Genomic DNA, 167465 nt, shown 5'->3' on the forward strand with positions numbered 1-167465 from the left:
ATCTGAATGTACTTTGTCCCATAGAAAAGCACCTAACCTAAACATTTTTTTACGCTGAATAAAATTGAATTTGTGCCAGTACTATCGCTGATTAGTCGAGAACTGATTGCGCTGCGACCGTTTAGGATTAAAAGGTTAAACAAAATGCGGCAGCTCGAATTAACTGAGACGTTTTCATCAGAATTCTCCAAAATAATGGGGCTGTTTATGTGTAATTTATTCGACTCGACTCAATTGAATTTAGTCTCCTAATGTTTTGACTAGTAAAACAATACGCACTATTGATCTGGAAGTATGTACTCTATCACACTCACACAAATTGCAAGATTCTGGGGCTTCCTATAAGGATTATCTTACACTCTGTGTTTTTTTTGAGTGCAACGGGTTTAGCGCCTTTTCATGTTTTATATATTTAAAATAAATTAGTTAGTATTGATTGAATAGATATTTCGGCCTTGGTTTTGTAGCTGGCAAATTTCAGGGTAGAATTCCAACGGCAGGTATGGCGGATCTAGAGCCAGTCAGGGTGAGGAATGATTATGGGCCGTCTATTCCCTCTTACATCTCATAGCTACCGTTCAAGTTATTATGGGTGGTTTGATTAGTAGTTAATGTGTACCTGACCCCACTTAATTACTAATTTCCACTTCGCTTAGAAAGTTTTTGGGCATTATTGCCTCCTCAATGTGTTGAGGAGGCATGCACTAAAACGGAGGGAAATCAATATTACGTTTCAAGTGATTGTTATAGTTACTATTTAACTTCCTTTCTTAAAGGTACTAAAACTTCACCTTCAACAGTAATTGTAGTTTTTCCATAAATATACGGGATATAAAACCAAGAACTATGTATGGTTGCATTTTTTAATGCAACGCCACCTTTTCTTTGTTCTATTGCACGATCTAATGCTTCTTCGGCACTGGGATTACCTGTAGGGATAAATATAATAATATGACTTGAATCTTCACCTTTTACCCTTTCATTATCAGATGTAGCTGTAGCTAACTCTTCTTGTGATATGTTTTTTGTGGAAACATAAGTCAAGTCAGCTATTCTATGCGAACAACCTGATAAAAACATGCCGACAAGAACGGATGAGGCTAATACTATTTTTTTCATTTTATTTCCTTGCACTCGAAATTGAATAATACGTTAGAGCTTGAGTGCTTGAAACCCTAACAGTTAATACCGCGGTGGTTGAGCATCTTTCTGGCCTTGGATAATAGCTTTATTCGTAATCCACCTTATCAATGAGTTTTATAGAGACCGCAACATACAAACCCTATTCCGAGATTTGAACTCTACAAATAGGTACTGTGCTACAAACCATATGCCGAGAATTAAATACTCTAAAAGCAAAAAACCCGCTAATCTTTCGATTAGCGGGTTTTTCTTAATGTGGCGGTGAGATAGAGATTTGAACTCTAGAAGGGCTACAAACCCTTGCCGGTTTTCAAGACCGGTGCTTTCGACCACTCAGCCATCTCACCTGAAGTTCAAAAGCATTGCTGCTTCAGAACGGAGCGAATAATAAAGGCTCGAAATTCTCTTGTAAAGGATTTATTCTATAAAAAAGTTTGTTTGCTAAAAAAACCAACAATTTGCCATTTATTTGAACAAATTCAGTTAATCTTTATATTTAAGGAAAGCTTGTGAGTGAAGAAAGTCTTTGTCGCTGCCACTGGTTAGACACGACAAAACCTGATTACGTTGCTTATCATGATAATGAGTGGGGAGTGCCGGTTTATGATGATCAAAAATTATTTGAATATTTAATGCTTGAATCAGCACAAGCTGGTTTAAGTTGGTATACGATTTTAAAACGTCGTGATGGCTACAGAACCGCATTTGACAATTTCGACGTTAAAAAAGTGGCCCTATTTAGCGATGCAAAAGTTGAAGAGCTGGTAATTAACAGCGCTATTATTCGCCATCGAGGTAAAATTATTGCGGCTATTAATAATGCCAAGCTATTTATTGATATTCAAAATGAGTTTGGCAGCTTTAGTAATTATATGTGGGGCTTTGTTGGCCATAAAACTATTGTTAATAATTGGGCAGAACTGGGCGACTACCCTGCTACTTCTAAAGAATCTGATGCTTGGAGTAAAGATTTAAAAAAACGTGGCTTTAAGTTTGTAGGTTCAACTATTTGTTATGCGCATATGCAGGCTTGTGGCATGGTTAACGATCATAGTAATGGCTGTTACAAACGCTCACAAATTATTGATGAATTTCAACAAGGTTAAAGATAGTAATTCAAAATATAGCATGCCATAATATGTCAATGTGGCTAATAGTTAATTATTACCTATACAGGTAAAATAAAGGTTAAATATTTGATTTACCCTTGAACTTTTGACATTTGCCCACATCTAAAAAATATATTTAGCATACTTAGAGGAAATTTTATGCAATCAAATATTAGTGTAAATGCTAGTAGAAGTTCAGCGATTGAAATTAACAAGGTTTTGAAAAACACCTATATGTTACTTTCGATGACTTTGGCGTTTAGTGCCGTTACAGCTGGTGTTTCTATGGCAATGGGCTTGTCTCATATGGCTGCCCTAGTAATGACCTTAGTTTCATTCGGATTATTATTTGTTGTTAATAAGAATGCCGATAAAGCGAGTGGTATATTTTGGATTTTTGCTTTCACCGGTTTAATGGGTGCATCTTTAGGCCCAATGCTTAACTATTATGCAGCAATGCCTAACGGCGCTACATTAATTATGCAAGCATTAGGTGGTACTGCATTAATTTTCTTTGCACTTTCTGGTTACGCATTAACTAGCAAGAAAGACTTCTCATTTATGGGTGGTTTTTTAATGGTTGGTTTAATCGTTGCGGTTATTGCAATGGTGGCAAATATTTTCTTCCAAATTCCTGCACTTTCATTAGCTATTAGTTCTGCAATTATTATGATTATGTCAGGTTTGATCTTATATGATACAAGCCGCATTATTCATGGTGGTGAAACAAACTACATTCGTGCAACTGTTTCTCTATACTTGAATATTTATAATATCTTCGTACATCTATTAAGCCTTTTGGGTGTTTTAGGCGGCGATGACTAAGTTAGCAGTTAAAAATCATAAAATGTGATTAGTAATTGTTTATACTTACCGTATAAAATATAAAGCCTCTGTATTGAGGCTTTTTTATTACCAGTTTTTAAACAACGTTAGTTAGGACAAAAGGCATTATATGCAAAACACATTGGCTTTAGTGGTAACCACCCAGCCCAACAGCAACTTAACAACAACCGCGATTAACCTTGTTCGGGCGGCAGTTGAAAGTGGTGTCAGTGTTATTGGTGTGTTCTTTTATCAAGACGGCGTGTTAAATGCGGCTAAGCATTTGTCTATTCCAAGTGATGAATATCAAACATTAAAACAATGGCAACAACTCAACAGAGAATATGGTGTGCCTTTATATTTATGCATTACCGCAGCGGAAAAACGCGGTTTAAGTGATGAACTCAATAACCTTGAACTCTCAAGTATTGACCCTGTTTTTACAGTTTCAGGTTTAGGTGAGTTAGTCGAGCTAACCAGTAAAGCCGAACGAGTGGTGCAATTATAATGTCAGCAAATAAACCAGGTGATAAAACTATCGCTCTTATCAATACCCAAGCGCCCTTTTCAAGTGCTGCTGGTAAAGAAGCACTAGATACCGCGTTAATATTTGGCTCTTACGAACAAGCAACATCGCTGTTTTTTTTAGGTGATGGGGTGTTTCAGGTGATCGGGGATCAAAAAGCTTCAACCATAGATATTAAAGATTACTTAAAAACATTTTCAGCATTAGAATTTTATGACATTGAAAATATATATGTTTGCCAACAGTCTTTAGTCGAGCGAAATTTACCTGAAAATTTTCATATCAGTAATGTCCAGGTATTATCGAACGAGGCTTTTAGTCAACGCTTACATCAGCACAACGTGATTTACAGGTTTTAACATGGCAATGCTACATATTATTAGAAGTTCAGGTTATAACAGTAGTGCATTAGCACAATGCCTTGATATGGTTTTACCGCAAGACAGTATATTATTGATGGATGACGGTTGTTATAATCTAAGTCATAAGTTGTTACTCGATACGCTAGAAAAAAAACCTGAACTAAGCGTGTATTTTATTAGCCTACACGCTGATGCACGTGCACAATTTAGTACGAATAATATATTTATAGCAATCACATTAACCGAAGTAGTTACACTACTTTTTAAACACGACAATTCAATTACTTGGTCATGACAATAATATATAACAATCAAAGCTTAGCCACGGATAAACAAGGCTATTTGCTCGATTTTACACAATGGAATGAAGACGTAGCTGTTTTGTTGGCAAGCACTGACGAAATAGAGCTTTTAGAAGCCCATTGGGAAGTTATTCGTTTTGTTCGAGGGTTTTACTTAACTTACAATACTTCACCTGCTATTCGCGCCTTAACTAAAGCTATGAAAGCAGAATTTGGTGAAGAAAAAGCGAGCAGTCGATATTTATATCGATTGTTTAAAGAAGGCCCAGCTAAACAAGCCACTAAATATGCTGGCTTACCGAAACCGGCAAGGTGCATTTAGTTTCAAATAGATTAGAATACAGAATATATTTGTAAAGCCTTAAATGTTTTGAATAGACGATATTCTGAAGATTTTATACTTTGATATTAATATTTTGTCCGGTATTACCGACCGCAGGTAAACTGACATTGTCTACAGAGGTTGAAGCAATAAGTGCCAACGCCTGCTGACCTTCTAACTCAGTTTGTGACTTTGCTAAATTTGCACTTTTAAGCGCGAGTATAGTTTCGACATCCATAGATACAGAATTATTTGCATTCAGTTCAACTGACATTATCTACCCTACTTTTACGTTGATTATTGTAATTAACTAACTTGGTATAACTATAAATGTTATATCGACATCACACCACATAACTTAAGACTTTATTAAAAATTAGCTATAAAAAAAGCGCTTACCTAAACAGTAAACGCTTATTTAAATAAACTAGATCTACAATATGTTTACCATAGTACCGTTCGAGTTAGTTATGCTTATGTTAATGGCAATGTTGGCACATTAATATCGGCCATTGCTAGCATCACACGAACAACCTGACAACTGTAACCAAACTCATTGTCGTACCATACGTAAAGTACAGCGCGATCACCGTCAACAATTGTTGCTTGCGAATCAACAACACCTGCATAACGTGAACCGACTAAGTCAGTCGATACAATTTCAGTAGATGCGGTGTAATCAACTTGATTTTGTAATTTAGAGTTCAAAGAAATGTTACGTAAGTAATCATTTAATGTTGCTTTGTCAGTCTCTTTTTTCAAGTTCAAGTTCATAATAGCCATAGAAACGTTTGGCGTAGGTACGCGAATAGCATTACCTGTTAACAAGCCTTTCAATTCTGGCAATGCTTTCGCAACCGCTTTTGCAGCACCTGTAGTACTGATAACCATATTCAGTGGTGCACTTCGGCCACGACGCGGCGCAGGATGGTAGTTATCAATTAAATTTTGATCATTAGTATATGAATGTACAGTTTCTACATGACCATTGCGAATACCAAACTCATCATTCAATGCTTTAAGAACCGGCGTAATAGCGTTAGTTGTACAACTTGCGGCAGAAATAATTTTATCATCGGCTAAAATCATGTCATCGTTTACGCCGAATACGATATTTTTAATATCACCTTTAGCCGGTGCAGTAAGTAAAACTTTAGCAACACCTTTAGATTGTAAATGCTGACCTAAACCTTCTTCATCACTCCAGATACCGGTGTTATCAACAACTAAAGCATTGTTGATACCGTAAGCTGTGTAATCAATTTCTGATGGAGACTTGGCATAAATGATTTTGATAAAAGCACCGTTGGCCTTAATAACGTTGTTTTCTTTGTCAATGGTGATACTACCGTTGAAGGCACCATGAACTGAATCACGACGCAGTAAACTTGCACGTTTTTCTAAATCGTCTTCTTTACCAGGACGAATAACAATAGCGCGTAGCTTTAATTTAGCGTTTGGTCCGGCACGTTCAATAAGTAAACGCGCTAATAAACGGCCAATGCGACCAAAACCATAAAGTACGACGTCTTTAGATTCTTGTACGTCGGTACTTTTCGCGATAGAAGATAATTCTTTTTCTAAAAATTGTTCAATTGACAGACCATTTGCTTCACCTTTAAATAAATAACGGTAAGCTAATTTACCTACGTCGATACGCGCAGGAGCTAATGGCATGCAGGCCAATGCTTGCATAAATGGAAAGCTTTCGCGTAAACGCAATTTATTTTCTTCATGTAAAGACACTGATCTGTGTGCTTTAATAATGTCGATAGCAGAAGCATTCACTAGTGGGCGACCATAAATAGAAATTTCGATACCGTCGTTTCTAAATAGTTTTCCGATAATCGGCTGCATGTTTTCAGCGAATGTTTGACGTTCTTGCCAACTAGTTTGATATTGTTCCTCAAGATGAGAAGTCATTGCGTAAACCTTTTATTTCAGTCAATTAAATGATGGGTTATTAGTAATATCGAGATGTAATTAGTAATTACTAAATTCGGCACATATTGTAATCCAACATGAATTATTTCGCCACCAGTTACAAACGTTTTTCAGGGATAAATAGATAAAACGATGAAATTTTATAGAATAGCGTCAATTATGCTTTTATTTATATTGCTAGCCTACAAAAAAAGGATCTAACTTTGCAGAACTATGTGACCAACATACGAGAATTTATCAGGAATTTCAAGAATACACTGATGTAAACAAGAACGTATTGCGGTAGGTTTTTCTAACTTAGTAGATAAAATGGAAGCTAAAGATACTCACAAATTTCAGCAAGTATTTTACCAAAACAATAAAATATATATGTTTCGTACATCAAAAATGGAGTACACAAACTTTAATTCAATAAAATCTTTTATAAAACTTTGCCTAAGTTAATACTGCGATTAAGTAACTGTGTACTAGTTAACTTAGATACAGGTAACCCAGTTACTAAAAGACGGTGATAAAAATAATGATGAACCAATTACAGCAATCTTATAATTGGTTCATCATAATACCTAAACTTAACTTACCTCTTGTATATCACGCGCTTCACTTGACCAATTAACGTGATACTTTTTACCTGTAGCTTGATCTATGCGCTCAAACGTATGAGCACCAAAGAAATCACGCTGTGCTTGCAATAAATTTGCAGGCAGCACTGCACATCGTATTGAGTCATAATATGACAATGCAGATGAAATAGCGCCGGTTGGGATCCCCATCAATGCAGAAGTTGACACTGATTTGCGCCAGTTCAATTGATGTTTACTTAATTGCTCAGCAAAGAATTCGTCCAAAAGTAAATTGTCTAAGTCTGAATTACGCTCAAATGCTTGGGTGATTGACTGTAAAAATGCCGCGCGGATAATACAGCCAGCACGCCAAATTTTTGCAATACTTGCAAAGTTAAGCTGCCAGTTATGTTCTTTTTCAGCGAGTTTCATTAATTGAAACCCTTGGGCATAAGCACATATTTTTGCGCTATAAATAGCATCATGTAACTGTTCAATAAACGCCTGCTTTTCTTTACCTTTCAGTATTATAACTTCTGGGCCAGACAATATACCTGAAGCCTTCATACGTAAATCTTTAAATGAAGAGATAGAACGAGCAAAAACTGCTTGGGTAATAGTTGGCGCAGGTGTGCCTAATTCTAAGCTACTAACCGCAGTCCAAAGCCCAGTACCTTTTTGGCCAGCCTTGTCTAATATAAGATCAACTAACGGTGTTTTCTCTTCACCAACTCGGTGGCGTAAAACTTCGACAGATATTTCCATTAAATAACTTTCTAATGGACCTTTATTCCAAATATCAAAAATATCTGCAATTGCATCACTGGTTAATCCTAAGCCGTCACGGAGCATTTGATATGCTTCACATATAATTTGCATATCCGCATACTCAATACCGTTATGTACCATTTTGACATAATGTCCAGCACCTGCAGGACCAATATAAGCAGCACAAGGTTCACCTTCAGTAACTACCTCACCTGGCTTAGTGCGTTCAATTGGCTTACCTGTTTTTGGATCAACTTTCGCAGCAATGGCTTGCCAAATAGGTTTTATTCTTGCCCAAGCATAGGGTGAACCACTTGGCATTAATGCTGGACCGAATCGCGCCCCTACTTCTCCACCTGAAACAGCTGAAGAAAACAAAATAAAATTACTTTTATATTTTTTCTCCCTCGCAACCGTATCAACCCACAAGCTATTACCCGTATCAATAACAATATCGTCAGGTTGAATACCAGCTCCAATTAAGTTTTCGCAAACCTGATCGACAGGTGCACCCGCAGGAACAGACAATACAATGAGATGCGGTGGTTTTAAGCGAGAAAGTAATTCAGTGTATGATGTACAACCAATAACACGAGCGGTTGAAGAACCACTTTCAGCTTTGTCTTGAGCAATGGCATTTTCGACTTTACTAATATCAAGATCAAAGGCGGCAATACTAAAACCGTTATCAGCTAAGTTAAGCACTAAATTCTTACCCATAACCCCTAAACCAATAAAGCCAATATCACATGTGTTGCTGTTCTGTATCATAAAAAGTCCACAAAAATTAAAGATAATATGCATTATGCCATTATCAACATAGAAAGATAATAAGGTTATGAAAAGGCCAATATCTAGCTGTTTTAAAAAACCTACGTTTAATTACTGACACTTTAGTAAAAAAACGTAATAAAACAAGAAAAAAATCCATATTTATGGCTTTACATCAATTATTAACTTGTAATTCACGTCAATTGGTGTAATTTTACAACATAAATTATTTTAGTTTGGTTTTAAGGTTTCATTATGACAATTAGAGTAGGAATCAACGGATTTGGTCGAATAGGTAGATTCGTGTTTAGAGAAGCATTTGCCAGAGCAGATGTTGAAATAGTCGCTATTAACGATTTAATTGACGTTGATTACATCGCTTACATGCTGAAGTATGACTCTACTCATGGTCGGTTCAATGGTACTGTTGACGTTGTTGATGGTCACTTAGTTGTTAATGGAAAAAATGTTCGTGTTACAGCAGAGCGAAACCCACTTAACCTTAAGTGGAATGAAGTTGAAGTTGATGTTGTTGTTGAATCAACAGGTTTATTTTTAACGGATGAATCAGCCCGTAAACACATTAGCGCTGGCGCCAAAAAAGTTGTACTTTCTGCTCCGTCAAAAGACGATACGCCAATGTTTGTAATGGGTGTTAACCATACCGAGTATGCTGGACAAGAGATTGTTTCTAATGCGTCATGTACCACAAACTGTTTAGCCCCTATTGCTAAAATACTCAATGATAACTGGGGTATTAAAGATGGTTTGATGACCACAGTGCATGCTACAACAGCAACACAAAAAACTGTTGATAGCCCATCGGCTAAAGATTGGCGCGGTGGTCGTGGTGCTGGACAAAATATTATTCCTTCTTCAACAGGTGCGGCTAAGGCTGTTGGCAAAGTTATTCCTGCATTAAATGGCAAGTTAACTGGCATGGCATTTCGTGTACCAACACCTAATGTTTCAGTCGTTGATTTAACCGTTAATTTAGAGAATCCAGCAAGTTACAAAGAAATTTGTGCTGCTATGAAAGCCGCGTCACAAGGTGAGCTAAAAGGTATTTTGGGCTACACTGAAGATGCAGTGGTTTCGAACGACTTTATCGGCGAAAGATGTACCTCAGTATTTGATGCTGAAGCAGGTATAGCGTTAACAGATACATTTGTGAAAGTGGTTTCTTGGTATGATAATGAAATTGGCTACTCAAACAAAATTTTAGACTTAGCAACTTATATTTCAAAACAATAAATATGTAATTTGAACAACTGATTAGATTAAGAGCCAGATTCAGTCTGGCTTTTTTGTATATATTGTTCCACGTTCAGTATAATACCCAGCAAATTAAATAAAAGCTTAAACATATAATTTGAGCCTACAAGATGAATTAGAAGATACAATTGACGATGTGAAAAACATAACACCATGATTATAAGTAAAAAATCTACAGTCAGAAGCTCAAGCTATGATAAAAGATGGTAGAGAACTGGTAGAAACAGGCAGTAACTTCATCCGTAATAGTCAACGAATGAGATTAGAACTTCCATTGTTAACAGAGACAAAAATCTAACGGTAATTAGTTTATACACTTCGCTAGAATTTCTAGTTGCCATGCATACCTATGTAACTGTTAGTATAAATTTCAATTTTCACATAAAAAAGCCAGGCTAATGCCTGGCTTTATTGTCAACACGGTGATCAGCAAGTGATTAAACTTATGCTAGATTAATCGCTAAAGATCTTATTTTACATGTGCTAGAACTTGCTTTGATAAACGCGTAATTTCTTGCCAGTTACCTTGTTTAATAATTTCATCTGAGACTAACCAAGAGCCTCCACAACATGAAACATTAGGTAAGGCTAAATAGTCTCGAATGTTATTTAAGTTAATACCGCCAGTTGGACAAAATTTAATATCTGGAAATGGACCACCAATTGACTGCAAGGCTTTTACGCCTCCTGAAGCCTCTGCAGGGAAAAACTTAAGATGATCATAACCACAATCAATGCCGTCCATTAATTCAGAAATAGAAGAGATGCCTGGAATTAAAGCGATATTACCTTCTTTTCCGGCTTTTAATAAGTTCTTCGTTAAACCAGGGCTAATAGCAAACTTAGCTCCAGCATCATAAGACTGTTGTAATAAATCACGGTTGGTTACTGTACCAGCGCCAACAATCGCTTCTGGTAAATGTTTAGCTATGATGCTGATCACTTCTAAAGCGGCAGGTGTACGTAATGTCACCTCAAGTACTTTCACATCAGCTGCTAACAATGCTTCTGCAATAGGTAGCGCATCTTTAACATCTTTTATAACTAAAACGGGAACTATCGGGCCCATCGCAAATAGATCCTTTGGCTGAATTTGCCAATTATTCGATAACGTCATAATTCCTCTTAATACCTTGTAGTGTTAGTTGTTTGATTTGTGTTAATAACTTTTGATTTTTCTGACATAAATTGGCTAAGGTAAGCTGATGCGCCAAGTAAGCCGGGTTGTTCTTCAGTGACGACAAATGTTGGGATAGGTTGATTAAAACTAGATAACCGTCCTTTCGCTTCAAATCTTTTTCTAAACTCACTGTTTACAAAAAATTCGATAAAGCGAGGAACAATGCCGCCAGCAATATAAACACCGCCATAACTGCCGAGTGTTAAAGCTAGGTTACCAGCGAAACTACCTAGGATACGACAAAATTGCTCTAAGGTTTCTACAGATAAAGAGCAGTTACCTGATAAAGCTTTTTCGGTTATTTCTTTGGCTGGCAGTATTGAAGTTTCACCGTTTTTTTCAAAACTCAAGGCTTGATATATTTGTTCAATACCTAAGCCTGACAATAATTGTTCGCTGGAAACACGAGAGTATTTCTTTGAAAGATACTGTAAAATGGCAATTTCTTGTTGACCAACGGGCGCAAAGTCTACGTGACCACCCTCACCGCTTAAACTATGCCAACCAGAATCTACTGCAATCAAATTTGCAACGCCTAAGCCAGTACCAGCACCACAAATAGAAATAGGCTTGTTTTCAATAACATCACCAATGCCTATTTGAACTTTTTGATCTTTACCTAAATGTGGAATTGCATGAGCTATCGCAGTAAAATCGTTAATCAGTACCAATTCATTAAGCTGTAATTGTGCTTTCAACTGTGTTTGAGAAAACTGCCAAGGTAGATTTGTCATCACAATAAGATCTTTATCTACTGGGCATGCAATCGCTAAACAGGCATTGATTTTCTTATCTAGCAACTTATGTTTAGTCAGAAAGTCTGTTAAAACAAACGCTAAACTCTCGTGTTCTGCACAAGCATAAATGGTGATATTGGCAATGCTTCCTTTTGCGTCGACTTGAGCGACGCGCATATTGGTACCACCAATATCAGCAATAATATTTATTTCACTTTGAGCCATAATTATAGCCCGCCTTGAAAGTTCTCATCAAATAGTGAACATGCACCTGTTTCAGCTGAGCTTAAGTTACGACGCATAAAACCAAACAGTTCACGACCCATACCTTGATGATGACCATTAACTTCAAAAATAGCATTTTCACGTTTGGCGAGTTCACTTTCTTCAACTAATAAAGTTAACTCACCAGTTTCACCATCAAGTAAAATCATATCACCGGTTTTAATTTTTGAAATTAAGCCTCCATCTAATGCCTCAGGGCATAAATGAATAGCAGCCGGCACTTTACCAGAAGCGCCTGACATTCTGCCGTCAGTAACTAATGCAACTTTAAAGCCTTTATCTTGCAAAACCCCTAACGGTGGCGTTAACTTATGTAGTTCAGGCATACCACGGGCTTTCGGACCTTGGAAACGAACAACCGCAATAAAGTCTTTTTCTAACTCACCAGCGTTAAAAGCAATATCAAGTTCATGTTGGTCTTCAAAAACTACTGCAGGAGCTTTAATCACAAAACTGCCTTGACGAAGTGATGAGGTTTTCAACACTGAAACACCTAAGTTTCCTTTCATTACTTGTAAACCACCATGGCTGCTGAAAGGTTTTTCAACGGTAGCAATTATTTCGTCATCGCCTGAGCTAGTTGCCCCGTCGATCCAGACTAATTTGCCATTTTCTAATACAGGTCGCTGGGTATAGCGAGTTAAACCGCGGCCACAAATAGTTTCAACATCTTCATGTACCAAACCAGCATCAATCAGTTCTTTGAATAGTAATGCCATGCCACCCGCTTCTTGGAATTGGTTAATGTCAGCATGACCATTCGGGTAAATACGCGTAAGTAATGGCACTGCGTCAGATAAATCATTGAAATCTTGGAAATTAATAATAATACCAGCCGCTTTAGCAAAGGCGATGATGTGCATGGTTAAGTTGGTTGAACCACCGGTTGCTAACAAAGCAACAATGGCATTAACAATTGAGCGCTCATCAACCATTTTACCTATTGGCATATAATTGCCAGATTGCTGAGTTAAACGAGTAACTTGGCGTGCTGCGGCTTTAGTTAATTCTTCACGTAATTGTGTATTAGGTGCGATAAAAGAAGCACCAGGAAGGTGTAAACCCATCACTTCAACCACTAATTGATTGGAGTTGGCCGTACCAAAGAAAGTACAAGTACCGGCACTGTGATAAGACGCAGATTCAGCTTCTAATAATTCTTCTTTACCAACTTCACCTTTAGCAAACTGCTGCCGTACTCTTGCTTTATCTTTGTTTGGTAAACCAGATGGCATTGGACCAGCAGGTACAAACACTGTCGGCAAATGTCCAAATGTCATGCTCGCGATCATTAAGCCTGGGACTATTTTATCGCAAATACCTAACATTAATGCACCGTCAAACATGTTATGCGACAGAGCAACAGCCGTCGACATGGCAATAACATCACGGCTCATCAAACTTAAATCCATGCCTGGCTGACCTTGAGTTACACCATCACACATGGCAGGTACGCCACCGGCAAATTGTGCTACGCCACCAGTTTCTTTTACAGCCGCTTTAATAATTTCAGGATACGTTTGATATGGTTGATGCGCTGAAAGCATGTCATTGTAAGCAGAAATAATAGCAACATCTGAGTGATTAACACCGCGTAATGTTGCCTTATCATCTGAACCACAAGCTGCAAAACCATGAGCTAAGTTGCCACAAGATAAGCTAGCGCGATGCACGGTAGTTGATTTTTCGCCCGCTATCTTATCAAGATAAGCAGCACGGGTTGCTTTACTTCGGTCAATGATACGTTGTGTGATCCGTAAAATATTTTTGTTCATAGAAATTTTATTCATAATTATAGTGCCCAATAAATGTGTGTATTAACGTCTGGTGCTTGTAAAAATGCTCTGATCGGCATTTCTTGGCATTCTTGTCCGGCAATAGCAGTTGCTAACACTTGCTTTTTACTTGCACCGCTTATGTGTAAAAAAATATTTTTACTTTGTGCTAAGGCAGCAAAACTAAAACTAATTCGCTGATGTGGTGCCGTTTTTGGTGTTACTTTTAATAGTGCGTCGCTATCCTGTGCAAGACACTGGGTTATTTCATCACTGCAAGGAAATAACGAGGCGGTATGGCCATCTTCTCCCATACCCAAAATTAGTACATCTAAAGGCAGTAATTGCTGTTTAGCGGCTATATTTAAATCCGCTAAAGTTTCATGACAGAGATTTTCACCCTGTTTTAGATAGAAAAATTTAGCATTTACCGCTTCATTTTGTATCAGGTTTTCATGTACTAGCTTGGTATTACTATCGCTTGATTTAATATCAACCCAACGTTCATCTGCTAAGGTAATAGTAATCGCATGCCACGCTATTTTTTTCATCGATAACGCTTGAAAAAAACCTTTAGGTGTTGAACCGCCTGACACCGCAATACTCGCTTTGCCTTTAGTTTCAACCGCGGCAGTTAATATCTCAGCAACTTTATCAGCTAGCGACTCATCGAGTAATTGACGTTGTTCGAATTCGTTAATTTGATACATTATTCTACCCAATGGCGATCATCACGCGCGATTAGAGAAATTGATGAAACAGGTCCCCAAGAACCTGCTGCATAAGGTTTAGGCGCTTCGTTAGTAGACTGCCATGCATCAATAATACTATCAGCCCATTCCCACGCAGCTTCGACTTCATCACGACGAACAAATAAAGATTGGTCGCCTTTAATCACTTCAAGTAACAAGCGTTCATAAGCGTCAACAACACGTTGGTTGTCGTAAGCTTGAGAAAAACTTAAATCAAGTTTGTTTTCGTGAATTTGCATTTGAGATGCGATACCAGGAATTTTATTCATCATATCGAGTTCAACACCTTCGTCAGGTTGCAAACGAATGGTCAATTTATTACAAGGTAAATTGGCATAGCTCTCACTGAAAATATTATGAGCTTGTTGTTTAAAATGCACGACAATCTCACTGTGTTTTTGCGGCATACGTTTACCTGTTCTAAGGTAAAAAGGTACACCTGCCCAACGCCAATTATCAATTTCGGCTTTGATAGCAACAAAAGTTTCCGTTTTACTGTTCGCTTTTGCACCTTCTTCGTTTAAATATCCTGGTACAGAGACGCCATTTAAATAGCCGTCTGCATATTGGCCACGCACCGTTTTCTCTTTAACATTTTGACGAGTAATAGGTTTAAGGGCTCTAATAACTTTTAGCTTTTCATCACGAACACAATCTGCGCTGAGTTCTGCCGGTGGTTCCATTGCCACTAGCGACAAAACTTGTAATAAATGGTTTTGCACCATGTCTCGCATTTGACCAGCTTCATCATAAAAGCCCCAACGCCCTTCAATACCAACACTTTCTGCAACGGTAATTTGCACATGGTCAATACAGTTTCTATCCCAGTTATTGGTAAAAAGAGTATTGGCAAAGCGCAGTACTAAGAGGTTTAATACCGTCTCTTTACCTAAGTAGTGATCAATTCTGTATATTTGATTTTCTTTAAAGTAACGAGAAACTTGATCATTGATCACTTTAGATGACTCTAGACAGTGGCCAATAGGTTTTTCCATTACCACTCTGTCTGCATCATTAATTAACTTAGCCGTTTTTAAACCTTGGCTAATATCACCATATATTGCTGGTGGTGTAGAGTAATAATATACCCTTGCACCCTGTACTGTTGATAATACTTTACCTAACTTGCTGTAAGATTTAACATCTTTAAAATCTAGCTGTTGATAAACAAGTTTAGCTAAAAACTTAGATAATTTTTCAGCATCTAATGCTTCAGATATAAACTCATTTAAACTTTCATCAATTTGTTTAGTAAATTGTTCAAGCGTTAGATCATTTCGAGCAACAGCTATAATACGGGTATTTTCATTTAATAAACCGGTAAGTTCTAATTGATATAAAGAAGGCAAAAGTTTACGGCGAGATAAGTCTCCCAGTGCACCAAAAATAACAATTTCGTTTGCTAAAGGGTAATCTATGTTTTTCATAGCATGTATTCTCAATTATTTATTTATTGTAACTAAACTACATATAAAGCTAATTTATCTGCTATAGCTTCATCAGTAAAGCTCTTTTTGTAATATTACTACATTATTTGTATTTCATTTAAAAATAACGGCTTCAAGGCCAATTTTTCATGATAAAACATTAAAGGTTTGCAAAATCTAGCTGTTTTGTTTTATATTAGCCTAAATTATGAAATAAATTTTCATAATTTCTGTTGTTAAGATAGAAAATAAATTACAGTTACTCTTAATTAGGTAAGTATTTAACCAGTTAAGTAACACGCTAAGGCTAATACGTAATGAATATATTAGAAAAGATCGCCAACGAGTTGGATACTTTTAGCAAATCTGAACGTAAGGTGGCAGAAGTTATATTATCATCACCCAGTACAGTTATTCATGCCAGTATTGCTTCTTTGGCTAAACAAGCCAATATAAGTGAGCCAACAGTAAATCGCTTTTGTCGACGTCTCGACACCAAAGGTTACCCAGATTTTAAACTTCATTTAGCGCAAAGCTTAGCTAATGGTACACCCTACGTTAATCGCCATGTCGATGAAAATGATTCCGCTGAAGAATATACTTCAAAAATTTTCGAATCGACTATGGCCAATTTGGAATTAGCGCGTAAAAGTTTAGACACTTCAACCATCAATCGCTCTGTTGACCTGTTAACTCAAGCAAATAAAATTTCTTTCTTTGGTTTAGGTGCTTCCGCTGTTGTTGCGCACGACGCGCAAAATAAGTTTTTTCGCTTTAATGTACCTGTGGTTTATTTTGATGACATATTGATGCAACGTATGAGTGCTATAAATAGTCGACAAGGCGATGTTGTAGTGGTTATATCTCATACTGGCAGAACTAAGTCTTTAGTGGATGTTGCAAGCCTAGCACGTGAAAACGATGCCACAGTAATAGGAATAACAACAGCAGGAACACCATTAGCAAAAGAATGTAACATTGTGCTTTCAGTCGATGTTGCCGAAGACACAGATTTATATATGCCGATGGCTTCACGTATTGCGCAACTTACCTTGATAGATTGTTTAGCGACTGGATTTACCCTGCGTCGCGGAACAAAATTTAGAGACAACTTGAAAAAAGTTAAAGATAGTTTACGCAGCTCACGCTTTGAACGTAAAGACTAATTAGTTGCTACTGGTGTAATTGCCAATAGTTATAAAACACATAGAATATTGCATAAATTTAAGGATTAAGATGCCTAGAAGAACCAAAATTGTCGCGACGTTAGGTCCGGCCACTGACGAAAGATCAGTATTAAAACAAGTACTAGCCGCAGGTGTAAATGTTGTTCGTTTAAATTTCTCACACGGCATTCCACAAGATCATATCGACCGCGCAAACACAGTACGTGAGTTATCAAAAGAACTTGGCATATATGTTGGTATATTAGGTGACTTACAAGGACCTAAAATTCGTGTGTCAACCTTTAAAAATGGCCCGATTAAATTAGCCATTGGCGATAAGTTCGAATTAGATGCATCATTAGCTAAAGGTGAAGGTTGTCAGGAAAAAGTAGGTATTGATTACAAAAAACTACCTCAAGACGTTATCCCTGGCGATATTTTGTTACTTGATGATGGTCGTGTGCAATTACGCGTGCTTGAAACCAAAGGGCAATCAGTATTCACTGAAGTAACTGTTGGTGGTCCATTATCAAACAATAAAGGTATTAACCGTCAAGGTGGAGGTCTTACGGCTCCTGCCCTTACTGAAAAAGATAAAGAAGATATTAAGCTTGCGGCAAAAATTAATGTCGACTTTCTTGCTGTGTCTTTCCCACGTGACGCTGCTGACATGCGCGAAGCGCGTTTATTAGCTCAAGAAGCCGGTTGTGACGCTCGTTTAGTATCTAAAATTGAACGTGCTGAAGCGGTAAATGACAACGATGTATTAGATGGTATTATTCTAGCCTCTGACGTTGTTATGGTTGCCCGTGGTGATTTAGGTGTTGAAATTGGTGATGCCGCCTTAGTAGGTAAACAAAAACATATTATTGCTCGTAGCCGCCAGTTAAACCGCGTAGTTATTACTGCAACACAAATGATGGAAACCATGATTGAACAACCTATGCCAACGCGCGCAGAGGTAATGGATGTTGCTAATGCTGTGCTTGATGGCACAGATGCGGTGATGCTTTCGGCTGAAACAGCTGCGGGTAAATATCCAATTGAAACGGTAAAAGCGATGGCAAGCGTTTGTATTGGTGCTGAGAAAGAAAGTTCGGTTACCACTTCGAAACATCGCGTTGAAATGACCTTTACAGAAGTGTCGGAAACTATTGCTATGTCGGCTATGTACGCGGCTAATCATTTAGACGGTGTTAAAGCAATAATTGCCTTAACTGAGTCTGGCCATACTACGAAAATTATGTCACGAATTTCTTCTGGTTTACCCATATATTCTTTATCTCGTCATGCAAAAACTTTAACTAAAACGGCTATTTACCGTGGTGTTTATCCAGTTGCTTATGACTCAACAGATGCAGATAACGCGGAGAAAATGGCACAAGACGTATTGTCTACTGTAGTTAAAGGCTCAGAATTAGTCGTTGGCGACAAAGTGATATTAACGCACGGTGATTTAATGGAAACTGTTGGCGCAACTAACACATTAAAAGTATTAACCTTAACTAAAAAGAACTTTGCATAACATATGTGAACGATAGTTAAATAAAAATAGGTAGCTTTTAGCTACCTATTTTTTTGTTTTTTATACGACCCTTAACATTTAATAAAAAGAGTTCAGTCGCCTGCCGATCAATCTTCATTGATTAGGTATTCTAAATCCCAAATCACTTTATCGAGCTTTTTATTGATGCGTTTACGTTGTTTCTCATTTGCGCTGGAGACCATGTACACAAAAATATCAGCAAAAATTTGGTTGTTATTGGCGGCAATAGCATTAAACTTTTCGTCCCGCAAACTACGACCAGTGACAAATAATCGATAAAACTCAAATTTAAATTGATGGTCGGGTAAGTCGCCATTTAAAAGTTCAGAAAACTGATGGCTCCAACGTTGCCGGTAAGCCATACGGTGTTCAAATGAGCGCTGAAAATTTTTGCTAATTAATGTTACTTGCGCTTTTTGCTCAGCGGTTAACTTGCCAAACCACTCTTTAAGTTGATCTTTTTGGTCATCGCTGCGCTCTTCAAGCCACTCCTGATCAGAAAAATCTTCATTATCATCAAGCTTATCTTGATTGCCCTCTTTTATTGCCTGCATTAGTTGCTGTTTTTGCTTGGTCGATAAACTGTACGCCAACGGCTGTAATTTAGGCTCTGCAGCGATTAAGAAGTTTTGCCAATGCTCGGTAAATTGCGCTAAATTATCAATAACCTGTTGTCGTTCTATCTGACCATTAATCGCCAATTGAAGCTTTTTAAGTTGCTGCGCATAAGCCGGCAACTGTGTTTTTCGATGCCATAAATGCAGTTGTTCAAATTCATCATCAAAAGCGTGCTGTTGTTGCTCATTTAGCGTGACATAATCATCAAGATACCAATTAGTCCACCAATCTAAATGGTTATATACGAAGCGAAAGCTACAACCTGAACCAAGCACCGCCAGCAATATACAAAGCAGCATTGGTTTTATTTTTATCATGCAATACTTTCCTGTTTGATTGATAAAATAGTTTTCGTACAACAGATAGCCTTCAATACGAAACAAATGAATTTCAACGTTATGATTGACCTACATTAAACTAAACGTACTTTAATACAAAACTATTTCGCTTTTAGATAAATGACTGTTAGTTTAAAGAAAAGTTCCCTCAAATATTCAATCACCTGTAGGTACTACTGGAGGAAAACATGCAAAAAGACAGCATACATCCCATCAAAAGAATAGCCATTTTAACTAGCGGTGGTGACGCACCCGGCATGAATGCAGCGATTCGAGCGATTGTTATTGCCGCACAACATTACCAAATAACGGTCGTGGGTTTTTGTGCTGGTTTTAATGGTTTGATTGACGATGTGCATGTACTGTTAAATGTAAAGGATGTCTCTCACATTATCCATAAAGGCGGTACTATTTTAAAAAGTGCCCGTTGTCCCGCGATGACCACAGCATTAGGTATAGCACAAGCAACAAACACCTTATTAAAAGAAAAAATTGATGCCTTGATTGTCATTGGTGGTGATGGCTCATTTGCTGGCTTAATTGCCTTGCAAGAACAATGGCCTGGTCAAGTCATTGGCATTCCTGGCACCATTGACAATGATATTGATGGCACCGACTTCACCATCGGCTTTTCAACGGCGATCAACACTGCCATAGCAGCAATAGATAAAATTCGCGACACTGCAGAAGCATTTGAGCGAATTTTTATTGTCGAGTTAATGGGCCGACATAGTGGTCATATTACGTTTAATGTTGGTATTGCTTGCGCTGCTGAGCAAATTATTTCATTTGAAAATTTTGCCACTATCAATCAAAGAGTCGCAGAACAAGAAAAATTACTCAGTTTAGCTAAAGAAATAAAACTCGCTCAAACTAATAGACATGCCAGCTATATTATTGTCATTGCTGAAAATTTATGGCACGGCGGTGCTGCTACTTTAGCACAGCAGTTGCAAACCGTAGCCAATATCGATTGCACCGCATGTATTCTTGGCCATATACAACGTGGTGGCTCACCGGTTGCCAAAGATCGAATTTTAGCCACTAAGATGGGGGTTGCTGCAGTGCAAGCAGTTATGGCTGGGCAATCAAATATCATGATTGCCGAACAAAACAATACCATTGCCCATATTGCCTTACAAACCGCTATTATGCATCACGAAGGCGTTAGCGAAAGTTTAGTGCAAGCCCAAGAAAATATTTTAGCATTAACCGCACAACGTCTTTGTTAATTAGTTTGTGATTGCGTAATAACAAATTATTTGACTTAAGTCGTCACTAAGCTTGCTTGTTGTTGTGTAAAAAATTGGCTTAGAAAATCAATTAATAACCTTAGTTTTTTAGAATTTGCGGCGCCTGGAGGAAATACGCCATAAACATCAATGGCTTTTAATTGATAATCATCTAAGACTGATTGTAACCGCCCCGCTTTAATTTTTGGCCAGGCATCGTACGTTGGAATACGTGCTAAACCTTGCCCTCCTTCAACAAAGGCTGTTCGTGCCGCAGCATTGTTTGTGGCTATTGCCCCTTTAACTTCAATGGTATGTATGCGTCCTGCTTTTTCTAGGGTTAATTTATTACTGGTTAGCTTATAGATCACCCATGTGTGCGGTAATAACTCACTTGGATTAGTTGGCCGACCATAACGTTGAAAATAATCAGGAGAGCCGCACAAACAAGTTTCTAATACCGCAAGTTTTCGGGCTTGTAAACCTGAGTCGGCCAAAGGCGCTCCTCTAATGGCTAAATCAATCCCCTCTTTCACTATATTGACCACTTCATCCGTTAACATCAAATCGAACTCAATTTTTGGGTGAATTTTACGAAATTTATCTAATGCCGGCACAATAGTATGCAAGCCAACGCTAACCGGACAAGTAATTTTTAATAGCCCCTCTGGTTCATTTTTTACATTTTCAATTTGTTGATTTGCCGCGCTGGCCTGCTGAGCAATAATACGGCAGCGCTGATAATAGTCGCTACCCGCTTGCGTTAACGCAATAGAGCGCGTTGAACGATTTAAAAGCGTAATGCCAAGCTGTTGTTCTAATTTCTTAATATGGTAGCTTACTACAGCTCTAGAAAGTCCAATATGCTTTGCCGCCGCACTAAAATTACCTTGTTCAACAACATGCGAGAAAACCACCATACTTTTAAGTTGATCAAAAGAAATATCCACGTAATCACCTGTATTAACAAATTATGCCAGTAAACATTATTTACCTACACATTGTATCAATAATTAAAACAAAGATATCGAATTACTCTGCATTGTATTAAAAGTAGTTGAGCATATACTTTAGACATACATTGAAGTGCATACATAGCTGATTTCACAATATTTACATTCATAAAAAGTAATTTTTTCAACTTTTACTTTTATAAACAAGTCGCTTATTAAATAGCATAGGAAAATTAAAATGACTGCAACAAATACAACTAAAGTATTAATGGTATTAACTTCGCATGATAAATTAGGTGACACCGGCGAGAAAACTGGTTTCTGGCTAGAAGAGTTTGCTGCACCTTATTATCAATTAATTGACGCAGGCTACAGTGTAACATTAGCCTCTCCATTAGGCGGACAACCACCGTTAGACCCAAAAAGTGCTGAGGCTGATTTTCAAACAGAGGCTACTCGTCGTTTTGAACAAGACCAAACAAATCAACAAGTATTAGCGACAACCACCAAGTTAAATCTTGTTAATGCAAATGACTATGCCGCTGTATTTTATCCTGGTGGTCATGGTCCAATGTGGGACTTAACTAACGATCAAGACTCAATTGACTTGATCTCAGCATTTATTGAGCAAAATAAGCCAGTAGCTGTAGTTTGTCATTCAACGTCTGTATTGCTTAATGTTAAAGATAAAAATGGCAACCCAATCGTTAAAGGTAAAAAAGTTGCTGGTTTTACTAACAGCGAAGAAGAAGCTGTGCAGTTAACCGATATAGTGCCTTTTCTACTGGAAGATGAACTAATTAAGCAAGGCGCAAACTACCAAAAAGGTGACGATTGGGCACCATTCGTAGTTGAAGACAGCGGTATTATCAGTGGTCAAAATCCTGCCAGTTCAAGTGAAGCTGCTGCGCGTTTAATTAAAAAACTAAGCTAATATGTAAAGTCATTACTAACATATCAACATAGTCAAAATATATGGATATAATGCCAGTTTTGGCTATATTTCATTTAACATTACTGATGTCTAGTTAGGAAAATATAATGACAACTAAATTATCAAACAATGGCAACACCCCTACTTCATTAGAACAAAATTGGCAGCAAAACCGTCAATTTACTTTAGCTTCTAGGCCTGTAGGCGCACCAACAGCTGAAAATTTCAACCTTATTAATGCTGAAATACCGACACCAAGCCAAGGTGAAGTATTACTACGCACAGTATATTTATCGTTAGACCCATACATGCGCGGTCGAATGAGCGATGCTAAGTCATACGCCGACCCCGTTGCAATTGGCGAAGTTATGGTCGGCGGCGCTGTTTGTCGTGTTGAACAATCATTAAACGACAACTTCCAAGTTGGCGATTTAGTCGTTGCGTATACCGGTTGGCAAGATTACGCACTATCAAATGGTGACGATTTATTGATTTTACCAAAAGCGTTAACCACATCATCATATGCGCTTGGTGTGCTGGGCATGCCTGGCTTAACTGCGTATATGGGCTTACTTGATATTGGTCAGCCTAAAGCAGGTGAAACCGTTGTTGTGGCAGCAGCAAGTGGCGCTGTAGGTAGTTTAGTCGGTCAAATTGCAAAGTTACAAGGTTGTCGGGTTATCGGTATTGCCGGCAGCGAAGATAAATGTAATTACGTCACTGACACTTTAGGTTTTGATGCCTGTTTAAATCACAAAGACGCCAATTTAGCACAATTACTAGCTAAGCAATGCCCTGATGGTATTGATGTTTATTTTGAAAATGTCGGCGGCGCAGTATTTGACGCGGTAATGCCATTACTAAACTCTAGTGCGCGTGTGCCTGTTTGTGGCTTGATTTCACAATATAATGCCACTGAGTTGCCTTCAGGGCCTGACAGAATTTCACAATTGATGGGCCTGATATTAGTTAAGCGCATTAAGATGCAAGGCTTTATAGTATTTGATGATTACGGTCATCGTTATAACGAATTTAGTCAGGCGATGGGTCAATGGCTTGTAGAAGGTAAAATTAAGTACCGTGAAGATAAAGTTATTGGTTTAGAAGCCGCGGCGAATGCTTTTATTGGCTTATTACAAGGCGAAAACTTCGGTAAATTAGTTGTTGAAGTCGGTCCGCTCGAATTAGCAAAATAACCTGAGTCACTGATAACGGCAGAGTTACTAACCGTAGTTAAAAGCAAAAAGGGTAAATAATGCATTATTTACCCTTTTTCACATCATTAATATCCGTTTGCTACCAATATTAGCTCACATCCAATAAAGTATCTTTCGTGTTAGTGAGTTTAAGTGACTAAAGTTAACACGACTGAGCTCGTTTTACTGGCTAGAACTACTAGAGCGATTGGGCTACCTTCGAGATTAAAGCGCGTTAAATCGCCCTAACCATGCACTAAAAGTATCGCCAACTTTAGTAAAAGTGCGTAAGTCATGATCAAAAAACCATACCGGTATATCTTTGTTGTTACTTGCACAGTCGCTAAGCTTAAAACAAAACATATTGCCCTTACAATCTGAGGCAAACAAAATATGCCCCTTGGGCATACCACTCATTTCGTATAGTTTCGATAATGAATAAACATCTTCAAGGCTTAAAAAATCTTGAACTTCAGTAATATCGACACCTAAATCACAAATTTTAGTTAGTACATTGGGCGTGTGTACTAAGCCATAATTCGATAGTAAGTATTTATATGAGTCCGGCAATATTGCCGCTAAGCGTTCTTCAAGCTCGGCAATACCAGCATTATCTATTGGGGTCATGGCTTGTTTGCTAGCCCAGTTCTGCACAAAAAGATCAATACTGTTCATTTAGATAAACTCTGGACATCAAAGCCCGTGTAATAAAATAATTAAGCCCAGCAATATTGCTAACCTTCTTCTCGAATGTGATTAAATAAATCAACAACATTTGTTAAATATGATTCCTTAATATACTTATTATGTATGCACTAGTATCAAAAGCTTAACAGAAAATAGACACACTTTTGGCGATAATGCAGCCAAAATCAGAGCATATAGATATGAAATTTTAATTTTATGTTGTTATGGTTAGGCAGTTACAGCTTTTTTAACTTTTTCTTTATAACTGCGGCTGACTTTCAGCTCTTTGCCGTTGGTCATCACTAAATAGTATTCGCCATTGAGTTGGCTGCAAAACTTATCAATGTAACTTTTGTTCACTATGGTGGAGCGATGGCTACGTAAAAAGCGCCTAGGGTCTAATACTTCTTCAAGTTGTTTCATGGTTTTACGTAATATATGGGTGTTGTCATGGGTATGTACACACATATAATCTCCGGCGGCATCAATCCATAAAATATCTTTTACAGGCACCCGACTAACTTCTCCAGCATCTTTTATCGCTAATACATCGGAATAACTAGAAATACTGACAGGTTCGTTATTTTCTAGTTCTTGTAGAATTTTTTCACAGTCGTTACCCGTAACATCACTCACTAACCGCACTAGTTTTGACTTATGAAGTGCATTAACTTCACTGCTAATACTTTGACGTATTTTATTTAAGGTTTGTGCTAGGCGTTGTTCATCGGCAGGCTTAAGTAAGTAATCTTGTGCATGCACTTCAAAAGCCTGCAAAGCGTATTGATCATAAGCGGTAACAAATACTACTCTAGGTAACACTAAGCCCTGCTCAATAATAGCTTCAACCACTTCAAAGCCGTTTAAACCCGGCATTTGAATATCGAGAAATATTAAGTCTGGTTGATAGGCTCTTACCGCTTCTAATGCAGCTCGGCCATTGGTACACATCGCGATAATGTCGATGTCTTTGTGCTCTTGCAAGCGAACCGCAAGGCCTTTTCTGGCAAGGGGTTCATCATCAACAATTATGGTGGTGAGTTGCTTGCTCATACTCGATGGCCAACTTCATAGGGAATACGTATACTGATTTTAACACCAGTTGGTGTGTTGTTGGCAACAACTAAAGAAAAATCATCCTGATACAAAGCTTGTAATCTTTCTCGAGTGTTAACTAAACCAACACCATTTTCACGAAACAGGTTACCATTTATAATTTCTGCGCCAGGCCCATCATCAGCTAATTCAATCAATAAATCGTTACCAAAACGCTGCACGGACACGTGAATTCCGCCCCCTTGCTCTTGTACTGCAACCGCATGTTTAATGGCGTTTTCAGCTAACGGTTGCAATATCATGCTAGGTACTAAGGCCAATTTACAATCGTTAGCAACATCGAAAGTTACTTGTAAGCGCTCTTCGAAACGCACTTTTTCAATATCTAAATAAAGCCTTAATGCTTGTAGCTCACTGCTGAGTGTCACTCGTTTCATTGGATCTTTATCGAGTGAGTAACGTAAAAATTCACTTAACTTAGTTACCATACCATTAGCTGTTTTGTTCTCTTGCACCAAAATTAAGGTTGATATTGCATTAAGCGTATTAAACAGAAAGTGGGGATTAAGTTGATAACGTAGCATTTTTAACTGCGCCTGGTGGGCAACAGCATTGGCACTTAATACGTTTTGTTTCTCTTTTTGCAGCATTTGGTAATATTTAGTACCAAAATATAAACCACTCCAACTTAATATAATGAAGAAGGATAATAGACTATTCTTGGTGTAATAAAGCCAAAAGTCAGGGCGATAACCGTGCTTATATATTTCCCAATAATTGATATTTTTTACTACTTGCCACAATACACCAGTGCAATAGGAAGCTAATATCACCACAATGGCAATTTTTAATGGGGTGAAATTCCAGACACGACGATAAATATATCTGAGCGGTGCGGTAAATAACCAACCGGCATAGGCATTTAATAAGATAATAACAAGAAAAATATCACGCAAATCGTGCAGCAATGAACCTAAGTAATGTACTAAGGCAAAACCACACCAGCCGGCGGTATGAACCAACCAAAATAAGCGATTTCTATTCTCTACAAATTCTTTCCAATTCACACAAGACACCAATTAGTGAGGTTAGTGTAATTATGCGCTAAGCAAGTTACTCTCGCACTACCATTAATCTTAAGATTAGTACGCCTTATCTCATTTCATCTAAAACAATATTTGCCTGCTGATGCTTATCCGCTAATAACCTGAGTTGCTTTTCAGCCAATTTTTTGTATTTTGATTGCTTTCTGCTCTGATATTTAGATATATACCACAAAGCATTGATTATAAGAGATAAATCAAGGTAACACGTAACCAATGAAGTTGATATTTCAACTATGTCCTGTGCTTTACTTACTAAATTGTCGACAATTTTCAGTGGTTTTTCGTACTGATTTATCGATATAAACGCTTGCTGATAGAGCGATTTAATTATTTCAATTTTACCACTATCAATATCGTTAACGGCCATTAGCATGGCAAGGTCATACTCTATTGATGCTAAACATGCGCACTCAAAATCAATTAATTTATATAAATCAATTGAGCTTTTAGTATTATTTTCAAGCTGTATAACATTACTAAAATTGGCGTCACCATGGCAAAAAACCGGCTGAGAGATAGCTACTATTTTAGACGTGTTCGCTAAGTTATTCTGTAATATATTTAATAACGATTTTAGGGCTTGTTCTTGACTAGCGTTAAGGACAATATTTTGTAGTAATAGATTAACAGTTGATGGTATATCAAGATTAGGAATGAATGGCAGTTTTGACATCTGATGAACGGATCTTGATATTACTGATGATAGGTTTTGATGATCGATGTCACTATTTAGATGCTGAGGCTTATTTTGACTAAGATCACCAATACTATGACAGCGCGCCAACAGTGTTAGCATAACGGCTAATTTTTCATCTTCACTTTGGATGCTAGTATCAAGCCCCTCCCCGGCAATAAACTCGGTAATTAACCAGTTATAACCAACATAAATTAACTTAGGGGAAATTCCATGAGTAGCAGCAAGCTGGCTCGCTAAAGGCTCGATACTGTTAGCGTCTAAGTACTTGGCAAAATAGGCTTTATTTTCATACTTAACATGAAAAGAAGGCTGGCTTAGCCCTGAATCAATAACACTAATGTTAGCTACTTTGAGTAGATGAAAGCAAGGTAGCTGGCAAAGTTTTACTGCTAACGACTTTTGCTTTTGCTCTATTCTTGATTGATCGAATTCCAAAAGACTTCCTATTTATTATCAAGTTATCTGCCTTTATGTGCTCACAATCTAAATACTATCTCAAACTATCTGAAAATTGTTCAATACGCTTTTTGGCTAGTTACCCTGCAACAGAGTTATTAATACACATGTTGTCATGTTGTTGGCGAAATTGAAGTTTGTATTGCTTGCGCCACTGCCAATAGCCGTAAGCGGCAAAGATTACAAAGCTACCAAATAGTGCTGCTGTTGGGATCAAGCCCTTTTCAACATAGAGATATATCGAAACAATATCAATAACAATAAAGTATAACCAATTCTCTAATACTTTTTGGGTAACTAAATAAGTAGCAAACACCGCAAAAACCGTTGTTGCGCTATCAAGATACGGAAAGTGTGCAGGAGTATAAGTCGCCATTAACCAACCTAAAACTAAAGACACTAGGGTTAAAGCGAAAATAATAATGCTATGTCGCTGAAGTGTCCATTGGCTATACAAAAGCACACTCGATTGGGTATTGGTGCTTAACGTGTTTTTTTTTCGCCAGCAAAACCAACCATATACCGCCATTAGTAAGTAGTACAGCTGCAATAAACTGTCCATCCAAAGATAAACTTTATAAAAAATAACGGTATATAACACGGTACTTATTATGGCTGCAGGCCAACACCAAATATTACCTTTTGCGGCTAAAACCACATACAGTATTGAGCTTAAAACAGCGATTAGCTCTAATAATGGTAAGGTGGTGAAATAAGTAATAATTTCACTGGTTGCACTGAGTGAGCTGGCCATTATGATTCAGCTTCTACAACGGAGCGATCGCCGCCTATAAACTTGCAAATAAATACCGCGGCATTAAGTTTTTGATGCACATGTTTGATTTCAGCCATAACATGGTTTGTGGCTAGATCGTAATCGCCAAAAACTTGCGTACTCATACCATTGGTTACTACAGTTAAACCTTCAACTAATCGTAAACGTTTAATAAACGCCCAAATTTCAGTTTTAAATTTTTCTTCGGCTAACGGATATAAACTAATTTCAATTGATATTTTCATAAATAACTTTCTTATTATTTCGCCAATACAGCGGTGTAGCGTATTAAACACTTGGTCAAATATACTACACCATCTTTTATAGGTAGAAACTATTTTCTAATACCCAAAAATCACTTCAATCGAGTAGCTAATTTTGGACTCTAAAATTAAGTATCTGTGTCTCTAGACATAAAAATTTAACTATAACTGCCTAAAAGTTATAGTCAAATGTTGCTCCAAAAACAGCAGGTTCAGCTAATTGATAATAGGCTTTTGCCGTATACTCGTCTCTGGGGTCATTGCCAAAATAAAAGCCACGAGTAGCGTAGGTTTCATCCAACAAATTACGTGCCCATAACTTTACTTGCCAATCATCTTTTGAATAACTCACTGACATATTAACCACTTCAATAGATTCAGATTTTTCTTGATGAGTATCAGAGAACAGGAACTCGTCTTTACCATCAACAGAAATATTCACTAATAAGTGATCAGATAGTTGATAGTTCAAACCGAGATTAAACTGATAGCTAGGTGCGTGTGCTTGCTCGTCACCTGATTTATCATTGCCTTGAGCATCAATAAAACCATCATATTCAGTATCTAATAAGCCTATAGCCGCGTAAATTTCGAGTTCAGGGCTGATCTGCCAACCCGCTTCGAGTTCAATACCTAAGTTATTACCGGTGGCAGCATTACCTAAATAAGAAACAAATTCAGTGCTGGCGTCTTGACGTACTTTTAAATATGACGTACGCACCTGCACGTCATCTCTATCCATATAAAATAAAGCACTACGTATATAAGCTTGATTATCTAATAGGCTAACTTTGTAACCTAGCTCATAATTCCATAAATACTCTGGGGAAAACTCACGTAGACTGCTTAATAGGCTGCCATCGGTATTGACACCACCAGCCTTATAGCCACGATTTACCGAGCCATAAATTAAATTACTTTCATCCATTTGATAAGACAACACCACTTTACCACCCACCATAGTATCGCTAGGGTCAAAGCTAAATTGTTCAGAGTTTGTATAATCTGAGTTTCTGCGCTCTAGTCTTAAGCCCGTGATTAGACTCAATTTTTGATCAATTTTAGTGTCGAATTGAACAAATGCAGCTATATTTTCGGTATCAAAAGATGAAGTAAAATCACTAGATAAATAAGTGTATTGGCGTAACAAATCTTCTTTTTCTTGCTTATAGTATAATCCTGTAACCCAGGCGGTACTGCTGTTAAATATTTCACCACCAAGCTCTGAAACTGCTCTTAGCTCAAGAGTTGCTGAGGTTTTATCACGAAAATAGTGATCCTCTGAGCTATATTCCCAATCTGGACGAATACCCACATAAGCCCAATCTTCGTCATAGCCATAGTCTAATGATGAGTCAGCATAACTCATGATACTTTCGACCGTAAAATCGCTAAAACCTTGATAAGTAAATCTCGTGGCTAACGCTTTCGTATCTTGGCGATCAAACCCTGGTTGGTCTGATAGTGTATGACGTGTATTATCAAGTGAAAAGGCATCGTAGCCATTGTCAAAATCAACTACAAACGCTGTTACATCAATGGTTAAGTCATTGCTGGCTTTAATCGCTAACTTACCACGTAGGGTAAATTCATCGCGATTATTAGTGTCATCAATATTTAGAAAGTCATTTTCTATAAAACCATCACTATTATACTGCTCAACCGCTAAGCGGTAATTAACCGCATCAGTGGCAGGGCCAGATAAAACCAAACCTGCACTAAAACTGTCGTAGTTACCGGCAGATAATCTTACTTTACCTTCAAATGAATCAGTAGGTGCGCTTGAAGTCATATTAATCATGCCTGCCATGGCATTAGCACCAAAGCGTGTGCCTTGGGGTCCACGATAAACTTCAACTTGTTCAACATCAAACGTTGACGCTATGCTACCAATACTGGAAAAATCAATACCATCAATCACTAAACCAACAGATGGATTAATAGGTTCTTTAAATTGGCTACGTTCACCAATACCGCGAATTTGATAATATCTCGCGCGCTGAGAGCCACTAGAGAAATTCACATTTGGCGTACGTGCAATTATTTCTTCTAAATTCTGAGCATTACGAGCGCTAATTTCATCACTAGCGATAACAGATAAAGAACTTGCGGTTTTTTGTAATGATGTAGAGCGGAAATCACCATTAATGGTGATAATTTCTGTTGCTGGTTCGACAGTATTGTTTGGAGTGTCTGCAGCAAAAGTTGTTGAGGCAACAAGGCTGGTTAAAATAGCTAAAGTAACAGGTGATTTTGTAAATTTCATTATGATCTCATAAATTCGATTAGGAATACGTTATGGGATCCGGCATGGGGAAATTAGATAGCTGCTCGGTAACTTTCTGTAAAGTCATAATATTAATACAAATTAATGCAAAAAAATTAAGCTACAGCACGATAATGCGATTAGCGTAACCATTCCTACGCCGGTACTATCCGGTTCAGGTTCTAAGGGTTCGCTTCGCATCTCAGCCTTTAAATCGTAAACAATTCTCAGGCACCCCTTGGTTCGGTAAGCATACTAACAATATTTACTTAAAAGTACAGTGTAAAAACTCTAATTTGTTGAATTTTTTAATCTAGTCGAACACAAGTTGTTGTTATTTAGTATCGAAATCACCAAGTAATAGACGATAAGCCACTTTATTATTTGTAGCTGTAATTACTTAAGTGTTTTACTTAATACTTAGCATTTTGCCTAGGGGTTCACCACCAACTAAGTGCAGATGAATATGATAAACCTCTTGGCCACCGTGAAGGTTACAATTCATGATCAAGCGATAGCCGTCTTGTTCTATGCCCTCTTCTTTTGCGAGCTTTTTAGCGACACTGAACATGCGACCAATGGTCAACTCATCTTCTTGCTCAATATCATTAGCAGTTGGGATTAATTTATTAGGAATAATTAAAATATGACTTTTTGCTTGCGGGGAAATATCACGAAAGGCGGTAACAAGCTCATCTTGAAAAAGTAACGGTGTTGGAATTTCTTGACGAATAATTTTAGAAAATATGGTTTCTTCAGCGGCGTGTTTATCAGCCATAATTTAGCCTTTTTGCTATAGGTATATTTGTTCATTAGTTTAACGGTAAGTTAAACGAATAACAAAGGGAGGGATCCTTCTTTTAACTATTGCTTGGCTATAAATTAATCAATTTTATATAGCGAAAAAGCGCCAATCATGAATTAATTGATTGGCGCTTTTTATACCCTGACTTTTATTGATATGGGTATTTTTCTCTGTGACTTATCGCTTACACTGCTCTATAAAGCGCGACGCTGAGCTACAGCTTGGTCAAGTTCAGCAAGTAAAGTTTCAGTATCTTGCCAACCGATACAAGCATCAGTGATACTTTGACCATAGGTTCCTTTTTCACCAACCGCCAAGTCTTGACGACCTTCAACTAAATGGCTTTCTACCATGACACCAAAAATATTTTTATCGCCGCTACTCATTTGTTCACAAACATCACGACACACTAACATTTGATTTTCAAACTTCTTACTACTGTTAGCATGACTAAAATCGATCATGATATTGGTATTTAAACCAGACTTATCTAGTTGTTCAGTTACTGTTTTAACACTTTCAGCGTCAAAGTTAGTTTTTCTCCCACCACGTAAAATAATATGGCAATCTTCATTACCTGTTGTTTCAACAATGGCAGAATGACCATATTTAGTCACCGAAAGAAAGTGATGTGGAGCACTGGCAGCGCCAATAGCATCGATGGCAACTTTAATCGTACCATCGGTACCATTTTTAAAGCCAACTGGGCATGACAGCCCTGACGCTAACTCACGATGAACCTGGCTCTCTGTTGTGCGTGCGCCAATTGCGCCCCAACACATAAAATCTGCCATGTATTGTGGGGTGATCATATCTAAAAACTCACCTGCAGTTGGCAAGCCTAGGTTATTTAAATCGAGTAATAATTTACGACCTATACGCAAACCATCGTTAAGTTGGAAGCTATTATCCATATAAGGGTCATTAATAAGCCCCTTCCAGCCTACGGTTGTTCTTGGCTTTTCAAAATAGACACGCATAACAATTTCTAGCGTATTTTTATATTTTTCACGTAGCTTAACTAAGCGCTCACCATATTCTAATGCCGCTTTAGGATCATGTATCGAACAAGGACCGATAACCACGAGTAAACGATCATCGTGGTTATTAAAAATGTTGCTTATGGCTTGTCTGCCAGAAAAAACCGACTTTGTTGCTTGCTCAGATGATGGATATCGCTCAAGTAATGCGATAGGCGGTAAAAGCTCTTTGATATTATTAATACGAACGTCGTCGGTTTGCTCAAACATATTGTTTCTCTTTATACAGCGATTCTATTGAATATTTACGTCTAGATATCTAGATTATTGGTCTAAAAATTAACTTATCAGTGTTCCCACACTAATAGCAACATAAAATACGAAAAAGACGGTATAATAAAAATATTCGACATAAGAGTAATATAAATACGCTTATTTTAGTTGACTCTGGTCGTATTTTTCATCAAACAAATATATATAGGTTGCCAATAACTATGAGCCATTCTTACCTACCATTAATTGATTTACACCGACATTTAGACGGTAATATTCGCCCTAAAACCATTTGGACATTAGCACAACAACATAACATTGTTCTGCCTGAAACTGACTTCGAAGCCTTTATTCCACATGTGCAAGTACAAGACAGTGAAAGTGATTTATTAGCTTTCCTCAGCAAACTTGACTGGGGAGTTGCAGTACTTAAAACTTTAGATGATTGTAAGCGCATAGCCTATGAAAACGTTGAAGATGCTTTTAACGCGGGTATTCATTATGCAGAATTACGCTTTTCACCTTATTACATGGCGATGAATAATAACCTTGTAGTAGCTGATGTGGTTGCTGCGGTTATAGATGGTGTTAATTCGGCATGTAAAGTATACGATGTAAAAATTAACCTTATTGGCATTTTAAGTCGCACCTTTGGTATAGAAAAGTGTCAAGCAGAATTAGACGCCCTACTTGCACACAAACAACATTTAGTTGCCGTTGATTTAGCCGGAGATGAGTACAATTTTCCTGGTGAAATGTTTGTCGAACATTTTAATCAAGTTCAAAAAGCACAACTCCATGCAACCATCCATGCAGGTGAAGCTGCAGGACCTGAAAGTATATGGCAAGCAATAAACCAATTACATGCTAAACGCATTGGTCATGGTGTTGCATGTCATCGTGATGAAAAGCTTATGGATTATATGCGCGAGCATGATATTGCCATAGAGTCTTGCCTTACTTCTAACTTCCAAACAGGCACTATCAAAGACTTAAGCCAACATCCAATCAAAGACTTTCTCGCCCGTGGATTATTAGTTTGTTTAAATACTGATGATCCGGCAGTTCAAGGTATTGAGCTAAAAAATGAATTTAACATTGCTCGAAATACTTTAGGTTTTAATGATAAAGATATACAACAGCTACAAGAGAACTCTCTTAAAGCGAGTTTTTTATCAGACAGTGAAAAATCAGCATTAAAACAAAAAGTATTAAATAAAGAATAAAGCACATTGTTGAAATTGTTAATGTTAGGTTAAAATATCTGATTAACAATCAACAAGGAGAAAACGTGTTCGAAGTTATAATCGCAATAATAACCGGTATCGTTGTTGGCTTGGTTTTTTCATTACTGAAATTACCTATACCTGCACCACCAGTTTTATCAGGTATTGCTGGTATATTCGGCATTTATTTAGGTGGTATCGGTTATCACTGGATCGCTGAGCGCTTTTTCAGTTAGAATCACACTTTAAACATTAATAGACATATCAGTAAAACACCCTTGATAGCGGCTGAATGGATACAATATCAGCAATGGCTAGAAACTTACTGTGATTGAACACCACTAAAAAAGGTTAACACTCATGGCAACAGCACACATAGAAGCAAACAATGGCGATTTCGCAAAAACGGTTCTTATGCCGGGCGATCCGCTACGCGCAAAATATATTGCAGAAAATTTTCTTGATGACGCAAAATGTGTCACCCGCGTACGTAACATGTTTGGTTACACAGGCACCTATAAAGGTAAGCCAGTCTCAGTAATGGGCTCAGGAATGGGTATCCCATCAATATCAATCTACGCAACAGAATTATATAAAGACTACGGTGTTGAAAGCATCATACGCATTGGTTCTTGTGGTGCAGTACGTGATGATATAAAAGTACGCGACATCATTGTTGGTATGGCAGCAAGCACCGATTCAAATGTTAACCGTTCACGTTTAAATGGCTGTGATTTCGCCGTTACAGCTGATTTTGACTTGCTACATAACGTGGTAAAAACAGCAGAAAAAACAGGTAAAAAAATTCGTGTTGGTAATATTTTCACCTCTGATTTGTTTTATACACCACAACCTGAAATGTTTGCCCTAATGGAAAAATACGGAATTTTAGCCGTTGAAATGGAAGCTGCAGGTTTATATGGTGTAGCTGCCGAGTACGGCAAAAAAGCCCTAACAGTATTAACAGTGAGCGATCATATTAAAACCGGTGAGCAAACCACCGCTGATGAACGCGAAACAACTTTCCAAGGTATGATGGAATTGACCCTTGATAGCTTATTATAAATCCTAAGCTTCATATAAAAAAAAGCCAGTCTAATGACTGGTTTTTTTTATAACTAAACTTCTACAACCATTTATTTCACCAATATGACTCAAAGATGTTCAAGTTGGTTTTATTTAAATATCTACAAAGTAATTCTGTCCTTATTACGTAGTAGCATCTTCGCACCTATACCTTTCACATTAAGTAAATCATCAATAGTATTAAATTCCCCATGTAATTCGCGATAAGCGACGATTGCTTTTGCTCTTTTTACGCCAACACCTTTCAATGAAGCTAAGGATGCAATATCAGCTTTATTAATATCAACAACTTGTATTTCTTGTGTAATATTCACTTTGGCTGGTTCATTAAAGCCTGCAGCGCGAAGTGGCAATGACATTACTGTAAATAAGATAATGAGAGAATAACAGATGTACTTTTTCATATGACTTTCCTTCTAAGTAGAGTTAATTTCCTTATAAGTGAATTATTATAGATAATAATTCACTGCATTAGGTTTAGAAGTATTGTCGTGATTTGTCAAATAAACAGAGGTGAAATAATATTTATCCGTTAAAGTTAACTAATAGATTGGTTAATTTCTTGTAACACGGCATGTGGATTTTCTGCTTTAGTGATCGGTCTTCCAATCACTAAATAGTCAACGCCAACTGCTATCGCTTCGCTAGGTGTCATAATACGCTTTTGATCATCCGCATTTGCCCCTGCTGGACGTATACCCGGAGTAACAAGCTTAAATTCTTTACCCAACAATTGCTTTAATGATTCAGCTTCCATTGCTGAGCAAACAACACCGTCTAAACCGGCTTGTTTAGTCAACGATGCTAGGTGTAGTACATGCTCAGCGGGTGATTTAGTAATGCCAATTCCAGCAAGGTCTTCTGGCCCCATACTGGTTAATACGGTAACAGCAATCAATAATGGGGCTTTATCACCATAGGGTAACAAGGCAGCTTTGGCTTTTTCCATCATTTTGAGGCCACCTGAAGCATGAACATTTACCATCCAAACACCTAAATCGGCCGAAGCAGCAACCGCTTTAGCAACAGTATTTGGGATATCATGAAATTTCAAATCAAGAAAAACATCAAATCCACGATTAACAAGCTCTTTAACAAATTCAGGTCCAAAGTGGGTGAACATTTCTTTGCCAACTTTTAATCGACAATCACTTGGTTGAATTTTATCTACAAAAGATAATGCCTCATCTTTGTTATCAAAATCTAAGGCTACGACAACTTTTGCATCTCTCATGCTTTTTTCCTCAATAGGTAAATATTGTAATAATTTTTTTGATAGTAAGCGTTAATATTCCAGAGAATATTCTGGCTTCATATATTAACAATTAACATACCAACACTTCGAAATTGTGGAGTTAAAATACTATTTTCTCAACTCTACATTAAAAATACGCAGATAATGAACCTACTTGGTATTACTCACCATCTAAGCCTCGAACAGGTTTAAGCTGCTCCCAATCGTGACATGACGGACATGACCAATAATGAGTACTTGAGTTAAAACCACAACTTCTACAACTATAACGGTGTTTCACATTTAAATAGGCGGTAACGAGCTCACGGATAGCTTCAAGATTTTCCGATGTATTTTCTGACTCCCCATCATTCATTTGCATTTTAACAAAATGCTTAAAGCCACGAATAGTCGGTCGGCGTTTCAATGCTGATAGAATAAATTTTTTCGCTGGATTTACACCCTTAACTTGCTCAATATGGGTTAAATACTTAATAAGAGCCGATGTAGCCCCCGTTTCCTCATAAACTTTTCTGATAAACTGGAAGAATTCTTTTTCAGCATCAAGTGCTTGATAACAAATAAACATTTTTTCTATTACGTCGGGAAAAAATTCTTTATCTTGTTCATAAATGGCTTTATAACACTGACAAGCTTCATTGTATTGCTGATGGTTTTCATATATTTGTGCCATTAGCCAATTAGCGCGAGATGAATTAGGATCATGGCTCAATGCATTATCTAAGAGCTCAATCACTTCAATAAATTCGTCTTTCTCTAATGCTAACGTAGCAAGTTCACAATAGAAATTAGCTAAAGTATGTAAGAGTTTTGTATCACGAGTTTTTGCAATAGCTTTTTTAAGTGCAAGCCCTTGTTGCCAATCTTTCGTTGATTGATAAATTTGCATTAAAGCGCTTAGCGATTTCAAACCGTAGATTTTTGACTTTAACAACTTATGAAACATATCTTCAGCGCGATCGTATAATCCAGCACTGAGAAAATCTTTAGCAAGTTCAAATACTGCTTGTTGCTTGGCACTATTGGGGAGATGTTTTTGTCGTACTAAATGCTCATGCACTTTCAACGCTCTATCAAGCTCGCCACGGCGTCTAAATAAGTTTGCCATAGCAAAATGGGCTTCTACGGTATCATCTTCAACTTTTAACGCTTCAAGTAGATAATCAATGGCTTTATCTTGTTGATTTGAGAATAAGTAATTTAGTCCTGTAGAATATTTAATTGAAAGCTCTTGTTTAGCAGAGTGATCGTTTTGTTTAACGCTATTGCGCCCCATAAACCAACCATAGCCCATAGCAACAGGTAACAATAAAAATAATAAACCTAGCATACTAAGACTTATTTCCTGTTATCGTTTGAGTTTTTTTATTGGGTTTTACCATGCTAAGTAGCTTCCAAAACAAAACAAATAATAAACCCAGCAAAAAACCAATTGAGGTAAATAACCCTACCGCAGTAGCAACTGAAATATTAGTTTTTGCAATCATATAATTTAAGGTAAGCAATTGATCATTTTGACTACCAAAAATAAATGCAATGGCAAGTAAGATAAGAAAAAGAATAACTGTAATATAAAGGCGCATAATAATTCATCCAAAACAACACAAAAAAAAGGCATGCTCATAGCATGCCGTTTATTCATTAATTCTGCAATTACGCTATTGAAAGATTAACTCTTTCACGCAATTCTTTACCAGGTTTAAAGTGCGGAACATATTTACCATCAAGCTTTACTGACTCGCCAGTTTTTGGGTTCCGTCCCACGCGAGGAGCACGATAATGCAACGAAAAGCTGCCAAAACCTCTAATTTCAATACGCTCACCTTTTGACAAAGTTTGCGCCATCATTTCAAGAATTTCTTTAATAGCTTGTTCTACATCTTTCGCAGCTAAATGATTTAATTTATCTGCTAATCTTTCAATGAGTTCTGATTTAGTCATTTGACCTCCAGTGTTCACTATAGCTTCGCGCCATCGGATTTAAACTTTAAGAAGAACTGCTTTAATACAGTTCTTCTTCACTTGGTATTACTAGGAATTAAATCTTAGCGTTTTTAAACGCTTCAGCCATTGCACTTAAACCAGATTCATCTTCTGGAGTTTGGTTCAATGTATCCATAGCTTCACGCTCGTCTGCTTGATCTTTAGCTTTGATTGATAAGCTGATAGTACGGTTCTTACGATCAACACCAACAAACTTAGTTTCAACGCTGTCATCAACAGATAATTCAGTAGTCGCATCTTCGATACGTTCACGTGAAATATCAGCAACACGAAGGTAACCTTCAACGCCTTCAGCTAATTCAATTTTAGCGCCTTTAGCGTCTACTTCAATAACCTTACCTGTAACAATAGCACCTTTTTTGTTATCTGCAAGGTATTGATTAAACGGATCATCTTCAGTTTGTTTAACACCTAAAGAGATACGTTCGCGCTCAGGGTCAACTTGAAGTACTACAGCTGAGATTTCATCACCTTTCTTGTATTCACGAACAGCTTCTTCACCGCCAGCCCATGAAATGTCAGATAAGTGAACAAGACCATCAATACCGCCGTCAAGACCAATGAAGATACCAAAGTCAGTGATTGACTTGATCTTACCTGATACTTTGTCACCTTTGTTGAAGTTCTTAGCAAACTCTTCCCAAGGGTTCGGGATACATTGTTTAAGGCCAAGAGAAATACGACGACGTTCTTCGTCAATTTCAAGTACCATAACTTCAACCGTGTCACCTAAGTTAACAACTTTAGATGGGTGGATGTTTTTGTTAGTCCAATCCATTTCAGAAACGTGAACAAGACCTTCAACGCCTTCTTGAATTTCAACAAAACAACCGTAGTCAGTTAAGTTAGTTACGCGACCTGTAAGCTTAGCGCCTTCAGGGTAACGCTTAGCGATAGCAACCCATGGATCTTCGCCTAACTGCTTCATACCTAGAGATACACGAGTACGCTCACGATCGAATTTCAATACTTTAACTTGAATTTCATCACCAACATTTACGATTTCACTTGGGTGCTTAACACGTTTCCAAGCCATATCTGTGATGTGAAGTAGGCCGTCAATGCCGCCTAAGTCTACGAATGCACCGTAGTCAGTAAGGTTCTTAACGATACCTTTAACTTCAATGCCTTCAGCAAGAGAAGCTAATAGTTCATCACGTTCAACACTGCTTTCTGATTCGATAACAGCACGACGAGATACAACTACGTTATTACGCTTTTGATCAAGCTTAATAACTTTAAATTCTAAATCTTTACCTTCAAGGTGAGTAGTGTCACGTATAGGACGTACATCTACTAATGAACCAGGTAAGAAAGCACGTATATTGCTAACTTCAACTGTGAAACCACCTTTAACTTTACCGTTGATAACACCGATAATAGTTTCTTTTTCTTCGTATGCTTTTTCAAGCACTTGCCACGCTTCATGACGTTTTGCGTCATCACGAGAAAGAATAGTTTCACCGAAACCATCGTCTGTAGCTTTAAGCGACACATCTACTTCATCACCAACAGATACTTCAACTTCACCTGTAAGGCTTTTGAATTGGTCAATTGAAATAACAGATTCAGATTTTAAGCCAGCGTCTACTAAAACGTTGTCTTTTGTGATGGCAACTACAGTCCCTTTAATGATTGAACCAGGGCGTGTTTCGATTGTTTTTAAACTTTCTTCAAAAAGTTGTGCAAAATTTTCAGTCATAATTTGTCTATGAACTCATTTTTTTAATCCAATCAACATACATGTTTCATGGGGTTATGAATAAGACCTAACGCATCCTTACCTTAGGTTATTTTGAAGCATTATTGCCTCGTTTACATTAATTTTTCATTACTAAATGAAAGGATTTTACTGACCACTTCATCAATAGAAAGTTCAGTAGAATCAATGATTAATGCTCCTTCTGCAGGGACAAGCGGCGCCACCTTTCGGTTTTGATCTCGCTCGTCTCTAAGACGTATGTCATCCAAAAGGCGCCCGATTTTAACATCAAAGCCCTTGTCTTTCAACTGATTAAATCTTCTTTGTGCTCTTATTTCTGCGCTAGCAGTCAAAAACACTTTCACCGGCGCGCGGGTAAAAACCACTGTGCCCATATCTCGGCCATCGGCAACTAAGCCCGGTGCGACTTTAAACGCTCTTTGACGACGTAACAGTGCTTCTCTGACACGAGGAAATGCTGCAACCTTTGAGGCTAATGCACCAATTTCTTCTGTTCTAATCGCATTAGAAACATCTTCGCCTTCTAAAATAACTTTACCTTCACCTGAATTACATATTTGAAACTGCACATCAAGATGGGCTGCAACAGGTAATAAGGAATCTTCGTCATCAACACTAATATTATGGTGTTGTGCTGCTACGGCTAATACACGATAAATGGCGCCACTATCTAATAAATGCCAACCCAGTTGCTCAGCAACAATACGCGCAACAGTTCCTTTGCCCGCACCACTTGGTCCATCAATAGTAATGACTGGAATGCTTTCCTGCATACATTTCTCTCCTAATACTCGAAAATCGGCGGCATTATACGGGATTTACAGTTTAAAATCGCGTAATAAATTATTCTGTAACACTTTTAAAAAGAGACCGTCGATAACTTTTCAAAATAGTCAGGAAATGTTTTAGCCGTACACTTTGGATCATTAATAGTTACCGGTGTATCACTTAATGCAACAAGCGAAAAACACATGGCAACTCGGTGATCATTATACGTATCAATCTCCGCATGCTGCAAAACCGCAGGTGGTGTTATCGAAATATAATCTTCACCTTCTATAACCTCAGCGCCTACTTTTCGTAATTCAGTTGCCATGGCAGTTAAACGATCCGTTTCTTTTACTCGCCAGTTGTAGATGTTTCGAATCGTTGTTGTCCCCTTGGCAAAAAGTGCTGTTGTGGCTATGGTCATTGCTGCATCAGGAATATGGTTCATATCCATATCTACTGCGGTAAGCGGCTTACCAATAACGGTTATTGACTCATTGTTCCATATAACTTCTGCGCCCATTTTTTCAAGCACATCAGCAAAATATTTATCACCCTGAACACTTAACTTACCTACGCCGTGTACTGTAATTTCACCACCCTTTATGGCACCAGCAGCTAAGAAATATGACGCCGAAGATGCATCACCTTCTACCATGTACTTTTCAACGGCTTGATAAGATTGCTTACCTTTTACGGTAAAAGATTGATAATTATTATTTTGAACCGTAACGCCAAACCTAGCCATAATATCTAGCGTAATATCAATATAAGGCTTGGAGACCAATTCACCTTCAATGTTAATGTTAGTATCAGTTTTTAGTAACGGAGACACCATCAATATAGCGGTTAAAAACTGACTTGAAATCGAACCATCAATACTGACGGTACTGCCAGTTAACTCTTTACCTTTAATTTTGACGGGTGGGTAATCTTTGTTTTCCAGGTATTCAATATCTGCATTGAGCTGAGCTAATGCATCAACCAAGTGACCAATGGGTCTTTCTTTCATTCTTGGCTCACCCGTTAAAACAAACTCACCTTTACTCGCGGCAAGTGCAGCACATAACGGGCGCATTGCTGTGCCAGCATTGCCTAGATATAACTCTAACGATTCATCAGCATTAAAAAAGCCGTTATTGCCAATTACCGTACACTCTGTACCACAATCACTTAAGGTATATTGTATGCCCAAGGTTTTTAATGCACCCAACATATAGTTGATGTCGTCACTAACCAGCAAATTGGTGATTTTAGTTTCACCATTAGCAAGTGCTGCGATGAGCAATGCACGATTAGATAAACTCTTTGACCCAGGTAAAAACACTTCGCCATTTATTTTAGCGATCGGATTTAAGGTTAATTGCTCCATCTTATTTGGCCTCTACTTCAAATTTTTTCATAAAATCGATCAACGCTTGCACGCCTTCTATTGGCATAGCGTTATAAATACTCGCACGCATTCCACCCACCATACGATGACCTTTAAGTGCAGTTAAGCCTTGAGCTTCTGCCTGCTTAACAAAGTCAGCAGATAAACTGTCATCGGTTAACCAAAAAGGAATATTCATCAAACTTCTGTTTTCTGAAACAATGGTGTTTTTATAAAAAGTACTTTCATCAATATATTGATAAAGTAATTGCGCTTTTTGCTGATTAATTTCAGCAATAGCGCTTACGCCGCCTTTTGCTAATAACCAGTCAAAAACAAGCCCTGCTAGGTACCAGGCATAAGTGGGTGGTGTATTATACATAGAGCCATTATCTGCCAGCACCTGATAATTCATAATTGATGGCGTATCGATATGAGCATTACCTAATAAGTCTTCGCGAACAATAACTAAGGTCAAACCTGATGGACCAATATTTTTTTGCGCACCAGCGTAAATCAAGCCAAATTGGCTAACATCAAATTCACGTGACAAAATGGTTGACGACATATCAGCAATCAACGGAATATCACCTGTGTTAGGTACGTCGAAAATTTCGATACCATCTACGGTTTCATTAGGGCAATAATGTACATAGGCTGCATCTTTGCTTATTAGCCACTCATTACTTGGTTTTACGCGTTGAGTGCCACCAGTATTATCCATAACATTGATAACATTAATATTACCGTAATTGCTGGCCTCTTCTGCTGCTGATTTAGACCAAGCACCCGTTACGATATAATCAGCTTTTTTGTTCTCCCCTAACAGATTTAAGGCAACTGCTGAAAACTGACCGCGGCCTCCACCATGGCAAAAAAGTACTTTATAATTTTCAGGAATAGCCATCAGCTTACGTAAATTTGCTTCGGCTTTGTCAGCAACAGCAATGAACTGTTTACTACGATGACTCAATTCCATCACTGAGCTACCGGTACCGTCATAATTTAAAAATTCACCTTGTGCTTTTTTCATCACCTCGACAGGCAACATTGCAGGACCTGCGCAAAAATTGTAAACACTAGACATCTAACACTACACCCTTATTCATATAACTCGTTAAATTATAATTAGCCTAAAACGAAGCGATTAATAATCGTTTAGTTAATCATCTCTTCACTTTATTCTGGCTGCCATACTCATTCGATTAATTAAGTCTTCTATTTTTTATGAGCAAAAAAGATCAATACATCACTTATATTCTAGCCAGTACTAACCCGCTATGTTATCGATATTTGTGATAGTTGAAATTGAGCTGTTACTAGCATACCTAATTGGGGCTTAGCATCAATTCAAAAATCAACTTTGATATAACCGTTTTCATCCTTATGATTTGATAAATTTTACTCATAAAAAAAGGCGGAAAAACCGCCTTTTTTTAAGTTAACAACGGTTACTCAGGAGTATCGTCATTATTGAGTGTAGAGTCTTCGCCTTCACTCTCGCTTTCAATATCAGTTTCAGGTGTATCAACTTGCTCACCTTCTACTGCTTGAGTTAGCACTTGTTCGCCATTCTCATCTTCTTCGAATACTTCAACTTCTTCTATTTCATCGATACGTTGTAAGGCAACAACATGTTCCCCTTCAATCGTACGAATAATACGAACACCTTGAGTATTACGACCAATAACACTGACTTCACCTACACGCGTACGTACTAAGGTACCGTTGTCTGTAATCAACATTATTTCGTCTTGTTCTTCAACTTGTACTGCGCCAACTACTGGGCCATTACGCTCACTCACTTTAATTGAAACAACACCTTTAGTCGCTCGACTTTTTGCAGGGTATTCTTCCAAAGCAGTACGTTTACCATAGCCATTTTCAGTAATGGTCAATATTGGGCCATCGTTTTTCGGTACAATTAAAGACACAACTTTTTGATCGCCCTCTAACTTGATACCACGAACACCTGTACCTGTACGACCAATAGGTTTTAATGCCCATAGTTGTTCACCAGTTTCAGGGTCAACTTTTATTTCACCTGTTTCGCTGTCACGTTTTTTCTCGTTAAAGCGTACAACTTTACCCGCGTCAGAGAACAACATAATATCATTCTCACCATCGGTAATATCAACACCGATTAAAGTATCGTCATCACGTAAATTCAAGGCAATAATACCGTTGGCACGTTGGTTTTTATATGCAGTCAACGCAGTTTTCTTCACGGTACCAGAGGCAGTAGCCATGATAATAAACTTATCTTCTTCATATTCACGAACCGGCAGAATTGCTGTAATACGCTCGCCTGCTTCAAGTGGCAGAATATTCACAATTGGACGACCACGTGCTGTACGACTTGCTAATGGTAATTGGAATACTTTTAACCAATAAAGCTTACCGCGATCTGAGAAACATAAAATAGTATCATGGGTATTAGCAATCAATAAACGTTCAATGAAATCTTCTTCTTTCATCTTCGTTGCTGCTTTACCTTTACCACCGCGACGTTGCGCTTGGTAATCGCTTAATATTTGATACTTAACATAACCTTCATGTGAAAGCGTAACCACTACGTCTTCTTCAGTGATCAAGTCTTCCATAGATAAGTCATGTGAAGCATTAGTAATTTCAGTACGACGCTCATCACCAAATTCATCACGAATGGCTTCTAGCTCTTCACGAATAACTTCCATTAAACGAGAAGGAGTTGCCAAAATATAAAGTAATTCAGCAATTACATCTAATAAGGCTTTATATTCACTGATAATTTTTTCGTGTTCTAGACCTGTTAACTTATGTAAGCGTAAGTCTAGAATGGCTTGCGCTTGTGGTGGTGTTAAGAAATACAGACCATCACGAATACCAAATTCTTCTTCAACCCATTCAGGGCGTGCAGCGTCGTCACCAGCAGCAGCTAACATGTCAGAAACAAGACCTAAGTCCCAACCCTGTGCTAATAATTGCTCTTTTGCTTCACTAGGTGTCGGTGAATTTTTAATTAAAGCGATTATTGGGTCAATGTTAGAAAGTGCAATCGACAAACCTTCAAGTAAATGTGCGCGTTCACGTGCTTTGCGCAATTCAAAGATGGTTCTGCGTGTTACGACTTCACGACGATGTAAAATAAAGGCATCGAGCATTTCTCGTAAGTTGAATAATTTAGGCTGACCGTTGGTCAATGCCACCATATTCAAACCAAATGAAACCTGCATTTGAGTAAGCTTATATAAGTTATTTAAAATAACTTCGCCTACTTCACCACGTTTCACTTCGATTACCATACGCATACCGTCTTTATCAGACTCATCACGTAAGGCAGAAATACCTTCTAAGCGTTTTTCTTTTACCAAGTCAGCCATTTTTTCAATCAAACGAGCCTTGTTAACTTGATAAGGTAATTCGAACACAACTATTGTTTCTTTACCCGATTTTTCATCGACTTCGATTCTAGCTCTTGCACGAATCTTAATTTTACCACGACCGGTAAGGTAAGCTTCTTGAATACCCGCACGACCACTGATAATACCCGCTGTTGGGAAATCTGGTCCTGGTATAAACTCTAATAATTCTTCAAAAGTAATATCACTATTTTCGATAACAGCTAAACAACCATTAACAACTTCAGTTAAGTTATGAGGTGGTATATTTGTTGCCATACCTACCGCAATACCTGAGGTACCATTAACAAGTAGGTTAGGAATTCGCGTTGGCATAACTGCTGGAATCATTTCCGTGCCGTCGTAGTTGGCAACGTAATCAACCGTTTCTTTATCTAAATCAGCCAAAATAGAATGTGCGATTTTCGACATTCTAATTTCGGTGTAACGCATGGCAGCCGCTGAATCACCATCTACAGAACCGAAGTTACCTTGGCCATCTACAAGCATATAGCGTAAAGAGAAATCCTGCGCCATACGAACAATTGTGTCATAAACAGCTGTATCACCATGCGGGTGATACTTACCTATTACATCGCCAACAACACGTGCAGATTTTTTATACGGCTTATTGTAGTCGTTACCTAACACGTTCATCGCAAAAAGTACGCGACGATGTACTGGCTTTAAGCCATCACGTACATCTGGTAACGCACGACCTACAATTACACTCATCGCGTAATCTAAATAGGAGCTTTTTAGCTCATCCTCAATATTGACAGGAGCAATATTATTCGCCAAATCGGTCATAAATTGATGGTATCCCTTAACGTAAATCTAATTCAGAAAATTTCGAAATTATTATTTTTTTAATTAACACGGCATACTAGCATAAATATTTGTCATGCCCTACCGCTTTGTATTGCTTAATTCTGCCGTTAAAAAGGTAAAGTTTCAAGTAAATGCTGGATATTAAGCATATTCCTAATATACACCTGATTTTAATAGCATTAATTAGAAAAAACTGCATAAGTAAGTGCTTTAATGTTAGCCATTGCTCGCATTTTAAGCACATGTCATGTTTATGCGTTTATTTTATCTTGGCTACAAGTAATTTAACGCCGGTTAGTGTCTTACTAGCGCCAGTATTATCATCATAATTTAGCGCCAGAGTTAAAAATCAGCAGAATGGCTTTATTTAAGGTGGATCTATTTTCACACTAGGCTTGCAGTTATTATTGGTTTAGAATCTCAACTATTAAAAGACCAATAATGAAAATAGCTATGTCGAATTCTTTAAATGTTAATCCAGATGAAATTGCTAAATTTGAACAAGTTGCCAGCCAATGGTGGGATCTTGACGGTGATTTTAAACCTTTGCACCAAATTAACCCTTTGCGCCGACAGTTTATTTGCCAGCATGTGGGTGATATTTTTGCTAAAAAAATAATTGATGTTGGTTGTGGTGGTGGTATTTTAGCTGAAAGCCTTGCGCAACTAGGTGCTGAAGTTACCGGTATTGATATGGGCCAAGCCCCGTTAAATGTGGCTAAGTTGCATGCTTTAGAAACAGGGGTTAGCGTTGATTATCAAAAAATTACTGCTGAAGAGAAAGCTAATCAGCAACCCCATCACTACGACGTAGTCACGTGTATGGAAATGCTAGAACATGTGCCTGATCCTGAATCAATCGTAAATGCCTGTGCACAACTGGTGAAGCCCGGTGGATTTGTTTTTTTCTCAACCCTAAATAAGTCTTTAAAATCTTATTTACTGGCAATAGTTGCCGCAGAGAAAATTTTTAAGCTTGTGCCTAATGGTACACATGATCACAACAGTTTTATTCGTCCATCAACATTAATAGCATGGGCTGAGTCGTTTGATTTAAAATGTATTGATGCTGCCGGTATTCATTACAATCCGTTAACTGAAAATCATAAGTTAACCTCATCACTTGATGTTAACTATATTCTTTGTTGCCAACGCGTTTAATAAGTCTTCGTTGATACAAATTAGGCGTTAATAACTAATGATAACAATTAACGCCGCCTCTTCCTTTAAATACCCACAATACAAAAGAGCGATATTATGCCAACTGTTCATAATTCAACAAAGCCACTTGCCAGCGTACTTTTTGATTTAGACGGCACATTACTAGATACCGCGGATGATTTAGGCGCGGCATTAAATCATGTATTAACGCATTACAACAAACCAATAATAGCGGCTGAAGCTTATCGTCCGATTGCATCTGATGGAGCCTTAGGCTTGTTAAAGCTAGGTTTTGGTGAAGCCATTATACAATATGACTATGAAGTTTTGCGTCAACAATTTCTAAGTTACTACCAAGAAAACATTGCTGTACATACACGCCTTTATCCAGGGGTTACAGAACTACTGCAACACATAGAGAACCATGATATACCTTGGGGTATTATCACTAACAAGCCAGAAGGCTTAACAAAATTACTTCTGCCTCACTATGCTGAATTTTTCAACTGTGCGGTTATGGTAGCAGGTGACACCTTATCAAAACGAAAGCCTGATCCAGAGCCCATATTACACGCCTGCCAACAAATCAAAGTTGATAATAAACAATGTTTTTATGTCGGTGATGCACTGCGTGATATCCAAGCTGGTAATAGTGCACAAATGACCACCTTCGTCGCTAAGTGGGGATATATTCTTAGTGATGAAAATTGTCAAACTTGGCAAGCAGACCATATTATCGCTAAGCCATTAGACTTGCTCAGCTTCATTAACCAAGACTAAATAATAACCTGTGCTGCTCTTTTACCTTCAGCGCAGCTTTGCCGGTTTTATTAGCGACTAGTATGTTTAATGTTTAATAAAGTAAACACCGACAAAACGTCATAATTGTCGTTAATATTCACACTCAAACTTTTTATAACTAATAACCCCTGAATATTACTTACCTCGCCAAAATAGAAACAAAACTTCATCATTTAGCGTTGATAAAATAATCACTCGTCAATTCATAAGTTCAAGAATCAACCAAAAACATAAAGCATTGAATATTAAAGGTTATTACTTTTATATTACCTTTAGATCTATAAACCCTAAAAATTAACTTAAAATAATTTAGTCCCTAAAAAAAAGTGAAAATAAGCATTGCGTTTTATAAAAACCAAAATTAAAAAGCACTACTAAGTTAGTTGTCACTAACAGAACTTTTACTCTAAAAAAATCAACCAAAAATCGATAGTTTTTATCGCTTGCATTGTTACGCAAACCTCACTATCTTGTGATTAGTTTTTAAAAAACCCCAAGATATAGTGCATTTTTCATTCACCGGCATTTTGAATGACATACGATATATCTCGTATAATTGTATCTTGAGGCAATTAACATTATAGGCACCTATTTTCGGGTAATTATAACAACAACTAGATTTACAGGTCTTTCATGAATAACAAACTTTTTGTTACAAAACGCAATGGTTCAAAAGAACCCATCGACTTAGAAAAAATCCATAAAGTAATTGCTTGGGCTGCTAATGGCCTAGACAATGTTTCGGTGTCTCAAGTTGAACTGAAATCTCATATTCAGTTTTATGATGGTATTAAAACTGCTGATATTCATGAAACCATTATTAAGTCAGCTGCTGATTTAATCTCGGAAGAAACGCCTGATTATCAATACCTATCAGCACGCTTAGCTATATTCCATTTGCGTAAAAAAGCTTACGGCCAGTTTGAGCCACCTAAGCTTTACCCACATGTAGTAAAATTAGTTGAAGCAGGTAAATACGATCAGCATTTATTAACTGATTACAGCGCTGAAGAATTCGAACAGTTAGAAGCTTTTATGGATCACGGTCGTGATTTAGATTTCAGTTATGCGGCGGTAAAGCAGTTAGAAGGTAAATACCTTGTACAAAACCGTGTAACCGGTGAAATCTATGAAAGTGCACAATTTCTTTATATATTAGTGGCCGCCTGTTTATTCGCCAAATACCCGAAAGAAACCCGTTTAGATTATGTTAAAGGTTTTTATAACGCTATTTCTACCTTTAAGCTTTCATTGCCAACACCTATTATGGCAGGTGTTCGTACGCCAACTCGTCAGTTTTCATCTTGTGTATTAATTGAATGTGGCGATAGCTTAGATTCAATTAACGCTACAACGAGTTCAATTGTTAAATATGTATCTCAGCGTGCGGGTATAGGTATTAATGCCGGTCGTATTCGCGCCTTAGGCAGTACAATACGTAATGGTGAAGCATTCCATACTGGTTGTATCCCTTTTTACAAGCTCTTTCAAACGGCTGTAAAAAGCTGCTCGCAAGGTGGTGTTCGTGGTGGTGCAGCTACCCTATTCTATCCGCTTTGGCATTTAGAAGTTGAAAGTTTACTTGTACTTAAAAATAACCGTGGTGTTGAAGAAAACCGCGTTCGTCATTTAGACTACGGCGTACAGTTTAATAAATTGATGTATCAACGCTTGATCAAAGGTCAATCTATTACCTTATTCAGCCCAAGTGATGTGCCTGGCTTATACGACGCATTCTTTGAAGATCAAGATAAGTTTGAAGAGCTCTACGTTAAATACGAAGCTGATCCTTCAATTCGTAAAAAATGTATTAAAGCGATTGAACTGTTTACTTTATTTGCCCAAGAGCGCGCAAGTACGGGTCGTATTTATTTACAAAATGTTGATCACTGTAATACGCATTCACCGTTCGATCCAAGTGTTGCCCCGATTCGTCAAAGTAATTTATGTTTAGAAATTGCCTTACCAACGAAGCCAATGAAGGATGTGAACGATCCTGATGGTGAGATTGCGCTATGTACATTATCGGCCTTTAACTTAGGCGCGATTGACAGCCTTGACGAATTAGCCGGTTTAGCTGATTTAGCTGTACGAGCATTAGACAGCTTATTAGATTATCAAGACTACCCAGTTCCAGCTGCACATACCGCAACAATGGGCCGCCGCACCTTAGGTATAGGTGTTATTAACTACGCTTATTACTTAGCAAAAAATGGTGTTTTCTACTCAAACGGTAGTGCGAATAACTTAACTCATCGTACTTTTGAAGCTATTCAATACTACTTATTAAAAGCGTCTAACGAATTAGCGATTGAGCAAGGTGCTTGTCCTAAGTTTAATGAAACGCGTTTATCTCAAGGTATATTACCTATCGATACTTACAAAAAAGAAATCGATAAAATTACCGGTGAACCTCTTCATTTAGATTGGGAGTCTCTGCGCGCTAGTATTAAAAAGCACGGAGTTAGAAACTCAACCGTATCGGCATTAATGCCGTCAGAAACTTCTTCTCAAATCTCTAATGCAACCAATGGTATTGAACCGCCTCGTGGCTTAATCAGCATTAAAGCCAGTAAAGACGGTGTGTTAAAGCAAGTAGTACCTGAGTATCAACGATTAAAAGATAACTATGAATTACTTTGGAATATTCCAAGTAATGAAGGTTATCTACAGTTAGTTGGTATTATGCAAAAGTTTATTGACCAAACTATTTCAGCTAATACCAACTATGACCCTTCTCGTTTTGAAGGTGGCAAAGTACCAATTAAACAAGTGTTAAAAGACATTTTAACCGCCTACAAGCTAGGTATTAAAACCATGTATTATCACAATACACGTGATGGTGCAGATGACAATCAAATAGATGTTGATGACGATTGTGCCGGTGGTGCTTGTAAGATATAGCTAAAGCCAAAGGAAAACTTTAAGTTTTCCTTTTTTTGCTAAAAAACTTGTATTGCAATAAAACTAATAAAAACTAGATCAATTACCATTAAGTAATGAAATACCCCCCTCAAACGGCGCTATTTCAAGGAGATATAAATGTCGTACACTACGTTTAACCAAACAGCTAACAATGCTTTGTTAGAGCCAATGTTTTTGGGGAACAGTGTTAATATTGCACGATACGATCAACAGCGTTATATGGCGTTTGAGAAACTGATTGAGAAACAGTTATCCTTCTTTTGGCGTCCAGAAGAAATTGATGTATCAAAAGACCGTGCTGATTGGCAGAGTTTAACTGACTCTGAAAAACATATTTTTATTTCCAACTTAAAATATCAAACACTGCTAGATTCAATGGCCGCTCGTTCAGTTAACGCGGTATTACTGCCATTGGTTTCATTACCAGAAGTAGAAACATGGGTTGAAACATGGGCATTTAGTGAAACGATACATTCTCGCTCATACACACACATTTTGCGTAATTTATTTACTGATCCGAGCGAAGTGTTTGACGACATCATGGTCAATCCGGCAATTTTAAAGCGTGCTTCAAGCATCGCAAAATATTTTGACTCCGTTATTATCACCACACAATTATTACAGTCGCAAGGCCCAGGTACTTATGAGGTTGACGGTAATACCATTGAAGTAAGCGAACGTAAATTAAAAGAACGCCTGTTCTTAGCAATATGTTCAGTAAATGCCTTAGAAGCCATTCGTTTTTATGTCAGTTTTGCTTGTTCATTCGCTTTTGCTGAACGTGAGTTACTTGAAGGTAATGCTAAAATTATTAAGCTGATTGCCCGTGACGAAGCACTACACTTAACTGGAACACAACATATTCTCAATAACTGGATGTCAGGTAGAGATGACCCTGAAATGAAAGAAATTGCCACTACTTTGCGTGAGCAAGGCAAGCAAATCTTCATGGATGTTGTAGAGCAAGAAAAAGAGTGGGCTGATTATCTATTTAAAGATGGCTCAATGATTGGTCTTAACGCTGCAATCTTAAAACAATACATTGAATACATTAGTAATCAACGTTTGAGTGCGATTGGTTTTGATGCACCATTTGATATAAAAAGTAATCCACTACCATGGATGAACTCATACCTAGTTAGCGATAATGTACAAGTTGCACCACAAGAAACTGAAATTTCTAGCTACTTAGTAGGACAAGTTGACTCGTCAGTATCAAGTGACGACTTCGACGACTTCGACTTATAGTATTTATGCCTTTTAGAATTAGGGTCGAGGGACGGGAAATAACGTTCCTCGATGAAGACAAAAACATCCTTAATACCCTAGAAAGAGAAAATATCGAATCACACTTTCATTGTCGTGATGGTTTTTGTGGCGCTTGTCGCTGTGCGTTAAAAAAAGGCACGGTTGAGTATGATCAATTCCCACTAGCTTTTATCGGCGATAATGAAATTCTCACCTGCTGCTCAACCCCTACCAGCGATATAGAAATAGATATACACGGTTAACTATCTAAACTAGTTGGTAGATAATTAAAACTACTGATTAAATGACCTGCCACTATTCAACTATTTTATAATTATGTTTAGCTAAATATTGTTAAAATTTTTCAATAGTTTAATAGACCCAGTTAACATCGTAGCTTGACTGATTGCATATAATCCAATAGTACAATTAGCAAGCTGATGTTTAGCTTATACATTAGGTGTCCTGAAATCCTTAATAACTATTTTAGTTTATCTAACATCAACGCTAGGTTCTAAATAAGTCATGATGACTTCCCGCTAATAGTGGATGTTTATTTAACAACAATAGTGCCACTATACATTTTCATTTGACAGTGAAAGGCGTATTCACCTTTCTTCATTGCTGGTAATTGCACTGAGAATTCTTTATTTATCGGCAAGTCTGCACTTATTTCTAAATCAGGAAATAACACGGTCGCCGCACATGGGCTCGCATCTTTGCGAATAAAGTTAATTGTCAATGGTTTATCCTCTTGCAATGAAATATGCGCAGGTTGATAGGTACCATTTTCCACTATTACAGTTATTTCACTTCTATCTGTATTGTCAGTCACTTCAGTTGATTGCGGTTTGTATAACCAAAACCACCAAATAATTAAAACAATTAAACCTAAACCAATTAAATTAATTAATAACATGTTGATCTCCTTTAATTAATGCTCTTGTGGTTTAAAAAAACGTAACCGATTGGCATTACTAACCACAGTTAATGATGAAAATGCCATCGCAGCTCCCGCAACAACTGGGTTTAGCATTAAGCCGAAGAATGGGTATAAAATACCTGCGGCAAATGGTACACCGGCCACGTTATAAATAAAGGCGCCGAAAAGGTTTTGTTTTATGTTACGCAATGTTGCTTTACTTACTGCAATCGCATCAGCAAGGCCATGTAATGAACCTCGCATCAAGGTAATATCGGCACTTTCAATAGCCACATCAGTACCAGTACCGATAGCAAATCCAACATTAGCTATGGCTAAAGCTGGTGCATCATTAATGCCGTCTCCTGTCATGCCAACAATTTCTCCTTGCGCTTGAAGTTCGGTAACTTTGTTAGATTTTTCTTCCGGTAGTACTTCAGCATATACTTCTTTAATACCTACTTTTTTTGCCACGGCATTAGCTGTTGCTCTATTATCGCCGGTTAGCATAACGACACGAATGCCACTTGCCTGAAGTCTTTTAATCGCGGCAATTGAATCTTTTTTGATGGGATCAGAAACCGCGATAATTGCCGCGAGTTTGTTATCAATAGCCAAATACATCGGTGTTTTGGCTTCATCGGCCAACTGTTGCGCTTTTGCAACAAAGTCGTTTAACGCAATGCCATTTTTTAACATTAATTTTTGATTACCAAACAGTAGTGGCTGACCATTCAACTTTGCTGTCACACCATGACCTGCAATAGCTTGAAAATCAGTTATCTTTTCAAGCTCAAGGCTTTGCTCAGTTGCTGAATCAACAATGGCTTGGGCAAGTGGATGTTCAGAGCCACTCTCAATACTGCCTGCTATGATTAAAATATTTTGTTCAGTATAGTTTTCGTCCGCGACGATAATATCGGTTACTTTTGGCGCGCCCTCGGTAATTGTGCCTGTTTTATCTAAAATCATGGCGGTAATTTTTGATGCGGTTTGTAATGCTTCACCATTACGGATCAAAACCCCTGCTTCAGCGGCTTTTCCAACGCCAACCATCACCGACATCGGCGTCGCTAAGCCAAGCGCACAAGGACAGGCGATGATTAAAACAGTGGTTGCTGAGACAACGGCATAAGCAAGTACAGGATCAGGACCAAAGTTAAGCCATACTAAGGCACTAACAATCGAAATTATCATAATAACAGGGACAAAATACGCTGAAATAATATCAGCTAAACGACCAATGGGTGGCTTAGAGTTTTGTGCTCTTTTAACCATATTAATAATTTGTGCTATCGCGGTGTCTTTGCCTACTCGAGTGGCTTTAGATAAAATCGAACCTGATTTATTTAATGTACCCGCGACAATTTCATCACCTTCACCCTTTTCAACAGGCATAGGCTCACCAGTTAACATCGACTCATCGATTGCAGTATGACCTTGGGTTACAACGCCATCTACTGGCACTTTTTCACCTGGCCTTATTCGTACAATGTCATTGAGCAATACTTGTTCTATAGCGATATCAATTTCTTTATTGTCACGCACAACACGAGCTGTTTTAGCTTGTAAGCCAATTAAACGCTTTATTGCTTCACTTGTTTTCCCTCTTGCTTTAACTTCAAGCGCTAGACCTAGATTGATTAACCCAATAATCATAGCTGTAGCTTCAAAATAAACATGCCGAGCCATCTCTGGCAATACCATAGGAAAGAATACAACGATCATGGAATAGAACCAAGCTGTACCGGTTCCTAATGCAATTAAGGTATCCATGTTCGCTGAGTGATTAACTAATGATTTCCAAGCGCCAATGTAAAAATGCTTACCAGCGAAATACATAATGGCGGCGCATGCTATGCCGATAATTAACCAAACACCACGCTCTAACGATGTTTCAACAGTCATTGGCCCGCCAAAGAGGCTATAAATCATTAATGGAATACCTAAACCTAAGGCAACCCACATTTGCTTCATTAAACTAGCGTAATATTTTTCATCAGCCACTTCTTTTTCATCTAACAGCTTATCATCACTGCTGTCATTTGAACTTTTTGCGTTGTAACCTATATTTTCAATAGCTTTTATAAGTTTTTCCGATGCAACATTTCCACTGATTGATACCGTGCGTAAGGCAAAATTCATTTCTGCACTGTCTACACCATTAATATTTTTTAGCGCTGCTTCTATTTTGCCAACACAACTTGCACAACCAGCGCCCTCAATAATCAACTCTTGAGTATTATTGCTAGGCTTGCTGTCTGTTAATATATCCATGATTATCTCCTTGGTTCGCTGCACCTGCACTACCACCTTGACTCTCACCTTCAATGAGGTGACATATCATGTGTCCTGTATGTACTTTATCTGGTTTATTTAGCCAATCGTTAATAGCACTTCTTAATTTTTCACGCAATAATAGCGCTGCTTGAAACTGCTTTTCGGGTTCAGCTAAATGATGTTCAATAATCTTTCTAACCAATAACCATTAATGCTTATGTACTTCTTTAGGTTTGTAGTCACGACTAGATGAATGGCTGTGTACTACTTTCCAAAAACCATCAATTTTTCTCAAAAGAAAGGTTTGAAAACCACTTTTGTCGAACTCTTTGCCACTTTTGTTCACCTTACCTTTTACACGCGTGTCGGCAATTGCCCATGCAAAGTCTTTGGCTTCACCTTCAAAGTGAATTTCAATTTCACTAAAATCTAGCTTTAAGTACTCTAATGCATCTTTTTCTGGTTCAACATGGTGCTCAACTAAAGAGTTTAACCCCAAATTTTGACCACCACTCTCAACATATCGAGCACCTTTAAAATCAAGAAAGTTTTTTCTAAAAGGTGCGCCATCACCATTTTCCCAGCCATATTTAATACTACTGATGATATCAGTGATAGCTTTTCTATCTTCACTAATATGGTCTTTATCACCATGAGCCATTGACGAAAAACTTATCACTAGTACTAAAATTGCCGTAATATATTTATTCATTTTTAATCCTATTAATAGTTAACTTAGTTTGACCAATGGATATGGACAATTTTCCACTTACCTGCTGTTTTTTGAAGCACCATAGTTTCCATGCCCTCACTATTGATGTCTTTGCCTCGAAATTGCCCTGTCGATTTACTTCTCGACATAGCGTAAGCAAGATCTCCAATAACTTTGACTTGATATTCTATTAGTTCAGTGTTGATAGCTGCCAAATATTTCATGTCAGCAATCATATGATGCTGCGCATATTCATCAGCTGATTTTTCTACACCTCCACCTTCGAAAATCAGTACATCATCTGCTAATAATGATCTAGCTGTAACCTTGTCGCCTGATTTCAACGCTTGATGAAATTGAGCAATGGCTTTACCCGCTTCGGTTTCTATTACAGAAATTTCGGTCTCAATTTTAGCTACATTTTTGTCGTTCTTATGAGCGTGTAAGTTAAAGCTCATTGATGCGCTCAACACTAAGGTTGTGATTAATATACTTTCAATTACTTTCATATTTGTCTCTTTATAGTTTTTCTCGTTAATATTTATTCGACTGCAGTAAGCACTTGATATTGATCAGGTGTTAAAGTTGGAAGGCGTTTTATAAATGCCACCATCGCCCATATACGTTGATCATCATGTGTTTTACCCCAAGCCGGCATTCCTGAAGCTTTAATGCCATGCTTGATCACCCAGAAATTGTTACGTTCAACTTGTATATCATCGTTATTATCAGGCACAGTTAAATTAGGTGGTGCGGGATATAAACCTAAGCTCATATCACTCTCGCGCTGTCCAGGCTTTAAATGGCAACTAGCGCACATAAATTCGTAGTCAACACCACCAGATAACAATAATTCTGGGTCGGTTAAATCTGGCACTTTAATATTTGCAGCCGCCTTTTTTATCGAATTTTTTCTTGTTTCTTCTAAAATCCAATATACAAAGTCGCTATGGGGTTCGTCTGCAGCCACATTAACAACGCCTGAATACATAACTGCGGCAGTAGTACCAACGCCTAATACTGCCAACAATAATATTAATTTAATCATTTTCATGACGGTTCCTTTTGATTGAAAGTCACTGATTTCCAATGTATGTACACATATTTGTAGTCAGCGACCATTCAAATTTAATTAATGATTATTGTGATCATCTTTGTTCATGTTTTTTTTATCTACTTTTTTCATTTTGCTGTGGTCCATTTGTTTATCCATTTTACTATGGTCCATCATGTCTTTTGATTTTTTAGCTTGTTTCATACATTTTTTCATCATCGCGATAGCAACAGGATCCTTCATATCCATCTTGCTATGATCCATTTTACTGCAATCTGCTTTTTTAGCTTTTTTTACATGCAAACTTGGGTCGTGTGCTGTTGCTGTCATCGATAATGTAATGGCTGGTATTAATACCAAAGCGATTTTACTGACTGTTTTCATTAAGTTTTTTTTCATGATTTACTCCTACGTAAATAGTTAAGGTTTTCTAGGTAAATTTATTAAATGCAATATTATTTGCTTCAACATTTTTGTTATTAATAGCTTCATATCTTGGTTGCTGTAATTTTTATCGATGACGAACGCCATAAATAAAATAATGTCGGTAAAACTAGCAAGGTTAGTATCACCGCACTCAACATGCCGCCAACCATAGGGGCTGCAATACGGCTCATCACTTCAGAACCTGTGCCAGTGCCATATAAAATAGGTAATAATCCAACAATTATAGCTGCAGCCGTCATCATCACTGGGCGCACACGCATACCCGCGCCATGCAACACGGCTTGAAATAAGTCTTCTTTGGTCGTGGTAATATCTTTTAAGCTATGTTCATCTAACATCGCTTTATAAGCTTGGTTTAAATACACCAACATAATAACGCCAATTTCTACCGCCACTCCTGCCAGCGCGATAAAACCGACACCTACCGCCACAGAGAAGTTAAAACCTTCTAAATACATCAACCAAATACTGCCAACCATAGCTAACGGCAGAGTACCCATAATCATTGCCACTTCAATTACATTTCTAAAGTTAAGGTAAAGTAGTATCACGATAATAAATAAGGTTAATGGCACCACATAAGCTAACTTGGCTTTTGCGCGCTGCATATATTCGTATTGTCCTGCCCAAGTAATTGAGTAACCCGCGGGTAGCACTAATTGATCAGTGACCACTTTCTGTGCGGCTTCAACATAAGTGCCGACATCAACACCTTCAATATCAACAAAAGCCCAACCATTTAAACGGGCATTTTCAGATTTGATACCCGGAGGTCCATCTTCAATATAAATATTGGCAACATCGCCTAAGGCAATACGTTGGCCATTTGGCGTAACTATCGGTAATAATGATAACTGCTCTGGAGAGTCACGATAGTCTTGTGGGTAACGCACATTGACTGGATAACGCTCTAAACCCTCAACGGTTTGAGTAACGTTCATGCCACCAACAGCGGTTGCTACTACTTGTTGAATTTCAGCGATATTCAAACCATAACGAGCCGCTTTCGCGCGCTGAATATCCACTTTTATATATCGACCACCCGCTACACGTTCTGAATAAACTGATGCTGTACCTGGTACGACTTTTAATATCACTTCTAACTGTTGACCAATATCTTGAATAACCGATAAATCAGGCCCCGCCACTTTTATGCCAACTGGGGTTTTTATACCTGTTGCTAGCATATCAATACGGGTTTTTATTGGCATAACCCAAGCATTAGTCACCCCAGGGAGTTTCACTAAAGCGTCGAGTTCTTGTTTCAAACTTTCAGGTGTTACACCTTCACGCCATTGATCATGAGGCTTAAACTGAATAAAGGTTTCTATCATGGTTAAGGGCGCAGGATCCGTTGCGGTTTCAGCACGGCCTACTTTACCAAATACAGTTTTTACTTCTGGCACTGTTTTAATCAGTTTGTCAGTTTGTTGTAGCAGTTGACGAGCCTGACCAATCGATATACCAGGATATGTTGTTGGCATGTACATCAGATCGCCTTCATCGAGTGGGGGTATAAACTCACTACCAATCTTATTAATTGGATATATACCAATACCCAGTACGATTAATGCTGCTAGTAGTGTTATTTTAGGGAAGTTCAATACGGTTTTAAGTGCAGGCATATAGATAAATGTCAAAAATCTATTGACCGGATTTTTATGCTCCGGCAGTACTTTACCGCGAATAAAATAGCCCATTAATACCGGTACTAAGGTTATAGCTAATGCAGCTGATGCTGCCATAGCATAAGTTTTAGTAAATGCTAACGGAGCAAACATACGCCCTTCTTGTGCTTCTAGGGTAAATACTGGTATAAAGCTTACGGTAATAATTAATAAACTAAAGAATAATGCCGGGCCTACTTCACTGGCTGACTCAGCCACTATTTGCCAGCGATTTTCTTTCGTTAACGGGGTTTTTTCCATATGCTTATGCATGTTTTCTATCATAACAATAGCACCATCGATCATCGCCCCTATCGCAATGGCAATACCGCCTAACGACATGATATTGGCGTTAAGACCTTGCAGGTGCATGATAATAAAAGCCGTTAAAATCCCAATAGGTAAACTGATTATTGCGACTAAAGATGAACGGACATGGAATAAGAAAATAATGCAAACTAAGGCAACCACACCAAATTCTTCCAACAACTTATAAGCCAAGTTATCGACTGCTCGTTCTATCAATGCTGAACGGTCATAAACTGGCACTATTTCTACGCCATCAGGTAAGCCTTTTTTAAGCTTTTCAAGCTTGGCTTTTACGCCGTTAATCACTTGCTGAGCGTTTTCGCCAAAGCGCATTACAACAATGCCGCCAACCGTTTCGCCTTCGCCATTGAGTTCTGCAATGCCTCTGCGCATTTGCGGTCCAGTACCAATATTTGCAACATCTTTTAACAGTAACGGGGTACCATTTTGGTTTACACCCAGCGGAATGTTTTCAAGATCGTCAACGCCTGTTATATAGCCTGTAGCTCTGACCATATACTCAGCTTCAGCCATTTCAACGACTGAGGCACCGATTTCCTGATTACCTTGTTTAATGGCAGTTTGAATAAGTGATAGTGGAATACCATAGGCACGTAGTTTTTCTGGATCTACGTTGACTTGATATTGTTTAACCATTCCACCCAGTGCAGTAACTTCTGAGACGCCAGGCACAGTTTGTAATTCAAACTTCAAAAACCAGTCTTGTATACTGCGCAGTTGGCTTAAATCATGTTGGCCTGTTGTATCGGTAAGCGCATATAAATATACCCAACCAACGCCCGTGGCATCAGGACCCAGTTGCGGCCGTGCATCACTGGGTAAGTTAGGCGCAACTTGGCTTAAATATTCAAGTACCCGAGAACGTGCCCAGTAAAGGTCGGTATCTTCATCGAAAATAACGTAAACATAGGAATCACCAAAGAATGAATAACCACGAACGGTCACAGCGCCTGGCACTGATAACATGGCGGTAGTCATCGGATAAGTTACTTGATCTTCAACCACTTGTGGCGCTTGGCCTGGATAGCTTGTTTTAATTATCACTTGCACGTCTGAAAGATCAGGTAGTGCATCAATCGGTGTTTTGCTAACTGAATATAAACCCGCGCCTACTAAAAGCATGGTTGCTAGCAAGACAAAGAAACGGTTACCAATCGACCATCGAATAATAGCAGTAATCATATTTTATTTACTCCTAATTAGTGGTTTGAGTGGTCAACAGGCGATTCTTCAACAGAAGATTCAACACTTGATTTATCACCATCTAACAATGGCGAAATGTCAGTAATAATGAAATTTCCATCACGTATTTCAAAAGTAAATGTCACCTCCATGCCTTTGTTGAAACTAGCTAAACTCACGCTTTCATCGGTAATAAAATCTACTGTTGCAGCCGGTCTATTCCATTTTGCTATCGCTGAACGACTGATATTAATCATGCCATGGTCAACCATAAGTGAATTTATTGTGCCTGTTACTGTTGCAGAACTTACTTCGTCAACTTGCGGTTTGTCCATTGCCATTGAAGTGCTTTGATCAGGAATGTGAATGTTAGTGATTATATAATCGGCTTCGGCCGTTTTACTCACTTCAACATGTAAACTTAGTCCTACTTTGAGGAGCGAAAAGTCGATAGTATCAATGGCAATAAAGTCCATCACCATTTCAGGCCAACTCCATTCAGGAATAGCTTCATGCGAAAGTGATAACATCTTATGTTCTGCCATTAAACTTTCTACTTTAGCTTGCACCCAAACCGATACGGGTGCTAATTGCTCATCATCTGATTTATTACTATACATGCGTTTAAAATCAGAAGACTTACTCGACTCTGAATCCAATAAAAATTGCGCCGAACTCACAACTTTTTCGCCTGCTCTAAGTCCGGTAAGTATTTCAACGCTTTCACTGTCATATCGGCCAACAGTTACGGCAATAGACTTAAAGCTGCCCTCACCTAATGCCAGCACAACTCGGTCTTGTTTACCTGTTCTGATCAATGCTTCAGTTGGGATCAGTAGTGCTTTTTCATCACCTGAAGTATGAATGACTATTTGCGCAAACATATTAGGTTTAAAGGCACCATCTTCATTACTAAAACGTGAACGCACTTTAACCGTGCGAGTTTTAGCATCAAGCGTTGGGTAGATAAAATCTACTTGTCCTTGCCATGTTTTGCCGGGCAAATAATCTAAAGTCATGGTAACCTCTGTGCCCTTTTTAACTTGATTGGCTTGTCTTTCAAATACTTCTGTTTCAAGCCAAACTTCAGACAGGTCGCCAATGGACAATAACGTTGTACCTGGCTTAACAAAAAAACCTTCTCGTATATTTAAGGTTTCTACAACACCATTTTGCGGCGCATAAAAGGTGATTTTTTGCTGAACTTTCTTAGTTTTAATCAGTTTTTCGATAGCCGAACTGGGAAGTAGCAACGCCTTTAATCTATTTTCGGCGGCATTGATTAGCTGACGATTATCACGGCTTAATGCCAATAACAATTCTTCTTGAGCATTGACTAACTCTGGCGAATAAATATCATAAAGGGGGTCATTTTTCTTCACCGTATCACCAACGGCTTTTACATATAGCTTTTCTACCCAACCCTCTACGCGCGGATGTATATGCACGAGTTTTTCTTGATCAAAACTGACATAGCCAACTGTATTTATTTCAAAGTGCAGTGGTTTATATCTTGCTATAACCGTTCTTACTCCTAGGTTATTCACTACATCTGGAGAAATACGAATAGTGCCTTCGCCTTCATCAGGTCCCTTACCACCATCATCATAAACAGGCACTAAGTCCATACCCATGGGTGACTTACCGGCTTTATCTCTTCTATAGTTAGCATCCATGGGTGCAACCCAATAGAGTGGTTTTTCTTCTACTTCGGCAGTCACTGTTTGGTCAGACCCAACTGGCGCCATAAAAGTATAAGCACCAAATGTCAGTATCGAACCAATCACCATACCGACAATTAATGGCTTTATGGGTTTATTTGTCGTATTTGTACTCATTATTTATTTCCCGGAACAACAGCAGTTAGCACGCTATTGTTTACATTTATGTTGTTTAGTGTGGTTGCAGTATTGAGACTGCCGATAAAAAGATAATTAAGTTCTAAACGTATTTTTTGCTCTTCAACATTGAGTGTTAACTCGTCTATTTCGATATTTAGTACGGCAATACGTGAACGAACGACTTCAGAGAAATCGCCAACGTCGTTGGTATAGGCCGATAAAGAAGCTTCAGCTTGGTCATGAATTTGCGGCAGTAATCTTGTTGTATAAAGGTTTTGTCGCTCTTTTAAACGCAGTAATCTACCTTTTGCACTTGAGTAAGCGCCTAGTAATTCCCTGAGTAATAAAATCTTTTCTGTTTTCACCGCTTCTGTTGCAGATACAGCTGATTTAAGCTCATTATCTTGCCTATTATCGGTAAACAGTGGCACATCGAAAGTTACACCGACAGAGAACAAGTCTGCTCTACTGCTTCCCATAGCATCATCGCTGCGATAGCCATAACTTGCGTTTACGCCCCATTCAGGCTTGTATTTTTGCTGCGCTAAATTGATACCTGTTTTAGTCGCATGTATTTTTTTTTCTATCGCCAAAACCGCAGGATGATTAGCAAAGTACTGAACCAATGCCATTGGCTTAAGCCAAGTTTTCTTGGCCACTACATCACCATTAAGTAAGTCAATTTCTGGAAGTTGATGAGTAAGTTCTATGTTATGCAGAGCAAAGTCAGATGCTAATATTGCTTCTTCTACTGAGCTATTTTCGTTAGAAAATTTAGTTAACCATTGAGAAAGCATGCCTTCATAGCGATTTTGCTGTTGTGCCAATAGGCTTAACCTATCTTCTAAACGGGTTAATTCCAGTTGTGCTCGCACAATATCTTGCTGACGAGTTTTACCTAATGCTGATGAATAGCTTACTGTTGCTACATCGACTAACTGCACAAATAGCGACCTGTTCTTTTCAATTAAAGCAATACTTTGCTGAACTCGGTAGGCGTCTAACCATAAACTGCCTACCGTAACCGCAACTTTTGATTCACGGTCTTTTCTTTGAAAGGGAAACCCCTCGCTTTGAATTTTTAGCTGCTGGCTTTTAATATCTAAGCTATCTCCGCGAGGAAACATTTGTGAAATACCTACTTTAGCCTGCGTCATGCCTTCTTGACCAAAGTCAAAGCCATTTAACGGTAGATTTGCCAAACCAATTGACACCTTAGGGTTGGGTAATGTGTTTACTGCATTACTCATCGACTCAATTGCTCTTTGTTTATGCAAATTTCCGGTTAACCAAGGATCATTTTTTTGAGCAGCTTTAATCGCCTTCTCGAAAGATAAAGCTTTGATGTTATTCTTCGCTGGCAATTGTGCAGCACTAACATAAAAAACAGAAATAGCTAAAATTCCAGCACCAAACTTGATATGAAATTTACTATTATCGTTTTGTTTATTCATTAAAACTGTTCCTCATAAGATTGAACATTGGCATAAGTTTCATAGCTGCCATTTTGCTTTAAAAGTAAAACTTTATAGGGCTGAAACTTGTTTTCAACTTCCATACCTGGTGTGCCTACAGGCATAGCCGGAACTGACAAACCGATAACATCATCCTTGTGTGTTTCTTGCATAAATTGGTGAATAAATTTTGCTGGTACATGTCCTTCAAAGACGTATCCTTCATTTGAAATTGCGGTATGACAAGAGCGGTATCTCGGCTCTATGCCTTTCTCGTCTTTAATCGCTGGAAAATCATCAAAGCTGTGAACTTTTGATGCAAAGCCATTATCATTAATGTGACTGATCCATTTTTTACAGCAACCACAAGAAGGACTTTTATATACATCGAGAACAACTTTTTGCGGCATCACTTTTGGTGGTTCAATAACCTGAGTAATAGCTTGGTCGTCTGAGCAACTGGCAAGTGAAAATACTACAACAAAGGTAGTGATAACTTTTAACGTAAATTTATTTGAAAACATAACCCACCCAATTGGATGTTAAACTTTTAATTAATTAGGTTTTTATTGATTAGGTTAGATAAGTATTTTCTACAAATGCGAACTCAAAAAAGCCTAATACAGAGTGTAAAATATAAATGAGCCAAATTTTGGGCGCACTTATTCTGTAGTTAGCTTAATATTGGAGGACGATATAGTGAGGTCAGTTTCTGGCTTAGCGCCAAACGAGAATGGGAAAGTATTTTAGCTGAATTATCAAGGATTGGGCTATTACTTACATGCTTGATTAACGCAGCAATACTTGAACAACCACCGGCAAAACAGTTACATATTTTATTACAACACTCTTCAGTTGCATCAGTTGAGTCAGTTAAACTATCATCAGATTCGCTGGCCATATTATGGTTACTGTGATCCATCATGGACATATTTTGTGACAGTGATTGTACTTCTACTTGGCTACTCATACTCTTCATACCACTCATTCCAGCCATACCCATCATGTGGTAAGACATAATAGTAGACGCCATTGCTTGGCCCACGAAGGACAAACATATAAGCAATACCATTATTGTTTTAGAGTAGTTTAAAGTCACGCGTAACTAATAAAATATTATAATCAGCCTGAATAATCGCATACCTACTGCTTATATTCAATGATCAAGATCAAAGCTTGTCGGATAAAATTCAATAACTTCATTTATTTAAGCTTTACTGTAGATATGTACGAATAGATAAATAGATTGCTCTATAGCTTGTCACCTTTATTTAGCAATTTATTCACCATCAAATTATATAAAAAGTAACTGGCATTAAATTTAGGTATTAAACAAACAACAAATTAAGTGAAAAATCAGCAAATCTTAAGTTTGGTCTGTTATCTTGTCATTATTACATTTGTATATTGCAGGTTACTCTTGAAAGTTTTAATAATAGAGGATTCAACTTCTCTGCGAAGAAGCTTAAAAATTGGCTTATCAAACTTAGGCTATACCGTTGATGACACCGGAGACGGTTCTGAGGGGTTAAGCATGGCGTTAGCTGGAGACTATTCTCTACTTATTCTTGATTTAATGCTCCCTTCTGTTGATGGTACTGCCATATTAAAAGCTATTCGAAAAGCCAATAAAGATCTTCGGGTGTTAATTCTATCGGCACGAGATCTCACCGAAGATAAAGTTCAAGGCCTACTTAACGGCGCTGACGATTACCTCACTAAACCTTTTTCATTTGATGAGTTACATGTTCGTTTACTTTGCTTAATGCGCAGAGGGTCTTTAAAAGTCAGTGATAGTAAAATTAATATTGGCTTGTTTTCATTAGACCTGCACTTAAAGCAATTGTTTTGTGATGGCGTAGATGCCAATTTAACGCCCAATGAGTATAAGTTGGTTGAGTGTTTATTCACCAATCAAGCTAAAGTAATATCGCCTGAAAAGTTAAGTGAATATTTAGCCGGTCAATATGATGCCGTTGCGAAAAATTCCATCGAAGCACATTTATCTACGGCGAGAAAAAAAGTTAAATTACTCGGGCATGATTTGCCCATTAAAACCAAGCGTGGCTTCGGCTATTTTTGTTGAGACCCATCAATGATTTCGATTAAGAAAAAATTAAGCCGTTATTTATCAATTTCAGTGTCTATTTTATTGGTGTCCATTTTTTTGCTCACTGACATTGCTGTAGATACTTGGATCAGTGGCGAATTTGATCGTGCTATGGTCAACAAAGTAGGATTACTCACCACATTAGTCAGCGAAGATACCCACGAGATTGACTTTGATTTTGCCGATGAATTTATGCCTGAATTTTCTGGTGTAAATGATCCTGAATATTTTCAATTATGGCTAGATAATAAGATATTTGAACGTTCTAAAACGCTTGAACTTTTTGATATTAATGAATTACCGAAAGTAGAACTTGGCAAAAAACACTCACTAATTACTGACATAACCTTACCTGACGGTCGCTCAGGGAAAATGCTTTTTACAAAATTCAAACCACAAATAGATAGCGATGTTCGAGAAGATAATGGCATTGCCATAGCGCAGTTTTCTAAAGAGCAAAAAACGATGGAGCTAGCGTATGCCATTAGCACCGAAGGTTTAAATCAAATACTATGGTTTGTAGATATAATTTTTATATTTACCTCAATTACCGCTATTATCGCGGTCAGGATCATTGTATTTAATGTCGTTGAACGTGGTTTAAAACCTATAGAACAACTTAATCGTGAACTTAAGCAAATTAATTTAAATTCTGAAGTCAGCAAGATAAATACCAATAACTTGCCAGAAGAACTCATTACCATTGCCCATGGCATTAACCACTTTATCAGTGAAAACAAAGTGCTTTATTCCAGAGAAAAAAGAATTACCTCAGATATAGCTCACGAATTAAAAACCCCAATTGCAGAATTATTAAACTTAAGTGAAGTAGCGATAAAATTTCCTCATGAAAAACAATTATCGGAAAGCTTTAAGGTAGATGTACTTGCGATTACTGAACGTTTACGCAACATTGTAAATGGCATATTGCTACTGCAAAAAAGCACAAACAAAGCTACGTTAGAAAAACAACCAGTCGACTTGGAAATACTGTTCAGCTCAGTAATTGTAATGGAAAACAAAGCGAATAGAGCCATTAACTTTAACTTTGATAAAACCTGTGGGATGGTTAATACCAATGATTTTGCCTTAACTACCGTATTATCAAACCTTATCAACAATGCCTTGTACTATAGCCCCTCGTCGACTCCAATAACGATTAACGTTGAGCCTTATTCAGACAATAATCAAGTAATGATACAAATAACTAATACCTGTGAACATGATTATTCTGAATCAGATCTAGCCTTGTTTTTTGAACCTCTATGGCAAAAAGATTCGTCACGCACTTCAGGAGAAAGATATGGATTGGGTTTAGCTATTGTTAAATCTTATAGTGAAAACATTTCCGCGGATTTGAATGTAGTAATGTCAAAAGAAAAAGAAATAACCTTCACTATTATATTATGATCAGCAGTAGCTATTTACTGTTCCACACTATCAATAATAACGAGTAACGGTTGGAGTACTCAGCCTTAGTTATTCTTTATTCAATTTTAAGTTTAAGTTTAAGTTTAAGTTTAATCTAAGCTAATAATCAGTTTACGCTAAGCCTTTCTTAAGTTTAGTTACTTAACATATAAACACTTATCAATAGGGGTTTATATGACATATTTTCTTAAACTTATTCCAATTTTAATCGTTGTAGTTTCTGCCACGAATCCAATAAAGTCGATGGCTAATACCGTCAACTTTATTCAAAAAGACATCAGACATCTTAACTTTGAACATTCCAATGAATACTTAATATTCCTAAACAATTGTGCAAAATTATCATCAACGTACTCAAGTAAAGCTAGTGTTATCTACCTCGATATTATACACCCCATATTCTCTATTCCTAATGTAAATAACAATGCATTGCTCTTAAAAGATCAATTCTTATACTTAGTCGTATAAAATGAAGAAAATTATCTTCTATTTTAAAGATTTAACCATAACAACCAACCAGTTGTTATTCTTTACCTCTTGCTATATCGCACTGGTTTTAAATCTGCCATTTTTAACAAAAGCGACCAAAGTGATTACCGCGTTAGATAATTATAATGCGTTGTTTTTAATGTCATTGCCAATATTTCTATTATCTTTAACCATTATAATTCAAGGCCTATTCTCGTTTCGCTGGCTGACTAAACCTTTGCTTATTACCACGGTAATTATTTCATCACTTATATTTTACGGCACAATTACTTACGGTATCGTTTTTGATTACGGCATGGTACAAAATACGATTGAAACAGACTCAGCCGAAGCGCTTTCTTACGTTAACTTGCCCGGCACTTTATTTTTTATATTTTTTGGCGTCTTACCGTCATTTATAATCTACAAGGTAAAGTTAACTTATAAGCCATTTTTCAAAGAATTGTTAAGCCGTATAAAAGTTATTACCTTCAGCTTTGGTGTCGCGCTTTTAATCGCGAGTATATTTTATTCAAACTATGCTTCGGTTGGCAGAAACAATAAAGACCTACTAGGTTACATTACGCCTTATAAAATGCTCGACGCGTCATATAAGTTTGTCCGAAATCATTATTTTTATCCTCCGTTAAAGTTTAAGGTCTTAGATACAGCTCCTTCCATAATGCGTGATAGTTCTCGCAAGCATGTCAGAGTTATGGTGTTAGGAGAAACAGCGCGGGCGCAAAGTTTTTCGCTTAATGGTTATACTAAACCGACCAACCAATATACTGAAAAACAAGGAGTAATATCGTTTTCAAATATGAGCTCATGCGGCACAGCAACGGCTGTTTCAGTGCCTTGTATGTTCTCAAGGTTAAGTAAAGATAACTACAGCAAACGCACGGCAACGGCTCAACAAAATGCTATAGACTTGATTCATTTAGCCGGTGCGGATGTATTATGGATCAGCAATAATAACGGCAGTTGCAAAGGGGTGTGTACCCGTGTAAAAACCATACAAGTCGATACCGATAAGTCTAACCCTTTATGTGATGGTGAGTATTGTTATGATGAAGCGCTATTAATACCTTTAAAAGTAAAACTTAATACCCTAAGCCATGAAAATACACTCATTGTTTTACATATGATAGGTTCTCATGGGCCGACATATTTTAAACGATACCCGAAAGACAAAAGCCTTTTCACGCCAGACTGTCAACGCAGTGATATTCAAAACTGTAGCCAAGAACAACTTATTAATACTTACGACAATACTATTGCGTATACAGATCTTGTTCTGTCAAAAATTATTAATGAATTAAGTACTTTAGATAAAAAAGATAATATCGAATCATCATTACTTTATATATCAGATCATGGTGAATCATTAGGTGAAAGAGGTGTTTATTTACATGGCCTACCTTATGCTTTTGCACCCGATGAACAAACTCATGTACCTATGCTCTATTGGAGTGATTCAGTACAAACTGATTTTAATACAAAATGCTTAAGTGCGTTATCAAAATCACCGATAAGTCATGATAACGTTTTTGATACCTTGCTCAGTATTATGTCAGTTAAAACAAAAGCCTATCATATTGAAAGTGATCCATTTATTGACTGTAAATCCGAGCATGCTATAGCACGCACCACGCCATCACCCACATTAAACATGGAGATAATAGACTAGTGTTTGACAATATAAATAAGCCTAAGGGCATAAAAAGAATAGTATTAGCATCGTTGAACTCATTCAGAGCCTTTAAATGGTTATATCAGAATGAATCAGCATTTAGGCAGGAGTTATTGCTACTGCTTATTGCCATTCCCGTTTCTTTTGTTTTTGATGTTAGCAGCCAAGAACAAGTTATGTTAATACTCGCCGTACTGTTCATACTTTTTACCGAGATCATCAATACCGCCATTGAAGCCGTTGTCGACCGAATTGGTTTAGAGATTCACCCTTTATCAGGTCTGGCAAAAGATTTAGGCTCTGCGGCCGTATTTATCAGCTTAATTGTTGCCAGTAGTATTTGGCTCGTAATATTGCTTTAACATAGGCTTGATTTGTAACTTGTGTTTAAATGGGCTTAGCTCATTTTCAGTTTAAATTAAGCGTTTCTTAAGTTTCGTTTATTAAAGTAGCATCGTGTTCTATTAGCGGTATTAATATCGATGTTTAAAGCTACGCTCAATTTATTACGACCCTTTGTCTTATTTTCTCTCCTGTTAGTTTTGACCTTGTTCATTGCTAGAGTGGGGTTAGGTCTATGGCAAATTGCGCGTTTCAATGATGTTAACAGTATCGTTACCTTACTTATTCATGGTTTTAGAATTGATTTAAGCACCCTTGGATACCTGCTAATATTACCTGCCATACTTCATCCATGGTTTATGTTTTCTAAGTACCATAAGCCTTGGCTTAAGGTGTTAAAGGTAATGTTTTTCATTATCTTTATCTGTGTCCTATTTTTTGAATTAACTACGCCTGCATTTATTAATGAATATGGTTTTAGGCCGAATCGATTATTCATTGAATATTTAGCTTACCCTAATGAAGTCATGAAAATGTTATTCAACGGTCACTTACTTACCCTAGTCGTGGTTTTCTCACTGTTAATACTATCCTGTAAACCTTTTTGGAAACTTTTAAATAAAGTTTTTGCCGCAAAAACATCACAAAATTCAATATCGTTTCAATCAGCTGCTGTGGCGTTTATTACTTTGTTTTTTGTACTAGCACTTAGTGCTAGAGGTACTATTGGTCATCGTCCTATTAATCCGTCATTAGTCTATTTTTCTACTGACCCCTTAGTTAATTCATTAACGCTAAATTCTATCTATAGTGTTGCACATGCCTATAAACAGCTAGGCGATGAAAAAAACGCTTCAAAACTTTACGGTAAAATGACCACTGAAAAGATTATTTCACTTGTTCAACAAGCCACAGGTTTAAGCCCGCAAGCTTTTACAAATAAAGCACAACCATCTTTGGCTTCACGTTCATCTATCTATAGAGGTAAACCTAAAAATCTGGTTATTATCTTAGAAGAAAGTTTAGGCGCTCAATATGTATCATTACTAGGCGGGCTTCCCCTCACGCCCGAAATTAATAAACTAAATAACCAGGGTTGGGCATTCAAAAATTTATATGCCACAGGTACACGTTCTGTTCGGGGAATTGAAGCGGTAATTACTGGCTTTACGCCAACACCAGCAAGAGCTGTAGTTAAACTTGATAAATCTCAAAATGGCTTCTTCACTATCGCAAGTTTACTGGCAAAACATGATTACACAACCCAGTTTATTTATGGCGGCGAAAGTCATTTTGACAATATGAAAAGCTTTTTTTTAGGTAATGGCTTCGCTGATATTGTGGACTTTAAAGATATTGAAAATCCTCAATTTGTGGGCTCGTGGGGGGCTAGTGACGAAGACTTATTCAACCAGGCTGATATTGAGTTAACTAAACTCCAGCAGAATCAGAAACCTTTCTTTAGTTATATTTTCTCATCTAGTAATCATGATCCCTTTGAGATCCCAGATGGCGTCGTAACGCCTATTGAATATACCGCAGAGCAATTAAGTCAATATGATGAAAAAGAATTATCACGCCATAAAGCGATTCAATACGCTGATTATGCCTTGGGTAAATTTATCGCTAAAGCAAAACAGCAGCCATACTGGCAAGACACAATATTTTTGGTGGTTGCAGATCATGACGCAAGAGCTTTAGGTAATGAACTTGTACCCATTAAAAACTTTCATATCCCTGGGGTTATTCTTAATTCTACCAAACAGTCTTTTTCTGATGAGCGAATTGTCAGTCAAATCGATTTAGCACCAACACTTTTATCATTAATGGGTATTAGTAATTACTCACCAATGCTCGGATATGACCTTAACAACCCCAATGTTTCTGAGCGCGCTATGATGCAATATGCTGATAATTTCGCTTATATGAAAAATGACGAAGTGACTATTTTACAACCACAAAAAAGTCCGATGAATTTCAGTTATGATTTTAAAGAAAAAAAACTGACACCTAAAAAGCTCGATAAAGCATTAGCTGAAGTCGCTTTAGCCCATGTTTTATGGGGAAGTTTAGCTTATGAAAATGAATGGTATGCTAGTGAGCAAGAAGAAGAAACATTAACAAGTAGCTTGCGATAATAGCAAAGTCTTACTTTAAGCAAAGTGGGGAAGTTGTATTCCCCCCTTAAATACTCTGCGGCTGAAAAACATTGTTTACAATACCAAGGCTTTGAATTACAAAAATCACCCGTTTAAACGGCGCTATTTGTACTGGCAAGTTGGATAATTATTGCGATATATACAAAAATACCCAGCTCCTATAAATAACGTTAGTGAATACCGCAGCCTTTAAGAATAATTTGTGTCAGTGAAGTCACCACAGCTTCGAAATCATCATCATCCATAGATTCTTTATCAAGGGCCGCAACCACCTGCACATTAAAGTCGGCGTAATGTTGGGTAGAGCTCCAAATTAAGAAGAGTAAATGATGGGGGTTTACCTTATCAATTAAGCCTTGTTTGATCCAAGATTCAATAACCGTAACCTTGCTGTTTAACCACACTTTAAAATTATTGTTAAGATACTCGGCTAAAACCGGTGCGCCATGAATTAATTCACTGGCAAATATTCTTGAGGCATCAGGATCATTTTTGGAGTGCATTACCTTGGCTCGAATGTAAGCACTGAGCACTTTTTTGGGATCATTATCTATGGTTAACGTGTCGTAGTCGCTATTCCACACCGCAATTATATTATTAAGTAGTTGCTGATATAAGTCTGTTTTGTCTTGAAAGTAATAATGAATATTAGCGCGAGCAATATTCGCGCGTTCGGCTATACGCTTAATAGACGCGCCTTTAAAACCATAAGTAGCAAACTCTTTCTTTGCTGCTTCAAAGATAATAGCTTTATTTTTTTGTCGAATACTACCTTCTAACACTTTATCTTTACTCACAACAATTCCCATTAAAAATAAAATTTACTGCATATAACACAAGCAAACATTTGATAAAGTAGGCAGTTAATATAACGGCCTAAAAACACATCAAACATTTGTAGCTGAGTCTTATATAAATTTAGCTTAAGTCTATTTAAGACAATTTAGTCCTATTTTAACTTGGCTAACCAAATCGCTAAGTTAGTACGCTCTTCGTCTGTCATTTGGGTTTTATTCATAAATGGCATATCTTTAGCGTCAATGACACGTGCTTGAATGCGCGGTGCCCATTGTTTAATGGTCTCAATATCAGAAAATACAATACCTGCTGGTGCTATGGTAAATATATCGTCTGTAGGTTGTTCTGCATGACAAGTGCCACAGCGTTGCTCGATTATTTGTGTTACTTGCGCATTAGTGACTACTTGTTGCTGCTGCTCTGCACTTATTTCAACTTTGCGCGGTGCAATAGATACTGCTAAAACAATCGTAGCAATTATTGATGCTACTAATATTAGTGGCTTTTGTTTACCAAAATGGCGTAAAACAAAGTATTGGCGAACGGCGGCAGTGATTAAGATAATAGCAATTAATATTAACCAGTTAGCACTATGATTAAAGGTCATTGGATAATGATTAGAAATCATAATAAAAAGGATGGGTAAGGTGGTGTAAGTGTTATGTGTCGAGCGAACTTTCGCGTTTAAACCATATGCTGGATCTGGCGCTTTCCCCTCTTCAACGGCTTTAACTAAGGCACGTTGTGACGGCATAATGCCGAAAAATACGTTACCTGCCATGATGGTACCAATGATAGCGCCCATGTGTATGTAGGCACCACGTGCACTAAATATTTGCGTTAAACCATAAGATAAAGCTGTCGCTACCACAATTAAGATCAAGCCTAAAATAATGCCATGGTTTCTCAGCTTAGTACGAACTAAAAATTCGTAAATACCTACGCCAACAACAATAGAACCAATGCCTAATAAAATGGCTTGCATCTGTGATAGATCCGCAACGCGTTTATCAATTAAATAAGATTCTGCACCCACGTAAAACATAAGTGATAATAATAAAAATCCGGTGATCCATGTGGTGTATGCTTCCCACTTGAACCAGTGTAATGTCGTTGGGATTTTCGGTGGTGCAAGTTTGTATTTGGCCACTTCATAAAAACCTCCGCCGTGAATAGCCCAAAGATCGCCGCCAATACCTTTATCCGCTTTCTCTTGCGGTGGTGTTTCTAAATGATTATCTAACCATACAAAATAAAAAGAAGCACCTATCCAGGCGATGCCGGTAACAAGGTGAGCAAATCGAATGACTAAATTTAGCCATTCATTAAGATACGGATCCATAATATTCCTTAGTGTTCAAATTCGTTAATTTTTAAATTTTTTGTTTATTATTATTTAAGCCTAAGCAAGTCATTTAAACTCGCTCACCCATAATATGAGTCGCTTTAACATGGCGTTCATCGCCCAACATGCTCAATATGAATAGTTTTTCTGAGAGGGTTTTACAATGTTGCATACGTCTATCCATGAGTGGAGTGGCATGATAATCCAAAACAATAAAGTCGGCTTCTGCGCCTTTAATGAAATTACCTATGGTTCCTTCAAGATCTAAAGCAATGGCTCCGCCTAAAGTGGCTAAAAAGAGCGATTTAAATGGGCTGAGTTTATCGCCGCGAAGTTGCTGAGTTTTATAACCTTCATTGATTGTACTTAGCATAGAAAAAGTGGTACCCGCACCAATATCACTTCCTAAACCCACATTAACGTCAAATTTTTCGGCCTGTTGGAGATTAAACAAACCGCTGCCTAAAAATAAGTTTGAACTTGGACAAAAGGCAATGGCAGAGTCTGTTTCACTTAAACGTTGGCATTCACTGTCATGCAAATGCACGCCATGGGCAAAAACACTACGACGACCGAGTAATTTACTTTTATCATAAACATCTAAATAGCCGTCACTGTCTGGGAAAATCTCTTCTACCCAAGCAATTTCTGCTTTATTTTCACTTAAATGCGTATGCAAATAAACGCTAGGATTTTCAGCTAGCAACTGCCCTGCTTTATTTAATTGTTCAGTTGAACAGGTAGGCGCAAATCTAGGTGTGATAGCATATTGTAAACGATCGATATTATGCCATTTTTCAATTAATGCTTTACTGTCGTCATAACCACTTTGCGCTGTGTCAGATAAATAATCAGGGCAATTTTGATCCATCAACACTTTGCCACAAATCATGCGGAGTTTTTTCTGTTGAGCAATAGTGAAAAATGCTTCTACTGACTCTTTATGTACAGTACCAAAAACTAAAGCTGTAGTGGTACCCGCCTCAAGTAGTTGTGTTAAAAAGAATTCTGCCACTTTTTTGCCATGCTCTACATCAGAGAATTGACGTTCAAATGGAAAAGTATAGTTTTCTAACCACTCCAGTAATTGTTCACCGTATGAGGCGATCATTTCTGTTTGCGGGTAATGGACATGGGTATCGATAAAACCCGGCATCATTAAACCACTTTCATAGTGGATAACTTCAACACTGCTATCTAACGTAGCAAGCAACTCTTTTGCTTCGCCAATTTGATCAACTAGCCCATCTTTAATAATGAGTAGCCCATCTTCGATATATTGATAACTGTCTTGCAGAGCTACTTTGGCAGGATCAGCCAAAAAATGCAGTAACTCGCCGCGATATACTTTCAACATTATTTATTACCTTCTGATTTATCTATTATATTTGTACAGCTAGTGCCGATATTTATGGTTAAATAAGTGAGTAAACTTAAACTATTAATAAGCTTTACTCTTGATTAACGGTTAGCGAAGTTTAACTTTCTGCAATCACAATAGAGCCATCTAATTCAAGTACATCACAGTTATCACCTTTACCACCTCGATCAACAACTAAAAAGTCACTTTCACCGCCAAGTGCTAAACAGAAATGATGCCAAGTGCCTTTGTGATAGTTAACACCTTGGTCTGAATTTGCGATAAATATTTCTAGCTTATTCACGTTAAAATCACCTGCGGGGGCAACTACCACTAAATATGGGTTTTGGCCCATAGGAATGAAGGCTTGGCTACCGTGTGGATGACGTTCCATCATTTTAATCGCAATAGGTTGCGCTAGTGGTGTTGAGCGAAATATATTGATAATGGCGTGACCGGCATTATCACTAACATCAATGTTAGCTAGATCATGATAACGCTGGGTATAACCATCGTTAATTTCAATTATTTTCGCTTCAGCGTTGGCTTCAATAACATCACCAAAGGCACTGAATGCGGCATTTGTTAATGGCTTTGGTGTAATTGTATTTATTTTGTTAGTCATGGTAATTTCTTATTTTAATTTGTTGTTAACTACCACGGTATGTTGAATAACCAAATGCCGTTAATAACAATGGAATATGGTAATGACTGGCGCTACCATCAAGTTCGAAAACAATATCAACAAAAGGGTAAAAACCTTGCTCTTTATTCGCGTTAAAATAAGGTTTAGTCGCAAAATGCATACGATATACACCCGCAGCAAGCACTACATCATCCGCTAACAAACCAGCGATGCGACCGTCGGCATTAGTAAAACCTGTCGCTAACTCATTCCAACCATCATGAGTTTGGGCAAACAAGGTAATAGGTAAGTTTTTCGCTGGTAAGCCGCGAGTCGTATCAAGCACATGAGTGGTTATTTGGCTCATATTAATTTCTCTAAACGTAAATGGAATATTTTGCGCTGCTCTTCAGCCGCATTAGCCAGTTCAGTGGCTTTATCGTTCGGTAAGCGCTCTTGAAGTAACTCGACCATTTGCGCCGCACTCTTACCTGTTGCACAAACAATAAAAATAAAGCCAAACTTTTCTAAGTAATCTGCGTTACCTTGCGATAATGACTTAATAACTTGTTCGGTTGCTTCACTCACTGAACTTTGTTCGCCACTAGCAAGCTCTTTAGTATTGGCATATTTAGCTCTTAACGTATCAACATTGCCAATTTGAGGGTGACCTTCAAACGCTTCTAAATAATCTGCTTCATCAAGACCTTGCCAAGCTATGTCAGCTTTGGTTTTTAGGTCTTGCTTATCAGCGAAAGGACGCGCCTTAACCATACCTGCTACCCAAGTTGCTGATGTACAGCATTGCATAAAAATATGGCTAGTTTCATCGACGGTTAACTCATTTAATTGTGCTAAATTCATCATATTCCCTGTTAAATTATTTTATGTAAATATGTTTCGCGATAACTGGCTAAGTCATTATTAATAATGTTTTACTCATCAATTTATAAGCTCACGCAATAACTATATTACTCTCTTTATTTGTACTTTCTAACGTAAAAATATTTCACATTGTAAAACGGTATTAATTAAAATTTATGAAATAATAAGGTATGGATTATCTATAACTTGATAGACACACCTAGAACAAAATCTCACGTTAATCGGTGTTAAGTAATTGTTTGAATTCTTTCCAATGAATACCCTGCTGCGTTTTAGGGCGGCTTTTGTTCAGTGAGCTTGACAACGAATTATTCTGGTTGGTTTGTTCAGCCTGTTGATTTAATAACGCTATTTTTTCTTGTTCAGCTTGATATATATTAATAATTTCTGCTGACACAGACACTGCCACTTCCATGGGTAATTTACCGCCAACTTGTGATAAACCAATTGGGCAATTCATTCTAGCGACTTGCTGTTCATCAATATCTCGATGTTTATAACGCTGTTTAAATCTACGCCATTTTGTGTCCGAGGCAATTAAGCCTAAATAATGAAAATCTGCGCGTTTTAAAATCGCTTGTGATATTTCAAAATCCATTTGATGGTTATGTGTCATGACAATAAAGTAGCTATTTTCTGGCATGCTCGCTATTTCAAATTCAGGCGCATCACTGACCACTTTATGAACATTATTATAAATTTCAGCATTTACCGGGAACTGCTCTGCGCGACTGTCTACCCAAGTTACTTTACACGGCAACTGCGCTAATATTGGTATTAATGCCTTGCCAACATGGCCGGCACCAAACAACATAATATTAACGCCAGTAGCTGCAAAGCATTCAAACAATACCGTCGTATTGCCACCACAACATTGGCCTAAATTGCTGCCTAATTGAAAGTGCTCGATATGCTGACAACTTTTACCGCTAGCCAGCATTTTTTTCGCATATTTAATCGCTTTATGTTCAAGGTGACCACCGCCAATAGTGTCAAAAATATCATCACTGCTGATCACCATTTTTGTGCCGCTATTTCTTGGTGTTGAGCCTGAAACCCCAACCAATGTCACTAAGACATAGGCTTGGCCTTGTTTGCTCAACTTATAACTCGCGCTGCTCCAGTTTGATGTCATAATTATTTACCTAAGTTTGCGCACTGTCCTTCATGGCCTCAACTGCCCAAAGCACACGTTCAGGCGTTGCAGGCGTATCAAGTGCCGGACTTAATTTGTAGTCAGATACGCTTGATATTGCATCTTTGAGTGCCGACCAAACCGATATGCCCAACATAAATGGCGGTTCACCAACCGCTTTCGAATTATAAATCGTTTGCTCTCGATTAGGATCGTCTGGCACCAAATCGACTCTGAAATCGCTTGGTGTGTCGCTAATTGCAGGAATTTTATAAGTAGCAGGGTTATTCGATAACAATCGACCTTGCTCATTCCAAACCAACTCTTCGGTTGTTAACCAACCCATACCTTGAATAAACGCACCTTCTATTTGGCCAATATCAATGGCTGGATTCAATGACTGACCCACGTCATGCAAAATGTCAGCGCGTAATAATTTGTATTCACCGGTTAAGGTATCAATTAATACTTCAGATACTGCCGCCCCCGTTGAGTAATAGAAAAACGGTCGACCTATCCCCGTAGCGCGATCAAAATGAATTTTTGGTGTTTTATAAAAACCTGTTGACGAAAGTGAAACTCGGCCCATATAGGCTTGCTGAACAAACTCAGCGAATGAGAAGGTTTCTGCCCCCACTAATACTTGGCCTTCTTTAAAGCTAACTTCGGTTTCGTTTACGTTATATTTTTCACAAGCAAAGGCGATTAAACGTGCTTTGATAGTTTGAGCCGCCGCTTGTGCCGCTTTACCATTTAAGTCGGTGCCTGATGACGCCGCCGTTGGTGAGGTATTAGGTACTTTATCGGTACGCGTGGCAGACACGCCAACGGTATCAACATCAACTTGAAATTCTTCGGCAACAATTTGCGCCACTTTAGTATATAAACCTTGGCCCATTTCAGTGCCGCCATGGTTTAAATGAATAGTGCCATCAGTATAAATATGTACTAATGCCCCGGCTTGGTTCAAATGCTGTACGGTAAATGAAATACCAAATTTAACGGGTGTTAAGGCAATGCCCTTTTTTAAAATAGTATTTTCAATATTGAACTGACTAATGCTTTCTCTGCGAGCTTGGTAATCTGAACTTTGCTCTAATGAGGAAATTAATTCCGCCATTTTATTATGTTCAACAGTTTGATGATAATGGGTGACGTTGCGATCATCTTTACCGTATAAATTTATTTTACGAATATCTAACGGATCTTTACCTAGATATCGTGCAATATCGTCCATCACCATTTCAATGGTCATCATACCTTGTGGTCCGCCAAAACCACGATAAGCGGTATGCGAAACGGTATTTAATTTACACCGATTACCGGTGACCGTTGCTTGATCTAAAAAGTAGGCATTGTCAGAATGGAACATAGCTCTATCAACAATGGCATCTGACAAATCAGGTGAATAACCACAGTTACCATTTACCTCGATATTAATGCCTTTAATTTGCCCGTTACTATCAAAACCAACGTGGTAGTTATTTTCAAACGGATGGCGTTTACCTGTCATGCACATATCGTCTGAACGGCTAAGTTTAAACTTAACCGGACGTTTTGTTACATTGGATAAAAGTGCAGCTAGACAAGCCCATGGTGCAGCTTGGGTTTCTTTACCACCAAAACCTCCCCCCATTCGGCGCGTATCAACGATAACTTTATTCAGTGGAATATCGAGCACTTCAGCCACTAACTTTTGTACTTCACTCGGGTGTTGTGATGATGAAAATACGGTCATGCCGCCATCTTCGGTAGGCTCAGCCGTTGAAACTTGTCCTTCAAGATAAAAATGCTCTTGACCACCGACTGTAATTTCACCTGATAGCTGATGCTCAGCTTGATCAATCGCGGCTCCAGAATCTCCGCGCTTCATGGTAAATGGCGGGCGAACAAAGTTTTGCTTTGCTAATGCATCTTTTACGGTTAATACCGCAGGAAGCTCTTCATATTCAATTTTGGCCAGTTTAACAGCTCGTCTAGCCAAGTCATGACTGGTGGCAGCTACCGCAAATATAGGCTGGCCGACATAATCAACTTTGCCAATGGCAAGTACTGGATCGCCTGGAAATACGGGTCCGATATCTGTGTGTCCCGGAACATCTTCTACGGTGATCAAAGCTACTACGCCTTCTGCCGCTTTTACTGCCGATAAGTCGATACTTTTAATGAGGCCGTGCGCAATGGTACTTTGACCTGCAGCTGCATGTAATTGCCCACGCAGGCTTGGTCTATCATCAATATATAATGCTTCACCACTGACGTGCTTGTCGGCGCTTTCGTGCTTTTTCGAGCGACCAACTCCGCCTTGACCGACTGAAGCTAATTCATTATTTATATTCTCGTTAGAGTGTTTTGTGTCTATAAGATTACGCATAATTAACTACCCGAGTTTCAATATTTTTACTTTGTAATTCCAAGTAACACTTATGGATTAAGTTTTGTGCCACTTTCATGCGATATTTATCGGAAGCGCGCACATCAGACATAGGTTTAAAGTCTTGCGTTAATGCCAGTTGCGCTGCAGTAATGCTTTCACCATTGAATGTGTTATTTAGCAAGGCTGCTTCACATTGCTTAGCACGCATTGGAATGCCCGCCATGCCCCCGAAGGCAATTCGAACATTGGTGACAATATTGTCTTTAAGTTCGATATTAAAGGCCGCTAAAACCGCTGAGATGTCGTCATCAATGCGCTTAGAAATTTTGTAAACTTTCAATACTTGGTCAGGCTTAGACTTAGGTATATAAATATTTTTGATAAATTCAGACGCTTTTAATACCGTTTTTTTGTAATCAACAAAGAAGTCTTCTACGGCTATTTTTCGCTCACTGTCACCGTGTTGCAAGGTTATTTCTGCTCCTAAAGCAATTAGCGCTGGCGGCATATCACCAATGGGAGAGGCATTACCAATATTGCCACCTAAAGTGCCATTATTTCGAATTTGCCTTGAACCAATACGTTCAATCATTTCGCCAAGCTCATGATATTCATTATGTAACATAGGAGTAAATTCACTATAAGGTACTGCTGAACCGATAATAAACTCTTCGGCGTTATTCTCTAAAGTATGCAGTTCAGCTACATCACCCAAATAAACAAGATCTTCAATGGTGGCTAAGTTTTGTGTCACGGTTAGCGCTAAATCGGTAGCACCGGCAACTAAAGTTGCTTTCGGGTTTGCTAGTAACTTTTCAGCCAATTCTGCGGTGGTTTTCGGTGCAAAGTAACAATGATGAGCATTAGCAAGTTTGGCTGATGGTAATGTTTTAAAATCATTCAACTGCTGTACTGTTTGGTTATAATGTTGAGAAAATGAATCAGCTTCACTGTGTTCACTGGATGCTAAAGCCGCATCGATAATAGAGCGATATCCTGTACAACGGCATAGATTACCAGCGAGTGCTTCTAAAACCTCAGCTCGATTTGGCTTGCTGTTATGCTTGTGTAGTGCAAATGAGGACATAACAAAACCTGGTGTACAAAATCCACATTGCGAACCATGATGATCCACCATAGATTGCTGTACATGATGTAATTGAGCACCTTGCTTTAGGTGCTCAACAGTAATAAGTTGCTTGCCATGCAAACTGCCGAAAAAACTAATACATGCATTTATCGATTTATAATTAAGTGTTTGATTATCTTTTGCCAACTCAGCAATGACAACCGTACAAGCACCACAATCTCCAGAGGAACACCCTTCTTTCGTGCCATTTTTAAAACGCTCTTCACGTAAATACTGTAGAACAGTTAAATTGGGATCAATGTTTTCTATCTTTACAACGTCGTTGTTTAATAGGAATTGAACTGAACTTAAGGTCATAATGAGGTCCGTTTTTAATCTTTTGACATTTGTGGATGCTGAATTGGTATCAAATATATCAGAATAAAAACCTGACACAAGTGTCAATTTATGGTTTTGAGCTTTTTATTCATGATTAAAACGTCCAATGATTAAATAGCAGTAGCACGTATAAATGCAGAAGAAATAGCAACACTTAATAAAAGTTAATAAAAACAAACAGTAGTAAAATTAAATGCGTTTTAATCATTTTGGCTTGTGGATAATTTGGTTTGTAAATTTGGTCACACGTATTTAATGACTTGGCATACCTTAATTCATGCTTCTGTGAGGCCGCATACTAAATAGCTTTAACTTAGATGATTTGTTAGCCTTAGCAAAAATAAAATAGTTTATAAACACAATATACTCGTTGAATTGCCATCTATTTATTATAGACCTTTGCTCGGAAAAACATAAAAGACGAAGTCGATAAAAAAAATAGCCCCGTGGGCCACTAAAATTTCTGAACTCGACACTAAGCTCATGGCAATTACCAGTCGAATACTTCGCATTAGCACGCCACATGCATTTTCACCAAATCAGCTGCTCGAACAAATCTTGATCACTTCTGGCACTATACTAGCCGAATATATTTACTTGAACGGAAGAAACTTGTTATCGGCAAAACGAATAAGAGAGATAAAAGAAGTGTAACCGTGCCGTTTACACCAAAAGATTTAAGCCTTATCGAGCAAGTGATGGTTGAATATGCTCAGAGCAAAACAAAGCTGGTTTCATGTTTATCATCAGCAGAAAATTGCAGTTTGAGAGTTTATTGAAAAAATATTTAACGCAAGTGGGTTACTAATGCTAAACCGTAAAATGACAATAAACGGCTTAGCCAATTTTCTGAGTTATGAATAAAATTAAAGAAAAAAAAGCGCATATAGTGTCATTCAACAATGACGGCTATATACGCTTTAAATTTTAATTTTTTAGGTTACTACTTTTCAGGGCGAATGAACGGCATGTGTCTATTTACGTCTTTATAAAGTAAATATCTGAACGGACCTGGACCACCGGCATAACAAGACTGTGGGCAAAAAGCACGTAACCACATAAAATCACCCGCCTCTACTTCAACCCATTCACCATTTAGGTGATACACAGCTTTACCTTCTAAAACATAAAGTCCGTGCTCCATAACATGCGTTTCATCAAATGGGATAACTCCACCGGGCTGGAAAGTTACAATGTTAACGTGCATGTCATGACGCATATCTGATTGCTCAGTAAAGCGCGTAGTTTCCCATACGCCACCGGTATTTGGCATTTCTATGCCTTTAACGTCATTATCACTTGTTACAAATGCTTCAGGTGCATCGATACCATCAACATACTGATACGCTTTGCGGATCCAATGAAACTTTACATTAGCATTACTATTGTTTTTTATTGTCCATTTGCAGCCAGGTGGCAAGTAGGCATAACCACCTGTTTCCATGTGATGATTAGTCCCTTCAATATTAACGTCCATCTCACCTTCAACAACGAAAAGTACACCTTCGGCAATATCGTCAAGTTCTGGTTTATCAGAGCCACCATTGGCGCCAACTTCTACAATATATTGAGAAAAGGTTTCTGAAAAACCACTCAATGGGCGAGCGATTACCCACATACGCATTTTTTCCCAAAAGGGTAAATAACTGATGACAATATCAGTCAAAACACGTTTAGGAATAATGGCATAAGACTCGGTAAAAATAGCTCTGTCCGAAATTAGTTGTGTTTGTGGTGGTAAACCACCCTTGGGTGCATAATATGTGTGTTTATCTGACATGGTCATTATTTCCTTGATGTCTGGGCTGCAATGAATTTTTTTCTGTATTCATGAAGCAAAGGTTCGGTATACCCATTTGGTTGAGTTTTACCTTTAAATATTAAATCTAGTGCTGCTTGAAAGGATAAGCTCTTTTCAAAGTCTTTAGACATAGCTTGATAAGCTGGATCGTGGGCGTTTTACTCGTCTACCACTACAGCCATTTTTTCTAAAGCATTTCTAACTTGTGACTCAGTCAAAATAGAATGTTCAAGCCAATTACACATATGTTGACAAAAAATTCGTAAGGTCGCTCTATGATCTTCCCCCATTAAACCGATGTTATTAATATTAGGTACTTTCGATGCTCCCATACCTAATATTAATAACATCGCACCACATAACTTAAAAGGCCTTGTGCGTTATTATTTAGCGCTGTGATGCTTTATCCAATGTTCTGCTATATCTTGTCTTCTACATAGCCATACATCATTAAACTGTTCAACATAGTCGAGGAAGCGCACTAAACTTGCAAACCTTCCAGGTCGACCTATGATGCGACAATGTAGGCCTATTGACATCATTTTCGGTGCGTCGGAACCTTCAGCATATAGCGTATCAAAAGTGTCTTTTAAATAGTTAAAAAATTGGTCGCCTGCATTAAAACCTTGTGGACTGGCAAAACGCATATCGTTTACATCAAGCGTATAAGGTACGATTAAATGCGGCTTATTTATGCCGTCAATAAAATAAGGTAAATCATCAGCATAACTATCTGAATCATATAAGAATGAGCCCTCTTCCATGATCAATTGTCGAGTATTCTCACTCATTCGGCCTAAGTACCAACCTTTAGGTTTTTCACCGGTCATTTCTTGATGAATCTCAATAGCTTTTTGTAAGTGATCACGCTCTGTTTCAATGGAAACTTTTTGATAGTCAATCCAACGGTAGCCATGACTGGCAATTTCCCAGTCAGCCTCTAACATGGCTGCTACCGCTTCAGGATTTCTCTGCATCGCCATAGCGACACCAAAAACGGTAACGGGGACTTTTCGCTCGGTAAATAACCGATGTAAGCGCCAAAAGCCAGCTCGACTACCAAACTCGTAAAATGACTCCATATTCATATGGCGTTCATTTTCAAAAGGTAGCGCACCTATGATTTCAGATAAAAAGGTTTCAGATGCCTTATCGCCATGCAAGATACAATTCTCTGCACCTTCTTCGTAGTTAATAACAAATTGAACTGCTATTTTTGCCTTATTAGGCCAATTAGCATTCGGAACTTTCTGGCCGTAGCCTTTCATGTCTCTGGGATAATTATTCATATTTACTGATGTCATATCAATGTCAACTCAATAGTTTGATTTCTAATTTTCTCTGTTGTTTAGGAACAGTCCGTTGAACAACATAAATAAGGTATTTTTGGATATTAATCCAAAGTGCAACATCCATGAAAATTAAGCTTGTTGATTGTTAATCACAAAAGCTTTTAAGCTGCTCTGGCTTTAAAACGCTGTAAACTGACAAAATACTAGGTTACTGAATTATCGTTTAAGACAACTCATTCCTGATAAAACTAGTTGAGCTAAAGTGTGAGGTTATCTTAAGGTTTACAAGATTTACTATTATCTAATAAACACATCAGGGTGTTAACAAAAAATTAATATTATCGAACAATATTTTTATTTTATTTTTCGATAATAATATTTAAGTTATAAGATTAAACTTATTTTAAATTAATGACCAGGCTAGTTTGCAGTAACAAACTAGCCTTAAGCAAACTTAATCAGGTTCGATTAGATTAAGATACTACCGTAACCGTAACCGCTACCATAGCATCGACACCTATAGCTGCAACTAATGAAATTAAAATTGAAATATAAGCAAAACTCCTACCTTGTACTATCGCTTATCTTGCGCCAATGGGGCCGGCACCTATAGTTTGTAATAAATACTCCTGGCAATCACATACACGTTTAGTCGGCATATAGTTAGGTTCACCAAACTGTTCAGGTGTTCCTACAGATAAATTAGACACAATTAATCCTCATTTAGGTAGTTAGACTAAAAAGTCCAACGTGCCATGATTTGTGGAACTGATTCATTACGGCCTTTGATGCCTAAACGGTTTTTCCAGTATTGATATTCAACACCGACAGCAAAGCTTTTATTTGCATGCCATAAAACTTGAGGTTGCATAAGTAAGTTAGATTCACTACCAAAACCATCTCCCTCACCAGACGTCCAATCTAAAAAACCTTCAAATGAAAAATTTTCGTCACTTATGGTAAACGACTTATTCCAAACTAAATTAAATTGTACTGAGCTACCATCTTTTGTCGGATCATTACGGTATTGCGCATGAGTTTTAACAAATTTAAACCCTGGTACATTCCAATCTAAACTGACACCACCCATTTTAACTATTTTGGTAGTAAACTTGTTAGAGGTAAAGTCGGCTTGAACAATGCCATATACACCTTTAATTACATCATTATTGGCAGGCTTAAAAAAACGATAACGAGGACCGAATTCTAAATGCGTACCACCAGTATTATCAGAATGACTGATATTAGTAACATCAGCGAAAAAGTACGTATCACCCCAGGTAAAACCTGTTGCATTTGCAACTGTAAAAATTGTTTCGTCTTTATCTGCGCCGTTAAAACCGCGTGCATAATCTTGACCGACTAAACCTTCAACTTTAGTAGAACTCCAAACTGAGGCTTGTGCTGTTGCTGCTGCCCCTATTAAACCAACTAACAGAGCTGAGGCAGCAATAGCTGTTTTAATTTTATTCATATTATATTCTCGCTTTTGATGTGTTGTTGCGTTGTTGCGTTGTTGTGAAAATTTCTTACGTTTTTTATTGTTTTATTTTCATACTTATAGTTTTAATTATTTTACTTTCTTACTTATTACCCCCCCCCTTTACCATAGTGAAAGGGGTTAATTTATTATTGATTTTGTTGTTTGTACCATGTTGCTAGTAACGTTCGTTCTGAATCAATTTCTTGCCCTATCCTTAGTCTTTCTAACATTTGCTTTTGACTAGGAAAGATAACAAAACACACACACTCGCTGCCATGATAGTACCTAGCATAACGCCGAAGTTAATAAAAGCACCTTTACCGCTGAAAATATTAGTCAAGCTATAGGCTGTAATTGATACCAACGTAAAAATAAATCGATTTTAACTAAAGCAGATTTACATAATATATCCTAAATAATGTAACCACCTAAAATTCTGCTTATCTACACGAAAGCAGAATACATAAAAAGTACTAATATTTAGTACAGGCGATAAATCAGGAAATAAAATATGGCTTATGTAGACGGTTTCGTAATAGCAGTGCCAACGAAAAATAAAACCAGTTATCTAAAACTGGCTGAAGAGATGGCTATTATTTTTAAAGATCATGGCGCCTTAACCGTAGTTGAAAATTGGGGCGATGCTGTCCCAGATGGTGAAACCACCTCGTTTCCTTTAGCAGTTAAATGCCAAACTGATGAGACGGTAGTATTTTCTTGGATCACTTGGGTTTCCAAAGAAGCAAGAGAGTTGGGGATGAAAAAAGTGATGGCAGATACACGAATGAACTGGGAAAATATGACGATGCCTTTTGATGGCAAGCGCATGATCTTTGGCAGTTTTGAAACTATTTTAGAAAAATGATTAGCAAAATATAGCTGAGACTTATCTGATTGAATCTCTCGGATATTTCGATGTCATGACATATTTCAAACCATTTTATAAAACATGAGAAACTTGTTGGGTCTATTTTTAGTGTTACAGTTTTTAAAGACAAAAAAATAGCCCACTCAATAATGAGTGAGCTATTATTAATTTACAACATTTAAAGCTTACATTTTAACTTAAGGCTTAAAGCTTAAAGCTTAATAATAGTACCGTTCACTGGATTAACCATAAACTCAACTAGTTCAACACCACTGTCTTCAGGCGAACTATCTGAACTTGTATCAGTACTCGCATCAGCGGCATCAGTCACCATTTGGTCAAGTACAATGGTAAATTGTGTTGGGCCATTCGCATAACCTTTCACACGTAAGATGTAAGTTTCACCACCAACAACCGTGCTACCTACTTGCTCTGACGCGCCTAAATTACCAGATGTAGCTAATACATTGCCTTCGCTATCCAACATTGAGAAATCAAGGTCTGGGTAAGCACCACCTACATCAGCATCTGCACTTAAGGTTGCCACTGCACTTGTCGCACTGTTTAATGCGGTGAAGTTAACATCAACATAGTCAACGCCATCAGCAACTAATACATCAGTTGTACCAATTGCTACTAAACCTTTATGTTCAGAAATAGCATGGTAAACCACCTCGCGTTCTGCAGCTTCAGATGTATCATTTGACACTTGGCTACCATTAGCGGCACGTGATTGCCCTTCTATCTTAGCGAATACTTTCGCTTTAAAAGTAAACATTTCAGCTAAAGGATTAGCAAAGCTTAAATTACGAGCACTTGAGTCCATACCAGTTGCTAAAGCTTCATCGTAGGTGAAACGTGCTCTATCACCACGTTGACCACTGCCGGAATTATCAGCGTTGTTAACCGTAACGTTAGGACTACTAATTGACACAATATCAAAGTTGATAGGTCCAAATAGTGTCTTCGCGCCATTGTTAGTTAAGGTATTATCAAAAGCAAATTCGCTAAGCGAGAAAGTCACATTACTGATCCTTGCTTGAACATCCTTAGTCACATTCTTCGCTTTGAGTTTAGTTTTTGCCGTACCTGATAAGTCAGAAAAACCAACCTGTCCTGAAGCGTTCGTTTTAATAGCTCGAACAACATATTGGTAATCAAAAGCTTCAATACCTTGACCCGCGCCACGACCAAAGCCTTGGCCTTTATCTAAATAGCTAGGCTCTGTCACAAATTCTACATGGGTATAACCGTTTGAACTCAAATCACCATCAATATATTCACGGCCTGGAACACCGGCAAATAAACGCGCTGGGCTGCCTCCTTTACGTTTCAATACTTGATAACCAATGACATTATCAACACTATCCCACGTCACATTAATGCTGTCTTGATTCACAATATCAGCAACAATATTTTGTGGCGTTGCAGGAGCTACTTGACCGGCAGTAAAATCACTTACTGCGGTTGAAATCATTTGTACGCCGCCAAGTGGAGCTTGGGCATTTTTACCTAATTCACGAGCAGCATATACACGTTCAATTAGGGCATGGTGTCTACCAAGGGAATTCGCATCAACTGAATTTGCCGGGTATAACATAGCGTCAGCAATTAACACCGCATCACGGGCTTTAACAAATGTATCTGGAGCACTAACACCTAGTACATACATAGAGCCTAAGAAGATACGCTCCCAAGTTTCTTTACCTAAGCTAGCCGCTTGCGTTGCTTCACCAGTCACTGGATCAGGGCGCACAAAGTCGTTAGCTGGATACATCTCTACCATCAATTCACGTAAATCCCACATTGCGCCGGCATAAATTTCACCGTCTCTGTGTACTTCAAAAGTGTTACCGCGAGTACCTAATTGAGAATAACGCAATTGACTTTGGCCACTGCGAATATACTCAAAAGAGTCTGGGTCAACATTGCCTTCACGTAATACATCTCTTAATTTACAAGCATTAACCGGATAAGTACCTAAATCAGGAGTTTCACCGATAGTATAAGCCCATAAATCCGCTTGACCTTCGTTTAACGCGCCGCCTTCTGGACTACCTTCAAAACCTGCAATTGGCGTAATAGTCGCATGTGTACCTTCATGAATTGGAACACTAAAATCTATCGCTAGGTTATTAAAAAGATTACCGTGACCATAAAACGTTGGGTTAACCACAACTTCTTGACCATTAACGTCTTGTGAAAGTGGAATAGCAAAGGCATTATCTAAATTTAACAAGTCGTTTAGGAACTCAGGGTCACTAGGGTCTTGTGGCGCATCTAAAACATTAGGAATATGCACAACGCCCACTAATGGAGTTGACTCATTTGGGTATTGATCCGGAAAACTACCACTACCAAAACCGCGCGCATGAACCGCATCACCATCTTTGTGTAAGTAATCCAAATATTCCAATAAGTTAGTAATATAAATAAACTGGCTGATACCATCAAAATGTACTTTTGAGCCTGTGGTATGATCTTTTTCATCGACACGGCCATATACTGACGCTTCATCACGATCAAAATAATAAGTGCCTAGCGCGGCTTGAGCAAACGGTGAGCTCGTTGGTAAGGCGCTGCCGATAAGAGCATGTTTACCTGTCAACACACCTTCAACACCAGTTACGCGGTTGGTATCATCAAATTTTCTTAATTTAATGCGCAATAAGTCTTGTGGTCGACCGGTTAATCCGCCGTCTTCATCTATGATTTCACAATTGTCTTGTAATTCAGTAGTGATCGGTGGAAAGGTTGGGAAATAATCGGCATATTGATCTGTAGGTTCATCACCTTCTGCGGTACGTACTTGATCTTCACGATAAAGTACGTCGCCAGATTGCGCATCAACCATATATTTAAAAACACCAAATGGGTTAGTTGAATAGTAATAGAACTGCCAAACTAAACTATGTCCTTCACCCGTTTGTACAAAACGTAACTCAGGCATAGGTGTTTTAAATACGCCTAATTTAGTGGCAATAGTTTCAAATGCTGGTGTTAACACATCCAACGCCGCAGCAGGAATGTCTTTTTGAAATTGTAATAAATTTTGGCTTGCCGCTAATACCGCAGCTTCTGCAGAAAGTTCAGGTCGGCTAGCAAGATTAGAGGCTTTTTGATATGGGCCCATAACACCACGAACATTATTGTCTGCATCGATAACAACACCAACACCATTACCTTCAACTTTAATGCCATTAACCATTTGGTCGAAACGAACAACTTGGCCACCTAAAGCGGGTTTTGAACGGTTAGCATTAAATTGTAATTGGTCATTGCTCAAACCTTCAAAAATATCTTGATGGTCGGCAATAAAATTGCGCGCCATATTTTCAACTGAGTTACCCGAAGTTTTAATAGCCATACCCGTCATAGCATCGATTGTTCCAGTCATATCGTTCACTGAAACCTGTGCATTGGGGTTTGACGCTTTAAACTGGTTAATGGCTTGAGCTTGTGTTGTGCTCAATGCCATTAAATTGGTAAACGCTGTATCTTGCAGTTGATTAAGGGTTGGCACGCCAACAACATCAAAATTTAAGATTTGATTCGCTTTAGCGCTGTCTGTAATTGCAGCAGCATAAGCGTCGGTGGGTAAAACGGTGAAAGGTGTTGCAAGTGCAAACGCAATAGCGCTAGAGAGTAGTGTAGTTTTCATCTTAATAACCTTTATATTTTTTGCAGCTATAAACGTGAAAATATTCAAACGTTCATGGCCACTTTATGGGTAAGAAAGTAATTCACCTCTCCACAGTGCCCACTTTTTCAACAAAGGTTAATCGGGTGTTCCCCCCACTCAAGTTAGGTAAAAACCCCTAGTGCTATTTATTCAAATTTTCAACATACTTGTATCTTACCATTAACATCTTAATGGCAAACTTTAGGAGGCATAAAAGGAGCTAAAGATAATGACCCTAGGTCACTGTAACCTAAGTAATTATTGGTAACTTGACCAAATATTATGGTTATAGTGACCAAATAAGTTTTCATTACCTGTAATGATAAATAATAAAAATGGCGCAAATAACGCCGATAAAATTGCTATCGCGCTCATCAATCGACATAAACGATATGTTGCTTTCATTTTTAAATCCTTCAATAGTTATTATGGGTTAAACAATCCGTTAGATATCTACGTACTTTAACGGCAAAATAGCCATAAATAATGCGGTAGTAACAAAACTTAATAACTGATTAATGTCGATAACAGCACGGAGTTAATTGCCGCCTGAATATTGGCACAGTTAGATAAGATAAGCGCTCGACTGTTGTTATAAAGTTCAACAGCCGAGCAAATTAGCAGGTAAAATACCGTTATTTCAATAGAAAAATTAGTCTCGATGTTATTTATTTAAGTGCTGTGCATGGAAGCGCAAATGTTCTTCAATAAATGATGAAATAAAATAGTAACTGTGATCATAACCTTCGTGAATAGCCAATGCTAACGGGTAACCATTAACTTTTGCTGCAGCTTCTAAAGCTTCAGGCTTTAACTGCTCGCTAAGAAAATCATCCGCGCCACCTTGGTCAACCTTAGTAGGAATAAACTGTTTCGCTTTGCGCATCAATTCACTGGCATCATGGTTGTGCCAAGTGGCTTTGTCTTTGCCTAAATAAGCGGTAAAAGCTTTTTTGCCCCATGGCGCGTTAACTGGATTACAAATCGGGCTAAATGCCGACATTGAGCTATAACGTTCAGGGTTTAGCAAGCCAATGGTTAATGCACCATGTCCACCCATTGAATGTCCACTAATGGCACGTTTATTTGATACCGGAAATGCGGCTTCAATGATGGCGGGTAACTCATTCACCACGTAGTCGTACATCTGGTAATGACGATTCCAAGGCGCTTGGGTCGCATTAACATAAAACCCTGCGCCCATACCTAAATCATAACCTTCATCATTGGCAACACCTTCACCACGCGGGCTAGTATCTGGCGCCACAATCGCGATACCTAATTCTGCAGCCATGCGCTGTGCACCGGCTTTTTGCATAAAGTTTTCATCGGTACACGTTAAGCCAGAAAGCCAGTACAACACAGGTACTTTTTCGCCATTGGAAACTTGCGGTGGCAAGTAAATAGCAAAGCGCATTGCACAATTTAATGTTTTCGATTGATGACTATATTGCTTCTGCCAGCCACCAAAACTTTTGTTTACACTGATATTTTCGATTGTCATGGTAAAACCTCAAAACGCGTAATTACAAGCTCTCTTAATAGAGCTTGTAATTACTTAGCTTAACTACTCTTACTTATCAAAATGACGCTTATTTGTCGAAATGAATAACAGTGCGGATACTTTCGCCTCTGTGCATCAAATCAAACGCTTCATTAATATCTTCAAGCGCCATGGTATGGGTAATAAAGTCACTTAATTTAAATTCACCAGCTAAATAACGCTCTACGTAATCAGGTAATTCAGTACGACCTTTAACACCGCCAAATGCTGAACCTCTCCATACACGCCCTGTCACAAGTTGGAACGGACGGGTGGAAATTTCTTGACCTGCACCAGCAACACCAATCACTACTGATTCGCCCCAACCTTTATGACAACACTCTAACGCAGAGCGCATCAGGTTCACGTTACCGACACATTCAAACGAGTAATCAACACCGCCATCTGTTAATTCAACAATCACGTCTTGAATAGGCTTGTCATAATCTTTCGGATTAATACAATCCGTAGCGCCTAACTTTCTCGCTAACTCAAATTTACTTTCGTTAATATCAATGGCAATGATACGACCTGCTTTTGCCATCGTTGCGCCAATCACTGCTGATAAACCAATACCACCAAGACCAAAAATGGCAACGGTTGCGCCCTCTTCAACTTTCGCTGTATTCATTACAGCGCCCATGCCGGTAGTAACACCACAGCCGAGTAAACAAACTTCTTCAAGTGGCGCGTCTTTATTCACTTTCGCTAATGAAATCTCAGGTAATACAGTGTATTCAGAAAACGTAGAACAGCCCATATAATGGAAAATTGGCTGGCCGTCTTTATAAAAGCGTGTGGTGCCATCAGGCATTAAACCTTTACCTTGAGTTTCACGAATTTTTTGACACAGGTTAGTTTTACCCGATAAACAGAATTTACATTCGCCACACTCTGGTGTGTATAAAGGAATAACATGGTCGCCGACTTGAACACTAGTAACACCTTCACCAATTTGCTCAACAATACCACCGCCTTCGTGGCCTAAAATTACCGGAAAAATCCCTTCTGGGTCATCACCTGATAACGTAAAAGCATCGGTATGACATACGCCCGAGGCGATCACTTTAACTAACACTTCGCCTTTGCGCGGTAACATTACATCGACTTCTTCGATAGATAAGGGTTGCTTAGGACCCCAAGCAATAGCGGCTTTAGATTTAATAAATTTATCTGACATATTTATTCTCACTTTTAAATTGATTGATATTTTAATGGTTTCGCACAAAGACAAATTTCCAATATAGGGCTAGTCTACTCCCTTTACTTAATGATGATAATGCACCTAAAATGTAATTCACTTTTACTGTTTAGTAATAATAACAACAGAGTTTATGTTTTAACTGGGCTTATTATATTTATTTCCTAGGGGATGATAATATGCTAATTTGTAAAATAACTTGTACATATAGGTAACAATCATGCAATGGGAAGGTATTAGCGAATTTGTTTATGTCGCAGAGAATGAAAGTTTTACATTGGCTTCAAAAAAAATGGAGATATCAACCGCGCAGGTTAGCCGTCAAATAAGTGCTTTAGAAAAACGCCTTAATATAAAATTATTTTACCGTACTACACGCAAAGTCTCTTTAACGGAAGAAGGACGAGTTTTTTATCAACACTGTCGCAGTGTGCTCGATGGCCTAGATGCAGCAGAACGAGCAATAACCAACTTACAGTCAAAACCTCAAGGTAAAATTAAATTAACGGCACCGGTAACCTATGGTGAAAAACAAATATTGCCGTTGGTAAATGATTTTGTAAAGCAACATAGTGATGTTGAAGTGTCAGCTTATTTAAGTAACCGACAAATCGACTTATCAGAAGACGGTTATGATTTAGCTATCCGCCTTGGCAAGTTAAGTGACTCGTCAATGATGGCAAAAAAATTAGGTACACGCAGCAACTTTGTTTGCGCTTCTCCTCGTTATCTCGACACTCATGGCATACCCCATTCTATATCAGAGCTGAGTAAACACAGCTGTTTATTAGGCACTCCTGATTATTGGCATTTTAGTGAATTAGGTAAAGAAAAAAGTATCCGGGTAAAAGGTCGGCTGCGTTATAACAATGGTCATTGCTTAACCGATGCAGCCTTGAAGGGCCTAGGTATAGTACAATTACCTGATTATTATGTTCAGGAGCATCTACAAAGTGGCAAGCTAATCTCTCTATTAGACAATTACCGTGCCCCCGATGAAGGTATATGGGCGATCTATCCACAAAATCGTCATTTATCACCGAGAATAAGATTGCTGGTGGACTACTTGGCTGAGCAGTTGCTTTGATGTTATTTATTTTCGTGTCAGCACAACTAACTTAGTAAGTCAGTTTCAAGGCAAAGCATCATCTGTAACATGGCAAACATCAAGACGAGATGATTTTTAAAGTAGTTTAGCGATAGACTACTATTATAAATAGTCAAACATAATCACCTGCAACTAAACGTGTGGAAACCACAATCGACAACTTAGCTCTGCCAGGTCTGTATGCATTAGCTAAGGCTTAGCCTAGTCTATCTGCGGATAACTCAGCCTAATATTACCTACCTAACTAACTTTTCATACAACTATTACGACACAGTAAAAGTACTTTTACATTTGATGTGATTATCATTTAGGAGGAAAGGTATATTATACCTCCATCGAAACGAACGGTAGCCATTTAAAGAATGTGTATGCGCTATATTCGATAAGCAAATAATTACTTTATACTTTAACGGAGAACACAAATGAGCGTATTTACTCATGTAACAGTCGGTACAAAAGATTTAAACAAGGCTCGCGCCTTCTATGATAACGTTTTAAGCACACTTGGCCTTAAACGTATTGCTGATTTAAATGAAAACGGATCAATCTGGGGCGTAGACGCACCTTCATTCTTTGTTTTAAAGCCAGCAAATGGCCAACCAGCGAGTGTTGGTAATGGTGTTACAGTTAGCTTCGAAGCACCTAACCGCGCTGCTATCAACGCTTTTCACGCTGCTGCCTTAGCGGCTGGTTGTCCTGATGAAGGCGCACCTGGTACTCGCGATTGGGCTCCTAATGCTTATGCTGCATACACACGTGATTTAGACGGTAACAAACTTGCTGTATATTGCTTTAAAGCCGTTTAAGGTTGGCGTAAGTCACTTAGCGCGATTAAAAACAGTTATTAGAAAACAGTCAAAAAGCACCGATTTCTCGGTGCTTTTTATTTTAATCAGAAATGATTTTTGCAATGATTGTAGCAAATTTATAATCAAAAAACCGAGGTTAAAAACTAGAATTATCAATTAATATAGTTAGATAGGAGGAATCCACCAATATTGAGAAACGAAAAAAAATCCCTTAATAAAGTTAAGGTTAATCCATTGATATTTAAATTCATGTTATGGAGCCTAATGCTCAATAATAGATTTGAACTTAGTTATGTTTTGCCTCAAACATCAAAGTGTCACCTTCTGCATGTCCATAAGTATCATTAATGTCTTTAAATTTATCCAAATCGAAGAAGATTAAAGTTTCAGCTGTTTTGTGGCGAATTGCACTGTTTATAATATATTCAGTTAACATCATAAAGCTACAACGATTATAAATTTTTGTCAGCTAGTCGCCATTTGAATTGCAGTTAATTCCCTTCTACCGTCGCCACCAGATCACTCAACGCCTGAATATCTTCGGCGTCAAACTGCCTTGGCTTTTGATCTATAATACAAAGCGTGCCTAATTTACAGCCATTTTTCGTTCTTAAAGAACAACCTGCATAAAAGCGTACATTAGGCTCATTTATAACCAAAAGGTTATCGGCAAAACGCTCGTCTTTTAAAGTATTAGGAACAATAAAAACTTCGTTACCTAAAATAGCATGAGCACAAAAAGTAATATCGCGTTTATTACCTGCGCGAGTGCACAAGACTTGCGCCACTGACGATCTTTATCTATTAAACTCACCAAGAAAAATGGCACATTAAACATTCTTTGTGCCATTCGGGTCAGTCGATCAAAGCTTTCTTACGTGTGTTGATTAAAAATACGGTTAGCCGAAATACATTTATTTTAGCTAAATTAGAATTTAAAACCATGTCAGTCAGTTAATAGTTAAAATCGTAGTAACCATTCTAAATAGATAAATGCGGAAATAAATCTATCGCTTGTTTTATGATTTCGGTTTTTTGACTTTTAGCTAGGTACACAGCAAATATTTCTCGATGATAAACGGGTGCACTTTCCACAACGAACAAATTATTCGCTTCTACTTGTTCAAAAGTCATTTGCCTTGGCAAGTGTGCGCTTCCACCCGCTTGTAAAATATAATTTAAGGCAATACGTGGTTGGCTCATAAAGTGTTTAGCCGGCGCAGAATCTTGAGATTCACGCATATGGAGGGCATTAACCGACTCACCATAGTCTACCATAATGTAATTATCTACATTCATACCTTCTATATGTTCAGGGTCAGATGTCACTAAATGCAAGGGCACAGTTGCTACTTTTACTGTCACTAAATCTTCGATAAATGGCGGTTCGAATAAAAATGCAATGTCAATCGTACGGTTAATAACATTTTTTCTTAACTCCATGGGCGAATATGTGCTGGTAAATAAACTAACACTGTCTAAATTACGATGAATTTTTTGCAACCAACCTTGTAAAACGATATCCCAGATAGAGTTAATTGAGCCAATGGCAAGTTGTTGGGCATCATGTTCTGCCACACCAACATCGTGCTTAGTTTTTTGCCACATAAAAATAATTTCATTGGCATGTTTTATTAGCCTATGGCCTTCAGTAGTCAATTTCAAATGCTTGTGGCTGCGATCAAACAGCAAAACCCCCAAGTCATCTTCTAATAACTTTATACGTGCACTAACGGCAGATTGGGTAATAAATAAATTTTCAGAAGCGATTCTAAAATGTAATGTTCGGCTCACTTCCAAAAATGTTGTTAATAATTCAAATTTCATAAAACCTCTTCTAATCAATTTTTTTGATTAAACTAGCCAAAATATTGCGTTTTATTATTTTAAGCGCTGACTATACACTCTAGTTACATTTTTACATCACTTTTAATAATAAAAGTGAAATAGTCAGGCAGCAATTATGAAAGTAGCAATATTATCAAGAAATAAGAATCTTTATTCTACAAAACGCTTAAAAGAAGCAGGTGAAGCAATGGGACATGAAGTGGATGTTATTGACACTTTACATTGTTATATGGATATCACCAGCAGCAACTCAAAAGTACGTTATCACGGTAAAGAATTACCTATGTACGATGCGATTATTCCACGTATTGGTGCTTCAGTAACATTTTACGGTACTGCCGTTGCTCGACAATTTGAAATGATGGGCACCTTTAATATTAATGAGTCTGTCGCTATTAGTCGTTCACGAGATAAGCTACGTTCATTACAACTATTATCACGTAAAGGTATAGGTATGCCTCGTACTGGTTTTGCCAGTAAACCTGATAATGCCAAAGATTTAATCAAAAATGTTGGTGGCGCACCTGTAGTAATTAAATTACTAGAAGGTACACAAGGTATTGGTGTGGTTTTAGCAGATACAGCAAAAGCTGCAGAAGCAATCATTGAAGCGTTTATGGGATTAAAAGCCAATATATTAGTGCAAGAGTTTATTAAAGAAGCTGGCGGTGCTGATATTCGTTGTTTAGTTATTGGTGGTAAAGTTGTTGCGGCCATGAAACGACAAGGCGCAGAAGGTGAGTTCCGCTCTAACTTGCATCGCGGCGGCAGTGCTGAAGTTGTTAAATTATCAAAAGCAGAGCGAGAAACAGCAATTTTAGCGGCAAAAGCCATGGGATTGAATATGTGTGGTGTAGATTTATTGCGTTCACAAAATGGTCCTATGGTGATGGAAGTTAATTCATCTCCAGGCTTAGAAGGCATTGAAAAAGCAACAGGTAAAAATATTGCCGGTATGATTTTTGAATTTTTAGAAAAAAATGCCAAACCACATGCCAATAAAACTCGTGGTAAAGGATAAGGTTAATGAAGGATATTTTAAAAATAGGTGAATTTGAAATATTACCCGGCGAACAGCGCAAAATAGACTTGCCTGTCGCCAAGTTATATACCGATGCTGACGTTTCATTACCGGTTCATATAATTCGCGCCAAAAAACCAGGTCCTACAATTTTTATTAGTGCTGCGGTTCACGGCGATGAGTTAAATGGTATAGAAATTATTCGTCGATTAATCAGCGAAAAGAAATTTAAGATCACGCATGGCACATTAATAGCTGTGCCTATGGTCAATGTATATGGCGTAGTGAATCAAAGCCGTTATATGCCCGACCGTAGAGATCTTAACCGTTGTTTTCCTGGCTCAGCGAAAGGTTCGTTGGCGGGTCGTGTAGCGCATATTTTTCTTAATGAAATTGTTAAGCATTGTGATTACGGCATTGATCTACACACAGGGGCAATTCATCGCTCAAACTTACCGCAAATTCGCGCTGATTTATCCTGTGAGCAAACCAAAGAATTAGCCATGGTCTTTGGCGTGCCGGTAGTATTAAATTCAAACATTATTGATGGTTCTCTTAGAGAAGCAGCAGTAAAACATAAAACCAAAGTACTACTGTATGAAGCAGGTGAAGCCCTACGTTTTGATGAGTATTCAATCCGTGCCGGCATGAAAGGCATTACTAACGTGTTAAAACATTTAGGTATGCGTAAAGCTTCAACTACGCGTAAAAAAGTAATAGCGCCGTTTGTAGCTAACAGCAGTCAATGGTTGCGAGCGAATGGTAGTGGTATTGTCAATCACCGCGTTAAGTTGGGCGACCAAATTAAAAAAGGTGATGTTTTAGCTGAAATTGGTAGCCCGTATGGCGACATTTTAGATGTAGTTACGGCAAGCAGAGCCGGTATATTAATTGGTCAACAAAATATCCCTTTGGTACAAGAAGGTGAAGCTATGTTCCATATAGCCTATTTTGAAGAAGATGATAAACATATCTCCCAGCAAATAGAGAGTTCTCAAGACAATTTATTACCGCAAAGCAGCATGTAAAGGAAGGTAACGTAATATGACTATAAATCAAAAAGCAATTATTGGCCGTTTGGAAACTATTGCGCTACCTGAGTTAGCAATAACAGATATACAGGTGCGCGTTGACACGGGAGCTAAAACCTCCTCATTGCATGTTGACAATATTGTTAAATTTAAAAAAAATGGCAAAATAATGGTCAAGTTTGACCTGCACCCTGATGTCTATAATGTTGAAGAAATAGTTTCTTGTGAAGCACCCATTCATGACATAAGAAGAGTTAAATCTTCCAATGGTACCTCTGAGCAACGTTATGTAATTTCAACACCGGTTCAACTGGGTGATACACTTTGGCCTATTGAAATTACCTTAACAGATCGCTCTGATATGAGTTACTTAATGTTATTTGGCCGCGAGGCTATTGGTAATAAATTCCTTGTCGATCCATCAAAGGTATTTGTAAGTTCATAACTTATTGAGGCGTTAATATGACAATTGAACAGGCAATAGAACAAATAAAATCTATACTCTCATACAATATTATTACCGTGTCAGAACAATCGGTGACCTTAGGTGATATTCTTTTTATCCCCTTGCTCATTGGTATCGGTTTATTGTTAAGTAAGTGGTTAATTAGGTTGATCAGTAATCGCTTAAGAAATAAAAAAATCGACCCTAATGTTATTCATTTAGTGGAACGAATTTTATTCGTCATAGCAATAACGGTCATAATTATTAGCATATTAGACTTTATCAATGTGCCGATTGCCGCTTTTGCATTTTTATCTGGCGCCATTGCTATCGGCTTTGGTTTTGGTGCACAGAATATTATCAATAACTTTATCAGTGGTTGGATATTAATGTGGGAGCGCCCTATTCGTATTGGCGACTTTTTAGAAATTGAAGATGCTAAGGGGCTTGTCGAAGAAATTAATACCCGCTCCACTCGTATAAAACGAGTAGATGGTGTGCACTTATTAATACCTAACAGCAAATTACTCGAAAATACTGTGGTTAACTGGACCTTAGTAGATCAATTTGTCAGGTGTTCGGTTAAAGTCGGTGTTGCTTATGGCTCGCCAGCTAAAAAAGTCGCCGAGTTGATAATGCAAGCAACAACTGAGCAAGTTGAAGCACTTAAAGAGCCAAAACCTTTAGTAACATTCGACGACTTTGGTGATAACGCTTTAATGTTCGAAGTCACTTTTTGGATCAGCTCAAGAGTTGAAAGTGGTTTAAGAATTGCTAAAAGTAATGTTAGATTTCGTTTGGAAGAATTATTTGAACAAAATGATATTGTAGTCGCTTACCCACAACGTGACATACATATCGACGGTTCGCTAAAATTAATTAATAGCGAGTCAAAATCGTACTAATAATAAATACGTTTGCAGTAAATCCGCTTAAGTCTAACAACAGCATAAGCTTATTTGATCGGTCGGTAATTATCTATGACAAGTCAAATAAGCTTATTTATATCTTATAATGTAACCTGAGTTCAAAAATCATCGTATAACATTAAGAGCTCTGCACCAAGGCTAAACTATAACTCGACTAGGGCTAAGGCTAGGCTGAAATAATGCACCTAAATTCAAAAAGATGTTACTCAACTTTTTTATTTTCGAACCACAGTTGCATAAAATCAGCAGTAAGTTTTTGTTCTATTCCTAATGCTTTTTCTGTTGGGCAGAAAATAGAAAACACTACCTGGGTATCTCCGAGTTCAGAAGTAGACACTTGAATATGAGGCTCAGGGCCGGCAATGCTAATGTCTAGACGATTTTCTATTAGTTGATTGTAACGCATAGCAACCTCTTTAAATTCGATACAATACAAGTTTGCCTTTTCGTGCAAAGTATCAATAAAAATAAAAGGATTAACACTGTCATCACGAACGATAGTGAAATGGTGCATCGCATAACGTTTTAAAAAATTTAGGTTCTTTATAACTGACGTAATTAGCTGACTATTAGGCACATACAAAGTTTTACCTGTGTACTGATAATCGTGTTTATTAACTTCTAGAAGTGTTAGTTTAGCCCAGTCATTGGAGTGAACTTCACCATAATATTTACCCACTTGTATCCAATCGCCAATGCGGAATGGTCGACTGGTTAAAATATATACAAAACCTATAAAGCATTGTATAAACTCTCTCGTTGCAAGCACAATAGCGACAATGAATGCCGCGATTGAAAAAGCAAATCGTTGAATTTCACTCGACCAAATGTTAAAAATAAAAACAATAACTAACAAAGTAAATATGTTATTTACCATATTAATTTTTAATCTTTTACTCTTTTTCGATTTTCGTTTTATTAGCTTAATCGTTACCGCTTTTAAGCTATAAAAAGCAATAAAAAGCAATACCGTTAGTATAAATTTATGTAGCAATAAAAATTCAATAACAGTTTCAATATATAAAATAATAATTACCTTATTAGTGTTTGATGACGACTAAACCTTGAGTCAGCTAAATCTTTAGCCAACTTAGCCTTAGACTAAATAAGCTTTAAGTCAACTTGACGTTAGTTAGCCATCAACCACTTTTTGATTGATTTTTTGTAGGTGTAATAAAGTACCTTCTACACCTAGCTTGTTAAAACTAGCATTTAATTCAGCTTGTTTTGTTTGCAGTAAACTTATGCCCTCAACCTCAATATCAAAGAACAGCCAAGTTTGTTCATTTGACTGCAATAACTTCACAACAGCTTTATTAGTTTTAGTGCTTCCGACAATGGTGATATCAACCATTGCCATTTTACCACTTTTAGAAAGCGTGCTTTGGCCGACATTAATCACTTCATTATTATATTTATTTAATAAATTACTATAAGTGTTAATAAGTTGTAGTGATAATTCAGTGACAAAAGACTCTCTAAGCTCTTCCGGCACTTTAGCCATATTTTTATTCAGCACTTTATAAGTAAAGTATTTTGCGTCAACCTCGGGCAACAAATACTTATTTAAAACATCTCTTATATTTGCCTTGGTTAAGGTATGGGTTTGCTTTAATTTAATTAGTGAAACTTCAACCTGACTAAATACCATATTTACTTTTATTTTAGCATCGTCAGATGACGCAAAAACAGTCGCTGAAATTAAAAGTGCCATTGTAATAATAACAACACTGGTTAAATTAGTGTTGAACGCCCGTTTGGTTTTCATTTTAGTGCTCAATAAATAATGTATAAGTACGATTATAGTGATTCACGCCAAGCTAGCAAACGCTTTAATTTATCCAGTCTAATCAAATAAATTTATTAAACCATATGCTGTAACAAAAACATCAGCTAATTAATGAGTATTTAAGTGATATAAGCAGTAAAGTTGTTGGAGTTAAGCTGTACTAAAGCTAAACAAACACCTAAAACTAGGTAGCTTTCATCACAAATTATTCAATAGAACATTAACCTAAATTTACCCGGATTGATCCTTTAGCTAACTTTGCGCGTAATCTAAAATAGAATGATGGTTATTGACCGTGATTAATTAGTTGAAAAAACAGCCATAATTTAGCTAAAATTAGTCTAACATTGGTTTAGTCTAACATTGGTATTGGCGCTGACGTCATTATCTTTATAAATCAAGGTCCTAGTAATAAACTTATTTTTATATTATCTTAATGATATAGTTAATTTTGTTATTAGTTTAATTATATTTCAAGTTTTTAAGGTTAATGTAACCAACAGTAACTAATATCGAAATTTAGCGAAAATAGCCTTAGCTGCATTACTAATATAATTTAAAGCACGTGTATTTATTTTTTGTACCAAGAACCAGGTGGTTTTTACTTTAAGTATTTAACACAACATATAGAGAAAAAATTAATGAAAACTAGCGTGACTGAACTAACACATGCCGATATACAACGGCAGAAGTTAATTGATTCAAGCCAATTTCACGGTATTCATTGGTTAATATTAGCGCTTTCATCGATATTAACTATTGGGGCCTGGTACATTGCCTCAGAGCAAGTTAATAAAAGAATAGCTGAACGTTTTGAGCGTGAATCTTTACACGTAATAGAACTTGTTAAAGAGAGAATGCAGCTTTATGAACACGCATTATGGAGCGCTGTTGCCTATGTTGATGCAAGCGAAGGCGACATTACTAACCAGAAATGGCAAAACTATAGTAATAGTCTTCGAATAGACAAAACTTACCCTGGCATTAACGGTCTAGGCTTAATTTATAACGTCAAACATGAAGAGCGAAATAGTTTTATTCGAGCACAACAACAAACCCGTCCAAATTTTGCCATAAAACCATCTCACAATGAAGATGAGCTCTGGCCTATAACCTACATTGAGCCATTATCATCCAACAAACAAGCTGTTGGTTTAGATGTAGCGTTTGAAAAAAACAGATATTTTGGCGTTAAAAATGCCCGAGATACTGGCTTAGCGCAGTTAACCGGCCCAATTACTTTAGTGCAAGACGCGAAAAAAACACCTGGCTTTCTATTTTATGCCCCTTTTTATAAAAAAGGTATGGTGCACAACTCAGTTACTACACGTCAGCAGTCGATATTGGGTGTGGCATATGCACCTTTTATTATGTCTAAACTTATTTCAGGCACATTATCGATAGATCAACGCCATGTTAGTTTAAAAATTAGCGACGCGGGTCAGTCATTGTATAATGACATGGATAATGACATGGATAATGAAAATAAAATTGACCCTGAACCTTTATTTATTCAAAAAACCGATGTCAAATTTTATGGTCGAGTTTGGCAATTCACTATCAGTTCAAATTTATACTTTCGAGATGCTTCAGGTTCAAATCAACCCTACTTTATATTGGCTGGCGGTATCGCCATTGATCTTTTATTATTAGCCTTATTTATTGTACTATCAAGATCAAACAAACAAGCACTGGCATATGGTGACGAAATTACTCGAGAGCTAAAAATTAATACTCGACGTCTAATTAAGTCAAACCAAGATCTTGAACAATTTGCCTACGTTGCTTCTCATGACTTAAAGTCTCCGCTAAATGCCATACGAAAATTAATCAGTTGGATAAGTGAAGATTGTGAAAAAATATTGCCTGACAGCTCTAAAGAACATTTAAAGTTGCTTAATAATCGCAGTGAAAGAATGAATAAATTACTTGATGATTTACTCGATTACGCTCGTATTGGCCGACATGAATATAAAGCCAATCCATTAGACTTAAAAGCAACAGCACAGGAAATTTTTAGTTTATTAGATCACCCAAAAGCGTTTGATTTATCAGTAGACAAGCAGGTATTACTTATACCTAGAACGCCGATAGAAATTGTGCTTAGAAACCTAATATCAAATGCTATAAAGCATCACGATAAATTAACTGGCCATATCAAAATATCTTATAAAGCCGTCGATAACATGCACCATATTAGTGTGGAAGACGACGGCCCTGGTATTCCAAGCGAATTATTTGATAAAGCGGTTGAAATGTTTCAAACTTTGCGACCTAGGGATAAGGTCGAAGGCAGTGGTATGGGCTTGTCATTATCCAAAAAAACCATTGAACATTACGGTGGCAGTTTAATTATCGAATCTGACGGTATCAGAGGAACCACCATAGTAGTGATATGGCCGATGACAACAGAATAATAACTAAAGTAATTCGGTTCTTAAATTAGTTAAGTTAAGTTAAGTGGGTATAAAATGACGGCTAAATCAAGAGAAGTAACACTCTTCTTAATTGAAGATGATGATATTGATGCTATGTCTATTACACGTGCATTTAAAAAAATGTTCATAGGCAATGAAATGATCAGAGCAACTGACGGTCTTGAAGGCCTTGAGATGCTGCGCAGCGGTGCTATACCATCACCTTACATTATATTGCTTGATTTACAAATGCCGCGGTTAAATGGCTTAGAGTTTTTAGCTGAAATTCGACAAGACCCAGAATTGGCTAAAAGTATTGTTTTTGTTTTAACAACGTCAAAATCAGATGAAGATATGACAGCTAGCTACCAAAAAAATATTGCAGGCTACTTTGTAAAAGAAGAAGTTGGTGAAGGTTTTTTAGATATAGTAGCAATGCTCGAAGGCTATTGGAAAATAGTCCATTTTCCAGAAGATAAAACAAATTAACCCTTTATTGCAGTATTACAAGGAATATAACCTTTGAATATTTTGATAGTTGATGATGATATTGTCGATAGAGAAAGTATTATACGGACATTAAATAAATCAACATGTGAGTGGGACTTTGTTGAAACTGAGTCCGTCGATGAAGGTTTAGCTGCCTTTGCCAAACAAAAATTTGATGTGATTTTACTCGATTATCGTATGCCAAAACGTGATGGCATTGAATTATTATTAGAATTACGTAATGCTTCTTTAGAAAAAAGTATTGCCATTATTATGCTAAGTAACTCTGAAGAAACAGAGTTAGCTTTAGAATGCATAAAAAATGGTGCCCAAGACTTTTTACTTAAATCAGAGGTAACTTCTTCAAGATTACAAAGAGCCATTTTGCAATCTAAAGCTAGGTTCGAACTAGAAGAAAAGCTTCAAAGTAGTTATCAGCAAGCAAAAAAACTAGCAGAACTTGACTCCTTAACCGGCCTAGCTAATCGTTACTCATTTGAAGAAGCATTACAATCTAGCGTTACAAAAAAACCGCGTGACGATTCTAAGCTTGCACTCACCCTATTCGACCTTGATAATTTTAAATTTATTAACGATACCCATGGCCACGATATTGGCGATCAAATATTGATACAAGTTACGCAAAGAATTTGTAACTGTTTACGTGGTAATGAAGTGTTTGCACGTTTAGGTGGTGACGAATTTGCTATTATTTTGAGCAACTTGCATACCATAGACAATGTAACCAGAGTAACGCAAAGAATATTACACTGTTTAGATGAACCCTTTAATATTTCAGGCATAGTCATAAAAATGAGCGCGAGTATTGGTATCGCGATTTACCCTGACAACACAAATACCGCCAATGAGTTACTTAAATATGCCGACATTGCTATGTATCGCGCGAAAAAGCTTGGTAAAAATCAAATATGCTATTTTGAAGATAAAATGCAAGAGCAGTTTCTTCAACGATACCAAGTGGAAGCAAATTTAATAGGTGCTGTTGAGCGCAATGAATTTATCTTACATTACCAACCCGTTTTTGAAACAACGACAAGTAAAGTTATTGGTTTTGAAGCATTAATACGCTGGAACTTTCAGAATAAAATGCATTTTCCTGATAGTTTTATTCCTATTGCTGAGTGTTCTCGTGCCATTATTGATATTGGTCGTTGGGTAATTACACAAGCTATCTATCAAATATCGTTATGGAATCTACGCAACAGCAAATTACTCTCTATTTCTATCAATTTATCAAGCATACAATTGGCTGATAAAACATTGGTGTTGTTTATCAAAAGTATGTTGGAAAAATATCATGTTCCAGCGGTACTGGTAGAGTTTGAATTAACCGAAACTGCGTTACTTGAAAATAGCAGCCAAGCGATCACCGCTATAGAATCACTGAGTGATTTAGGTTGTCGTATAGCATTAGATGATTTTGGTAGCGGATTTTCGTCGGTATCACATTTACAAAATTTTCCTATTGATACCGTAAAAATTGACAAATCCTTAATGCTTGCATCTGATCAACCAAAAACACGAGCTTTAGTACAAGGACTTTCAGCTATGTTGCACTCTATAGGGCTAGATATTGTGGCAGAGGGTATTGAAGATGAGCAAAGTTTTCTATTATGCCAAGCACTTAATATTCAGCGCACACAAGGCTACTTTTTTGCTAAACCGTTAGATGCTATCGATATTGAACGACAATTTATAGTTTAAGGTGTAAATCACATCATTCATTAGTTTAATAGCGTCTATAAACGTAGATAAGAATAAGTAGAGTAATAATATCATTAGTACTAAGCGAAAAATTGATAAACGGGCGATTAAATGAACTCATCAAATACCTTGTTCCACGAATTCTCCAATGAATGGATAACTCGAGAGCATGGACTACCCTCTCATCAAATTCATCAAATGTTATTTTTCGAACGTAAGTTATGGCTTGCAACACCCAATGGATTGGCCATTTTTGATGGTGAACAAGTAAATGTACTAGACCAAAAGCAAGGGCTATTAACGCATGGCATCCGTGCTTTAGCATGTGATAAACCTTATATTTTGGTTTGTTCTGATCGCGGCGTCGATAAACTAGACGCTAACTCCACAAAGTTAATTCAAAATATTTCTACCGTTGACTTAGGTCTAGGCTGCTGCCAGGCGGCAATAAAAATTGCTGCCGATAAGTATCTATTAGCTTGTGCGAACGGTTTGCGTATTTGGGATACCACCACATCACAACTTCAGTCGCTCAACTCACCGTTAGATGATGATTTTATTATCAACATGGTTGGTTATGATCAAAATTCAATTCTTATTCAAAGTAAAAACAGTGGCTTATGGTTATACCAAGCCGGCAAGTTAGAACCCTTTATTCGTCAACAAATAGCTGAATATGGCACACCACATAAGATTTGCCAGCAAAATGACTATATTTGGCTACTTACTGAAAAGTTTGTTATTCAACTTGATACTGAATTCCATATTATTGAAAGCATTGCTTTACCGAGCGACTTTAAAGCACCTAGAACGGCTTTTTACGATCAACTTGGCGAGCTTTACATCGCCGATAATCAATGTTTAATCGTGATGGCAAAACAGCAGGAGAGCTGGCAAGTCATTAGACATATTAATGACGATGTCTTAGTAAACACGATAAAGCAAGATTCGTACGGCAACCTTTGGGTCGCGACCGACTTTAGCGGCTTAATGAAAATTTCTGCGCTAAACCATTGGATTAAGAGTTACCGAAGTCAACGTAATAATTCGATATTGTCGTTGCAATTAGTTGAGCCCGCGCCGCCGTCCACGAATATCGCAACTACCCCTTATAACAAACACAATACCACTGACGAAGAACTTTTACTGATCGGCGGTACTAGCTATAGCTTTTATGCTCCGAAACAAATGCCTTCACAAGCAAAGGAAATTCTCGGGTTGCGCGGATTAGCTTGTTGGGATTTAAATTTTTTTGCCGACATTGGTTTTTGGGCGGCAACCGATATAGGGCTGATACAATTTGATGATATTGAACAAGAGAATGTTAGTATATTCAGCAATGAAAGTGTTGGTGCGGGACGTTGTTTAACTCGTTACGATAATCAATTAATCTATGGCAGCATATCAGGCTTATACTGTTATCAAATTGAAAATAAAAAGTTATCGCCGTTACTCGATGATAATCAACACACAATTGGCTACGTTTATGCTATTAAAATAATCAGTGACTCGTTATTTTATATCGCGACCTTAGGAAACGGACTATGGCTTTACCATTGTAAAACGCAAAAATTACAAAAATTATTTCAATCGCTAAATCTATCCAATGTGTACGCAGTGGATATTGATACACAACACCGCACTATCCTTGCTGTTGATAATAGTATTTGGCTGATAGAAAATGAACAAGCTAAGAAAGTGTTTGAAGTTAACGAGTCTGTAGCGGCTTGGTGCGTTCATTGGTATTCCCCGACACAGGTTATTTTAGGCACTTCACAAGGCTTGAAAGTGTTCGATTTAGTAAGCAAAACTTGCACCTTTATCATCGACAACTTTCCAAAACATAAATTTTGGGAGTTTACCACCTCACGAAGTCTAGTAAAGGGTGCTTATGGTGTATTTTGGTGTGGTTTAAACGAAGGTTTACAATCAGTTAATTTAAATCAGCTGGTAGAAATTATTACACCTCCGGTGCCAGAAATAAAAAGCCTCAATTCAAGTAATCAGTTGACGACGAGCTCTGGTTACGTTGAGCTAACAGAAGGTAGTTGGAGTTTAGAAGTTTGCATTGGCTGCTTTTGGCTTTGGCAGGAGCAATCATTACATTATAAATATCGACTCGTTGGGCTGCACTCAGGATGGCATGTAATGGATGGCGCTCGGATCGAATTTACTACCTTGCCCGTTGGCGATTACATCCTCGAAATTTCGACTAACAGTAGCCTTGCTCAATCAACTCAAAACCTGCAACTTTTAAAGATCACCGTTAAAAGCAATCGCTTCTTTGGCCAATTACACTTAAAACTTTCAAACTGGTTAAATAACCTAGTAAATAAGTATAGAACGCTGCGACAGCTCAGTAGCATACAGCAGAACTATGAAACGATGGAGCGGCGCATAAAACATCGGACCTTAGAGCTATTTGAAGCGAATCAAGCGTTATCGGTGCTGAATGTGCAATTAGAGAATTTATCGAATCGCGATCAATTGACCGATCTTTACAATCGGCGTTACTATTTTGAACAATTAGAAACTGAAATTAAACGTGCCATGCGCGATGAACAACCACTCACGGTAATGATGATCGATATTGATTTTTTTAAAAATTACAATGACAACTACGGACATCTTGCTGGTGATGTTTGTCTAAAAAATGTTGCACAAGCATTACAAAAATATTTTTTTCGCAGCGGCGAACTACTCGCGCGTTTTGGCGGCGAAGAGTTTATCGTATTAATGCATAACACTGACCTTAAAAGCGCAGTAAATATTGCCAATAAGTGCGTCAAAGACGTCTACGAACTCGCCATTCCCCACGCCTATTCTGAGTGTGCAAAATACATCACCATTAGCATAGGTTTATCGATGCAAATTCCGATTTATCATCAAGGTAGTTTCGGCTGGGTAGACTATCGTCAACAAGCGATTAATCAGGCGGACCAAGCACTCTATCGCGCAAAAGCACAAGGCCGCAATCAAGTGCAGCATTACGAAAATGATGACCTTGAAACCAAAGAACCACAATCTCACTGAAGCCCTTAAAATTATCAGGTGAAATAGTTTTTATTTATCAGCTGCGGGCTGCTTAGCACTGCTGTCTACAACCGAAGTAAGTGGAAATGGCGTTGTTGCCGTTCCTGCATATAAACTAACGTGCGGAAATGGTATTTCAATACCCTGCTGATCAAAGGCGTTTTTAATCTCTATATACATGCTGTTTTTCAAAGCCAGAAAATTTTCCCGTCTTGCCCACACTGAAAACTGAATATCAATCGACGAGCTACCAAAGCCGGTTAATATAAACACAGGTGCCGGCTCTTCTAAGCAAATGAAATTTTTCGCCGCAATATCCATCAGTATATTACGCACTTTTTCAATATCTTCTTTATACGCAATACCAATTTTTAAATCCGCGCGCCTAATAGGATATTTGGTCATTGTCGTTACCGCGCTTTTTATCATGCTTTCATTCGGAATACGAACAAACAGATTATCAAAGGTACGTAATTTTACCGAGAGTAAATCAATAGAAATAACTTCGCCGGTAATGTCATTTACCTTAATAACATCGGTAATAGAAAATGGTCGTTCAATCATCAAGAACAAACCACTAATTAAGTTTGATGCTGATGTTTGCGAGGCAAAACCTAAGGCAACCGTAAAAATGCCGGCCGCGCCCAGTAATATGCTTAAATCAAGACCAATATTATCTAAAGCTGAAAATGTGACTAAGGCTAAAATACTGTAAAAAATTGACCTTTTTAAGAATAATTGCCCATGCGCGGTCAATTTATGTTTTGTCACCTTTACTACGGCACTACTGATCAATCGTGCAAGGATAAAACCAATAATAAATAATAATATTGCCTGACACAGTGCAAATAAATGAGAGGCTTTAAGAAGGTCAATAAACGCTATAATATCTTTCACAATTTTCTCTTTTATTAAGCAAATAAACTACTAATACTGCGTATGAGTATACTTTGTTCGGTTGCGACTCTTGGGTTACTAATTAACACCGGCGCGTTAGCTTCAACGGGCGCGTGCTTATCAAGGTGCAATTCAACATTATCACTATGACCATCTCGATGCACAGATATGCCAGTAGTCCAGAGTTGGTGCTCTTGGTCAGCGTATAAATGCAATAAAGTCACTGGAACACTAATGCGCTCTATTGTTAATGCCTCGTTGTGGTTATTAATCACGGTGATCGGGGTAATGGCCCGATGCGGACGTTTTTCTATATTATTAAGTTGAATACGCGCCGCGGTATATTTTGCATAACATATTTGCCCTACTCTGGTTGATGGGCCAAACCAAGAGTCAGATGGCCGCCAAAATGGTAAATCGAGTAAACATTCACCTTTAGGCAGTAATTTAGCCGAGAACCAAATAGGCGTACTTACGTAAAGCCTTGCCTTTTCACCTGCGAGCAAAGTTAACGGCGTATCGGGACGAGTTACTACCGACCGGTCAGCGAGTAAGGGGAGTACTTGTATTTTGTCTGAGGTGTTTTGTTGTAGATATCGGCCAAACTTTGCTGCTTTCATACAGCAGTCGTCATCGGGTTCGCCAACAATCATTGCCTGGTCATTTTCAGTAACAGTTTCTAAATTCCAGCTATTCCATTCATTTTCATCACGTTTTAAAATGATTGACCTATCGCCAAATTGCCAGCACCGTTGTTGTTGAAGGCTAAAAGTAAACTCGCCCCACCATGCATTATTAGCCATTTACTCTACTCTATTTATATTTTTGCGTTAACTCATTAAAAGTTATTAATTGCTAATGAATTTTACAAATTCAGCTTATTTTTCAATTAACAATACCTTTCTATATTTATAGATTATGCTATCTTAAAGCACTTGTGTATATACCCAATACCACTTATAAACTGGCTTTTACCGCTGTTAATCATTCACCATCCAAAGGAACGTTTCATGACAACATTACACATTGTTTTGTCAGATTTGGAAGTCACTCATGCCATACTTTCTAAAATAACCCTACTACAGAATAAACTTTCAGCAAATGTTGTGTGGTATTTACATCATCATCAACGTTTTTTTGACCGACGTTACTTCACAAATGAACTGGCCACTATTTCAGATACTTTACAAGCAACTCATCAAAGCAAAATTGCTCAGATTGAACTAAAAATAAAAAAGTACTTCCCGAAAAGTGCCCTACATATCTGTAAAGAAAAGTACTGGTCAAAGCAAGTTAATAGCAACGCTAATACGTTAGATAAAACCATTATTATTCGCTCAAAGTCCGGCCTTACTTCGGCTGACAATCAATATATTAGCCATAATAAAACTACGGTATTTATATTAAACCAAGAGAAATGGTTGTCTGATGGTAAAGCTATTGGGGCGATTGACCCTTTTCATGAAGATGATGAAGATAATAAATCAGATAGTAAAGTCGTTAACTTTATGCGGCAGTGGCACCCATCAACAGCTCAAGCAGTGCCGTTTTTATTGCACGTTATTCACATTCCACCCTTAGCTATTGAATACGAAAAACAAATTGAGGCACTCCATAAAGAGCAAGTATATCGTTTTGCTAAAACAGTCAAATGCTCTAAAAGTTTGATAACATTTATTCGCGGCACGCCTGAACACGCTTTGTTGACATATGTTGATGATAATAAAATTGACTTAATCGTACTCGGTTGTAGAGAGCACAGCTTATTTGACAAGTGGCTTAATGGTTCAACAATATCAGCACTTATAAACCATGAAAATTGTGACATGGTTTTAATTAATACCCCTTAAGTTATTGATAAGTTTGGTTGTGGCTGAAGAATTGAGTTAGTAATGTGACTTAGAAATTAACTGATGAATAAACTAACACTTATTCATCAGTTAACTTCATTGCTGATTATTTATAGGTACTATGGTCTACACGTTCAAGATAAAAAATAAATCACCAAATCCCCACAGCAAGGTGCCGGTGATAAGTAATGAAACCTCGAGGATACCAAGTTGTAATCTAACGGCTTGTAATATTTTCTCCGTTTTTTCTTCAAAGTCATCTTCTATGGTTTGAATTTCACTTTCTGTATTTTCGGTTGATACTTTTAATCTTCGCAATTTTCGTTTCGCACGAGCCATTGTTACACGGTGATGGAAATTAAGTCGGCCAATTAATAATCGCTCTTGTATTATGCCTCCCAATCCTGACCAAACACCCAATACAGCGATTAAACAACCACTACGTGATAGCCATTCTAAGCCCGCAAATTGTATTATTGACAAATATACCCCAAGCGTTGCTATTAATATGGCTAATAACCAATTTATTAATGGATGACGTTTAGGGATGCTCACAGCCGCGATTAAAACGTCTGGTGTTGAGTCATTTAAATTTGTTAAACCTGCTGACATAAATACCTTCTTGTTATTTTTGACCGGTTAATTTTGGTCTTTTTTATTGTTGTTATCTTTATCTTTATCTTTATCTTTAGTAGTCGAAAACTGCTTTTTATAGTTAATGTTAGCACTTATTTCATCGCCACTAATGGCTTCAAATGAGATACTTGGCGATAGCTTATACTCAATATTCCAACCTGCTTGAACGCTACTATCAGAATCAATACTGGTGCCATAACCGACATTTAATCGGTCGTTAATTTTTGCGGCAATATCAACACGTGTACTGTTTCCGTTATTACCACTTTTACTGGTAAAGGCAACATCTTTGAGGCCAAGTTGGTCACCAATCTTCTGTACTAACTTGTTGGCGCTCTCAACCCCTAAACTGATAGCTGCAGTGGTTAATGCATTGCCTTCTTGTTGCGATAATGAATCTAAGTTGCGGCCAGTAATCAGTAATGACAATATATTTTCATCCGCCATGGCCGGCTCTGAAAATAAGGTTAACCGCGGATTGTGTATTGTGCCATCGGCAATAATCCCAACCTTTATATCATCAACGATGCGTACAGCTCTAAACTGAATGCTTGGGTTTGCGGCCGTTCCCAAAAACAGCAATTGCCCCTGTTCAATAGTTAACGTTTGCTTGTAAGCTTCAAATTTACCGTCTTTTAAATCTAAGCGACCATTAAGGGTTAACGCTTGGCCGGTAATCAGTGTTGAAGCTAAGTTACCCTGTATTTCGCTTGATAAACCAAAACCGCTGATTTTAACGTTATTGCCTGCTGACAGGGTTAGCGATATATCGTACTCAAATGGTGAGTCTTTTACGGTTAAGTCTTTTTCATCAACAATAACTTGGTCTTCTGAAACACTAATGGCAGGTTTTGGTAAAGATCCAATTTTTATATCTGCTTGATCAACGATTAAGTTACCATCCACTGTTAAATGGTTATTTTGAAAGTTTGCCTTTAACATTGGCGAAACAATTAATTTATTATCATTGTTATTGACCAGTGTCACTTGTTGCCCTTCAATTGTTAGATTAGCTTTTATTGGCGCCGAAAGCTTTGCATCACCTGCTATAGTGAGTGATCCCTGCGGGTTTTGTAATTCGCCTAATAATATAATACTGTCTTGTTGGCTGCTTAATTTTATTTTGCTGTTACGAATATCTAAGCCATATTCATCAATCACTAAGTGGTCGATGGCAAGTGACCCTTCACCTTCCAATATTGGCTTTTTCAAAGTACCCGCTAAGGTAAAGTTTTGCACTAAGCTAATATCAATTTTATCAATGCCTTTTTGCCAATGTTTAAACCAATCAAACTCTTTTAAATTAAGTGACAAGTCGCCACTAATGTTTGCAGAATCAACCAGCGGCCAATCAGTGCTTAACTGAGCCGTTATTTCATCATCGCCTGGTAAGCGAATATTCAAACGAGAGCTTACTTTATCCTGCTGCCACTTACCCTGAAGTTTTACTAGCGCAATGGTCAATAGACGTTTTGATAATCCAATGTCAGCTTTGCTCTTTTCACTCGGAATACTTAAGGTAATATCCGTTTGTTCTAAGTCAAAATCGAGCTTAAAATCTGGCGTTATTGATAGCAAAACCTGACCTTTAGGCATGACAATCTCAGCTTGCCATTCAGGTAGTTTTACATCAGCATTGATAGTTTGCCATTGCGTAGTAATTGCGACAGTATTTTTTTGCTGCTGGGTATTAATAGTAAGTTCTTGCCCCTGTATTTGAATGTCAGATGACAGCCACTTAAAATCAGGGATTGATATATTAGCGGCAATTGTTTCCAGTTGCGCACCATGGCCTATTACATCTAAGTTACCCGTGACTTTACCTTGAACTTGCTGTGAGTATGGCGATGCATTTGATAGTAGCATTGATTGCCATGCTTTAAACTGCTCGAAAACAGGCGACATATACCATTGGTCAAAAGTTAAATTAGCCGACCACTGATTAGCTTGATGTTTAGCGTTGAGACAAAATGTTCCACTACCACTAAGACAAAGATTTTTTATGCGCTGTTCATCGCTGTTTAGTTGCAGTTGCTCTGCTGCTAACAGAAACTTCTCTTGTTGGTTTAGTGCCTTAAACTCTAGGTTACTGATTTGCCACATTGCTGTGGCTAAATCACTATCAATGGTAAATGGCTTGTTGTGAGCCTGCAGTAATTTACCATCGAATATCAAATTAACTGAGGTGTTTTCGGCTAAATTTGCGCTAATTAACATGTTATGTTTTTCTGGTAAGCCAGTAAATTTTAATGACGGCAACTCAACGGCGGTATCGTTGATATTAAGTAAATCAGCTTTAATATCCGCCTGCCAGTGATCGCTAAAGTCTACTGCCCAGTGAATATTTTTACCGTCAAATTTTGCCAGTGCTAGTTGCCCTATTTCCCCCTGACTGGATATAACCCAATGAGATTGCTGTTTTTCAATCAGCCAACTTACATCGACATTTGCCACTTCAAAGGCATTGTTGATAGCTAAAGAGCGACCATAAAGCTGGCCTGTTATCAATAAATTCTCAGTTGTTGGTTTATCAATATTAAACTCGCCTTGAACAACTGCTGTTAATTCGCCAAATTTGATCGCATTGCTTTTAACCGACAGCAAACCTTGTTTAAGCTCCATTTCAAGGTTAGCTAATACCGGCCATGATTGCTCTATTGCTACAGTATTATTAGCAATCGCGTCGGGAAACACTTGCTTTAATGATGAGGCTATTTGGTTATCACTGAGCTCACTTTTTAATAACATAGAAACGGCTGCGCTTGAGCGCCAATTTAGCACACTGGCGAGTTCAGCATTACCATCTAGTGTTATGGGTGCAAAGTCTTGCCATATGGCTTTGGCTTGCAACTGAGAAGTTATTTTAGGCCAATTGAGTTCAAAATTGGCTTTAACATGCTCAATTGAAATTTTTTCATTAGCTAGTTCTACTTGCTGCTTTTCTGCTATTAATTTACCTCGCTTTAAAAATAAACCTCGGTTATAAAACCAATCGGTAGTCACTGATATTTGATTCGGCGCTTGTAATTGTAAGGTTAATTGCGATGCATCGCTGATGCGCCCTTTTGACTTTACGCTAGCAGAAAGTTTTGCACCCTGCACAGTAACAGCAAGTTGGTGCTGCCATTTTTTACGCATATCAAGATAGCCAGAAACAGCAATGTTATGTTCATCAATACTAAAATTTAAAGCACTAACACTTGCCTTACTGCCGGCATGTGTTAATTTTTTTAAGGTAAGTCCGGTAATATTGTACTGACTACTTTCTTCGGGTGTCGTTTCTGTAGCTGTAATTATTTCAGGGGTAATTGCTTTATAGTTTATGTCGACAATGGTTACTTGCTTAATCTTAACTTCGACGGGTAATTTTACCGTATTAAGTTCGGGTAAAGCGTCTTGCAGACCGCTTGCTTTTTTCTCACTAACGCTCGACATGTCTAATGAGCTTAGAGAAATGGTATCGCACGACACTAGACGGTCAATCAAATATAGCCATTGACAGTCAACGGTTATATTTTTCGCTTGTACTCTTGTGTCAGCCTGTTGCCAATCGAACTCTGTTAAATGTATAGAAGAACTTAATGTGCCACTGACTTTACCTATAAGTAGCTCTTGTGGTTGAAATTGCGCTCCTCGTGCTACTAACCATTGCAAACCTGACTCTGTAGTATAAATCCATGTCAGTATTAACAACACCACAGCAATCAAGGCAGTGGAAACGAGACTGAACCATTTTAACAGCGTTTTCTTTTTGAAAAAGCTCATAAATCAGGTCCTATGGTGACATGAAAACGCCACGCTTTATTGCCATCAAGTGCTTTTGCAATATCAAGTCGAATAGCGCCAATCGGTGTTACCCATCTTAACCCTGTGCCAACTGATTTTTGCAATTCCCAATCTTTCCAATCATTAAATGCATTACCTTGATCGGTAAATAGTGCCCAGCGAAAACTTTCATAAAACAAGTAATCAACTTCAAGGCCTGTCGATAAAATATGTTTACCACCTATGGGTACTTCATTATCAATTGGCGATAAACTTTGGTGTTTATAACCTCTTACTGATACATCACCACCAGCAAAGAATCGATAGTTTGACGGCATAGAGCTATTAAAGTCATCAGTGTCCATCCAAGTAGTACCTACGCGAGCACGCAACAGTAATCGCCAGTCACCGTTTAATGACCATATACGTTTTACCTTTTGGTCAGTTTGTATAAACTTTATATCAGGGTTGCTAAGCTGCTCAGTACTAAAACGAATGGTGCTTTGCCAACGCCAGCCTTCTATGGCCGAAAAGGGATCGGTGACACTGTAATAATTTAATTGCCATGAAGGCACAATATATTCAAGACTTCGATTAACATCAGCCTCTGACTCTAATTGCTCTTTTGCCATCGCTATCGACCATTGGCTCGACCAATTAGGATCAATTTTATTCGCTAAAACAGACTCAAAAGTAAGTATTTTACTGCGACCAATTTCCTCATTTTTAATTTGATAGCTCACTAAATTTATCCATTGACTACTAGCTTTAGCTAGAGGTATTTGGTATTGAAATGTGGCATGAATGTCTGCAATATCGAGTTTTACTTTATTAAAATCTACCGAGGCAACATATTGATGTGCTTTACTGTTAACGCGTCTATTTCGCCAACTTACGCCTAATTTACCGCCACTGTCAGTGCCAAAGCCCAATAAGGTTTTAAGTTCATATTTATCAGTGTCCAGTATTGAAAGACTAACATCGACCGTTTTTGTCACATGATTAACCGACTGATCAACCACCACTGACTTAAAAAAACCAGAGCGATTAAGTGCTTGCTGGCTTGCTATGATATCGAGTTGGTTGTACGCATCACCAGAACGGATGGTTGAATAACTGTTGATTAAATCATGAGATAAAACCGTGCCTTCAATCGTAATCTTATTAATGGTGTAGCGAGCACCACAGTTGAAAACCCATTTAACATTGGCTTGGAGCTGAGCCACATCAACATTTAGTAAACTGGTACTAAAACTAGCGTTCAATAACCCTAGTTCTTGTGCTTGGCGTTGCAATGTAGATTTAAATTGACTGTAATCACCATGATTGATTACTTTGCCTTTGGTAAACGGATGTTTGACAACCAAGGTCGACATTTCTGCAACTTCAATCTCGCAGTTGAGCACAATACTAGTATTGTTCCAGCGCACAGGCGACTGTAGATCAATGGTTAATATTTTGCCTTCTTTATCGTCAGTCAAAGTTAAAATCGGCTGGTAATAGCCCAACGCCTGTAAAGCGCTGCGGGTTTTATTCAAGATATAATTATCTGATTGTGGAAAGCCTAGCAATGACAACGGGATAATATTTTCGTTACTGCTTAAATTTCGCAAAATATTGGTTTTAAATACCGCTTCTACACCCATAATATTAAGATGGGTGCCGACTTTATCTGGCTCAGCTGACTCTACTTTGAAGGCATTTGTTAACATCAACACAGTAATTAATGTATAGATAAATCGAATGCAGTATGAGCAATTCACGTATTTCAATATTTTTCCATGGTTAATTGACTGATAAAAATCGAACACCAGTGTAATAATTATGACGACTTTGTCACATGAGATCATTAAATAAATACTATTTATATCAAATCGTAAGAAAACGTAGCTGTGATAAAATATAGTAGTTTACAATAACCTTGAAATTACTGATTTTATCACACTTTATGCGACATTTATAACTAGTAGCTCTATTTGTAACTTTACTCATTTACTATAAATATTATTTTTCAAAAAGGTTTACAGCTATGCATATGGACCCCTTTTTACCCCAAGCCGTTGGCGCTATTTTCTTTATATTACTGTTAGGTTTTATTTTGAAATTTTTTCGACAGCCGCATGTTGTTGCCTATTTAATTGCCGGTATTGTTATCGGGCCTTGGGGTTTTGGTTTAGTTACTGACAGTGAGAGTATTTCTCGCTTGGGTACTGCTGGCGTGGTGTTACTGCTATTTTTTGTTGGCATGGAAACTGATATCCATAAGTTAGTTCAAAACTGGAAGTTGATTATTTTCGGCACACTAATGCAAATTATATTAAGTGTTGGCTGTGTTTGGTTACTCGGTCTTTGGTTTGATTGGAGCTTAGCCCGAATTGTATTAATTGGCTTTGTTATTAGCCTTAGTAGCACTGCTATTGTTATAAAGTTATTGCAAGACAACGGCATGCTGTCATCAAGCTTAGGCCAAAGTGCTCTAGGCATATTGCTCGCACAAGATTTAGCAATTATTCCTATGCTGATCATCATAGGGTTACTCGGCGCAGGCAATGTCGACAATGTACAGTTAGTCAAGCAAGGCGCTGGCACAATTCTCGCAGTCGCACTATTTGGCTTTATTATCACCCGTAAACAAGTACATTTACCGCTATCAAAATGGTTAAAAGACGACAGAGAATTACAACTATTCGCCGCTTTGGGTATTTGTTTTGGCTTGGCCATGTTAACGGCATGGTTTGAACTATCAACCGCTTTAGGCGCTTTTGTTGCTGGTATGTTAGTTGGTGCAGCTAAAGAAACCCTTTGGGTTCATCGCACCCTCGATTCTTTCAGAGTATTGTTTGTTGCGCTATTTTTTGTCTCTGTTGGCATGTTGCTTGATGTGAGCTTTCTAATCAATCATTGGCAGCAAACCGCTATTTTAGTGATGGCGGCATTAATTACTAATATTTTCATCAATGCCATTATATTAAAATTATCTAAATTTAGTTGGAAAGAAAGTCTTTATGCAGGGGTGTTATTGTCACAAATTGGCGAGTTTAGTTTTGTGTTGGCAGCGGTTGGTTATCAGTCGAGTATTATTAATGAGTACGGTTATCAATTAGCCTTATGTGTTATTTCGCTTTCTTTACTCACTAGCCCTATTTGGATTGGTATGAGTAATAAATGGCTTAAATTTGATCATAAGCCGGTAAATAATCAGGTAATAGACTCGACAAAAACTTCGACAAATGAACAGCACTAATTTACAGTTTTTGAAACTAGCTCTGATGAGGAAATCATAGCTTTTAACTCGCTATGATTTCCTCTATTAACTTAGGTTTATAAGACTGTTACAACCAACGTTTTTTCTTAAATACCACCAGTAATACCACTGAAACCACCGCCATTACGCCTAATAAGATGAAGTAACCATTATCAGCTTTCAGCTCTGGTATGTACTCAAAGTTCATCCCATAGATACCAGCGAGAAAGGTTAAAGGCACAAATAATGCCGTGATCACCGTTAATACCCGCATTGTTGCATTAAGTTGATGTGACGTTACAGACATATAACCATTAATTAAATCGCCACAAATATCGTAATACATTTGCGAAAGACTCAGTAGACGGTCTAAACGTTCGCGTAAATCATTAACCGTATGAGTTTCTTTATCAGTGATCAGGTCTGTATCTTCATCATCGACATAAACTTTTAAAGTTTCCCCCATGTTGACATGATAATTAAATGTACGTCTTATTTTCACCAGTTGTGAGCGATAAGAGGTAATTTGCTTCATCATTTGGTCATTACCACTTAATTGAAAGTCATCTTCAATTCTTTCTAGCTCAGCTTCAAAATGAAACATTTCTTTGAGATAATAACCACAACTGCTATGGAACAGTCTAAGCGCTAAGTGCACTGGGCTGCGTTTAAGGTGTTTTTCACCGATTTCACTAAATAACTCATTAATCGCTAAAGAGCTTTTTGGATGTCGAGTTATTAATACGCGTTTACCGATGAACAAGCTAATTTGTAAATGGTTAAAGTTAAGGCTGTCATCATTCGCGACTATGCCGCGATAAAGCATAAAAATATAATCTTTAAACAATTCAATTTTAGGTGGGTGGCGCTCACGAAGCGCATCACTTATAGCTAGGGGATGGCATTTAAATTGCGTTAATATCCGTGTTTCTTCTTCTAAGTCAACATTATCGAGATCAATCCACAGCGTAGTTTGGTCGTTTTCTTGCCATTGACTGATTAATTCAGTACTACCAATTACGGTTTTTTGTGTTGGTGATATCAACATACATTTTATCATTATATACTCTCTATTTACCCAGAATTAAACGGGATAATTATTAACCCTGACCTTTACTTTTAATATTATAAAGCCAAAAAGGTAGCAACAAGCAAAAACCTTAATGAAAAGTTAACTTATTTCCTCTTGATTGTAATACAATTAATTATAAATACGAACAAAATTGATGTTAAGAAAACCATAAAATTTAATCATAAATGTTATGCAGACACTCACCCAATAAATATCATATCCCGTTATTAAACCGGATTTAAGGATAAACAAATGTTAGAAAATGCCATTGATAAATTATCCTTAGTCATTGACGACATTCTCATTGCAGAGCACGAGCAAGAAATTGCAAAAATTATGCTTACTGCTAATGAGTCATTAATCGCTGAGCAATTTGCTCTATTGATTGAAGCGCTTCCGCAAGATAAGCGTTTAAGTGTTTGGGCCACTTACCCAGAAGATACACAAAGATCTGCTTTTGTCGATATGGGACAAAGCACAAGAACTAGCTTAATACAGGCATTAAGTGATGAAGAATGTTTCGATTTACTTGCTCAACTAGACGTTGATGATGTAATTGAAATTGCAGAAGAAATACCAAGTCGGCTATTAAAATATGCGATAAAAAACTTAGATGACTCACAGCGAAAACTGTACCAACAAGCGCAACAATTTACCGTTGATGAAGTGGGCCATTGGTTAGACTACAATTATGTCCGCATTTCGGAAAAACTTAAAATAACCAGTGCTCAATTACTGTTACAAAAAGGTTTATCACCCTATACCGAAGATTTTTATGCTGTAAATAAAGAAGGTGTTTTAACTGGTACTGTCGACATTAACAGCTTAATACAAAGTGACGGTGAAAATACCTTAAAAACACTTTTTTCGCCCGAAATAATCAGACTTAATGCCAACGAAGAGTTAACAGTTGCCGCAGAAGCGGTAATATTATCTGGAAAAATGTCGTTACCCGTAGTTGATGAAAACGAACGTTTTCTTGGCAGATTTACTGTTGAAACTGCCTATCAAGTAAAACAAGAGTCGCAAACAGAACAAATGACCCAAGCAGCAGGTTTAAGTAACGATGAAGACTTGTTTTCAAGTGTAAGAACCAGTGCGAAAAACCGGGGTATTTGGCTTGGTATTAACTTACTGACGGCGTTTTTAGCCTCTTGGTTTATTGGTTTTTTTGAAGCAACTCTCCAACAAGTAGTCGCTTTAGCCGTATTAATGCCAGTCGTTGCCTCTATGGGTGGTGTTTCTGGTAGTCAAACCTTAACGGTTATTGTCCGAGGTATGGCATTGGGTCAAATAACAGAGCAAAATAGAAAAGTGCTGCTACGAAAAGAATTAAAAGTGGGTGGGCTCAACGGTATTATTTGGTCAATTGTTATTGGTGCAATCACCTACTTTTGGTTTGACAGCGCAGAATTAAGCTTTGTAATCGCGTTAGCTATCTTATTAAATTTACTAACGGCGTCAGCATCGGGCGTTATGATCCCGGCAATATTAAACAAATTAAACATCGACCCTGCCTTATCTGGCTCGGTTATTTTGACCACAGTGACTGATATTGTCGGCTTCGTTGTGTTTTTAGGATTAGGTAGCTTACTGCTGCTATAAAAAAGTAAAATGAGGATTTAAGTAATGCCCGTAGAAACTATCACCTGGATTGCCATTGTGTTTTGTATTTCACAATCAGCTATTTTTTCAGGATTAAATTTAGCGTTTTTTTCACTCAGTAGATTGCAGCTAGAAGTTGAAGCTAATAAAGGCAATAAAGCCGCCATCACTGTATTAACACTGAGAAACGACTCTAATTTTTTGCTTGCCACTATTTTATGGGGCAATGTTGGTATTAATGTTTTATTGACTATGTTGTCTGACTCAGTACTTGCTGGAGTTGGCGCATTTCTATTCTCAACAATCGTTATTACTGTCGTGGGTGAAATTACTCCTCAAGCTTACTTTTCTCGCAATGCGTTAAAAATGGGTAGCATGTTAGCGCCTATTATTCGCTTCTACCAATTAGTGCTTTACCCAGTGACTAAACCAAGTGCGCTAATACTTGACGCATGGTTAGGTAAAGAAGGTATTACCTATTTAGCGGAAAGTGAGTTAGGTAGTATTATTAAAAAGCATATCAGTGCTGAAGAAGCTGATTTAAACCATGTTGAAGGTATTGGTGCGCTGAATTTTTTTGCTTTAGATGAAATTAAAGTAACAGAAGAAGGTGAAGTTATTGACCCTCACTCCATTATTGCTTTGCCAACAAAACTTGATTTACCTATTCTGCCTGATACCTATTCTGGCCCGAATGACCCATTTTTAACTATGTTAAATCAGTCGGGTTATAGTTGGGTGGTGTTAACAAACCTTGAAGGCAAACCGCTACTGGTTATTGATGCTGATGGATTTTTACGCAGCGCGCTGTTTCAGTCAGAAGACTTTGACCCTTATAACTTTTGTCATCGTCCAGTAGTAATCACCGATGAAACAACGTCGTTAAATGAAGCTATTTTGAAAATGAAAGTGAATACTTCAACTGATCAAAACTTTGATGGCGTTATTGAGCACGATGTTCTATTAGTATGGGGCGAGACTAAACGTATCATTACTGGTGCAGATATTTTTGGTCGCTTACTTAAAGGTATGCTTCCGTTAGTTCAACATAACGAGAAAGTAGCAGAGTCGGTTAACGCTGAGAAGTAATGATTAATCGCTAAAATATCTTTTCAAAAATTGACTTCGGCTATGAATTTAGCCGAAGTTTTTCTATAAATTTTATCAAAAATCACAGAATAACGATTGAGTTGTGTAATTGTTTAATTACTCTGGTTTTAAAGCTAGCACGTCTGATTTTAACAAGCTTAAAATTTTCTCCGCTGTATTACCTAATACTTTCGCTTCCAGACCTTTACGGCCAACGGTACCTATAACGACTAACCCTGCTTTTTTCTGCGCCGCAATGCTGGGAATAACTTTTTCAGGCTCTCCTGCTTTAATGAAAAAGTTAGCTACCGGTATATCGTATTCAGCGGCCAACTTTTCAATTTTACCCTTTAAGGTTTTCTTTGCATTCATTTCTAACTCGTCTTTGTAATGTATACCTAAATCACGCAATACTTTTGAAAACGGTACTGTATAACAGACAAATAATTCCGCTTCATTCGCCTGAGTAAATGTTTTCGCTGATTTTAATATTTGATGATTCAGCTCTTGTTTGGTTTTTCGTTTAGTTTCTAAATCAATAGCGGCTAGGACATTCGGCGATTTACGCCATTTATAATCGCTAACAATAAATACTGGTGCTGGACATTCACGTAATAATTGCCAGTCGGTAGATGTGTACAAAAACGTTTCACTTCGATGTGCAGTTTTTACCACCATGAGTGGGTTATGCTCTTTTGCATAGCAATTTATCCACTCGTAAATGCGCTTTTCCCACACAACTTCAAAGCTATATTTAATACCTTCAGGTACTAAAGTAGCGAGTGATTTTTTTGCATCATGACTAACAGCATCTAGTAAGGCTTGTTTTATGTTTTGTGGATCATCTTGAATAAGCCGTAAACTTTGATAACAAAAATAAACAATATGCAACGAAATACTGGTGTTTTTAGCCAGTTCACAAGCGCGTTGAATGGCTACTGGTTTGCTATCCGATAAATCGGCGACAACGAAGATATTATTCATAAAGTCCTCTTTTATTAGTATGTATCAATTAAAAATAGCATAAGGAGTTTATTTTACTTTGATATAGAACAAGAACTTTACAAAAAGTGTAAATAATAATAATTAAAAACGAACAAATTAAGTTAAAAACTGAAACTGAGAATATTAATTTTAGCCGTTCTTTGCCTCTATCTTACTCTCTGGTTTAATGACCAAGCACGTTAAAGCGACAGGTAATAAAGACACCAAGCCAAAAATCCAGCTACCGCTGGAAAAAATTAGAATACTTGATAGCAAAAATCCCAAGGCTACAATGATTGCGCCCACCAATTTTGCTGTTTTATGAGAAAATAAGGCCCCAACTGTGAGTAAAGCCGCAACTGAAATTTGCACCGCTCCGTAAAGCATAATCGCAAAGCCATTAAACCCGAAGCTCTGCAAAAATTGTACTTCTTGAGGGCTATTAGTAATTTTGGCGATGCCCGCCGCTAGGCTTAACAATGCGACAATAACGATCAGTAAATTAATGACAGTTTTCATTTCAATTCCTTTAAGTAAACTGTTGTTAACACTAAATGCTAACAACAGTTTTTTCAACGACTGAATATGCTAGTAATTCTTCTTAAAATAATAAAAATCTAACCACGGCCGACTATGTTTATCCTAATTCAGCAGTAAAACCTAACTGTTCAAAATCATTATAATCTTAGCTATCACACTCGAGCTTGGCTTTATATTTTCTACTAGCATATACATATAAGAAAACAGCAATAATGATATTTAATATACATCGTGATATCTCAGCTAATTGAAAATTTTGATTTACTAAGGAATAAATCAAATCAATTGCTGATCCTAAGCCCAGTATCACAGCTAAAACCATAAATATTTTTTCTAAAGACATTGAATTAGACATTGGTTTCTCTATAAAAAGTTAAACTTTGTTACTGACAAAATTTTATTGGCTAAAATAAGTTACAGGATAATAACAGGTGACTTTGCACCTAAATTTCATTGGCTTATATTTATTTTGCCCTATCCAATTTTTGCATAATTAAATGCTCAAAACTTGATAAATCATTATTAATATAAACAGGAATGTTAACGTTACCAACTATTGATTTTTCAAGTATACCTTGCCATGTAGAAGAAACCTCTATACCTACAGCAACACAATTTAGCGTACTTATATAATTAAAAAATTTAACTATTTCGTCAACCGCCTCTGGGGTTAAACCTGCAGAATCTTGGGGGTGCGCCAATAAAGCCCACGCTATTTTTAGAGGAGCAATTTTGACTATTTCCTCATTAAGTTGTTGTACGCCTTGTTCATTAAACCCACCTGATGGGTATATATGTACTACATTTCTAACCAGCTCAATTTTGTAATTGCCATGAGATTCCATTCTAGCTCCAAAGTTTATGAGTCAAGCCTAGTATTACTTTGTACCGGCAAACCTAGCATTAACTATACGATAACCAGCATTCAATAATTGTTTTTTTATCTTCTATAACCACAAAAAGCAAACATATTTATGCTACCACACCGCTTTTGAATAATTCAGCAACTTTATTAGTATCGTACTGAAGAAACTGCGTTAAAACCTGATGGCTATGTTCGCCGATGTTTGGCGAAGCGTGTTTATATTGTAATGGCGTGTCAGATAGATTAATCGGTGACGCCACGGTTTTAATCAGTGTACCGTCTTTATCAGGCACTTGTTTAACCATCTCGCGATGTTGAATTTGTGGGTGATTAAATACTTGGTCTAAAGTGTTAACTGGGCCGCAAGGTACAGCTATTTTTTCTAATGTTGCCACCCAGTAATCACTACTTTGTTTGGCAATAATAACGGCTAAAATCGGCACAAGCTCAACACGATTTTCCACTCTATGCTGATTTGTTTTAAATAGCTTATTACTGGCTAATTCAGGGCATTTAGCTGCTTGGCAAAATCTTTCAAATTGTTGATCATTACCTATCGCTAAAATTAAGCTTCCGTTAGCAGTGGCAAAGGTTTGGTATGGCACAATATTAGGGTGACCATTGCCCAAGCGCTTTGGATTTTCTCCTGTCGCTAAATAGTTCATGCCTTGATTAGCCAGCGTAGCCACTTGTACATCTAATAAAGCAATATCAATATGCTGGCCTTTCCCGGTATGTGCTTTAGCTAACAATGCAGCAAGAATAGCGTTGGCACTATACAGCCCGGTCATAACATCAACCACAGCAACCCCCACTTTCATAGGCTCTGCATCAGTGGCACCGGTTAAACTCATTAAACCACCCTCACCTTGGATCATAGCATCGTAACCTGCTTTATGTGCGTAGGGACCATGCTGACCAAAGCCGGTAATAGAACAATAAACCAATTTAGGGTTAAGTGTTTTTAATTGCTGATAGCTCAAACCATATTTTTCAAGACCGCCTACTTTATAATTTTCAATTAAAACATCCGCTTTAGCGATCATATCTTTGATCACTTTTTGGCCTAGTGCTTGGGTTATATCAATAGCAATTGATTGTTTATTGCGATTAGCGCAGTGGTAATACGCAGCTTGTGCAGCTTCATTTTCTTGCGCCGGTTTGATAAATGGAGGACCCCAATGGCGAGTGTCATCGCCTCTATTCGGTCGTTCCACTTTAATAACTTCAGCGCCCATATCTGCCAGCATTTGGGATGCCCAAGGCCCTGCCAAAATTCGACTTAAATCAACTACTTTAATACCTTTTAGCGCTTCAGACATAGAACAAAACCTATACTTTAAATTGTTTAAATAAAAATGATGATGTACTTACCTCCTGATGATAATTTATCACCAGAAGATAAAACAGGACTAAAACTTTAATATACTGTTTTTTGTTGTTTTAACTTGAGTGATTTACGTTGGTTTACTGACTATTGTTGATTAACTAGTTAATAAATACTTACTAAGAATGGGTTCCATGTTATTGCCACACAAACTTCCCGGTTCATCAATAAACCAGTAAACCACTTTATTTGTTTTCGCCGCTGATAAATTCTACTTTTATCGAATAGTGTTCTTCTCGTTTGTGACTATTAATTATCTACAGTCACAAACGATTAACCACAAAGCCTTAAGATAAATTTACTTATACTAATGCGACTTAATTTAATCCGATACATCAGATATTTTTCCGTATAAAATATACATAATTATCTACAAATGTAAGGGAGAAATATGACTATAGGTGTTGGCGGCTCTACCGCAAAAATTGAACTGGAAAAATTAGTAAATATGACCAGTCAAGTTCAAGCGATAACTGAGGCTGAATTAAAACAGCGCATTGCGAAAGCGCAAGCAATTATGGCTGAAAATGATATTGCTGCGACCTATATTGATGCTGGAACCAACTTATATTACTTTACGGGCACGCGGTGGTACGCTAGCGAACGTATGGTTGGCGCTATTATTCCTCAACAGGGTGAGATTAAATATATTACCCCATTCTTTGAAGTGAATACTCTTAGCCAGTACATGATGATTAAGGGCGAAATAAAAGGTTGGCAAGAGCACGAAAGTCCTTATCAACTAGTTAAGCAAACCTTGGCGGTAATAGGCATTACTTCAGGCCGATTGGCAATTGATGAGTCTGCTGCTTTTTTTATTGCTGACGGTATTAAAAAAGTAGCCCCGGAATTTGAGATCCTTGATGCAAAATGTGTAACAGCAGGTTGTCGTGCAGAGAAATCAGACACTGAAATAGCGCTATTACAGCAAGCAAAAAATATGACTATAGAGGTACATAAAGCTGTAGCGCGTATATTACATGTAGGTATTAGCACGCAAGAAGTGACCAATTTTATTGATCAAGCTCACCGTAAAGTGGGCGCAACTGCAGGTTCATATTTTTGTATTGTGCTATTTGGTGAAGACTCATCTTATCCGCACGGTGTTAAATCCCCAAAAACGTTAGAAAAAAATGACATAGTGCTGATTGATACTGGCTGTCAGGTTGAAGGGTATAATTCTGACATAACCCGTACTTATGTATTTGGTGAGCCTAATCAACGCCAACGTGACATGTGGCTGATTGAAAAGCTAGCGCAAGAAGCTGCCTTTGATGCGGCAAAAATTGGTATAGCTTGTGGTGATGTTGATGTTGCAGCAAGAGATTACTTAGCCAGCCAAAATTTAGGTCCAGATTATGAAACACCGGGTTGTCCGCACAGAACTGGCCATGGTGTTGGTTTAGACATTCACGAATGGCCTTACCTGGTTCGCAGCGATAGAACGCTATTAGCAAAAGGCATGTGTTTTTCGAATGAGCCTATGTTGGTATTACCGAATGAATTTGGTATTCGTTTAGAAGACCATTTCTACATGACTGACTCGGGTGCAAAGTGGTTTACTCAACCTTCGTATTCGATTGACGACCCATTTGGCTATCATCAACCTTAAGCTGAACTAAAGAAAAGTTTGTATTCAGAATTATAAGTCGGGCTAAATGAGATGTTTATCCCGACTCATAGAAACTATTACACTCTGTATTAATAAATAGATTGGCGTATGGCTGTGGCTTTGGATAGAATCATCATATTGTAATTTTTGATACTGAGCTTATGCACGCATTTTTAGAATATATTCCGTTAGTTATTTTCTTCGTTTTTTATAAATTTGCTGATATATATTGGGCAACAGCCTCTTTGATCGTTGCATCTGCTATTCAAATTGCCTACTTCTTAATAAAAAAACAACCTGTGCCAAAAAGAAACCTAATTTTCTTTGGTTTGATTGCCATTTTTGGCGGGCTGACTATCTACATGCATGACGATACCTTTTTAAAATGGAAAGTAACCATTATTCAAGGCATTTTCGCTATCGCTTTAATTGTTAGCCAAAAGGTCTTCAATAAAAATATTATGAAAGAATTTTTAGGAGAAGCCCTGACCTTGCCTGAAAATATTTGGAACAGATTAAATCTTGCTTGGGCATTATTCTTTGCGTTATGTGGTTTCCTCAATTGGTACATTGCTTTTAACTTTAGTTTAGAAACATGGGTTAACTTTAAAGTGTTTGGCTTAACCGCGTTAACCTTTATATTCGCTATTGGCTCGGTAATGTCATTGTATAAATACATGCCTGAAGATGCAGAAGAAAAAAAAGAATAGCGTGGCATGTACCCACAATTTTTAATTAAATAATAATTTTTGGATGTGAAATGTTTTATCTTATCTATAGTGAAGATGTTGAAAATAGTTTAGCTCTGCGTATGAGCGTACGTGAAAATCATTTAGCTCGACTACGTGACTTACAAAATGAAGGTAAGTTGCTTGTTGCAGGCCCTTGCCCTGCAATCGACAGTGAAAATCCTGGTGATGCAGGCTTCACTGGCTCACTCATTATTGCACAGTTCGACAGCTTAATTGATGCTCAACAATGGGCAGAGCAAGACCCTTACATAGCAGCGGGCGTTTATAAAAACGTTACCGTTAAACCGTACAAAAAAGTACTTCCAGCATAAGTATTAAATTTTAGCCATGAATAATAAAAACCTTAGCAAATGCATATTGGCAAGCTTTCTACTATTTTCTAGCGCGGTAATGGCTAAAAACACCGTAGAAGTCTGTGAAACTACAATGGACACTACAGCGGAAGTATCCCGCTGTTTAGATGGTATTAAGGAAAAGAAAGATCGTGAACTTCAAACCTGGGTAAATAATCAAGTATTTATCTTAGAAGAGTCAGCAGCCAATAACGGACGCCGCACATCTCTTGATATGTTTAAACGTTCACAACGTAATTTTATTAGCTATCGAGAAAATAACTGTCGTTGGCAATATTTGTTAATAGCGCCTAATGCTGGTGCTCCGGTTGCCTATAAAAAATGTTATATCACTTTGACACAATACCGCATTGAAGAATTAACCAACCTCGATAAATAACTAGTCATAAGTTGATTATTTTTAGCGACTATAAAATTTCAGCCTCTATTTATGCCCATGGATTTGTCATTAATATTTGGGTGAAATTAATTAAAATTATAAATCGAGGCGCCATAATGCCACAGCTACATTCGTAAAAAAACACTTAAGTAATAGGTAAAAGCGTAAATTTATAGATTAAATTCAAACGTTTAACCTTTAACCTTTAACCGTTAACCTTTAACAGTCATTATAATTAATATACAGTGGACTCTGTCAGTTCTATTTATCAATTATTAGCTAAGTGTCAACTTATTATATTGATATTTATTCCCATGAACGCAAGTTTATTACCAATGTGGGTGATGGAAATAAAGCTTGAATAATAACCTTACTTACCCTAAATTATGGATAAGTAATTGGACCATAATCGCACTGAATATCAATATATAAGACAAATTCTGCAAGCATTTATTGAATTCATAAAAAACAGATATCGGCCTTAAAACCACCTCGACGCACAATCAAAAAACTTTTAACTTGTGCATATATTTTTACACTGTTGAAATTTTCCGATTTTCCGGTTTATCTCAACTGATAATCCAATAATAGTTGTAACTTATGGAAATATTATCAGATCTCTCCGTTTATTTAAGTAACCCTCGTAATACTTTAAATAAAAAATTATTGAAGATTTGCATGACAGTTAAGTCTGCAATTCCAGCATGTGATCGTGTTGGTATTTGGCTATTTTGCTCTGACTATTCAGAGATGATTTCAATAATGTGTGTTGACGAATTAGAAGAAAAATCCGTCGGCGAAAGTTTAATTGCCAATGAATGTAAAGCTTACTTTGCTCACCTAAGAGAAAATGAGTTTTTAGTTGCTTCTGATGCAAGAAATAACGATATAACAAAATCTTTTAATAATGATTATTTTGATGTACACGATATACATTCTTTATTGGATATTACCTTCAAAAAAGACTTTCTTCCATTAGGCGTAATATGCTGTGAGCGCACAGGTGACCAAACAGAGTGGCAACCACAAGATATAAAAATGCTACAAAGTATTTCTGTAAAAGCCTCTGTATTTATTAGTAATATTGTCTCTGATACTTACACTATTAGGTCTAAAGAAAATATAATAAAAATGCTTAATGCTTAATGCTTATTTACAAGGCATTTTCGTTACCATTCTTACTGTTTGTATAAAACTTATCATTTCGACATTATTTTCTAATCATGCATGTAAAATCTGCATGGGTTAAATTAATAATTACCTATTAAATTGATATCGACTTAATGCAGCATCAATAACTCCTGCCACTAGCAAGGCTATCAAGATTAATTGCCCAGCTATTGCGGCAAAAATGTCGGGCGCTTTCATCAGAGAAGCCATCAAAGAATCTTTATAATAAAAAAACCACTGATGCTCACTTGGAAATATAACAGTATGTAAATAATAAAAAACTTGTGTAAAGCCCCATATTTTCAACATGGATATAACCAACAAAACAAAACACGCTAAAGAGATTAACTTTTGTTTTCCTGTTGGCATTTTTCTTATCGACTCAGCTTTTAACAGATGCAATTGTCGAAAATAAAACACCAATAAGCTCAGTAAAAAAACTAAATTACCCCACCAAAACTTAGTGATGTTATCAAGTAAATTAGCCACATCTTGCAAATGTTGAACTTCGCTGTTAGTTAATAGTTTTTGTTTAATAGCCGAACCATTTAAATAACTAATATCGACTAAGCCATTACCTTGTTGGTGAATAGCTTGAACAATATCGGCAAATTTTTTCTCGTGTAATTTAACATCGTGAATGGGGAAGTCTCGTTTGCCTTGGGTGTTTTTTGGCACGTTTTTGGTAATCACTGTATTTATTTCTAATGTTTGGTACCAAAAACCATATAAAAAGTTAGTTGCTTTACTCACCTGCCAACTAATACCTAAACAAAATATAAGTAACGCTAAAGCAAAAATGCACCAAAGCAGTTGTCGAATAAATAAGTGTTTAATCATGGTGAAGTTTCTTAGCCTTATTGATGATTAATTATGATTGAGTCAACACAACGACCTGTAAATTAATTTGTTAGCTTATTTACTGGCTCACTTTACTGAGTAACAGTAGCATAACGCAAAAGCTGAAATGAATATCTAACAGCAACAAAATAATTAACTGCATCAGGCATTACATTAAAATATTTCGATAAATAAGATAAAGTAAATTCTACCAATCCATTGTCCTTGTTTTAAAAAAGCCACCTATTGATATTAAAATATCATCCACCTTTAAGATAATTTAATGATGAAATGATGAACTGTTAGTTATTTGCCTCAACCTAATAGCTATTTTTATATCTCATAATAGCTATCTAACAGCAGCTTCTCCTTTACGTTTATAGCACTACATACTAGGAGTAGTAATTATAAAATTTACCTCATAAAACGCAATCTTAAAAAACATATCAAATAATGCTTGAAATAACAGCAAAACAGATATACTGTATGTTTATACAGTATATCGAGGTAGGCAGTATGATCAACACTAACAAAATTAACTTAAAATTGAATAACAATAACTTAGCTATAACACCTGTCATTAATTTGTCGCGTGCAATTAACTTATCTTCAGCTTGGTGTAATACTATTAGCGTAAAAAACTCCTATGATATATCTGAAAAATACCAAGATATTTGTCAAAGTCACCATGATGATAACAAGTGGATTTTAATGATTAACCCTGTAAATGAATCGCTAGAACAACTTTCTAACATGGGCAAAATTAACCCGGCAAAAATACTCAAAGTGAATGCAAATAAGGTTAATGTTAGCCTAGAACATATTAAAAATACTTTGTTAAAAGGTACTTGTTCTGCAATGATTTTGTCAGACTCGAATTATAATAAAGCTGAGTTGAAAGAAATATCTCGCTGTGCCGCGTTAGGAAAAACCCAATGTATTATATTGCAAAAAACTGACTTTCAACATATCGGTCAACTACACTAAATCATTAAATTTCGGTAAATTAAAATTTGTAAGGCCAAAGTTTTAAAGTCTTAATTTGTAAGGCCAGAGTTTGCCAGGTCATAATTAATAAAGCCGGAACCCTTAAAATAAGAGCGCTAAAAAGACACGATCCTGTGATTGTTCTTTGATTGGCCTAATTAAAATTAATTGCTATTTAAGTTCAATTAAGAAAAAATTCGCTTTAGTTAAAGAATAAACAATACAAAGCCTATTCACTGTCGTGATAAGCTAAGCAATATTTCCATCCTAATAGATTATCTACATGTTATGTCCATGTGGCTCAGAACGAGCCTATGCTCAATGTTGCCAACCTGTAATAATGGCAACAACACCGGCTAACTCTCCCGAGCAATTAATGCGCTCACGCTATACTGCCTATGCAACTAAACAAGCAGAGTACATTTATCTTACTTATGCCCATTCAAGCCAAAATGAGAATTCTGTTGACGATATAGCGCAATGGGCAGCTCAAACAACATGGCTAAAACTCATTGTTCACTATGCGAGTGATCATAAAAATGACTTAGCTAACAATGACCATGCCCAAGTAGAGTTTTCCGCCTTTTATCAACTTCAAGGAAAAATTTGGCAAATGCGAGAAAAATCTAATTTTGTTATCGAAGATGGCGCATGGCGATACCTTGATGGTGAAGTGTCAAATAGCAATGCGTTAAATAAACCGAAAAGAAATGAAGTTTGTTTTTGTGGCAGTGAAAAAAAGTTCAAGCAGTGTTGTTCTAAAGCCTTTTAGGCAACTGCTTCCATCAGGGGTGCTTTAACAATAGTGGTTTGTACTGCAGCTAACCATGCCTTAGCATTAAAATCTGCTCTTGGTTGCGCTTGTGCTAACGATTTATCTTGATGCTTTTGTTGGCAATACAAACTTGTATTAGACATAACCTGCTGGCTTATATGTTTGGCATCGTCACGAAATGCTAAAGGCTTAGGGTTTAAGGTATTAGTCAATCGTAGCAGTTCAAACTGATGATTTTCAACCAAACCTGCCTGATTATATCTGCTTATATCTTCAACGTTTTTTAATGATAAAGGAGCTTCATTCGGTAATTGAAAATATTTTCGCAGTTGTTCAGATGTCGTGTTTTTCTCGGGTGTTTGTGAAAGTGGTAGTTTGAATTGGCTATGCGCTCGAACATCGTCGGTGAGCATCGCAAGTAATAGCGAAAAATCAGAACGACGAGCGTGATGAACACTTTCATTAAGCTGTTCGCCTAACTGAAGTTCATGAACAAGTATGTCGTTTGATAAAGCGTCTTGTGTCAAAATAATCTACTTTTTTACTACCGATAATATAAATATCGGCAGCACCATAAATTACTTTAATATTATGCGTAATTAATTAATGATTTTCTAATAATTACAGTCTGTTGGGTGATTATTGTTCACTTAGCAGAAACTTGATTAATGGGCCAACTTAGAATAAAAGTCGCGCCGCCATTTTCGCTATCTACAACAGAGGCACTGCCACCATGCCACTCCATGATCCGACAAACAATAGCAAGACCTAAACCAAAGCCTCCTGTTTCTCGGTTACGAGATATATCACCACGAGAAAATGCGTCAAATATAGTGCATTTGAATTCGTCACAAACTCCCTCTCCATTATCCGTAACTCGAATTTGGCAGTGTTTGTCATTTTGTATAATCGTAATATCTATTTCACCGTTACCATATTTTATTGCATTTGAAATATAGTTATTTAGTGCTCGACCGATAAATTGGCGATCAACCTCAACCCTTTGGTTGCCAAGCATATTGATAATGTTAAATTTTTGCTCAAACTGTTGATAGTTACTGACCTGTTTCTCGACAATATCAACCAATGATTCTTCGGTAAAATTTAGCTCAGGTTTATCATTATCGAAACTAGCATAAATCAGCATTTCGCTAATGAGTTGCTCTAATTCACAAATATCTTTGCTAATAGCGGTACGGTATTTTTCTTGTTTGGCTTTATCATCTGTACAGCCTAGCATCTGCAAGGCAAACTTAGTACGTGCTAAAGGCGTACGCAATTCATGCGCAACTGCTGTTGAAAGTTCTTTATGGGCGTCAATTAAACGTTTGATACGGCTGGCCATGGTATTAAAGGCAGTTACCATAGGCGCTGTCATTGTCGATTCAGCTTTTGGTGCCAGCACATCGAAGCTTTCTTGACCAAACTCAATAGCCGTTTTTCGTAATTGATCCAAATCACGAGACAAAGGCCGTAACCAAAAAAACAATAAACAGGCTAAACTTGCCAGCAAAATAACGCGAATTAGGGCTTCGACTCTAGGCCTGGTTGGCATTTTAGCTGGGCCTAATACAATCACGGTTCCTGTGTCATTGATACGGTGGTGGATTTCTACTGCGTTATTGTCATAGTAAATATGGGTGTTTTCTTCTTTGATAACATCATGCCTTTGATGGCTGATTGCTTTTACTGCTTGGGCAGACATCAACTTTAAGGGTTGTTGCCATTGTTTTGCTGCTTGGGATAGTATTTCTTCCCACTGATCTTCTGGATGCTGTTCTAAATAATTAGATAGCGCCAACAACATAGTTTTATAACCCGTGTAAGACTCTATATCTTGTTCAAGATAAGAACTCCACGCTTCATCGAGCATCCATGAGAAGACGATAAAAATAGAAATAATAAGGAAATATAAGCTGAAGAATGAGCGACCAAGTTTCATCAAAATACCTAAAGTGAGAAAAACAACTCTGATGAGCTGCCATTGCAGATCACCAGTTTATTCACTGAGAAAACCTTAACTCCAAGCATCTGGAACAAATAAATAACCTTGTCCCCATATGGTTTTAATACGAAAAGGAGTTTCGTTACTATCATGCAATTTTTTCCGTAAGCGAGATATACGAACATCAACACTTCTATCCATACCATCGTATTCGCGACCAACAACCGCTTTATAAATATAATCACGATTTTGAACCTCGCCTGAACGGCTGGCTAATAACCAAAGTAAATCAAATTCTTGGCTAGTAAGGTCAACATTTTCTCCGTGTAATGTTACTTGTCTAGAACCTCTATTAATATGTAACTCGCCGAAAACAATTTCAGCATTTTCTTTGCCTTCAGTCGGTAACTGACCACGACGTAATAAGGCATTAACTCGTGCCAATAGCACTCTTGGCTCAACGGGTTTAATAACGTAATCATCAGCACCAATTTCCAAACCTAACACTTGATCAAAATCAGTGCCTTTGGCCGTTAACATTAAAATTGGCCCTTTATAGCTAGGGCGCAAGTCTTTACATACAGCAAAACCATCTTTACCTGGTAACATAATGTCTAGAATGATTAAATCAGGCACAAATTTATCTACTCGCTTTTCGACCGTATCACCTCTAAATTCTTGTTTAACGTGATAGCCTTCGCTTTCTAAGAACTCAGTGACTAAATCCGATAACTGGCGGTCATCCTCAACGAGTAATATCTTCTTTACTGACAATTTATTATCTGACATTAACTGGCTCCTACTTATTACGCTGTATTAACAGCATTTCATGGATGAATGATCAACACGGTTCAATGTTTACTTTAGCTCTTTACGCTAGATAATAAATAACAACCATTGAAAATATGAATGACTTTAATATCTACAATCTTAAAATGTTTAGTATTAATTAACAACGCTATGTACAAGGTGTTACGGCAATAGTACAACTTATCACCTTTAGATTACATTTAATTACATCAAAGCTAACAAGCTGAGTTTTATTGTATTTTGATAAAAAATAGTGCACAAATATAATATCGGCGCTCATATTAAGACAAAGTTTTACTTAGACGTAAATGCAACTTACTATATAGGCAATATGCCCTATATAGATTGTAATATCTAAATACTCTTTATGACGATTCACACTTCTAAAGTTAAAACACCGGAAAACACTCCCTCGGTCGACGAAGAATCAAAAGCTAAAAAAACACTATTCTCTGTCATGTTAGTGGTGTTATTTAGTTGCGCAGGTATTGCTTTACCTTATCCTGTATTAGCACCTCTTTTTCTAAATGAAATTAGTCCTTTAACTACTTTTGCTGATTTACCCAGTAAAATATTATTAGGCATTATGTTAGCGGTTTATCCATTAGGCGTTATTATAGGAAGCTCTGTTTTAGGTGCGGCTTCAGGGATTTATGGACGAAAAAAAACCTTAATCATTACCCTGGTTTTAACGATAATTGGCTATGTACTGTCGGCTTTAGCCGTGGCTGCCGAAAGTTTTTTACTACTAATTTTAGCGCGATTTATCACCGGTATTTTTTCAGGCAATATTAGTATAGCTAAGGCTATCGCAGTAGATTTGTCGCCAACATTAGATAAAACCTACACCTTTAACCTGGTAAATGCTACAGGTTATATCGGTTGGTTACTTGGCCCTTTAGCCGGTGGCTTACTGGCAATATATGGCCTAGATATAGTTTTTTACTTCGCAGCCATTGCTTTAATTATTGCCCTTATCAGCGTTGCATGTGTATTACAGCCCGACGTTTTTAAACCCATTCATCCCAGAATAAAGTTTTCACAATTGTTTAGTAAGCAGAATTCATTTGCTTTACTTGCCAATATAAAAATTAGACGTATATTTTTAATTTATTTATTGGCAACCCTTGGTTTAAATGCATATTACGAATTTTACCCTGTTTGGTTAGTTGAAAAATTTGACTTCTCTAGTCTTGATATAGGTTATATAACTGTTGTCTTAACTTTTTTTATGACCATAACCAGTGTGTTTTTTGTAAAACAGTTAAAATACTTATTTGGGCTGAAATTTGGTGCCATATTTGGCATGGCATTAATGGCGGTATTGTTTGGCCTACACTTGGTGTTATCGGCAACGAGTGTTTGGCCTATTTACGCTATAACGGGTGTCGCTATAGCTATTTTCAATGGCTTATTACCGGTTTATATTTCGGAGAAGTATGCCGACATCGAACAAGGCCAGCTCATGGGGTTAATTACCACCACATTTAGTGTGGCTAATGTACTCATGGCACTTATCGGCAGTGCATTAGCGTTACTTGGCGCTCATTGGGCGATATTGTTTGGTGCAGTTTTACTTATTATTGCTTCTATCGACTTTCACTTTAGTCAGGAAGATATTCGATAACTCACAAACTTTATTATTAACTTGGTAATCTTTGGTCTATATATGCCAAATCTATTCTGCTCGCCATTTACGTTCAATCCACAATAGCGCTAGCGAAATAAACATCATCAGCCAAACGGAGAACTTATTTACCGCGCGATAAGCGTCAGGTGAATTTAGTGATTCAGTATGAGATAAAGTTATATTTTCATCTCTTTTTTCAGTAGCATAACCTTTACTATCATGGTACTTAATGGCTTGTTGCTCGGCTGAAAAATCTTCTTCACTATAAAAATATTGTACTTGCTCCGCCAATACCGCTTGCTTATCGTTCAACGCCTGGAAAGAATGCCAGCCTTCGTCATCAGCCAAAAAACGACTACATTTTCGACCATTTGATAACGGATAAGCCGTTAACTGCATTTCTGCTACATACACGTTTTCTACCGTTGAAATTAAACAAATATCTTGATGTTTATTCACCCTGGCTAACACTGAAGGTGAAGGAACTAACCAACGGGAATCTCTTTCACTACGAGATATTTGTAATATTAAATGCTGCCAATAATGACTATAAAATGCAGAGTTTATTTGCGATGACCATTGATAAGTGTGATTAAGTGCTGTTATTGCCACATTACCTAAGCCTAATGACTGTTTAGCAACCAAGGATTGTCCAATGCCCGACTCAACAATGCTTTGACCAAGCTTAGCGTTTATAGCGATTGAGGCAGATTGCGGCGTTATAGTTTGGCTTATATCTAAGCTAGGCTTTTCGGGCCAATATGCCATTATCTGATGCAAGGATTCATCCGCAGGCATTATTTGGAATAAGCTCAGTAGTTTTTTTCGTTTATCATGGCTGATATCTGCTAAAGATAAAAGTGTGCTATCTGCGTTAATCAACAACCCTAAACCGTTTATTATTGCATGATATAAAGCTTCTATTTCATTATCTTCTAACGCAAGGAACATTCGGCTATCCAGTATCAATAAGTCATAATTATCTAATAACTCTTCGTTCAAGTAATGCCCTTGCTCTGTTACTTTCTGTTGATGATTATTGCTGTCACGTTCAGTAACGGCGTTACTAATAAAGCTATTATTTACTGTATTAACTTTCTGCTGCGCCCATTCCCTTTTACTAATTTGGCTAATAACATGCACTTGGCTACCTGCCTGACTTAACCATTGCTTTAGGCGCCTAGTTTCAAATGAAGGCGCAGATTGTTTGATCAACACGCTTGGTTGATTGCCTATAACAACGCTAAACGCAATATCTTCACTAATCTCCAAAACTACTTTTTTACTCGCCCTGTTTTTTGGCAACTCACGTAGCACCAGTTGATAACTAAATAAGCCCGAAACTTTGCTCGTTGTGGTCAATGAAAAAGCTGCATTACCGGAAAGTGTAATACTATCTAGAACACGATTGTTATTCACCAAACTCAGCTCAAATTTAACATTATCTTCGATAGGTTGTTGTAACTGCCCTGTTACGGTTAATGCTTGTCCTAGAGTTAACTGTTTCGACCAATGTAAATTACTTACACCTGTTATCACCTTACTGGCAAAAAATATAAACTCGACACCGTTTAACGGTATTGAATTTATGGCTTGCAGATTATTTACTGATGGATCATCTACTGCTGGAACATTCGCTTTTAGAAGAGAAACTTGTCGCTTAATAGTGCCTAAATGCTGCCACTGCGCCTTGGTTAGCCCATCACCAAATACCCATACTAACGATGGTACATTGTAATGCTCGCCAAAATCATTCGATTGTTTAACTCTACTCATTGTCCAAAAATCGGTAAGTTCTTGTACTGAGTTGATAACAACAACTTTGTCCTGATAATTTTCAGCTAACCATTGCTGTAATGCTTCCTTTTCAATTAAGTTTTCTTGCTCAGACAACAACCATATACGCTCAGCCGAGGTTAAGTATTGCTCTATTTGGCTATTGTCTAGGCCAATAATATTAAAATCATCACTACCTGCAACCTTTTTAAACCCCTGTGTAAGCAGAACATTGAGTGATGATGATTTCTGTACTTTAGTTTCAAAAGGTAAAACAAATAACAACACACAGATAAAGGCGATAATATTGACGAGAAAAAGTAACGATAAATGTAATTTTTTTCTAAAATTTAAAGCCACTATTTTTTGTATAGAATGAGAGTTGGCACCTTTAAAGCTTAAGTAAATTAACCTGCAGCTAATAAGCAATCCCAATAATGCTATTAACACTAATGTCCAATGCATAGGGCTATTTATGGATAAACGATAACTCCCCATTAACCCATCAGTTGAAGAAATAATCACAAATTATCCTCTAAAAATTGACTATAACTTTCAACCATAGGTTGTTGGTCGAAAAAAGTTTCCATCTTGCTATGCGGGCTTGATATGGGGTTTGGTAATAACTGCTCAAGCTTGCCTGCCAATAACATAATACAATTATCGCATCGGGATAAATTCAGCTGCCGTTCAAGTAATATTTGCTCAATAACGGCAAGTAACTCAACTAAGGCTGGGCGTTTATCAATAAGCTTTTCTATCCCAGATTTCGCCACTTCAACAAGCGCTAAGTCGTCAGCAGTTAATTGACCAGAATTAAGCTCATTACCGCCTAATGGAGTAATAGTTTGAGTAGATACAATTTGTTGACTAAATTTATTTAATCGCTGTAAAAGCTGATGGAAAGCGAGCTGAGTTTGATCAGATAACTGCGCAGGTTGGAAGCGTGATACTTGTAAGGTTTTCGATAAAATATCAGTTTGCTCACCTTGATAACGACGCTGTTCTGTAACCGGAGGCGGTTCAAATCCCAAACGTTTTACATAAATACGTTCAGCTTTTTTGGCCAAATTTAATAACTTAAGTGCTTGTTGTTCAAAAGGTAAAGCTAGTTCTGGCTCTGACAACATTAAGTGCAACTCGGCTTGCCACATATTAGCTAAACTTTTTTTCATCAGTGCTCGTGGATCTTGACTAGTCATCACACCAACATCGCTATCTTCATGGTTATGACCATAACGATTAATAAGCGCCATTCGCCCAGAAACATCCGCACTAGTTTGACTATTAGTAGTATCACTTTCGTGTTCATGACTAACAAGAATAACATGCTGCTGTTCGCCAGCGCTTGTGATCACTGCATTACTACTACCGTCTTTTTCATCATGCACTTGTATTTGTGGTTTGTGCTGTTCATTAGGGCTATGGCTTTCATCAAAGGTCACTCCAACATTGTGTTGCCCTTCAAATTCATCACCTAAATATTGGCCATACTTTTCCTTCAGTCCACTTTGAGCTACCCCTAACAATTCAGATTTTTTATTAAACGTAGTGCGATCAATGCCGGTTTTATCGTCAATTAGCTCTATGGTTTCAATAATAATTTGCCGTTGGCTTTTAAAAAACTCTGGAATAAAATCAATCAATATCCCATCGACTGTAATGCCGCTTTTTTCTTCTTCTAACCAACGAATAATTTTTGTTGCCGACCGGGTTTGTTGAGGGTCAGGATGACGGTTGTCAGTTGCCACAATACTAAAATAGAGTTCATCCCCTGGCTCCATTGCTAATTCGGTCAATGACCAATTTTTATAATACTGCATTTTACCGTCAATGAGTTCATTGCGATCAAAAGTAAAAGCTTGGTCTCTGAATTTAACACCTTCGCCAGAGCCTTTTGCTATTGAGGCTAATATACTGACTTTAGCTATAGCAAAATCATCCGATATTTGCACTTGGGCCGCTAAATAAGGCCTACTGTTTTTACCGTATTCTGTCACTGTGCTTTTAGGATTAATAAAACGAATTTTAGGCGCTTGGTCAGGCGTTAAGCTAATACGATGGATAGTGGCAAAGTCTTCAGATACTTTCGAATCTGTATTTTCAACCGCTAAGTGATATACCATGCTGGTGTTTAATTTAGCTTGAAATTGATGCGTACCATCTTTTTTCTTAACTAATTGCTGACGTTCGCCATTGGAAAACACCATAAAATAATCAGCTGATTGCGCCGAGAAAGTAAATACCCAACTAATATTACTGCCCACTAAAGTGTCAATATCGAGTAACTCTGACACTGTTCTAGGTGCTTGGGTTTTTTCTACACTATAACTGGGTGGTTCAATAATTACTTGTTGTGACAAAATATCAACCAAGGTTTTATTGAGCTTAATACCTATACTGTTTGTTGCTGTATGATCAACTTCTACAGTAGGAACAAACCAAGAGATAGCTTTATCAAATAGCTGAAAATTGTTAGCGACTATCAAGAGTAAGATTAAGCAAACTAATAATATATTCGCGAAAATAAATTTCCGTTTAGCAAACTTAGGCGACAAATCAAGATATTTCACTTGTGCTTGTTGCTCTAATATAACGCCTAAACGGACTAACACTTTCCCCTGTTGTAGTTTTTCTAAGGCTAATAATTTATGTTCATCAACTAATAACAGTTGTGCGCTATCTTCAAGCTCGTCAAATCGATTGTTAAGGTGAGCAATAAGATTATTTAGCGTAATACTAGAATAGTTTTCACTTCGAATGATCAGAGCCAGCTTGGTAAATAGCACAGAAACAAATACGATTGTGAATGTTATAGCAGCACTTTCAATGCTTAAAATATCAAAGCTTATTAAAATAAATAAGGTGGCTATGATAAAAGCTAACAGTGTTGGTAAAAACATCAGCAGTTGCTGTTTTATAAATCGACGTTTCCAACGTGCTACTAGATAATTTAAATGGCTGACACCCTCTTCTTTTATACCCGTGTTGATAGCTGGTTTTGGACGGATATTCTGCTCAGCGTTAGACATTAATCACTAGCCTTAGCAGAGTTTACTGACCGCGCTTTATTACCTAGTGGGCTTTCAACTCCAGTACCTTTTACTTGAGCGTCTTTAACTTCAGCATTAGCATATTGCTGGCTTTCACTTTTGTTATTTGTATTCGTTTTTTGGCGGAAATATTCGCTAACAATACGCTCTAATGTCCAAAGCGATACCAGCAGAAACATTAGCCACTGCGTCCAAAAATCATCACTTGTTTGCTGCTGTTGGATTAAGGCTTTAGCACTTTTTAGATCAGTCTGTTTCGGCTCCGCCATTTCTAGCACAGTACCTTTTGACCTAACACTTTCTGAAAGAGTAGCTTTTGGCTGATTAATAACTTGGCTAATTTGTTCAGGAGTCAGCCTTTGTTGCGCTGCGAATTTATCCTTTTGCCATTGTCCAAATAATAAATTTTGTATGAAGAGTGGAAATTGTTTTGTCACTAGTAAGTTGCTCCATGATGGAGAAAACCTTGAATATAGTTGATAAACATCACTTGTTTGCTTTGTGGTTTGGCCTTTTATTTGCTGGATGTCTAACGCTTGCGTATTTTCAGTAACTGAATTATCTGTTATAAGACTTTGCTTCACATTATGTCCCACACCATAAGCATCGGTATGTTTATCGGCAAGTTCTAGACGAGAATGAGTTACGATCGATTTGGTCAACATCGGCAAGCTTGTGCCATCTTGTTGAATATATTGCCATAGCACTTCGTTATTTTTTAGAGCACTTATGTCATTGAGTTGTGCTCCAATATCTAATGGCAAGCCTCTTTGATAAAAAATGACTTCAGGATTGAGTAAATCAGCGCTGTTTTTATTAATATTCAAAGAACGCGTAAGCTGTAAATTGGCCTCGGTATTTTGTGCATCAACAAAAAGGCTTGTTCCCTTCCCCATAGCGTTAACTATTTTTTGGTCAATATGCTTAGCGCTGAAATAAAACAGCCAGTCAGGTTGCGCTTGCATGATTTGTTGATAATGGGCAGAATTTTCTAAACCGTCATTGAGCACTTCAGATAACACCAGTTTTGGCACGACTTGTTGCTTAATTAATGCAAATGCTTGTTGAAAGTACTTTAGGTCGGCAAAACGGTCTTGGTCATAAATAATCAACACTTTCATGGCGTTGTTATATGTTTTTTGACTCTTAATCACTAGTTTTTTTATTTGCCAATCAATCGCGTTAGGTGTTGTTTCTATTCTTTCAGACCCGTTAACCTGATATTGACTCGCTCGGTCAGTAACATAAAGCTTAATGTTAGTTTCTGCTGCTAATAATTGACTAAAGTAACCTAGGTGCTGGAGTATATTCTGATGCTGTTTAATGTCGTGTTGTTGCCATTGCAGTATTTCATCAGCTTTAATTAGCCGAGTATTAAGCGCTAATAGGTAGATGGGATGATTCAAACTATCCATCACTAGTTTTTGCCGCTCTGTTTCATCGCTTTGATTTAACCAATCGGCACTAACAACATACACTGCCTCAGTTGAAATCCGAGCTTTGGGCATAATAACTTTTGCTAAAAGTAATATTGATACCAACAACAACAAGATGCGTAACAGCAATAACCAAAATTGAGTGAGGCGAATTTGTCGCATACTTTTTGGTTGTAGCTTGTCAATTAGTTCAATATTGGAAAATTTTACCAGTTTAGCTTGGCTCTTACTGATCAAGTGCAGCACTATAGGTACTGCCAATGCCAGTAATGCTATAAAAGCCCACGGGTTTTGAATCACCAATGACGGCCAAAAATTCGCGTTCATCTGCGACTTCCTCTAGCTCTTACGCTAAGAAAATCGACTAAGGTTTGATCTAAGGCTTGATCAATATTAGCCTTAACATATTGAATATTTTGCAAGGCTAATTCCGCCTTTAATGCATCATCCGCAAGCTGTTTATTTTCGAGATATCCTGCTCGTACTTGCTTGGCCGAAACATTACACTGTTCGCCTGTTTCTAAGTCTTGAAACTTAACTAGACCTTGGTAAGGGAAGTTAATTTCATCATCACTATCCAAGTGAAAAGCTACCACGTCGGTATACCTATTACTTAACTTTGAAGTCAATGTCAGTAGCTCATTGTTTAGCTGATGAAAGTCACTAATAACGACAACTAAACCATTTTTACGTACCGCGCTTAATTGCGTTAATATCGCCTTAATATCAGGAAAAGTGCCACTGGCTTTTAATTGAGTTAATGCCAGCAATATTTTTTGCCAATGACGCTCGCCAGGCAAGGCGGCTACTTGCTGTTGCTTTTCGCCTGAAAGCGCTAAAAAACCAACAGAATCACCCTGTTTCTGTGCTAAATAGGCAATAGTTGCCGCTAAATATCGGGCATAAGTTAATTTATTCCATTGACCAATAGGCGATGATTGCTCCAATGCTTCTCCTGAACTTGATCTAGATTGTTGTAGCATAGATTCACTACAATCTAGTACTAGCCAAACATTTATATTACTTTCTCGCTCGGCTTCCCGAACAAAATATTTATCTGAACGGGCAAATAATTTCCAATCTATTTTACTGAGTTCATCGCCAGGTTCATAAGCTCTAAATTGACTAAACTCAATACCGACACCCCGTTGTTGACTCGCATGAGCACCATGCAAAAAGCCTTGCGCCAAGGCTTTAATGGCTAACGGAAGATCTTTAACACATAATAAAGTTTTGGCATCAAAATAAGGTTGTTGCACGTGGGCTTCCTACTTGTTTATTGCAAAGGGCTAGTGGGAAGGGAAACAAAGGCTAATAAGTCATCAATAACATGGTCAGGGGTTAAATTTAACGCCTCAGCTTGGAAATTGACTAAAATTCTGTGCCGTAATACCGCAGGTGCAACAAACTGAATATCGGCTATAGTAATGGCAAAACGCCCCGCCATTAAAGCCCGTGCTTTTGCACATAAAATCAGTGCTTGCCCTGCTCTTGGACCTGCGCCCCAGCGAACATGTTCAATAACACTTGGGCAACTTTCTTGTTTCTGTGTAGTATTTTTTTCTTTACTACCATCAAGATGATTAGGCCGTGTAGCTCGCGCTAAGCTTGCAGCATAAGCCAGTAATTCATCTGACACAGTCACGCTGCGAACAAGATCTTGTAGCGCTAGAATATCGTCAGCACTGAGAATAGCATTAAGTTCACTTCGATCATTGCCAGTTGTACGCTTAAGAATTTCAATTTCTTCTTGTTCAGTTGGGTATCCAACACGTACAAACATTAAAAATCGATCCAGCTGAGCTTCAGGCAGCGGATAAGTACCCGCTTGTTCAACTGGATTCTGTGTTGCTAAAACAAAAAAGGGGTTTGGTAAATCATAACTTGTGCCCGCATAGCTGATGTGACGTTCTTGCATTGCTTCTAATAACGCTGCTTGGGTTTTAGGTGGTGTGCGGTTTATTTCATCTGCTAATAAAATATTAGTAAATACCGGGCCTTTTTGAAATTTAAAAAAACGCTCACCACTTTCATGATCGGTTTCCAAAATTTCGGTGCCAACAATATCGCTGGGCATTAAATCTGGGGTAAATTGTATGCGATTAAAATCAAGCGCCAAGGTTTTTGCTAGTGAGCTAACCATTAAGGTTTTAGCTAAGCCTGGCACTCCTTCAAGTAAACAATGTCCGCCAGCCAAAATACTAATTAATAATTCATCAATGACTTCCTGCTGACCAACAATGGCTTTCGCTATTTCATCACTAACTTTGGTCAATTTATCGAGCAATATGGTTATTTGTTGTTCTTGCATTTATTTTCCATTTTATAAATATTGTTATTACTGTCTAGTATTAATGCTCGTATCAGCTAGCTATTAATAGCATACATGACAATATTGACAGCAAACCTCGTGTTATCGACTCTTAACCAACGTTTGTTACGAAAGTCATAGTCCCATTCACAGCCTAAGTCTTTATTACTGTATAACACAGCGATACGGCCATCAATTTCTATTGCTTTTAAATAGTTATGTACCAAATCGTCACCCCAGCCATTGAGTTCAATTGAGGTTCTTGGCGGGCCTTCAAACTTAAAAAACGAAGAATATATTGGGTGATCATTAGGGATTTTATTTAACGCTTGCTCACCAAATATATCGCGCATTTGCCGTTCAAAACTACGGGCAAACATACCATCAATGTCATGGTTACAATCATCAACAAAAACAAAACCACCATTTTCAACATAACGTTGAAAATTTTGTTTTTCTTCGGCATTAAATTGTACTAAACGATGGCCAGCGAGATAACAAAATGGTGCAGCAAGCATTTGAGGATCAGATAACGGCACAATACGCTCTTTAATATCAACCCGTAAACTTGTGTATTCGATTAATGAGTTCAGTACATTAGCGGGCATTCTTTCGTCAACTTCCCAATCACCTGACTCATAACTCAAGCGAGTAAAAAAGAAGTCAATTTGCTCTTGTGCATTCAATCGTAAAAACGGTAAGGCGAAGGTGCCCACTGAAAATAACGATAGGGTACGAATAAAATCACGTCGATTCATAAAAACATAATAAATAAACAATTAAGGGTAAACAAATATAACTCGTTTACCCTTAATTAAGTGCTTATTTCAATCCTATTTATTAACTAAACAGCGTCTGACAAACTGCTAAAGGTGAAATCACGGATTTTCATCGGTGGTATCATGCTGCCATTAATACGCTGCGGCTTACCCAAAGCTTCAATATTATTAAGCATAACTATGGGGCTTTCATTAAAACGGAAGTTTTTAATTGGATATTTAATCTTACCATTTTCAATATAAAAAGTGCCGTCACGTGTTAGTCCTGTATATAACAATGTTTGAGGGTCTAATGCGCGAATGTACCACAAACGTGTCACGAGAATTCCACGTCGGGTATCTTTGATCATATCTTCAATGCTGTCATTGCCGCCAGCCATTATAATTTGTGATGGGCCTCCAAATAAGCCCGAGCCTGCGTAAGCGGTAGGCATATAATTAACACCGGTTTTACCGGCCCAATACGGAGAGTTTGGCATATTGACAATTTTGCCATCTTTTATCCAGTCAGTTTTTGCAACACTGTGTCCGTTACCGGCAAATGGCGCTGTTGGTGCCTCAGCGTTCATTGGATCAGAATAAATATGTACGCGTTCATCAAAAAGCTTTTCACCTAAGCGATTAGTTGGTCCACCTTCTTTACCTTCTTCTTGTTTTTTACTTAAGAAGCTACGGCCTTCATCAGCTGAGCGTTGATTCATACTGCTAAACATATTGCTCAGCAATTGAACGCTGGCTGCAGGCTCTAAAATAACCGTATATTTTCCTGGTTCTAATTCTTTAGCTTCAGCTGATGCTATTGATTTTTCAATAGCAACTTGCGAGGCTTTTTTGGTATTTAAACGGTTAAAGTCACTATAATCTCGAGTGACCCAGCCAGAGCCTTTACCATCTTCTGTACGAATAGTGACAGTGAAATCAACATTCGTTGCTTTATTATAAGCAAACAGTCCTTTGTTATTCATAATCGCAACAAATGTCGTCGCATCTTGTAAAAATCCTGACGAGACCAATTTATTGGCTTTTGAGGGTTTTATGCTATTTTCTGCCGCTTGTGCTCTATCATCAGGTGTGACATTTGAGGTTGAATCAAAAGCACTGATAGGTTTAAGATACTTTTGTTTGCCAAACACTGGCATATTTTCTGGATTTTTAGGTGCTAATTTTGCCAATTCTTCTGAGCGCTTAACGACTTTCATCAGTGAAGCATCGTCAAATTCGTTAATGGTAGCAACACCGGTTTTCTTACCAAATGTTGACTGTACCGCTAAGGTTAAATCACTTTGTTCACCTGATGTAGAAACTGTATTGCGGGCGGTACGAATATTACCACCTTCAAGGCCATCTAAATTACATTCACATTCGTCAGCTGTAGAAAATGAAAGTACTTTTTGTAATAACTTTTTCGCGTGTTGTTCTGTTAAAATTGTCATGACGCTTTGCTTCCTTTTATGCTTTATTCTTATCGTCAAATATGAGTTAAATTAAACTTTGCGAGCGGTATTGATCACGTTAATATTATTAAAACGTGTTGTTGGACAACCGTGCGAAACCGCACTAACTTGAGAAGGTTGACCTTTACCATCAAAAAATGAACCGCCTATGCGATAATCAGACTTGCCCGCCATTTGTGTACAGCTATTCCAAAACTCTTGGGTGTTTGATTGATAAGCCACATCTTCAATTTGCTCAGTAATTTTACCGTCTTTGATTTCAAAAAATAATTGACCACCAAATTGAAAGTTATAACGCTGTTGGTCAATTGAAAATGAACCTCGACCCGCTATATATATGCCATTTTCAACATCTTTAATAACATCATCAGCTGACAAATCTTTATCATTTGGCTTTAAGGAAACATTTGGCATACGTTGAAACTGCACGTCACGCCAACTTTGCGAGTAACAACAACCATGTGATTCTTTTTGGTCGATCATATGTACTTGGTCACGAATGGCTTGATAGTTAACCAGTGTACCGTTTTTAACTAAATCCCATTCTTTGGTTTTAACACCTTCATCATCATAACCGACGTTACCTAATGAATAAGGTTGGGTCTTATCAGCAAATAAATTAACAATATCAGAGCCATAGTTAAATTTGCCGCTTTTCCATTTATCTAAAGTGGCAAAACTTGTGCCCGCGAAATTAGCTTCATAACCCAACACTCGGTCAAGCTCTAGCGGATGACCTACTGACTCATGAATAGTTAACATTAAATGTGCAGGGTCTAATACTAAGTCATATTTACCTGGCTCAACTGATTTTGCTTTTAACTTGGCTTGCAGTTGTTTACCGGCCGCTGTTGCATCTTCGAGCATGTCATAAGAGTTTTTATAACCGACATTAGCGCCTAAAATACGTACTTTATCTTCTTCTTTCCCGTCTAAGTACTCAAAGCCCATACCAACAGGGTTTCCTAAGCCAGTACGTTGTTTAAAGCCTTCTTTACCAACCGCTGTAGCAAAAAATGGTGCCCATAAACGATGCACGTCTTGATCAATATATGAACCATCAGTAGAGGCAAAATATTTTTGTTCATTCACTAAAAATAAAACCGAGGTTATATAGTTGGCGCCATTAGACATGGCAGCATCATTTACTGACAACAGCAAATCCACTTTATCTTTAATGGGGATTTCAAGGGCATTTTTTTTAATCGGCGTATTCCAGCTGACTTCACCCACCCCTTTCACTGGAGCAAGTTGCACTGGAACCGTTTGAAATTTAGAGTTCGCCATCGCAACAGCTACGGCTTTTTCAGCGGTTTTAGCAATACTATCAGGGGTCATGTTTGAAGTAGAAGCGAAGCCCCAAGTACCATTAGCGATAACACGAATACCAATACCCGCAGACTCAGTATTAACAATGTTATCAACCCGTGTCTCTTGTGTCGTAACAAACTGATTGAGATAACGACCGATGCGCGCATCAGCATACGACGCACCCTTTGCTTTTGCTGCGTTTAACGCTATATCTGCCAACTTTTTCTTATAAGCAACATCCATTGGCTTATCTAATAATTGCTCTGCTGATACCGCGAAGCCAGACATCGGCAACATTAACCCACCAGCACCAACGCCGGTAAGCTTAATAAAATCACGTCTTTGCATTTCCATTCCCTCTGTTTATTTTTATTTTAACTTCTTGTTATATTTTATATATTGAAAATTAGCTACAACAAAGCCTCAAATATTACTCATAAGTAATAATTTATAAATAGATTGGTAAAAGCTTCAAGCGGATAAACATCATCAATTAAATATAGCGTAATGCGGTAGTCTATAACAGGGGTTAAAAAATATACTAAGATATTTGTTAACAATTACGTAACAAAGTATTTCGATTCTAAAAGTTTATATAATCTGCCTTTTTAATTAATTGGCATTGAATGAAAGAAAAACTAAATACATATAGTAAATTACATTTAATCTAGGTACGCATATTTATATCGAGTTACATAATCATGCTACATAAACTATTTCCAACCTTAGTATGGATTAAAATAAACAATAAATAGGCTGATTTTCGCCGTAACACTCAACAAATTATGACTCTCATTTTATGTATAACTATTGATGAAAAATGATATTGAACACGCACAGTACACTATTTATTCATGGATGATTTTAAAAGCTAACTGTCCATAATACCTAGCGCTTATCACTGAATTTCATCACAATATGACTACTGCTAATGGTTAAGTTCTGTTAGCATAAGCGCAAAATAATTATCGAGCTTCAATATGAAAATCATCTCTTTTAATATAAATGGCCTACGTGCACGATTGCACCAACTACAGGCAATTATAGATAAGCATCAACCTGATATTATTGGCCTTCAAGAAATTAAAGTGCATGATGAAGTGTTCCCGCTGGCTGATGTTGAAGCGATGGGCTATCACGTTTATTTTCATGGTCAAAAGGCCCACTACGGCGTTGCTATGCTTTGTAAAAAAGCCGCAGATGTGGTTACTAAAGGATTTCCAACCGATAATGACGAAGCTCAAAAGCGTATGATTATGGTACAAACCACTGATGAGAATGGAGACAAAGTTACGGTATTAAACGGTTACTTTCCACAAGGTGAAAATATTGCCCATGAAACCAAATATCCTTACAAGCGTCAGTTTTATAAAGATTTAATGCAATACTTAAGTGACAACCATACGCCAGATGAAAATGTTGTCGTTATGGGTGATATTAATATTTCACCTGCTGATTTAGACATAGGTATTGGTGAGCCAAATAAAAAACGTTGGTTAAAAACCGGTAAATGTAGCTTCCAACCAGAAGAAAGAGAATGGTTAGCCACGCTCATGAATTGGGGATTTACCGATACCTTTAGAGCATTACACCCAACCCGTGAAGAAAGATACTCATGGTTTGATTATCGCTCGCGTGGCTTTGATGATAACCGAGGTTTACGCATTGATGTTGTACTGGCAACTAAACAACTTGCCAGTCGTTGTATCGAGTCAGATATTGACTATGAACTAAGAGGCATTGAAAAACCTTCTGATCATGCGCCCATTTGGTCTACGTTTAGCAAATAAAAGCTTTTCAAACTTATTACTATAAAAGGGCTTATGCCCTTTTCTGTTTAGATAGATATTATTGATAATTATGACTGCTAACCATTACGCTTGCCCATTATGTAATTTACCACTGCTAAAACACGAGAAGGTATTTCGTTGTGTAAATAATCATAGTTTTGATCGAGCTAAAGAAAATTACTTAAATTTACTGCCCGTACAATTTAAACATTCAAAAAATCCTGGTGATAACAAGGCAATGGTCAACGCTAGACGTGCGTTTTTAGAACAAGGTTATTACCAACCCTTGGTTGATAGGTTAGTCGCATTATATCAAGAGAAAGCGGTTACAGATGCCAGTAAACCTTCAATTTTACTAGATGCAGGTTGTGGCGAAGGTTTTTATACTCATCAACATAAAAACGCTGAAAATACAGTTTATGGTGTTGATATTGCTAAAGAAGCCATCAAAAAGGCGGGGAAAAAGTATCAACAATGCCACTTCAGCGTGGCAACATTATCAAAATTACCTTTTGCCGATAGTTTATTCTCTTGGATTGTATCTGTGTATGCACCTATTCTAGAACAGGAGTTCACTCGGGTATTAAACGAAGGTGGATTTTTGTTAACTGTTACACCTGCTAAACAGCATTTAATGCAACTAAAACAACATATTTATGATGATGCTAAAGAGCATGATGAAGAAAAAACACCTGTTGAATGTTTAACATTAGTACACCAAGAAAACATCTCTTATCAAATGCACTTAAAAACGGGTCAAGACACCTTAAATCTACTCTCTATGACACCCTTTGCTTTTAAAGCAAGTGATGAGGTCAAAAAAACCTTGTTAAATCATGATGACTTTATTTGTCAGGCTGATTTTTTGATCAGGTTATACCAAAAATCGAGCTAAAAAAATGCGATGCAGTTTTACTGTGTCGCATTGATGTACTAATACCAATTTCATTAATAACTTGAACTAGTTTATACGCCCAGAAACAGTCGAATACATGACATTCATTGTAATAACTTGTTGTTCAGGACAATAAACTCCTGCGATGTCTTACAAATTGTATCCATGCAGTGATAATTAATAATAAATAACACAGTCGTTGGCTGTTGAAATCCGCAGAAATGTTTAGATAATGAATGATATTGGTATGACTTCGACTATTAATTTAGTCGAATCAAGAGGTTTTAAAGCGATTTTTAAATGTTAAATTCAATAACTGAGCTAGGTCTAGATAGCGTGGACGCTGAGTTGACAGCTTGATATCGCCACCACTTTGATTAACGCGTGAAACACTTTCTTTATACCAATTAGCTAACGCCGGAGGCAAAAACTTATCGGCTTTAATCCCCATAAAAATCAATGCTTGTAATGGAAAACTCAATATACATAAAGTATATAAAAGTGCTTGTGGTAAAACAGCCATAGAGCCAAAATACAACTGCATAATTAAACAAAACAGTGCTAAGCCAGGCATAACTTTACAAACCAAACGACTAATTTTTACGGTTTGATACTCAGCAAAATATTCACCGAGTTCAGCGCGCGAGGGCCATAAATTCATATATTTTCGGCCGAGCAAGATAATTTCTAATACAGATAACTTCATAAGCAACACACTACATCAGGAGTTTATTAAAAGATAGCACAAACTGTTACCCGTTAGCGCAACAAATGTACCTAGAGGACCCTAATTGTCGATATTTTATTGTATAACATCAATATTTCAATTACTTATTATACAACTATTCACGGCTATAAAAATCACGTAAACATCATTAATAAATTATCCACGTTAAATCAATCCTCGGCTTATTTTGATAACATTTTCATCATACCTACAATGAGTAAAATCCTATTAGTTCACCCTTTCTAAAGATCTTTAACTTAGGATATAAACCACATGATGACATTGGTTGCAATTCAAACACACTGTTAGTCTTCCAGCGATAAAACAGCAAATTAGAAAGATCTGCTATATAAATAAAGTGATCTTTAGCGGGGTTACACATTAGTCTGACTTTTTCTTAACTTATCTATAAAATTTTGTATATATTTTTTAACTGATATTTTTTAACCACCACTTTTAATAACTATAAAACAATAAGTTATAGACTTAAACAACAGTTGCACACAATGATATCCACAGCAAATGTGGATATCATTTAGTGGTCAATATTTTATTTAGTACAATTAATTCGCTTTATATACTCGCATAGACCTAGAAATACACAGACTTGATAGCAAAAATCTATTTAGTGCAGAATAACTACAGCTTAACTAGTTTGATCAGTAACACCATTTAACTTATTCATTCAAATTTTCAATCGTATAACAGCTAGAGATCCTTACTATTAAGCGTTATAGTAAGGCTATCAGTACCTAAACAAATGAAGTTGATTTATGAGTAACTTTACCCTGCGCCGCTTATCTGAAACATTTGCTATTCACAGTTTACGACGTGAGAGTTCAATCCCTGATGTGGTATTTAATGCACCGATATTCTTTCTAGCAAAAACCTATGATGAAATATCAATTGTGCTTCCGGAACATATTGAAATTGACAGTGAAGAAGCTGAAAATGGTTGGCAAGCATTTGAAGTCGTTGGGCCACTCGACTTTACCTTAACCGGCATAATGTCAAATATATCAACGGTCTTGGCAAATGAAAAAATCAGTATTTTTGCTATCTCAACCTTTGATACTGATTACGTTTTAGTAAAGTCAGAAAAATTTGAAGCCGCAAAAGCTGCACTCATAAAACATAACTATCAAGTGATATAATTCAGGAAATATAATGACAATACTTTATGGCATTAAAAACTGCGATAGCGTAAAAAAAGCCAAAAAATGGTTAGAGCAAGAAAACATCCCATATCAATTCCATGACTTTCGAAGCGACGGCCTGAGCCCTGTATTGTTGCAGGAATTTATAATATCTGCAGATTTACCCTCGTTGTTAAATAAACGCAGCACGACCTTTCGTAATTTAACTGACGACATTAAAAACAATCTTACTGATGAAGTGATGGTTGAAATTATTTTAGCGCAACCCACGTTAATAAAACGGCCACTACTTAAGCATAACCAAGTGTTTCTGGTTGGCTTCAAAGATAGTCAGTATCAAGAAACTTTGCTTTAGGTGCACAGTATCCATATGAATAAACATAGTAATAGCACCATTTCATTAGCCCAAGCTTTGATTGAGCGCCCTTCTGTTACCCCTGAAGATTTCGGCTGTCAGCAATTAATGTCGGATCGTTTAGCCAAGTTAGGCTTTAATAATGAAAGCATGGTGTTTGAAGATACCACCAACTTATGGTCTCGAAGAGGAAATTCAGGACCGGTATTTTGTTTTGCTGGCCATACCGATGTTGTGCCTGCGGGTAATTTAGAGAGCTGGAAAACCCCGCCTTTTGATCCTGTTATTGCTGACGGTATGCTTTATGGCCGAGGCGCTGCTGATATGAAAGGCAGCTTAGCGGCAATGATAATAGCAACAGAACGTTTTGTAGCTGACTACCCTAAACATCAAGGTTCTATCGCATTTTTGATCACCAGTGATGAAGAAGGACCTTTTATCAATGGCACTACACGCGTTATTGATACGCTTGAAGCACGTAATGAAAAAATTGATTACTGCATTGTTGGCGAGCCTTCTAGTACAAGTACGCTGGGCGATGTTGTTAAAAACGGTCGTCGTGGCTCAATATCTGGTGAATTAAACATTCATGGTAAGCAAGGCCATGTGGCATATCCTGATCACGTCATTAACCCCATTCATAAAGCTATGCCGGCTCTAGCCGAGTTAAGCGAAATGCATTGGGATAATGGCAATGAATATTTTCCGCCAACGAGTTTTCAAGTATCAAACATTCAATCAGGTACTGGTGCTACCAATGTGGTTCCAGGACATTTAACTGCGTTATTTAATTTACGTTATAGCACTGAGTTAACGGCAGAAATGATCGTTGATAAAGTTGAAGCATTATTAACTCAACATCAATTAGACTTTGACATTAACTGGGTATTTAACGGCCAACCCTTTATTACCGAACCTAGTACCCTGGTTGATTCTGTCGTGCAAGCAATTGAAACTTGCTGCAATATTACCCCAGAACTTTCCACTAGTGGTGGCACATCAGACGGACGATTTATTGCTCCTACTGGCGCACAGGTTGTTGAGCTTGGCCCTTGTAATGCCACTATTCATCAAGTAAATGAATGTGTTGCTGTACAAGACTTAATTCTATTAACTGATGTCTACTATCAAACCTTAGTTAATGCGTTAACTAAAAATGCATAAAATGACAAAACTTGAGCTAATGTTAACTGGAAAAACTGAAAGCCATATTCATTGGCTATCTAATAACATTGGTATTCATCATGAAATGTTGTCGTCATTCAATCAACTACAACTCGCCGCACAAAGCGCAGGTATTGAACTAACAATAGCCAGTGGCTTTCGTAGTTTCGAACGCCAGTTATCGATTTGGCAAAATAAGTTTTCGGGTATTAGTGCCATCAAAGATACCTCTAATCAAATATTATCAACTGAGAATCTCAGTGAGCGTGAAAAGATACATGCCATTATGTTATTCTCTGCGCTGCCAGGAGCCAGTCGCCATCATTGGGGCTGCGACATTGATGTTTATGCTAAAAATTTATTACCGGCAGAACAACCTTTAGCCTTAGAACCATGGGAATACCAAGCTTCAGGGCACTTCTATCCGTTAACAGTTTGGCTGGCTGAACATGCGAAAACGTTTGGTTTCTTTTTCCCTTACGATAAATTTCGCGGTGGTGTTGCTCAAGAGCCTTGGCATCTTTCATACCTGCCATTATCTCAACACTACCAACAGGCATATACTGAAGCGCTTTTGGCTGAAACATTATTGAACACTGATATTCAGGGTAAAGCCTTGCTTCTACAGATATTACCTGAGCTTTATCAACGTTATATTATCAATATAGCTGAAGCTTAACGCCTGTTAGTTGATAAACGTAAGGTTGAAATTGAAGTTAAAATTGGATTTACAGATTTATGTGGAGCGTTAAATTATGACCAGCATATTAAATGAAGACTGGGTTGCCCCAACCATTGTTATTATTGCATTAGTGATTTTAATTGGTAATTTAAGTACTTTTCAAAAAAGTGCCAAAACACCTTTACGTAAAAAAGGCTTAAACGACTTAAAAGAAACTATTCCTAGAACACAAAAGTCACCGCATAAAATGCCAACAGTTTCTAAGGTAACTGATGTGGATCAAAAAACAAAAAACTCCGATTAACGGAGTTTTTTAATTTTGTAAACTAAAACTATTGTTATGATTTAAAGATTAAAAAACATCTTTAAATGACAAGCCAGCTTCCATTACATTAAATATTTTCTCTAATGTTGCCTCAGGTAACCCAGTGCCTTCATCATCATAGAGTGTAACAGTAGACTTCGCGTCCATTTTCTCTACCTGAAATTGATACTTACCATTAGGTAGCTCAACAACTGGTAGGCTCTCACCCCAAATGCTATTCCAAAAACTAGATTCTGGCTTCACATAATCAACATAATAAATTTTAGTTGATTCATTAAGATCTGTAATGCTAAAGCCATGATCTTCAAAGAATAACGGTAAGTTAGACCATAATAAATCTACATCAATTTCAACAATATAAGCAGCTTCACCAGAAACGTTCTCACCCAAACTAACAAAGGTTTGATTAGCACGTAATAAGCGGTTTTCTTGCTGTTTTAAACGATATTGAAAATCAACTTGAGCTATAACTTCATTTAGCATGTTCATTTCAGCGCGTTGTTTATCAATAATATCGATACGTTTACTGCCGCCAGCTTGGTCAGTTTTAAGGTATTCGAGTAGCTCGACAACTAACGCAACACTTCGGCCATGAGATTTACTTTCAAATGTGTAGCGATACCGAATGCTTTCAGAGATTGCTATTGATTTGAAAGGCCAGGTGCCTGCTTCAATTTCTTTGTGATACCAGTCTGATTCATAAACTAAACCAGCTTCATCTATTTGCTTTAATTCAACATTATCTGTTGCTAACTGGCCTTCTAATGCCTGTAAAACAAAGCCTTTAAGATCATTATCATCAAGTACTTGGTCAAACCAAACTTTTGATGCAGCAGAGGTGTTTTCTGTTCGCGTTGACGCCGCTATTGGTAAAACAAGCGATGGCGCACGTACATCAACATCACCACCCACAGGGCCTTTATGGTTTATTTCGTTAGTAACAAAATAGCTATCAACTTGTTTAGGTCTAGCTAAACCTGCAGGTATTTTTAACGCTGATGTTTCTTTTTGTTGCGCGTATTCAAAATCGCCTACCGCTTGCTTATTATTTATAGTACCGCAGCTAGCAACAGCGACACTTAATAATGAAAAATAAAATATCTTGCGATTCATTAACACTCCCGAGGATACAAATCTGAATCTTTCTAAATTTAATTTTGCTTGTTGTATTTATAAATATCATTTTTAAGCATTACGACAACACGAACAGTGCCTGTCGTAAAGTTCAAGCAATACATCAATAACGTCGTTTTGATTACTGAATCCGGGCTAAGTTCCCCAAAATCATCTCATTTATTTAATAGCCGCCAAATTAATGGAAATAGCGGTAAATTGAGCAGCGCACCATGGTACTTGCCTGAAAATACAAACACAAGATATTGACGCATATTTATCATAAAAAATAACGAAATAATTACACATGTTAATGGTTAATTTATCGCACTGCTGGCCTCAAAAGATAAACAGAGCAAGTGCTGTTCTTCTCACCTCACTCTGGCTTCGTTTACTCTAGCGATAATAACCACATCGAGTCACAATCATAAAATTATATACTCGATAATATTTTTACAACTATATATGCCAATAAACGGCTAAATAAAATGTTCACTTCATAAAAATTATTAAAGCATTATTCCACAACTTCTCTTTGCATTATGGCAATCATGTCTCCTGTTTTACCTGCCCAAACACCTTGGGCTAATTCAGGGGTTAAAATTTGCACAAGCAACCAGCCGCTTTTTCCTTCTTGGTTAAATATTTCGGCCAAATCGGGTAACTTTTGCTTTTTAATACCCGTTAGAAAACCTTCTTTGTTTTTAATTTCTAAGGTTTTATATTCGTATTGTTTCATTTTCTTCGATTCCTTGTATTCAAGATCTAAGGTATCTATATCTAATGCTGAGGCTAAAGACTTTCTAGATTGCAATGACGCTGATGCCTCATTCTCTATTCGTTGTATCGTTCTCAGGTTAAGTCCAGATGCGATTGCTAACTCATCTTGAGACCATAATTTTTTATTTCTTAATTCGAGGATTAACTCTGCATTAATTTTCATATATTTATAAATCACTTAGGGCAGCGTCAATTAAACACCATGTTCTGCAATTAGTTTACGAAACTATTACGGCGATATTACGCAAATCACACGACAGTTATACGACATTAATACGACAGCAAGTGAAAAAGCGATTAAACGCTATTTTATTGTTGAGGAAATCTAAACTCAAAGGAATATTGATTGAAGAGAAGACATGTAAACATTAGTCAAACAGTTTGAAAAATGAATGGCACTATCTGCCCTATGGCAGCTAAATAAACTTATGGTCTCGCGAAATATACAACTAATATTGGTGACTGCTATGCTGTTTTTAAATTCAAAACTTTGCTTTGATTGAGGATAACTAGGGAAAATAAAACCTCTGTTAATCCGCCAATAAATGCACCAATAATAAAATTAGCCGCTAACAATATACATAACATGCCAGAAAACATCAGCAAGGCGCCTAAAAGCCAATACGTTTTAATACCATATAAGGTGTTAAAAACTAAGTAACGAACGCCAATGGTCATCAACATTATTGGAAAAAACCAGTCTATTTGCAGTTTTGCTACATAAAAAGCTAAAAATAAGCCAACAAATAAAATAATGGTGCTTTCTAAAGCAAGTTTACCAAGGGGGTTGTTAGGATCATGCTTGCCAGTACGTTTAAGTATTTTTGACAGTAATATAGCCAATGGGTGAATAAACATCCCTCCAAAAAATAGCGCCAGCATGCTCGATTGGGATGAAAACTGCATCGCGACTAAACCTGCAATACACCAAACTAAACCAGAAACTAAAACACCAGTCCCACCACCAAAATATGAAAAATTCATATCTTTTTGTGCATCTTCAAACGTCATTAATCTTCCTTAATTTAGCGCGTCATAATCCAGTACACATTAAAAAACAGTGTATTTCACTGACTATAAGTGTCAGTGATAATAACTGATAATAACGACTAAAAATTATTAAGAAGCCTAAGTAAAACATTACCGACAGTTATTATTGGCTATAGTTAATGTTGGTTAGGTGTTCTTATGGCTGCCGTCACACATTGGCTGATTTTTTGTAGCTTTACAGCCACAAAAATAAATTTTAGCAGACTCTTTTGCCGTAAATTTCACTGGTGTAAATTCTGAACCTTTATGAGAACCATCACAAAACGGTTGGTTATCACTTTGTCCACATGCACACCAAAAATAACTTTTATCTGCTTCTACCTCAACTGCATAGGGGGTTTTTGAAGCGCGTACTGGTTGACTCATAATATATTCTCCGTAGTTTATTCTCTTTTATTAAAAAATTATTAAGCTAACGTATCAATTCAGTTTAGCAATAATTCACCATGGACCAAGTAACTATTTTTATTGTTTATTTGTTCTCGCTTTATTCTTTTTAAAATATAGCAAAATCTATTGATACATATTGCCTTTATGCTTTAACCAACCATGCACGTGATAATTATTTGGATCTCGGTGAGTCCAATGAACTACACCACCCTTGTTACTCCATTCATATTCACCATAAAATTGCACAGTATCACCAATTAATAGTGAATTAATTCTTGGCGCTAGATCAATATTATGAGCGATTAAAATGGTATTACCTGACTTTAGTTTAAGAATAAATTTTTGATGACGTGAACCTTGGTTATCATCTTTTAATATATGAATAACTTTTCCACTGCTTTTAACTTGAACGTTACTTTCTTTATTCTTATATGCTTCATCCAGAGATGTAGCTTCAGAAGAACTTGACCACTGTAATAATGAGAGACTAAATAAAATGAAGATCAATATTTTTCGCATAACTAATCCTTCCTTAGATTTATAACATAACGCTACTATTCAAATAGTTTGCTAGGCTGTGACCCAGTAAAACCAAGCAAAATTGTATTTATTTCTGCTAAAGACTAAATAGATAATAGAAAAATAAAATTGCGACGATGAAAAAGACAAAACCTCGCCTATAAGCTTTATTTCTGACATTGATCCAAAATTTCTTTTGCCTTTCTTGTTCTAAATGACTCAAAAAACATTCACAATGAGGACACGTTGGCCCTAAATACATCATCAAATTGCAACGAGGACATTTTGCTGATGGTAAAAACTCTGCCATCCCCATAATAGTAGGTTTCTCATATTTCATAGATTCCTTTCAAATACTCGGCATATAATTAAAATACCTAGTAACAGCTATTCCACAAATTTAATAGCTTAAATATTCCATAATTTCAGTAAATTATAAAGAAAAAATCAATATAATTTGAAAGTTTATGTTATTGAAAATACATAACGAAATTTTTAAAGAAAACTCTGAATTCCATTATGAATTCAAAGTATTTGCTAACCTCAACCTGGTTGACTGAATATGAATTGGCGTAACAGATGAAACGCAAAAGCTAATTCAACTTATAAAATTAATACATAATATAACCCCATTCTTAGCTTACACCTTTGCCTAAGGATTTAGTCTTTAACCAAGGTTAAAATCAATGTTTAGCAACACGTTAGCTTTAGTCCCCTTACTTACGTTACAATAGCGTTTTTTAATATCTCAGCTAGGTTTATTGATGAGCGAATATTTAGTTTTAACGGCCATGGGGCCAGATCGCACAGGTAGTGTTAGTGATTTAACCAAACTAGCCAGCGAGTGTGGCTGTAATATTTTAGACAGCAGAATGGCAATATTTGGCTTAGAATTTACTTTAATCATGCTCCTTACCGGTACGAATAAAGCTATACATCAATTAGAAAGTAAACTGCCGGCTGTGGCGCATAAACTTGAACTTATCACTATGATGAAAAGAACTTCAGGGTATCGCGATCAAGATTTTGTTCATCATTACCAAGTTGATTATGCCGGTATAGATCAACCCGGTGTTTTAAAAGCCGTTACCGCATTTTTTGCCACACGTAATATAGATATATCGTCATTAAAGTCTGAAATTAATCAGAAGAGTAATCACATGAGTGCTTCAATTCTAATCGCACTGATGGAAGAAACCAGTATCGAAAAACTTGAAAGCGACTTCTTACAATTGTGTGAACAATTTGATGTACAAGGTTGCATAAAAAAGATTCAATCAAACTTATTATAGAGGAATGCAATGAACACATTAGTTGTAGGCGATAACGCGCCGCTTTTCACCTTAAAAGATGAAAATGACCAAGAAATCAAACTCGCAGATTTTATCGGTAAAAAACAAGTATTAGTTTATTTCTATCCAAAAGCAATGACCCCAGGCTGCACTGTGCAAGCCCAAGGTCTTCGCGATAGTAAAGTCGCTTTAGATGCAATGAATTCGCAAGTGTTTGGCATTAGCCCCGATGAACCAAAAAAATTGGCCAAATTTTGCCTACGTGATGAACTGAACTTCAGTCTACTATCAGACCTTGATCATAGTGTTGCTGATGCCTTTGGTGTTTGGGGCCTAAAGAAATTTATGGGCCGCGAATATGATGGGATTCACCGTTTGAGCTTTTTAATTGGTCTTGATGGTAAAATTAGCCATGTGTTTAACAAGTTTAAAACTAAAGATCATCACGAAGTAGTTCTGGATATATTGAACAAGCTTTAATTTCATCAATCCTAGTTCATAAAACGTGAATAAATAGCAAAAAAGGCTTAACAATTAATTTGTTAAGCCTTTTTTATGTACAGCATGAAAATATGCCGCACTCACATAGATGTGAAAGAGTGGTTATAAATCAGTAAAATAGCAGTTATGCATCGGTTATTCAGCTTAACTGGTGATTGGTTAAGCTTGGAAATTGAAAATATATTAACCCATTTCTGTTGATAGCTGCATTGGCTGGTGATAATCCTTCGCATCTAAAAAGCCAGGTTTTGCTAAAGCGGTATCCGTTATCTGGTTAACAACCTCGCCAATAACAATTAAGGTCGGTGGTGTTATTTTATGTTTTGCTACTAAATCGGCAAGCGAAGATAAAGTGCCGCGAAAAATTTGCTGTTCGGGTTGAGTACCTTTGCGAATAAGTGCGGCGGGCGTATTGGCGTCACGACCGTGCACTATTAACTGCTCAGTGATAGTAGGTAAGGTATTAATGCCCATATAAAACACGACCGTTTGACTGCTACAACTTAAACTTTGCCATGGTAAATTAAGCTGTCCATCATTTTGCATATGGCCAGTAATAAAGGTACAGCCTTGTGCAACACCTCGGTGAGTTAAAGGAATACCAGCATAAGTTGTACAACCCGATGCTGCCGTAATACCGGGACAAAGATGACAACTAACGCCATTTTTTAATAAAAATTGTGCTTCTTCACCGCCACGACCAAATATAAATGGGTCGCCACCTTTTAGTCGCAATACTCTTCGTCCTTGCTGTGCATACTGCATCAATAATTCATTGATTTTATCCTGAGGAACACAATGTTTGGCTTGTTCTTTACCAACATAAAAACGTTCACAATCTGCGGGTAAAAGCGCCATTACCTCATCGCTAACTAAGCGATCATAAATGGCTACATCAGCCTGTTCAATAAAGCGTAACGCCCTAATAGTTAATAATTCTGCATCACCTGGGCCTGAGCCTACAAGTGCTACTTCACCAGGCTGTAAAATAGATTTTCTATTTATGTTATTCAAAACATTCATACTCTATTGATTTTCATTAGAAAAACTCTCGACCGACACATTGTTTCACAAAACACTTATTCTATTATAGAATAAAAACAGCTAAGCTTATAAAATTAAAAATCAATATCTTAGAGCTAATTAACCTAAGAAATTTTATTCATTCACTAGTCACACCATTAAATAAAAAATATAACTTCACTCTCGATACAAACTTACTTAATGAATTAAATAATCTCAACCTACCTATGTATTCGACAAATTAATAGAGCAGCGCATTAATCGGTAGGCTTTGGCAAAATGAGTGAGAGTAAAGTGCAAAGTAATGGGCTTATAGTTTAGAACGAAGTATTCATAGAAAGGTTAAATTTTGAAATGGATAAAGCCTTTAAAATGGGTAAAGCCAATATTGATAATTAAAAGCTTAGCAAAGCAATCAACACCACAAGCTATAACCAAAAAATTAAAGCCCAGAATACTGGGCTTTAATTTAACAATATGTCCCGTCCTGAAATGTGTTTACACATTTAGGACTTTAAAATGAAAAATTCAATTACTAAAGGCACCAAACGTTCACAACGTGATTATACGTTGGGCTTTAAATTAGCAGTCATAGAGCAAGTT

The 167465-nt window shown here is 37.4% G+C and carries 154 protein-coding genes, 1 tRNA gene and 1 riboswitch; of the genes, 58 read left to right on the top strand and 97 right to left on the bottom strand.

Annotation, left to right across the window (positions count from 1 at the left end):
• Nucleotides 1–753 precede the first annotated feature (753 nt).
• Nucleotides 754–1119, bottom strand: coding sequence for a hypothetical protein (locus tag H4J38_RS10625; protein WP_182131754.1), 366 nt, complete (start codon nucleotides 1117–1119; stop codon nucleotides 754–756).
• A 280-nt stretch (nucleotides 1120–1399) separates the two neighbouring features.
• Nucleotides 1400–1490, bottom strand: a tRNA-Ser gene (locus H4J38_RS10630).
• 162 nt (nucleotides 1491–1652) lie between these two features.
• Here H4J38_RS10630 and H4J38_RS10635 point away from each other — a divergent pair.
• From H4J38_RS10635 to H4J38_RS10660, 6 genes are all read left to right on the top strand, one after another.
• On the top strand, nucleotides 1653–2249 hold the full coding sequence (locus H4J38_RS10635; RefSeq protein ID WP_182131755.1) for a DNA-3-methyladenine glycosylase I: 597 nt from the start codon (nucleotides 1653–1655) through the stop codon (nucleotides 2247–2249).
• A gap of 162 nt (nucleotides 2250–2411) precedes the next feature.
• A complete protein-coding gene (locus H4J38_RS10640; RefSeq protein ID WP_182131756.1) occupies nucleotides 2412–3077 on the top strand; it encodes a Bax inhibitor-1/YccA family protein in 666 nt (221 codons plus the stop codon).
• Between the two features lie 130 nt (nucleotides 3078–3207).
• Nucleotides 3208–3585, top strand: coding sequence for a sulfurtransferase complex subunit TusD (tusD, locus tag H4J38_RS10645; protein ID WP_182131757.1), 378 nt, complete (start codon nucleotides 3208–3210; stop codon nucleotides 3583–3585).
• Entirely contained in the window at nucleotides 3585–3962 is a 378-nt protein-coding gene (gene tusC / locus H4J38_RS10650) for a sulfurtransferase complex subunit TusC (protein ID WP_182131758.1), read from the top strand. The genes tusD and tusC overlap by 1 nt, the downstream gene beginning before the upstream one ends.
• 1 nt (nucleotide 3963) lies before the next feature.
• On the top strand, nucleotides 3964–4260 hold the full coding sequence (gene tusB, locus H4J38_RS10655) for a sulfurtransferase complex subunit TusB (protein WP_182131759.1): 297 nt from the start codon (nucleotides 3964–3966) through the stop codon (nucleotides 4258–4260).
• Nucleotides 4257–4589, top strand: coding sequence for a TusE/DsrC/DsvC family sulfur relay protein (locus H4J38_RS10660; protein WP_182131760.1), 333 nt, complete (start codon nucleotides 4257–4259; stop codon nucleotides 4587–4589). Before tusB ends, H4J38_RS10660 begins: the two co-directional genes overlap by 4 nt.
• Before the next feature lie 73 nt (nucleotides 4590–4662).
• On the opposite strand, the gene H4J38_RS10665 is transcribed toward H4J38_RS10660, so the two are convergent.
• From H4J38_RS10665 to gndA, 3 genes are all read right to left on the bottom strand, one after another.
• A complete protein-coding gene (locus H4J38_RS10665) occupies nucleotides 4663–4863 on the bottom strand; it encodes a hypothetical protein (protein ID WP_220465511.1) in 201 nt (66 codons plus the stop codon).
• A gap of 200 nt (nucleotides 4864–5063) precedes the next feature.
• A complete protein-coding gene (locus H4J38_RS10670) occupies nucleotides 5064–6512 on the bottom strand; it encodes a glyceraldehyde-3-phosphate dehydrogenase (RefSeq protein WP_182131761.1) in 1449 nt (482 codons plus the stop codon).
• 593 nt (nucleotides 6513–7105) lie between these two features.
• Nucleotides 7106–8635, bottom strand: coding sequence for an NADP-dependent phosphogluconate dehydrogenase (gndA, locus tag H4J38_RS10675; protein WP_182131762.1), 1530 nt, complete (start codon nucleotides 8633–8635; stop codon nucleotides 7106–7108).
• A gap of 255 nt (nucleotides 8636–8890) precedes the next feature.
• Here gndA and gap point away from each other — a divergent pair, with 255 nt between their 5' ends.
• Complete coding sequence (gap, locus tag H4J38_RS10680; RefSeq protein WP_182131763.1) at nucleotides 8891–9889, top strand: type I glyceraldehyde-3-phosphate dehydrogenase; 999 nt, start codon at nucleotides 8891–8893, stop codon at nucleotides 9887–9889.
• A 490-nt stretch (nucleotides 9890–10379) separates the two neighbouring features.
• Here the strand turns inward: gap and H4J38_RS10685 are convergent, their stop codons facing one another.
• From H4J38_RS10685 to zwf, 5 genes are read right to left on the bottom strand one after another with little or no spacing between them, the layout of a single operon-like run.
• Nucleotides 10380–11027, bottom strand: a complete 648-nt coding sequence (locus H4J38_RS10685; protein ID WP_182131764.1) for a bifunctional 4-hydroxy-2-oxoglutarate aldolase/2-dehydro-3-deoxy-phosphogluconate aldolase — start codon at nucleotides 11025–11027, stop codon at nucleotides 10380–10382.
• Nucleotides 11028–11035: 8 nt separating this feature from the next.
• The gene (locus H4J38_RS10690; RefSeq protein ID WP_182131765.1) at nucleotides 11036–12052 is read right to left on the bottom strand and encodes a glucokinase; all 1017 of its coding nucleotides are present in this window, start codon (nucleotides 12050–12052) and stop codon (nucleotides 11036–11038) included.
• Between the two features lie 2 nt (nucleotides 12053–12054).
• Nucleotides 12055–13887 (bottom strand): phosphogluconate dehydratase, encoded by a 1833-nt coding sequence (gene edd, locus H4J38_RS10695; RefSeq protein ID WP_182131905.1) that lies wholly within the window; start codon nucleotides 13885–13887, stop codon nucleotides 12055–12057.
• A 17-nt stretch (nucleotides 13888–13904) separates the two neighbouring features.
• Nucleotides 13905–14597 carry a 6-phosphogluconolactonase gene (gene pgl, locus H4J38_RS10700; RefSeq protein ID WP_182131766.1) on the bottom strand — a complete coding sequence of 231 codons (693 nt, stop codon included), beginning with the start codon at nucleotides 14595–14597 and terminating at the stop codon, nucleotides 13905–13907.
• Nucleotides 14597–16066, bottom strand: coding sequence for a glucose-6-phosphate dehydrogenase (gene zwf / locus H4J38_RS10705; RefSeq protein WP_182131767.1), 1470 nt, complete (start codon nucleotides 16064–16066; stop codon nucleotides 14597–14599). The genes pgl and zwf overlap by 1 nt, the downstream gene beginning before the upstream one ends.
• Nucleotides 16067–16383: 317 nt before the next feature.
• Here zwf and H4J38_RS10710 point away from each other — a divergent pair, with 317 nt between their 5' ends.
• On the top strand, nucleotides 16384–17232 hold the full coding sequence (locus H4J38_RS10710; RefSeq protein WP_182131768.1) for a MurR/RpiR family transcriptional regulator: 849 nt from the start codon (nucleotides 16384–16386) through the stop codon (nucleotides 17230–17232).
• A 70-nt stretch (nucleotides 17233–17302) separates the two neighbouring features.
• A complete protein-coding gene (gene pyk, locus H4J38_RS10715) occupies nucleotides 17303–18757 on the top strand; it encodes a pyruvate kinase (RefSeq protein ID WP_182131769.1) in 1455 nt (484 codons plus the stop codon).
• A 107-nt stretch (nucleotides 18758–18864) separates the two neighbouring features.
• Here pyk and H4J38_RS10720 read toward each other — a convergent pair whose 3' ends face one another.
• A complete protein-coding gene (locus tag H4J38_RS10720) occupies nucleotides 18865–19713 on the bottom strand; it encodes a DUF6279 family lipoprotein (RefSeq protein WP_182131770.1) in 849 nt (282 codons plus the stop codon).
• A gap of 209 nt (nucleotides 19714–19922) precedes the next feature.
• Between H4J38_RS10720 and H4J38_RS10725 the strand changes: the two genes are divergently transcribed.
• Nucleotides 19923–20966: an ATP-dependent 6-phosphofructokinase gene (locus tag H4J38_RS10725; protein WP_182131771.1), complete on the top strand. Its 1044-nt coding sequence runs from the start codon at nucleotides 19923–19925 to the stop codon at nucleotides 20964–20966.
• 35 nt (nucleotides 20967–21001) lie between these two features.
• Here the strand turns inward: H4J38_RS10725 and H4J38_RS10730 are convergent, their stop codons facing one another.
• On the bottom strand, nucleotides 21002–21916 hold the full coding sequence (locus H4J38_RS10730) for a LysR family transcriptional regulator (RefSeq protein WP_182131772.1): 915 nt from the start codon (nucleotides 21914–21916) through the stop codon (nucleotides 21002–21004).
• Between the two features lie 241 nt (nucleotides 21917–22157).
• Between H4J38_RS10730 and H4J38_RS10735 the strand changes: the two genes are divergently transcribed.
• Nucleotides 22158–22853, top strand: coding sequence for a type 1 glutamine amidotransferase domain-containing protein (locus H4J38_RS10735; protein ID WP_182131773.1), 696 nt, complete (start codon nucleotides 22158–22160; stop codon nucleotides 22851–22853).
• Between the two features lie 107 nt (nucleotides 22854–22960).
• On the top strand, nucleotides 22961–24049 hold the full coding sequence (locus H4J38_RS10740) for an NADP-dependent oxidoreductase (protein WP_182131774.1): 1089 nt from the start codon (nucleotides 22961–22963) through the stop codon (nucleotides 24047–24049).
• Nucleotides 24050–24274: 225 nt separating this feature from the next.
• On the opposite strand, the gene H4J38_RS10745 is transcribed toward H4J38_RS10740, so the two are convergent.
• The 9 genes from H4J38_RS10745 to aroG all read right to left on the bottom strand — a co-directional run bounded on the left by H4J38_RS10745 (nucleotide 24275) and on the right by aroG (nucleotide 33410).
• Entirely contained in the window at nucleotides 24275–24724 is a 450-nt protein-coding gene (locus H4J38_RS10745) for an SMI1/KNR4 family protein (protein WP_182131775.1), read from the bottom strand.
• Nucleotides 24725–24964: 240 nt separating this feature from the next.
• The gene (locus tag H4J38_RS10750; protein ID WP_182131776.1) at nucleotides 24965–25789 is read right to left on the bottom strand and encodes a LytTR family DNA-binding domain-containing protein; all 825 of its coding nucleotides are present in this window, start codon (nucleotides 25787–25789) and stop codon (nucleotides 24965–24967) included.
• Nucleotides 25786–26859, bottom strand: a complete 1074-nt coding sequence (locus tag H4J38_RS10755) for a sensor histidine kinase (RefSeq protein WP_182131777.1) — start codon at nucleotides 26857–26859, stop codon at nucleotides 25786–25788. The genes H4J38_RS10750 and H4J38_RS10755 overlap by 4 nt, the downstream gene beginning before the upstream one ends.
• 85 nt (nucleotides 26860–26944) lie before the next feature.
• On the bottom strand, nucleotides 26945–28030 hold the full coding sequence (locus H4J38_RS10760; RefSeq protein WP_182131778.1) for an aminoglycoside phosphotransferase family protein: 1086 nt from the start codon (nucleotides 28028–28030) through the stop codon (nucleotides 26945–26947).
• A 100-nt stretch (nucleotides 28031–28130) separates the two neighbouring features.
• The gene (gene pnuC / locus H4J38_RS10765; RefSeq protein ID WP_182131779.1) at nucleotides 28131–28805 is read right to left on the bottom strand and encodes a nicotinamide riboside transporter PnuC; all 675 of its coding nucleotides are present in this window, start codon (nucleotides 28803–28805) and stop codon (nucleotides 28131–28133) included.
• Nucleotides 28805–29071 (bottom strand): hypothetical protein, encoded by a 267-nt coding sequence (locus H4J38_RS10770; RefSeq protein WP_182131780.1) that lies wholly within the window; start codon nucleotides 29069–29071, stop codon nucleotides 28805–28807. The genes pnuC and H4J38_RS10770 overlap by 1 nt, the downstream gene beginning before the upstream one ends.
• Nucleotides 29072–29261: 190 nt before the next feature.
• Nucleotides 29262–31355: a TonB-dependent receptor gene (locus H4J38_RS10775; RefSeq protein ID WP_182131781.1), complete on the bottom strand. Its 2094-nt coding sequence runs from the start codon at nucleotides 31353–31355 to the stop codon at nucleotides 29262–29264.
• Between the two features lie 135 nt (nucleotides 31356–31490).
• Nucleotides 31491–31604, bottom strand: a riboswitch (TPP riboswitch).
• 160 nt (nucleotides 31605–31764) lie between these two features.
• Nucleotides 31765–32133 (bottom strand): HIT domain-containing protein, encoded by a 369-nt coding sequence (locus H4J38_RS10780; protein WP_182131782.1) that lies wholly within the window; start codon nucleotides 32131–32133, stop codon nucleotides 31765–31767.
• A gap of 221 nt (nucleotides 32134–32354) precedes the next feature.
• Nucleotides 32355–33410, bottom strand: coding sequence for a 3-deoxy-7-phosphoheptulonate synthase AroG (aroG, locus tag H4J38_RS10785; RefSeq protein ID WP_182131783.1), 1056 nt, complete (start codon nucleotides 33408–33410; stop codon nucleotides 32355–32357).
• Between the two features lie 224 nt (nucleotides 33411–33634).
• Between aroG and add the strand changes: the two genes are divergently transcribed.
• The 3 genes from add to deoD all read left to right on the top strand — a co-directional run bounded on the left by add (nucleotide 33635) and on the right by deoD (nucleotide 35704).
• Entirely contained in the window at nucleotides 33635–34639 is a 1005-nt protein-coding gene (add, locus tag H4J38_RS10790) for an adenosine deaminase (protein WP_182131784.1), read from the top strand.
• A gap of 65 nt (nucleotides 34640–34704) precedes the next feature.
• Nucleotides 34705–34875, top strand: a complete 171-nt coding sequence (locus tag H4J38_RS10795) for a XapX domain-containing protein (RefSeq protein WP_182131785.1) — start codon at nucleotides 34705–34707, stop codon at nucleotides 34873–34875.
• A 124-nt stretch (nucleotides 34876–34999) separates the two neighbouring features.
• Nucleotides 35000–35704: a purine-nucleoside phosphorylase gene (deoD, locus tag H4J38_RS10800; RefSeq protein WP_182131786.1), complete on the top strand. Its 705-nt coding sequence runs from the start codon at nucleotides 35000–35002 to the stop codon at nucleotides 35702–35704.
• Between the two features lie 122 nt (nucleotides 35705–35826).
• Here deoD and H4J38_RS10805 read toward each other — a convergent pair whose 3' ends face one another.
• The 10 genes from H4J38_RS10805 to gyrA form a co-directional block, all read right to left on the bottom strand.
• Nucleotides 35827–36129, bottom strand: coding sequence for a ComEA family DNA-binding protein (locus H4J38_RS10805; RefSeq protein WP_182131787.1), 303 nt, complete (start codon nucleotides 36127–36129; stop codon nucleotides 35827–35829).
• A gap of 134 nt (nucleotides 36130–36263) precedes the next feature.
• Entirely contained in the window at nucleotides 36264–36959 is a 696-nt protein-coding gene (gene pyrF / locus H4J38_RS10810; RefSeq protein WP_182131788.1) for an orotidine-5'-phosphate decarboxylase, read from the bottom strand.
• A gap of 181 nt (nucleotides 36960–37140) precedes the next feature.
• Nucleotides 37141–38310: a lipopolysaccharide assembly protein LapB gene (lapB, locus tag H4J38_RS10815; RefSeq protein WP_182131789.1), complete on the bottom strand. Its 1170-nt coding sequence runs from the start codon at nucleotides 38308–38310 to the stop codon at nucleotides 37141–37143.
• Nucleotide 38311: 1 nt separating this feature from the next.
• A complete protein-coding gene (locus tag H4J38_RS10820; protein WP_182131790.1) occupies nucleotides 38312–38563 on the bottom strand; it encodes a lipopolysaccharide assembly protein LapA domain-containing protein in 252 nt (83 codons plus the stop codon).
• Between the two features lie 70 nt (nucleotides 38564–38633).
• On the bottom strand, nucleotides 38634–38921 hold the full coding sequence (gene ihfB / locus H4J38_RS10825) for an integration host factor subunit beta (protein ID WP_182131791.1): 288 nt from the start codon (nucleotides 38919–38921) through the stop codon (nucleotides 38634–38636).
• 97 nt (nucleotides 38922–39018) lie between these two features.
• Nucleotides 39019–40686 (bottom strand): 30S ribosomal protein S1, encoded by a 1668-nt coding sequence (rpsA, locus tag H4J38_RS10830; protein WP_182131792.1) that lies wholly within the window; start codon nucleotides 40684–40686, stop codon nucleotides 39019–39021.
• A gap of 113 nt (nucleotides 40687–40799) precedes the next feature.
• Nucleotides 40800–41480: a (d)CMP kinase gene (gene cmk / locus H4J38_RS10835; RefSeq protein ID WP_182131793.1), complete on the bottom strand. Its 681-nt coding sequence runs from the start codon at nucleotides 41478–41480 to the stop codon at nucleotides 40800–40802.
• An 86-nt stretch (nucleotides 41481–41566) separates the two neighbouring features.
• Entirely contained in the window at nucleotides 41567–42847 is a 1281-nt protein-coding gene (aroA, locus tag H4J38_RS10840) for a 3-phosphoshikimate 1-carboxyvinyltransferase (protein ID WP_182131794.1), read from the bottom strand.
• A 1-nt stretch (nucleotide 42848) separates the two neighbouring features.
• A complete protein-coding gene (serC, locus tag H4J38_RS10845) occupies nucleotides 42849–43934 on the bottom strand; it encodes a 3-phosphoserine/phosphohydroxythreonine transaminase (RefSeq protein ID WP_182131795.1) in 1086 nt (361 codons plus the stop codon).
• Between the two features lie 364 nt (nucleotides 43935–44298).
• The gene (gyrA, locus tag H4J38_RS10850) at nucleotides 44299–47037 is read right to left on the bottom strand and encodes a DNA topoisomerase (ATP-hydrolyzing) subunit A (protein ID WP_182131796.1); all 2739 of its coding nucleotides are present in this window, start codon (nucleotides 47035–47037) and stop codon (nucleotides 44299–44301) included.
• A gap of 474 nt (nucleotides 47038–47511) precedes the next feature.
• On the opposite strand from gyrA, the gene ubiG reads away from it, so the two are divergent.
• From ubiG to yfaE, 5 genes are all read left to right on the top strand, one after another.
• Nucleotides 47512–48219, top strand: coding sequence for a bifunctional 2-polyprenyl-6-hydroxyphenol methylase/3-demethylubiquinol 3-O-methyltransferase UbiG (ubiG, locus tag H4J38_RS10855; RefSeq protein ID WP_182131797.1), 708 nt, complete (start codon nucleotides 47512–47514; stop codon nucleotides 48217–48219).
• A 96-nt stretch (nucleotides 48220–48315) separates the two neighbouring features.
• Complete coding sequence (locus H4J38_RS10860) at nucleotides 48316–48999, top strand: HAD family hydrolase (protein WP_182131798.1); 684 nt, start codon at nucleotides 48316–48318, stop codon at nucleotides 48997–48999.
• A gap of 654 nt (nucleotides 49000–49653) precedes the next feature.
• Entirely contained in the window at nucleotides 49654–51924 is a 2271-nt protein-coding gene (gene nrdA, locus H4J38_RS10865) for a class 1a ribonucleoside-diphosphate reductase subunit alpha (protein ID WP_182131799.1), read from the top strand.
• A gap of 138 nt (nucleotides 51925–52062) precedes the next feature.
• Nucleotides 52063–53193 (top strand): class Ia ribonucleoside-diphosphate reductase subunit beta, encoded by a 1131-nt coding sequence (gene nrdB, locus H4J38_RS10870; RefSeq protein ID WP_182131800.1) that lies wholly within the window; start codon nucleotides 52063–52065, stop codon nucleotides 53191–53193.
• A 5-nt stretch (nucleotides 53194–53198) separates the two neighbouring features.
• Complete coding sequence (gene yfaE / locus H4J38_RS10875; protein ID WP_182131801.1) at nucleotides 53199–53456, top strand: class I ribonucleotide reductase maintenance protein YfaE; 258 nt, start codon at nucleotides 53199–53201, stop codon at nucleotides 53454–53456.
• Between the two features lie 290 nt (nucleotides 53457–53746).
• Here the strand turns inward: yfaE and H4J38_RS10880 are convergent, their stop codons facing one another.
• The 12 genes from H4J38_RS10880 to H4J38_RS10935 all read right to left on the bottom strand — a co-directional run bounded on the left by H4J38_RS10880 (nucleotide 53747) and on the right by H4J38_RS10935 (nucleotide 66115).
• Entirely contained in the window at nucleotides 53747–54112 is a 366-nt protein-coding gene (locus H4J38_RS10880) for a cupredoxin domain-containing protein (RefSeq protein WP_182131802.1), read from the bottom strand.
• 15 nt (nucleotides 54113–54127) lie between these two features.
• On the bottom strand, nucleotides 54128–56392 hold the full coding sequence (locus tag H4J38_RS10885) for a heavy metal translocating P-type ATPase (protein WP_182131803.1): 2265 nt from the start codon (nucleotides 56390–56392) through the stop codon (nucleotides 54128–54130).
• On the bottom strand, nucleotides 56364–56597 hold the full coding sequence (locus H4J38_RS10890) for a hypothetical protein (RefSeq protein ID WP_182131804.1): 234 nt from the start codon (nucleotides 56595–56597) through the stop codon (nucleotides 56364–56366). The genes H4J38_RS10885 and H4J38_RS10890 overlap by 29 nt, the downstream gene beginning before the upstream one ends.
• A gap of 6 nt (nucleotides 56598–56603) precedes the next feature.
• Nucleotides 56604–57107: a nuclear transport factor 2 family protein gene (locus H4J38_RS10895; RefSeq protein WP_182131805.1), complete on the bottom strand. Its 504-nt coding sequence runs from the start codon at nucleotides 57105–57107 to the stop codon at nucleotides 56604–56606.
• Nucleotides 57108–57130: 23 nt separating this feature from the next.
• Entirely contained in the window at nucleotides 57131–57616 is a 486-nt protein-coding gene (locus H4J38_RS10900; protein ID WP_182131806.1) for a DUF4440 domain-containing protein, read from the bottom strand.
• A 32-nt stretch (nucleotides 57617–57648) separates the two neighbouring features.
• The gene (locus tag H4J38_RS10905) at nucleotides 57649–58161 is read right to left on the bottom strand and encodes a cytochrome c (protein WP_182131807.1); all 513 of its coding nucleotides are present in this window, start codon (nucleotides 58159–58161) and stop codon (nucleotides 57649–57651) included.
• Between the two features lie 78 nt (nucleotides 58162–58239).
• The gene (locus H4J38_RS10910; RefSeq protein ID WP_182131808.1) at nucleotides 58240–58560 is read right to left on the bottom strand and encodes a hypothetical protein; all 321 of its coding nucleotides are present in this window, start codon (nucleotides 58558–58560) and stop codon (nucleotides 58240–58242) included.
• Nucleotides 58561–58649: 89 nt separating this feature from the next.
• The gene (locus H4J38_RS10915) at nucleotides 58650–61787 is read right to left on the bottom strand and encodes an efflux RND transporter permease subunit (protein ID WP_182131809.1); all 3138 of its coding nucleotides are present in this window, start codon (nucleotides 61785–61787) and stop codon (nucleotides 58650–58652) included.
• A 17-nt stretch (nucleotides 61788–61804) separates the two neighbouring features.
• Nucleotides 61805–63625: an efflux RND transporter periplasmic adaptor subunit gene (locus H4J38_RS10920; RefSeq protein WP_182131810.1), complete on the bottom strand. Its 1821-nt coding sequence runs from the start codon at nucleotides 63623–63625 to the stop codon at nucleotides 61805–61807.
• On the bottom strand, nucleotides 63625–65082 hold the full coding sequence (locus H4J38_RS10925; RefSeq protein ID WP_182131811.1) for a TolC family protein: 1458 nt from the start codon (nucleotides 65080–65082) through the stop codon (nucleotides 63625–63627). The genes H4J38_RS10920 and H4J38_RS10925 overlap by 1 nt, the downstream gene beginning before the upstream one ends.
• Nucleotides 65082–65606 (bottom strand): DUF411 domain-containing protein, encoded by a 525-nt coding sequence (locus tag H4J38_RS10930; RefSeq protein WP_182131812.1) that lies wholly within the window; start codon nucleotides 65604–65606, stop codon nucleotides 65082–65084. Before H4J38_RS10930 ends, H4J38_RS10925 begins: the two co-directional genes overlap by 1 nt.
• A gap of 149 nt (nucleotides 65607–65755) precedes the next feature.
• Entirely contained in the window at nucleotides 65756–66115 is a 360-nt protein-coding gene (locus tag H4J38_RS10935) for a hypothetical protein (protein ID WP_259365490.1), read from the bottom strand.
• Nucleotides 66116–66502: 387 nt separating this feature from the next.
• On the opposite strand from H4J38_RS10935, the gene H4J38_RS10940 reads away from it, so the two are divergent.
• The 6 genes from H4J38_RS10940 (at nucleotide 66503) to H4J38_RS10965 (ending at nucleotide 73264) form a co-directional block, all read left to right on the top strand.
• The gene (locus H4J38_RS10940) at nucleotides 66503–67168 is read left to right on the top strand and encodes a response regulator transcription factor (protein WP_182131814.1); all 666 of its coding nucleotides are present in this window, start codon (nucleotides 66503–66505) and stop codon (nucleotides 67166–67168) included.
• A gap of 9 nt (nucleotides 67169–67177) precedes the next feature.
• Complete coding sequence (locus H4J38_RS10945; RefSeq protein ID WP_182131815.1) at nucleotides 67178–68602, top strand: HAMP domain-containing sensor histidine kinase; 1425 nt, start codon at nucleotides 67178–67180, stop codon at nucleotides 68600–68602.
• A 195-nt stretch (nucleotides 68603–68797) separates the two neighbouring features.
• Nucleotides 68798–69091, top strand: coding sequence for a hypothetical protein (locus H4J38_RS10950; protein ID WP_182131816.1), 294 nt, complete (start codon nucleotides 68798–68800; stop codon nucleotides 69089–69091).
• 1 nt (nucleotide 69092) lies between these two features.
• Nucleotides 69093–70781 (top strand): phosphoethanolamine transferase, encoded by a 1689-nt coding sequence (locus tag H4J38_RS10955; RefSeq protein WP_182131817.1) that lies wholly within the window; start codon nucleotides 69093–69095, stop codon nucleotides 70779–70781.
• Complete coding sequence (locus H4J38_RS10960; RefSeq protein ID WP_182131818.1) at nucleotides 70781–71146, top strand: diacylglycerol kinase; 366 nt, start codon at nucleotides 70781–70783, stop codon at nucleotides 71144–71146. The genes H4J38_RS10955 and H4J38_RS10960 overlap by 1 nt, the downstream gene beginning before the upstream one ends.
• Before the next feature lie 120 nt (nucleotides 71147–71266).
• A complete protein-coding gene (locus H4J38_RS10965) occupies nucleotides 71267–73264 on the top strand; it encodes an LTA synthase family protein (protein WP_182131819.1) in 1998 nt (665 codons plus the stop codon).
• A gap of 191 nt (nucleotides 73265–73455) precedes the next feature.
• Here the strand turns inward: H4J38_RS10965 and H4J38_RS10970 are convergent, their stop codons facing one another.
• The 15 genes from H4J38_RS10970 to H4J38_RS17460 form a co-directional block, all read right to left on the bottom strand.
• Complete coding sequence (locus H4J38_RS10970; protein ID WP_310733469.1) at nucleotides 73456–74082, bottom strand: TetR/AcrR family transcriptional regulator; 627 nt, start codon at nucleotides 74080–74082, stop codon at nucleotides 73456–73458.
• 152 nt (nucleotides 74083–74234) lie between these two features.
• Nucleotides 74235–75425, bottom strand: a complete 1191-nt coding sequence (locus H4J38_RS10975; protein ID WP_182131821.1) for a urate hydroxylase PuuD — start codon at nucleotides 75423–75425, stop codon at nucleotides 74235–74237.
• 73 nt (nucleotides 75426–75498) lie between these two features.
• Nucleotides 75499–76785 (bottom strand): guanine deaminase, encoded by a 1287-nt coding sequence (gene guaD, locus H4J38_RS10980; RefSeq protein WP_182131822.1) that lies wholly within the window; start codon nucleotides 76783–76785, stop codon nucleotides 75499–75501.
• 121 nt (nucleotides 76786–76906) lie between these two features.
• On the bottom strand, nucleotides 76907–77401 hold the full coding sequence (locus H4J38_RS10985; RefSeq protein WP_310733470.1) for an ureidoglycolate lyase: 495 nt from the start codon (nucleotides 77399–77401) through the stop codon (nucleotides 76907–76909).
• 37 nt (nucleotides 77402–77438) lie between these two features.
• The gene (gene uraH / locus H4J38_RS10990) at nucleotides 77439–77780 is read right to left on the bottom strand and encodes a hydroxyisourate hydrolase (protein WP_182131824.1); all 342 of its coding nucleotides are present in this window, start codon (nucleotides 77778–77780) and stop codon (nucleotides 77439–77441) included.
• The gene (gene uraD / locus H4J38_RS10995; protein ID WP_182131906.1) at nucleotides 77777–78277 is read right to left on the bottom strand and encodes a 2-oxo-4-hydroxy-4-carboxy-5-ureidoimidazoline decarboxylase; all 501 of its coding nucleotides are present in this window, start codon (nucleotides 78275–78277) and stop codon (nucleotides 77777–77779) included. Before uraD ends, uraH begins: the two co-directional genes overlap by 4 nt.
• Before the next feature lie 238 nt (nucleotides 78278–78515).
• Nucleotides 78516–79433 carry a xanthine dehydrogenase accessory protein XdhC gene (gene xdhC, locus H4J38_RS11000; protein ID WP_182131825.1) on the bottom strand — a complete coding sequence of 306 codons (918 nt, stop codon included), beginning with the start codon at nucleotides 79431–79433 and terminating at the stop codon, nucleotides 78516–78518.
• Between the two features lie 10 nt (nucleotides 79434–79443).
• On the bottom strand, nucleotides 79444–81807 hold the full coding sequence (gene xdhB, locus H4J38_RS11005; protein WP_182131826.1) for a xanthine dehydrogenase molybdopterin binding subunit: 2364 nt from the start codon (nucleotides 81805–81807) through the stop codon (nucleotides 79444–79446).
• Nucleotides 81800–83257 (bottom strand): xanthine dehydrogenase small subunit, encoded by a 1458-nt coding sequence (xdhA, locus tag H4J38_RS11010; RefSeq protein WP_182131827.1) that lies wholly within the window; start codon nucleotides 83255–83257, stop codon nucleotides 81800–81802. Before xdhA ends, xdhB begins: the two co-directional genes overlap by 8 nt.
• 964 nt (nucleotides 83258–84221) lie before the next feature.
• Complete coding sequence (locus tag H4J38_RS11015) at nucleotides 84222–85058, bottom strand: bifunctional allantoicase/(S)-ureidoglycine aminohydrolase (protein ID WP_182131828.1); 837 nt, start codon at nucleotides 85056–85058, stop codon at nucleotides 84222–84224.
• 179 nt (nucleotides 85059–85237) lie between these two features.
• Nucleotides 85238–85411, bottom strand: coding sequence for a hypothetical protein (locus H4J38_RS17240; RefSeq protein WP_259365491.1), 174 nt, complete (start codon nucleotides 85409–85411; stop codon nucleotides 85238–85240).
• 51 nt (nucleotides 85412–85462) lie between these two features.
• Nucleotides 85463–86383 carry an allantoinase PuuE gene (gene puuE / locus H4J38_RS11025; protein ID WP_259365492.1) on the bottom strand — a complete coding sequence of 307 codons (921 nt, stop codon included), beginning with the start codon at nucleotides 86381–86383 and terminating at the stop codon, nucleotides 85463–85465.
• A gap of 569 nt (nucleotides 86384–86952) precedes the next feature.
• Complete coding sequence (locus H4J38_RS17245; RefSeq protein WP_259365493.1) at nucleotides 86953–87081, bottom strand: hypothetical protein; 129 nt, start codon at nucleotides 87079–87081, stop codon at nucleotides 86953–86955.
• Between the two features lie 26 nt (nucleotides 87082–87107).
• Nucleotides 87108–87845 carry an outer membrane protein OmpK gene (locus tag H4J38_RS11030; protein WP_182131829.1) on the bottom strand — a complete coding sequence of 246 codons (738 nt, stop codon included), beginning with the start codon at nucleotides 87843–87845 and terminating at the stop codon, nucleotides 87108–87110.
• A gap of 232 nt (nucleotides 87846–88077) precedes the next feature.
• Entirely contained in the window at nucleotides 88078–88218 is a 141-nt protein-coding gene (locus H4J38_RS17460; RefSeq protein WP_404842610.1) for a urate hydroxylase PuuD, read from the bottom strand.
• 147 nt (nucleotides 88219–88365) lie between these two features.
• Here H4J38_RS17460 and H4J38_RS11040 point away from each other — a divergent pair, with 147 nt between their 5' ends.
• The gene (locus H4J38_RS11040) at nucleotides 88366–88719 is read left to right on the top strand and encodes a DUF1428 domain-containing protein (RefSeq protein ID WP_182131831.1); all 354 of its coding nucleotides are present in this window, start codon (nucleotides 88366–88368) and stop codon (nucleotides 88717–88719) included.
• A 214-nt stretch (nucleotides 88720–88933) separates the two neighbouring features.
• Here the strand turns inward: H4J38_RS11040 and H4J38_RS11045 are convergent, their stop codons facing one another.
• From H4J38_RS11045 to H4J38_RS11060, 4 genes are all read right to left on the bottom strand, one after another.
• Nucleotides 88934–92383, bottom strand: a complete 3450-nt coding sequence (locus H4J38_RS11045) for a M36 family metallopeptidase (protein ID WP_182131832.1) — start codon at nucleotides 92381–92383, stop codon at nucleotides 88934–88936.
• A gap of 279 nt (nucleotides 92384–92662) precedes the next feature.
• Nucleotides 92663–92809, bottom strand: a complete 147-nt coding sequence (locus H4J38_RS11050; RefSeq protein ID WP_182131833.1) for a hypothetical protein — start codon at nucleotides 92807–92809, stop codon at nucleotides 92663–92665.
• 259 nt (nucleotides 92810–93068) lie between these two features.
• Nucleotides 93069–93908 (bottom strand): S-formylglutathione hydrolase, encoded by an 840-nt coding sequence (gene fghA, locus H4J38_RS11055; RefSeq protein ID WP_182131834.1) that lies wholly within the window; start codon nucleotides 93906–93908, stop codon nucleotides 93069–93071.
• Between the two features lie 88 nt (nucleotides 93909–93996).
• Complete coding sequence (locus H4J38_RS11060) at nucleotides 93997–95127, bottom strand: S-(hydroxymethyl)glutathione dehydrogenase/class III alcohol dehydrogenase (protein WP_220465513.1); 1131 nt, start codon at nucleotides 95125–95127, stop codon at nucleotides 93997–93999.
• Between the two features lie 241 nt (nucleotides 95128–95368).
• Between H4J38_RS11060 and H4J38_RS11065 the strand changes: the two genes are divergently transcribed.
• Together H4J38_RS11065 and H4J38_RS11070 are read left to right on the top strand one after the other, a co-directional pair.
• Complete coding sequence (locus tag H4J38_RS11065) at nucleotides 95369–96235, top strand: LysR substrate-binding domain-containing protein (protein ID WP_182131835.1); 867 nt, start codon at nucleotides 95369–95371, stop codon at nucleotides 96233–96235.
• A 443-nt stretch (nucleotides 96236–96678) separates the two neighbouring features.
• Nucleotides 96679–97062, top strand: coding sequence for a VOC family protein (locus H4J38_RS11070; RefSeq protein WP_182131836.1), 384 nt, complete (start codon nucleotides 96679–96681; stop codon nucleotides 97060–97062).
• A gap of 289 nt (nucleotides 97063–97351) precedes the next feature.
• Here the strand turns inward: H4J38_RS11070 and H4J38_RS17465 are convergent, their stop codons facing one another.
• The 3 genes from H4J38_RS17465 to H4J38_RS11080 all read right to left on the bottom strand — a co-directional run bounded on the left by H4J38_RS17465 (nucleotide 97352) and on the right by H4J38_RS11080 (nucleotide 98892).
• Nucleotides 97352–97534: a diguanylate cyclase gene (locus tag H4J38_RS17465; protein WP_404842613.1), complete on the bottom strand. Its 183-nt coding sequence runs from the start codon at nucleotides 97532–97534 to the stop codon at nucleotides 97352–97354.
• Nucleotides 97535–97556: 22 nt separating this feature from the next.
• Complete coding sequence (locus H4J38_RS17060) at nucleotides 97557–97853, bottom strand: GAF domain-containing protein (protein WP_220465515.1); 297 nt, start codon at nucleotides 97851–97853, stop codon at nucleotides 97557–97559.
• 193 nt (nucleotides 97854–98046) lie between these two features.
• Complete coding sequence (locus H4J38_RS11080; protein WP_182131837.1) at nucleotides 98047–98892, bottom strand: LysR family transcriptional regulator; 846 nt, start codon at nucleotides 98890–98892, stop codon at nucleotides 98047–98049.
• Nucleotides 98893–99028: 136 nt separating this feature from the next.
• Between H4J38_RS11080 and rimK the strand changes: the two genes are divergently transcribed.
• Genes rimK through H4J38_RS11100 form a run of 4 tightly spaced genes read left to right on the top strand, consistent with a single transcriptional unit; the run spans nucleotide 99029 to nucleotide 102315 of the window.
• Nucleotides 99029–99934, top strand: a complete 906-nt coding sequence (gene rimK / locus H4J38_RS11085; RefSeq protein WP_182131838.1) for a 30S ribosomal protein S6--L-glutamate ligase — start codon at nucleotides 99029–99031, stop codon at nucleotides 99932–99934.
• Between the two features lie 5 nt (nucleotides 99935–99939).
• Nucleotides 99940–100962, top strand: coding sequence for a succinylglutamate desuccinylase/aspartoacylase family protein (locus tag H4J38_RS11090; RefSeq protein WP_182131839.1), 1023 nt, complete (start codon nucleotides 99940–99942; stop codon nucleotides 100960–100962).
• 16 nt (nucleotides 100963–100978) lie between these two features.
• Nucleotides 100979–101410, top strand: coding sequence for an ATP-dependent zinc protease (locus tag H4J38_RS11095; RefSeq protein WP_182131840.1), 432 nt, complete (start codon nucleotides 100979–100981; stop codon nucleotides 101408–101410).
• A gap of 17 nt (nucleotides 101411–101427) precedes the next feature.
• Entirely contained in the window at nucleotides 101428–102315 is an 888-nt protein-coding gene (locus H4J38_RS11100) for a mechanosensitive ion channel family protein (protein ID WP_182131841.1), read from the top strand.
• Nucleotides 102316–102541: 226 nt separating this feature from the next.
• Here H4J38_RS11100 and H4J38_RS11105 read toward each other — a convergent pair whose 3' ends face one another.
• Together H4J38_RS11105 and H4J38_RS11110 are read right to left on the bottom strand one after the other, a co-directional pair.
• On the bottom strand, nucleotides 102542–103216 hold the full coding sequence (locus tag H4J38_RS11105) for a mechanosensitive ion channel family protein (RefSeq protein ID WP_182131842.1): 675 nt from the start codon (nucleotides 103214–103216) through the stop codon (nucleotides 102542–102544).
• A 255-nt stretch (nucleotides 103217–103471) separates the two neighbouring features.
• On the bottom strand, nucleotides 103472–104107 hold the full coding sequence (locus H4J38_RS11110) for a phospholipid-binding protein MlaC (RefSeq protein WP_182131843.1): 636 nt from the start codon (nucleotides 104105–104107) through the stop codon (nucleotides 103472–103474).
• Between the two features lie 662 nt (nucleotides 104108–104769).
• On the opposite strand from H4J38_RS11110, the gene H4J38_RS11115 reads away from it, so the two are divergent.
• The 4 genes from H4J38_RS11115 to H4J38_RS11130 all read left to right on the top strand — a co-directional run bounded on the left by H4J38_RS11115 (nucleotide 104770) and on the right by H4J38_RS11130 (nucleotide 111792).
• Entirely contained in the window at nucleotides 104770–106545 is a 1776-nt protein-coding gene (locus H4J38_RS11115) for a CHASE domain-containing protein (protein ID WP_182131844.1), read from the top strand.
• Nucleotides 106546–106599: 54 nt separating this feature from the next.
• Entirely contained in the window at nucleotides 106600–107034 is a 435-nt protein-coding gene (locus H4J38_RS11120) for a response regulator (RefSeq protein ID WP_182131845.1), read from the top strand.
• Nucleotides 107035–107067: 33 nt separating this feature from the next.
• Nucleotides 107068–108759, top strand: coding sequence for a GGDEF domain-containing response regulator (locus H4J38_RS11125; protein ID WP_182131846.1), 1692 nt, complete (start codon nucleotides 107068–107070; stop codon nucleotides 108757–108759).
• A gap of 111 nt (nucleotides 108760–108870) precedes the next feature.
• Nucleotides 108871–111792 carry a diguanylate cyclase gene (locus H4J38_RS11130; protein WP_182131847.1) on the top strand — a complete coding sequence of 974 codons (2922 nt, stop codon included), beginning with the start codon at nucleotides 108871–108873 and terminating at the stop codon, nucleotides 111790–111792.
• A gap of 30 nt (nucleotides 111793–111822) precedes the next feature.
• Here the strand turns inward: H4J38_RS11130 and H4J38_RS11135 are convergent, their stop codons facing one another.
• Both H4J38_RS11135 and H4J38_RS11140 read right to left on the bottom strand, forming a co-directional pair.
• Nucleotides 111823–112689, bottom strand: a complete 867-nt coding sequence (locus H4J38_RS11135; protein WP_182131848.1) for a mechanosensitive ion channel family protein — start codon at nucleotides 112687–112689, stop codon at nucleotides 111823–111825.
• Between the two features lie 14 nt (nucleotides 112690–112703).
• Entirely contained in the window at nucleotides 112704–113492 is a 789-nt protein-coding gene (locus tag H4J38_RS11140; RefSeq protein ID WP_182131849.1) for a hypothetical protein, read from the bottom strand.
• Between the two features lie 207 nt (nucleotides 113493–113699).
• Between H4J38_RS11140 and H4J38_RS11145 the strand changes: the two genes are divergently transcribed.
• Nucleotides 113700–114539: a universal stress protein gene (locus H4J38_RS11145; protein ID WP_182131850.1), complete on the top strand. Its 840-nt coding sequence runs from the start codon at nucleotides 113700–113702 to the stop codon at nucleotides 114537–114539.
• Between the two features lie 126 nt (nucleotides 114540–114665).
• Here H4J38_RS11145 and H4J38_RS11150 read toward each other — a convergent pair whose 3' ends face one another.
• From H4J38_RS11150 to H4J38_RS11160, 3 genes are read right to left on the bottom strand one after another with little or no spacing between them, the layout of a single operon-like run.
• Nucleotides 114666–115151 carry a hypothetical protein gene (locus tag H4J38_RS11150; protein WP_182131851.1) on the bottom strand — a complete coding sequence of 162 codons (486 nt, stop codon included), beginning with the start codon at nucleotides 115149–115151 and terminating at the stop codon, nucleotides 114666–114668.
• A 27-nt stretch (nucleotides 115152–115178) separates the two neighbouring features.
• Nucleotides 115179–118940 carry a translocation/assembly module TamB domain-containing protein gene (locus H4J38_RS11155; protein WP_182131852.1) on the bottom strand — a complete coding sequence of 1254 codons (3762 nt, stop codon included), beginning with the start codon at nucleotides 118938–118940 and terminating at the stop codon, nucleotides 115179–115181.
• Complete coding sequence (locus H4J38_RS11160) at nucleotides 118937–120652, bottom strand: autotransporter assembly complex family protein (protein WP_182131853.1); 1716 nt, start codon at nucleotides 120650–120652, stop codon at nucleotides 118937–118939. Before H4J38_RS11160 ends, H4J38_RS11155 begins: the two co-directional genes overlap by 4 nt.
• 317 nt (nucleotides 120653–120969) lie before the next feature.
• On the opposite strand from H4J38_RS11160, the gene H4J38_RS11165 reads away from it, so the two are divergent.
• Entirely contained in the window at nucleotides 120970–122184 is a 1215-nt protein-coding gene (locus H4J38_RS11165; RefSeq protein ID WP_182131854.1) for a cation:proton antiporter, read from the top strand.
• A gap of 88 nt (nucleotides 122185–122272) precedes the next feature.
• On the opposite strand, the gene H4J38_RS11170 is transcribed toward H4J38_RS11165, so the two are convergent.
• Nucleotides 122273–123244, bottom strand: coding sequence for a magnesium transporter CorA family protein (locus H4J38_RS11170; RefSeq protein ID WP_182131855.1), 972 nt, complete (start codon nucleotides 123242–123244; stop codon nucleotides 122273–122275).
• 264 nt (nucleotides 123245–123508) lie between these two features.
• Here H4J38_RS11170 and H4J38_RS11175 point away from each other — a divergent pair, with 264 nt between their 5' ends.
• The gene (locus tag H4J38_RS11175) at nucleotides 123509–124861 is read left to right on the top strand and encodes a magnesium transporter (RefSeq protein ID WP_182131856.1); all 1353 of its coding nucleotides are present in this window, start codon (nucleotides 123509–123511) and stop codon (nucleotides 124859–124861) included.
• Nucleotides 124862–124885: 24 nt separating this feature from the next.
• On the top strand, nucleotides 124886–125950 hold the full coding sequence (locus H4J38_RS11180; protein WP_182131857.1) for a DUF21 domain-containing protein: 1065 nt from the start codon (nucleotides 124886–124888) through the stop codon (nucleotides 125948–125950).
• Between the two features lie 117 nt (nucleotides 125951–126067).
• On the opposite strand, the gene H4J38_RS11185 is transcribed toward H4J38_RS11180, so the two are convergent.
• The 5 genes from H4J38_RS11185 to H4J38_RS11200 form a co-directional block, all read right to left on the bottom strand.
• Complete coding sequence (locus H4J38_RS11185; RefSeq protein WP_182131858.1) at nucleotides 126068–126934, bottom strand: universal stress protein; 867 nt, start codon at nucleotides 126932–126934, stop codon at nucleotides 126068–126070.
• Between the two features lie 150 nt (nucleotides 126935–127084).
• On the bottom strand, nucleotides 127085–127453 hold the full coding sequence (locus tag H4J38_RS11190) for a hypothetical protein (RefSeq protein ID WP_182131859.1): 369 nt from the start codon (nucleotides 127451–127453) through the stop codon (nucleotides 127085–127087).
• A 166-nt stretch (nucleotides 127454–127619) separates the two neighbouring features.
• Nucleotides 127620–127829, bottom strand: a complete 210-nt coding sequence (locus H4J38_RS17065; protein WP_220465516.1) for a hypothetical protein — start codon at nucleotides 127827–127829, stop codon at nucleotides 127620–127622.
• Between the two features lie 109 nt (nucleotides 127830–127938).
• Nucleotides 127939–128319: a hypothetical protein gene (locus tag H4J38_RS11195; RefSeq protein WP_182131860.1), complete on the bottom strand. Its 381-nt coding sequence runs from the start codon at nucleotides 128317–128319 to the stop codon at nucleotides 127939–127941.
• Between the two features lie 127 nt (nucleotides 128320–128446).
• Nucleotides 128447–129661, bottom strand: a complete 1215-nt coding sequence (locus H4J38_RS11200; protein WP_182131861.1) for a CaiB/BaiF CoA-transferase family protein — start codon at nucleotides 129659–129661, stop codon at nucleotides 128447–128449.
• Between the two features lie 456 nt (nucleotides 129662–130117).
• Between H4J38_RS11200 and H4J38_RS11205 the strand changes: the two genes are divergently transcribed.
• The 5 genes from H4J38_RS11205 to H4J38_RS11225 all read left to right on the top strand — a co-directional run bounded on the left by H4J38_RS11205 (nucleotide 130118) and on the right by H4J38_RS11225 (nucleotide 133968).
• Nucleotides 130118–131338 (top strand): Xaa-Pro peptidase family protein, encoded by a 1221-nt coding sequence (locus tag H4J38_RS11205; RefSeq protein ID WP_182131862.1) that lies wholly within the window; start codon nucleotides 130118–130120, stop codon nucleotides 131336–131338.
• 161 nt (nucleotides 131339–131499) lie between these two features.
• On the top strand, nucleotides 131500–132048 hold the full coding sequence (locus H4J38_RS11210) for a septation protein A (RefSeq protein WP_182131863.1): 549 nt from the start codon (nucleotides 131500–131502) through the stop codon (nucleotides 132046–132048).
• 50 nt (nucleotides 132049–132098) lie between these two features.
• Nucleotides 132099–132401 (top strand): YciI family protein, encoded by a 303-nt coding sequence (locus H4J38_RS11215; RefSeq protein WP_182131864.1) that lies wholly within the window; start codon nucleotides 132099–132101, stop codon nucleotides 132399–132401.
• 79 nt (nucleotides 132402–132480) lie between these two features.
• Nucleotides 132481–132822, top strand: coding sequence for a lysozyme inhibitor LprI family protein (locus H4J38_RS11220; RefSeq protein WP_259365495.1), 342 nt, complete (start codon nucleotides 132481–132483; stop codon nucleotides 132820–132822).
• 600 nt (nucleotides 132823–133422) lie between these two features.
• Nucleotides 133423–133968, top strand: a complete 546-nt coding sequence (locus tag H4J38_RS11225) for a GAF domain-containing protein (RefSeq protein ID WP_182131866.1) — start codon at nucleotides 133423–133425, stop codon at nucleotides 133966–133968.
• Between the two features lie 111 nt (nucleotides 133969–134079).
• On the opposite strand, the gene H4J38_RS11230 is transcribed toward H4J38_RS11225, so the two are convergent.
• On the bottom strand, nucleotides 134080–134832 hold the full coding sequence (locus H4J38_RS11230; RefSeq protein ID WP_182131867.1) for a DUF1461 domain-containing protein: 753 nt from the start codon (nucleotides 134830–134832) through the stop codon (nucleotides 134080–134082).
• A gap of 516 nt (nucleotides 134833–135348) precedes the next feature.
• On the opposite strand from H4J38_RS11230, the gene H4J38_RS11235 reads away from it, so the two are divergent.
• Together H4J38_RS11235 and H4J38_RS11240 are read left to right on the top strand one after the other, a co-directional pair.
• Nucleotides 135349–135819 (top strand): hypothetical protein, encoded by a 471-nt coding sequence (locus H4J38_RS11235; RefSeq protein ID WP_182131868.1) that lies wholly within the window; start codon nucleotides 135349–135351, stop codon nucleotides 135817–135819.
• A gap of 283 nt (nucleotides 135820–136102) precedes the next feature.
• The gene (locus H4J38_RS11240; protein ID WP_182131869.1) at nucleotides 136103–136591 is read left to right on the top strand and encodes a YchJ family protein; all 489 of its coding nucleotides are present in this window, start codon (nucleotides 136103–136105) and stop codon (nucleotides 136589–136591) included.
• On the opposite strand, the gene H4J38_RS11245 is transcribed toward H4J38_RS11240, so the two are convergent.
• From H4J38_RS11245 to H4J38_RS11255, 3 genes are all read right to left on the bottom strand, one after another.
• Complete coding sequence (locus H4J38_RS11245) at nucleotides 136588–137121, bottom strand: VC2046/SO_2500 family protein (protein WP_220465517.1); 534 nt, start codon at nucleotides 137119–137121, stop codon at nucleotides 136588–136590. The two genes, H4J38_RS11240 and H4J38_RS11245, sit on opposite strands and share 4 nt — an antisense overlap.
• 119 nt (nucleotides 137122–137240) lie before the next feature.
• Entirely contained in the window at nucleotides 137241–138536 is a 1296-nt protein-coding gene (locus tag H4J38_RS11250) for an ATP-binding protein (protein WP_182131870.1), read from the bottom strand.
• Nucleotides 138537–138611: 75 nt separating this feature from the next.
• Nucleotides 138612–139328 carry a response regulator gene (locus tag H4J38_RS11255; RefSeq protein WP_182131871.1) on the bottom strand — a complete coding sequence of 239 codons (717 nt, stop codon included), beginning with the start codon at nucleotides 139326–139328 and terminating at the stop codon, nucleotides 138612–138614.
• Nucleotides 139329–139716: 388 nt separating this feature from the next.
• On the opposite strand from H4J38_RS11255, the gene H4J38_RS11260 reads away from it, so the two are divergent.
• Nucleotides 139717–140976 carry an MFS transporter gene (locus H4J38_RS11260; protein WP_182131872.1) on the top strand — a complete coding sequence of 420 codons (1260 nt, stop codon included), beginning with the start codon at nucleotides 139717–139719 and terminating at the stop codon, nucleotides 140974–140976.
• A gap of 51 nt (nucleotides 140977–141027) precedes the next feature.
• Here the strand turns inward: H4J38_RS11260 and H4J38_RS11265 are convergent, their stop codons facing one another.
• From H4J38_RS11265 to H4J38_RS11300, 8 genes are all read right to left on the bottom strand, one after another.
• Nucleotides 141028–143280 carry a hypothetical protein gene (locus H4J38_RS11265; RefSeq protein WP_182131873.1) on the bottom strand — a complete coding sequence of 751 codons (2253 nt, stop codon included), beginning with the start codon at nucleotides 143278–143280 and terminating at the stop codon, nucleotides 141028–141030.
• Nucleotides 143277–145787 (bottom strand): hypothetical protein, encoded by a 2511-nt coding sequence (locus H4J38_RS11270; RefSeq protein WP_182131874.1) that lies wholly within the window; start codon nucleotides 145785–145787, stop codon nucleotides 143277–143279. The genes H4J38_RS11265 and H4J38_RS11270 overlap by 4 nt, the downstream gene beginning before the upstream one ends.
• Nucleotides 145787–147571, bottom strand: coding sequence for a BatA domain-containing protein (locus H4J38_RS11275; protein WP_182131875.1), 1785 nt, complete (start codon nucleotides 147569–147571; stop codon nucleotides 145787–145789). The genes H4J38_RS11270 and H4J38_RS11275 overlap by 1 nt, the downstream gene beginning before the upstream one ends.
• Complete coding sequence (locus H4J38_RS11280; RefSeq protein ID WP_182131876.1) at nucleotides 147568–148503, bottom strand: DUF58 domain-containing protein; 936 nt, start codon at nucleotides 148501–148503, stop codon at nucleotides 147568–147570. Before H4J38_RS11280 ends, H4J38_RS11275 begins: the two co-directional genes overlap by 4 nt.
• 17 nt (nucleotides 148504–148520) lie before the next feature.
• The gene (locus H4J38_RS11285) at nucleotides 148521–149555 is read right to left on the bottom strand and encodes a MoxR family ATPase (protein ID WP_182131877.1); all 1035 of its coding nucleotides are present in this window, start codon (nucleotides 149553–149555) and stop codon (nucleotides 148521–148523) included.
• Nucleotides 149556–149611: 56 nt separating this feature from the next.
• Nucleotides 149612–150313 carry a DUF4159 domain-containing protein gene (locus H4J38_RS11290; RefSeq protein ID WP_182131878.1) on the bottom strand — a complete coding sequence of 234 codons (702 nt, stop codon included), beginning with the start codon at nucleotides 150311–150313 and terminating at the stop codon, nucleotides 149612–149614.
• Between the two features lie 86 nt (nucleotides 150314–150399).
• The gene (locus tag H4J38_RS11295) at nucleotides 150400–151767 is read right to left on the bottom strand and encodes a TldD/PmbA family protein (protein WP_182131879.1); all 1368 of its coding nucleotides are present in this window, start codon (nucleotides 151765–151767) and stop codon (nucleotides 150400–150402) included.
• Nucleotides 151768–151818: 51 nt separating this feature from the next.
• A complete protein-coding gene (locus H4J38_RS11300) occupies nucleotides 151819–153447 on the bottom strand; it encodes a TldD/PmbA family protein (RefSeq protein ID WP_182131880.1) in 1629 nt (542 codons plus the stop codon).
• A gap of 632 nt (nucleotides 153448–154079) precedes the next feature.
• Here H4J38_RS11300 and xthA point away from each other — a divergent pair.
• Together xthA and rlmA are read left to right on the top strand one after the other, a co-directional pair.
• Nucleotides 154080–154889 (top strand): exodeoxyribonuclease III, encoded by an 810-nt coding sequence (gene xthA / locus H4J38_RS11305; RefSeq protein ID WP_182131881.1) that lies wholly within the window; start codon nucleotides 154080–154082, stop codon nucleotides 154887–154889.
• Nucleotides 154890–154959: 70 nt separating this feature from the next.
• Nucleotides 154960–155784, top strand: coding sequence for a 23S rRNA (guanine(745)-N(1))-methyltransferase (gene rlmA / locus H4J38_RS11310; RefSeq protein WP_182131882.1), 825 nt, complete (start codon nucleotides 154960–154962; stop codon nucleotides 155782–155784).
• 274 nt (nucleotides 155785–156058) lie between these two features.
• Here rlmA and yfbV read toward each other — a convergent pair whose 3' ends face one another.
• Nucleotides 156059–156490 carry a terminus macrodomain insulation protein YfbV gene (gene yfbV, locus H4J38_RS11315; protein ID WP_182131883.1) on the bottom strand — a complete coding sequence of 144 codons (432 nt, stop codon included), beginning with the start codon at nucleotides 156488–156490 and terminating at the stop codon, nucleotides 156059–156061.
• A gap of 794 nt (nucleotides 156491–157284) precedes the next feature.
• Here yfbV and H4J38_RS11320 point away from each other — a divergent pair.
• From H4J38_RS11320 to H4J38_RS11340, 5 genes are all read left to right on the top strand, one after another.
• The gene (locus H4J38_RS11320) at nucleotides 157285–157665 is read left to right on the top strand and encodes an ACT domain-containing protein (RefSeq protein ID WP_182131884.1); all 381 of its coding nucleotides are present in this window, start codon (nucleotides 157285–157287) and stop codon (nucleotides 157663–157665) included.
• Between the two features lie 13 nt (nucleotides 157666–157678).
• On the top strand, nucleotides 157679–158023 hold the full coding sequence (locus tag H4J38_RS11325) for an ArsC family reductase (protein ID WP_182131885.1): 345 nt from the start codon (nucleotides 157679–157681) through the stop codon (nucleotides 158021–158023).
• A gap of 15 nt (nucleotides 158024–158038) precedes the next feature.
• Nucleotides 158039–159187: a succinyl-diaminopimelate desuccinylase gene (gene dapE, locus H4J38_RS11330; RefSeq protein WP_182131886.1), complete on the top strand. Its 1149-nt coding sequence runs from the start codon at nucleotides 158039–158041 to the stop codon at nucleotides 159185–159187.
• 1 nt (nucleotide 159188) lies between these two features.
• Nucleotides 159189–159866 (top strand): M15 family metallopeptidase, encoded by a 678-nt coding sequence (locus H4J38_RS11335; protein WP_182131887.1) that lies wholly within the window; start codon nucleotides 159189–159191, stop codon nucleotides 159864–159866.
• Nucleotides 159867–159942: 76 nt separating this feature from the next.
• Nucleotides 159943–160173: a hypothetical protein gene (locus H4J38_RS11340; protein WP_182131888.1), complete on the top strand. Its 231-nt coding sequence runs from the start codon at nucleotides 159943–159945 to the stop codon at nucleotides 160171–160173.
• 48 nt (nucleotides 160174–160221) lie between these two features.
• Here the strand turns inward: H4J38_RS11340 and bamC are convergent, their stop codons facing one another.
• From bamC to H4J38_RS11365, 5 genes are all read right to left on the bottom strand, one after another.
• On the bottom strand, nucleotides 160222–161307 hold the full coding sequence (bamC, locus tag H4J38_RS11345) for an outer membrane protein assembly factor BamC (RefSeq protein WP_182131889.1): 1086 nt from the start codon (nucleotides 161305–161307) through the stop codon (nucleotides 160222–160224).
• Between the two features lie 517 nt (nucleotides 161308–161824).
• On the bottom strand, nucleotides 161825–162250 hold the full coding sequence (locus tag H4J38_RS11350) for a DUF4177 domain-containing protein (protein ID WP_182131890.1): 426 nt from the start codon (nucleotides 162248–162250) through the stop codon (nucleotides 161825–161827).
• A 302-nt stretch (nucleotides 162251–162552) separates the two neighbouring features.
• A complete protein-coding gene (locus H4J38_RS11355) occupies nucleotides 162553–163098 on the bottom strand; it encodes a DUF7010 family protein (protein ID WP_182131891.1) in 546 nt (181 codons plus the stop codon).
• Nucleotides 163099–163263: 165 nt separating this feature from the next.
• Complete coding sequence (locus tag H4J38_RS11360; RefSeq protein WP_182131892.1) at nucleotides 163264–163503, bottom strand: CDGSH iron-sulfur domain-containing protein; 240 nt, start codon at nucleotides 163501–163503, stop codon at nucleotides 163264–163266.
• A gap of 147 nt (nucleotides 163504–163650) precedes the next feature.
• Nucleotides 163651–164046 (bottom strand): DUF3465 domain-containing protein, encoded by a 396-nt coding sequence (locus H4J38_RS11365; RefSeq protein WP_182131893.1) that lies wholly within the window; start codon nucleotides 164044–164046, stop codon nucleotides 163651–163653.
• Between the two features lie 764 nt (nucleotides 164047–164810).
• Here H4J38_RS11365 and H4J38_RS11370 point away from each other — a divergent pair.
• The gene (locus tag H4J38_RS11370; RefSeq protein WP_182131894.1) at nucleotides 164811–165338 is read left to right on the top strand and encodes a glycine cleavage system protein R; all 528 of its coding nucleotides are present in this window, start codon (nucleotides 164811–164813) and stop codon (nucleotides 165336–165338) included.
• 9 nt (nucleotides 165339–165347) lie between these two features.
• Nucleotides 165348–165818 (top strand): thioredoxin-dependent thiol peroxidase, encoded by a 471-nt coding sequence (gene bcp / locus H4J38_RS11375; protein WP_182131895.1) that lies wholly within the window; start codon nucleotides 165348–165350, stop codon nucleotides 165816–165818.
• 204 nt (nucleotides 165819–166022) lie between these two features.
• On the opposite strand, the gene cobA is transcribed toward bcp, so the two are convergent.
• Entirely contained in the window at nucleotides 166023–166853 is an 831-nt protein-coding gene (cobA, locus tag H4J38_RS11380) for a uroporphyrinogen-III C-methyltransferase (protein WP_259365496.1), read from the bottom strand.
• Between the last annotated feature and the right edge of the window lie 612 nt (nucleotides 166854–167465).

Source organism: Colwellia sp. BRX10-3 (assembly GCF_014077505.1).
GTDB lineage: Bacteria > Pseudomonadota > Gammaproteobacteria > Enterobacterales > Alteromonadaceae > Cognaticolwellia.

What these genes read in the sequence shown, in the direction of transcription:
- H4J38_RS10625 (WP_182131754.1), bottom strand. Translation starts at nt 1,119, where the DNA reads ATGAAAAAAATAGTATTAGCCTCATCCGTTCTTGTCGGCATGTTTTTA.
- H4J38_RS10640 (WP_182131756.1), top strand. Translation starts at nt 2,412, where the DNA reads ATGCAATCAAATATTAGTGTAAATGCTAGTAGAAGTTCAGCGATTGAA.
- tusD (WP_182131757.1), top strand. Translation starts at nt 3,208, where the DNA reads ATGCAAAACACATTGGCTTTAGTGGTAACCACCCAGCCCAACAGCAAC.
- tusC (WP_182131758.1), top strand. Translation starts at nt 3,585, where the DNA reads ATGTCAGCAAATAAACCAGGTGATAAAACTATCGCTCTTATCAATACC.
- tusB (WP_182131759.1), top strand. Translation starts at nt 3,964, where the DNA reads ATGGCAATGCTACATATTATTAGAAGTTCAGGTTATAACAGTAGTGCA.
- H4J38_RS10660 (WP_182131760.1), top strand. Translation starts at nt 4,257, where the DNA reads ATGACAATAATATATAACAATCAAAGCTTAGCCACGGATAAACAAGGC.
- H4J38_RS10665 (WP_220465511.1), bottom strand. Translation starts at nt 4,863, where the DNA reads ATGTCAGTTGAACTGAATGCAAATAATTCTGTATCTATGGATGTCGAA.
- H4J38_RS10670 (WP_182131761.1), bottom strand. Translation starts at nt 6,512, where the DNA reads ATGACTTCTCATCTTGAGGAACAATATCAAACTAGTTGGCAAGAACGT.
- gndA (WP_182131762.1), bottom strand. Translation starts at nt 8,635, where the DNA reads ATGATACAGAACAGCAACACATGTGATATTGGCTTTATTGGTTTAGGG.
- gap (WP_182131763.1), top strand. Translation starts at nt 8,891, where the DNA reads ATGACAATTAGAGTAGGAATCAACGGATTTGGTCGAATAGGTAGATTC.
- H4J38_RS10685 (WP_182131764.1), bottom strand. Translation starts at nt 11,027, where the DNA reads ATGACGTTATCGAATAATTGGCAAATTCAGCCAAAGGATCTATTTGCG.
- H4J38_RS10690 (WP_182131765.1), bottom strand. Translation starts at nt 12,052, where the DNA reads ATGGCTCAAAGTGAAATAAATATTATTGCTGATATTGGTGGTACCAAT.
- edd (WP_182131905.1), bottom strand. Translation starts at nt 13,887, where the DNA reads ATGAACAAAAATATTTTACGGATCACACAACGTATCATTGACCGAAGT.
- pgl (WP_182131766.1), bottom strand. Translation starts at nt 14,597, where the DNA reads ATGTATCAAATTAACGAATTCGAACAACGTCAATTACTCGATGAGTCG.
- zwf (WP_182131767.1), bottom strand. Translation starts at nt 16,066, where the DNA reads ATGAAAAACATAGATTACCCTTTAGCAAACGAAATTGTTATTTTTGGT.
- H4J38_RS10710 (WP_182131768.1), top strand. Translation starts at nt 16,384, where the DNA reads ATGAATATATTAGAAAAGATCGCCAACGAGTTGGATACTTTTAGCAAA.
- pyk (WP_182131769.1), top strand. Translation starts at nt 17,303, where the DNA reads ATGCCTAGAAGAACCAAAATTGTCGCGACGTTAGGTCCGGCCACTGAC.
- H4J38_RS10720 (WP_182131770.1), bottom strand. Translation starts at nt 19,713, where the DNA reads ATGATAAAAATAAAACCAATGCTGCTTTGTATATTGCTGGCGGTGCTT.
- H4J38_RS10725 (WP_182131771.1), top strand. Translation starts at nt 19,923, where the DNA reads ATGCAAAAAGACAGCATACATCCCATCAAAAGAATAGCCATTTTAACT.
- H4J38_RS10735 (WP_182131773.1), top strand. Translation starts at nt 22,158, where the DNA reads ATGACTGCAACAAATACAACTAAAGTATTAATGGTATTAACTTCGCAT.
- H4J38_RS10740 (WP_182131774.1), top strand. Translation starts at nt 22,961, where the DNA reads ATGACAACTAAATTATCAAACAATGGCAACACCCCTACTTCATTAGAA.
- H4J38_RS10745 (WP_182131775.1), bottom strand. Translation starts at nt 24,724, where the DNA reads ATGAACAGTATTGATCTTTTTGTGCAGAACTGGGCTAGCAAACAAGCC.
- H4J38_RS10750 (WP_182131776.1), bottom strand. Translation starts at nt 25,789, where the DNA reads ATGAGCAAGCAACTCACCACCATAATTGTTGATGATGAACCCCTTGCC.
- pnuC (WP_182131779.1), bottom strand. Translation starts at nt 28,805, where the DNA reads ATGGCCAGCTCACTCAGTGCAACCAGTGAAATTATTACTTATTTCACC.
- H4J38_RS10770 (WP_182131780.1), bottom strand. Translation starts at nt 29,071, where the DNA reads ATGAAAATATCAATTGAAATTAGTTTATATCCGTTAGCCGAAGAAAAA.
- H4J38_RS10775 (WP_182131781.1), bottom strand. Translation starts at nt 31,355, where the DNA reads ATGAAATTTACAAAATCACCTGTTACTTTAGCTATTTTAACCAGCCTT.
- H4J38_RS10780 (WP_182131782.1), bottom strand. Translation starts at nt 32,133, where the DNA reads ATGGCTGATAAACACGCCGCTGAAGAAACCATATTTTCTAAAATTATT.
- aroG (WP_182131783.1), bottom strand. Translation starts at nt 33,410, where the DNA reads ATGTTTGAGCAAACCGACGACGTTCGTATTAATAATATCAAAGAGCTT.
- add (WP_182131784.1), top strand. Translation starts at nt 33,635, where the DNA reads ATGAGCCATTCTTACCTACCATTAATTGATTTACACCGACATTTAGAC.
- deoD (WP_182131786.1), top strand. Translation starts at nt 35,000, where the DNA reads ATGGCAACAGCACACATAGAAGCAAACAATGGCGATTTCGCAAAAACG.
- H4J38_RS10805 (WP_182131787.1), bottom strand. Translation starts at nt 36,129, where the DNA reads ATGAAAAAGTACATCTGTTATTCTCTCATTATCTTATTTACAGTAATG.
- pyrF (WP_182131788.1), bottom strand. Translation starts at nt 36,959, where the DNA reads ATGAGAGATGCAAAAGTTGTCGTAGCCTTAGATTTTGATAACAAAGAT.
- lapB (WP_182131789.1), bottom strand. Translation starts at nt 38,310, where the DNA reads ATGCTAGGTTTATTATTTTTATTGTTACCTGTTGCTATGGGCTATGGT.
- H4J38_RS10820 (WP_182131790.1), bottom strand. Translation starts at nt 38,563, where the DNA reads ATGCGCCTTTATATTACAGTTATTCTTTTTCTTATCTTACTTGCCATT.
- ihfB (WP_182131791.1), bottom strand. Translation starts at nt 38,921, where the DNA reads ATGACTAAATCAGAACTCATTGAAAGATTAGCAGATAAATTAAATCAT.
- rpsA (WP_182131792.1), bottom strand. Translation starts at nt 40,686, where the DNA reads ATGACTGAAAATTTTGCACAACTTTTTGAAGAAAGTTTAAAAACAATC.
- cmk (WP_182131793.1), bottom strand. Translation starts at nt 41,480, where the DNA reads ATGCAGGAAAGCATTCCAGTCATTACTATTGATGGACCAAGTGGTGCG.
- aroA (WP_182131794.1), bottom strand. Translation starts at nt 42,847, where the DNA reads ATGGAGCAATTAACCTTAAATCCGATCGCTAAAATAAATGGCGAAGTG.
- serC (WP_182131795.1), bottom strand. Translation starts at nt 43,934, where the DNA reads ATGTCTAGTGTTTACAATTTTTGCGCAGGTCCTGCAATGTTGCCTGTC.
- gyrA (WP_182131796.1), bottom strand. Translation starts at nt 47,037, where the DNA reads ATGACCGATTTGGCGAATAATATTGCTCCTGTCAATATTGAGGATGAG.
- ubiG (WP_182131797.1), top strand. Translation starts at nt 47,512, where the DNA reads ATGTCGAATTCTTTAAATGTTAATCCAGATGAAATTGCTAAATTTGAA.
- H4J38_RS10860 (WP_182131798.1), top strand. Translation starts at nt 48,316, where the DNA reads ATGCCAACTGTTCATAATTCAACAAAGCCACTTGCCAGCGTACTTTTT.
- nrdA (WP_182131799.1), top strand. Translation starts at nt 49,654, where the DNA reads ATGAATAACAAACTTTTTGTTACAAAACGCAATGGTTCAAAAGAACCC.
- nrdB (WP_182131800.1), top strand. Translation starts at nt 52,063, where the DNA reads ATGTCGTACACTACGTTTAACCAAACAGCTAACAATGCTTTGTTAGAG.
- yfaE (WP_182131801.1), top strand. Translation starts at nt 53,199, where the DNA reads ATGCCTTTTAGAATTAGGGTCGAGGGACGGGAAATAACGTTCCTCGAT.
- H4J38_RS10880 (WP_182131802.1), bottom strand. Translation starts at nt 54,112, where the DNA reads ATGTTATTAATTAATTTAATTGGTTTAGGTTTAATTGTTTTAATTATT.
- H4J38_RS10885 (WP_182131803.1), bottom strand. Translation starts at nt 56,392, where the DNA reads ATGGATATATTAACAGACAGCAAGCCTAGCAATAATACTCAAGAGTTG.
- H4J38_RS10895 (WP_182131805.1), bottom strand. Translation starts at nt 57,107, where the DNA reads ATGAATAAATATATTACGGCAATTTTAGTACTAGTGATAAGTTTTTCG.
- H4J38_RS10900 (WP_182131806.1), bottom strand. Translation starts at nt 57,616, where the DNA reads ATGAAAGTAATTGAAAGTATATTAATCACAACCTTAGTGTTGAGCGCA.
- H4J38_RS10905 (WP_182131807.1), bottom strand. Translation starts at nt 58,161, where the DNA reads ATGAAAATGATTAAATTAATATTATTGTTGGCAGTATTAGGCGTTGGT.
- H4J38_RS10910 (WP_182131808.1), bottom strand. Translation starts at nt 58,560, where the DNA reads ATGAAAAAAAACTTAATGAAAACAGTCAGTAAAATCGCTTTGGTATTA.
- H4J38_RS10915 (WP_182131809.1), bottom strand. Translation starts at nt 61,787, where the DNA reads ATGATTACTGCTATTATTCGATGGTCGATTGGTAACCGTTTCTTTGTC.
- H4J38_RS10920 (WP_182131810.1), bottom strand. Translation starts at nt 63,625, where the DNA reads ATGAGTACAAATACGACAAATAAACCCATAAAGCCATTAATTGTCGGT.
- H4J38_RS10925 (WP_182131811.1), bottom strand. Translation starts at nt 65,082, where the DNA reads ATGAATAAACAAAACGATAATAGTAAATTTCATATCAAGTTTGGTGCT.
- H4J38_RS10930 (WP_182131812.1), bottom strand. Translation starts at nt 65,606, where the DNA reads ATGTTTTCAAATAAATTTACGTTAAAAGTTATCACTACCTTTGTTGTA.
- H4J38_RS10935 (WP_259365490.1), bottom strand. Translation starts at nt 66,115, where the DNA reads ATGGCGTCTACTATTATGTCTTACCACATGATGGGTATGGCTGGAATG.
- H4J38_RS10945 (WP_182131815.1), top strand. Translation starts at nt 67,178, where the DNA reads ATGATTTCGATTAAGAAAAAATTAAGCCGTTATTTATCAATTTCAGTG.
- H4J38_RS10950 (WP_182131816.1), top strand. Translation starts at nt 68,798, where the DNA reads ATGACATATTTTCTTAAACTTATTCCAATTTTAATCGTTGTAGTTTCT.
- H4J38_RS10955 (WP_182131817.1), top strand. Translation starts at nt 69,093, where the DNA reads ATGAAGAAAATTATCTTCTATTTTAAAGATTTAACCATAACAACCAAC.
- H4J38_RS10965 (WP_182131819.1), top strand. Translation starts at nt 71,267, where the DNA reads ATGTTTAAAGCTACGCTCAATTTATTACGACCCTTTGTCTTATTTTCT.
- H4J38_RS10975 (WP_182131821.1), bottom strand. Translation starts at nt 75,425, where the DNA reads ATGGATCCGTATCTTAATGAATGGCTAAATTTAGTCATTCGATTTGCT.
- guaD (WP_182131822.1), bottom strand. Translation starts at nt 76,785, where the DNA reads ATGTTGAAAGTATATCGCGGCGAGTTACTGCATTTTTTGGCTGATCCT.
- uraH (WP_182131824.1), bottom strand. Translation starts at nt 77,780, where the DNA reads ATGAGCCAAATAACCACTCATGTGCTTGATACGACTCGCGGCTTACCA.
- uraD (WP_182131906.1), bottom strand. Translation starts at nt 78,277, where the DNA reads ATGAATTTAGCACAATTAAATGAGTTAACCGTCGATGAAACTAGCCAT.
- xdhC (WP_182131825.1), bottom strand. Translation starts at nt 79,433, where the DNA reads ATGACATCAAACTGGAGCAGCGCGAGTTATAAGTTGAGCAAACAAGGC.
- xdhB (WP_182131826.1), bottom strand. Translation starts at nt 81,807, where the DNA reads ATGCGTAATCTTATAGACACAAAACACTCTAACGAGAATATAAATAAT.
- xdhA (WP_182131827.1), bottom strand. Translation starts at nt 83,257, where the DNA reads ATGACCTTAAGTTCAGTTCAATTCCTATTAAACAACGACGTTGTAAAG.
- H4J38_RS11015 (WP_182131828.1), bottom strand. Translation starts at nt 85,058, where the DNA reads ATGTCAGATAAACACACATATTATGCACCCAAGGGTGGTTTACCACCA.
- H4J38_RS17240 (WP_259365491.1), bottom strand. Translation starts at nt 85,411, where the DNA reads ATGGGAGCATCGAAAGTACCTAATATTAATAACATCGGTTTAATGGGG.
- puuE (WP_259365492.1), bottom strand. Translation starts at nt 86,383, where the DNA reads ATGACATCAGTAAATATGAATAATTATCCCAGAGACATGAAAGGCTAC.
- H4J38_RS11030 (WP_182131829.1), bottom strand. Translation starts at nt 87,845, where the DNA reads ATGAATAAAATTAAAACAGCTATTGCTGCCTCAGCTCTGTTAGTTGGT.
- H4J38_RS11040 (WP_182131831.1), top strand. Translation starts at nt 88,366, where the DNA reads ATGGCTTATGTAGACGGTTTCGTAATAGCAGTGCCAACGAAAAATAAA.
- H4J38_RS11045 (WP_182131832.1), bottom strand. Translation starts at nt 92,383, where the DNA reads ATGAAAACTACACTACTCTCTAGCGCTATTGCGTTTGCACTTGCAACA.
- H4J38_RS11050 (WP_182131833.1), bottom strand. Translation starts at nt 92,809, where the DNA reads ATGAAAGCAACATATCGTTTATGTCGATTGATGAGCGCGATAGCAATT.
- fghA (WP_182131834.1), bottom strand. Translation starts at nt 93,908, where the DNA reads ATGACAATCGAAAATATCAGTGTAAACAAAAGTTTTGGTGGCTGGCAG.
- H4J38_RS11060 (WP_220465513.1), bottom strand. Translation starts at nt 95,127, where the DNA reads ATGTCAGATAAATTTATTAAATCTAAAGCCGCTATTGCTTGGGGTCCT.
- H4J38_RS11065 (WP_182131835.1), top strand. Translation starts at nt 95,369, where the DNA reads ATGCAATGGGAAGGTATTAGCGAATTTGTTTATGTCGCAGAGAATGAA.
- H4J38_RS11070 (WP_182131836.1), top strand. Translation starts at nt 96,679, where the DNA reads ATGAGCGTATTTACTCATGTAACAGTCGGTACAAAAGATTTAAACAAG.
- H4J38_RS11080 (WP_182131837.1), bottom strand. Translation starts at nt 98,892, where the DNA reads ATGAAATTTGAATTATTAACAACATTTTTGGAAGTGAGCCGAACATTA.
- rimK (WP_182131838.1), top strand. Translation starts at nt 99,029, where the DNA reads ATGAAAGTAGCAATATTATCAAGAAATAAGAATCTTTATTCTACAAAA.
- H4J38_RS11090 (WP_182131839.1), top strand. Translation starts at nt 99,940, where the DNA reads ATGAAGGATATTTTAAAAATAGGTGAATTTGAAATATTACCCGGCGAA.
- H4J38_RS11095 (WP_182131840.1), top strand. Translation starts at nt 100,979, where the DNA reads ATGACTATAAATCAAAAAGCAATTATTGGCCGTTTGGAAACTATTGCG.
- H4J38_RS11100 (WP_182131841.1), top strand. Translation starts at nt 101,428, where the DNA reads ATGACAATTGAACAGGCAATAGAACAAATAAAATCTATACTCTCATAC.
- H4J38_RS11105 (WP_182131842.1), bottom strand. Translation starts at nt 103,216, where the DNA reads ATGGTAAATAACATATTTACTTTGTTAGTTATTGTTTTTATTTTTAAC.
- H4J38_RS11110 (WP_182131843.1), bottom strand. Translation starts at nt 104,107, where the DNA reads ATGAAAACCAAACGGGCGTTCAACACTAATTTAACCAGTGTTGTTATT.
- H4J38_RS11115 (WP_182131844.1), top strand. Translation starts at nt 104,770, where the DNA reads ATGAAAACTAGCGTGACTGAACTAACACATGCCGATATACAACGGCAG.
- H4J38_RS11120 (WP_182131845.1), top strand. Translation starts at nt 106,600, where the DNA reads ATGACGGCTAAATCAAGAGAAGTAACACTCTTCTTAATTGAAGATGAT.
- H4J38_RS11130 (WP_182131847.1), top strand. Translation starts at nt 108,871, where the DNA reads ATGAACTCATCAAATACCTTGTTCCACGAATTCTCCAATGAATGGATA.
- H4J38_RS11140 (WP_182131849.1), bottom strand. Translation starts at nt 113,492, where the DNA reads ATGGCTAATAATGCATGGTGGGGCGAGTTTACTTTTAGCCTTCAACAA.
- H4J38_RS11145 (WP_182131850.1), top strand. Translation starts at nt 113,700, where the DNA reads ATGACAACATTACACATTGTTTTGTCAGATTTGGAAGTCACTCATGCC.
- H4J38_RS11150 (WP_182131851.1), bottom strand. Translation starts at nt 115,151, where the DNA reads ATGTCAGCAGGTTTAACAAATTTAAATGACTCAACACCAGACGTTTTA.
- H4J38_RS11155 (WP_182131852.1), bottom strand. Translation starts at nt 118,940, where the DNA reads ATGAGCTTTTTCAAAAAGAAAACGCTGTTAAAATGGTTCAGTCTCGTT.
- H4J38_RS11160 (WP_182131853.1), bottom strand. Translation starts at nt 120,652, where the DNA reads ATGTTAACAAATGCCTTCAAAGTAGAGTCAGCTGAGCCAGATAAAGTC.
- H4J38_RS11165 (WP_182131854.1), top strand. Translation starts at nt 120,970, where the DNA reads ATGCATATGGACCCCTTTTTACCCCAAGCCGTTGGCGCTATTTTCTTT.
- H4J38_RS11170 (WP_182131855.1), bottom strand. Translation starts at nt 123,244, where the DNA reads ATGATAAAATGTATGTTGATATCACCAACACAAAAAACCGTAATTGGT.
- H4J38_RS11175 (WP_182131856.1), top strand. Translation starts at nt 123,509, where the DNA reads ATGTTAGAAAATGCCATTGATAAATTATCCTTAGTCATTGACGACATT.
- H4J38_RS11180 (WP_182131857.1), top strand. Translation starts at nt 124,886, where the DNA reads ATGCCCGTAGAAACTATCACCTGGATTGCCATTGTGTTTTGTATTTCA.
- H4J38_RS11185 (WP_182131858.1), bottom strand. Translation starts at nt 126,934, where the DNA reads ATGAATAATATCTTCGTTGTCGCCGATTTATCGGATAGCAAACCAGTA.
- H4J38_RS11190 (WP_182131859.1), bottom strand. Translation starts at nt 127,453, where the DNA reads ATGAAAACTGTCATTAATTTACTGATCGTTATTGTCGCATTGTTAAGC.
- H4J38_RS17065 (WP_220465516.1), bottom strand. Translation starts at nt 127,829, where the DNA reads ATGTCTAATTCAATGTCTTTAGAAAAAATATTTATGGTTTTAGCTGTG.
- H4J38_RS11195 (WP_182131860.1), bottom strand. Translation starts at nt 128,319, where the DNA reads ATGGAATCTCATGGCAATTACAAAATTGAGCTGGTTAGAAATGTAGTA.
- H4J38_RS11200 (WP_182131861.1), bottom strand. Translation starts at nt 129,661, where the DNA reads ATGTCTGAAGCGCTAAAAGGTATTAAAGTAGTTGATTTAAGTCGAATT.
- H4J38_RS11205 (WP_182131862.1), top strand. Translation starts at nt 130,118, where the DNA reads ATGACTATAGGTGTTGGCGGCTCTACCGCAAAAATTGAACTGGAAAAA.
- H4J38_RS11210 (WP_182131863.1), top strand. Translation starts at nt 131,500, where the DNA reads ATGCACGCATTTTTAGAATATATTCCGTTAGTTATTTTCTTCGTTTTT.
- H4J38_RS11215 (WP_182131864.1), top strand. Translation starts at nt 132,099, where the DNA reads ATGTTTTATCTTATCTATAGTGAAGATGTTGAAAATAGTTTAGCTCTG.
- H4J38_RS11220 (WP_259365495.1), top strand. Translation starts at nt 132,481, where the DNA reads ATGGCTAAAAACACCGTAGAAGTCTGTGAAACTACAATGGACACTACA.
- H4J38_RS11225 (WP_182131866.1), top strand. Translation starts at nt 133,423, where the DNA reads ATGGAAATATTATCAGATCTCTCCGTTTATTTAAGTAACCCTCGTAAT.
- H4J38_RS11230 (WP_182131867.1), bottom strand. Translation starts at nt 134,832, where the DNA reads ATGATTAAACACTTATTTATTCGACAACTGCTTTGGTGCATTTTTGCT.
- H4J38_RS11235 (WP_182131868.1), top strand. Translation starts at nt 135,349, where the DNA reads ATGATCAACACTAACAAAATTAACTTAAAATTGAATAACAATAACTTA.
- H4J38_RS11240 (WP_182131869.1), top strand. Translation starts at nt 136,103, where the DNA reads ATGTTATGTCCATGTGGCTCAGAACGAGCCTATGCTCAATGTTGCCAA.
- H4J38_RS11250 (WP_182131870.1), bottom strand. Translation starts at nt 138,536, where the DNA reads ATGAAACTTGGTCGCTCATTCTTCAGCTTATATTTCCTTATTATTTCT.
- H4J38_RS11255 (WP_182131871.1), bottom strand. Translation starts at nt 139,328, where the DNA reads ATGTCAGATAATAAATTGTCAGTAAAGAAGATATTACTCGTTGAGGAT.
- H4J38_RS11260 (WP_182131872.1), top strand. Translation starts at nt 139,717, where the DNA reads ATGACGATTCACACTTCTAAAGTTAAAACACCGGAAAACACTCCCTCG.
- H4J38_RS11270 (WP_182131874.1), bottom strand. Translation starts at nt 145,787, where the DNA reads ATGTCTAACGCTGAGCAGAATATCCGTCCAAAACCAGCTATCAACACG.
- H4J38_RS11275 (WP_182131875.1), bottom strand. Translation starts at nt 147,571, where the DNA reads ATGAACGCGAATTTTTGGCCGTCATTGGTGATTCAAAACCCGTGGGCT.
- H4J38_RS11285 (WP_182131877.1), bottom strand. Translation starts at nt 149,555, where the DNA reads ATGCAAGAACAACAAATAACCATATTGCTCGATAAATTGACCAAAGTT.
- H4J38_RS11290 (WP_182131878.1), bottom strand. Translation starts at nt 150,313, where the DNA reads ATGAATCGACGTGATTTTATTCGTACCCTATCGTTATTTTCAGTGGGC.
- H4J38_RS11295 (WP_182131879.1), bottom strand. Translation starts at nt 151,767, where the DNA reads ATGACAATTTTAACAGAACAACACGCGAAAAAGTTATTACAAAAAGTA.
- H4J38_RS11300 (WP_182131880.1), bottom strand. Translation starts at nt 153,447, where the DNA reads ATGCAAAGACGTGATTTTATTAAGCTTACCGGCGTTGGTGCTGGTGGG.
- xthA (WP_182131881.1), top strand. Translation starts at nt 154,080, where the DNA reads ATGAAAATCATCTCTTTTAATATAAATGGCCTACGTGCACGATTGCAC.
- rlmA (WP_182131882.1), top strand. Translation starts at nt 154,960, where the DNA reads ATGACTGCTAACCATTACGCTTGCCCATTATGTAATTTACCACTGCTA.
- yfbV (WP_182131883.1), bottom strand. Translation starts at nt 156,490, where the DNA reads ATGAAGTTATCTGTATTAGAAATTATCTTGCTCGGCCGAAAATATATG.
- H4J38_RS11320 (WP_182131884.1), top strand. Translation starts at nt 157,285, where the DNA reads ATGAGTAACTTTACCCTGCGCCGCTTATCTGAAACATTTGCTATTCAC.
- H4J38_RS11325 (WP_182131885.1), top strand. Translation starts at nt 157,679, where the DNA reads ATGACAATACTTTATGGCATTAAAAACTGCGATAGCGTAAAAAAAGCC.
- dapE (WP_182131886.1), top strand. Translation starts at nt 158,039, where the DNA reads ATGAATAAACATAGTAATAGCACCATTTCATTAGCCCAAGCTTTGATT.
- H4J38_RS11335 (WP_182131887.1), top strand. Translation starts at nt 159,189, where the DNA reads ATGACAAAACTTGAGCTAATGTTAACTGGAAAAACTGAAAGCCATATT.
- H4J38_RS11340 (WP_182131888.1), top strand. Translation starts at nt 159,943, where the DNA reads ATGACCAGCATATTAAATGAAGACTGGGTTGCCCCAACCATTGTTATT.
- bamC (WP_182131889.1), bottom strand. Translation starts at nt 161,307, where the DNA reads ATGAATCGCAAGATATTTTATTTTTCATTATTAAGTGTCGCTGTTGCT.
- H4J38_RS11350 (WP_182131890.1), bottom strand. Translation starts at nt 162,250, where the DNA reads ATGAAAATTAATGCAGAGTTAATCCTCGAATTAAGAAATAAAAAATTA.
- H4J38_RS11355 (WP_182131891.1), bottom strand. Translation starts at nt 163,098, where the DNA reads ATGACGTTTGAAGATGCACAAAAAGATATGAATTTTTCATATTTTGGT.
- H4J38_RS11360 (WP_182131892.1), bottom strand. Translation starts at nt 163,503, where the DNA reads ATGAGTCAACCAGTACGCGCTTCAAAAACCCCCTATGCAGTTGAGGTA.
- H4J38_RS11365 (WP_182131893.1), bottom strand. Translation starts at nt 164,046, where the DNA reads ATGCGAAAAATATTGATCTTCATTTTATTTAGTCTCTCATTATTACAG.
- H4J38_RS11370 (WP_182131894.1), top strand. Translation starts at nt 164,811, where the DNA reads ATGAGCGAATATTTAGTTTTAACGGCCATGGGGCCAGATCGCACAGGT.
- bcp (WP_182131895.1), top strand. Translation starts at nt 165,348, where the DNA reads ATGAACACATTAGTTGTAGGCGATAACGCGCCGCTTTTCACCTTAAAA.